The 230686-nt window shown below is 43.3% G+C and carries 234 protein-coding genes, 1 tRNA gene, 1 other RNA gene, 2 pseudogenes and 2 riboswitches (2 of these 240 only partly in view); of the genes and pseudogenes, 43 read left to right on the top strand and 195 right to left on the bottom strand.

The window, feature by feature from the left end:
• The 13 genes from der to prsW all read right to left on the bottom strand — a co-directional run.
• On the bottom strand, positions 1-1182 hold the 5' portion of the coding sequence (gene der / locus CU635_RS03580) for a ribosome biogenesis GTPase Der (protein ID WP_101575793.1). It extends 129 nt beyond the left edge of the window; 1182 of the gene's 1311 nt are visible here — the first part of the coding sequence; its start codon is at positions 1180-1182; its stop codon lies beyond the left edge, outside the window.
• 187 nt (positions 1183-1369) lie between these two features.
• Entirely contained in the window at positions 1370-1555 is a 186-nt protein-coding gene (locus CU635_RS03575) for a capping complex subunit for YIEGIA (RefSeq protein WP_101575792.1), read from the bottom strand.
• Between the two features lie 20 nt (positions 1556-1575).
• Positions 1576-2448, bottom strand: coding sequence for a YIEGIA family protein (locus CU635_RS03570; RefSeq protein WP_101575791.1), 873 nt, complete (start codon positions 2446-2448; stop codon positions 1576-1578).
• Complete coding sequence (locus tag CU635_RS03565; RefSeq protein WP_101575790.1) at positions 2445-3053, bottom strand: YphA family membrane protein; 609 nt, start codon at positions 3051-3053, stop codon at positions 2445-2447. The genes CU635_RS03570 and CU635_RS03565 overlap by 4 nt, the downstream gene beginning before the upstream one ends.
• A gap of 196 nt (positions 3054-3249) precedes the next feature.
• Positions 3250-4308, bottom strand: a complete 1059-nt coding sequence (gene fni / locus CU635_RS03560) for a type 2 isopentenyl-diphosphate Delta-isomerase (protein WP_101575789.1) — start codon at positions 4306-4308, stop codon at positions 3250-3252.
• Between the two features lie 12 nt (positions 4309-4320).
• Positions 4321-5460, bottom strand: a complete 1140-nt coding sequence (gene rpsA, locus CU635_RS03555; RefSeq protein ID WP_101575788.1) for a 30S ribosomal protein S1 — start codon at positions 5458-5460, stop codon at positions 4321-4323.
• A 341-nt stretch (positions 5461-5801) separates the two neighbouring features.
• The gene (locus CU635_RS03550; RefSeq protein WP_101575787.1) at positions 5802-6383 is read right to left on the bottom strand and encodes a lysophospholipid acyltransferase family protein; all 582 of its coding nucleotides are present in this window, start codon (positions 6381-6383) and stop codon (positions 5802-5804) included.
• A 2-nt stretch (positions 6384-6385) separates the two neighbouring features.
• Positions 6386-7060, bottom strand: coding sequence for a (d)CMP kinase (gene cmk / locus CU635_RS03545; protein ID WP_101575786.1), 675 nt, complete (start codon positions 7058-7060; stop codon positions 6386-6388).
• A gap of 203 nt (positions 7061-7263) precedes the next feature.
• Positions 7264-7443, bottom strand: coding sequence for a YpfB family protein (locus CU635_RS03540; RefSeq protein WP_101575785.1), 180 nt, complete (start codon positions 7441-7443; stop codon positions 7264-7266).
• Between the two features lie 63 nt (positions 7444-7506).
• Entirely contained in the window at positions 7507-8166 is a 660-nt protein-coding gene (locus CU635_RS03535) for a flagellar brake protein (RefSeq protein WP_101575784.1), read from the bottom strand.
• 269 nt (positions 8167-8435) lie between these two features.
• Positions 8436-9785, bottom strand: a complete 1350-nt coding sequence (gene ypeB, locus CU635_RS03530; RefSeq protein ID WP_101575783.1) for a germination protein YpeB — start codon at positions 9783-9785, stop codon at positions 8436-8438.
• A gap of 13 nt (positions 9786-9798) precedes the next feature.
• A complete protein-coding gene (gene sleB / locus CU635_RS03525; protein ID WP_101575782.1) occupies positions 9799-10659 on the bottom strand; it encodes a spore cortex-lytic enzyme in 861 nt (286 codons plus the stop codon).
• A gap of 94 nt (positions 10660-10753) precedes the next feature.
• Entirely contained in the window at positions 10754-11443 is a 690-nt protein-coding gene (prsW, locus tag CU635_RS03520) for a glutamic-type intramembrane protease PrsW (RefSeq protein WP_101575781.1), read from the bottom strand.
• Positions 11444-11554: 111 nt separating this feature from the next.
• Here prsW and CU635_RS03515 point away from each other — a divergent pair, with 111 nt between their 5' ends.
• Positions 11555-12526 carry an asparaginase gene (locus CU635_RS03515; RefSeq protein WP_101575780.1) on the top strand — a complete coding sequence of 324 codons (972 nt, stop codon included), beginning with the start codon at positions 11555-11557 and terminating at the stop codon, positions 12524-12526.
• A 34-nt stretch (positions 12527-12560) separates the two neighbouring features.
• On the opposite strand, the gene CU635_RS03510 is transcribed toward CU635_RS03515, so the two are convergent.
• The 10 genes from CU635_RS03510 to CU635_RS03465 all read right to left on the bottom strand — a co-directional run bounded on the left by CU635_RS03510 (position 12561) and on the right by CU635_RS03465 (position 22119).
• Positions 12561-13535 carry a YpdA family putative bacillithiol disulfide reductase gene (locus CU635_RS03510; protein WP_101575779.1) on the bottom strand — a complete coding sequence of 325 codons (975 nt, stop codon included), beginning with the start codon at positions 13533-13535 and terminating at the stop codon, positions 12561-12563.
• 125 nt (positions 13536-13660) lie between these two features.
• Complete coding sequence (locus CU635_RS03505; RefSeq protein WP_101575778.1) at positions 13661-14938, bottom strand: Glu/Leu/Phe/Val family dehydrogenase; 1278 nt, start codon at positions 14936-14938, stop codon at positions 13661-13663.
• Between the two features lie 340 nt (positions 14939-15278).
• A complete protein-coding gene (locus tag CU635_RS03500; RefSeq protein ID WP_101575777.1) occupies positions 15279-15863 on the bottom strand; it encodes a genetic competence negative regulator in 585 nt (194 codons plus the stop codon).
• 103 nt (positions 15864-15966) lie between these two features.
• A complete protein-coding gene (locus CU635_RS03495) occupies positions 15967-16731 on the bottom strand; it encodes a metallophosphoesterase (RefSeq protein WP_101575776.1) in 765 nt (254 codons plus the stop codon).
• Between the two features lie 168 nt (positions 16732-16899).
• Positions 16900-17532, bottom strand: coding sequence for a CBS domain-containing protein (locus tag CU635_RS03490; RefSeq protein ID WP_101575775.1), 633 nt, complete (start codon positions 17530-17532; stop codon positions 16900-16902).
• Positions 17533-17664: 132 nt separating this feature from the next.
• Positions 17665-18123 carry a YpbF family protein gene (locus tag CU635_RS03485; protein WP_101575774.1) on the bottom strand — a complete coding sequence of 153 codons (459 nt, stop codon included), beginning with the start codon at positions 18121-18123 and terminating at the stop codon, positions 17665-17667.
• A gap of 102 nt (positions 18124-18225) precedes the next feature.
• Positions 18226-18939 carry a LysM peptidoglycan-binding domain-containing protein gene (locus CU635_RS03480; RefSeq protein WP_101575773.1) on the bottom strand — a complete coding sequence of 238 codons (714 nt, stop codon included), beginning with the start codon at positions 18937-18939 and terminating at the stop codon, positions 18226-18228.
• Positions 18932-19543 (bottom strand): CPBP family intramembrane glutamic endopeptidase, encoded by a 612-nt coding sequence (locus tag CU635_RS03475; RefSeq protein WP_101575772.1) that lies wholly within the window; start codon positions 19541-19543, stop codon positions 18932-18934. Before CU635_RS03475 ends, CU635_RS03480 begins: the two co-directional genes overlap by 8 nt.
• 15 nt (positions 19544-19558) lie before the next feature.
• Positions 19559-21064, bottom strand: a complete 1506-nt coding sequence (locus CU635_RS03470) for a RecQ family ATP-dependent DNA helicase (protein ID WP_101575771.1) — start codon at positions 21062-21064, stop codon at positions 19559-19561.
• Positions 21055-22119 carry a YpbB family protein gene (locus CU635_RS03465; RefSeq protein WP_101575770.1) on the bottom strand — a complete coding sequence of 355 codons (1065 nt, stop codon included), beginning with the start codon at positions 22117-22119 and terminating at the stop codon, positions 21055-21057. Before CU635_RS03465 ends, CU635_RS03470 begins: the two co-directional genes overlap by 10 nt.
• A gap of 407 nt (positions 22120-22526) precedes the next feature.
• Here CU635_RS03465 and CU635_RS03460 point away from each other — a divergent pair, with 407 nt between their 5' ends.
• A complete protein-coding gene (locus CU635_RS03460) occupies positions 22527-22775 on the top strand; it encodes a ferredoxin (RefSeq protein ID WP_101575769.1) in 249 nt (82 codons plus the stop codon).
• Positions 22776-22923: 148 nt separating this feature from the next.
• Here the strand turns inward: CU635_RS03460 and CU635_RS03455 are convergent, their stop codons facing one another.
• The gene (locus CU635_RS03455; RefSeq protein WP_101575768.1) at positions 22924-23505 is read right to left on the bottom strand and encodes an ECF transporter S component; all 582 of its coding nucleotides are present in this window, start codon (positions 23503-23505) and stop codon (positions 22924-22926) included.
• A gap of 157 nt (positions 23506-23662) precedes the next feature.
• Positions 23663-23905, bottom strand: a riboswitch (FMN riboswitch).
• Between the two features lie 234 nt (positions 23906-24139).
• Here CU635_RS03455 and serA point away from each other — a divergent pair.
• Entirely contained in the window at positions 24140-25717 is a 1578-nt protein-coding gene (serA, locus tag CU635_RS03450) for a phosphoglycerate dehydrogenase (RefSeq protein ID WP_101575767.1), read from the top strand.
• A 108-nt stretch (positions 25718-25825) separates the two neighbouring features.
• Here the strand turns inward: serA and CU635_RS03445 are convergent, their stop codons facing one another.
• Both CU635_RS03445 and CU635_RS03440 read right to left on the bottom strand, forming a co-directional pair.
• Complete coding sequence (locus CU635_RS03445) at positions 25826-26638, bottom strand: histidinol-phosphatase (RefSeq protein WP_101575766.1); 813 nt, start codon at positions 26636-26638, stop codon at positions 25826-25828.
• An 83-nt stretch (positions 26639-26721) separates the two neighbouring features.
• On the bottom strand, positions 26722-27654 hold the full coding sequence (locus CU635_RS03440; protein WP_101575765.1) for a M23 family metallopeptidase: 933 nt from the start codon (positions 27652-27654) through the stop codon (positions 26722-26724).
• Positions 27655-27981: 327 nt separating this feature from the next.
• On the opposite strand from CU635_RS03440, the gene CU635_RS03435 reads away from it, so the two are divergent.
• Positions 27982-30060: a peptidoglycan D,D-transpeptidase FtsI family protein gene (locus tag CU635_RS03435; RefSeq protein WP_101575764.1), complete on the top strand. Its 2079-nt coding sequence runs from the start codon at positions 27982-27984 to the stop codon at positions 30058-30060.
• Positions 30061-30090: 30 nt separating this feature from the next.
• On the opposite strand, the gene CU635_RS03430 is transcribed toward CU635_RS03435, so the two are convergent.
• From CU635_RS03430 to CU635_RS03355, 16 genes are all read right to left on the bottom strand, one after another.
• Complete coding sequence (locus tag CU635_RS03430; RefSeq protein WP_101575763.1) at positions 30091-31344, bottom strand: negative regulator of sigma-X activity; 1254 nt, start codon at positions 31342-31344, stop codon at positions 30091-30093.
• Positions 31319-31870 carry an RNA polymerase sigma factor SigX gene (gene sigX / locus CU635_RS03425; RefSeq protein WP_101575762.1) on the bottom strand — a complete coding sequence of 184 codons (552 nt, stop codon included), beginning with the start codon at positions 31868-31870 and terminating at the stop codon, positions 31319-31321. Before sigX ends, CU635_RS03430 begins: the two co-directional genes overlap by 26 nt.
• A gap of 234 nt (positions 31871-32104) precedes the next feature.
• A complete protein-coding gene (locus tag CU635_RS03420; protein WP_101575761.1) occupies positions 32105-33880 on the bottom strand; it encodes an ATP-binding protein in 1776 nt (591 codons plus the stop codon).
• Positions 33877-34593, bottom strand: coding sequence for a response regulator transcription factor (locus CU635_RS03415; RefSeq protein WP_101575760.1), 717 nt, complete (start codon positions 34591-34593; stop codon positions 33877-33879). The genes CU635_RS03420 and CU635_RS03415 overlap by 4 nt, the downstream gene beginning before the upstream one ends.
• Positions 34594-34752: 159 nt before the next feature.
• Complete coding sequence (ccsB, locus tag CU635_RS03410; protein WP_101575759.1) at positions 34753-35934, bottom strand: c-type cytochrome biogenesis protein CcsB; 1182 nt, start codon at positions 35932-35934, stop codon at positions 34753-34755.
• Between the two features lie 12 nt (positions 35935-35946).
• Positions 35947-37572, bottom strand: coding sequence for a cytochrome c biogenesis ResB family protein (locus tag CU635_RS03405; RefSeq protein WP_101575758.1), 1626 nt, complete (start codon positions 37570-37572; stop codon positions 35947-35949).
• Between the two features lie 20 nt (positions 37573-37592).
• Positions 37593-38117, bottom strand: a complete 525-nt coding sequence (gene resA / locus CU635_RS03400; RefSeq protein WP_101575757.1) for a thiol-disulfide oxidoreductase ResA — start codon at positions 38115-38117, stop codon at positions 37593-37595.
• A gap of 114 nt (positions 38118-38231) precedes the next feature.
• Positions 38232-38957, bottom strand: a complete 726-nt coding sequence (gene rluB / locus CU635_RS03395) for a 23S rRNA pseudouridine(2605) synthase RluB (RefSeq protein ID WP_101575756.1) — start codon at positions 38955-38957, stop codon at positions 38232-38234.
• Between the two features lie 228 nt (positions 38958-39185).
• Positions 39186-39722, bottom strand: a complete 537-nt coding sequence (locus tag CU635_RS03390; RefSeq protein WP_101575755.1) for a spore maturation protein — start codon at positions 39720-39722, stop codon at positions 39186-39188.
• Positions 39723-39728: 6 nt separating this feature from the next.
• Positions 39729-40316: a nucleoside recognition domain-containing protein gene (locus tag CU635_RS03385; RefSeq protein WP_101575754.1), complete on the bottom strand. Its 588-nt coding sequence runs from the start codon at positions 40314-40316 to the stop codon at positions 39729-39731.
• Positions 40309-41448: a D-alanyl-D-alanine carboxypeptidase family protein gene (locus CU635_RS03380; protein WP_101575753.1), complete on the bottom strand. Its 1140-nt coding sequence runs from the start codon at positions 41446-41448 to the stop codon at positions 40309-40311. The genes CU635_RS03385 and CU635_RS03380 overlap by 8 nt, the downstream gene beginning before the upstream one ends.
• A 151-nt stretch (positions 41449-41599) precedes the next feature.
• On the bottom strand, positions 41600-42490 hold the full coding sequence (locus CU635_RS03375) for a superoxide dismutase (protein ID WP_101575752.1): 891 nt from the start codon (positions 42488-42490) through the stop codon (positions 41600-41602).
• 141 nt (positions 42491-42631) lie between these two features.
• Positions 42632-43120: a YpuI family protein gene (locus CU635_RS03370; protein ID WP_101575751.1), complete on the bottom strand. Its 489-nt coding sequence runs from the start codon at positions 43118-43120 to the stop codon at positions 42632-42634.
• Positions 43121-43148: 28 nt separating this feature from the next.
• Entirely contained in the window at positions 43149-43568 is a 420-nt protein-coding gene (locus CU635_RS03365; RefSeq protein WP_101575750.1) for a hypothetical protein, read from the bottom strand.
• A gap of 95 nt (positions 43569-43663) precedes the next feature.
• Positions 43664-44251 carry an SMC-Scp complex subunit ScpB gene (gene scpB / locus CU635_RS03360; RefSeq protein WP_101575749.1) on the bottom strand — a complete coding sequence of 196 codons (588 nt, stop codon included), beginning with the start codon at positions 44249-44251 and terminating at the stop codon, positions 43664-43666.
• Positions 44238-45005, bottom strand: coding sequence for a segregation/condensation protein A (locus CU635_RS03355; protein ID WP_101575748.1), 768 nt, complete (start codon positions 45003-45005; stop codon positions 44238-44240). The genes scpB and CU635_RS03355 overlap by 14 nt, the downstream gene beginning before the upstream one ends.
• Before the next feature lie 196 nt (positions 45006-45201).
• On the opposite strand from CU635_RS03355, the gene CU635_RS03350 reads away from it, so the two are divergent.
• Both CU635_RS03350 and CU635_RS03345 read left to right on the top strand, forming a co-directional pair.
• The gene (locus CU635_RS03350) at positions 45202-45300 is read left to right on the top strand and encodes a YjcZ family sporulation protein (protein WP_101575747.1); all 99 of its coding nucleotides are present in this window, start codon (positions 45202-45204) and stop codon (positions 45298-45300) included.
• Between the two features lie 211 nt (positions 45301-45511).
• Complete coding sequence (locus tag CU635_RS03345; RefSeq protein WP_101575746.1) at positions 45512-46027, top strand: DUF309 domain-containing protein; 516 nt, start codon at positions 45512-45514, stop codon at positions 46025-46027.
• Positions 46028-46059: 32 nt separating this feature from the next.
• On the opposite strand, the gene CU635_RS03340 is transcribed toward CU635_RS03345, so the two are convergent.
• The 19 genes from CU635_RS03340 to CU635_RS03250 all read right to left on the bottom strand — a co-directional run bounded on the left by CU635_RS03340 (position 46060) and on the right by CU635_RS03250 (position 63468).
• Positions 46060-46434 (bottom strand): GNAT family N-acetyltransferase, encoded by a 375-nt coding sequence (locus CU635_RS03340; protein WP_101575745.1) that lies wholly within the window; start codon positions 46432-46434, stop codon positions 46060-46062.
• A 475-nt stretch (positions 46435-46909) separates the two neighbouring features.
• Positions 46910-48229: a diaminopimelate decarboxylase gene (gene lysA / locus CU635_RS03335; RefSeq protein WP_101575744.1), complete on the bottom strand. Its 1320-nt coding sequence runs from the start codon at positions 48227-48229 to the stop codon at positions 46910-46912.
• A 144-nt stretch (positions 48230-48373) separates the two neighbouring features.
• The gene (locus CU635_RS03330) at positions 48374-49855 is read right to left on the bottom strand and encodes a spore germination protein (protein ID WP_101575743.1); all 1482 of its coding nucleotides are present in this window, start codon (positions 49853-49855) and stop codon (positions 48374-48376) included.
• Positions 49833-50417, bottom strand: a complete 585-nt coding sequence (gene spoVAEA / locus CU635_RS03325; RefSeq protein ID WP_101575742.1) for a stage V sporulation protein SpoVABEA — start codon at positions 50415-50417, stop codon at positions 49833-49835. Before spoVAEA ends, CU635_RS03330 begins: the two co-directional genes overlap by 23 nt.
• Positions 50418-50445: 28 nt before the next feature.
• Complete coding sequence (locus CU635_RS03320; protein ID WP_101575741.1) at positions 50446-50868, bottom strand: stage V sporulation protein AB; 423 nt, start codon at positions 50866-50868, stop codon at positions 50446-50448.
• Positions 50865-51479 (bottom strand): stage V sporulation protein AA, encoded by a 615-nt coding sequence (locus tag CU635_RS03315; RefSeq protein WP_101575829.1) that lies wholly within the window; start codon positions 51477-51479, stop codon positions 50865-50867. Before CU635_RS03315 ends, CU635_RS03320 begins: the two co-directional genes overlap by 4 nt.
• 180 nt (positions 51480-51659) lie before the next feature.
• Entirely contained in the window at positions 51660-52418 is a 759-nt protein-coding gene (gene sigF, locus CU635_RS03310) for an RNA polymerase sporulation sigma factor SigF (RefSeq protein WP_101575740.1), read from the bottom strand.
• A gap of 11 nt (positions 52419-52429) precedes the next feature.
• Positions 52430-52870, bottom strand: a complete 441-nt coding sequence (spoIIAB, locus tag CU635_RS03305; RefSeq protein ID WP_101575739.1) for an anti-sigma F factor — start codon at positions 52868-52870, stop codon at positions 52430-52432.
• Positions 52871-52872: 2 nt separating this feature from the next.
• Positions 52873-53223 carry an anti-sigma F factor antagonist gene (spoIIAA, locus tag CU635_RS03300; protein WP_101575738.1) on the bottom strand — a complete coding sequence of 117 codons (351 nt, stop codon included), beginning with the start codon at positions 53221-53223 and terminating at the stop codon, positions 52873-52875.
• A gap of 236 nt (positions 53224-53459) precedes the next feature.
• Positions 53460-54629, bottom strand: a complete 1170-nt coding sequence (locus CU635_RS03295) for a D-alanyl-D-alanine carboxypeptidase family protein (protein WP_101575737.1) — start codon at positions 54627-54629, stop codon at positions 53460-53462.
• Between the two features lie 582 nt (positions 54630-55211).
• Positions 55212-56516 carry a pyrimidine-nucleoside phosphorylase gene (locus CU635_RS03290; protein WP_101575736.1) on the bottom strand — a complete coding sequence of 435 codons (1305 nt, stop codon included), beginning with the start codon at positions 56514-56516 and terminating at the stop codon, positions 55212-55214.
• Positions 56517-56532: 16 nt separating this feature from the next.
• The gene (locus CU635_RS03285) at positions 56533-57360 is read right to left on the bottom strand and encodes a purine-nucleoside phosphorylase (protein WP_101575735.1); all 828 of its coding nucleotides are present in this window, start codon (positions 57358-57360) and stop codon (positions 56533-56535) included.
• A gap of 15 nt (positions 57361-57375) precedes the next feature.
• Positions 57376-58560: a phosphopentomutase gene (gene deoB, locus CU635_RS03280; protein WP_101575734.1), complete on the bottom strand. Its 1185-nt coding sequence runs from the start codon at positions 58558-58560 to the stop codon at positions 57376-57378.
• 265 nt (positions 58561-58825) lie between these two features.
• Positions 58826-59719, bottom strand: coding sequence for a site-specific tyrosine recombinase XerD (gene xerD, locus CU635_RS03275; protein WP_101575733.1), 894 nt, complete (start codon positions 59717-59719; stop codon positions 58826-58828).
• 6 nt (positions 59720-59725) lie between these two features.
• On the bottom strand, positions 59726-59953 hold the full coding sequence (locus tag CU635_RS03270; protein ID WP_101575828.1) for a YqzK family protein: 228 nt from the start codon (positions 59951-59953) through the stop codon (positions 59726-59728).
• 271 nt (positions 59954-60224) lie between these two features.
• Positions 60225-60695, bottom strand: coding sequence for a ferric iron uptake transcriptional regulator (fur, locus tag CU635_RS03265; protein WP_101575732.1), 471 nt, complete (start codon positions 60693-60695; stop codon positions 60225-60227).
• Between the two features lie 96 nt (positions 60696-60791).
• Positions 60792-61451: a stage II sporulation protein M gene (spoIIM, locus tag CU635_RS03260; RefSeq protein ID WP_101575731.1), complete on the bottom strand. Its 660-nt coding sequence runs from the start codon at positions 61449-61451 to the stop codon at positions 60792-60794.
• Between the two features lie 301 nt (positions 61452-61752).
• Positions 61753-62916: a TIGR00375 family protein gene (locus CU635_RS03255; protein WP_101575730.1), complete on the bottom strand. Its 1164-nt coding sequence runs from the start codon at positions 62914-62916 to the stop codon at positions 61753-61755.
• The gene (locus CU635_RS03250; RefSeq protein WP_101575729.1) at positions 62917-63468 is read right to left on the bottom strand and encodes an NUDIX domain-containing protein; all 552 of its coding nucleotides are present in this window, start codon (positions 63466-63468) and stop codon (positions 62917-62919) included.
• A gap of 72 nt (positions 63469-63540) precedes the next feature.
• Between CU635_RS03250 and mciZ the strand changes: the two genes are divergently transcribed.
• On the top strand, positions 63541-63678 hold the full coding sequence (mciZ, locus tag CU635_RS03245; protein WP_101575728.1) for a Z-ring formation inhibitor MciZ: 138 nt from the start codon (positions 63541-63543) through the stop codon (positions 63676-63678).
• A 97-nt stretch (positions 63679-63775) separates the two neighbouring features.
• Positions 63776-64687 carry an aldo/keto reductase gene (locus CU635_RS03240; RefSeq protein ID WP_101575727.1) on the top strand — a complete coding sequence of 304 codons (912 nt, stop codon included), beginning with the start codon at positions 63776-63778 and terminating at the stop codon, positions 64685-64687.
• 88 nt (positions 64688-64775) lie between these two features.
• Here CU635_RS03240 and CU635_RS03235 read toward each other — a convergent pair whose 3' ends face one another.
• The 4 genes from CU635_RS03235 to CU635_RS03220 form a co-directional block, all read right to left on the bottom strand.
• Positions 64776-65024, bottom strand: a complete 249-nt coding sequence (locus CU635_RS03235; RefSeq protein WP_101575726.1) for a YqkE family protein — start codon at positions 65022-65024, stop codon at positions 64776-64778.
• Positions 65025-65144: 120 nt separating this feature from the next.
• Positions 65145-65813 (bottom strand): CoA transferase subunit B, encoded by a 669-nt coding sequence (locus CU635_RS03230; RefSeq protein WP_101575725.1) that lies wholly within the window; start codon positions 65811-65813, stop codon positions 65145-65147.
• Between the two features lie 22 nt (positions 65814-65835).
• Positions 65836-66525 carry a CoA transferase subunit A gene (locus CU635_RS03225; RefSeq protein WP_101575724.1) on the bottom strand — a complete coding sequence of 230 codons (690 nt, stop codon included), beginning with the start codon at positions 66523-66525 and terminating at the stop codon, positions 65836-65838.
• Between the two features lie 46 nt (positions 66526-66571).
• Positions 66572-67759, bottom strand: a complete 1188-nt coding sequence (locus CU635_RS03220) for an acetyl-CoA C-acetyltransferase (RefSeq protein WP_101575827.1) — start codon at positions 67757-67759, stop codon at positions 66572-66574.
• 227 nt (positions 67760-67986) lie between these two features.
• Between CU635_RS03220 and CU635_RS03215 the strand changes: the two genes are divergently transcribed.
• Both CU635_RS03215 and CU635_RS03210 read left to right on the top strand, forming a co-directional pair.
• Complete coding sequence (locus CU635_RS03215) at positions 67987-68892, top strand: hydroxymethylglutaryl-CoA lyase (RefSeq protein ID WP_101575723.1); 906 nt, start codon at positions 67987-67989, stop codon at positions 68890-68892.
• A gap of 142 nt (positions 68893-69034) precedes the next feature.
• On the top strand, positions 69035-69976 hold the full coding sequence (locus tag CU635_RS03210) for an alpha/beta hydrolase (RefSeq protein ID WP_101575722.1): 942 nt from the start codon (positions 69035-69037) through the stop codon (positions 69974-69976).
• 103 nt (positions 69977-70079) lie between these two features.
• On the opposite strand, the gene CU635_RS03205 is transcribed toward CU635_RS03210, so the two are convergent.
• The 3 genes from CU635_RS03205 to CU635_RS03195 form a co-directional block, all read right to left on the bottom strand.
• Positions 70080-71327, bottom strand: a complete 1248-nt coding sequence (locus CU635_RS03205) for a glutamate-5-semialdehyde dehydrogenase (RefSeq protein WP_101575721.1) — start codon at positions 71325-71327, stop codon at positions 70080-70082.
• 15 nt (positions 71328-71342) lie between these two features.
• On the bottom strand, positions 71343-72443 hold the full coding sequence (gene proB, locus CU635_RS03200) for a glutamate 5-kinase (protein WP_101575720.1): 1101 nt from the start codon (positions 72441-72443) through the stop codon (positions 71343-71345).
• Between the two features lie 387 nt (positions 72444-72830).
• On the bottom strand, positions 72831-73160 hold the full coding sequence (locus CU635_RS03195) for an iron-sulfur cluster biosynthesis family protein (protein WP_101575719.1): 330 nt from the start codon (positions 73158-73160) through the stop codon (positions 72831-72833).
• Between the two features lie 126 nt (positions 73161-73286).
• Between CU635_RS03195 and CU635_RS03190 the strand changes: the two genes are divergently transcribed.
• A complete protein-coding gene (locus tag CU635_RS03190) occupies positions 73287-73505 on the top strand; it encodes a CDGSH iron-sulfur domain-containing protein (RefSeq protein WP_101575718.1) in 219 nt (72 codons plus the stop codon).
• A 69-nt stretch (positions 73506-73574) separates the two neighbouring features.
• Here the strand turns inward: CU635_RS03190 and CU635_RS03185 are convergent, their stop codons facing one another.
• Both CU635_RS03185 and CU635_RS03180 read right to left on the bottom strand, forming a co-directional pair.
• Entirely contained in the window at positions 73575-73910 is a 336-nt protein-coding gene (locus CU635_RS03185; RefSeq protein ID WP_101575717.1) for a YolD-like family protein, read from the bottom strand.
• Between the two features lie 20 nt (positions 73911-73930).
• Positions 73931-75190: a Y-family DNA polymerase gene (locus CU635_RS03180; protein WP_101575716.1), complete on the bottom strand. Its 1260-nt coding sequence runs from the start codon at positions 75188-75190 to the stop codon at positions 73931-73933.
• 180 nt (positions 75191-75370) lie between these two features.
• Here CU635_RS03180 and CU635_RS03175 point away from each other — a divergent pair, with 180 nt between their 5' ends.
• A complete protein-coding gene (locus CU635_RS03175; RefSeq protein ID WP_101575715.1) occupies positions 75371-75556 on the top strand; it encodes a YqzH family protein in 186 nt (61 codons plus the stop codon).
• 65 nt (positions 75557-75621) lie between these two features.
• Here CU635_RS03175 and CU635_RS03170 read toward each other — a convergent pair whose 3' ends face one another.
• From CU635_RS03170 to CU635_RS03160, 3 genes are read right to left on the bottom strand one after another with little or no spacing between them, the layout of a single operon-like run.
• Positions 75622-76185 carry a maltose acetyltransferase domain-containing protein gene (locus tag CU635_RS03170; RefSeq protein WP_101575714.1) on the bottom strand — a complete coding sequence of 188 codons (564 nt, stop codon included), beginning with the start codon at positions 76183-76185 and terminating at the stop codon, positions 75622-75624.
• A 37-nt stretch (positions 76186-76222) separates the two neighbouring features.
• Positions 76223-77020 (bottom strand): SDR family NAD(P)-dependent oxidoreductase, encoded by a 798-nt coding sequence (locus tag CU635_RS03165; protein ID WP_101575713.1) that lies wholly within the window; start codon positions 77018-77020, stop codon positions 76223-76225.
• Between the two features lie 13 nt (positions 77021-77033).
• Complete coding sequence (locus CU635_RS03160) at positions 77034-77993, bottom strand: MBL fold metallo-hydrolase (protein ID WP_101575712.1); 960 nt, start codon at positions 77991-77993, stop codon at positions 77034-77036.
• Positions 77994-78705: 712 nt separating this feature from the next.
• Here CU635_RS03160 and proC point away from each other — a divergent pair.
• The gene (gene proC / locus CU635_RS03150; protein WP_101575710.1) at positions 78706-79551 is read left to right on the top strand and encodes a pyrroline-5-carboxylate reductase; all 846 of its coding nucleotides are present in this window, start codon (positions 78706-78708) and stop codon (positions 79549-79551) included.
• Between the two features lie 133 nt (positions 79552-79684).
• Positions 79685-80707 (top strand): NADPH dehydrogenase NamA, encoded by a 1023-nt coding sequence (gene namA / locus CU635_RS03145; RefSeq protein ID WP_101575709.1) that lies wholly within the window; start codon positions 79685-79687, stop codon positions 80705-80707.
• Positions 80708-81071: 364 nt separating this feature from the next.
• On the opposite strand, the gene CU635_RS03140 is transcribed toward namA, so the two are convergent.
• The 3 genes from CU635_RS03140 to rnz all read right to left on the bottom strand — a co-directional run bounded on the left by CU635_RS03140 (position 81072) and on the right by rnz (position 83384).
• Complete coding sequence (locus CU635_RS03140) at positions 81072-81767, bottom strand: Type 1 glutamine amidotransferase-like domain-containing protein (protein ID WP_101575708.1); 696 nt, start codon at positions 81765-81767, stop codon at positions 81072-81074.
• 139 nt (positions 81768-81906) lie between these two features.
• Positions 81907-82449, bottom strand: coding sequence for a histidine phosphatase family protein (locus CU635_RS03135; protein ID WP_101575707.1), 543 nt, complete (start codon positions 82447-82449; stop codon positions 81907-81909).
• The gene (rnz, locus tag CU635_RS03130; RefSeq protein ID WP_101575706.1) at positions 82449-83384 is read right to left on the bottom strand and encodes a ribonuclease Z; all 936 of its coding nucleotides are present in this window, start codon (positions 83382-83384) and stop codon (positions 82449-82451) included. The genes CU635_RS03135 and rnz overlap by 1 nt, the downstream gene beginning before the upstream one ends.
• A 419-nt stretch (positions 83385-83803) precedes the next feature.
• Here rnz and zwf point away from each other — a divergent pair, with 419 nt between their 5' ends.
• On the top strand, positions 83804-85303 hold the full coding sequence (gene zwf / locus CU635_RS03125; protein ID WP_101575705.1) for a glucose-6-phosphate dehydrogenase: 1500 nt from the start codon (positions 83804-83806) through the stop codon (positions 85301-85303).
• A gap of 59 nt (positions 85304-85362) precedes the next feature.
• Here the strand turns inward: zwf and CU635_RS03120 are convergent, their stop codons facing one another.
• From CU635_RS03120 to mce, 7 genes are all read right to left on the bottom strand, one after another.
• A complete protein-coding gene (locus CU635_RS03120) occupies positions 85363-86277 on the bottom strand; it encodes a DUF1002 domain-containing protein (protein WP_101575704.1) in 915 nt (304 codons plus the stop codon).
• A 278-nt stretch (positions 86278-86555) separates the two neighbouring features.
• Complete coding sequence (gene gndA, locus CU635_RS03115) at positions 86556-87965, bottom strand: NADP-dependent phosphogluconate dehydrogenase (RefSeq protein ID WP_101575703.1); 1410 nt, start codon at positions 87963-87965, stop codon at positions 86556-86558.
• A gap of 187 nt (positions 87966-88152) precedes the next feature.
• Entirely contained in the window at positions 88153-89439 is a 1287-nt protein-coding gene (locus CU635_RS03110; RefSeq protein ID WP_101575826.1) for a DNA polymerase IV, read from the bottom strand.
• A gap of 134 nt (positions 89440-89573) precedes the next feature.
• Complete coding sequence (locus CU635_RS03105; RefSeq protein WP_101575702.1) at positions 89574-90050, bottom strand: chemotaxis protein CheW; 477 nt, start codon at positions 90048-90050, stop codon at positions 89574-89576.
• Between the two features lie 131 nt (positions 90051-90181).
• Positions 90182-91303 carry a M20/M25/M40 family metallo-hydrolase gene (locus CU635_RS03100; RefSeq protein WP_101575701.1) on the bottom strand — a complete coding sequence of 374 codons (1122 nt, stop codon included), beginning with the start codon at positions 91301-91303 and terminating at the stop codon, positions 90182-90184.
• 75 nt (positions 91304-91378) lie between these two features.
• Entirely contained in the window at positions 91379-92929 is a 1551-nt protein-coding gene (locus CU635_RS03095; protein ID WP_101575700.1) for an acyl-CoA carboxylase subunit beta, read from the bottom strand.
• The gene (mce, locus tag CU635_RS03090; protein ID WP_101575699.1) at positions 92913-93347 is read right to left on the bottom strand and encodes a methylmalonyl-CoA epimerase; all 435 of its coding nucleotides are present in this window, start codon (positions 93345-93347) and stop codon (positions 92913-92915) included. The genes CU635_RS03095 and mce overlap by 17 nt, the downstream gene beginning before the upstream one ends.
• 227 nt (positions 93348-93574) lie before the next feature.
• Here mce and prli42 point away from each other — a divergent pair, with 227 nt between their 5' ends.
• Entirely contained in the window at positions 93575-93670 is a 96-nt protein-coding gene (gene prli42 / locus CU635_RS23180) for a stressosome-associated protein Prli42 (RefSeq protein WP_180954994.1), read from the top strand.
• A gap of 40 nt (positions 93671-93710) precedes the next feature.
• Here the strand turns inward: prli42 and CU635_RS03085 are convergent, their stop codons facing one another.
• From CU635_RS03085 to CU635_RS03045, 9 genes are all read right to left on the bottom strand, one after another.
• Complete coding sequence (locus CU635_RS03085) at positions 93711-94223, bottom strand: L,D-transpeptidase (protein WP_101575825.1); 513 nt, start codon at positions 94221-94223, stop codon at positions 93711-93713.
• A gap of 25 nt (positions 94224-94248) precedes the next feature.
• Positions 94249-95247: an aromatic acid exporter family protein gene (locus tag CU635_RS03080; protein WP_101575698.1), complete on the bottom strand. Its 999-nt coding sequence runs from the start codon at positions 95245-95247 to the stop codon at positions 94249-94251.
• Between the two features lie 73 nt (positions 95248-95320).
• Entirely contained in the window at positions 95321-96043 is a 723-nt protein-coding gene (locus CU635_RS03075) for an amino acid ABC transporter ATP-binding protein (protein WP_101575697.1), read from the bottom strand.
• On the bottom strand, positions 96036-96695 hold the full coding sequence (locus CU635_RS03070; protein ID WP_101575696.1) for an amino acid ABC transporter permease: 660 nt from the start codon (positions 96693-96695) through the stop codon (positions 96036-96038). The genes CU635_RS03075 and CU635_RS03070 overlap by 8 nt, the downstream gene beginning before the upstream one ends.
• Positions 96696-96787: 92 nt before the next feature.
• A complete protein-coding gene (locus tag CU635_RS03065) occupies positions 96788-97579 on the bottom strand; it encodes a transporter substrate-binding domain-containing protein (protein WP_101575695.1) in 792 nt (263 codons plus the stop codon).
• Positions 97580-97874: 295 nt separating this feature from the next.
• A complete protein-coding gene (locus CU635_RS03060) occupies positions 97875-98312 on the bottom strand; it encodes a BrxA/BrxB family bacilliredoxin (RefSeq protein ID WP_101575694.1) in 438 nt (145 codons plus the stop codon).
• A 257-nt stretch (positions 98313-98569) separates the two neighbouring features.
• Entirely contained in the window at positions 98570-99694 is a 1125-nt protein-coding gene (meaB, locus tag CU635_RS03055; protein ID WP_101575693.1) for a methylmalonyl Co-A mutase-associated GTPase MeaB, read from the bottom strand.
• A complete protein-coding gene (scpA, locus tag CU635_RS03050) occupies positions 99695-101890 on the bottom strand; it encodes a methylmalonyl-CoA mutase (protein WP_101575692.1) in 2196 nt (731 codons plus the stop codon).
• On the bottom strand, positions 101880-103754 hold the full coding sequence (locus CU635_RS03045) for a methylmalonyl-CoA mutase subunit beta (protein ID WP_245917294.1): 1875 nt from the start codon (positions 103752-103754) through the stop codon (positions 101880-101882). Before CU635_RS03045 ends, scpA begins: the two co-directional genes overlap by 11 nt.
• A gap of 223 nt (positions 103755-103977) precedes the next feature.
• Here CU635_RS03045 and CU635_RS03040 point away from each other — a divergent pair, with 223 nt between their 5' ends.
• Complete coding sequence (locus tag CU635_RS03040) at positions 103978-104163, top strand: hypothetical protein (RefSeq protein WP_101575690.1); 186 nt, start codon at positions 103978-103980, stop codon at positions 104161-104163.
• 61 nt (positions 104164-104224) lie between these two features.
• Here CU635_RS03040 and CU635_RS03035 read toward each other — a convergent pair whose 3' ends face one another.
• The 8 genes from CU635_RS03035 to CU635_RS03000 form a co-directional block, all read right to left on the bottom strand.
• Entirely contained in the window at positions 104225-105550 is a 1326-nt protein-coding gene (locus CU635_RS03035) for a dihydrolipoamide acetyltransferase family protein (protein WP_101575689.1), read from the bottom strand.
• A 30-nt stretch (positions 105551-105580) separates the two neighbouring features.
• Positions 105581-106567, bottom strand: coding sequence for an alpha-ketoacid dehydrogenase subunit beta (locus tag CU635_RS03030; RefSeq protein ID WP_101575688.1), 987 nt, complete (start codon positions 106565-106567; stop codon positions 105581-105583).
• Positions 106568-106579: 12 nt separating this feature from the next.
• Positions 106580-107575: a thiamine pyrophosphate-dependent dehydrogenase E1 component subunit alpha gene (locus CU635_RS03025; protein ID WP_101575687.1), complete on the bottom strand. Its 996-nt coding sequence runs from the start codon at positions 107573-107575 to the stop codon at positions 106580-106582.
• A gap of 59 nt (positions 107576-107634) precedes the next feature.
• Positions 107635-109056 (bottom strand): dihydrolipoyl dehydrogenase, encoded by a 1422-nt coding sequence (gene lpdA / locus CU635_RS03020; protein ID WP_101575686.1) that lies wholly within the window; start codon positions 109054-109056, stop codon positions 107635-107637.
• Positions 109057-109069: 13 nt separating this feature from the next.
• Positions 109070-110182 (bottom strand): butyrate kinase, encoded by a 1113-nt coding sequence (gene buk / locus CU635_RS03015; protein ID WP_373270849.1) that lies wholly within the window; start codon positions 110180-110182, stop codon positions 109070-109072.
• 303 nt (positions 110183-110485) lie between these two features.
• Complete coding sequence (bcd, locus tag CU635_RS03010; protein WP_101575685.1) at positions 110486-111580, bottom strand: branched-chain amino acid dehydrogenase; 1095 nt, start codon at positions 111578-111580, stop codon at positions 110486-110488.
• A 30-nt stretch (positions 111581-111610) separates the two neighbouring features.
• Positions 111611-112516, bottom strand: a complete 906-nt coding sequence (gene yqiS, locus CU635_RS03005) for a phosphate butyryltransferase (protein ID WP_101575684.1) — start codon at positions 112514-112516, stop codon at positions 111611-111613.
• A 134-nt stretch (positions 112517-112650) separates the two neighbouring features.
• The gene (locus tag CU635_RS03000) at positions 112651-114723 is read right to left on the bottom strand and encodes a sigma-54 interaction domain-containing protein (RefSeq protein ID WP_101575683.1); all 2073 of its coding nucleotides are present in this window, start codon (positions 114721-114723) and stop codon (positions 112651-112653) included.
• 151 nt (positions 114724-114874) lie between these two features.
• On the opposite strand from CU635_RS03000, the gene CU635_RS02995 reads away from it, so the two are divergent.
• Positions 114875-115153: a DUF2627 domain-containing protein gene (locus tag CU635_RS02995; protein WP_101575682.1), complete on the top strand. Its 279-nt coding sequence runs from the start codon at positions 114875-114877 to the stop codon at positions 115151-115153.
• 42 nt (positions 115154-115195) lie between these two features.
• Here CU635_RS02995 and CU635_RS02990 read toward each other — a convergent pair whose 3' ends face one another.
• Positions 115196-115936, bottom strand: coding sequence for a glycerophosphodiester phosphodiesterase (locus tag CU635_RS02990; RefSeq protein ID WP_101575681.1), 741 nt, complete (start codon positions 115934-115936; stop codon positions 115196-115198).
• Positions 115937-115971: 35 nt separating this feature from the next.
• Here CU635_RS02990 and CU635_RS02985 point away from each other — a divergent pair, with 35 nt between their 5' ends.
• Positions 115972-116112 carry a YycC family protein gene (locus CU635_RS02985; protein WP_101575680.1) on the top strand — a complete coding sequence of 47 codons (141 nt, stop codon included), beginning with the start codon at positions 115972-115974 and terminating at the stop codon, positions 116110-116112.
• Between the two features lie 43 nt (positions 116113-116155).
• On the opposite strand, the gene CU635_RS02980 is transcribed toward CU635_RS02985, so the two are convergent.
• Both CU635_RS02980 and CU635_RS02975 read right to left on the bottom strand, forming a co-directional pair.
• Positions 116156-117733 (bottom strand): flagellar assembly protein A, encoded by a 1578-nt coding sequence (locus tag CU635_RS02980; RefSeq protein WP_101575679.1) that lies wholly within the window; start codon positions 117731-117733, stop codon positions 116156-116158.
• A gap of 379 nt (positions 117734-118112) precedes the next feature.
• A complete protein-coding gene (locus CU635_RS02975; RefSeq protein ID WP_180955639.1) occupies positions 118113-119234 on the bottom strand; it encodes an acyltransferase in 1122 nt (373 codons plus the stop codon).
• A 516-nt stretch (positions 119235-119750) separates the two neighbouring features.
• Between CU635_RS02975 and CU635_RS02970 the strand changes: the two genes are divergently transcribed.
• A complete protein-coding gene (locus CU635_RS02970; RefSeq protein ID WP_180955638.1) occupies positions 119751-120941 on the top strand; it encodes a glycosyl hydrolase family 28-related protein in 1191 nt (396 codons plus the stop codon).
• Positions 120942-121294: 353 nt separating this feature from the next.
• Here CU635_RS02970 and spo0A read toward each other — a convergent pair whose 3' ends face one another.
• The 27 genes from spo0A to CU635_RS02835 form a co-directional block, all read right to left on the bottom strand.
• Complete coding sequence (gene spo0A / locus CU635_RS02965; RefSeq protein ID WP_101575676.1) at positions 121295-122086, bottom strand: sporulation transcription factor Spo0A; 792 nt, start codon at positions 122084-122086, stop codon at positions 121295-121297.
• Between the two features lie 306 nt (positions 122087-122392).
• Positions 122393-123691, bottom strand: a complete 1299-nt coding sequence (gene spoIVB / locus CU635_RS02960) for a SpoIVB peptidase (RefSeq protein ID WP_373270848.1) — start codon at positions 123689-123691, stop codon at positions 122393-122395.
• 155 nt (positions 123692-123846) lie between these two features.
• The gene (gene recN / locus CU635_RS02955; protein ID WP_101575674.1) at positions 123847-125538 is read right to left on the bottom strand and encodes a DNA repair protein RecN; all 1692 of its coding nucleotides are present in this window, start codon (positions 125536-125538) and stop codon (positions 123847-123849) included.
• A 14-nt stretch (positions 125539-125552) separates the two neighbouring features.
• Complete coding sequence (ahrC, locus tag CU635_RS02950; RefSeq protein ID WP_101575673.1) at positions 125553-126002, bottom strand: transcriptional regulator AhrC/ArgR; 450 nt, start codon at positions 126000-126002, stop codon at positions 125553-125555.
• A gap of 210 nt (positions 126003-126212) precedes the next feature.
• Positions 126213-127055 carry a TlyA family RNA methyltransferase gene (locus CU635_RS02945; RefSeq protein ID WP_101575672.1) on the bottom strand — a complete coding sequence of 281 codons (843 nt, stop codon included), beginning with the start codon at positions 127053-127055 and terminating at the stop codon, positions 126213-126215.
• A gap of 3 nt (positions 127056-127058) precedes the next feature.
• Positions 127059-128951: a 1-deoxy-D-xylulose-5-phosphate synthase gene (gene dxs / locus CU635_RS02940; RefSeq protein ID WP_101575671.1), complete on the bottom strand. Its 1893-nt coding sequence runs from the start codon at positions 128949-128951 to the stop codon at positions 127059-127061.
• Positions 128952-129260: 309 nt separating this feature from the next.
• Positions 129261-130154 (bottom strand): polyprenyl synthetase family protein, encoded by an 894-nt coding sequence (locus tag CU635_RS02935; RefSeq protein WP_101575670.1) that lies wholly within the window; start codon positions 130152-130154, stop codon positions 129261-129263.
• Positions 130155-130158: 4 nt separating this feature from the next.
• Positions 130159-130392 (bottom strand): exodeoxyribonuclease VII small subunit, encoded by a 234-nt coding sequence (locus CU635_RS02930; RefSeq protein WP_101575669.1) that lies wholly within the window; start codon positions 130390-130392, stop codon positions 130159-130161.
• Positions 130382-131740 carry an exodeoxyribonuclease VII large subunit gene (xseA, locus tag CU635_RS02925; protein WP_101575823.1) on the bottom strand — a complete coding sequence of 453 codons (1359 nt, stop codon included), beginning with the start codon at positions 131738-131740 and terminating at the stop codon, positions 130382-130384. Before xseA ends, CU635_RS02930 begins: the two co-directional genes overlap by 11 nt.
• A gap of 147 nt (positions 131741-131887) precedes the next feature.
• A complete protein-coding gene (folD, locus tag CU635_RS02920) occupies positions 131888-132757 on the bottom strand; it encodes a bifunctional methylenetetrahydrofolate dehydrogenase/methenyltetrahydrofolate cyclohydrolase FolD (protein ID WP_101575668.1) in 870 nt (289 codons plus the stop codon).
• 52 nt (positions 132758-132809) lie between these two features.
• Entirely contained in the window at positions 132810-133202 is a 393-nt protein-coding gene (gene nusB, locus CU635_RS02915) for a transcription antitermination factor NusB (protein WP_101575667.1), read from the bottom strand.
• A gap of 321 nt (positions 133203-133523) precedes the next feature.
• A complete protein-coding gene (locus CU635_RS02910; protein ID WP_101575666.1) occupies positions 133524-133931 on the bottom strand; it encodes an Asp23/Gls24 family envelope stress response protein in 408 nt (135 codons plus the stop codon).
• A 16-nt stretch (positions 133932-133947) separates the two neighbouring features.
• Positions 133948-135306: an acetyl-CoA carboxylase biotin carboxylase subunit gene (gene accC / locus CU635_RS02905; protein ID WP_101575665.1), complete on the bottom strand. Its 1359-nt coding sequence runs from the start codon at positions 135304-135306 to the stop codon at positions 133948-133950.
• A gap of 17 nt (positions 135307-135323) precedes the next feature.
• Positions 135324-135827: an acetyl-CoA carboxylase biotin carboxyl carrier protein gene (accB, locus tag CU635_RS02900; RefSeq protein ID WP_101575664.1), complete on the bottom strand. Its 504-nt coding sequence runs from the start codon at positions 135825-135827 to the stop codon at positions 135324-135326.
• Between the two features lie 396 nt (positions 135828-136223).
• On the bottom strand, positions 136224-136784 hold the full coding sequence (locus CU635_RS02895; protein ID WP_101575663.1) for a SpoIIIAH-like family protein: 561 nt from the start codon (positions 136782-136784) through the stop codon (positions 136224-136226).
• The gene (gene spoIIIAG / locus CU635_RS02890) at positions 136785-137453 is read right to left on the bottom strand and encodes a stage III sporulation protein AG (RefSeq protein WP_101575662.1); all 669 of its coding nucleotides are present in this window, start codon (positions 137451-137453) and stop codon (positions 136785-136787) included. It abuts the gene before it with no gap.
• On the bottom strand, positions 137440-138075 hold the full coding sequence (gene spoIIIAF / locus CU635_RS02885; protein WP_101575661.1) for a stage III sporulation protein AF: 636 nt from the start codon (positions 138073-138075) through the stop codon (positions 137440-137442). The genes spoIIIAG and spoIIIAF overlap by 14 nt, the downstream gene beginning before the upstream one ends.
• Positions 138076-138085: 10 nt before the next feature.
• Positions 138086-139285, bottom strand: a complete 1200-nt coding sequence (spoIIIAE, locus tag CU635_RS02880) for a stage III sporulation protein AE (RefSeq protein ID WP_101575660.1) — start codon at positions 139283-139285, stop codon at positions 138086-138088.
• A gap of 35 nt (positions 139286-139320) precedes the next feature.
• A complete protein-coding gene (gene spoIIIAD / locus CU635_RS02875; protein ID WP_101575659.1) occupies positions 139321-139716 on the bottom strand; it encodes a stage III sporulation protein AD in 396 nt (131 codons plus the stop codon).
• A gap of 8 nt (positions 139717-139724) precedes the next feature.
• Positions 139725-139931, bottom strand: a complete 207-nt coding sequence (gene spoIIIAC / locus CU635_RS02870) for a stage III sporulation protein AC (RefSeq protein WP_101575658.1) — start codon at positions 139929-139931, stop codon at positions 139725-139727.
• A gap of 18 nt (positions 139932-139949) precedes the next feature.
• Positions 139950-140465 (bottom strand): stage III sporulation protein SpoIIIAB, encoded by a 516-nt coding sequence (gene spoIIIAB / locus CU635_RS02865; RefSeq protein ID WP_101575657.1) that lies wholly within the window; start codon positions 140463-140465, stop codon positions 139950-139952.
• Positions 140466-141389, bottom strand: coding sequence for a stage III sporulation protein AA (spoIIIAA, locus tag CU635_RS02860; RefSeq protein ID WP_101575656.1), 924 nt, complete (start codon positions 141387-141389; stop codon positions 140466-140468).
• 270 nt (positions 141390-141659) lie between these two features.
• Positions 141660-142487, bottom strand: a complete 828-nt coding sequence (locus CU635_RS02855; protein WP_101575655.1) for a carbohydrate ABC transporter permease — start codon at positions 142485-142487, stop codon at positions 141660-141662.
• A 20-nt stretch (positions 142488-142507) separates the two neighbouring features.
• Positions 142508-143407: a carbohydrate ABC transporter permease gene (locus CU635_RS02850; RefSeq protein ID WP_101575654.1), complete on the bottom strand. Its 900-nt coding sequence runs from the start codon at positions 143405-143407 to the stop codon at positions 142508-142510.
• 148 nt (positions 143408-143555) lie between these two features.
• On the bottom strand, positions 143556-144824 hold the full coding sequence (locus CU635_RS02845; protein ID WP_101575653.1) for an ABC transporter substrate-binding protein: 1269 nt from the start codon (positions 144822-144824) through the stop codon (positions 143556-143558).
• 81 nt (positions 144825-144905) lie between these two features.
• Positions 144906-147017 carry an amylo-alpha-1,6-glucosidase gene (locus CU635_RS02840; RefSeq protein WP_101575652.1) on the bottom strand — a complete coding sequence of 704 codons (2112 nt, stop codon included), beginning with the start codon at positions 147015-147017 and terminating at the stop codon, positions 144906-144908.
• Between the two features lie 169 nt (positions 147018-147186).
• Complete coding sequence (locus CU635_RS02835) at positions 147187-148212, bottom strand: LacI family DNA-binding transcriptional regulator (RefSeq protein ID WP_101575651.1); 1026 nt, start codon at positions 148210-148212, stop codon at positions 147187-147189.
• 197 nt (positions 148213-148409) lie between these two features.
• Between CU635_RS02835 and CU635_RS02830 the strand changes: the two genes are divergently transcribed.
• Positions 148410-149075: an SIMPL domain-containing protein gene (locus CU635_RS02830; protein WP_101575650.1), complete on the top strand. Its 666-nt coding sequence runs from the start codon at positions 148410-148412 to the stop codon at positions 149073-149075.
• A 90-nt stretch (positions 149076-149165) separates the two neighbouring features.
• On the opposite strand, the gene ssrS is transcribed toward CU635_RS02830, so the two are convergent.
• Positions 149166-149348: non-coding RNA, 6S RNA (ssrS, locus tag CU635_RS02825), on the bottom strand.
• Between the two features lie 124 nt (positions 149349-149472).
• Here ssrS and CU635_RS23175 point away from each other — a divergent pair.
• A complete protein-coding gene (locus CU635_RS23175; RefSeq protein ID WP_180955637.1) occupies positions 149473-149643 on the top strand; it encodes a hypothetical protein in 171 nt (56 codons plus the stop codon).
• A 103-nt stretch (positions 149644-149746) separates the two neighbouring features.
• On the opposite strand, the gene efp is transcribed toward CU635_RS23175, so the two are convergent.
• The 3 genes from efp to CU635_RS02810 form a co-directional block, all read right to left on the bottom strand.
• Positions 149747-150304 carry an elongation factor P gene (gene efp, locus CU635_RS02820; protein WP_101575649.1) on the bottom strand — a complete coding sequence of 186 codons (558 nt, stop codon included), beginning with the start codon at positions 150302-150304 and terminating at the stop codon, positions 149747-149749.
• Between the two features lie 20 nt (positions 150305-150324).
• Positions 150325-151386 carry a M24 family metallopeptidase gene (locus tag CU635_RS02815; protein WP_101575648.1) on the bottom strand — a complete coding sequence of 354 codons (1062 nt, stop codon included), beginning with the start codon at positions 151384-151386 and terminating at the stop codon, positions 150325-150327.
• Positions 151387-151501: 115 nt separating this feature from the next.
• On the bottom strand, positions 151502-152017 hold the full coding sequence (locus CU635_RS02810; RefSeq protein WP_101575647.1) for a YqhR family membrane protein: 516 nt from the start codon (positions 152015-152017) through the stop codon (positions 151502-151504).
• Positions 152018-152217: 200 nt separating this feature from the next.
• Here CU635_RS02810 and CU635_RS02805 point away from each other — a divergent pair, with 200 nt between their 5' ends.
• Both CU635_RS02805 and CU635_RS02800 read left to right on the top strand, forming a co-directional pair.
• Positions 152218-153162: a DUF1385 domain-containing protein gene (locus tag CU635_RS02805; protein WP_101575646.1), complete on the top strand. Its 945-nt coding sequence runs from the start codon at positions 152218-152220 to the stop codon at positions 153160-153162.
• Positions 153163-153219: 57 nt separating this feature from the next.
• Positions 153220-153609: an SA1362 family protein gene (locus CU635_RS02800; protein ID WP_245917292.1), complete on the top strand. Its 390-nt coding sequence runs from the start codon at positions 153220-153222 to the stop codon at positions 153607-153609.
• 70 nt (positions 153610-153679) lie between these two features.
• Here CU635_RS02800 and CU635_RS02795 read toward each other — a convergent pair whose 3' ends face one another.
• From CU635_RS02795 to CU635_RS02780, 5 genes and pseudogenes are all read right to left on the bottom strand, one after another.
• Positions 153680-154564 (bottom strand): patatin-like phospholipase family protein, encoded by an 885-nt coding sequence (locus CU635_RS02795; protein ID WP_101575644.1) that lies wholly within the window; start codon positions 154562-154564, stop codon positions 153680-153682.
• A 91-nt stretch (positions 154565-154655) separates the two neighbouring features.
• Complete coding sequence (locus CU635_RS24045; protein WP_257985640.1) at positions 154656-154781, bottom strand: hypothetical protein; 126 nt, start codon at positions 154779-154781, stop codon at positions 154656-154658.
• Positions 154782-154895: 114 nt separating this feature from the next.
• A pseudogene (locus tag CU635_RS02790) lies at positions 154896-156662 on the bottom strand (vitamin B12-dependent ribonucleotide reductase); the annotation flags it as partial.
• Between the two features lie 347 nt (positions 156663-157009).
• Positions 157010-157804: pseudogene (locus CU635_RS02785) on the bottom strand (ribonucleotide reductase N-terminal alpha domain-containing protein); the annotation flags it as partial.
• A 370-nt stretch (positions 157805-158174) separates the two neighbouring features.
• A complete protein-coding gene (locus tag CU635_RS02780; protein ID WP_101575641.1) occupies positions 158175-159011 on the bottom strand; it encodes a lipoate--protein ligase family protein in 837 nt (278 codons plus the stop codon).
• 177 nt (positions 159012-159188) lie between these two features.
• Between CU635_RS02780 and CU635_RS02775 the strand changes: the two genes are divergently transcribed.
• Positions 159189-159572, top strand: coding sequence for a rhodanese-like domain-containing protein (locus CU635_RS02775; RefSeq protein ID WP_101575640.1), 384 nt, complete (start codon positions 159189-159191; stop codon positions 159570-159572).
• 59 nt (positions 159573-159631) lie between these two features.
• Here CU635_RS02775 and gcvPB read toward each other — a convergent pair whose 3' ends face one another.
• From gcvPB to gcvT, 3 genes are read right to left on the bottom strand one after another with little or no spacing between them, the layout of a single operon-like run.
• Positions 159632-161092, bottom strand: coding sequence for an aminomethyl-transferring glycine dehydrogenase subunit GcvPB (gene gcvPB / locus CU635_RS02770; RefSeq protein ID WP_101575639.1), 1461 nt, complete (start codon positions 161090-161092; stop codon positions 159632-159634).
• Positions 161085-162431 (bottom strand): aminomethyl-transferring glycine dehydrogenase subunit GcvPA, encoded by a 1347-nt coding sequence (gene gcvPA / locus CU635_RS02765; protein WP_101575638.1) that lies wholly within the window; start codon positions 162429-162431, stop codon positions 161085-161087. The genes gcvPB and gcvPA overlap by 8 nt, the downstream gene beginning before the upstream one ends.
• A 20-nt stretch (positions 162432-162451) precedes the next feature.
• The gene (gene gcvT, locus CU635_RS02760; protein WP_101575637.1) at positions 162452-163558 is read right to left on the bottom strand and encodes a glycine cleavage system aminomethyltransferase GcvT; all 1107 of its coding nucleotides are present in this window, start codon (positions 163556-163558) and stop codon (positions 162452-162454) included.
• A 279-nt stretch (positions 163559-163837) separates the two neighbouring features.
• A riboswitch (glycine riboswitch) is annotated at positions 163838-163928 on the bottom strand.
• 178 nt (positions 163929-164106) lie between these two features.
• Here gcvT and CU635_RS02755 point away from each other — a divergent pair.
• A complete protein-coding gene (locus tag CU635_RS02755; RefSeq protein WP_101575636.1) occupies positions 164107-165804 on the top strand; it encodes a DEAD/DEAH box helicase in 1698 nt (565 codons plus the stop codon).
• The gene (locus CU635_RS02750) at positions 165773-166564 is read left to right on the top strand and encodes a YqhG family protein (protein ID WP_101575635.1); all 792 of its coding nucleotides are present in this window, start codon (positions 165773-165775) and stop codon (positions 166562-166564) included. Before CU635_RS02755 ends, CU635_RS02750 begins: the two co-directional genes overlap by 32 nt.
• 36 nt (positions 166565-166600) lie before the next feature.
• On the opposite strand, the gene CU635_RS02745 is transcribed toward CU635_RS02750, so the two are convergent.
• The 8 genes from CU635_RS02745 to comGA all read right to left on the bottom strand — a co-directional run bounded on the left by CU635_RS02745 (position 166601) and on the right by comGA (position 170874).
• The gene (locus CU635_RS02745; RefSeq protein ID WP_101575634.1) at positions 166601-166801 is read right to left on the bottom strand and encodes a YqzE family protein; all 201 of its coding nucleotides are present in this window, start codon (positions 166799-166801) and stop codon (positions 166601-166603) included.
• A gap of 110 nt (positions 166802-166911) precedes the next feature.
• On the bottom strand, positions 166912-167289 hold the full coding sequence (comGG, locus tag CU635_RS02740) for a competence type IV pilus minor pilin ComGG (RefSeq protein WP_245917299.1): 378 nt from the start codon (positions 167287-167289) through the stop codon (positions 166912-166914).
• 6 nt (positions 167290-167295) lie between these two features.
• On the bottom strand, positions 167296-167772 hold the full coding sequence (gene comGF, locus CU635_RS02735) for a competence type IV pilus minor pilin ComGF (RefSeq protein WP_245917290.1): 477 nt from the start codon (positions 167770-167772) through the stop codon (positions 167296-167298).
• On the bottom strand, positions 167714-168043 hold the full coding sequence (locus CU635_RS02730; protein WP_101575632.1) for a hypothetical protein: 330 nt from the start codon (positions 168041-168043) through the stop codon (positions 167714-167716). Before CU635_RS02730 ends, comGF begins: the two co-directional genes overlap by 59 nt.
• Positions 168030-168464 carry a competence type IV pilus minor pilin ComGD gene (gene comGD, locus CU635_RS02725; RefSeq protein WP_101575631.1) on the bottom strand — a complete coding sequence of 145 codons (435 nt, stop codon included), beginning with the start codon at positions 168462-168464 and terminating at the stop codon, positions 168030-168032. Before comGD ends, CU635_RS02730 begins: the two co-directional genes overlap by 14 nt.
• Positions 168464-168766 carry a competence type IV pilus major pilin ComGC gene (gene comGC / locus CU635_RS02720; protein ID WP_101575630.1) on the bottom strand — a complete coding sequence of 101 codons (303 nt, stop codon included), beginning with the start codon at positions 168764-168766 and terminating at the stop codon, positions 168464-168466. The genes comGD and comGC overlap by 1 nt, the downstream gene beginning before the upstream one ends.
• 16 nt (positions 168767-168782) lie before the next feature.
• Complete coding sequence (gene comGB, locus CU635_RS02715; RefSeq protein ID WP_101575629.1) at positions 168783-169814, bottom strand: competence type IV pilus assembly protein ComGB; 1032 nt, start codon at positions 169812-169814, stop codon at positions 168783-168785.
• Complete coding sequence (gene comGA / locus CU635_RS02710) at positions 169801-170874, bottom strand: competence type IV pilus ATPase ComGA (protein WP_101575628.1); 1074 nt, start codon at positions 170872-170874, stop codon at positions 169801-169803. The genes comGB and comGA overlap by 14 nt, the downstream gene beginning before the upstream one ends.
• Positions 170875-171048: 174 nt before the next feature.
• Between comGA and CU635_RS02705 the strand changes: the two genes are divergently transcribed.
• From CU635_RS02705 to CU635_RS02695, 3 genes are all read left to right on the top strand, one after another.
• Positions 171049-171120, top strand: a tRNA-Gln gene (locus CU635_RS02705).
• 405 nt (positions 171121-171525) lie between these two features.
• Entirely contained in the window at positions 171526-172227 is a 702-nt protein-coding gene (locus tag CU635_RS02700) for a helix-turn-helix transcriptional regulator (RefSeq protein ID WP_101575627.1), read from the top strand.
• An 83-nt stretch (positions 172228-172310) separates the two neighbouring features.
• Positions 172311-172556: a DUF2626 domain-containing protein gene (locus CU635_RS02695; protein ID WP_101575626.1), complete on the top strand. Its 246-nt coding sequence runs from the start codon at positions 172311-172313 to the stop codon at positions 172554-172556.
• Between the two features lie 86 nt (positions 172557-172642).
• Here the strand turns inward: CU635_RS02695 and CU635_RS02690 are convergent, their stop codons facing one another.
• Positions 172643-173743 carry a class I SAM-dependent methyltransferase gene (locus tag CU635_RS02690; RefSeq protein WP_101575625.1) on the bottom strand — a complete coding sequence of 367 codons (1101 nt, stop codon included), beginning with the start codon at positions 173741-173743 and terminating at the stop codon, positions 172643-172645.
• Between the two features lie 156 nt (positions 173744-173899).
• A complete protein-coding gene (locus CU635_RS02685; RefSeq protein ID WP_101575624.1) occupies positions 173900-174532 on the bottom strand; it encodes an MBL fold metallo-hydrolase in 633 nt (210 codons plus the stop codon).
• Positions 174533-174606: 74 nt separating this feature from the next.
• Between CU635_RS02685 and CU635_RS02680 the strand changes: the two genes are divergently transcribed.
• Both CU635_RS02680 and CU635_RS02675 read left to right on the top strand, forming a co-directional pair.
• The gene (locus CU635_RS02680) at positions 174607-175101 is read left to right on the top strand and encodes a hypothetical protein (RefSeq protein ID WP_101575623.1); all 495 of its coding nucleotides are present in this window, start codon (positions 174607-174609) and stop codon (positions 175099-175101) included.
• 97 nt (positions 175102-175198) lie between these two features.
• Positions 175199-175372, top strand: coding sequence for a DUF2759 domain-containing protein (locus CU635_RS02675; RefSeq protein ID WP_101575622.1), 174 nt, complete (start codon positions 175199-175201; stop codon positions 175370-175372).
• A gap of 57 nt (positions 175373-175429) precedes the next feature.
• On the opposite strand, the gene CU635_RS02670 is transcribed toward CU635_RS02675, so the two are convergent.
• The 15 genes from CU635_RS02670 to CU635_RS02600 form a co-directional block, all read right to left on the bottom strand.
• A complete protein-coding gene (locus tag CU635_RS02670; RefSeq protein WP_101575621.1) occupies positions 175430-175756 on the bottom strand; it encodes an MTH1187 family thiamine-binding protein in 327 nt (108 codons plus the stop codon).
• Between the two features lie 56 nt (positions 175757-175812).
• The gene (locus CU635_RS02665; protein WP_101575620.1) at positions 175813-176973 is read right to left on the bottom strand and encodes a YqgU-like beta propeller domain-containing protein; all 1161 of its coding nucleotides are present in this window, start codon (positions 176971-176973) and stop codon (positions 175813-175815) included.
• Between the two features lie 197 nt (positions 176974-177170).
• On the bottom strand, positions 177171-178355 hold the full coding sequence (locus tag CU635_RS02660) for a M14 family metallopeptidase (RefSeq protein WP_101575619.1): 1185 nt from the start codon (positions 178353-178355) through the stop codon (positions 177171-177173).
• Positions 178356-178533: 178 nt separating this feature from the next.
• Complete coding sequence (locus CU635_RS02655; RefSeq protein ID WP_101575618.1) at positions 178534-180429, bottom strand: LTA synthase family protein; 1896 nt, start codon at positions 180427-180429, stop codon at positions 178534-178536.
• Between the two features lie 358 nt (positions 180430-180787).
• On the bottom strand, positions 180788-181759 hold the full coding sequence (locus tag CU635_RS02650; protein WP_101575617.1) for an ROK family glucokinase: 972 nt from the start codon (positions 181757-181759) through the stop codon (positions 180788-180790).
• Between the two features lie 100 nt (positions 181760-181859).
• Positions 181860-183263, bottom strand: a complete 1404-nt coding sequence (locus CU635_RS02645; protein ID WP_373270853.1) for a spore germination protein — start codon at positions 183261-183263, stop codon at positions 181860-181862.
• A gap of 439 nt (positions 183264-183702) precedes the next feature.
• The gene (locus CU635_RS02640; RefSeq protein ID WP_101575821.1) at positions 183703-185259 is read right to left on the bottom strand and encodes a rhomboid family protein; all 1557 of its coding nucleotides are present in this window, start codon (positions 185257-185259) and stop codon (positions 183703-183705) included.
• A 155-nt stretch (positions 185260-185414) separates the two neighbouring features.
• The gene (locus CU635_RS02635; protein WP_101575615.1) at positions 185415-185612 is read right to left on the bottom strand and encodes a hypothetical protein; all 198 of its coding nucleotides are present in this window, start codon (positions 185610-185612) and stop codon (positions 185415-185417) included.
• A gap of 114 nt (positions 185613-185726) precedes the next feature.
• On the bottom strand, positions 185727-186683 hold the full coding sequence (locus CU635_RS02630; protein ID WP_101575614.1) for an L-lactate dehydrogenase: 957 nt from the start codon (positions 186681-186683) through the stop codon (positions 185727-185729).
• A gap of 138 nt (positions 186684-186821) precedes the next feature.
• Entirely contained in the window at positions 186822-187595 is a 774-nt protein-coding gene (locus tag CU635_RS02625) for a DUF92 domain-containing protein (RefSeq protein ID WP_101575613.1), read from the bottom strand.
• Complete coding sequence (locus CU635_RS02620; protein ID WP_180956484.1) at positions 187588-188157, bottom strand: 5-formyltetrahydrofolate cyclo-ligase; 570 nt, start codon at positions 188155-188157, stop codon at positions 187588-187590. The genes CU635_RS02625 and CU635_RS02620 overlap by 8 nt, the downstream gene beginning before the upstream one ends.
• 201 nt (positions 188158-188358) lie before the next feature.
• The gene (rpmG, locus tag CU635_RS02615) at positions 188359-188508 is read right to left on the bottom strand and encodes a 50S ribosomal protein L33 (RefSeq protein WP_101575611.1); all 150 of its coding nucleotides are present in this window, start codon (positions 188506-188508) and stop codon (positions 188359-188361) included.
• Positions 188509-188567: 59 nt separating this feature from the next.
• Positions 188568-189200, bottom strand: a complete 633-nt coding sequence (locus CU635_RS02610; protein WP_101575610.1) for a hypothetical protein — start codon at positions 189198-189200, stop codon at positions 188568-188570.
• 67 nt (positions 189201-189267) lie between these two features.
• A complete protein-coding gene (locus CU635_RS02605; protein WP_101575609.1) occupies positions 189268-191688 on the bottom strand; it encodes a glycosyltransferase in 2421 nt (806 codons plus the stop codon).
• On the bottom strand, positions 191685-192377 hold the full coding sequence (locus tag CU635_RS02600; protein WP_101575608.1) for a DUF4912 domain-containing protein: 693 nt from the start codon (positions 192375-192377) through the stop codon (positions 191685-191687). Before CU635_RS02600 ends, CU635_RS02605 begins: the two co-directional genes overlap by 4 nt.
• Before the next feature lie 355 nt (positions 192378-192732).
• On the opposite strand from CU635_RS02600, the gene CU635_RS02595 reads away from it, so the two are divergent.
• Both CU635_RS02595 and CU635_RS02590 read left to right on the top strand, forming a co-directional pair.
• The gene (locus tag CU635_RS02595; protein ID WP_101575607.1) at positions 192733-193080 is read left to right on the top strand and encodes a hypothetical protein; all 348 of its coding nucleotides are present in this window, start codon (positions 192733-192735) and stop codon (positions 193078-193080) included.
• A gap of 11 nt (positions 193081-193091) precedes the next feature.
• Positions 193092-193583, top strand: a complete 492-nt coding sequence (locus CU635_RS02590; protein ID WP_101575606.1) for an endolytic transglycosylase MltG — start codon at positions 193092-193094, stop codon at positions 193581-193583.
• A gap of 31 nt (positions 193584-193614) precedes the next feature.
• Here CU635_RS02590 and phoU read toward each other — a convergent pair whose 3' ends face one another.
• The 8 genes from phoU to CU635_RS02550 form a co-directional block, all read right to left on the bottom strand.
• On the bottom strand, positions 193615-194274 hold the full coding sequence (gene phoU, locus CU635_RS02585; RefSeq protein ID WP_101575820.1) for a phosphate signaling complex protein PhoU: 660 nt from the start codon (positions 194272-194274) through the stop codon (positions 193615-193617).
• Positions 194275-194489: 215 nt separating this feature from the next.
• The gene (pstB, locus tag CU635_RS02580) at positions 194490-195290 is read right to left on the bottom strand and encodes a phosphate ABC transporter ATP-binding protein PstB (protein ID WP_219619904.1); all 801 of its coding nucleotides are present in this window, start codon (positions 195288-195290) and stop codon (positions 194490-194492) included.
• 79 nt (positions 195291-195369) lie between these two features.
• On the bottom strand, positions 195370-196248 hold the full coding sequence (gene pstA, locus CU635_RS02575; protein ID WP_101575604.1) for a phosphate ABC transporter permease PstA: 879 nt from the start codon (positions 196246-196248) through the stop codon (positions 195370-195372).
• Position 196249: 1 nt separating this feature from the next.
• A complete protein-coding gene (pstC, locus tag CU635_RS02570) occupies positions 196250-197191 on the bottom strand; it encodes a phosphate ABC transporter permease subunit PstC (RefSeq protein WP_101575819.1) in 942 nt (313 codons plus the stop codon).
• Between the two features lie 91 nt (positions 197192-197282).
• On the bottom strand, positions 197283-198251 hold the full coding sequence (locus tag CU635_RS02565; RefSeq protein WP_101575603.1) for a PstS family phosphate ABC transporter substrate-binding protein: 969 nt from the start codon (positions 198249-198251) through the stop codon (positions 197283-197285).
• A 327-nt stretch (positions 198252-198578) separates the two neighbouring features.
• Positions 198579-200711, bottom strand: coding sequence for a peptidoglycan D,D-transpeptidase FtsI family protein (locus tag CU635_RS02560; protein WP_373270852.1), 2133 nt, complete (start codon positions 200709-200711; stop codon positions 198579-198581).
• A gap of 171 nt (positions 200712-200882) precedes the next feature.
• The gene (locus CU635_RS02555) at positions 200883-202097 is read right to left on the bottom strand and encodes an MFS transporter (protein WP_101575601.1); all 1215 of its coding nucleotides are present in this window, start codon (positions 202095-202097) and stop codon (positions 200883-200885) included.
• Positions 202098-202346: 249 nt separating this feature from the next.
• A complete protein-coding gene (locus CU635_RS02550; protein ID WP_101575600.1) occupies positions 202347-202955 on the bottom strand; it encodes a superoxide dismutase in 609 nt (202 codons plus the stop codon).
• A gap of 360 nt (positions 202956-203315) precedes the next feature.
• Between CU635_RS02550 and CU635_RS02545 the strand changes: the two genes are divergently transcribed.
• Complete coding sequence (locus CU635_RS02545) at positions 203316-204011, top strand: Crp/Fnr family transcriptional regulator (RefSeq protein WP_101575599.1); 696 nt, start codon at positions 203316-203318, stop codon at positions 204009-204011.
• 105 nt (positions 204012-204116) lie between these two features.
• On the opposite strand, the gene CU635_RS02540 is transcribed toward CU635_RS02545, so the two are convergent.
• The gene (locus CU635_RS02540) at positions 204117-204599 is read right to left on the bottom strand and encodes a DUF456 domain-containing protein (protein WP_101575598.1); all 483 of its coding nucleotides are present in this window, start codon (positions 204597-204599) and stop codon (positions 204117-204119) included.
• 346 nt (positions 204600-204945) lie between these two features.
• On the opposite strand from CU635_RS02540, the gene CU635_RS02535 reads away from it, so the two are divergent.
• Both CU635_RS02535 and CU635_RS02530 read left to right on the top strand, forming a co-directional pair.
• Positions 204946-205716 carry a DUF1189 domain-containing protein gene (locus tag CU635_RS02535; RefSeq protein ID WP_101575597.1) on the top strand — a complete coding sequence of 257 codons (771 nt, stop codon included), beginning with the start codon at positions 204946-204948 and terminating at the stop codon, positions 205714-205716.
• A gap of 228 nt (positions 205717-205944) precedes the next feature.
• Entirely contained in the window at positions 205945-207645 is a 1701-nt protein-coding gene (locus tag CU635_RS02530; RefSeq protein WP_101575818.1) for a methyl-accepting chemotaxis protein, read from the top strand.
• A gap of 84 nt (positions 207646-207729) precedes the next feature.
• Here the strand turns inward: CU635_RS02530 and CU635_RS02525 are convergent, their stop codons facing one another.
• Positions 207730-207978 carry a hypothetical protein gene (locus CU635_RS02525; protein WP_245917286.1) on the bottom strand — a complete coding sequence of 83 codons (249 nt, stop codon included), beginning with the start codon at positions 207976-207978 and terminating at the stop codon, positions 207730-207732.
• Between the two features lie 184 nt (positions 207979-208162).
• Between CU635_RS02525 and CU635_RS02520 the strand changes: the two genes are divergently transcribed.
• Positions 208163-208468: a hypothetical protein gene (locus CU635_RS02520; RefSeq protein WP_101575596.1), complete on the top strand. Its 306-nt coding sequence runs from the start codon at positions 208163-208165 to the stop codon at positions 208466-208468.
• Between the two features lie 109 nt (positions 208469-208577).
• Complete coding sequence (gene ispG, locus CU635_RS02515; protein WP_101575595.1) at positions 208578-209693, top strand: flavodoxin-dependent (E)-4-hydroxy-3-methylbut-2-enyl-diphosphate synthase; 1116 nt, start codon at positions 208578-208580, stop codon at positions 209691-209693.
• Positions 209694-209764: 71 nt separating this feature from the next.
• Here the strand turns inward: ispG and CU635_RS02510 are convergent, their stop codons facing one another.
• On the bottom strand, positions 209765-210148 hold the full coding sequence (locus CU635_RS02510; protein ID WP_373270847.1) for a hypothetical protein: 384 nt from the start codon (positions 210146-210148) through the stop codon (positions 209765-209767).
• A 193-nt stretch (positions 210149-210341) separates the two neighbouring features.
• Here CU635_RS02510 and CU635_RS02505 point away from each other — a divergent pair, with 193 nt between their 5' ends.
• The gene (locus CU635_RS02505) at positions 210342-210905 is read left to right on the top strand and encodes a hypothetical protein (protein WP_101575593.1); all 564 of its coding nucleotides are present in this window, start codon (positions 210342-210344) and stop codon (positions 210903-210905) included.
• A 28-nt stretch (positions 210906-210933) separates the two neighbouring features.
• Here CU635_RS02505 and zur read toward each other — a convergent pair whose 3' ends face one another.
• The 3 genes from zur to CU635_RS02490 all read right to left on the bottom strand — a co-directional run bounded on the left by zur (position 210934) and on the right by CU635_RS02490 (position 213030).
• Positions 210934-211347, bottom strand: coding sequence for a zinc uptake transcriptional repressor Zur (gene zur, locus CU635_RS02500; protein ID WP_101575592.1), 414 nt, complete (start codon positions 211345-211347; stop codon positions 210934-210936).
• A 61-nt stretch (positions 211348-211408) separates the two neighbouring features.
• Positions 211409-212251 (bottom strand): metal ABC transporter permease, encoded by an 843-nt coding sequence (locus CU635_RS02495; RefSeq protein ID WP_101575591.1) that lies wholly within the window; start codon positions 212249-212251, stop codon positions 211409-211411.
• Complete coding sequence (locus CU635_RS02490) at positions 212248-213030, bottom strand: metal ABC transporter ATP-binding protein (RefSeq protein WP_101575590.1); 783 nt, start codon at positions 213028-213030, stop codon at positions 212248-212250. The genes CU635_RS02495 and CU635_RS02490 overlap by 4 nt, the downstream gene beginning before the upstream one ends.
• 158 nt (positions 213031-213188) lie before the next feature.
• On the opposite strand from CU635_RS02490, the gene CU635_RS02485 reads away from it, so the two are divergent.
• A complete protein-coding gene (locus tag CU635_RS02485) occupies positions 213189-213443 on the top strand; it encodes a DUF2624 domain-containing protein (protein WP_101575589.1) in 255 nt (84 codons plus the stop codon).
• Positions 213444-213608: 165 nt separating this feature from the next.
• Here CU635_RS02485 and CU635_RS02480 read toward each other — a convergent pair whose 3' ends face one another.
• Both CU635_RS02480 and CU635_RS02475 read right to left on the bottom strand, forming a co-directional pair.
• On the bottom strand, positions 213609-214502 hold the full coding sequence (locus tag CU635_RS02480; RefSeq protein ID WP_101575588.1) for a deoxyribonuclease IV: 894 nt from the start codon (positions 214500-214502) through the stop codon (positions 213609-213611).
• A 30-nt stretch (positions 214503-214532) separates the two neighbouring features.
• Positions 214533-215846 (bottom strand): DEAD/DEAH box helicase, encoded by a 1314-nt coding sequence (locus CU635_RS02475; RefSeq protein ID WP_101575587.1) that lies wholly within the window; start codon positions 215844-215846, stop codon positions 214533-214535.
• Positions 215847-216094: 248 nt separating this feature from the next.
• On the opposite strand from CU635_RS02475, the gene CU635_RS02470 reads away from it, so the two are divergent.
• On the top strand, positions 216095-216718 hold the full coding sequence (locus tag CU635_RS02470; RefSeq protein WP_245917284.1) for a YqfQ family protein: 624 nt from the start codon (positions 216095-216097) through the stop codon (positions 216716-216718).
• A 136-nt stretch (positions 216719-216854) separates the two neighbouring features.
• Positions 216855-217808: a 4-hydroxy-3-methylbut-2-enyl diphosphate reductase gene (locus tag CU635_RS02465; protein WP_101575586.1), complete on the top strand. Its 954-nt coding sequence runs from the start codon at positions 216855-216857 to the stop codon at positions 217806-217808.
• A gap of 178 nt (positions 217809-217986) precedes the next feature.
• On the opposite strand, the gene CU635_RS02460 is transcribed toward CU635_RS02465, so the two are convergent.
• The 12 genes from CU635_RS02460 to glyQ all read right to left on the bottom strand — a co-directional run.
• Entirely contained in the window at positions 217987-219102 is a 1116-nt protein-coding gene (locus tag CU635_RS02460; protein ID WP_101575585.1) for a Nif3-like dinuclear metal center hexameric protein, read from the bottom strand.
• Positions 219099-219809, bottom strand: a complete 711-nt coding sequence (locus tag CU635_RS02455) for a tRNA (adenine(22)-N(1))-methyltransferase (protein WP_101575584.1) — start codon at positions 219807-219809, stop codon at positions 219099-219101. The genes CU635_RS02460 and CU635_RS02455 overlap by 4 nt, the downstream gene beginning before the upstream one ends.
• A 226-nt stretch (positions 219810-220035) precedes the next feature.
• A complete protein-coding gene (gene cccA / locus CU635_RS02450) occupies positions 220036-220398 on the bottom strand; it encodes a cytochrome c550 (RefSeq protein WP_101575583.1) in 363 nt (120 codons plus the stop codon).
• A 200-nt stretch (positions 220399-220598) separates the two neighbouring features.
• Positions 220599-221738, bottom strand: a complete 1140-nt coding sequence (locus tag CU635_RS02445; RefSeq protein ID WP_101575582.1) for an acyl-CoA dehydrogenase — start codon at positions 221736-221738, stop codon at positions 220599-220601.
• A gap of 100 nt (positions 221739-221838) precedes the next feature.
• Positions 221839-222369: a hypothetical protein gene (locus CU635_RS02440; protein ID WP_101575581.1), complete on the bottom strand. Its 531-nt coding sequence runs from the start codon at positions 222367-222369 to the stop codon at positions 221839-221841.
• 120 nt (positions 222370-222489) lie between these two features.
• Positions 222490-223614 carry an RNA polymerase sigma factor RpoD gene (rpoD, locus tag CU635_RS02435; RefSeq protein ID WP_101575580.1) on the bottom strand — a complete coding sequence of 375 codons (1125 nt, stop codon included), beginning with the start codon at positions 223612-223614 and terminating at the stop codon, positions 222490-222492.
• A gap of 50 nt (positions 223615-223664) precedes the next feature.
• Positions 223665-225476: a DNA primase gene (gene dnaG / locus CU635_RS02430; protein WP_101575579.1), complete on the bottom strand. Its 1812-nt coding sequence runs from the start codon at positions 225474-225476 to the stop codon at positions 223665-223667.
• 197 nt (positions 225477-225673) lie between these two features.
• Positions 225674-226132, bottom strand: coding sequence for a YaiI/YqxD family protein (locus CU635_RS02425; protein ID WP_101575578.1), 459 nt, complete (start codon positions 226130-226132; stop codon positions 225674-225676).
• Positions 226133-226410: 278 nt separating this feature from the next.
• A complete protein-coding gene (locus CU635_RS02420) occupies positions 226411-227229 on the bottom strand; it encodes a pyruvate, water dikinase regulatory protein (protein WP_101575577.1) in 819 nt (272 codons plus the stop codon).
• A 19-nt stretch (positions 227230-227248) separates the two neighbouring features.
• The gene (ccpN, locus tag CU635_RS02415) at positions 227249-227878 is read right to left on the bottom strand and encodes a transcriptional regulator CcpN (protein WP_101575576.1); all 630 of its coding nucleotides are present in this window, start codon (positions 227876-227878) and stop codon (positions 227249-227251) included.
• 204 nt (positions 227879-228082) lie between these two features.
• Positions 228083-230155 carry a glycine--tRNA ligase subunit beta gene (glyS, locus tag CU635_RS02410; RefSeq protein ID WP_101575815.1) on the bottom strand — a complete coding sequence of 691 codons (2073 nt, stop codon included), beginning with the start codon at positions 230153-230155 and terminating at the stop codon, positions 228083-228085.
• Positions 230148-230686 carry the 3' portion of a glycine--tRNA ligase subunit alpha gene (gene glyQ / locus CU635_RS02405; protein WP_101575575.1) on the bottom strand. 352 nt of this gene lie beyond the right edge of the window, so the window shows 539 of its 891 coding nt (coding positions 353-891); its start codon lies beyond the right edge, outside the window — the gene reads right to left on this strand; its stop codon occupies positions 230148-230150. Before glyQ ends, glyS begins: the two co-directional genes overlap by 8 nt.

Here is a 230686-nt window from a genome sequence, read left to right as displayed (position 1 = left end):
TGTCGGCGGCTTAACAGAAACCTGGGTTGTATAGTAAATTTTTAATCTTCGTCCTTTATCGGTTGGAGTAGGATTCATCGCCACAGCATCCATAATGATGTCATTCAGAACGCTCGTATCCACTCGCAAGGAATGGTTTTCACTGGCCATATTAATCATCGGAATTAATGTATGGATCCGTTTTTTCGTTTTCGCAGATAAAAAAACAATCGGTGCATAATCGAGAAACAAAAAGTGGTCGCGAATTTTTTGTTCAAATACCTTCATTGTTTTTTCATCTTTTTCAACGACGTCCCATTTATTCACAACGATTACAACAGCACGTCCCGCCTCATGTGCATAGCCGGCAATGTGTTTGTCCTGTTCGATAATTCCCTCTTCCCCGTCAATCACAACGAGAACGACATCTGAACGTTCAATTGCTCTTAATGCACGAAGGACACTGTATTTTTCTGTTGTTTCATATACTTTTCCTTTTTTGCGCATTCCAGCTGTATCGATAATGACATACTTTTCTCCATTATACGTGTATGTCGAATCAATTGCATCCCTTGTCGTACCTGCAATATCGCTGACGATTACTCTGTCCTCACCAAGGATCGCATTGACGAGTGATGACTTGCCAACATTCGGACGCCCGATCAAGGAGAATTTAATCACATCATCATCATATTCCTGGTCATCGGTCTTTGGAAAATGCTTGGCAACGTCATCAAGTAGATCTCCTAAACCAAGACCATGTGTACCTGAAATCGGGAATGGCTCGCCAAAACCAAGCGAATAAAAATCATAAATCTGGGCGCGCATTTCCGGATTGTCGACTTTATTTACAGCGAGAACAACCGGTTTTTTTGATTTATACAGTATTTTCGCGACTTCTTCGTCCGCTGCTGTTACCCCTTCTCTGCCGTTCGTTAAAAAAATGATGACATCGGCTTCATCAATTGCAATTTCAGCCTGCTGGCGAATCTGCTCCAAAAATGGTTCCTCGCCGATATCTATGCCACCTGTATCAATAATACTAAAATCATGAGTAAGCCATTCTCCCGAGCTGTAAATCCTGTCTCGGGTTACTCCGGGAATATCCTCCACAATTGAAATTCTTTCACCGGCGATTCGGTTAAAGATCGTAGATTTTCCGACATTTGGCCTCCCGACGATCGCTACGACTGGTTTCGCCATCAATTCCACCCTTTCTTATCCGTGCATTCTAATATTAGTTATAATTAAGAACCGTGTACTCGCTAAAAATCAAGAAAATCCTTAAATTTGATAAATAGTAAAAGAACCCTTCTTGACAAGAGAAGGGTCTAGCTTCACTATTTTATCAAAGTGATTACAACCTAGCAAATAAAAGTTGGAAGAACAATCAATGTCTGACGATCACATAAAGTTCATCCGTAAGTCTGTGGGCAATTCCGTCGAGAATTGCCTCAAGGTTCTCTGCTATGACTGTCAACTCTTCGCCAGAATCACAATGAAAAACCGCTAGTCCGCTTGGAACCTTCTTTGGATTGGTCGTAATCACAGCCATAATCATTTTTTCATGCGTCATTAGCTGTTTCGTCCTTCCTGTTATTCCTTTCTTTCCGAAGGCATTCTGATCGCATTTTCCAGAGTCGGAACCTCACCGATGATCCGGATCGCTTTTTCAATATTCTTTTCCTGAGGTAAAACAAACACACCAACTCTTCCATCATCCAGATCCCTTTTTGCAAGCGGGACAAGCGCAGGAGTTCCTGAATCGCGATAAACGCCAAGTGCGGTCGATACGTCATGAAGGACGGCCTGGCGCTGGCCCAAATTTGCAATCGTAGACCTTGCATTAAAGTTTTTCGGCTTCAGAATAAATCCCATCCCATACCGTAAAATCTCTTTCTGTCGCTCAGGAAGCCCGATATTCATGATGTAAATATTATCAATATATAAGCCGGCACCTTCAAACCTCAGCTGAGTATAGTTGATGTCAACAATATCCTTGAGCTTGCCGCCGGCCATCAATTTTCGGCAGATGATCAGGCCAACTGCAGCGGTCAGCAGTGCCGCCCAAATATTAAAAACGATATACGCAAAGGTACTGATTAGTGAGGTAAAAATAACAAGATAGTTTCTGCTTTCAAATGCAACAGCAATTCCTTCAATATACGTTTTACCCCGGGGCACCAATTCATAACCGTCAAGCTCAGATAACGTATTTCTTTCCATATTGCGGACTTCACGGAACTGCGAAGCTGCGAGAGTTAAAAAAGTAACGGCCGTAAACTCTTCCTCCATAATGGAAGGAATGGCAACGGCTCCCAACCCGGCAGCTATAAAGCCAAGTGCAATATGAATAATCTTTCCGTGAAGATAGGTTGGATATTGCCGATAATCTGTTCTCAGCATGTAAATACGGCTTAAAGTTCCGGCGGCAACCCCAAATATAATCGGTAGTGTGTATTCGTTCATGAGGTTTTTTGTTTCTCCCTTTCAAACTGACTTACTGTCTTTTCTAATAAGAGGATCGCATATTTTAATCCGTTCCAGCCCAAAAGCACACCTGCTGCCAGGGCGACAAGATCTAAAAATTCCAGTGCGCCGATTTTGTAATTGATAGCCAGCTTTTTTATAATTAACGCGAATACGACCTCGCCATGAAAAGCTCCTGAAAGTAAGATACAGATTCTCATCTTTATATCCTCGTAAAGCACAACAATTAAATAAACGATGATAAAGCCAAGCATGAGCTTGCGGTCGAATAGAACCCAGACTGGATCAAATAATTCAAACAGCAAAAAACTGACATACGCCAGCGTTACAATCAATGCGCAGATGATATAATAGGCCAACTGTCCTTTTTTCAATTTGGCTATCTCCCAATAAACAAAAAGGAGCAAAACCACAGGTGCCCAGTAAAAACTAAATCCGAACAGGCTAAACTGTGCAGTCGAAAGCATGATTGCAATTAGCATTGCTAATGATATTCTGAACCGATATCGATTTTCTTTTTTCAGAAAAAAGGTTGCCAAAATCCAGATAAGCCAGGAAATCCAATAAAATATTATTCCTTCCATCCCTTTACCCCCCTATCGTTTCCAGTATGGGTAAAGAATATGTGATTTAATCTTTCAGCACTTAATTTTCTGGTGTGAATCATATGTGTGTGATATAGGGGGAAGAAAAATGCGGAGGGAAGGAGCAGGTCAAGACCTGAAGCGGGCTGGTTGGATTTTCAATAGAAAAAAGCTTCGGCATAAACCAAAGCTTTCTTTACATAAGCGTTCTCTGGCTGTATTTTTTTGTGTCTATGCCGCGTTCATTCAGCCAGTGGAAAGTGTTTCCCGAAATAATCAGCGGTGCTTTCTGCAATGCGTTAATATTTATTGCACCTAATGCAGTCATCATCAACGTCAGCTCATGATGGATGATTGCGATCTCATCGATCAGTGCTTCAAGCCCGTTTTCGAACAGAATTTTTAATAGAAACCCGGCCATTCCAACAGCATCGGCACCTAGAGCAATTGCTTTTGCAACATCCAAGCTGTTCTGGATTCCTCCCGAACCAATGATCGGAACAGATGCGGCTGCGTGTTTGGCTTCGACAATCGATACAGCGGTCGGTACTCCCCAACTGTTAAAAAAGCTTAACAGCCTTTCCCTGCGCTCATTTTCGATTTTTGCAAAATTAGTACCGCCAAATCCGCCCACGTCCACTGCGGCTACCCCGATAGAAGCAAGCTGTGCAACGGCCTCCCCGCTCATGCCAAAACCGACTTCTTTCACGATGACCGGAACTTGCAGTTGCTGAATGATTTTTTCGATTCGCCGCAAAGCACCGCGGAAGTCGCGATCTCCCTCGGGCATTGTCAGCTCCTGAATAACATTTAAGTGAATTTGCAGCGCATTAGCGGCAACCATCTCCACAGCAGCCTGGGCCTGCTCGACAGTTGCCTCACTGCCAATGTTGCCGAAAACGATTCCGTCCGGATTTTCCTTCCTAATGATCTCATATGTCTTACGCTCAGTCTGATCCTTCAACGCAGACATTTGCGAACCCATGGAAATTGCAATCCCGGACCTTTTGGCTGCAATTGCCAACTTCCGGTTAATTTCTAATGTCTTCTCACCACCGCCGCCAGTCATGGCATTGATAAAAATTGGCGAACTTAAAGAAAGTTCGCCAATTTGCGTGTTTAAACCGATATTATTAACAGATGCACTCGGCAAGTTTTGATGGACGAATTGAATATCATCAAAACCGTTGCTGCGTTCCTGCCCCGTTTTCAGGGCAAATTGAACATGGTCCCATTTTCGTTTTGATCTCGACAAAGATTATCACCATTAATTTTTCAAATTCTTTAATTTATCGCCAATCATTTCACCAAGCTGAAAGCCTTTGGATTCCTCCGGAAGCTCATAGTCCCCGGCATCATAAGAATCCCTTTCCTGAAGGTCTTTAATGCTCAAAGATAAGCGCTGTTCCTGCTCATTGACATCGAGGACCTTGACCTGGACGCGCTCGCCTTCCTTTAATACTTCATGAGGCGTTCCAATATGCTTGTGGGCAATTTGCGATATATGAACAAGTCCTTCCACGCCCGGAAAAACCTCGACAAATGCGCCGTAAGAGACAAGACGCCTGACAGTCCCCTCAAGCGTACTTCCTTTAGGGGCTTTTTCAGCAATATCCGCCCACGGCCCAGGCAAAGTCTCTTTAATCGATAACGAAATTCGGTCATTATCACGATCGATACTAAGTACCTTTACCTTTACCTGCTGTCCTTCTTCGACAACATCGGATGGTTTTTCAACATGTTCATGTGACAGCTGGGAAATATGGACAAGGCCGTCAATTCCCCCGATATCAACAAAAGCTCCAAAATCGGTTATGCGCTGGACCGTACCATCCAAAACCTGGCCGGGTTGAAGAGACTCGAGCAGCTCTTCTTTTTGTTTTCCTTTTTCTGCTTCAACTACTGCGCGATGGGAAAGAATCAATCTATTCTTGTCGCGATCGAGCTCAACAATTTTAAATGTAAGCTGCTTGCCCTTATAATCGGAAAAGTCTTCTACAAAATGTGCTTCAACAAGCGAAGCCGGTACAAAACCCCGGACACCGAGGTCGACAACAAGTCCGCCCTTAACAACATCCTTTACTTCGGCTTCAAATATTTCGCCGCTTTCGAATCGCTTCACAAGGTTTTCCCATGCCTGCCCGGCATCGATCTTTCGTTTCGACAGGATCAAGGCCTCTTCCTCGACCTTTAATACTTCAAGTTCGAGTTCGTCTCCTTCAGCAACTACATCTGAAGCTTTTTCAACATGCAGACTTGATAATTCGCTGATCGGGATAATTCCATCAAGCTTGCTGTTTTCAACATGAACAAGCACCTGCTTTTCCTCAACCTTTGTTACTTGAGCTTTTACCTTATCGCCAACTTCAAAGTTTGTAACCTCAACATTATTCATATCTTCTGTCATATGTACTCCTCCTTAATCCAATGACTGCTCAAAAATTTATTCGAAATGCAGTAGTACCGCATTTAATACCGAGCTTTCAAAAATGACTAAAGAATTAGAAAAGCGGACGACCTTGCGGAAAAAGTCAAAAGCCGCTTTTTCCTATCGCTCAACCGCGACAGCGCTCCCCGACTTAAAGCGCTACGTCCTGTGGCGTCGTCGGCAATGGTACATCCTGTACGTCGGAGCCTGGAAATTGAGACGCCCAACCAATTTAAAAAGTTTATAGATTTTTATAAACTTTTAAAAAAACTCTTTTACCTAACTTCTTACAAATGAGTACTTTTGTCAAGTATGAACCTCTATTTATGCTCTTCAATTAGTTTACGAATCGCCGCCATGATCAATTCGGTTGCTTCGTCTGCGGAAGCCTTGTTTCTTCTTATTTCTGTAAAATCGACCGGTCTGCCGTATACAACCTTCAGTCGTTTGAAAGGTTTATAAGGGCCGATAATCGCACATGGGACAATCGCTGACTCGGAACGAAGCGCAAAAAAACCGGCTCCGGCCAAACCTTTTCCCAATTCCCCTGTTTTGCTTCTTGTTCCCTCTGGAAACAATCCTAAAACATGGCCATCGTTTAAGATTGCCAGGCCTTTACGCAACGCTTCCCTGTCGCTCATTCCCCTTTTTACCGGAAAGGCGTTTACACGGGGAAGGATCTTTCCCAGTAACGGAACGGAAAAAACCTCGGCTTTCGCCATAAAATGCACCGGGCGGGGTGCATTAATGCCAACTACAGGAGGATCGAGATTGTCGATATGATTTGCACAAAGTAACACCCCTCCTTCTTTCGGAAAATGTTCCCTTCCAATTACTTCAAAACGATAAACAGGCTTCAGCAGAACGTAAATAAGCGATTTTGCAAAGCTATATAGATTCATGGTCACCCAATCCTTTCCCTGGCCAGTACCATGATTTTCTCAACAACCTCTTCAATTGAGAGCGACGTTGTATCAATTTCCACAGCGTCCTCCGCTTTTTTTAACGGAGCCACTTCCCGTTCGGAATCAAGCTTATCTCTTGCCGCGATTTCCTCTTTTAATTTTTCTAAATCGGAGCGAAATCCCTTTTCGAGATTTTCCTGGTGACGCCGCTCGGCTCTTTCTTGTACGCTTGCAAGCAGAAATACCTTAACCTCAGCATCGGGGATGACATGGGTGCCAATATCCCGGCCATCCATGACAACACTGCCACCAACTGCAAACTTCTGCTGACGTTTGACCATTTCTTCCCGGACCGCACGGTGCTTCGCGACAATTGACACTGAATTCGTGACAACGTCTTTCCTGATTTCTGTTGTGACATCCTTGCCATCCAAAAAGACCAGCTGTCCGCCCGCTTCCGGAACCAGTTCGATTTCCGTATTGTGAAGAATGTCCACTAAAGCATTCTCATTATGTAAATCGATGTCATTGATTATCGCCTTATATGTAAGGGACCGATACATCGCACCAGTATCTATATAAAGGTATGCGAGCCTTTCCGCAACGATTTTTGCAACCGTACTTTTTCCTGCCGCTGCAGGTCCATCAATAGCAATTCGAATCTGTTTGTTCATGTTTCCTCCTAAAAAGCGTTCCATTCAAAAATGATAGTGACGGCCGGGATCTCCACTATCCACAAAGAATAGAGCTGTGTCCGGACGTATAAAAATATTAATCGGTTCTATTTTACCATAAGATGAACAATCGCTCCTCTTAAATCGTCATCCAATGAATTTTTTAAATTTTATATACAAAAAAGCAGGGCAGTCCCTGCTTTTTACTCTCCATTAAAAGTTTCAATCAACTTCGTAAAGTTACTTTCACTGACCCCTTCATATTCGGCAAGCTGCTTTATTTCAGGAAGTATATTAAAGCTGTGGATAAAAATTTGTGTTCCGATCAGAAAAAAGAATTGGACAATGATAATTTTGATCAAAATTCTTTCAAATGTTTTCATTCTATCTAGCCCCTAAAATGATGTTCTATTCTTCTAGTATCGGAGCCTTCGATTTAAATTATTCTATAAGGGCAAACCTTTTTTCTTCAAGGCAAGCTGTCTTTCAAAACTAAACCTTAGCAGCATCTGCCTTTCCTGGCCGGATATATCGATAAATTGCAGCGAAATTCTGTTTCTGTTAGGGCCGGTTGCTGCTATTCTGACGATCTTGCTTTTCAGATTAAGATAATGGTATTCGCCGCTTTGCATCGGTAAAACGAACCAAGTATTGATATGCTGTCCCTCGTGCAAGCTGACACCTGTTCCGGAAAGTATTGCCGCGCCGCCGGCACTTATGTCATCTGAAATCGTCGTAAATGGCGGAAATTCTCCGTTTAAAGGATGCACCGCCACATCTGCCAGAGTTTCAATGCGGACATATTGTCGCCGCTGGATTTTTACAAGATGCTCTTTTCCGGGATAGCGCAATTTCAGCATCGGAATCTTTTGCTTCACCCTTCCTTTCACTTCGCAGTCAAATAAATAAACAGTGCCCTCTTCCGCCACAAAACTTGCCTTTAGCTGTGTCCCATCAAGCAGGAATACTGTTTTCCCTGTATTCATATTGATTGGGTAATCTATGTATAAGTCCTCACCTGATCGATCGACAAGCTTACACTTGTACTTTTCTGAATCACCCGAGTAACTGGGCTCAAGAATAATTACATCACCAATCTTTAGCATATTGTCTACACTTCCCTTATAAGGAGAATGAAAAGATAATCTTTCCATTTTTATTATAAAGAATGAATTTCATAAAGCAATTCTTTAATTGAAAAACGGACAGTTATTTAAAATTAACATAGTATTATTCGTTTCCTATGGCATACTCTTCCTCGTTCGTTTTTTCTTTTTAACATATTACATTGTGAAACGAACTCATAATAAGAAGCTCGCAGCTTTTAAGAAAAACTTTTCAAAGAGAAAAAGGAAAGCCTTTTCAGACTTTCCTTTCAAACGACATCCTCATAGGTTGCTTCCGCATTATGAAGCTTCTCCACTTCCTCTTCGTCTCCGCTTTCAGCATTAATATAAACTCGGTACGTATCATTACCAAGAGTTCCCAAGAACTCGTAGCAAAGGACTTCCTGATTAAGGTCATTCATTATAACAGCAAGGCGATTCTCCATAATCTCTACATTTGGATTAATTTTTGCCCTTGCTTCCTCTTCAGTCAGGACAGGAGCGGCCATTTCCCTCGTTTGATGTGATCGTAAATAATCCTCGGCAGAAAGACCGATTATTTGTCCGTTATCCATAGCGACTTGGACCCTGATACTGTCCGGGTATACTCTGACACCATCCTGGCTTGTAACAAAAGTTAACACACCAACGTTATCATATTGGGAGCTTTCAAACAGGTCGAGATTCTGAAAGCCATTGTCTTGTAAATACCTGGCTGCGTTGTTGCTAGCTTCGTTCAAGCTGATTTTCTGGTTCTTAACATCACGTTTAACCATAAACCAGATTGGATGGCCGCCTTTTTTTGTTACGTCCATGGTTGCTTCAAGATTGCTCCGTCTATCCTCCATGGAAACACTGTAAAAGCCGAACTCCGAGCCGTCTCCATTTTCCGTTACCTTGGCCTTAACATCCTTGCCCATTCCTGTGTATTGTCTGGCGATTTGGACAGCCTTCTTCTCATTGATCTTCGGACCTTCCAAACGATTAAAGTTTCTGTCATCTTCCTGCATATTGACAAAGGCAGGTCCGAAATCTGTTTCCGAATATCCTTCAACCGTTTTCTCCACTGTCTTGAACCCATCAATAATCGTATTGTCATCAGGCTCGTCTCCTGAGGCAAGCGCCATGTCGACATCCATCCAGCGCAAATTGTTTGCAAGAACCATATGTTGGACCTTTCTGAGTTCCTTCTGAATATCCGCCGATTGACCGTAAAGATTGTTCAGCGCTGCATATTCTTTATCGGAGAGCGGTTCTTTTTCCAGGTCCCTAACCGCTGTCTGATAACTGAAGTCTCCGATTTGCGAAAGAAATTCTTCGGTTTTATTAAATGGCAGGATTGTCAACGGAAGCTCCCCGACATTGGTGTGTGCTTCAGATGTAATTCTCCAGACATCTGCAAGAGCCGGAGACAATGAATTTCGGGAATTCATCGCTAATGTTGTACCAATCTTATCGTGCAATAAATCGATCTGATAGGTTAAATCATGGAAGGCGCGCTGATAGTTATTTTCCGAGTTAACCAGGATAGCGTTTTTTTCCCGATGCTCCTGGTACCCCCAGAATGCTGTCCCTGCTACTGCCACGGCGAGCACACCAATCAGTATATTTCTAATCATATTCTTTTCACCCCTATCGACAGAAAATATGTTTTCCGATTTGTTTTATTTGCGGCCTTGTCCATATCCATCCCGATGTTGCCGTATCAGGATTAAAGTAATAAATGGCATTTTCGCTTGGATCCCAGCCGTTAATTGCATCAAGTACGGCTTTCCTCGCCTGTTCATTTGGTGTCAGCCAGATTTGTCCGTCCGCTACAGCCGTGAACGCCCGCGGTTCAAAAATGACGCCTGCAACCGTATGCGGAAATGATGCACTTTCAAGCCGGTTTAAAATAACTGCTGCGACCGCAACCTGCCCTTCATATGATTCGCCCCTTGCTTCGCCATAAACCGCATTGGCCATCAGTTGGATATCATTTTGTGAAAAACCATTTGGCACATTGGCTGCCGTAGGCTGGGCCGGCCGGGCAGGTGCTGGAGCTGACTGGCCAGCGGGTGCTTGAGGCTGAGCTTGTCCGCCTCCCTGAGCCCCAGGCTTCTTTTGTTTGTTAAGGTCTACCCCTCCATAATGGGAGAATTTATTTCCTTTATTAATTTGCTGCTTAACAAACTTTTCATTATACTTGGATGCTTTTACCAATTTGTTCTTCGTTGTCTGTCCAACAAGCCCGTCGATCGGAAGCCCGAATTCATATTGGAAGTTTCGGACTGCCCAGTATGTTCCCCACCCAAAAACCCCGTCAATATCACCGTTGTAATAACCGATATACTGCAGCCTTGATTGCAGCTCAATCACATCTTCCCCTACAGCCCCATGCTGTATTACTTGATTTGTAAAGGCAGCCGCGTTTTGGTCGTGGCTGACCGTTGGAATCAGAATACATAGGGACAAGGACATCAATACCTTAACGGATAATAACTTCTTTTTCATCACAGTTACCCCCAGATGTATAACTACTTTTAAGCATTGACCCTATTTTTTGTAGTGGTAGGATTTTTATTCAAAAAAGGAAAAAAACCCTTCATCATGGCTGAAAGGTTTTTGGAATATCATATTGGGCCTTTACGTATTGGGTGCTTAGTGCTCTTGCCATTTTTACCTTGCGCAGGCCGAGCCACCAAAGGAAAATCATAAACGGAAAAATAAAAGACGTCCAGTTATCCCGGGAAAGAAGGATATAATCATAGGTACCGTGGAGAAAAAACGGGGTAAAAAGGGAGAAAATAATCCATTTTTTATTTGAGTTAGCAGAAAACTTCCCTTTTCCAATATAATAGCCCATTATGACCCCGAACAAGGCATGGCTTGATACAGGTAAAAGGGCGCGGCCGAGCGCGTGCTCGAGGCCATTGGCAATTAAATACATAATATTTTCTGCAGTCGCGAACCCGAGAGATACAGAAGCCCCATAGACCACTCCATCATACGGTTCATCGAAATGAACATGCTTATACACAGTATAGAATAATACAAACCACTTGAAAAATTCTTCAAGCAAGCTTGTCGAAAAAAATGCCGAAACAAATCCCGATTGAACAATGTGCTCTGCTTCTAACACATATTGGATAAACATAATCGGAAATACGAGCAAAGCTCCAAAAACAAACGTTTTTAAAACCATTGACAAAGGCTCAGTTCCATATTGGTCTTTTAAATAAAAATAGCTTAACAGCGCTAAACCGGGCGCTATCCCGGCCGATAAAATTCCCAGCATGAGCTGTCCTCTTTTCAATCTGTTTCCTTAATCGTATCATGTAATTAGAGGAATGAAAATCAATTCTTGCTTCTAGACAAACAGAAATGAATTACTGGGGAGGAACTAACAATGAAAAAAAATATCCTTGTTATTCACACAGGCGGGACCATCTCAATGAGTGAGGACGCTGCAGGTTCAGTTAAACCGGAAAAAAACAACCCGCTCATTGAGAAAACCGCCGTGCTATCCAGCATGGCAAACCTGATAATTGAAGAGCCATTCCGCTTGCCTTCCCCCCATATAACAATAAAAGAGATGCTCCAATTAAAAAAATTAATTGAAAAAACTTGTTCTGCAAGAGCAATCGATGGTGTCGTCATTACACATGGAACAGATACATTAGAGGAAACAGCTTATTTTCTAGAACTCACTGTCACAGCTAAAGTACCAATTGTGATCACCGGGGCAATGAGGTCCAGCAACGAAATTGGCTCGGACGGCTTATATAATTTAATGTCGTCGATTAAAACAGCAGCCAGTGTTGAAGCAAAAGGAAAAGGTGTATTGGTTGTATTAAATGATGAAATTCACACCGCCAAAAATGTCACAAAAACGCATACTAGTAACGTATCTACTTTTCAAAGCCCACAGTTTGGCCCGATCGGCATGGTGACGAAAAGGGGCGTTTTATTCCATCACGCACCAACAAGAAGGGAATGCTACGATATAAAGGATATATCAAAGCAAGTTATTCTTTTAAAAGCCTATGCCGGAATGGACTCGACTCTGCTGACTGCGGTCAGTGAAATGAATGTTGACGGTTTAGTGATTGAAGCGCTTGGCCAGGGCAACCTTCCACCTGCTACTCTGGAAGGAATAGAAAAGCTGCTTGCAAGCGGGATTCCGATCGTTCTTGTATCTCGCTGCTTCAACGGCATTGCTCAGGATGTATATGGCTATGAAGGGGGCGGCAAGCACCTGAAGAAGCTCGGAATCATTTTCTCAAATGGATTAAATGGCCAAAAAGCACGGATCAAGCTAATGATCGGCTTAACCCATACTGGCAATAAAGAAAAAATTGAAGCGATGTTTCAGATATAGGAAAAGCTGCTCCGCACATGCTGAGCAGCTTGTTTCAAGAAGGTAAGCCTCTATTCCTTAAAGTTTCTGCAATCATGCTGCCATGAAAGCGTCCGTTTTCAATGAAAATTTCGTTTGCATTATTGCCAGCTGTGATCACACCTGCAATAAAAATGCCCTTCACATTGGTTTCCATCGTGTCAGGGTTGAAATGTGGTCTGCCCGTTTCTTCGTCGACGTTAATGCCCATTTTGGTCAAAAAGCTGTGGTCAGGATGATACCCCGTCATCGCAAACACGAAATCATTTTTGATTGTATGATCTTGATCGTTTTTCGTGTAGATGACGGCATCTTTCGTGATTTCCTTTATATGTGCTTCAAATTCCATTTTGATCTTTTCATTTCGGACTAATGAGTCGAACTCCGGCAAAATCCATGGTTTGATGCTCGGTGAATATTCGCTGCCACGGTACAGAACTGTAACCCGTGCTCCCGCCTTCTCAAGCTCGAGCGCTGCATCAACACTTGAATTTTTACCACCGATAACGGTAACGTCTTTATCAAAAAAAGGATGGGCTTCTTTAAAATAATGGGCAACCTTCGGTAACTGTTCCCCAGGTATATTCAGATAATTAGGATGATCATAATAGCCTGTTGCCACGATGACAACAGGAGCCGTGTAAACCGATTTATCCGTTTCAATCACAAATTCCTGCTCGCTGCGTTGACTGACTTGGACCACCTTTTCAAAAGAATGGATGCGAAGTTCTTTTCGCTTCACAACCTCCCGGTAATAGGAAAGGGCCTGATTTCGCTTCGGCTTATAATTTTCTGTTATGAATGGCACGCTGCCAATTTCCAGTTTTTCGCTTGTGCTGAAAAACGTTTGATGGGTTGGATAATGGTAAATCGCATTGACAATATTTCCTTTTTCGATCACAAGAGGGTTTAGACCAATTTCCTTTAACGCAATCGCCGCTGACAAACCGCACGGCCCGCCGCCAACAATAATCGCATTTTCTTTGTTCACTTATGTTCACTCCTTAAAAACACTTCGGCTGGAGTATTAAAAAACTCCTATCTTTTCATGATAGGAGATTTTATCATTTTATACAAATCGAACGATTGCTTGTCTTTCGGCGGTGATGCCGCTAGCTAAATCCAGCCCCGGAAGCGGCTCGCTTCCGCCATCTTCCTTACTCCGACCATATATGCCGCGAGGCGCATATTAACACGGCGGTTCTGTGCTGTGTCATAAATATTATTAAACGATTTGCACATCACTTTTTCTAATTTCTCTTCCACTTCTTCTTCTGTCCAATAGTATCCCTGGTTATTCTGAACCCACTCAAAATAAGATACGGTAACACCGCCGGCTGAGGCGAGCACATCCGGGACAAGGAGGATTCCCCGTTCGGTTAAAATTTCGGTAGCTTCCAATGTAGTTGGCCCGTTTGCCGCTTCAACAACAATCGCTGCTTTTATATTATAGGCGTTGTCTTCCGTGATTTGGTTTTCAATGGCAGCCGGAACAAGAATATCACAATCCAATTCAAGCAGCTCTTTATTTGTTATCGTATTATTAAATAATTTTGTTACAGTTCCAAAGCTGTCACGGCGATCGAGCAGATAATCAATATCTAAACCGTTTGGATCATGCAGACCGCCATAAGCATCAGAGATCCCAACAACTTTAGCGCCTGCATCATTCATAAATTTTGAGAGGTAACTTCCGGCATTTCCGAACCCCTGAACGACCACCCTGGCGCCTTCCAGCTTGATGCCTTTCTTCTGGGCCGCTTCTCTTATACAGATCGTTACACCTTTTGCCGTAGCTGATTCACGGCCGTGCGACCCTCCCAGTACGAGTGGCTTGCCTGTAATAAAGCCGGGTGAATTAAATTCATCAATCCTGCTGTATTCATCCATCATCCAGGCCATGATCTGCGAATTTGTAAACACATCCGGAGCAGGAATATCTTTTGTCGGCCCGACAATCTGGCTGATGGCCCGGACGTATCCCCTGCTTAAGCGTTCAAGCTCACGGAACGACATATCGCGCGGATCGCAGACGATTCCGCCTTTTCCGCCGCCATATGGCAAATCAACAATTCCACATTTTAAGCTCATCCAAATTGAAAGAGCTTTAACTTCAGTTTCTGTTACATTCGGATGAAAGCGTATCCCACCTTTGGTTGGGCCGACTGCGTCATTATGCTGGGCCCGGTAGCCAGTAAAGATTTTTACAGAACCGTCATCCATCCGAACCGGGATTTTCACAGTCATCATCCGAATCGGTTCTTTCAATAATTCATAAACCTCTTCAGAGTATCCAAGCCTTTCGAGAGCTTTATGTATGACAGTTTGGGTTGACTTTAAAACATCATGCTTGTCTTTATCATTTATATGGGTCGTGCCTTTCTCGGCTACCATTCCATAAACCTCCTAAAAAAATCACTTTTGCGGATGCAGTCCGCTTTCATTCAAAAGTATACACCTTTGCTTGATTTATGCAAGAAGAAAAACCTACTTTTCGGCATATTTTGATTATTCATTGAAAGCGTTATCAATTCAAGTGTTTAAAGGAATTATTGACCACATTATATCAACTGTTTTCCCTTCAGCAATGAACAAAAACAACTGTCTATTCATTTTTCAAAACGAATTGTAGCTCCACCAAAAGTTATTAGAAAATAATATTTTATCGTTAATTTATGTGTGCCCATCTCCCTCTTAAATGATGAGTCAAAAAGAAAAAGCGGCAATCGCTTGTTCATTTTTCAAAATAATGGACAAGCGTTTCAACCGCCTTTTCTAATATAATTTCTTTCCCGTATTCCTGCAGTCTATGAATTGTCGTTAACGACGGATTCCCATACTCCGCGAGGATCGGAATGATTTGGTTTGCATCCGTGATCGAGCGTTCATCCATAAGTAAGTAATAATAATCATTAAAGGCGTATAAGCTTCCGCCGGTGATTTTCATGGCAGCAAGACGGCTTGCGAGCTGAATAACCACCTCTATACCCGCAAATTCAAAAAGAATATTGTCACTGTCTTCGGCCATGACTTGCATTTCAATAAAGCTGTCGCTAAGGGATTCTTCTTCCTCGCTTTGTTCCTCGACTGTTACAATCATGATCATTCCCTGGGCCTGTAGAGAAAAAATTTCTACTGCTACAGAGCCATGGAAATCAACTCCAAACTCTTCGCTTGCTTCCTCCAGCATATCATGAAAAAGCTGATGCCACTTCAAAGAGTCCAGCCAAATATCTTCCTTTGACAAACCTCGTTCAGTTAAATCGTCCGAGGTTAAAAATATTTTTATTTTGTTGCTTGTTAATCGTTCTAAGCGCATGACCATGCCCCCTGCTATGAACAAAGCTCTTAATTTTAGTTTATGAAATATTCAGAGGTTGGTGAGTTGTTTCTTATTGGCTCTTGCTGGATATGTTTCAACGTCATTCGCTTTTTAATGTTATTAGATGCGTTTCTGCTTTGGCACCAAGCCGGAGCGGTAAAGCAGTGGTTCCATATCCATTGCTGACAAATAACTTCGTCTGCGCCAAATCCCTGATTCCGCCTTTTTTATACGGACTGTAACCAAGGATGCGGATTTGGCCGCCATGAGTGTGCCCGCTAAGCACAAGGCGAATATTATGTTGAACGTCTATTTTCCTGCTAATGTTCGGGTTATGGCTTGCCAGAATTTTAAAGACATCCTTGCCTGCATCCTTGAGTGCAAGATCGAGACGGTCCCGTCCTATGCTTGGATCGTCGACGCCCAGCAACTGAATGGTTTCACCGTTTGCGGATTCAAACTGAACAGCTGTATTGTCTAAAATTTTTATGCCTGATTCAAGCAGCACAGCATCAAGCTGGTGATGATCCAGTTCGTAATCGTTATTTCCCCACACAAAGTAGACGGGCCCCAGCTTTTTTAATTTAGTCAGATTCTGCTTTATCCGGTCTATTGAAACGCCCTTTTCAGCAAGGTCGCCTCCAATAATGACAATATCAACGGATTCATCCACTTTCTCCATTAACGCATCTGTGATCAAACGGCGGTGGACATCCGATATAAAGAAGATTTTTACTGCACCAAAGCTTTTTGGAAAATCAACGAAAGATAATTCGTGTTTGATAACCCTGTCCGAAAAAGCTTCTTTCCACATATACAAAAGCAAGCCGACGCCGGCTGCGACAATGATCCAGATAAAATCCATAATTCCTCCTGAAATCCTGATCTTCCCTGAGTTTTATTTAAAATCATACCATAATAAGGCCTGCAAGCAGTAATCCATTTGATGATCCGATCAACAAAAATCCCTTCCATACTTTAGTATGAAAAGGGATTTTCTTTTGACACTGGAATTAAGCGACCTGGTCATTTGTTAGTCTTCGACAATATCTAAAATCCGGAATCCTGATGATTCCAGTTTTTTAACGAATTTGTCGATATTATCTTTCTTTTCCACTTTCATTACAATTCGACGGACAAGCTTATCGGTTTCATCAAAGGTCACCAGTGAAATGATATGTTCATGGAAATGATGGGCTATTTCAGCAAGCCGGGCAATCCTTCCTTCTGTTTCAACGGAAGTAAAGGCAATTCTCACGCCCGGTTTATGCATGCCAAATGCGCTTTGAAATTGTTCCATGACATCAAACCTCGTGACCGCTCCAAGAAATTCCCTCTTTTCATCGACCACAGCAAGAAGGGGAAAATTTTTTAATTGTAACAAAGTAGTTTCAAAAATTTCCTGGCCTTCTAAAAATTTTTCCTGGTGGGTTGCGATATCTTTCACAAATGTAGTTTCCAAAAAATCGTCTTTTGATTTTCCGGAAATAAAGAAATTTTGATAGATCGATGCTCTTGTGATAACCCCTGCGTAACTATCACCATTCAGGACAGGCAGGCCGTCAATTTGATGGGCTTCCAGCATATTCAGAGCATTTCTTACACTTTCTTCGTGTTGAATCGAATAACATTTATACTTCGGAATCATGATGCTTTTTACAAACATGCTTATCACCTCTAATAATAAAATTCGACATAACTATATATTCTCTACGCGCAGAAAAATCCCTTTTTCTGTGCAGTTTATTTGTGACATGTTCAAGTTTTTTTACAAACTGTCCAAAAAAATGAGACATTGTTATTTGTTTTCGTGATACAAGTTAATATCATAATTTTTTTTCATCATTTCAAAAACAAGATGCCGCGATTTCCATTCTTGTTCTTTCTTCCATAAATCCTTGCTCTTATCGATAATTTCACATCTTAACGCATGGAATTCTTTTTCAGCCTTTTCACGCTTTTCTCTTAACAAATTCATTAACCCATATGTTCCGAACACAAACACTAAACAGTAAAAATTAACCGAGTTGCTGACAAACGCCGAAAACATTGAAGCAAACGAATATGAATACGGCTGGAGCACCGACTCATACAAATAGAGGAGATAAAGAAAAGCAAAACAAATGGTCAGCCACATGACAATTAAATGCCGAAATTTAAAGCGGTCGAATTTTCTTTTCCTTTTTACAACACTTTGAAGCATCTGCTTGGTAGTCTCATCTGTCTTGTCGTCGAGCATCTTGATCGGTGTTTCCAACACGTCCCCTCCTTTATGCCTTTTTATAAAAATGTATGAACTTGTCCAATAATATATGTTGCTTTGGACAACAAAAAATCCCGTCGAGATGACCGGAACTTCTCACTGTTCGATTGGAATTTTCAGCTTTTGACCCACTTGAATTTCGTTGTTTTTAATATTGTTTGCCTGCTTAATTTTATCAATGCCCGCTTGCGATTGGTAATACTTCATGGCAATTCTGTACATCGTTTCCCCGGGAGCGACCGTATGATAAATCACGGCCGCCTCATCTTCTTTCTGCGTAACAGCTGCACTGGATTCGGATTGGTTATCCTCAGCAGGGCTTGCAGCTTTTGCTTCTGCAACGGGTGCGGGTTTGGTACTCTCTTCTGGTGCAGTCTCACCGTCTTTATTGCCGCCAGTTGCAACCGTAGCTTCAGCTGAAGGGATAATGAGCGGCTGCTGGTTTGGATTTTCTTCTGCAACATGATCGTCCAAGTTGCTGGCAGGCTCTTTCTTGGTTGACGCGTCTTGCGACCTATCAATGTCGATCATGTCATAGCCGCTGCCTTTCTCGCTTGTATCTGTCCCTCCCGGCTTATCGTTTAAATACGAATAGACACTGAAAATACAGATTGGCAGCAAAATAAAAAAAAGAGCGAGAAGACGGATAATCGGGTATTTCAACTTCCAATTATTTTTCTTTTGCCTATCCCGGTGAATTTCGTTTCTTGGAGGCAATCCAGTGCTTGTATTATATTCTTCTCTATCGGGATGATTGATTTTTTTTCTCAAGCGTTCCGCCTGATCTCTATAAGGATTTTCTCTATTCATGAAACATCCCTTCCTGTCCAAGCTGGTTATCGTTTTTTCTATATTTGATCGTTAAACCCAGCAAAAAATCAATTAAAAAATGCATAAAAACTGTGACTAACAAGTTGTTTGTCCAATAAAAAACAAACCCGATCAAGAAGCTTAACAGCACAATATTGCTAAACAAAAACCAATTAAATAAATAACGGTAATGTACAAGAGCAAAAATAATACTCGACACGATTATACCGAAGTTCGTTTGAATAACTCCCCGGAACAATATTTCCTCCCCTGTAGCCACCACCGCTGAAATGACGGCAATGTGGGCTATATTAACGTTGCGGAAAATTTTTTCATTGAGTCCTCCATCGTCATAAAAAGAAGGAGGCAGGACTTTCATTAGCAGCATATCGACTAATACAACCCCAACCCCTGCGATTCCCCCTACAAAAAGGATATTAGGATCAGACCATTTAAATAAGTCGAAAAATGCTGAAAGGCTGTCAAATAATATCATACCTAAAATCAGCGCAATCGTTAATAGTAAGATTTGCGTTCCATACAAATGAAACAGCAATTCTTTAGTCGATAACTGCTTTATTAGTTCTTTATACCTATTATTCATTTGCTTCCGCCCACTTTATTTTAATAACATTTCAGCCAAAAGCTTTCGCCATTCATCAATTCCACTTGTTTCTTTGTCTGGCTGAATGTCACTTTTAATGGTATTTTCAAAAAGATGCAAGTCGAAACCGCAGGCATCACAACAATTCGCTACAGATGAAGAGAGGGTTTCGGAAAAATAATCCAATATTGCTCTGCGGCGGCAGCTGTGCCCATCGACCCATTTTTTTATTTCTTCAATTTTCCTGCTTTTAAATTTAGCCCGGTCATTTGAAAAAGCGACGAGTCTGGCAATTGTCTCTTTCAGGGGCCGCCTGGCGTCAAAGCCTTCAAGCAGGTGTTTTCTGGTGATTCTCCATTGTATTTCACTAAATCCGCAGAAACTGATGATTTCTTCAGCGGCTAAATCATACTCTGGCACGGTCTTGCCGGTTTCAATTAGCCATGATTCCAGCCTGTGCAGCTGCGCCCCGGAAGGCAACTCCATTTCAGCCAACTGGGCGGAGAGCTGCTCATCTCCGGAAGAATATAATAAAATCGCGACACTTGGCTTTCCATCTCTTCCGGCCCGGCCTATTTCCTGCAAATATGATTCAAGCTGAATCGGCATGTGATAGTGAATAACAAAGCGGATATTATCTTTATTTATTCCCATCCCAAATGCACTTGTTGCACAAATGATATCAAGTTGTCCAAGCAGGAACTGCTGCTGGACAAGGATTCGATCCTCCTGTTCCATCCCACCATGGTACGGCATTACTTTGGCTATTCCTTTATCACGCAACAATTGAGCCATTTGCTCAGCCAGCCTTTTACTGGAAAAGTAGATAATTCCCGGCCCTCTTAAAAGGCTTGCATAATGAAACAGCCTCTCCTGCTTGGAGCGAAAGTCTTCTAGATGTTCAGCAACAAGTGTAATATTCGGTCTGTCAACCGAAAAGACGATTTCATTCATTTCCGCTAATTTCAGAGATTGAATGATGTCCGCTCTTACCTCTTTCGTTGCTGTAGCAGTGAGGGCCAATGTTAATGGTTCCCCAAGGCGGACGCGAATTTCACCAAGCCTTTGATAGTCGGGGCGGAAATCATATCCCCATTGCGAAATACAATGGGCCTCGTCAATGACAAAAAGGGAGACAGGTAAGCTGACTAGCCTTTTTATCACAAATTCGACCGTCAGCATCTCGGGTGAAATGAATATAAACTTGTAGCGATGAAGCCGATTTAAAACATGCCGCTTTTCTGCGGGCGATAAAAAAGAATTTAGAGCGACGGCTCTTTTTTCACCGCGCATCATCATTTGCTCAACTTGATCCTGCATTAAAGAAAGGAGCGGCGACGCAATTAATACAGCTCCTTCGGTTGCATAGCCGGCAAGCTGATAACACAACGATTTACCTGTTCCGGTCGGCAACATCGCCAGTGTATGCGTTCCTTGCAAAATCGATTCAACCGTTTCTTTTTGTCCCGGCCTAAATTCATCATGATCAAAAAATTGATTTAATAAAGCCTCTAAGTCCATATGTGGCCACCTAGTTTTGCCATTACTAAGCGAATTTCAAAATAATCCGCCGCAGAGGCATATTTCCTAATTTGTTTCAACTGTTTGGAAGATGTTAATTCCGCTGCTTTTTGAATCACCATTTGTTTATCGATATCAACGTATCGGGAAATATCAAATTCCTCTATATTTAATGCCATCTCGACAATATGGTCTTCTATCGTGCTTTGCTTTAACTTTCTGATTGCAGCAATTTCTAGAAGGGAACGGCCCTCATTGATCAATTCGAATGTTCGCGCAGTCGATTTCGTTAACGGCAGCTCTTTGTGGAGATCAGTAATTAACGGATATAGCAGCCTGTACTGGTCGGGTTCCCTTTTAATTAAATCTAATACATAATGAATGAAGCCAAGGAATTGCAGATGATAATAGCCCAAATCAGTCCCTAACTGCATCGCTGCCTGTACTCGTGTTAATCCGGCCCTGTTATGGCCTGAAAGGCGTAACACAATAACCGAGGGGTCGGACTCTTTGTTTAATTCAAGACAAGCTGTCAATTGAGCGTGAAGCTGCTCGGCCAGTTCCGCTCTGTTTTTTCCATAGGCAGATAAGTATCCCTTTAACCAGAACAGCGTTTCTTTCCTTTTTTGTACCGGTATGTACTTGGTTTCATGATGAAGCAGATTAGAACAAACTTGAATGAGAATCGACAACCGTTCCCAGAACAAATCTGTCAGGTGATGGTTTTTCCAGCCATTCAACGAGAGGGGTATCGGTTTTGCATCCAATTCTTGGGCCAGCCAATCTGAGCCCTTTTTCGTCAAAATATAGTGCTGAGAGACCGTCTCCTCGAGCATGCCCTGTTTCGCACAGTTCAGCACGGTCTGATCGAATTCTGTTCTGGTTATAAAAGAGAACGCCTGAAACAATACAGTTATATTAAAAAGGTAGGCATCCTGAATCGTCTGGGATGATTTTTTCCCTTTCAAGAGATGATAAACAGAGTAGATGGTTCTTTCGCCATTTATTTGCTTGAGACAATATAAAATGATCATTCCTAAATAGGCATTGAACATGTTTATCACCTGTTCCTTTTTCACTTGCTAAACAGTAGATCCGCAGGATATTGCGCAGTCAATAAAACTGGAGCCGTCCGGTCGAAGATAGTCTTCCCGGGCAGCTGCTTTTCCGAATCAAAAATAGCTAAAAATAAACTCATAATCATAGTAATAATATTGCGAGAAAATAATTGGAACCATATTCTCTACAGTCCATTTTAACATGAATCGACAATGCAATCCGTTTTAAATGGCGAAAGATAGGGAAAGTTTGTAGCAAACGTTGATATGATAAGCATTCTCATTACATTTTCTATTGAAATGTTGGTCATACAGTTTTACAATGGAATTAAGGAATCCGTTTTCTATTGTTTTTAAAGGAAAACGATCGAATAAAAACTGTTTATTTATTGGGAGGGTTTTTCATGGCAAAATATACTATCGTTGACAAAGACACATGCATTGCTTGCGGCGCATGTGGAGCGGCTGCACCAGACATTTACGATTATGACGATGAAGGCATCGCATTCGTGACACTTGATGATAATGAAGGGATTGTTGAAATTCCTGATGTTCTGATTGACGACATGATGGACGCGTTTGAAGGCTGCCCAACGGACTCGATTAAGGTTGCTGATGAGCCGTTTGATGGAGACGCGACTAAATTCGAATAATTATCACCAGATACAGTTTAAGCTACTCATCCCCTTTCTTTTTTAAGAGAGGGGATTTTTACATTTTTTCTAGCAAAAAAGCCGGACGATGCAGAACAATTCGTTCATTCCGCAAGATCCGGCTTTTCATTAATTTCAATTCATCAGGTTATATGCTTCGATAAGCGGTCTGTTTGCCAATCCATGTCTGCATCCTGGCAAACAGCAACATAAAGACAAGGGATATGAACAGACCCTTTACAATATTGAACGGCAGGATGGCGGTGACGATCAACTGCCGTGTCTCCACAGCAGACATTGCCGGTGCGTTCAAGAAAAAGGTGTAGGCAGGCAAGATAACAAAATAGTTAAGGACACTCATCAGAATCGCCATTACAACAGTTCCGTTAACAAGCGCGAAGGTCATGCCCTTTTTCGATTTTAATTTTTCATAAAAATAAACGGTCGGCAGTATAAAGGTAATTCCGGCAATAAAATTGGCAATATGACCAACAGGAACTCCGGTCGCGCTGCCTGTCAAAAAATAATCTAAAATATTTTTGAACAATTCTACCAGAATTCCGGCTGCCGGTCCAAAGATCAACGCAGCAATCAATGCAGGAATGTCGCTGAAGTCAATCATTAAAAAGCTCGGAAACGGTGGGATTGGAAAGTTCAGCAGCATTAAAACATAAGCGATGCTGCTTAGCATCCCAATCGATACTAACGCTTTAACCTTCAATTTTTTCATATTCCTCTCTCCTTTTTGAGACCCATCTCACATAGAAGAAAGGTTCAGCATTGGCATGCACTACGTAAAAAACCCCCAAACAATAGTTTGAGGGAGAAATTACAAAGGCACGCGTAATAAACATTTAAACCCTGCATGATTTAAATGTCTGCAGAACCTCCATCTTCTCCCATCCAGACTATACTGTCGGCTTTGGATTCACACCAAATCTGCCTAAATAACATTGTCGAGCTTTGGCTATTCACACAGACGAACATTCATTTTCACTGGAGATTTCCCCCAGAGTTTGGATGACGTCAGCTTGTCGCGAATATGCGTCCGCTTTTCAATCAGGCTCGCGGGCTAAGAGCACTGGCTCCTCACCGCCGGTCGGGATTTTCACCCTGCCCCGAAGATAGATCGTATTTAGTTTTACGAGATAAGTATACTGAAAAAAAGCTAATTTGTGAAGAACTATGCATGCAAAAACTTTGAATATTGTCTTACGATTTTAATTGGTTATCGACATTATTAACTTTATCAAATTAAAGCGTTTACATTTTAAAGTGTAAAACAAACCTCATTGACAGATAAAAGTTCGTCTTGTAAAATAATCAGAAAATTGTTTAATAATATTGGAAAAGCGGGTGGATATATGCACAAAATTTTAGTGGCAGATTCGATAAGTGAAGCCGGCCTTGAGCCGCTGCTCACAATGGAGAATGTCGAGATCATCCAGAAAAAAACGGATGATCCGGATGTAGTTCTTGATGAGGTGGATGCTCTGTTAGTAAGAAGTGCGACAACCGTTACTTCAGAACTGCTTGAGAAAATGCATTCATTAAAAATTATTGCTCGTGCTGGTGTAGGGGTTGACAATATTGACGTCGAAGCCGCAACCAAAAAAGGAATCGTCGTCGTTAATGCCCCTGATGGAAATACGATTTCCACTGCGGAACATACTTTTGCGATGATGGCTTCATTGATGCGAAACATTCCCCAGGCCCACGGTTCAATGAAAGATTACGAATGGAAACGCAATGCCTTTGTCGGTAAAGAGCTTTACGGGAAGACGCTCGGAATCATTGGAATGGGCAGAATCGGCTCCGAATTGGCAAAGCGGGCTAAAGCGTTCGGGATGGCGGTGCAGGTATACGATCCGTTTTTAACAAAAGAACGTGCTGTAAATCTCGGAGTTGAAGCGTGTTCGCTTGATGATGTGTTGACGAGAGCTGATATTATTACCGTTCATACCCCGCTTACAGCAGAAACGAAAGGCCTCATCAATGAACAAGCATTGGCAAAGACGAAACAAGGTGTTTTCTTTTTGAATTGTGCCCGCGGAGGGATTATTGATGAACAGGCTCTTGCTAAGTATATTGGAGCCGGACATGTGGCCGGGGCTGCCCTTGATGTATTTGAAACAGAGCCACCGGGAGAAAATCCGTTGTTGAAATTTGACAATGTTATCGCCACTCCCCACCTCGGTGCCTCGACAAAAGAAGCTCAATTAAATGTTGCCACCCAGGTTGCAGAAGAAGTCCGATTATTTCTAGAAGATAAGCCTGTTTCCAATTCTATCAATCTTCCTGCTATATCCAAGGAATTATACGAAAAGATCCGCCCCTATCATCACCTGGCCAAACAGATCGGAACCATTTTATCACAGTGCATAAAAGAAGGTGTCCAGGAAATATCGGTAACGTATTCCGGTTCTGTTGCTGATTTGGAAACATCATTTTTAACGAAGGCACTCCTATCAGGATTTTTCCGAAACAGAATCGACGTGAATGTGAACGAAGTAAATGCTTTACTGGCAGCAAAGGAACGCGGTATTACAGTTGGGGAAAAAATTTCAACCCATACATACGGTTATGCAAACAGCGTAACTGTGACAGCGAAAGGCGATGAAAGCCAGTTCACGATCCGCGGTACATATATCGACCATTACGGGCCGCGTATAGTCTTTTTAAACGACTTCAACATCGACTTCCTCCCTGAAGGAAATCTTTTATATATTCAGCATATGGATCGGCCGGGTGTCATCGGCCGGGTTGGAAAAATTCTTGGTGACCATTCCATCAACATTGCGACGATGCAAGTTGGGAGAAAGCAGGCAGGCGGAGAAGCAATCATGCTTTTATCGTTTGATAGACCCCTTCAGGAAGGAATGGTCGACCAATTACACGAATTGGACGACATCGTTTCGATTAACCCTATATTGTTATCTTAACAAAAACAGGACAGAGCTCGGCCTCTGTCCTGTTTTTGCGCATGATTGGCCGTGGCTGACCGGCCGGTTTTTTTATGTAACGTACGTGTGTGCAAACTCTGTTTTCTTTTACCCAAGCGGAAATTCTTTTCGTTCTCCTTTCGAGAAGGTCATGATCGACTGGTAGCCAACCTCCCGTGCCAGCTTCAGCGCCTGGTCAAAGTCAGCCCCGACATCTTCGGGGACATGGGCATCAGACGAGAGAACGATCGGAATTTTCTTGTTGCAGCACATTTCCAGCAGCCTTTTGTCCGGGTATAATTCGCCGACAGGCTTTCTTAAACCGGCTGTGCTTATTTCTACACATGTTTTTGACTCTGCAAGAGCGTTTACGGCCCGTTCGTATTGCGCCAATAAAAATTCTTCGTCCTTTGGTACATATTTGAAAATTTTCACAAGATCGAGATGCCCGACAATATCAAAAAGATTCGATTCAGCGAGGGTAACAACCTGATCAAAATAGGCAGTATACACTTCATGAATATCCCGTTTATCCCATTCATGTTTATATTCACTGAGATCGATGCCAAAATCACCGACCCAGTGGATTGAGCCAATCACATAATCAAAATCATATTGATTAATAAACTGGTCCATCTCTTTATGTTTTCCAGGCGTATAATCCATTTCGATCGACATCTTTACATCAATATTATGATCCCAGGCCGCGTGAAAAAGCTTTACATAATCCTTCATATCATAATATCTTCGTTCATTTACCCAATCGTTTTGCAAAATATTTGCAGTCTGATAGAAATGATAAGCATGTTCGGAAATCCCAAAATGGTCAATCCCTTTTTGGGCTGCCTGTTCAGTAAATTTCCGTAAATAGTCAAGTGTCAGCGTTCCCTTTTCCAGATGGTTATGATAATCCGTCAGCATATTCTCCGCCCTCTCCAATTTTTATCATTATACTTTTTAGAAAAGGACATCGGCAAGAAAAAAATCAATAATGGCATTCGGATTTATTCATCAATGCGAAGGGTCAGCAATTGCTGCGGCTGAATTAACGCTGATTCCAGATTATTTATTTCTATCAATTGTTTAACGGTCGTGTTTGCTGCGCGGGAAATACTTGTTAATGTATCGCCCGGTTGGACTATATACTGATTTTTACTGGACGATTTTATTGAAAGCTTTTGGTTTGGCTGAATCATCATATTTCCGTCAATTCCGTTTAAAGTTGTAATCGTGTTAATCGAGGTCTTGTAATGTTCAGCAATTGACCATAGGGTTTCGCCTGGCTGGACAGTGTGGATAATTTCCTGTTGGTGTTCTGGCTCTTTTTCAGACTTTACAGCTTCATTATCCAGGTCGTACGGGGGCTTGGCAGCAGCTTCAATTGCGGTATGACCAGGTTTATCATTTTTAAATACATGGACGGCTTCGCCCATTGCGATATTGCCTAACACGGCAACCGGGTTAACAGCATTTTTCTTTTCCGCTGTCCATTCTGCCTCATGAACTTCAAAGTGAAGATGTACTCCTGACGAATCGCCTGTATTGCCCATTCCCCCAATCAAATCACCCTGGCTGACCGTCTGGCCATCCTGTACATAGCGTTTATTTAAGTGCGCGTACACCGTCTCAAAATTATTTGGATGCCTTACAAACACGACATGTCCATACGAACCGGAGTAATATGATTTCACAACCGTTCCTCGATCGACAGCATAAATAGGCGCACCATTTTCCGCTGCGATATCTATTCCTTTGTGATGTCCATGTCTCGTGCCGTACAAATCTGTAATAACGCCATCAGCAGGCCAAATCCAATGGGCCGTTTGTTCGCTTATGTTCAGTGAGGCAGCCTGGGAGTGCTTTCCGCCAAGAAATAATAAACTAACACACAATGCCATAATACCGGCAATCAGAAATCTTTTTATGTAGTCTTTCATTCTTTTCCTCCTTAACTTGTACTCTCCCTTTCACCTTATGTATGTTTGTACTTTATTAGAACTTCATGTCAAAGTGTCAGCATATGAAAACAGTATTTGGTGTTTCCTGACATTTTATGCAAACTGATTTTTCTTAGGATTATTCGTTTCCTACGGCATACTCTTCTATATCTAGCCAACTTCATTCATTTTTCGGTTTAGCTTGTTACATTGTGAAATTGATTCAATTATTTAAAATTTTCAAATATAATAGAATCTTTTCTCATATTACTATAAAATGGAATCATCAGCCAATATTTTGCGTTCTTGAAGGAAGTGTGGGATCCGGTGAAAAAGAAAAAAGAAAAGCGCTATCTTCCGATCAGGTTAAACCTGTTATTTTTCGTTGTATTTATATTGTTTTCCTTATTGATATTAAGATTGGGAATCGTGCAAATTGTCTATGGAAATGATTTTAAACAGGAGGTCGACAGAACCGAAAACATTACTGTACAAAAACCCGTTCCGCGCGGAAAAATGTATGACCGGCATGGCAGAATCATCATCGATAATACGCCAATTAATGCGATAACGTATACTAAATTGCAGGGAACAACCCCGAAAGAAATGCTTGTGACGGCAGAAAATTTGGCTAAGCTGATCACCGTTGGCACGGAAAAAATTCGGGAAAGGGATAAACAGGATTTCTGGATCCTGCGAAATCCGGAAAAAGCAGCCGGAAAAATTACAAAGGCTGAACTTCAGTTGTTTAAAAAGAAAAAATTGACCGATAAGCAGCTTTATCAGTTACAGCTTGATCGCATAACCGAAGAGGACTTAAAGGAGCTTTCGGAGGATGATTTAAAAGTTCTCGCGATTTACCGCGAACTAAATTCCGGCTACGCTTTGACACCGCAAATCGTGAAAAATGATCATGTCACAAAGGAAGAGTTTGCACTCGTCAGCGAAAATTTAAACGCGATGCCGGGAGTCGATACGACGGCTGACTGGCAAAGAAAATACTTATATGAACCTACATTGAAATCCGTGCTCGGAAACACTACTGAAACAGATGATGGCCTCCCTGAAGAGCGGATTGATTACTTTTTATCGCGAGGCTACAGCCGGAATGACCGGGTTGGCAAAAGTTATCTTGAGATGCAATATGAGGATGTATTACATGGCCATAAAGCAAAAATCAAAAACATCACCGATAAAGCCGGCAATGTCCTTGGCACTGAAGTCATTTCAGAAGGCCAGCGCGGCAAAGACCTTGTCTTAACGATCGATATGGACCTGCAGATTGCTGTTGAAAAAATCATTGAAGAACAGCTTTGGGCCACCAAGCAGCTACCACATACAAGCCTGCTTGACCGGGCATACGTCGTGTTAATCGAGCCTAAGACAGGAGAAATCTTAACGATGGCCGGAAAGAGAATCGTCAAAAACGAAGAGACCGGCCAGAACGAGATGATTGATGATGCACTTGGCAATATCACTACTACTTACAATGTCGGTTCCGCTGTTAAGGGGGCTACGGTTTTAACCGGTTTTAAAACGGGCGTGATCAAGCCTACTGACCGATTCGATGATACACCATTAAAATTTAAAGGCACTCCGCAGGAAAAAGGCTCGTACAAATATCTGGGCAAACCGGACGATGTTGAAGCTCTTAAACTGTCTTCCAATGTATATATGTTCCACACCGCAATCCGAATTGGAAAAGGGCACTACCGTCGAGACATGCCATTGCCTCTAGACATTCAGGGCTTCGGCACGATCAGGGATTCTTTTGCCCAGTTTGGATTAGGGGTAAGAACAGGAATCGACTTGCCAAATGAACAAAATGGCTTCAAAGGAATGAGTACCTTGCCAGGTCATATGCTTGATCTTGTCATCGGCCAGTATGACACGTACTCCACGATGCAGTTGGCCCAATACGTGTCAACGATCGCCAATGATGGATACCGGCTTAAACCGCATATTGTGAAAGAAATCCGCGAGCCCGCTTCCAATCAAAATGAGCTTGGTCCAGTTTTCAAGAAAATCCCGACTACGGTCTTAAATAAACTGGACGTTCAGGAGGAATGGCTTGATCGCGTCCAGCTCGGTTTTCAAAAGGTGATGCAGGAAAGCGGCGGAACGGGTTATCGGACCTTTGGTACTGCCACTTACCTGCCTGCCGGAAAAACAGGAACCGCCCAGGCATTCTACGACGGCCCACAGCGAAAAAAATCAGATGGGCCTCCTCCGGAAGTCATGAATCTGAGCTTAGTAGCATACGCTCCGTATAATAATCCGGAAGTAGCGATGGCCGTTATTGTTCCGTGGGTTTATCAGGCAGACAGCGGTCCCTCACCAAACATGGAGATTGGCCGGAAGGTCCTGGATACTTACTTCAGCTTAAAGCATCGCGCACAGCAATAGTAAAAAAGATCAGCCTTCTCTCGGCTGATCTTACTTTCTGATATTTTGCTTATTTGCTCCGAGCGGGACATTGATTACCTCGGCAACCGGAAAGCCGCCGATCGATTTCACCTCATCGTTTTTCAGGATGACAGCTTCGTAGCCGAAGTCTTTGGCTGTTAATAAAATCGCTTCGACCGTATAGACTAAATCCGCCGCATTTTCATTATTTTCAGAGCCCTTTAGCTCGACCGACAACAGCTTTGCATTTTTCTCGCCAGGTGTAATTTCGAAATGACTAGGTATCGATGGTATAAGGTTTCCCTCTGTTGATTGTTTCTGCATCGCGATAAACGCTTCATCGATCGTGTTATATTCCTTCGATGACGGAACTAAAAGCGGTTGTGCACGACCATCCTGGTTTAAGAAAAAGTAACCATGGTCACCGGTCGATTGAGCACTTGCCAAGTTGATCTCATTAAGCGGACCGTTATTCCCCAGCATCAACCCCGGTTCACCCGCTGTTTTCAGGATAACCGTATCAACTTTGCCGGCGAAATTTTGTTCCAGTACTTCTGGTATCGTGATCTCGCTGCGTGAGCCCTGGCCGTATTGCGAATCTGCCGCAAAATTAATGGTAAGTTCCCTCTTTGTTTCATCCATGCTTAACTCTGCCTTAAGAGGATAATACTCATCGAGACCCCAAGTCTCTTCCATAAGCTGGCCGGCTGTTTTCTTGTACAGGTCAAGCCATGGCTTTTTTTCCTCATTTGCAACAAGCACACTGATCGGGACAATATTGTTGCCACCATCTGCTGGCAAGGCGTATGTCAATAATTCCTGTCCGTTTAAATCGTCTTCATAAACGGCCGTCCTCTCAGGCAGCGGACTTAAAGCATCGGAGCCTTTTGCGGCAAATGTATTTTGGTTGTTTTCTTCCGGATTTGTCTGGATGTCCGCAGTTGATTCTTGCTGGCTATTCTTCTCCGCTTTGTCGGCACGACTATTGCTTTCCAGTGCGATCTTATTTTCTTGCCGCCCTTCATTTTGTCGCTCCGCCGATTCTAGATTCGTATCGCGAGCGGGGGAACTCCGCCAATCCAATAATTCGGGTGCCAAAATAAAGAAAAGGATTAAGGCGGCAGCCGTGGCCAAACCCGGCATGAGCCATGCCTGGCGCTTTCGTTTCCCGAGCTTTCCGGCAATATTTTGATGTATATCCTGAGGATTGCGATGATCTGTCAGCTTTGGCATTTGCCCGAGCAGCTTCTCAATGCGCTCATCGCTCCACTCTGATTTTTTCAATGCTCATACCCTCCTTTTCCATCGATTCTTCCATTCTCTTCTTTAACACCTTCAAGGCCCGGTGCTGGGTCGTTTTTACTTTACTTTCGGTCCAGTCCAGTGCTTGAGCCGTTTCGCTGATCGACAGCCCGTGGATATAACGCATAGTGACAACCATTCTTTGATCGACAGTACACTGTTTCAGACATCCGTACATCGCGCGAATTTCCTCATTCTGCATTGCTACCTCTTCCGGGATCGGCTGTTCATCCATGACTTGTTGGGTTGACCAGTCAAATCTGTCCAGCAGCCGCTGCTTCCATCCTTTTTGCTTGCGAAAGAAATCAATTGCAACATTCCTTGCAATCGAAAACAACCACGTTTTTTCGCTGCTCTTCCCCTCAAAACGCTCATAAGACTTCAGCACTCTAATATATACTTCCTGAACAAGATCCTCTGCCTGTTCTCTATTTCTCACCATATAAAATAAGAATTGAAATACATCCTGATGGTATTTTGTATACAATTCCTCAAAAACGGAGTCCATCGGTTCCCCTCCCCGTTCAAAATAATAGTCGTAATTTATGTATAAAAAGTTTCACCTTTGAGTCTCTCACATTGACATGGGCTTCTATTCGCTTTCCTTTTCCTAAATATAGACTCTTTCAAAGAAAAAAGGAAGGGCTTCAAGGAAATTCTTCCCTGTTCCTTCCTTCTTATATTTGCCTGCAAACAATGAATGTTTCCCGTGAATCAAGACTAATCGGCAAAACTGGCTAATTTATCCGATATTTCGAGGGACAAAAAACGAGAATATCGTGCCGAGGTTAAGCTTTGTTTGCACTGTAATATTTCCTTTATGGGCATCGATGATATTTTTGGCAATTGCAAGGCCAAGACCAGTACCGGAACGGCCCCTCGTTCTTGCCTTATCCGCTTTATAAAACCGTTCAAAAACAAACGGAATATCTTCTTCGGGAATTCCGGAGCCTGAGTCACTTACTTCCACAAACAAACCCCGTTCATTCGTTTTAATGATCACTTCAACCTTACCTGTATCCGGCGTATGCCTGATCGCATTATCAATTAAATTCGTTAGTACTTGTTCAATCCGGTCGGGATCAAATACGAAATATTCTTCATCACTTAAAATCGAAAAAGTGAGCTTGATTTCCTTGTCTTTTGCAAGCCCGTGAAACTTGCGGATAATCCTCTGGATATACGGACGAATTTCAACTGCTTCCGTATTTAGTTCGATATATCCCGCTTCCATCCGGGCCAGATCAAGGAGCTCGTTGACGAGGCGGCCCATCCGCAGCGATTCATCATAAATGACTTTAGCCATTTCCTGCTTTTCTTCAACCGTTCCGGCAATATCATCGACAATCGCCTCGCTATAGCCCTGCATCATCGAAATCGGCGTACGAAGCTCATGCGATACATTGGCAATAAAGTCTTTTCTGAGTTTATTCAGCTGGCGCTCCTCGGTCATATCCCGAATAACAGCGACAGCCCCGCGAATAAACTTGTTATTATATAAGGGACTGACAATGATCACCCAAAAACGGCCTTGAAAGGAGATCTCTCCTACCTGCTCCTTTTCGGTATCAACAGCAAGCTGGAATAATTCCATCACCTCGGAAGGAACTGCTTCCTGATTATTTGCTTCATGTTGTTCATAATACCAATTTTGCAGAAAACGTTCGGCCGGAGGGTTGGTGATCAAAATTGTCCCATCACGGTTAAACGTAATAACGCCATCGGCCATTCCGCTTAAAATGCTCGAAAGTTGCTCTTTCTCCTGGCTTAATGCGTTCATATTGAACTTCAATTGGCGGCCCATTTGGTTAAAAGCGGTAGCCAGTTCGCCTATTTCATCATTCGTTAAGATAGGAACCTTCGTGTCAAATTTTCCTCTCGCAACCTCAAAAGCAGCTTCGCGCATTTTCCGTAGCGGTGCCGTAATTCTCGTTGATAAGAAAAAAGCAAAAATCGTCGTTAAAATGATGGCAACTCCTGCGGCAAGCCAAATAAATTTGGTCGTCGAGCGGGTCGTTTCCTCCATCACTTCAAGTGATTGATAAATAAAAACAGCACCTGTTTCATTCAAAGGAACACCGACAATTAGTATTTGCGAATCACGGTTCATATTCGGGTTTTCTTCATTGACTGGAGAGATTTTTTTTACCGTATCCCTGTCGGTAAAAACCTTGGACAAATCTGGATCATCCCTTAATAAAGCAAGCGGTAAATCGTCGGTTCCCTGTGAATTTGGCGAAAGGTGATATTGGTTCTGGTTTTCAAAGATTGCACCCTTCGTCACATCATCAAGCAATTCCCAGGATATCTCCAAACTTATTTGCAGATCGTTTTGCTCATGTTCCTCAATAATCCTGGCGATTTTACTTGCTGTTTTTGTTAATCCCTTTTCCGTTTCGTTTATATGGTAGTTTTCAAAAAACTCCATCATCATGATCGTCAGAATAAACAGCACGAACGAAACGAGAAAAAGAATCGTAATCCAAAGCTTACCGACTACACTTCGCCAAAACATCATTCGTTTCCAACTTCAAATTTATAGCCGACTCCCCATACAGTTACGATCATTTTCGCTGCCTGTTCCGAAACTTTATTCAGTTTCTCCCTGAGCCGCTTTACATGGGTATCTACTGTTCTTAAATCACCAAAAAATTCGTAATGCCAGACTTCCTTGAGCAATTGTTCCCTATCAAACACCTTATCAGGTGAACGGGCAAGAAAATACAGCAATTCATATTCCTTCGGCGTCAAGCTCACTTCTTCGCCATCGGCCATGACACGGTGTGCATCATTATCGATTGTTAAATGCGGGAAAACAATCACATCTTTAGTCGTTGTCTCCGTTTGCAAATAAGTCGTTTTCGATGAGCGTCGCAACAGTGCTTTCACACGAAGCACCACTTCCCTTGGGCTGAAAGGCTTTACAATATAATCGTCTGTGCCGACCTCAAACCCCTGGACTCTGTTTACTTCTTCACCTTTCGCCGTCAACATTATGACCGGAGTTGCTTTTTTCTCACGGAGCTCACGGCAAACCTCTACTCCATCTTTGCCAGGCATCATCAAGTCGAGCAGAATCACATCATAGTCATTGGCCAGAGCCTTTGATAAAGCTTCGTTCCCATCCTCTGCTTCTTCAATTATGTAGCCTTCTCTTTCCAAATACATCCTCAACAAGCGGCGAATTCTTTCTTCATCATCTACTACTAACACTTTTACATCGTTTTCCACTGAACATTCCCCCTTGCAGATATTTTACAAAACAGCGGCCTTTAATGCCATATTTTTTCTAACATTGGGTTCTATGTATAATGTTGAGTCATACAAGATGTATTTAAAATAAAGCCTTCACTTTCTGATCAGTGAAGGCTCTATGAAAATGGACGGCGGTTAAGCGCCGGCATAAGAATGCAGGCCGGCAAGGACAAGATTTACGGCAATCAAGTTAAACATAATAATGATAAACCCGATTACAGCAAGCCAGGCCGATTTCTCACCATGCCATCCTTTAGACAAACGGAGATGAAGAAATGCAGCATAGAATAAAAACGTAATGAGTGCCCAAACTTCTTTCGGATCCCAACCCCAGAAACGTGTCCAGGCAATTTGCGCCCAGATCATCGCAAAAACGAGACCTCCGAGAGCGAATACGGGAAAACCAATCAAAACTGACCGATAGCTTATTTCATCGACAAGATCGAGTTTAATATTTTTCCCTAATGGTTGCAATGCTGCAGAAACACGCTTACGCAGAATTAAGCGCAGTAAACCGTATAGAATTAAACCAGCACCCATTGACCAGATAACTGTATTAAGTTTTTTTGCATTGATGAGAGCAGGCATTTCGACAAGAGGTTCCATTTTCCCTTTTGTCATCAGCTCACCTTCATGAGGTCCGGTAATCGCAGGTATAGTATAATCCTGGACTGCTTCCACGCCGTTTTTATCGATCCAGTTAAAAGACGCCTGATAGCCGCTTAAAGAAAATGCGCTCGCAACGATTACAAACCCTAACGTACTGATTAAGCCGTACATCACGACTTCGAGCCAAAAGGTCTTTTTGCTGCTTTTCGTCTGGTCTACAACCTTGACGAGATAAATCAATCCGGCAGCAAAGCTAACAGATAATATCGCTTCCCCGAGGGACACGGTGATGACATGAATGGTCAGCCAGTGACTCTGCAGGGCAGGGATCAATGGTGATATATCAGTCGGAAACATGCTTGCATAAGCAATGATCAATACAACAATTGGCAGGGTGAATAACCCTAACACAGGTGTTCGATACATAAAGAAGAACACAATAAAGGCACCGACCAGAGCCATACCGAAAAAGGTCGTGAATTCGAAGAGGTTGCTGACCGGCGTGTGTCCGGCCGCAATCCATCTAGTAATGAAATAACCGAGCTGGGCCGCAAAGCCGATAATCGTTAAAATGATTCCGATTTTCCCCCAGCCGTTAACTCCTGTTTTTTTCGAATCCTTCTCCTTTATCGCACCGCCGAAAAAAGCGATGGCAATTAAGTAAAGCAGAAAAGCTATATATAACAAGTTCGAGCTTAAAGCTGCCACTGTTTATCCCCCTTAAACTTCTTTTTCATTCTGCAGCTGATCTCCAGGTTCTTGAATACCGGTACCTTTTAACGCTGTTGTTATTTCTTTTTTCAAACCAAACCAGTTCTTATTCGTATGGGCAGCAACCCAAACCTTCCCATCCATTTGGCGAAACCAAATCCTGCGATGGTTCCAGTATGCCCCTTGAACGACACCAATCATAAAAATCGCGCCGCCAAGGCTGATAATCCAGAGCGTTAAATCCTTGCGAACCGTTAAAGCGGAAACATTTTTCGTTTCAACACCGTTAAAGGTCATTTTATATTGATTGTCATTTGAAGGCTCAATCGTTTTGCGAATCGCTACAAAACTGACTTCCCCCTCTGGCGTGTCAGGTGTGACCATTTTAAAGACGAAGGCCGGGTTGTTTGGTATCTTTGATTTTGTTATCGGCTCCCCATCGGAAATTTCATAATCTGGGTAATACTGGACAATTTCGACTGAGTAGCCGTTGCCCAAATCGTAGACATTTTCCGGATCATATAAATCGATCGTCAAATTCCCGAATGCTTCTTTCGATTCCTTGTTTTCAAGGATAAATGACATTTTATTCAGTTCATTGAGCTTATACTCTACCTGATACAAAGCAAAGTTTTCAAATTTCAGAGGGTCATTGACACGAATCTCGTAGTCTTTAACTTTTTTAAGCTCAGGTTCTTCACCGGCAACGGTGTCGCCTTGTTTTTTATAAAGGCTGACGTTCGATTGAAAGTTTTTCGCGACCATGCCGGAGCGTTCAATCGCTTCCTCAAATACTTCTTTATCTTTATCCTTATCATAGACTTCTAGAATAAATTGATCATTGGTTAAATAATATTGCCCGTCAGTTTCCGGGATTACCTTTGTCTCTCCCTCGCGGACCCAGAGGGTTTCATCGACGTACATGCCAGGCACGAATCTTAGCATCGCGCCAATTAAGAAGATGATCAAGCCGACATGGTTAACATACGGGCCCCACCTCGAAAAACGTCCCTTTTCAGCGAGGATATCGCCATTTTCTTCGCGAAGCTTGTACCTTCTCGCTTTAAGATTTTGTTTAATTCGATCAAAATCGTTTTCGCCTATCTCGTTGGTGTCGGTCATTCCAAAAATACGCTGCCTCTTCAGATAGCTTTCATGCCTTGAAACACGCTGTTTCTTTAAAGCGCGGTATAACGGGATAACCCGGTCAAGGCTGCAAATAACGAGCGACACACCAATTGATGCGATTAAAATTAGATACCACCATGAACTGTAGAGATTATGAAATCCAAGTTGATAATAGAGATTTCCCATCCATCCGTATTGGTCCTGATAATATTCAGACGCTGGCATGACCGGCGGGATATACATCTCCTGAGGAAAAATCGTCCCGAGCGAAGATGCTGATAAAGTAATGACAATCAGCCATACACCCACTTTTACGGACGAAAAAAAGTTCCAAATTTTATCAATTATCGTTTTATTGTAAGTTTGTGAACGCCTGGCACTGCCTTCATAGCGCATGTCAAGCAGCGCCTTGCCATTCTCCTGCTCCCCGAGCACCTTACCGCACGATTCACAAAGAACCGTTCCGTGCGGATTTACGTGCCCGCAATCACATTTTACATCATTCATATGAGAAAACTCCCTGTAACTTAAGGTTTGATCTGCTCCATAAAATTTTTAACCATGCTTTCAGTCAGCTCTCCGGTATGATATTTAATCACGGTGCCTTCTGCATCGATCAGAAACGTCGCAGGAAGAGGGTTGATTCCGTATGCTGATTGGACTTGCCCGTCCTCATCGATCACATTCGGAAAATCAAGGTTATATTTTTCAACAAATTTATTTACGGCCAGCTTTGACTCCCCAACATTTACAGCCAGCACTTGAACACCGTCATCTTTAAAATGATTGTATTGGTTGTTTATATATGGCATTTCTTTTTCACACGGTTTGCACCAAGTACCATAAAAATTTAAGAAAACTCCCTGTCCTTGATAATCTGAAAGGCGGTGTTTTTCCCCATTTATATCTGTTAACACAAAATCAGGCGCCTTTTCTCCTATTGCTACTTTCTGGATGTCGCCTTTTGTGAAGTTGGCGTATAAAGTATAGGCGACCGCTGTCCCTAGCAAAAGCAATATGACAGTCCTGATCATTAGGCGGTTTTTCTTCATAATCGCCCCTCCAAGCCTTTTTTTGCTAAAACAATTTGCTTTTTATTATACCATTTTTCAACATCTCGATATTGTTTATAAGAAGATCGATGTGTGAACGTTATATGAACTTTTTCATTTCTTGTTTTGTGCCAGTACTCTGAGCTGCTTTACCTCATGAGCCGTCAGCTCTCTTATTTCACCCGCCTTAAGCCCTTGTAACGTTAAAAATCCGTATCTTTCACGCTTAAGCTTTATGACTGGATGCCCGATTGCTTCAAACATTCTGCGCACCTGGCGATTGCGGCCTTCGTGAATGGAAATTTCAATGATGGCAGAATTTTTCCGTTTATCAAAAGACAGCAATTTCACTGTGGCAGGTGCTGTTTTGCCATCTTCGAGCCGGATCCCTCTTTCCAGGCTCCTCAGCTTTTCCTTTGCCGGCATCCCTTTGGTTTTCACTACATAGACTTTTTCTATTTCATTGCTTGGATGCATAAGCATGTTCGCAAATTCCCCGTCATTTGTCAGTAAAAGTAAACCTGAAGTGTCGTAGTCGAGCCTGCCGATTGGGTAAATTCTTTGTTCAATTCCTGAGAAATAATCAGTGACAACTTTTCTGTTTTTATCATCGCTTACGCTGGAAATAACACCGCGCGGCTTATAAAAAAGAAAATATACGGGTTCCTCTCGTTCAACCGGTATCCCATTTACTTCAACTTTATCATTGGGAGTAACTTTTACTCCTAATTCTTTGACGATTTTACCGTTTACTTTCACTTTGCCTTCGAGAATCAGTTCCTCCGCTTTGCGCCGCGATGCAAATCCGGCATGGGCAATAACCTTTTGGAGTCTTTCCATCTATGTCACCTCATCATTGATTGAATCGTTCTGCTCCAACTCCATTCGGGGTGAGATTCAGAAACCGACTTCACTTAATGAATTATGACATAAATCGTCCATTTTTCAAAGCTGCGCGGGTCTTGTTTCTTTTTTTGGAACATTGACTAAAAACTGCAATTAGGTAAAATAAGAAAAACCGCCGACTGGCGGGTGGCAAGTTGTATTGATATTAGTGATCTCCAATCATCAACCGGCTCCAAACAGGATGATTACTACAGCTATTGCCGCGATGATGCCGATTAAGTCGGCAAGCAGCCCCACTTTTACCGCGTCACCCATCTTTTTAATGCCGACGGCACCAAAATAAACCGTTAAAACATAGAAGGTTGTATCGGTGCTGCCCTGCAGGGTCGCAGCAAGCCGGCCGATGAACGAATCGGGGCCATAAACCGCAATTAAATCGCTCGTCATTCCAAGTGCAGCCGTTCCCGAAATCGGCCTGATAATCGCCAGGGGAACAATCTCGGCCGGGACACCGATCAAGGTTAACGCCGGCCTGATGATGTTCATGAAGTAGTCGAGTGCACCCGAAGCACGAAACACGGAAATCGCCACGAGCATCCCAACGAGAAAGGGAATGATTGACACGGCAATCTTGATGCCTTCCTTGCCTCCTTCTACGAAACTTTCATACGTCTCGACTCTTTTAAATGTTCCGTACAATAAAATGAATCCAATTAGAAACGGAATAAACCAGAGCGAAGCAACTGAAATGATCTCCATATCCATTCATCCTTTACGGCTTCTTCGGTAATAAAAGTAGCGGTCGATTAAGATTGCACCTATAGCAGAACATATGCTGGCGAGCAGAGTCGGGGCGACAATGTCCGTCGGGGACGCGGAATCATAGTTCATTCTTATCGCAATCACCGTCGTCGGGATCAACGTAATACTTGAAGTATTAATCGCAAGAAACGTAATCATCGACCGGCTTGCGGAATTTTTCCCGCCATTTAGTGCTTTCAACTGCTCCATCGCTTTTATTCCGAGTGGGGTAGCGGCATTTCCGAGCCCAAACATATTGGCCATCATGTTTGATAATATATAACCCATCGCTGGATGATCGGCAGGGATTTCGGGAAATAGCTTTTTCACAAACGGCCTGAACAAAAGGGACAATTTTGCTAGTAGTCCGGCGTCCTCGGCAATTTTCATCATGCCCAGCCAGAAGACAAGAATGCTGATCAGGCCAATACAGAGCGTGACCGCTTCCTTTGCTCCAATGAAAATCGCTTCGTTGACCTCATCCATCGTTCCATTGACCATCGCAAAAACAATTCCAATAATTGTCATAAACACCCAAATATAGTTAACCATGCTGCTTCAACCCAACTATCGCTTGAAATATATTTTTAAACAAATCAAAGAATCCTTTTTTCTTTTTCGTATTCTTTTCATAAAAGACAGGCTCGCTCCCGATGATTTTATCATCTAAATAAATGACCGCTTTACCGACAATATCAGGTACTTCTTCATCATTCCAGTGTGGCTTTGCGATTTTATATTTCACTTTAAAAAGCTTTTTTTCTTCTTCTTTCACAGGATATTTAAAAGCGTGGTCGAGATAGGTTCTGCCCTTGTAAAAAGGCTCTGTTATTTGTTCGACATATCCTTCCGGTAAAATTTCAACGAGTGTATAGTCCGTAAATGCCATCTCAAATAATTGGATATGGTCATTCCAGTCATCCGAAGCATTCAAGGTGACCGCAATTAAATTCATGTCATTCTTTTCTGCCGTTGAGACAAGCGTTCGTTTAGCCCGCTTCGTGTAGCCTGTTTTGCCGCCGGTGCTATATTCGTACAATTGTGTCAGCATTCGGTTTTTATTTCGCCACACCCTGTCCCAGCGCTCATTCGGATTGGGTGCCCTGTAGACTTTGGTTGCGGAAATTTCTTTGTATGTATCATTCATCATTGCATATCGGGTCAGCAAGGCCATATCGTATGCAGTAGAATAGTGTTTTTCATGATCATCAAGCCCGTGCGGGTTTTCAAAATGAGTGTCGGTCATACCGATCTCTTTTGCTTTTTCGTTCATAAGGAATACAAACCCGTCAAGGCTCCCGCCTACATGCTCGGCAATCGCCACGGCTGCATCATTTCCTGACCTCAACATTAAACCATACACTAAATCTTCAAGTTTGATCTTTTCACCGGGCTGCAAATAAATAGCCGAGCCATCCGTGCGAACAGCTTTGTTGGAAACCTTCACTTTTTCACCCATTTTCCCGGATTCTATGGCGAGGATCGCCGTCATAATCTTTGTGATACTGGCAATTCTCCGAACGGTATGGGCATCCTTTTCATAAAGAACCCGCCCTGATTCCTGCTCGATTAAAATAGCGCTTCTTGCGCTAATAGAAACAGAAGCTTCAAGCTTCTGGGGTACGCTGAAAATCAATATTGAGATGATGATAGAAATGATCGTCAATTTCCCTTTCCTGTGCATTTTCGCGACCTCTTCTCCTTTGGTGATTTGTACAAGTTTATGCAGGACAAGGTCTGTTATGACTAGAAATGGGTAACTGGAGACGATTTAGAAGGGCTGTGTTATAGAAGACGACAAAAAAAAGAAAAACACGGGGTGTTTTCCGCAAATTTTAATAGGGGCGCCATTTCAGCTGGCTCGCTTTTTCGAATCGATCCTCCGCGTTCCGCCAGTTTACAATTTCCCACCAGTTATCAACATATTCAGCGCGGTTATTTTGATATTGTAAATAATAGGCGTGCTCCCAAACATCGAGAACGAGAATCGGAATCGTGTCCCATTGGGTTAACAGATTATGCCGCTCCGATTGAAGAATTTCAAGATGCCTTGAGCGGGGCGACCAGACAAGCAGCGCCCAGCCTACACCTTCGACCTGCTTGGCCGCCTCGCTAAAGTGTTTCTGAAAGGCTTCAAAGCTGCCAAAATATTTGTCTATCTCTTTAAGCAGTTTGCCTTGCGGGCGTCCGCCCCCGGCCGGGCTCATATTATTCCAAAAAATTGTATGAAGATAATGGCCCGAACCATGAAAGGCCAGTTCCCTTGACCAGTGTTTGACGAGAGAAAAATCACCTGACTCCCTTGCTTTTTTAAGCATGATTTCCGCTTTATTTAACCCGTCAACATAGGAGCGATGGTGCTTATCATGGTGAATCCGCATGATTTCTTCAGAAATAACCGGTTCGAGTGCATCATAACGATAAGGAAGCGGCGGTAATATATGTTTCCCCGCTTCTATGTCTGCCCCGGTCATCCATACTGTTCCAAGCTGCTGCCGCTCTGCAAAATAGGCTTCCATTTCCCGATGTAACAGATTGGTCTCTGTTTGCAGGTTTGCCAATTCCTCTGTAGAAAGAGTTTTTGCTGCCCCTTCAACAATTTCCGAGAACCGGTCTAGTTTGTTCCATATTTCTTCATGCTCCTGGACATTTTGTGATTTCAGGAAATCCTTTAGATCTTTATTCCAAACAAATACACTTTTTACATATTCCTCAAAACGACTCATACGCAACCCCGCTTTCACTGTATGTTCTTTCTTATCGTATGAGCCCATTTATTGAAAGTTTCACGTTTTTTTAACGATTAAGGTCCGCGCTAATTTTTGCAAAAAAAAAAGAATGCCGCAATCGTATCGGCATTCGCTTTATTAGTTTGATTGGATCATTTTGGTCCGGTAGTCTGTTTCATAATATTCAAGTTCTTCTCTGATCTTTTGAAAGTCTGCCTCGACACTCTTTAATAGCTGGTGAATGCTTTCTGGCACATCCAAACGGAATTTAATCGAATTCTTCCCCGTGTAGGCGGAACGGCTATCCTCAAACCAAGCATCATTTTTCGGTGAAAAGAATTCTTCGATGCATTGATGGTAAATGCGGTACAATACCTTTTCAGCTCCCCCTTTTGAAAATGGCTCGCTTTTTAAAATAACCGAACAAGCATCGAGGCCTTCCTCACAGTAAACCAGTAATTTCCTCATATTTGAAAGAATCGATCTATAATACATGCTGTCGCCTGCTAATTCCTGCTCAAGTGCGGTAAGCGTCGTTTCGTTTAAAAATCCTTCAAGAGTTGAAACCGTTTTTTCCAAAAAATTCTTTACTTCTTCTACCTGCAGCTTCACAATCGTATTTCCCAAAATCAAACACCTCCGATATTATTTGTGGTTAGTGCGGCTGAACGATGAACTCGAGCGGTGAACGAAGTTCGTATCCTTGCTTTCCGCCTATCGCCGCAAAGATCTCCGGCAATTTTTTGTAATCAAGATCTTGAAAATAAGCTGCAAACTCATTTCTATTATTTATGTATATTCTTTTGCGATGGCGAAAACCCGGATTTTTAAGCAAACAGGCTAGCGCAACGATATCCCGGAAATAAACGGGGCTGGAATCCGCTTGAAATATAGGATCCTGTTTGAACGGAGTAAATTCTTGCATCGATTCTTCAAAAAAACGAACATATAAGACGTGTACAGTTTTTTCGACGCCGCCCTCAATGAAAGTGATTTCACTTCTATTAAAATAGTCTTCAAAAGAATTGGATTGTTCTTTTTCCAACTCATACCCTTTGCACTGCTTGATAAGCAAAAATAACCCCTCCCATAATTGCTGCGGCACCATGTTTATAAATAATGGAGCTGTCAGAAAGTTAAATTTATTTTACCATACAATGATTGACCTTGTCAGGAATTGGCCTTCTCCTGGAATTTTTCAAAAAACAGATCCGCTTCGTCCTGAATGAATTCATCATCCGTGCTCTCCGGCAGAGGCGGAAGCTCCTCAATGCTTTTCAAACCAAAATAATCAAGAAACTCCTTTGTCGTCCCATATAAATACGCGCGGCCCGTTCCTTCCGCCCGGCCAACTTCTTTAATAAGGGCTTTAGCCGATAAAGTGTGCAGTGGCCGTTCGGTTTTAACACCGCGAATTTCTTCAATTTCAGCACGGGTGATCGGCTGTTTATAAGCAACAATCGCAAGCGTTTCAAGTGCTGCCTGGGAAAGATATGCGGCCCCGGGCGATTCGACAAGCTTTATTAAATAAGGGGCATTTTCTTTTTTGGTGACGAGCTGGTAAGTTCCAGCAAGCTGCACAATCATAATTCCCCGCCCCGCGTCTTGTTCATATTCCTGCTTTAAGTCTTGAATGGCCGCTTGTGCGGTATGTTCGTCGGTTTCCAAAGACTTAATGATTTGCTCCAGTGTAAGCCCTTCATCCCCTGCTGCAAACAAAAGGCTTTCCAGAATTCCTTTCCAATTAACGATCTCCAACAGATTGTGCTCCTTCCACTGCCGATAAATATATGTCTGCAAAATTGTGTTCTTGTTCGACACTGATTTCCTTTAGCTTCATTAGCTCAAGGATCGCTAAAAATGTAACGACGATATGCTCACGAACAGGGACGGAAAACAGCTCTGTAAAGCTTTTGCGGCCCTTAAAGTTTTTCAGTTCTGCGACGATCTCAGCCATTCGTTTTTCGATAGAAATTTCCTGTCGAGATATTTTTGTTGCCAGCGGTTTTTGCAGTTTTTTTCTTCTTAACAGTTTTTGAAAGGCACCCAGCATATCATACAATGATACATTCAGTTCGGCTGTTTTCGATTTCGTCTCGTCTGCATAGCCGGAAAGGTCAGCCGGTGCCTTTGTATACATGAGGCCCCGTTCCTGCTCCATAAACTTGAGATCATGGGCAGCTTCTTTGTATTTTCGATATTCAATCAACCGTTCAACAAGTTCATCTCTTGGATCTGCTTCAAAATCGACGGAGAATTCATCTTCGTCCAATTCCTCCTCATGTTTAGGAAGAAGCATCTTGCTTTTAATCGCCAGCAGCGTTGCCGCCATGACGAGATATTCACTGGCCACATCGAGCTGGAGCTCTTTCATTGCATGTATATATAATAAATATTGCTCTGTTATTTTTGAGACTGGAATATCGTATATGTCTATTTCAAGCCGATTAATGAGATGAAGCAGCAAATCGAGCGGCCCCTCAAATGCATCAATCTTAACGTTATATTGCATAGTACCCACCAATATTTTCTTTAAAATTGTTCGTTTGTTTTATTACTAGTATAGAGGATTCGCAATGGTTGTCCAATAGAAATTTAATCATCCCCATCTTTCACCCGAAAATATTGGATTCGCCCAAACCAAATAACCCAGACCCACATATGCTGTGATTGTTAACAGAAACGCATTTTATAGGAGGAATGTAACTATGTCCGATGGAAAAGGCTATGGATATGGAGCAGGCTTTGCGCTGATTGTTGTTTTGTTTATTTTACTCATCATCGTAGGCGCTTCTTGGCTTTGTTAAAACAGTAGCTCTGGCGAAAGCTGGATATTGGACTGTAACCGTACGATTCGCAATTAAACGAATCGTTTAGTGTGTTTGCCGGGGCATTGTCAGCTGAAAAGGGAGGCTGCTCCCATTTCAGCTGGCATTTTTCGCTTTTGACATTGTTCGGATTAAGGAATCAGAAGTCTTTTATGGTAAAATGTCTTTACATAATTGCGGGAGTGAACCTATGTATCCGAAAGCGTATATTTCATATCTTGCCCATTTTCATGGCGACCGTGACTATTTTGAATGCCATGAAATTTTAGAGGAATATTGGAAAAGCATTAATGGTGAAAAAGAGTCAGTATGGGTCGGCCTCATCTTAACAGCTGTATCTGCTTATCATCATCGGCGTGGAAATTTTTCGGGGGCGCACAAAACGTTAAAAAAAGCCATCTCGATATTTGAATCAAAACGCGGGGACCTTGCTGAACTCAGCTTGGATGAAGAGCTTCTGCTTGAAAACCTAAATGATTTATTGGCGGCGATCGAAAATAAAAAGCCTTATACAAGCTTTGCATTTCCGATCACTGATAAGATGCTTATTGCCTCTTGTATCCAGGAATGCGAGTTTACTGGTATGAATTGGGAAAGCCCAAGTGATTTAAATAATGAAAATCTGTTACACCGCCATTTGCTGCGTGATCGTACAGATGTTATCGAAGAACGGGAACAAGCAAGAAGGGAAAAAAATAGAGGCTGACCCGCTATTTCTGGATCAGCCTTCCTACTTATTTATAAAGGGGCCTCATCGGTCCTGTCATCATCCAAATCACATTTATTGATAAATGCGGCAGTGTATTCATTGGCGATAAATTGGTGTTCTGGATATAATTCCTTAAGCGATTTAACCATTGCTTTTCCGATCCCCTGCTGCCTGTGGGAAGGATTAACTGAAATATGCTGGATCTCGCCAGACCTATCCGCAAATTTCACACCAAGCAAGCCGATAATATCCTCTTCTTGCCTCCATAAGAACAATTTCTGGTCTTCTTCGGATTCATACTGCTTGATCGTTTGTTGGAGTTTTTTCAAATCCTTTTCGGTCGGCATAAATGATAAAAGGCCCATTGCGATTTTTTCAAATGATTTTTTATACCTGATTAACATATTTATCCCTCTTTAACGAATTAGACACGTTTTCGTATATTTTGCTTAGCAACCTATTTTTCCCTATTCGCGGAAACTTTAAACTTTTTTTATTATATGTATTAAAAATATGCCTGTTCGTGTAATCGTCCTGATCATACAAAATCTAGCTTTATTCAACAAGTAAATACTATTGTGTAGGTGGAAAGGCGAGCCAGTAGTAGACTCCCCAGCCCAACGATATAACGAGAATCAGAATAAACAAAATCCAATTGCTTTTTTTCATAATCGCATCCGCAACCTCCCGGGTTCTAAAGTAATCAGTGCGCTGTTTTCTGACTTCAGGCAACCTTTGCTGGATGGCTGACTTTTTATTCGATGCACTTTATTCTACACCAAACTTTTAATTTAAGCCAATTTCGCTCAGGATAGGATGCAGCTTCGTTTGCTTGAATAAGTTAAAGATGAAAAAAACTAAGCTGCGATAGCGGGCAGCTTAGTTTTTTACTTTTTCCGTTAAGGGTAAGTCAAAGCGGATTAAATCTGCAAACGTCTCCCGCTTTACGACGACTCTTGCTTCGCCATTTTCGACAAAGACTACCGGTGGCCTCGGGATGCGGTTGTAATTATTGGCCATCGAGTAACCATATGCTCCGGTACAAAAAACAGCAAGCAGATCACTCGTCTCAGCCTTAGGCAAAGGAAGATCCCAAATGAGCATGTCTCCAGATTCACAGCATTTTCCTGCAATCGAGACGGTTTCCTCCGCTTTTGCCAGTGGACGGCTTGCCAGCACCGCCTCATATTTTGCCTGATAGAGGGCAGGCCTGATATTGTCACTCATGCCACCATCAACCGCCAGATATTGGCGGACATTCGGAACTTCCTTTCGGGAGCCGACTTTATATAAAGTTGTCCCGGCATCACCGACAAGGGAACGGCCAGGTTCGATCCAGATTTCCGGCATCTTCATTAAAAAACGCCCGGCCTGGGTCTTCACTTCTTCAATAATTTCCTCAACATATTGGAATGCCGGAATCGGATCGTCTTCGCTTGTATAGCGAATCCCAAAACCGCCACCGAGGTTGAGGACCTGCGGTTCATAGGAAAAATTGTTTTTCCATTCATTTAGTTTCTCAAAAATCTTTCTAGCCGCTAACACAAATCCAGTTGTATCAAAGATTTGGGAACCAATATGACAGTGAATCCCGAGCAGATGAAGACTGTGTGAATCGAGAGCAGTCCGCAAAGCTGTTTCCGCCTGCCCGTTTTGCAGATCAAAGCCGAACTTTGAATCTTCCTGGCCTGTTAAGATGTAATCATGCGTATGGGCTTCAATTCCCGGCGTCACCCTGATGAGAATATTCGCCTGCATTCCTTTTTCAGCACAAATGGTGGAAAGAAGCTCAAGCTCATAAAAATTATCAACAACAATGCAGCCGATTTGGTGCTCCATGGCCATTTCCAATTCTTCTCTGCTTTTATTGTTGCCATGAAAATGAATCTTTTCGACGGGAAATTGAGCAGCCAATGCCGTATAAAGCTCCCCACCGGACACAACATCAAGGGAAAGCCCCTCCTCTTTTGCGAGCTGGAACATCGCAATCGATGAAAACGCCTTGCTCGCGTATGCGACTTGTGCGGTTATGCCCAATTTTTCAAATGTATTTTTAAAGCTTCTTGCCCGTTCACGGATTAAAGCAACATCATACACATATAAGGGTGTGCCAAACTTTTCAGCCAATTCTATCGTATCAAGGCCGCCGATTTCCAGATGGCCTTTATCGTTCACTTTTGTTGTTCCATGAAAATACATGTTTCTCCCTCATTCCCTATGAAAACAGTCCATTAGTATACTCAAAGAGTTTACGCCTTTTTTAATTAAAAACTACTGTATCATAATGAATGGCAATCCGCAATTGGATTGTCACCTTTCCTTTATGCTATGCCAGGTTCACATTTATGAATTGGACGGCTGCTTATAACGGTTTTTAGTATGGACGATGCTGGGCCGGATTTTAGAACCGGGAACGGACTGGCGAATCAAAATCTGGATAAACGCCCTCGGGTTGAATGGCAGAAACGGCCATAGATATGGTGTATTCAATGAACGTATTGCGGTCAGAAATAAAATATACAGCGTGGTGCCGACCAATAATCCCGGCACGTTAAAAATGGCGACAACAAGCAATAATAGCAGCCTGGCAATTTTATTGGCAATACTCAGTTCATAGCTGGGTGTCGAGTATGTACCGATCGCAGCGACCGCAACATATAAAATGACTTCGGGAACAAACAGCCCGACCTTGATCGCGATTTCCCCGATCAAAACAGCTGCGATTAACCCCATTGAAGTCGAAAGCGGTGTCGGTGTATGAATGGAGGCGATCCGTAAAAATTCAATGCCAATATCGGCAATAAATAATTGGACAATAATAGGAACATTCGATTTTTCAGTAGGACCGATAAAAGAAAGCGGATCTGGTAAAAGCGATGGGTCCTGTACAAATAGATACCAGAGCGGCAACAGAAACAGTGAAGCCAGCAGTCCGAGAAAACGGACCCACCTCACAAATGTACCCACTGTTGGCGATTGCCTGTACTCTTCAGCATGCTGTAAATGATGGAAATACGTTGTCGGGGTGATGATTACACTAGGAGAAGTGTCAACATAAACAAGGACATGCCCTTCTAATAGATGGACGGCTGCAACGTCTGGACGCTCCGTATATCTCACAAGAGGATACGGATTATACCCTTGCTTCAACAAATATTCTTCGACCGTTTTATCTGCCATCGGTAACCCGTCGATTTCAATTCCTTTAATTTCTTTCTTGATAATATCAACGAGATCCTGATTGGCCACATCACTAATATATACGACAGCGATATCCGTTTTTGAGCGTTCACCCGCTTTAATCATTTCAAACCGCAACCGCTCGTCGCGAACTCTTCTTCTCGTTAAGGCTGTATTCACAACAATATTCTCAACAAATCCGTCACGGGATCCGCGAATAACCTTTTCCACATCAGGCTCTTCTGGCTGGCGGCCCGGATAATTGCGTACGTCAATCGCAATTCCCGAGCTTTCCCCTTGCATCGCGACGACAATTAAGCCGCAAAGGAGCTGGTCAACTAATTCATCCAGGTTTTCGATCACCTTCAACTGGTGGTGAACAATCCGATTTTCAATAATTTTGAAAAGGTTCGTCGACAGCTTTTCAAGATCATTAATACCAATAATTTGCCCAATAACCTGAACAACGACTTTCGTATCGCTGAGGCCATTAACATAATAGATATGGACATCCTTGCGGAGAATCTTCAGTTTTCTGACACCGAGATCAAAGCTGGTCTCAAGGCCGATCCGATTGTTGAGATATTGTTCAACGTCATCAACCGATTTGGGAATTGGTATATTATTCTCTGTGTTTGTCGTCATAGTAGCGGCTCCTTTCCAGAATAATTTCGACCGCTTTTTTGGTTATCGGTGCACCCCGTTTAAAATGGTCGCGGCGCGCCATTTTTCCGACATCCCCGATTCCGACAATAATTGGCACGTCCAGCTCATCAAGACAATAGACAGTATCCCCGCTCATTCTGCCAATTTCGAGCTCAGGTACACCAAATTTATCAACACCAAATGGAGTCAGCTCACCATCTCGATCAATACTGATATCCACTCTTGTCCATTCCGCCTGCCTTGTCTTTGAAGCAACCGCAATCACCCCGATTACTTCAATTTCTTTATGGGAGGCAACATATCTCATCGCCCGTTCACCCGCACCTTCCCCCATATAGCCGCTGTCATCAAACATAACAAGAACTGGATCATGGTGGGCTTTTTTGATCAGATTTACAAGCTCCGGACCGGTTAAAACGGAAGGATTCCCATGCGAATGTGAGATGCATCTTGCACCGATTTGAGTAGCCACACTTTCGATCGCCTTTCTTGCATATTCATCTCCATCAGTAACGAAAATGACCCTCTTCGGTTTATTCATTATCAGCTGAGTCCTTTCCTTGTATCTGTTAGTGGTCCACAAAGTAAAGCCAGTGGAATAATGATCCGAACACTTTGCCAAGCACAATCGCCATGAGTAAGCTTATGATCCTCTCCTCGAGGCCAACGCGTTTTGCCAAAATCGGAAAAACATTCAAAACTTCAGTTAATGCTGCTGCAAGCAACCCGATAAAAACCCCGCCCGCCAATCCAAGCGGAATTAAAAATAGCGGTGATAGATGTAATACAGGATCCCTTATCGTCGCTAAAGCGCCTGCCACCGCACCAAGCACAACGGCCCACTCGTAAGAGAAGATTTTTTTTATTGTCTTGGAGAGCTGGGTGAGGCGGGGGATGATCCCGAGAACGGTAAGAAAAGCAACAAAGCCTGCCCCAACTGTTAATCCCGCAGCAAAGCCGATAAATGAGACGGCAAGGACATGAATAATCATTCGAGATGCTTGACGCTTTCTTTGTTTTCGTGCATGATGACATACTGGTCCAGATCCTGCTGGTAATTAAACATTTCAACTTCCAGGGGGCTTGGCTCTTCGTTAATTCTTTTTCGGAAAACATGATTAAAAAATAAAACCATTCCGAGTCCCAATCCGAATGAATAAGGAATTTGAAACAGAAGCGGCTTCGCGACTACTTTGCCAGTGATGATCGTATAAATACGCTGCTGAACCTCCTGCATGCTTACATCTTCATGAAAGTTCATGATCGCAAGGGCAGCCCCGAAGAAAAGCAAAAGCCAAATCAGCAAAAAGAGCGGAACGGAGACCTCCTTCTTCTTGTCGACTACTTCGATAATCACCTGGGACGGGCCGATCGTCTGCACCTCGACATTTTCAAAAGCTTTGTTAATATAAAGGACCACTTTCATCACATCAATGACGACATAATTTCGATCTTCTCTCGATATTTTATAAATTCGCAAATTTTGTAAACGATTAAGCAGAGAATCGTCTGCGATAATCTGTGCAATGTCCTGCAGATAAACGGTATGTTCCGGCTTTACTTGAGCACGATGACGCATGCGAATGTAGATCGTTTTTTCCATCACATTCACTTCCCACACATTGATTTCCTCGTATAAATAGTATGAGTTCCTTCTCTAGGTTTCATGAACCCCAAAAAATGGCGGATGCGGGAATAATAAGGAATCCTATCCACAGGGGAATACCTTCCTGGATCTAAATGTGACCCTTGAAAAATTATTATAAAAAAAAGACCTCATGGATCATATGTCCATGCGGTCTTTCATTTGCTGGAGAATTTTTTTCTCGAGCCGTGAAACCTGAACTTGAGAGATGCCAAGCCGTGCAGCTACTTCCGATTGAGTCTGGTCCTTGTAATAACGCAAATACACGATCAGTTGCTCCCGTTCATCCAGTTCGCTTATTGCTTCTTTTAAGGCGATTTTATCAAACCATTTGCCCTCATCTCCATTGTCGATCTGGTCAAGCAGTGTGATGGGGTCGCCGTCGTTTTCATAAACGGTTTCATGGATCGAGGAAGGCGTCCGTCCTGCTTCCTGGGCAAGAATAATATCCTCGGCGGGGATCTGAAGAAATTCCGATAATTCGGAAACAGTTGGCACTCTGCCTAGATTTTTAGACAATTCATCCTTCGCTTTACGGATACGGTTTCCCATTTCTTTCAATGACCGGCTGACTTTTATGGTTCCGTCATCACGGATAAACCTCTGGATTTCCCCGATGATCATCGGCACAGCATAGGTGGAAAATTTCACATCATAAGAAAGATCGAATTTATCGACAGACTTTAATAAACCGATACAGCCGATCTGAAATAAGTCATCCGGCTCATATCCCCTGTTTAAAAAGCGCTGGACGACAGACCAAACAAGCCTCATGTTTTTCTGGACGATTGTGTCTCGTGACGCCTGATCGCCATCCTGGCTTTTCTTAATTAATTCCTTAACTTCGTGGTCTTTTAGGTACGGTTGGCTTTTTTCTTTCTTAACCTCCACATCCATAGGCAGTCTCCTTAATTACACAGCATTTTGCTCGTTGATAAATGCTTCCTTAAGCGGATTTCTGTTCCTTTCCCTGGCTGCGACTGAATGTCTACTTCATCCATAAAATTTTCCATGATCGTGAATCCCATTCCGGACCTTTCCAATTCAGGCTTTGTCGTAAATAGAGGCTGGCGGGCTTCTTCCACATCGATAATTCCCTGCCCGTCATCCTTAATTTTCATATCAATAACTCCATCTTCAATTAAAACGGAAATATACACTTTTCCGTTTGGATCGTTCTCGTATCCATGTATAATCGCATTTGTAACCGCCTCGGAAACGACTGTTTTGATTTCGGTCAACTCATCCATCGTCGGATCAAGCTGGGCAATAAATGCGGCTACAGTTACCCTTGCAAACGACTCATTCTGGCTTAAGGCACTGAATTGAATCTTCATTTCATTTTTCATGGTTAAGCAACCCCCAATCTTTCTAGCGCAAATTGTTCGGACGGCTCCAATCGAATGATTTTAAATAAGCCCGACAAATCAAAAAGCCGCTGAACGGCAGGGGAAATTGCACAAACCACCATTTCGCCATCTACTTGTTTTATTTGCTTATACCTGCCTAAAATGACACCGAGTCCTGAGCTGTCCATAAACGAAAGCTGCTCAAGATTCAAAATGATATGGCGAATCTCAAATTCATTAATTGCCTTTGTTGCCTGTGTGCGAAGCTCATCTGCAGTATGGTGGTCGAGCTCTCCACTCAGCCGCATACATAAGACGTCGCGCTTCACTTCCATGTCAATATTAAGACTCACTATTTCTGGCCTCCTTCTCCCGGTATCCTGAAGAACTGCCGAAAAACCATTAATGGGTGGCAGCACTGGAATAGCCGATCGGTTTTAACTTGCACTAGCAAAGGATCGTTCCCCGCTAATGACAGTAACCTTTATAGTGAGTCAAATTCGCTCCTGTTTGTTCGTATTCCTTCTTAAAGACAAAACTAGTGAAGATTCGCTAAAAATATTTGGCGCTTGAGCATTTGCGACAATGACTATTCTCCAGCTTTCGTAAACATGCCGAATGCCCGTTTATATAGAGTCCACCAGCCTGCTTCTTTGACTGACTCTTTCGCAACAAGCGGGCTCTCTACAATCGTAGCTCCATCCTTAACCAGCTTTAAAGTCCCGATTTGATCGCCTTTTGTTATAGGTGCTTTTATATTGGAATTAAGGGAAACCTGCTTCTTGACATTTTCTATATTTTCCCCTTTTTTTGTCAGCAGTGAGATTGGCTCGCTTGTTAAAGCCTCCACTTTCTTCTTTTCGCCTTTACTGATTTTCGCATGCGCAAGCGAATCGTTTCTTTCATACATTGGATGTGTCTCATACTGGCTAAAAGCATAATCAAGCATTTTTGTTATCTGGGCATTCCGCTCTTTGGAGGTTGGCGCTCCAAAAACAACGGCGATGACCCGCATGCCATTCTTTTCTGCCGTAGCTGTTAAGCAATATTTTGCCTCACGCGTAAATCCTGTTTTGAGCCCATCTACTCCGGGATAAAAACGGACAAGCTTATTCGTATTGACGAGCCAGAATTTTTTGTCCGTATTTTCACGAAGATAGTCCTCGTAAGCACCGGTATATTTTGTAATTTCCTCATATTTTAAAAGTTCCTTTGCCATAATGGACATGTCATAAGCCGTACTGTAATGGTCCTCTTCAGGGAGACCTGTCGTATTTTGGAATTTCGTATTTTTGAGTCCAAGCTCCTTCGCTTTTTTGTTCATCGTGTTAACAAATGCTTCCTCCGACCCGGAAATCCGTTCGGCCATGGCTACCGAAGCATCGTTGCCGGAGCCGATCGCAATTCCTTTCAGCATTTGCTCTGTCGTCATTTCTTCGCCAGCCTCAAGAAAGATTTGCGAACCGCCCATCGATGCAGCGTACTCACTTGTGCGGATTTTTTCATCCCACTTCAGCTTTCCTTCATCGAGGGCTTCCATAATCAGCAGCATCGTCATAACCTTGGTCATGCTTGCCGGCGGAAGCTTTTCATTGCTGTTTGTTTCATATAAAACGGTCCCTGTATCCCGTTCAATCAGTATTGCTGATTTTACGTTTTCTACTATTTCAGTCTGGTTTTTTTCTTCAGCATTTACAATTGGTACCGCTAAGCAAGTAAAAAGAAATGTTATAAGCATCATAGAGCCAACTCGTTTCATTGCATAACCCTCCATTCTTTATACGTTCCATTTTTTCCAACCCCCGGACTTTTATACAGATATTGCCTTTGTTTTTTCTGAAAAAGAATGGATTTTGATTTGTGGATTTCAGTGCAGGCAAACATTAAAGTTGAGGGACAAAGAGTGAAAATGGCTGGTGAAGCTATTCGAAGTTGATGATATATCTGGAAAGTTGATGATATCTTATCCAGGGTTGATGATATAACCGGAAAGTTGACGATAAAATACCGAAGTTAACGATATATCTGCAAAGTTGACGATATCTTATCCGAAGTTGATGATATAACCGGAAAGTTGACGATAAAATACCGAAGTTAACGATATATCTGCAAAGTTGACGATATCTTATCCAGGGTTGATGATATAACCGGAAAGTTGACGATAAAATACCGAAGTTAACGATATATCTGGAAAGTTGACGATATCTTATCCGAAGTTGATGATATATCCGGAAAGTTGACGATATCTTACCCACAGTTGATGATAAAACAGGTGGCCGACCTTTCGAGAAAACAATAAATCCCGCCAGATATGCATCCTGGCGGGACTTAAGATCATTTCCTATTGAGTTATTTCCTCGTGGATAAGCGTTGGTGGTTCTATTTTTTGTGCAGAAATTCGAATATTTTCATAAAGCTTTTCCTTTACATCCGCTACATCTTCAAAGTTGCTGTAAAGGGTTACGAGCGATTCGCCTTTTTTGACCGCATCGCCAATTTTTTTGCGAAGCATGAGCCCGACAGCCAGATCAATTTCCGATTCCTTTGTTGCCCTGCCTGCACCTAGCAGCATCGCAGCGGTTCCAACTGCATCTGCGACAATTTCAGAAACATAGCCATCTTTTTTTGCCTCTAATTCAAACGTATATTTAGCCTGAGGCAATTTTCCGGGGTCGTCTACTACCGAAGCATCCCCGCCCTGTGCGCTCAAAAATACTTTCATCTTCTCTAGCGCAACACCTTCACGGATGATTTTTTCAAGCAGTGACCTTGCTTCAGAGAGCGTCTTTGCTTTTCCGGCAAGGACGACCATATGGCTTCCGAGCGTTAAACAAAGCTCGGTTAAATCTCCAGGTCCTTCTCCGCGCAGCGTATCGATCGCTTCTTTTACTTCGAGGGCATTGCCAATCGCAAAACCGAGTGGCTGACTCATATCAGAAATAACGGCCATTGTATTTCTGCCGACTTTGTTTCCGATTCCAACCATTGCTTCAGCAAGCTCTCTGGATTGTTCAAGAGTTTTCATAAACGCACCCGCGCCTGTTTTAACATCAAGGACGATCGCGTCTGCGCCAGCGGCTATTTTCTTGCTCATGATTGAGCTTGCAATTAACGGAATGCTGTTAACCGTTGCGGTCACATCCCTTAATGCATATAGTTTTTTATCGGCTGGTGTTAAATTGCCGCTCTGGCCGATTACCGCAACCTTATTTTTGTTGACAAGCTCAATGAATTCGGCTTTATCAATTTCGACATGGAAACCGGTAACTGCTTCAAGTTTGTCAATTGTACCGCCTGTGTGGCCAAGCCCCCGTCCTGACATTTTCGCAACCGGCACTCCTGCTGCAGCAACGAGGGGACCGAGCACAAGCGTTGTTGTATCACCAACTCCTCCGGTCGAGTGCTTATCGACCTTGATTCCTTCTATCTCTGAAAGGTCAATCTGATCTCCGGACTCAACCATTGCCATCGTTAAATCGGCACGTTCCTTTTCACTCATCCCCCTAAAAAAGATGGCCATTGTCAGTGCACTCATTTGGTAATCGGGAATCGCACCCTCTGTGTAACCATGAATAATAAATTGAATTTCTTCCTGCGTGAGCTCATATCCGTCGCGTTTTTTTTCAATTAGGTCAACCATTCTCATTTTTCATCACCGCTTTTTAGGATTTTTCGGCAAATTGTTTGACAATCTCTTTCACGTACAAAAGAAAATCGGCTTTCACTTTTTCAGTCGTTTCAATTACTTCACTGTGTGTCAGCGGCTGATCTAAAATCCCGGCTGCCATGTTGGAGATGCAGGAAATACCAAGGACTTTCATGCCGCCATGGCGCGCCACGATGACTTCAGGAACAGTTGACATTCCGACCGCATCGCCGCCAAGTGTTCTAATCATCCGGACTTCTGCCGGAGTTTCGTATGTAGGACCGGTATTTCCAGTGTATATTCCTTCTTTCACACTGATACCGAGCCTTTCGGCAGTTTCTTTCGCAAGATGGCGAAGTTCCCGTGAGTACGCTTCGCTCATATCCAGGAATCGCACACCGAGGCGCGAATCGTTCGTGCCGATAAGTGGATTGACACCCATATTGTTAATATGATCTGTGATGAGCATCAAATCACCCGGTGAGAAGCTTGTGTTTACACCGCCGGCCGCGTTTGTGACAATTAAAATCTCAACACCGAGTTCCTTCATGACGCGAACCGGGAATGTTACTTGTTCCAAGGTGTAGCCTTCGTAATAATGGAATCGTCCTTGCATTGCGACAACCTCCACCCCGTGGATAGTGCCGAACACGAGTTGTCCGGCATGGCCCTCAACAGTTGATACAGGAAAGTCCGGAATTTTTTCGTAGGCCAATTTCGTCGGATTTTCAATTTCATCACCGAGAACTCCAAGTCCCGACCCGAGTATGAGACCAACCCGCGGCGCTCTTGGATAAGCATTTTTCAAAAAAGCGGCCGCATTTTGGATTTTGTCGTAGTTCATATTCATTTCCTCCGATTATTTGATCTCGTTTAAGAAACTTTTGCCATGCTTCGGCAATGCCACGTAAAAATTATCGGCAATCGTTGCCCCGATATCAGCGAACGTATCACGGACCGGCAGTTCCTTGCCTGCAGAAAACCGTTTTGAGTACGCTAACAGAGGCACATATTCACGCGTATGATCGGTGCCCGGGTGAACGGGATCATTTCCGTGATCAGCTGTGATGATCAGCAGGTCGTCCTCCTTCATTTTCGAAAATACTTCGGGAAGGCGGGCGTCATATTCCTCAAGAGCCTGGCCGTACCCGAGGGGATCACGGCGATGTCCGTATAAAGCATCAAAATCAACAAGATTTAAGAAGCTTAAGCCGGTAAAATCAATATCAAATGTTTGCAGAAGCTTATCCATCCCATCCATATTTGACACAGTTCTAAGTGACTTGGTTACCCCTTCGCCATCGTAAATATCGGAAATCTTGCCGATTGCGATCACATCAAATCCGCCGTCTTTTAAATCGTTCATCACCGTTCTGTCGAATGGTTTTAAGGCATAATCATGACGGTTGGCTGTTCTTTTAAAATTGCCGGGCTCCCCAAGAAACGGGCGGGCAATCACACGTCCGACCATGTACCGCTCATCAAGCGTCAGCTCGCGGGCTATCTCACAGATTCGGTACTGTTCCTCGATCGGGATAATCTCCTCATGTGCTGCGATTTGCAATACAGAGTCTGCAGAAGTATAGACGATTAACGCTCCCGTTTCCATGTGCTCAGCACCGAGCTCGTCAATAATTTCCGTACCGCTTGCCGGCTTGTTTCCAATCACTTTTCTGCCTGTGCGTGATTCCAGCTCAGAAATCAATTCCGGTGGAAAACCATCAGGGAAAACTTTAAATGGTGTTGCAATGTTGAGGCCCATGATTTCCCAGTGACCTGTCATCGTATCTTTTCCGTTCGATGCCTCCTTCATTTTTGTATAAAAAGCTAATGGCTTTTCCGCTCTGGCAATTCCGTTAATTTCCTTTATATTGCTGAGGCCGAGCCTTCCCATATGAGGCATATTAAGTCCATCCATTTCTTCGGCAATATGCCCGAGTGTATCGGAGCCTTTATCGCCAAACTTTTCGGCATCGGGCGCTTCGCCAATTCCAACTGAATCCATCACGATCAGGAATATTCTTTTGTATGTAAAATCTTTCATTTCTGTATTCCTCCTTCAAAGCTTGTAGACGGTTACATTTTCTTTACCCAAAAAGCAGCAAGTTTCAAAAGATTTGCAGATTTTCTTGTAAAGTGCATCTGTCGTGCAACAAAACGACTTTTTCAATTATGTTACCCTTTTTGCCATGGCTTAACCCATTTCATTGGTCGGAAGTCTGACATCTTTATTGTACTAAAAGCAAACTGAAAAAGACAGCCAAAAAAACCGCCTTTTTCAGCGGTTTTTTGACATTTCTATGAATCTATCAAGCCCGGGGATGGAATTGGCTGTACACATCCTTGAGGCGTGTTTTTGTCACATGTGTATATATTTGCGTTGTCGAAATATCGGCATGGCCAAGCATTTCCTGAACGGCCCGCAAATCAGCCCCATTTTCTAGTAGATGGGTCGCAAATGAGTGTCTGAGAGTATGCGGCGTTAATTCTTTTTCAATGCCTGTCTCATTTGTCAGGCGTTTCAGGATTTTCCAAAAGCCCTGGCGAGTCAGGCGCCGTCCATGATGGTTTAAAAATAGAGAATCATCTCTATGTTTTTTTGATAGAAAACGGGTCCTGCCGTGGTTTAAATACTCTTCAAGCGCCGCAGTAGCCGTTCTCCCGAGCGGAATGATCCGTTCCTTGTTTCCCTTGCCGATGCAGCGGACGAACCCCATAGTTAAATGAGCATCGCCTAAATTTAAACCAATCAGCTCGCTGACGCGAATTCCAGTCGCATAAAGCAATTCAAGCATTGCTTTATCACGCAGCCCATAATGGGTATCCGTTTTTGGCGCTTCCAACAGTGTTTCCACTTCTGCAAGACTGAGAACTTTAGGAAGAGACCTTTCCAATTGCGGCGACTCAATATGTACGGTTGGATCCTGATCAACTGCCTTTTCACGAAGCAGGAACTGGTGAAAAGCCCGGACTGACGCAACATGCCGGGCCAGCGTTTTTGAAGACTTGCCCTGCTCTTTTAAATGGCCGAGAAAGTGGACGATCTGTAATCGCTGAACGACATTAAGGTCTGTCACCGCTTCACTATTGCCTAAATATTTCAAGTAGCTTTTTAAATCGCGCTCATAGGAAATAATCGTGTTTTTGGCCAACCCTTTTTCTACGATTAAAAAATGGATAAAATCTTTCAGTCTATCTTCCATAGGTCACTACTCCCCATTTAAGTAAAACAGTTTTAACCGGTCCAGCCATGAAAACTCTTCTTTGCTTTCAGAAGCGGAAACTTTAATAGCAGCTCCATCCGGTTCATCATAGCGATGGTAGTTTTCATACTCTTCATTTAACCATATGATACCATAGTAGAAGAAAATTGTGCATCCTGTGAACAGGACGAATACCTTCAATGTTTGTAATCCAAGCTTAATCCAGGCCTTCATCATTCTTGCCGCCCTCCAAAATATATATTGAATAAATTTCATGTCTTTAATTGAAAAACGAACAATTATTTAAAATTATTCGTTTATACAGAAACCTCATGGTTCATTAAGACCATTTAATTCGTTTTTCGGTTTAGCTTAATGCATTGTGAAATTTACTCAGTTACTAAAAGATATGCCATTTTGGACAAGATTTATACCTGGATGCACGGAGAAGTTGGTGAAATTGACTATTAAAAAAACCTTTCCTGTTTAAGAAAAGGTTCATACATTAATGATCGTCTTTATTATCATCTTTTGCTTCTTTATCCTGGCAACGATAGCAAATGCCATGAAATGTCAGGCGGTGATCTTTAATTTTAAAATTCCAATCTCTCTCGACGATCGCTTCTACATCCTCAAGGAGATCATCTTGAATTTCATCAACTGCCCCGCATTCGATGCAGACAAGGTGATGGTGGAAATGGGCAGCGCCCTCCTGGCGTAAATCGTAGCGGGATACCCCGTCGCCAAAATTGATTTTATCAACAATTTTCAATTCAGTCAGCAATTCCAAAGTTCGATATACAGTAGCCAGCCCGATTTCCGGAGATTTTTCTTTAACGAGGAGGTATACATCTTCCGCGCTTAAATGATCCTCTTCATGCTCCAGTAAAACGCGTACGGTCGCTTCCCGTTGAGGTGTTAGTTTATAGCTTGAGGAATGAAGCTGTTTCTTTATCCTCTCGATTCTGTTTTCCATACCGTAGTTCCTCCCTCGCACTGTCAAATTTCATTATAACAGATGAAGGAAAAGTTTCAAACTAAACTTATTCTTAATAAGACTGGATAACTTTTATTATTTAATAATTATTATAGATTGAATGGTTTGGATGACTGACTTCATTAATATCGGGGATAAAAATGCCTCGATTGCTGCTGCTGCTCCGACAAATACCATCACCATTATGAATGTCAGCAAATAACGGCCGAGCATCGGCATAATCGGCTGGCTGATTTTTTTCAAGAATTGCCTGCGGATCATTTTTAATGAGAAAGCAACGGCTGAGGTGGCTGTCACGATGAATAACGGGATAATAACCAAATTTTGCGGCAAGATTGACACAAATGAGAGCAGGAATCCATCCCAGCCCATTTGGTTAACAAGAAAACCGACTGTAAAGCCAACGACCATCCCTTTGATGAACAAGAGGATCAGTATGATTGGAAGGCCGATGATCGAGATGCCCAGTATCCACATCAGTCCGATAAATTTACTGTTATGGAGAAAGCTCTGGATGAACATCTCATTCTCTTCAGCTACCTTGCCGTCTGCTATTTGCCCAAAAAATTGAAATAGATAATAGTATAAATCTTCTTTTTGTGTGAAGCTGAGGCTGTTAACGACCACCGCTCCAAAAATAACCCCCATTAAAAATAAGACGATTACAAATAAATAGATTGAGGAGTGCTCACGAAAATGATTGGCTACATTGTTCTGGTACGTTCGGTGCTTCATTGCCCTTCCTCCTAAAACTCAGTTATTAAATTGTATGCTTGTCTCTTCTATCTATGACTATGTTTTTTGGGAAAGGAGTTCAAATTGAGAGATTAAGAGATTATCGAAAAATGCATGAACTTGTAGAGAATCCCCAACGTTATTCAAGCGAAAATTAGCTGGATGGCGTTGGGGATGTTTTATTGATTTTATATAAAAAACTCTTGAATCATTACTGGCGATTCATAGTAATCAAGAGATACATGCATCTACACAAAAATCCATAAGTAAAAACCGACATTAGTAAATGCCGGTTTTTCGTTTAATCCGATATCTTTCCGTATTTTCCCCCGCCCCCTGCATGGAAACGCAGTTCCCCATTACGTGCTTGCACAATCAGCGCAGCCGTTTTCACTGGGACCACTTCTTTTAACGCTTCAAACGGAACCTCATGAAGTACGGCCATTTCCGTTCCGAAATGATCCAGCAGCCTCCCCAATATTTTCGGGCCGAGTCCGGGGATGAATTCCAAGGGAACCTGATGAATATAAGGCGGACGATGGCTTGGCCCTGCAGTTACCGTTGCAAGCTCGCTGATCCGGTCGGCAACGCCTTTAATAAATTTTGTATGCCCGCAGACATGGCATTGTTGATCTCCTGCTTCGAAACGGGCAAAACAGTTTGCGCAAACGGTCTGGTGATACTTGCCAAGCAGCGGATCCAGGCCATAATTCGCAGCAATTCTCCGCTGTTCTTTTCCTTTTAACGCCTTCTCAAGTTCCTGAAAGGAAGCTTCCTTCATTTCGATAATTTGATATTCCCTGGCAATTTTTCCGAGCGAATGAGCATCTGAATTGCTGACAAAAGCATAGTTATGCAGTTCGCCGATCATGTCGGCCATATGGGAATCTGCGCTTAACCCCAATTCGACGCCATCGATTAAAGCCGGGTCAAATACTTCTGTGAGCGATGTTGCAACTCCTTTTCCATACAAGCTTTTAAACGGGGTAAACACATGGGCGGGAATAAACAAACCGCCGAGGCTTTTCACCTTTTCCTGGAGGTTTTTTCCGTCGGCATAGATTCTTTGCGAGCTTAAGTTGATGTTTTTCAGATAGCCCGACAGCCACCCTGAAAACTCCTTGATCGTTTTCAGAGTGGGAAAGAAGCAAAGAACATGGATCGGCCCTTTGCAGTTATGATCATAAATCTCCAATTCGGAGCCGGGGATGACCGAAAGTCCCCCGTAGAGGAGACCGCCCTCACGGTGCTCTGTCAGCTGTCCGAGAGCAAGAAGTGTCTCCATCTCCTCGATTACTTCCGGTGAATGGCAATCGATAATGCCGACCATATTAAGCCCTTTTTCATCCCGGGCATGTTTGATGATGTTACTGAATGTTAATGCCTTGGCCCCAGTAATTTTGACAGCTTTTCCTGATTTCGTTCTGCCGATATGGATGTGCAAATCAGCGTAATATTTGTTCATCTACGAATTCAAAGCCTCTTGAAGCTGCAAATACTGAACAGCATACACTGTTTTTGCATCATATATTTTCTTGTCGTTTATGTATTCGACCGCTTCAGCAAGTGTCAGTTCAACAAGATTGACAAACTCGTCCTCGTCAAGGCCGGCTGGATTTTCTTTTAGCGACAATCCTCTTGCAATATATAAATGGATGAGCTCGTCAGCAAAGCCGGGAGATGTATAAAACGAAATGAGCCAATCAAGCTCAGTGCATTCATAGCCGGTTTCTTCTTCCAATTCCCTGCGTGCCGAGGCTGCCGGGTCTTCTCCTCTTTCCAGCTTTCCAGCCGGGATTTCGACAATCGTTCTTTCGAGCGCTTTGCGATATTGTTCAACCATCACAAGCTTATTTTCATCGGTAATCGCGATCACCGCAACGGCTCCGGGATGTTTGATAATTTCCCGTTTCGATGTTTTTCCGTTCGGCAGCTCGACATCGTCGACTTGCAGACTGATCACTTTTCCGGAAAATATTTGTTCGGTTTTCAGCGTTTTTTCTTCAAGACGATCCACTTTGACCACTCCTGTTCTAATCCATTAGCTTTTGTGCATACATTTTAACATACTTTGATTGGAGGAGTAGGGTTGAAGTTATATGTACATGAAAAAGGAATTGTCCTTGTCGGTAAAGCGTGGGAAATAAAAAGGAAGTTGCATGAATATGGCAAGCAATTTACGTTGCTCGAAGAATGGGTGACGAGCCGTCCCAAAAAAGATAAATGATAGACAGTTTGTTTGTGCTTCGCCTGATTATTTCGTTACAATAGTAAACAAGACTATTAATTCTCAAAAAAAAGATAGAGTGATGAGGTGAAGCACATTGAAAAAAAGGCAGCTCGGGAAATCGAATTTATTCGTAAGCGAAATCGGGTTGGGCTGTATGTCACTAGGCACCGATGCAAAAGCAGCCAGAACCATTATTGACGCAGCACTTGAGGAAGGCATTAACTATTTTGATACCGCCGATTTATATGATTTTGGCAACAACGAACAAATTGTCGGCAACTCTTTAAAGAATGTTCGCGAACAAGTGATTATTGCCACGAAAGCAGGCAATCGTTGGAATGAAGCGAAAGACGGGTGGAGCTGGGATCCTTCAAAAGCTTACATAAAAGAAGCGGTCAAAGCAAGCTTAAAACGGCTTGGCACCGATTACATTGACTTATACCAGTTGCACGGCGGTACGATGGAAGACCCGATTGATGAAACGATTGAAGCCTTTGAAGAATTAACAGAAGAAGGATACATTCGTTTTTATGGGATTTCCTCGATTCGTCCGGCTGTGATTCGCGAATACGCGGAGAAATCAAAGATTGTTTCCGTCATGATGCAGTTCAGCATGCTTGACCGCAGGCCGGAAGAAGAAGCACTGCCATTATTGGCGGAAAAGCAAATCAGCGTTGTGACACGGGGCTCGCTCGCAAAAGGGCTTTTAAGTGACCAGATGCTTGAAAAAGCGTCCGCTTCCGTTAAAAAAGACGGTTATCTGGATTACAGCTATCACGAACTTACACAGGTCTTGTCTGCGCTTAAGGAGAAGCTCGCCAAAAACCGGTCTCTTGCTGAAATAGCTTTTCATTATAATCTCAGCTTTCCAGCGGTTGCTTCGATCGTCGCCGGCGCAAGCTCGGTACAGCAAGTCAGGGAAAATGTCAAAGCGATCAACAGCAGTCCGCTAACAGAGGAAGAAATATCTTTAATCCGGAGCCTTACAAAAGCCTCTCAATATTAAGAAAGTCCAGCCTTGAAGGCTGGACATTTTTTCTAGTCGGTGATATTACCCATTACTGGGAATTTACAAAGTCTTTGCGGCAGTGCGGTCATTTATACTTTTTCCAATCTAAATCGCTCTCCTGCAGGAGCTCGTCAAACGATTTATTTTTCTCTTTTAATCTTCTTTCTTCCCTTTTTCGTTCCGCTTCTTCTTCCTGCTTTCTTATTTCTTCTGATTTTAACTCTTTTTGTTTTGCTTTTAGCTTTTCCATTAAATCTTGATTAAGCATATCCCCCAATGTGACAGCTTTATCTTCTTTTTGTCTTGATGCCTGTTTCACTGATTTCTTTCTCATTCGAATCCCTCGCTTGACAATGTTAGCTGTATTATATCATCTTAAAAGAAAGTTAAATAGAAGTTGGCTTTCTGCAAACGATAGTAAACGCCGGAGCAAGAGCTGCCGGCGTGGCCTATATTAAAATGCTTCCATTATCACTGTATCATCGATGATTAACTTAGGCTCTGTGGAACTAGTGACATCCTCAATGGTAAACCCTTTTGCGATCTCAACCAGCTTCAATCCGGAATCGGTGACGTCGATAACAGCTCTTTCAGTAATGATCCGGTCGACGACTCCCTTGCCTGTGAGCGGCAGACTGCACTGCTTCAATATTTTCGCCTCCCCGTTTTTGTTCGCATGGTCCATAATGACGATGATCTTTTGCGCGCCATGGACAAGATCCATTGCTCCGCCCATCCCTTTGATCATTTTTCCGGGAATCATCCAGTTGGCGAGATCACCATTTTCGGATACTTCCATTCCGCCAAGAATCGCAATGTTGATATGGCCGCCGCGGATCATCGCAAAGGATTCGGCACTGTCAAAATAGGCGGCTCCCGGTATCGCCGTTACCGTTTCTTTTCCGGCATTAATTAAGTCGGGATCCACTTCACTCTCGGCCGGATAAGGACCGATTCCAAGCAGGCCATTTTCCGATTGAAGGACGACCTGTTTATGATCTGAAATATAATTGGCTACCAAAGTCGGCATTCCGATCCCAAGGTTCACATAAAAACCGTCTTCAATTTCTTGTTCTGCCCTTCTGGCAATCTTTTCGCGAACAGCCGCTTTATCTTTGCTCATGAAAACCTCTCCTTCATCGGTTCTATTTTTTTACAGTCAGTCTCTCGATTCGCTTTTCCTGCTTCCCTTCAATCAATGTTTGGACGTACACGCTTGGTGTATGAATCGTATTCGGATCCAATTCACCGACGTCAACCAATGCTTCGACTTCTGCAATCGTCACTTTTCCTGCCGCCGCAATCATCGGATTAAAATTCCGGGCCGTTTTCTCGTACACGAGATTTCCGATCCGGTCACCTTTCGCGGCGCGGACAAGGCTGAAGTCCGCCGTCAATGATTCTTCCAATAAATATTCTTTTCCACTAAAAACCTTCGTTTCCTTCCCATCCGCAATCGGCGTACCGACCCCGGCTGGCGTATAAAAAGCGGGGATGCCTGCTCCACCGGCGCGAATTTTTTCCGCCAGTGTCCCTTGTGGAATCAGTTCGACCTCGATTTCCCCGGACAATACTTGTCTTTCGAACTCTTTATTTTCACCAACATAGGATCCTATCATTTTCTTAATCTGTTTATTTTGCAAAAGCAGCCCAAGGCCCCAATCATCGACACCGCAATTATTGGAAATAACCGTTAAATCGTTAACACCTTTATCAACAAGGGCAAGGATCAGGTTTTCAGGAATTCCGCATAACCCGAAACCACCTACCATTAATGTTGCACCGTCATAAATATCGGCGATGGCTTCCTCAAAGGATTCAGATATTTTTTTCATCGTTACTCTCCTTTCATTTGAAACACCTTAGTTAAAAGTACGATGGCTATACTAATTCAACTACGGATGCGACGCCTTGTCCTCCACCAATACAAAGGGTGGCCAGACCTTTTCTTGCATTCCGTCTTTTCATTTCGTGAATAAGCGTAACAAGGATTCTTGCTCCACTTGCCCCAATTGGGTGCCCAAGTGCAATTGCCCCGCCATTTACGTTTAAAATATCCTTGTTAAAGTGCAGTTCCCTGCCCACCGCAAGTGACTGGGCGGCAAAAGCTTCATTTGCTTCAATCAGTTCAAGCTCTTCCATCGAAACAGCCGCTTTCTCAAGCGCTTTTTTCACGGCAGAAACCGGGCCAATTCCCATGATGCTTGGATCAACCCCTGCGCTTGCATTTCCCTTTAGGACAACAAGCGGCGTTAAGCCAAGTTCCTCCGCTTTGTTGCGGCTCATCACAACAAGAACCGCTGCACCGTCATTAATACCTGATGCGTTGCCTGCCGTGACACTGCCGTCCTTTTTAAAAGCGGGGCGAAGACCGGCAAGCTTCTCGGCTGTCGTACCTTTTTTTGGATATTCATCTGTATCGAAAACAATCGGATCGCCTTTTCGCTGCGGAATTTTAACCGGGATAATTTCATCTGCAAACCTTCCAGCCTCAATTGCTTTTGCTGCTTTCTCCTGGCTCCATGCGGCAAACTGATCCTGCTCAGCGCGCGTGAGCCCAAATTGCGCACAAAGGTTTTCAGCGGTCACGCCCATATGATAGTCGTTGAAGGCGCACCATAAGCCATCGGAAATCATGCTGTCGACTAGCTTCTGGTCACCCATCTTGAACCCGTCCCGCGCATTCTTTAGCAAATATGGAGCCTGGCTCATATTTTCCATTCCGCCAGCGACGATAATGTCAGCATCACCTGCGATAATTGCCTGGGCGGCAAGATGGATAGCTTTCAACCCTGAACCGCACACTTTATTGATTGTAAGTGCCGACACAGTCTCAGGAAGACCTGCTTTTAAGGCCGACTGCCTTGCCGGATTTTGCCCAAGGCCGGCCTGAAGGACATTGCCCATAATCACCTCATCGACCTGGTTCGGGCTGACGCCTGCTTTCTCAAGTGCCCCCTTTATCGCAATCGCACCAAGCTCTGGAGCTGACACATCTTTTAGGCTGCCATTAAAACTGCCAATCGCAGTTCTGACAGCGCTTACAATTACTGCTTCAGTTTTTGCCATTTTTATCGTCCTTTCCATCGGTATTCACTCTTTTATATTTCGAGTGAAATAAAAAAATTCCTTTTATTTTGTCAAAATTTCTATAATTCTTGCTTTTTAAAAAATAATCCCATTACAATTGAGTTGAATGAATTTCATTCGTTTTCGGTTTGGCTTATTACATTGTGAAATTTACTCAGTTGAATTTGCAATACAGTGTTCACCTGAGAAAATGTTGGAGGGAAAACATGGCTATTCTTTCACCTGAAAAAGTAACGATTATTGAGGTTGGTCCGAGAGATGGGCTTCAGAACGAAAAATCATTTGTACCAACCGAAATAAAAAAACAATTCATATCTGCTTTAAAACAGGCAGGCATCAGCGAAATGGAGATTACCTCTTTTGTTTCGCCGAAATGGGTACCGCAAATGAGCGATGCTGCTGAAATTGCAGCGGACTGTCTTGAAGGTGGGGAACGAAATATTGTGCTAACTCCAAATGCGAAGGGGGTGGAACGGGCCCGAATGGTGAACTGCCGTGCAGTGGCCGTTTTTGTTGGGGTCAGCAACACGTTCAACCAAAAAAATATTAACAAAACAACCGCGGACAGCATGGCCGAATTAACCCCGATCATCAAGCAGCTCAGAGCGGATGAATTTTTTGTACGCGCTTGTATTTCAACCTCGTTTTATTGCCCTTACGAAGGGAAAATTGCCGAAGAAGACACCGTCAATCTCTGCCGGCAATTTGCGCTTGCAGGCGTTGATGAGCTCAGTGTCGCCGACACGATTGGAATGGCGGCTCCACATGAATCATTTTCGCTGTTCTCGACGCTGAAAAACGAATTGCCGAACATTCTTTTAACAGCCCATTTTCACGACACACGGAAAATGGCGCTCACCAATATTTATGCAGCATTGCAGGCCGGCGTTGACCGGTTTGATACATCGGCCGGCGGGTTGGGCGGCTGCCCGTTTGCTCCCGGTGCCGCCGGAAATGCCGCAACCGAAGATGTTGTCTACATGCTTGAACGAATGGGAATTAACACAGGAGTCCAGTTGCCAGATTTAATTAAGGCAATCGATATTGTCCGTCCCCACCTATCCCGCCCAATTGACAGCACCTACTACCGGCTAAATGCACAAACGGTTTAAAAAAACGGATCCGACCATATACAAACGGGAGACAAGGCCGAGACCCGGTTTTGTCTTTTTTGTCTTACAGACGTTTTTTATGTTTTAAAATTCCGGCTGATGATAAAATAAAGAAGAAAAAAATTGTGAAGGGGATAGTCTTTTGAGAAGGTTGTTCCGTTTTTTGTTATCCTTTTTAGTGCTCCTGTCTTCTCTTGGAGTGTATTTTACGAACCGGCTTATGTACATGAAAAAGAAGGATGACGATTTTATTTTAAATCGTGAAAAAGAAGCGGGCCGCCTCAACCAGCTGGAATTCGAGCAACTGCCGAAACGGGAAGCAACGATCGATTCCCCTTTTGGCTATGTTTTGAAGACGGTTTTAGTGGAACCTTATCAGTCGAACCGCTATATCATTATTTGCCATGGAGTAACCGAGAATAAAACCAATTCAATTAAATACATGAACCTATTTTTAAAACGCGGATTTAACGCAGTGATTTATGATCATCGCCGCCACGGGGAATCAGGCGGCAAGACAACAAGCTATGGCCATTATGAAAAATACGATTTGAAAGCAGTCGTCAACTGGCTGAAAAAAGAAAAAGGAGCCGATCTTCAGCTTGGAATCCATGGAGAGTCAATGGGGGCGGCAACCATGCTTCTATACGCAGGCATGCTCGAGGATGGAGCTGATTTTTATATCGCCGACTGTCCTTTTTCTGACTTTAAGGACCAGCTTGCATACCAGTTAAAAGCGGAAATGAAACTGCCTGCAAAGCTGCTTTTGCCTGTAGCGGACCTGTTTTTACGTGTCCGGGACAAATACTCGATCCGCGATGTTTCCCCTATTTCCGTAATCGAAAATATTAAAAAGCCGGTTTTATTTATTCATAGCGCGAAGGACGATTTCATCCTGCCGACCATGACTGAAGCTTTGTTTGAACAGAAAAAAGGGCCGAAAAAGCTGTTTTTAGCTGTTAACGGCCGTCACGCACAGTCACTCAATGAAAACGCCGAAGAATATGAAAAAGCCATCGATGAATTTCTTGAAGACCATGTTCATTTCCGGCAGGCTGAACCAGGCCAGCCTGTTTCATTATAATAACTGTGCGCACACCCCGCTGGTTGTCGGCGGGGTTACGTATTTACCTGGTTTACTCATTTATATGATGCTATTAAAAAGCAAGTTTTGCTGTGGGGTTAGCTTATTCCCGAATTTGTCCCGATCCATAAATGAAAAATTTGCTTGATGTTAGCGCGTTTAATCCCATTGGCCCTCTTGCATGGAGCTTTTGGGTGCTGATACCGATTTCTGCACCATACCCAAACTCAAATCCGTCTGTAAAACGGGTTGACGCATTATGATAGACTGCTGCGGCATCGACCTTGTTCAAGAAGATGGAGGCATTCAGTTCATTATCGGTAATAATCGCTTCCGAGTGCTGTGATCCGTACTTGTTTATATGTTCGATTGCTTCATCAAGGTGTTTCACGACCTTAATGCTCACCGATAAAGCCAGATATTCTGTATACCATTCCTCTTCTGTTGCAGTGTTTGCCGCTTTAAACGCACGGCAAATTGTTTCATCTCCGTAAATTTCAACTCCATTTTCATGAAGCACTTCGAGCAACTTTACTCCATAACGATCAAACCATTGTTCATGAATTAATATTGTTTCAATGGCATTGCAAACTGACGGACGCTGCGTTTTTGCGTTTAAAACGATGCGTACGGCCATGTCCTCTTCAGCACTGTCATCAATAAACACATGGCAATTGCCGGCGCCGGTTTCCAAAATTGGCACAGTCGCCTCCCGTTTGACGGTTTCAATTAGATGCTTACCGCCTCGCGGGATCAATACATCCAAATATTGATCCAGGTGAAAGAGTGCTTGCGCTGTTTCCCTGCTTGTATCTTCGATAAGTTGGACTGCATCAAGCGGAATAGCGCTTTTTTCCAGTGCCCGATGGATCGACTGAACAATTGCCATATTTGAAAATTTTGCGGACGAACTTCCTCTTAAAATGACCGCATTCCCAGTCTTTAAGCAAAGTGTTGCCGCATCGATGGTCACATTCGGCCTGGCTTCATAAATCATGCCGATCACGCCAAGTGGAACACGGTTTTTTTTAATGAACAGGCCGTTTTCTTTTTGTATCGTTTCGATCGTCTCTCCGATCGGATCGTGAAGTGAAATCAACTGTCTGATTGCATGAGCCATATCGTCAATGCGTTTCTCATTGAGCATGATTCGATCAAGGATTGCCTCTGAAATCCCTTTTTGTTTGCCTTCCTGTAAATCCTTTTGATTCTCTGCGAGAATTTCCGCCTGATCCTTTAATAATTGCCCGGCAATCATCTCCAATGCCTCATTCTTTGCCATCGTTGAGATTCCTGCTAATGAATAGCTCGCTAATTTAGCCGCCTGACCTTTTTTCTGTACCTCGTTCACGGTAATCCCTCCAGTCTATGCTCTAACCCATTTGTTGCGATGAATGACCTCCACGGATGTTTTCAATGGTTGTTTTTTTCTTTCTTCGCTGCGTTTTCCGATTAATCGTTGGAGATCCTCTGAAGAACAAGTGACTTCCCCTTTGCCCAACAAACCATTTATTCCGAACACTTCAACGACATCTCCTTTTTGAAATCGTCCGTTTACTTCAAAAACGCCAGCTGGCAATAAGCTCCCACCGTTAAATAAGATTGCTTCCTCCGCCCCTTTATCGATGAAGATTCTTCCCGCGACTTCTGAGTGATAGGCAATCCATTGTCGTCTGGTATTTATCGATCCGAGGGCGCGGTTGAAAATATATGTCCCATCTCCATGACCTTCGAGAATTTCGAGCAATTTTTCAGTTCCTGATCCCTTTCCAATAAACACGGGAACGCCAAGGGAAAGGGCTGTTTTGGCGGCAATCAGCTTAGATCTCATTCCGCCTGTTCCCACCTTTGACCCCGACGCTTGCGCAGCGGCTAACATTTCGTCTGTGATTTTGTCAATAATATCCATTTTCTTGGCGGACCGGTTCACTCTTGGATCAGAGTCGTATAGTCCATTGATATCTGTCAAAATGATGAGTTGATCAGCATGAACAAGGCCGCTAACCAGAGCCGAAAGCATATCATTATCACCAAAAGTTAATTCCTCTACAGACACGGTGTCATTTTCATTAATAATCGGTATAATCCTTCGCTCTAAAAGTTCCATGATCGTCGCATAAGCGTTTTTATAACGCTCCCGATTAGAAAAGTCATTTCTTGTCAAAAGAATCTGGGCAGGGATCATATTCAATTCCGTAAATTTTTCAATGTACGATTTGATGAGAAGACTTTGGCCAACGGCCGCGGCCGCTTGCTTTCCTTTTAACGTGATTGGTCTCGATGAATAGCCAAGTTTCACAAAGCCGGCCGCCACGGCTCCCGATGACACTAATAAAACTTCATGTCCGTCTTTTCGCAGAGATGCTACTGCGTGTATGTGATCAACTAATTTTTGTTGATCAATTTCGCCTTTTTCATTTGTTAAAGAACTGCTGCCGATTTTAACCACAACGCGTTTCTTTTTCATTTACAATTTCTCCTAAATCGTTATTCTCAGCTATGAGGGAGTGAGAGGCCGCCAGATCCTGGTAGTGAGCGGGCACCTGGACAATCCAACATAAAAAAGCCCATTCATCCTGTCTATAAGGACGAAAGGGCTTGCTCCCGTGGTACCACCTTTATTGGACATGTCAAACACGTCCCACTCTGCCTTTTAACGCAAGGATACGCCTCTGATTTAGCAGAGGACTGAGGAGGCAGGTTCTGCGGCTTTCCATGGCGAAATCTTCCAGCTTATAAATCTCGCTCTCTGGCACTTCAAGACACGCATACTAATCTTCCGTTAACGTTCAGTGATTTTTTTAAGAATTATGACAAGGAATAGGGAATTTGTCAAGCTGCAGTTACTATTTTCTCAGCTTCTTGTTTTGTCAAAAAAGCTCATTCTTCCATTTAAAATCTGGCCTGGACTTTTTAATTGAAAAGTATTGGACGCTTCGGAAAAATCGATTTTCATTTGCTCATCCAAAAAAACGGTCTTTGATTTTTCAACATAAACGCTGCCGTTGTTTGTTGCGATTTCCTGATCATCTTCATCAAGCTCGTTTACCAGCCAGAGGGCAGTGACACCGTTCATCACGCAGCCAGTTCCTTTTGTATCATACTTCAGCTTCAAATAGCCCGGCCTGTTCGCTGTCTTCTCAGAAATTTTGTTCGCTGCTGCTTCTGTTATCGTGATTTCCATCATAAGCTCCCCTCTCGTCTGAATACCCCTATTTTAACACATATCTTTGATTATTTTGTTCGCCAGCACTTGCTTTCCTGCGCTTTCTGGTTATTATTAAAGATAAATTGGTAAAGGAGTGGGATGATGGAAAAAGTACAAATTAAGGTGCTGGACAACGGCTCTCTTCGGGTCACTGGTGACGTTGAGCTGATTGATATGGAAGGAAATAAGTTTCCGACAAAGCCGACCTTTTCATTATGCCGCTGCGGGCTGTCCGAAAATAAGCCTTTCTGTGACGGCTCCCATAAAGGCAAGTTTTCCTCCTCCGTTCGCGCCGAAAAAGTGCTGGATGATAACGAATAAGGTGGTGGGCGGCTCTCTGTCGGGGAACCGCCTATTTTTATTTTCCGCTGACAAACTGCCGGCTGCGGCTCAATCATCCGTAAATTGAACGTCGACAATATCAGCAAGCTGCAGGCGGTGAAATGTGTCAACACGATCAACTATATGCAGCTTCCGCGTCATTTCATCCCAATAATGAATCGTTCCAATCACGAGCTCATGGCGGCGGTCCCGGTAATGCGTAATCGTGACCGTCTTCCGAAATTCCATCGCCTCGGCGATCGTTTCATTCATAAGCTCAAGCTGCTGTTCATCGGGCTCGCCCTTCTTCTCAAATGTATCTTGCTCTGCCCATCCGTGCAGCAGCTTGACGTGTTCAGGAAGCATCATGGACGTCCATTTTATTTTTCCACGGTCTCGAATCATCGTCTCTCCCCCCTGTCTCTCTATCCTTTATGACCGCCGACAAGCTGTGCGCGTTGCCTTGCTGTGCCGCCAGCCGTATACGAAACAGCCCGAAGCAGTGCCACTGGACCGTAACGGTTGCGAATTCTGTCAACAACATAGCCCAAATCACGCTTTTTCCCTTTGTCAGCATTAAATAAACTGAGCTGCAGATGATCGTCATCAACCATATTCCCAAGTGAGATCGAAATTTGCCGGACTGTTTTCCCTTCATAATGTTCATCGAAAAGCTCAAGGCAGACCCGGTAAAGTTGCATCGTCACATTTGTCGGCTCCTTCATCGTCCTCGAGCGGTAAAAGCCGCCGCCAAATTCATCCTCGCTGTAGCCGGCACCGAAACTGACCGTTCTCCCGGCCTTTTTTTCATCACGCGCTCGTTTTGCAACCTCCTCGCACATTTCTAATATCACACTTTTAATCTCATCCTCCTCTTTATAATCGCGGAGCAGAATCTGGCTTTTCCCATAGCTAAGCTGCCCTTCCATAATCGGGGCGCCAATATCGGAAAAATCGATTCCCCAGGCATGATAATAAAGCTGGTTCCCGATAATCCCAAACTTTTTTTCAAGCTTTTTCAAATCATAGCGGGCCAGTTGCCCGACCGTAAAAATCCCCATCCCATTGAGATTTTTCTGCATCCGTCTGCCGATACCCCACATTTTGCTTAATGGAGACACCGTCCAAAGCTTTTCCGGTACGTCATCATACGTCCACTCCGCAATTCCGTTTGTTTTCGCTTCAAGATCGAGGCAAAGCTTTGCCATCAGCATGTTCGGTCCAATCCCAACCGCACAGGTAAGCTGAAATTCGCGTTCAATATCATCTCTTATTTTTCTGGCAATTGTCGTTGCATCGCCAAAGATGTTGGTCACTCCATCTACCTGGATAAAACTTTCATCGACACTGTACGTATGAATCGATTCTTTCGGAACGTAGCGGTGAAATACGCGGGTAATTTCGGTGGAAATGCGCATATATGTAGCCATCTGTGGTTCGACGAGAATAATGCGCGGATCATTCGGAATTTCAAACAGCCGCGAACCGGTTTTTACACCGAACTCCTTTTTTAAACGCGGTGAAGCAGCGAGCACGATACTGCCGGGGTTTTCCAAATGGCTGATGACCGCCAAATAACAATTAAGCGGATCAAGGCCTTGCATGACAGCAGAACAGCTTGCATAAAAGCTTTTCATGTCAATGCATAAAATCTGTTTGTGCGGCATCTCGTTGTAATTGACCATGAACGCTCCTCCATTTTCTATAATTACAGAACGTTTGTTCCATTTCATTGTACCCATTATATTAAGCGAATAGACGTTCTTATTCAATGGAAATTTTACGACGAATTTCTTGAAATCGACTTTCGTGCCAGCCTGATTCTTTTTTGGAAAAGCGTTATAATCAATTCGAGGTGTAACGACATGGATAAAAAATTTATTTTTAAAATGATTCAAAATTGCTTGCGGCAATACCAGCATGAGCTGCCGCTGAGTGAAGAGGATTACGATAATTTATATCAAAAAATTGTCGGGCAAAAACAGGAGGAAGCAGACGTAGATCTGCATGATATTGTGAATGATGTCGTTTATGAGTATTTAACCGGTTAAATTTCGCATGCCAAAACGGCATAAACGAGTAACTAAAAAAGCCGATGCGCAATGCATCAGCCAGATTATTTTACATCGATCGCCTTGATTATTTTAGCGGGATTGCCGCCTGCCACCGTGTTTTCCGGCACATCTTTTACCACAACAGCTCCGGCTGCAATAACAGCGTTGTCACCGATAGTCACCCCGGGAGCAATAACCGCCCGTCCGCCAATCCAGACATTGCTGCCAATTGTAACAGGCTTTCCGTATTCAGTCCCGGCGATGCGCTCGTATGGATCGAGTGGATGGGTTGCCGTGTAAATATGGACGCCAGGCGCCATAAAACAATTTTCGCCGATCCGAACCTCGCACACATCCAATATGACGCAATCAAAATTGGCATAAAAATTTTCACCGACATGAATATTGTAGCCGTAATCACAGCGAAAAAATGGTTCAACGAAGAGATTTTCCCCAGTAGATCCAAACAGTTCCTTTAAGATCGACGTTCTCTTATCATACTCTGTTTCCAAAGTTTCGTTGTATAGACGGGTAAGCTTTCGGGCGTATTCGCGGTCTTTCACAAGCACAGGATCGGACGCAACATACAGCTCGCCGTTCAGCATTTTTTCCTTTTCAGATCTCATTTCATCACCTCGCACAGCTGTTGTAAAAACGATAGGGCTATTTCTGGTTAAAAGCTCTCTTGCCAAGGCGCTCAAACAGCCTCGGGAACAACGCGTAAACAACACTGCCGGCATTCATCCAGCGCGGCAGGTTAATCTCACGGGTCGGCGTCAGCATTCTATTCACGATTTTCTCTGCGACGTCCTTAGGATCAAGCATGAAACGCCGAATATTTTTTACATATGTACCTTTTTGGTCAGCAATATTAAAAAAATTGGTTGCGATCGGTCCTGGATTAACCGCTGTAACGTAGATATTTGAATCAGCCGCTTCCATCCTCAGGCTGTTTGTATAGCCGAGTACCGCATGCTTCGTAGCCGAATATATGCTGGACTTCGGTGTCGCTATTTTCCCCGCCTGTGAAGCAATGTTGATAATATGACCGGACGCTTGCGCGCGCATCACGGGCAGGACCATGCTCGTACACGCCATCAGCCCGACAACATTGACATTAAACATTCCTTTTATCTCGTCGATCGTTGCCTCATGCGCTTCACGAAAAACCCCGAAGCCGGCATTATTTACTAAAATATCGACACGGCCGAGCTGGCCGATGACCTTTTGAAAAACGGTCTCGACCTCATCGGTTTTCGACACATCAAGCTGATATATGTAGATATCGATAGCGAAGCGGCCATCGAGTTCCGTCTTTAATGCTTCCAGCTTATCAAGGCTGCGAGCCATCAAAACAAGATTTGCGCCGCGTTCCGCACAGAGGCGGGCAATTTCCGCACCAATCCCACCGGAAGCACCGGTTATAATAACATTTTTTCCTGTCAGCAAATCTGCCGCCAAATCGTTCACCTCATCATGCCTTGTAAAGATAGGCTTTATTGTCTTTCATCATATCAATCTCTCCCAATGACCGTAAATAGTCAAGCTGGGCGACCGTTTCGGAAATGGTTAATGTCAATTCCCGCTCATAAACAGCAGGAAAAAGCCGCTGGCAAATTTCGAACACAGTCAACGGCGCAGCCTCCAGCCAGCTTTTCACCAGCATCGCCCGCTCATGCTGCTTGGCCAGCCTCTTTTCGACAAGCTCCGCTACGTTCCTAATCTCAGGGCCGTGTCCGGCGTACATGCACTGAATCGGGTAGTTGAGCAATTTTTTGATCGAAGCATTGTATTGAAGCTGAGGCGCCGGCCGTTCCGTTTCACCGGGCAGCGGTGGCTCGAGCAGTGGATTTGGTGAAATTGTTGCCAGCAGCAAATCACCGCCAATCGCAACGCCGTCTGTCTCACGCCAAAGAGCAATATGGCTTTGGGCATGGCCAGGTGTGTTCAACACTTTCCAATCGTCCAGTCCCGGCGGCGTGTCCCCCTCTGTTATGGTACCAGTCAAGGAACGATTACAAGAAAATTTCAGCGTCTTTTTCATTGCTTCAATGTATGGGAAAAATCTCTCCGGAATCGCAAACTCGACAAAAAGCCGATGGAAGAACTCTTTATGCTCCTCAAAAAAAGTGTCCGTACGGTTCAGCCATCTTTCATTCAACGGGTGGCCATATACCTCGAGTGACGGTGGAAAAAAATCGAGCAATCCGACATGATCGGGATGGTGGTGGGTCAAAATAACTTGTTCAATGTCTCGCGGAGTCAGTTTTAACTCCTTCAGCTGGCTTTTAAAGCTTTCCCAGGCCGCTTCTGTTTTCGGCCCGACATCAATGAGGGTCAACCTTTCCCCTTTAATTAAAAAAATGTTTACATCCCCTACCGGAAAAGGGGTAAGCAGTGTAAGCACGGCAATGCCATTGTTCCATTCAATCATCTTTCAAACTCCTCAGTTATGATATTCACATAAAAATCTGTCTTTGATATATGCAATAAAAAAAGAGCGCATACATGTTTGTTCGCCACATCTAGTTTAGCGCTCTTTTTGAAAATTGTCATTATTTTCGCATAATTTTTTAACTGAGCAATTTCACAGTGTAATAAGCTAAACCGAAAAACGAATGAAGTTTCCCCCCATAAACAAATACTCCAGATGCTCCGGCTTTTCACGAACTAAATCCGCCAATAATTTCATATTAACAAATATGAAGGGAACAATATACGAAAGATACAATGCTTTTTTCATGCGCAATCACGATCCTAAACAAACGCCATTTAAAATAAGTATTTTAACAAATCTGATATATGCCCCTTGACAAACAAGCTTGTTACGTTGCATAATCACTTATAAATTTTATTACTTAAACGAGCAATGATTAAGGCCAGTAAATGGAAAACGGCGAAAGAGAGTGAAGCTCAGCGGCTGAAAGGCTTCACCGCCCTCTTGACTATTGAAACCTACCTTATGAGCTGTTAGGGAAAACCTAGACGCATTCCGGCGTTAGCGGAATTGAGCTGCACCTTTTTTGAACGGATCATCGTTGTTGAAAAAGGTGAATGAAGGTGGTACCACGGAAGCTAGACCTTTCGTCCTTTTTGGATGAAGGGTCTTTTTTGTATTTATTTTAGTAAAAAGGAGGACGCCGAAAATGAAAAAGCTTGTATTCATTGGAGCAGGCTCGATGGCTGAGGCGATGATTTCCGGCATTGTTGAAAAAGGGTTGCTGGAAAAGGAAAAAATTCGGGTCACAAACAGAAGCGATCAAAAAAAGCTCGAGCAGCTGCAACAGCGATACGGCGTCAGCATATCCGGGAGCGGGGCGGAATTGTTTGACGATGCCGATGCCGTAATTTTAGCGGTGAAACCAAAGGATGCGGCCAACGCCATTTCAGCGATCAGGCCATTTTTAACAGAAAAAACGCTGATCATTTCCGTGCTTGCCGGAGTTTCGATAGAAAGCATTGAAAAGCTGGCAGGAAAAGAGCTGGCCGTTGTCCGGGCGATGCCGAATACGTCTGCTGCGATCGGAAAATCAGCAACCGCTCTCGCTGTCAATAACCGGGTTTCCTTGAAGCAGAAGAAAATGGCCGAAACGATCTTCAATACAATCGGCTTAACCGCGGCCGTTGCCGAAAACCAGCTTGATGCCGTGACCGGCCTTTCCGGCAGTGGTCCTGCCTATATTTATTACCTCGTTGAAGCAATGGAAAAAAGCGCAGCTGAAATCGGCCTTGAGAAAGGCTTGGCGAAAGAGCTGATTATCCAGACCTTGCTCGGGGCAGCAGGAATGCTGGATAGCACCAACAAAGCGCCAAAGCAGCTCAGACAGGATGTCACGAGCCCGGGCGGAACAACCGAGGCCGGCATAAAAGTATTGGAAGCACACGGGGTTCAGGATGCTTTTATCTCATGCATTAAAGAGGCAACCGCGCAATCGAAAAAACTTGGCAGCATGCTTAGCAGCGAGATCAATTCTGTGAAGCAACACGTGTAAATGTATCAAGCCTTCACGAAATACCGGTTTAGCGTTTTGTGGCAAAACGCCTGAGCCGGTTTTTTTCATTTTTGAAAAACGGACTGGTATAATGTAGATATTTACATAAACGAAATAAGGGAGGGCTTTACATATGGAAAGAAAATTATTTTCTCCGTATACAGTTAAAGATGTTACCTTTAAAAATCGTATTGTGATGTCACCAATGTGCATGTATTCGTGTTTTGATGAAGATGGCCTGGTCACGAATTGGCATCGCACCCATTATACGAGCCGGGCCGTTGGACAAGTAGGTTTGATTATTTTAGAAGCGACCGCTGTAACGGCGCAAGGAAGGATTACCCCGCAGGATCTCGGGATATGGAATGACGACCATATTGCAGGGCTGACAGAATTAACCGGCCTTATCAAGGAACATGGCGCAAAGGCAGGGATCCAGATTGCCCATGCCGGACGGAAGGCAACGGTTGATGGTGAAATTATTGCCCCTTCAGCACTCCCGTTTAATGAGAAGTCAAAAACGCCAAAAGAAATGACGAAGGATGAAATCGCCGAGACTATTGAAGCATTCAGGTTGGGAGCTGAACGGGCTAAAACAGCGGGCTTTGATGTCATTGAAATTCATGGTGCCCACGGCTACTTAATCAATGAATTTTTGTCGCCGCTTTCCAATCAGCGCACTGATGAATATGGCGGAAGCGCTGAAAATCGTTACCGCTTCCTGCGCGAGGTCATTGATGCAGTAAAAACTGTCTGGGATGGCCCGTTGTTTGTGCGCGTTTCGGCCAGTGACTATCATCCAGAAGGGTTAAATGTTGAGGATTATGTAACTTTTAGCACATGGATGAAAGAACAGGGAATTGATCTTATTGACGTTAGCTCCGGTGCACTAGTGCCCGCCAAAATCAACGCATTCTCGGGGTATCAAGTGCCATTTGCGGACAAAATTAAACATGAAGCGGATATTCCAACCGGTGCCGTAGGCCTGATCACGACCGGAATTCAGGCAGAAGAAATTTTGCAGAACAACCGGGCTGATCTGATCATTCTGGCCCGCGCGCTGCTCCGCGATCCTTATTGGCCGAGAACGGCAGCAAAAGAGCTTGGTGTTGACATCGAAGCACCGAAGCAATATGAACGCGGCTGGTCGTTATAGTTATCAATCAGTTTGCTTTTAATCAGCTGTTGGGTATAATAAAATTAGAAAACAACATATATTAAAAAAGACCGATGGTGCTGGTAACACCAAACGGTCATACAATAGACGGTTCCCTCAAAGGGGTCGGCTGTTAAGCGGAGTAATCCACCCGAGCTAGCGACTCAAGGGTGGATTATTTTTTTGGGTCGTGTGACAGTTCGCGACGATCAAGCCTGCAAAAGTTAATGCAAACATCAACGCTTCGAATACCGTCACCAGCACCACCCCCTTTCTGTATGGGGATAAGTGCCGACCACCCTTGAGAAATCTATTCTATTGCTCTTTTATGATTGCATGTTCGATTTTGAATCTTCTTTATGATTTATCCAAGATACATCGTATCTATCTCTGTCTCAATGATTTTGCCGTTCAATTTTTTCACATTATACCCTTTTGCATTCGGTCTTGAACTGACAACCTGTTTCAGTTCCTCTCCTACAAAATGAAAAGCCACTCCATCATCGGCAGCAATTCCGTTCGAGATGACGCCGTCACGCAATACCCGATGGAATCCCGGCCGTCTCTGTTCTTCGCCGTCATAATGGGGACAACAGCTGCCTTTTAAAAACCCCAAACAATGAAGTTCAGATAGCCCGTCTCCGTAAGAATCGGTCACACCCTGCTCGAACCAGCAAATGGCGCCTGCACTAACGCCGGCAAGGATAATCCCTTGTTCCCAGGCTGTGCGCAAATAATGATCCAACCCCCATTCTTTCCATAGAACAAGCAAATTCTTTGTGTTGCCGCCGCCGACATAGATGATGTCTTTTTCAAGAATATAATTCTCCAAATCCCTGGTTGGTGGAGAAAATAACGATAGATGTGAAGGACGGCAATCCAAAGTTTCAAAAGCCTGATAAAATCGTGATATGTAGTTATCAGCATCTCCACTGGCCGTTGGCACGAAACAGACAGAAGGTGTTTGCTTCCCCGACTGCTTTAATACATATTCATCGAGCAGAAGATTTTCCGGTTCCATTGAAAAACCGCCGCCGCCCATTGCAATAATCTGTTTCATAGAAATCCCCCATTCGATTATCATTTTCAGCATAAAAATCCTATGTTATTGCAGGCAGCCTTCCAATTTCCTTCTTAATCAGCCTCATTAGTGAAGTAACACTTCACATAATATTATTCTCCAAGCAATTATACTTAAATTATGTTTCCCATATCCGAGTAACCACATTATTTCCACCTGAAATACACACTTCAAAGACATCCGGATTGGTCATTCCCAGCCAGTGCTCATACCCAAAATTTTGGTCAAAGTACCGCAGCAATAATGTCGATAAATTGCCGTGACTGACTAAAACGATATTTTTCGCCTCTGAACCGATCGCTTCTCCCAAAATCGAAGCAGCCCGCTTGATTCCTGATGCCTGCGATTCTCCGCCTTCAAAAACAAGTTCAAAATCAGCGAAGCTTTGCTTCACCTTGTCGAACCAATCCGGATAATATTGTGAGCTTAATACTCGTTCACCAAGGCGGCTGTCCTCGACAATTTGCAGTCCTTTTAAATCGGCCAGTGGCCTAATAGTCGATATTGCCCTGGTAAATGGGCTTGAATAGATTAGATCAATCTGCCTATCTGCAAACAAGCGAGCCAGTGCAGCAGCCTGTCTGACTCCGATTTCGGTCAGGGGGGAATCGAACGGCTGTCCCGCAGCCTGCGCATGCCGAACAATATAGATCGTCTTCATCAAAAATGCCCTCGCGTCATCGGAATTGAAATTTCCATAAAATCCACAGCAATCTCGGTATCTTTAAACAGTTCCTGCGCTTCCTTTTCGAGCTCTTTCCATGCAGGACGGTCATATCTTGAGCTAATATGGGTGATGATCAGTTTGCTGGCATTTGCCTTTAAAGCGACCTGTGCAGCCTGATGGGTTGTCGAATGGAAGTAATCAAAGGCCATCTTCTCTTCGTCCTTTGATAAAGTTGCTTCATGCACAAGCAGGTCAGCTTCTCTGGCAAGCTCAACAGCGTTATTGCATACTCTTGTATCACCAAGGATCGTCACGATCCGGCCTTTCTTTGGCGGATCCAAAAACTCGGCCGCATGAATCACCGTTCCATCTTCAAGCACAACATCTTCACCGTTTTTTATTTTTTTATAAAGAGGACCAGGTTTTAATCCAGCTTCATCAAGCTTTTCGGCGAGCAGTGTGCCGGGCCGGTCCTTTTCAACAACGCGGTACCCGAAGGAAGGAATCCCATGGTCAAGCAGCCTCGCTTCAACAGTAAACTGGTCGTCCTCAAATACAATCCCCTCGTCGATTTCGACGATCTTTAGCGGGTATCTCAAATGCGAATGGCTGATTGACAAGCTCATCACGATATAATCTTTCAACCCTTTCGGCCCGTACAGAGTCACTTCCGATTCGCCAGCCTGGAAAGACCTGCTGGACAGTAATCCGGGAAGCCCGTATATGTGGTCACCGTGAAGGTGGGTAATAAAAATTTTTTCAATTCGCCGCGGTTTAATGGAAGTATGTAGAATTTGATGCTGGGTTGCTTCACCACAATCAAACAGCCAGATCGCTCCCCGCTCTTCCAATAGCTTCAAAGCTATTGCCGTAACATTGCGCATCCTGGCCGGAACACCCGCGCCTGTGCCCAGAAAAAATACATCCATCAGATCACTCCTTTCTATACAAGCTGCGTCCTGCAGCCCCGTGGTTACCAACGCCAATCATTTAATAGTACTTTCGCTCCTGCTATCCATAAATTTACTATACGCTATGCTTTCTGCTACATCAACATTCTTAATAGTTTCCGTTTATAAGTCAATTAAGTTAGGGCAACATAAACACTTTCATAAGCAGATTCGTTGAAAAAATAACGCCGTTCATAATACTCTAAAGCTAACGTTAATAATCTTTAACATATACAGCGTTTCGTGTGGATAGCATCACATTATTGGAATAGAATAACTATAGCGCTAATAATTTGCTAAATGGTATAGAAACCGATAAAATTTTATACTTGTATAGGTCAATGTTTCAAAAATGAATATGTACATAAATTTTTCAGGTAAAGAGAGGTCCTTAAATCGTGAAACAGAACGAAAAACCAACTGCGCTAATCATGTTATTTGGTGCGACAGGAGATTTAGCAAAACGGAAGTTATTTCCGTCTTTATATAATCTTTATAAAAAAGGTAAGCTGGAACGATTCGCCGTCATTGGCGTTGCACGACGTCCTCTTACGAATGAAGAATTTCAAAAAAGCGTTGCTGACTCGCTGCAGGTATCGAGCGACAGCAGCGAAAATCTTGACGACTTCACGTCCCGCTTTTACTACCATTCTCACGACGTGACCGATTCAAGCTCCTATCAAGTATTAAAAAACATGGCAGGAGAATTGGATCAGCATTATTCGCTGGAAGGAAATCGAATTTTTTATCTGGCAATGGCTCCTGAATTTTTCGGCACAATTGCCGAGCATTTAAAGCATGATGGGTTGACCGATGTTCCCGGCTTTAAACGGCTTGTCATTGAAAAGCCGTTTGGGCACGATCTTGAGTCCGCGAAAGAGCTGAACAGCCGGATTCGGACCGCCTTTAATGAGGACGAGGTTTACCGGATCGATCATTATCTCGGCAAGGAAATGGTGCAAAACATTGAAGTGATTCGCTTTGCCAACGCAATTTTCGAACCGCTTTGGAATAACCGCTTCATTTCCAACATTCAAGTCACTTCGAGTGAGACGCTCGGTGTCGAAGAACGGGGACGTTATTACGAAAAGAGCGGCGCACTGCGCGATATGGTGCAAAACCATATGCTGCAAATGGTTGCCTTGCTCGCGATGGAACCGCCGATCCGCTTAACGACAGATGAAATTCGCTCAGAGAAAGTCAAGGTGTTGCGGGCGCTACGTCCTTTAGAAGGGCAAGAGGTGAACAACGCGTTTGTCCGCGGCCAGTACGGCGCAGGCCAGATAAATAGCACACCAGTCCCTGCTTACCGGCAGGAGCAGATGGTCGACGAGAACTCAAATACAGAAACATTCGTGGCCGGAAAACTGTTGATCGATAATTTCCGCTGGGCCGGTGTTCCAATCTATATTCGGACAGGTAAACGGATGAAAGCAAAATCAACAAAGATTGTCATTCAATTCCAGGATGTGCCGATGAATTTATATTATCAAACGGAACAAACATTAAATCCGAACCTGCTTGTTATTCACATTCAGCCTGAAGAAGGTATCACCCTGCATTTAAACGCGAAAAAGTCAGGGAAGAACACCGAGGCGACCCAGGTCAAATTAAATTTCGCCAATAAGGACATTGACGGAATCAACACACCTGAAGCCTACGAAAAACTTCTTTATGATTGCATGCGTGGAGATGCGACAAATTTTACGCATTGGGATGAGGTTGCCCTATCCTGGAATTTTGTTGATAAAATCTCTGACGTATGGGAAAGCACAAAGGAACAAAACTTCCCGAATTACGAATCTGGGTCGATGGGTCCCGATGCAGCAGATGAACTGCTTGCAAAAGATGGATTTTTCTGGTGGCCAGTTACAGATTTAGAAGTAGAAAATTGTTAAAAATACCCCCTGTCGATTTTTTGGCAGGGGGTATTTTATATCCCGATTCCTCTAAATTCTTATGAAAACAAGCCTTTAATGCTGTCGATCAATTCTTTAAAGAAATTTGAAACAGATTGGAGAAAGCCTTCATTACCAACAGCTTCATCAATCCTTTTCTGAATGTCACTCGTTAAATCCTCAAGCTGGTTTCGGACATTGTCAAAATTTATATTCAAAGCGCGCATTCTTTCAAACAGATCAATCAAAAGCTGCCTGTCTTCCGGACTTAAATTGATTTCAAGCGCCTTAAGCTTGTCATCAACAATTTGCTCGATTTCTTCTTTTGTCGCCGGATTTTGTTCAGCAATTTCCTTCTTGATCTCCGTCAGCAACTCACTCACCTTGTCTTGATCAAGCCCTTCCTTTTTTGCCAGATCGGTAGCCAGATTTAATTCATCATTGGCAACCTCCGTGCGCTCCTGATCCAGTGGAGCACCCTCTCCCTGATCGTAAGCTTTATAAATGCCGACTAAGGCAGAATGGCCGCTCACCTTCACCGGTGAAGCAACATCAACAACGGCGTCTTCAACACCTGCGGTTAACAAAGCATTTGAATACATTTCATCGGTTACTTCGGTAATGTTCTCCGGCGTCACCTGATTGATCACGAGGCCTTCGCCAGCATCTTTTCGTGTTATTTTAGCTGAGGAATACATATTTGAATGGGGATCACCTTTTATATAATGGACCAGATCCTCTCCGGTCACGGTGATTTCCTCCACTTTGCTCGGATCCGTCACTTCAAGTAACTCACGGACTTTATCTTTTTGTGCTTCTGATAAGGCTTCGCCGTAGACGACAATCGGCAGGCCGAATTTTTCGTTAATGCTCTCTTCTTCTTTCCCGCTGTCTGCAAAGGCGGTTCCGTTTATAGTAAACATCAATGATAATACCACAAACATCGCAAACCATTTTAAAGATCGTCTCAACATGGATTGTTCTCCTTTTCTTTTTAAAAGAATTCTATTGTTATTGACTGTTTTTATCGGGGAAAAGTTTCATTTTTAATCAAAATGATCATTTCAGACCTATTATCCTTTCGCAACATTTCACGATAACCGTATACCCTGCTCCCGGCAATTGAAACCGCTGCTTGGCATTGGGCTTGTGTCAATACGTTATTGGCTGTCAGGTTGGGCATAAAATTATTATGTCTGGTGCTGCGGGTAGAAAAAAACAGTGCTCCCCATATAGGTGCACTGTTTTTGTTTTATTCCATCCACTCAGTGTGAAAAATTCCTTCTTTGTCGATTCGTTGGTACGTATGGGCACCGAAGTAATCGCGTTGCGCTTGAAGCAGGTTCGCCGGGAGCGTCTCAGTGCGATAGCTGTCATAATAGGAAAGAGCAGCTGCGAATGACGGTACCGGAATTCCGTTTTGGACGGCCGACCCGATTATTTCACGCAATGCCTTTTGGTAGCTTTCAACAATCTCCTTAAAGTAAGGATCAAGCAGCAGGTTTTTCAGGCCTGGATCACGGTCATACGCTTCTTTGATTTTTTGCAGGAACTGGGCACGAATGATACATCCGCCTCGGAAAATCATCGCGATTTCACCGTACTGGAGGTCCCAACCGTATTCTTCGGAAGCAGCCCGCATTTGCGCAAAACCTTGGGCGTAAGAACAGATTTTGCTCATGTACAATGCCTTGCGAACTGATTCAATAAACGCTTGTCTGTCACCGGTAAAAGCTTGAACCTCTGGTCCGCTTAAAATTTTGCTTGCATGAACACGTTCTTCCTTCATAGCTGAAATGAAGCGGGCAAACACGGACTCAGTAATAATTGGCAGCGGCACGCCCAAATCGAGCGCGCTTTGGCTCGTCCATTTTCCTGTTCCCTTTTGTCCCGCTGTATCAAGAATCACATCAACGAGCGGTTTTCCTGTTTCTTCATCCACTTTTGTGAAGATGTCCGCGGTAATTTCGATTAAGTAGCTGTCAAGCTCACCCTTATTCCAGTCGGCAAACACTTCATGCAGTTCCCCTGCGCTTAAGCCAAGCACATTTTTTAACAGGAAGTACGATTCGGAAATTAGCTGCATATCGCCATATTCGATTCCGTTGTGAACCATTTTCACGTAATGGCCGGCACCATCGGGACCAATGTAAGTCGTACAAGGCTCACCGTTTACCTTAGCGGAAATGTCTTTAAATATAGGTGCAACGAGATCATAGGCTTCCTTCTGGCCGCCTGGCATGATGGAAGGACCCTTCAGCGCGCCTTCTTCACCGCCGGAGACACCAGTTCCGATAAAATGGATGCCGAGCTCGCTCAACTCCTTATTGCGGCGTTGTGTATCAACAAAGAATGTATTTCCGCCATCGATGACAATGTCGCCTTTGTCGAGGAGCGGCTTTAATTGCTCAATCGTAGCGTCTGTTGGTCCACCCGCTTTGACCATAAGTAAAATTTTGCGGGGAATCTCAAGAGATTGAACGAATTCTTCCATAGAGTATGTACCAATAATGTTTTTTCCCTGTGTTTCCTCAAGCATCTCGTCCGTTTTTTCACGGGAGCGGTTATAAACAGAGACTGTATAGCCCCTGCTCTCGATATTCATGGCGAGGTTTTTTCCCATTACCGCCAAACCGATGACGCCGATTTGTTGTTTTGTCATGTAAAAAACGTCCCTTCTAAACCTAAAAATGTATTCAACCACACATTAACTGCCAGTATCTGCAGCAATGGATCATATAGAATAACCCACTTAACTTTAGCAAGTTTCAAATTGAGATGCAACTAAACAACCCTGTTATCCTTAATTTAAACGTTTACAGGCGAATTCATCCAGAGCGGCTGATGCTTTATTCATTTTTTTTATCTTGCTCACTCGGAAATGTATGCAAAAAATCTTTGTTGAAGCTTGTATCTGTGCCAATTTTCGGATTCTGTCCGTCCTTGTCCGCCAGTGACCCTGCATGTTCGATGATATGTTTGCCATATTTCTCCCTCAGCTTTTCAACCGTTTGCAGCAGGGGCTCCTTTTTAGCGTCTTCTTCAAACGAAAATAGATCAAGCTGTTTGATTGCCTGTCCTTTTTCCTGAAGATCTGTCCCGGTGACTCCCAACAGCCTGACCGGGTCACCGTTCCAATGCTTTAAAAAAAGCTGTCCGGCCGCAGAATGTATTTCCTCTTTGCGGCTGATCGGGTTGTCGAGCTTTCTGCTTCTCGTAATGGTTTTTCTGTCCTTATAGCGGATTGTCACTGCAATGTTTGCCGCGACAACCTGCTTTCTCTTCAGCCTGATTGCCACCTTTTCGGACAGGCCTTCAAGAACATGAAGAAGAGCCTGCTGATTGGCGACATCCTTTGGAAGGGTCGTCGAATTGCCGACGCTTTTAAAATCGGACACAGATTCAGGGTCAACGGGCCTGCGGTCTTCGCCGTTCGCGCGTTCTTTCAGCCTCGCTCCATTAATCCCGAGGTGCTTCTTCAAAGGAATCAGATCTGCGGCCGCGAGATCGCCAATTGTGTGAATTCCAATTGCAGCTAATTTTTCAGCCGTCTTTTTACCGATCCCATACATCTCCCCGACAGGCAGCGGCCAGAGAATTTTTGGTACATCGCGCTTTCTTAGGATTGTAATCCCCATTGGTTTTTTCATATCGGATGCCATTTTGGCAAGAAATTTATTCGGAGCAATCCCGATGCTGCAGGGCAGGTCAAGCTGCTCATAAATCCTGTTTTGGATCGTTTCGGCTATTAGAAGCGGTTCGCCAAGTTCATGGCTTTCCGTGATATCCATATACCCTTCATCGATTGAAACCGGCTCGACGAGGTCGGAAAATTGCCGCAGGATCTCGAACATTCCAATTGAAGCGGCCCGATATCTTTCAAAATTCGGCTTTTTGACAATCAGCTGTGGACAAAGCTTGCGGGCTTCCCATAAAGTCATCGTTGTTTTAACGCCGAATTTCCTTGCCTCATAGCTGCAGGTTACAATAATGCCGCGCCGTTCTTCAACATTGCCGGCAATCGCAAGCGGCTTCCCCTTCAAAGATGGATCATATGCCATCTCGACAGAAGCATAGAAACTGTTCATATCTACGTGCAAAATGACTCGGCCCTTTTTTGGATACATCTCTTTCATGCCGGCACTTCCCTGATTTTCGGATTCTGTCTTTATTTTACCAGAAATCATTCACAAACACACGTTCTTGACCAGCGCTTTTTAGGCCAATTAAAAAAAACAGCCCAATCGAAGAGCTGTTTCCTGTTTGAAAATTAATTTGTTTGTGCCTGACCCTGCATATGTTCTCGAATCTCTTTGATCCCTTCAAGCGACTGGACTAGAATGGATGGATCGATAATCGTGATAAGACGCTGATCCAGATTGGCTACACCGGTGAAGTAATTTGTCTTTTGATAGGCGATTAAGCCGATCTGCTTTAGAGCATCGGACGGGATATCGAGAATTTCTTTCGCATCTTTCACAAGTACGCCAAGCGCCAGATCATCTGTTTGCAGGACGATTAATCTTGTTTGCTCAGTGATCTCCAAACTGCGCTTATATAAAATGTTTTCAAAGTCGATGACAGGTATTAATTCTCCTCTTACCTTAACAATCCCGTTTACATATTCCGGAAGGTGGGGAATCGGCGTTGCCCCCTCCATTTTTTCGATGGAGATAACATTTTCGATTGGGATCGCATAATCTTCACTTCCCACCTGAAAAACAACCACTTTTTTTATTTCACTCACGTTCATTCCCCCTATTATATAAACACACCAATATTTACCTACCTTTTATATTACAAATTACCTAGGTCATTTGTCTATAGTAAATAGGAATTTTTATATGAAAAAGGGAACCACAATGGCTCCCTCATTGGTTAAGCTTCAGTTACTTCCGCGATAATGGCAATCACCATTTCTGCAAGTTTGTTTAACTCTTCAATCGGCATCCGCTCGTTAGTTGTATGAATTTCCTCATAACCGACAGCGAGATTGACCGTTGGGATGCCGAAACCGGCGATCACGTTGGCATCGCTGCCGCCCCCGCTTTTTTGGAGTTCGCAGCTGCGGCCGATTCTTGCGGCTGCTTTTTTGGCTATTTCAACAACATGGTCTCCGTCACCGTACTTGAAGCCGGGATACATAACCTGAATATCGACATCAGCTTTTCCGCCTCGTTCCTCTGCAGCTGCTTCAAAAGCTGCCTTCATCTTGCGGACCTGGGCTTCCATTTTTTCCGGGATCAGCGAGCGCGCTTCCGCTAATATGTCAACCCTGTCACAAACTATATTCGTCTGTGTCCCGCCTTCAAAGCGGCCGATATTGGCAGTTGTTTCTTCATCAATTCTGCCAAGCGGCATTTTTGAGACCGCTTTGGCCGCAATCGTAATCGCAGAAACACCCTTCTCAGGAGCAACACCGGCATGGGCCGTTTTGCCGTGGATAATCGCTGCCACTTTGGCCTGGGTAGGAGCTGCAACAACGACGTTTCCAACCTTGCCATCGCTGTCCAGCGCAAAGCCGTATTTCGCTTTTAGTAAGGAAGGATCAAGCGCTTTGGCACCAATGAGGCCGGATTCTTCCCCCACGGTAATAATAAATTGAATCGTCCCATGGGGAAGATTTTCTTCCTTCAAGACGCGGACCGTTTCAAGCATGACCGCGAGCCCGGCTTTATCATCCGCCCCGAGAATCGTTGTTCCGTCGGTCACTACATATCCGTCTTTAATAGAAGGCTTTACTCCATTGGCAGGGACAACTGTGTCCATGTGGGATGTAAAATAAATCGTGTCTGCACCATCTTTAGTCCCGCCCAGGGTACAAATGAGATTCCCGGCACCATGACCGGTTTGCGCGGTTGTATCGTCTTCGTAAACTTCTAATCCTAAATCTCTGAATTTCTGTTTTAAAACTTTAGCAATTTCAGTTTCATGTTTCGTTTCCGAATCGATTTGCACTAACTCAAGAAACTCATTTAATAGACGTTCCTGATTGATCATTTTATTACCCCCTGTTATATGCTCACTATGCTAGTATACCTTTTACGATATTCATCAAGCAATGAATGAGCACGTTTAAAGCGGGATGTTGCCATGCTTTTTAAGAGGGCGGGTTTCTTTCTTATTCCGCATCATTTCAAGTGCCTGGACCAATTTAATTCTCGTTTCTCGCGGGTCGATCACATCATCGACCATGCCTCTGCTAGCGGCCACATACGGATTGGCAAATTTCTCCCGGTATTCTTCGATCTTTTGCGCCCTTGTTGCTTCAGGTTTAGCGCTGTTTTGGATTTCGCGCGCAAAGATGATATTCGCTGCCCCCTGCGGACCCATGACAGCAATTTCTGCATTTGGCCAGGCAAAGACGAGATCAGCACCGATCGATTTACTGTTTAACGCAACATACGCCCCTCCGTACGCTTTTCTTAAAATAACCGTCAATTTCGGAACCGTTGCTTCTGAATAAGCGTATAAAATTTTTGCCCCGTGGCGGATGATACCACCATGCTCCTGCTTAATCCCAGGGAAAAATCCGGTTACGTCTTCAAAAGTGATGATCGGTATATTGAAAGAATCACAAAAACGGATAAACCTTGCCGCTTTATCTGAACTATCAATATCAAGGCCGCCTGCCATCACTTTTGGCTGGTTGCAAACAAGCCCGACAACTTCTCCTTTGATCCGTGCAAGCCCGACGACGATATTTTTTGCAAAGTCCTTATGTACTTCCAAAAAAGAGTCCTCATCAACGACTTGTTCAACAACAAGTCTGACATCGTACGGCCTAACCGCATCAAAAGGAATCACATCGGTTAAATCAGGGCGATAATCTTCTATTTCATCGGCTTCCTTATGAGGCGGTTTTTCTTGATTATTTTGCGGCAAATAGCTTAACAGCTCTCGAACTTGCTCAATCACCTCCTGCTCTGTCTTACCCCGAAAATGCGCATTACCGCTAATCGCATTATGTACTTTAGCGCCGCCAAGATCTTCAGAGGAAATCTTTTCTCCTGTAACGGTTTCAATTACTTTCGGGCCGGTAATAAACATTTGGCTCGTTTGCTCAACCATAAATACAAAGTCGGTAATCGCTGGAGAATAAACCGCCCCGCCGGCACATGGACCGAGGATCACCGATATTTGCGGAATGACGCCGGAGTAAATGGCATTTCGGTAAAATATCTGGCCATAGCCATCCAATGAGACAACGCCTTCCTGGATTCTTGCTCCGCCGGAATCATTTAAGCCGATAAAAGGCGCTCCATTTTTTGCCGCCAAATCCATCACGCTGGCAATTTTGTTCGCATGCATTTCCCCCAAGGCACCGCCAAAAACGGTAAAATCCTGTGAAAACAAATAAATCGGGCGGCCATTTACCTTACCGTAACCTGTGACCACCCCGTCTCCAGGGCCTTTTTGTTTATCAAGCCCAAAATCTGTCGAGCGGTGTTCAATAAATGGATTCAGTTCAACAAACGTACCGGGATCTACGAGCAATTCAATTCTCTCTCTCGCCGTCAGCTTCCCTTTCTCATGCTGCTTTTCAATTCGTTCGTCTCCCCCGCCCATTTCTACCTCGCGGCGGCGGTCATACAGTTCATTTATTTTCTCATAGATGTCCGCCATTCTGTTCCCTCAGTCCTTTCTTTTCACATAATTCAAAGAGGACACTGCCTGTTGATTTCGGATGCATAAAAGCAACAAGTGCCCCGCCAGCTCCAGTTTTCGGAATATCGTGAATCATCTTGATTCCTTTTGTCCTGATTTCTTCGATTCGCTCTTGAATCGATTCAACGCCAAAAGCAACATGATGGATTCCTTCCCCGCGTTTCTCAATAAATTTAGCCACCGCACTGTCGGCTGCGATTGGCTCCAATAGCTCAAGCTTTATATTTCCTGCATCTAAAAACGCCACTTTAAGCTTCTCGCTTGCTACCTCTTCCATACCTATTAATGGTAGGTTGAGAATTTCTGTATAGAAAGGCAGCGCTTCCAAAATTGATTTCACGGCGATGCCGATATGATCAACCTTTTTAATCATCATTTTCCCCTCCTTTAATGTATACAAATATGTCAGACCAGACCTGCATGTCCTGGCATGGCAACATGCAAGTCTGGCAAGCAAGTAATAAATTTAATAGAATATACTTAATACTTTAAATTATTCGACGAAAATTCCAAAAATCCTTCATCGACCTGAGCGGTTGTTCATGATCGCTTTTCCTAGTAAAATAATAGATAGAGGTAGATCTAAGTTTAGGAGGAGATTTAATGTCAAATCGAAAGGCAAGAAAAATAGTAGTTTACTTAATGATTTTTATCATGCTCGCATCGACACTCATGATGGGACTAACGATGTTTTTATAGAAGACGGTAAAAGGACTGTTCAAAAGTTGAACAGTCCTTTTTATTCTAGCGCCCCATATTCGGCTCCTAATTCTTCAAAGCTTTTGCCCGTCGAAGTTACGAGAATGCGTGTGCCGACGGGTATATAATCGTACAGTGATTCGACTGCCTCGTTTTGCATACGGATGCACCCTTGTGAAATATATTTTCCAATAGAGGAAGGATCATTTGTCCCGTGAATTCCATATATGCGTCCGTCCGTATCTGCGGCATCAAAACCGATCCATCTTGATCCGAGCGGGTTGTCAGGATGCCCGCCTGGTATGTCTTTTTTGCGGTAATAAGGAGCCACCGCTTTAACAGTAACTGTAAAAAAGCCTTCAGGAGTAAGATCTTCGTTTTTCCCGGTTGCCGCACTAATCACTGTCTGGACCCGGTTATCATCGATTAACGCAACCTGGTTCGTTGTTTTGTTGACGATGACGAATGCATCACCGGGAAGCGGATTGGGGCCAAGCGGCCAGATTGGGGAAATCGACAGCAAAACAAGCAATGCAGATAGCAGCCTCAGCATTTCAACACCTGCCCATTTATTTCCCCTAGTTTGCTTCTGCTTCCGTCTTTTCATGCACCTCTCGCTTCGAATTTATTCCTTTGAATGAACTTTTTAAAATTAAATATCGTTCCATTTCTTTAAAAAAATGCCAGAGGGCAGCCCGTGCTTCGAACTCTTCCCTCGTCGTCGGCAGTTCCATCTGCTCAAATTCAACCCTCATCCGTAGCAGCTTTTCAATAAAAAAGACTGCCGTATTTCCCGGATGGATGTTCCCCGATAATTCTTCAATAAAGTCAGCGATCATTTTCCCCTGTTTCACAGGCAGCGAAATTGAAGTTACCGTCGGAAGAACCGTTTCGAGAATCTCAAATTGTTTTTCCCTCATTTTAAAATAATGATAGTAAAAGTTCTCATCCCGCAAAAAATGGTTTTCAACATCGCGAAAGGCGAGCGATTTTCCTTCATCAATCAATCTCGCCGTTTCCGTAATTTCACGTCCATCCCAATCACTTTCATTGGTGCGCAAATAACGGACAATTTCTTTAAAAATTGTTTTAAAATGAGCTTCGATTTGGCGCTGATAGTCTTCGAGCCTGCCTTCGACACTTGGCATATAAAGATTCATTATTAATGCAATGCCGATTCCGATAACGATGAGCCCTAATTCATTCATTAGTACCCCGCCCGTAACATTGCCTGATGAATAAATATGTAAAATTATCACGCTGCTTGTGACAATCCCGTCGCTTACCCGGAGCATCACTGCTGTCGGAATAAAAACAAGCAACAGTAAACCAATGACGAGCGGGTGGTAGCCAAGCCCCTCAAACAACAGCACCGAAAAAAGCATCGCCACCAAACATGCTAAAAATCGATCCCATGACGCCCTTAACGATTTTTTCTTCGTGACTTGAATGCATAAAATTGTTAATATTCCGGCGGAAGCAAAATTATGCAGCCCGACGTACTGTGCCAAAATAATAGCTAGAGCAGTTCCTAATGCGGTTTTGAGTGTGCGATAGCCAATTCTGAATTTCTTCATCAAAATTTCTCCTACATTTCTTATGAAAAAAAGATGATCAAAGCTGACCATCTTTTTATTAAGGATAAACCTTTTATAGCATTTTTTGCAAGAAATCCTGGGCACGCTGGCTTTTAGCCGCACTGAAAAATTCAGCCGGAGGCGCATCTTCAACAAGTATGCCGCCGTCGAGGAATAGAACGCGGTCGGCCACCTCCCGGGCAAAGCCCATTTCGTGGGTGACGATCGCCATTGTCATTCCTGTGTGGGCAAGCGACTTCATGACCTCCAATACTTCCTTTACCATCTCGGGATCGAGCGCTGACGTCGGCTCATCAAACAGCATCACTTCGGGATCCATGGCGAGAGCACGGGCAATGGCGACACGCTGTTTTTGTCCGCCTGATAATCTGTTTGGATATTCATGAGCTTTATCGGACAATCCGACTTTAGCGAGCAGTTCAAGCCCCTTCTGCTCTGCTTCCTGCTTCGATAATCCTTTTACCTTCATCGGCGCGTAAGTTAAGTTTTCCAGGGCTGTTTTATGAGGAAAAAGATGAAAATGCTGAAAGACCATCCCGACACTTTCACGCACTTTCATAATATTTGTTTTATCATCGGTAATTTCATGCTCGCCGATCCAAATTTTTCCTGAGGTTGGATCTTCAAGCCGATTCATGCAGCGCAGAAAGGTTGACTTACCCGAACCGGACGGCCCGATAATCGCAACAACTTCCCCATCATGAATCGCTGTCGAAATTCCCTTTAAAACTTCGAGCTTTCCAAACGACTTATGCAAATCTTCAATTTTAATCACTGCGCCTCATCCTCCTTTCCATCGCTTTACCGATAATCGTTAACGTCATGACCATGACATAATAAATCATTCCGGCAATTAACAGTGGTTCGAAAAACGAGAATTTTTCAGCACCAACCTGGTATGAACGCCTCATAATATCCAATACCCCAATTGTCGTCACAATCGCCGATTCCTTCGTTAAAGTAATAAATTCGTTCATTAAGGCCGGTAAAATATTTTTTAATGCCTGGGGCAAAATGATATCCCACATCATCCTCTTGTATGGAACGCCAAGTGCCATCGCCGCTTCGCGCTGGCCCTTGTCCACTGCTAAAATCCCGGCCCGGATGATTTCGGAAATGTACGCTGCTGAATTCAAACCAAAAGCAAGTACCGCTGCGACATAAGCGTCAATTTGATAGCCGAGCAGCTGCGGTGAACCGAAGTAGATAATCATCAATTGGAGAACAAGCGGTGTACCGCGAAAGACCGATGTATACGCATCGGCAATCCAGCCAAGAATTCTTATTGAACCAATTTTAAATAAGGCTAAAATAATTCCAAATGCAAAGCCTAAAATCCCTGCCATGATGACGATTTGAAGGGTAACGCCAATCCCTTTCAATATATAGGGCAAGGAGGGGATAAATTGTGCAAAATCTAAATTCATTGAGATACTCAATCCTCTCGCTAAAATGCAATATTTGAAGGAAAAAACGTTCAGAAGGCTGATCCTTCTGAACGCTGTTTATTTGTGGCAAACTATTCTTTGCTGCGGAACCATTTTTCTATTAATTTATCAAGCTCGCCATTTTCTTTCATTTCATTTAGAACTTTGTTAAATTCAGCTGTATGTTCGCTTTCCTTCGGGAAGGCAATCGCGGAACCTGCTTCTTCAGGATCATCTTTCAAAGTAAATCCTGTCAGATCCGGATTGTTTTTGAAATATCCTTGTGCAACTACATCTTCAATGACGGCTGCATCAAAGCGCCCCGCTTTTATTTCCTGGATTAATTCCGGAATGCGATTGCGATTTTCGATCTTGATGTCAACCTGTTCAGAAATTTCATCAGCTTTTCCTTCCTGAATCGAACCAAGCTGTACCCCTACGGTCTTTCCTTGTAAATCTTCAATTGTTTCAATACCGCTATCCTTCTTTGAAACAATCATGTGCTCTGCCGTGAAATAAATATCGCTAAAGTCAACATTCTTCTTACGGTCTTCTGTCGGCGTCATCCCGGCCATGACGAAATTGACCTGTCCACCCTTCAATGCCTCGATCAAGCCGGCAAAATCCATGTCCTTTACTTCGATTTCATAGCCAAGTTCTTTGCCGATGGCATTGGCAAGATCAATATCAAAACCGATATAATCGTCGCCCTTTGCTGTATCAACATATTCGAATGGCGGATAATCAGCCGATGTTCCCATTGTTAACACTTTTTTATCGTCACCGTTTTGCCCGCCGCTTGAATTTTTTTCAGTTGAGCCACATGCGGCCAGCAGACCGATTAATAATATGCTCATTAAAAATAATCCGATTGCTTTTTTCATTTATTTTCCTCCTATAACTTTTCTGAAAATTAATATTTTTCGTAATTAACTTTTATTTTATAGTAAATATCTATCAATTTTCAAGTACAATCTATGAGCTTATATATATTCACCTAGATGAATTTTAACACATTTTTATATTTATGCAAGAATATTATTAAATATAAATTTTCGGTTAATCGTGGAAATTATTATGCTGCAAAAATAGTAGATAGGAGAGGCTAAGTAGGCAATCCTAAATTGCGGGGATTTTTGAAAGAAATAAAGCCCCGGATGCTGCTCCGGGGCTCATTTATCATACTTCATCGCAATGTTGTTCGAAGGCTTGCTGCAGTTTTGATACAACAGCCATTGGTTCATGTCCTTCTATTTCATGCCGTTCGATCATCGTTACGAGTTTTCCATCTTTTAATAAGGCAAAGGACGGAGAGGATGGCGGGAATCCTGTAAAATAGCCTCTTGCTTTTTCAGTCGCTTCCTTGTCCTGGCCTGCAAAAACGGTGACAAGCTGATCGGGGCGCTTATCATAATGGAGTGCATGAGCAGCAGCAGGACGGGCAATTCCCCCGGCACAGCCGCACACGGAATTTACCATTACTAATGTGGTGCCTTCCTTTGTAAGCGTCTGCTCTACCTCTTCAGGTGTTGTTAATTCTGCATATCCAGCCGTTACGATTTCCTGGCGGGCCTGGCGGACAACGTCATTCATAAATAAATTGAAATCGATGTTCATTATTATCGCTCCCTTTCTAGAAATAATTTTAGCAGAGAAAGAATTTGGATTGTAATCATTTGCTTAAACTCTGCCCTGGAGTGATTCCTCTTTCTATGATAACAAGATCGCGACCAAGTTTTCAATTAAGCCAAAAAAGATTCATAAATAAGTTTAACTCCTATCGTACCGGGAATACAAATAATACAGCTAGATCCATACCCCTAAACTCCCTAGATGATGGATAGTGCCATATTGGCGCTATCCGCTTTTTTTTACTATTGGCCGTGCCGATAAAATAGTTTAAATAAGCTGTCCACCGCCGACGTAACCGTTGTCTGGCCGGAGACCACTTCGTTTTCGAGCTTGGGCAACTCGGCTTTAATTTCAGGATGATGAAAAAAAACGGCTTGCAGCTGGTCAACGATCATGGCGTACATCCATTCTCTCGTTTGGCTTCTCCGTCTTTCTGCAAAAGAGCCGCTCTGTTCTGTTTTTTCTTTGAATGCCACAATCGTTTGCCACATTTCCTTGATGCCTTGCTGATGAAGAGCTGAGCATGTATGCGCCTCTGTTGCCCATCCTTTTGTGGCAGGCTGCAGAAAGTGCAAAATGCGGTTGTACTCTTGTCTTGTTTTTTCAGCGATTGGTTTATTTGCACCATCCGCTTTATTGACAACCACCGCATCTGCCAGCTCCATAATTCCCTTTTTCATTCCCTGCAATTCATCGCCTGCTCCAGTCAACACAAGCAACATAAAGAAATCGACCATGTCCCTGACGATCACTTCACTTTGTCCGACACCGACCGTTTCTACTAAAATCACATCAAAACCGGCCGCTTCACATAGCAGCATCGTTTCTCTTGTTTTTCTGTGGACACCGCCGAGCTTTCCGCCTGATGGTGACGGGCGGATAAACGCGCGCGGGTTCCTGGAAAGCAGCTCCATTCTCGTCTTATCACCGAGAATACTCCCTCCGCTTATCTTTGAGCTCGGGTCGACAGCAAGGACGGCAACATGTAGCCCTTGATCGCACAAATAACTGCCAAACGCTTCAATAAAAGTGCTTTTCCCCGCACCGGGCACACCGGTAATACCAATCCTGATCGAATTTCCGGCATAGGGCAACAATCGTTGCAGGAGCTGCTGCGCTTTGGCAAAATGGTGCTCAGCATTGCTTTCAATCAGTGTAATCGATCTTGCAAGATAGCTCCGATCACCTTCCTGGACGCCTTTAGCAAGCTTTGCAACATCAAGATTAACTGGAATTTTTTTTTGAAAACGGCCGCTTTTTTTACTGGAGACTCCTGGTGTTCCTGCTTCAACACCTTTGCTGATCACCCCCGCAAAATCATCGGGCCGGTTCGGGTCGTTCCATACGGGTTTTTGTTCATCCTTCATTTACGGTGCCACTTCCTCATACCCGAGTCGTTCATAAATCGATCTGATTACTTTTTGGGCAGCGACAGGAATCACTGTTCCCGGGCCAAAAATGGCTGCGGCACCGTGATCATATAGATACTGGTAGTCCTGGGCAGGTATGACTCCGCCAATGACGACCAGAATATCTTCCCTGCCAAGTTTCAGGAGTTCTTCCAAAAGCTGCGGAAGCAGCGTTTTATGGCCGGCTGCCAATGAGCTCATCCCGATCACATGGACATCATTTTCGACAGCCTGAAGGGCCGTTTCTGCCGGCGTCTGGAATAACGGGCCGATATCAACGTCAAAGCCGAGATCGGCAAACGCAGTCGAAATGACTTTCGCCCCCCGGTCATGGCCATCCTGGCCCATCTTTGCAATCAAAATCCGCGGCCTTCTTCCCTCGTTTTCAAGAAATTCATCGGTCATTTTTTTCACTTCGGCAATTTCTTCTTCGTTGGAGAAATGGCTGCTGTATACACCGCTGATTGACCGGATTACAGCCTTATGGCGATTTGCAACAGCTTCAATTGCATCCGAGATTTCGCCAAGGGTAGCTCTCACCCTTGCCGCCCTGACGGCCATTTCAAGCAAGTTCGCGTCTCCCGTTTCTGCTGCTTTCGTGAGCGCTGTTAAAGCTTCCTTGACTTCATGGTCATCCCTTAAATCTTTCAACTGCTTCAATTTTTCGATCTGCCTTAAACGGACAGCCGTGTTGTCTATATCCAATATGTCAATCGGTTCTTCTTGCTCAGGACGGTAACGGTTGACGCCGATAATCGTCTCTTTGCCTGAATCGATTTGGGCCTGGCGACGGGCCGCTGCTTCTTCAATTTTCATTTTCGGAAGACCAGTTTCAATCGCTTTCGCCATTCCCCCGAGATTCTCAATCTCCTCGATGTGAGCCCATGCCCGCTCGATCAGCTCATTTGTCAAAGCTTCTACGTAGTACGAGCCCGCCCATGGATCAATCACTTTCGTAATTCCTGTTTCCTCTTGCAAATATAACTGGGTGTTGCGGGCGATTCTCGCTGAAAAGTCAGTCGGCAGGGCAATGGCCTCATCAAGGGCGTTCGTATGTAATGACTGCGTATGGCCCATTGCCGCCGCATGCGCTTCGATCAAAGTCCGCGTTACATTATTAAAAGGATCCTGCTCGGTCAGGCTCCACCCCGATGTTTGCGAATGGGTGCGAAGTGCCATTGATTTAGAATTTCCCGGTTCAAAGCTTTTCATCATTTTTGCCCAAATGAAGCGGGCGGCCCGCATTTTAGCGACTTCCATAAAGTAATTCATCCCAACCGCCCAGAAAAATGACAGCCTTGGTGCAAATGAATCAATATCGATTCCGGCCTTCATTCCTGTTCTTACATACTCGAGACCGTCTGCCAGTGTGTACGCAAGTTCAATATCGGCAGGTGCACCTGCTTCCTGCATATGATATCCCGAGATACTGATGCTGTTAAATTTCGGCATGTAATTCGCGGTGTATTCAAAAATATCGGCAATGATTTTCATCGACATTTCCGGCGGGTAAATATACGTGTTACGAACCATGTATTCTTTGAGAATATCGTTTTGTATTGTACCTGATAGCTTCTCCTGACTCACTCCCTGCTCTTCTGCCGTGACGATAAAGAATGCCAGAATCGGCAGGACGGCTCCGTTCATCGTCATCGACACCGACATCTGATCAAGCGGTATTCCATCAAAGAGCGTCTTCATATCAAGTATTGAATCGATCGCAACACCCGCTTTTCCAACGTCTCCAACGACGCGGGCATGGTCGGAATCATAGCCGCGGTGGGTTGCGAGATCAAAAGCAACAGACAGCCCCTTTTGGCCCATTTCCAAATTCCGGCGATAAAAAGCATTGCTTTCCTCGGCAGTTGAAAACCCGGCATACTGGCGCACAGTCCACGGCCTGTTGACATACATCGTTGGATACGGCCCTCTTGTGTACGGCGGGATTCCCGGTTTGTCATTTAGATGCTCAATGTTTTTTAAATCATCAGAAGTATAGAGCGGCTTAAGTTTTATCTGCTCGTTCGTCTCAAACAAAAGATCATCTATGGAGCCGCGAATCTCCGCCTCGGCTGCTTTTTTCCAGGCATCAGAATCAAGGGCAGGCTGATCGCAAAAAAGCTTTACACTTTTGAAATCAGGCTTATCCTTCATTGTCATTGGCCTCCATTTCTGTCAGCATCGCAGAAAGCGTCGCATAGCAGTTGCTTCGCATATGAATAAATTCATCGATTCCGGCTCTTCGCCATTCTTCTCTTTCTGTCCCTTCCGGCAACCCCGCTAAATAAAGCTTTAATTTCGGATACCTGCCTTTCAGGAGCCGTGCTGTCTCGATTACTTCAGAACTATATCTTTCATTACTGCCGCACAGGCAATAATGGCTGAAAGCCGTTTCTTCTATGAATGGATAGACATCATCAATAGAATCTATTGGTGTGCTTCTGTGCGAATGGACCCCTGCCGGTGCTAAAAATCCCGCGACAAAGTCGGCTCTTCCCTTATATTCCTTCAGCACTCCAAGGCAGATCAAGCCGACCAACGCCTTTGCTCCTTGTGCTGCTTCTATTTTTCCTGCTCTCTTTCGTAACGCTTCATATGGCTCCGCTAAACGCGACTTCTTTAACGGGGTAATCATTTCGGCTGCCCGGCCGTCATCATGAATTGAGAATCCAGCCTTGGGACGAAGAGGAACGTCCTGCAAATTGGCATAAACATTAGTCCCGATGATGCTCTGCTTTCGCATAAAGATATCTTCCTGCCTCTTCCTGTTCACGTCAGCGACTTTTTCCTGGAGCCAGCCAGAGCGGAGCACAGCAGCAATCCCGTTTTTCTCGTCAATTTCTAAAAACATTTCCCACGCTTTTTGTGCCAGCTCATCTGTCAAGTGTTCGATATACCATGATCCACCGGCAGGATCGGCGACTTTATTCAAATAAGATTCTTCCTTCAGCAGGAGCTGTGTGTTGCGGGCAATCCGTTCCGCAAGCGAATTTGGGCTGTCTTCAGGGTCATTATATGGATTGACGTGAAGGTACTGGACACCGCCCAACACTGCTGCAAACGCCTCATTTCCGCTCCTCAGTATATTCACATACGGATCATATACGGTTTTTGTAAACGTCGACGTTTCCGCCGCGATAATCGCTCTTCCGGATTCAGGCCCTGCCCCAAACGCTTCCGCTACTTTCAACCAGAGCAGCCTCGCTGCCCGCAGCTTGGCAACCTCCATAAAAAAGTTGGCACCCACCGCCATTTTAATCACGATCTTCTCCAATATTTTCTCAAGATTGATGCCGTTTTCGAGGAGCTGCTGAATATGATAGCTGCCGGTTGCCAGCGCAACTGCCAGCTCTTGAACAGCATTTCCGCCGCTATTATGGACAGGGATGGTATCGATTAAAACGGTTTTCAGATTCGGCAGCATTTGATCGGTTTTCTCAATCAGTTCAGCCCAGTTTTTATAAGCGCTTTCCAGTTTTATCGGCAATTTCCCTGTTTCAGCGAGCCGTGCGACCGGATCCATGCCAACATAACCGGTCACGTTCTCATTTCGGCTTCCAGACAAATTGAGCAGTTCATTTAGAAAATGACTTTGTCCGTCCTTAGCATTGATACAGAAAGGATAGCGGTCATAGATCCCATCCAAAATGAAGGGAAGGCTTTTGTCAACATGTTTACTTACGTCGAATGAAACAGCTGTCTGGCCTTTTTTCAGTGAATCCTCAAGCTTGTTTCTTAAATCTTGTTGATCTGTGTAAGTGATTTTTTGTGCAATATGCCACCCATTTGCGGCCATTCCGAGCGGGTTTATACCCCTGCGGAAATCGGGCTGACCGGGATACTGTGATTGGCTTCCGTTCCGATTCTCTCCTGAATAAAGCGGTTTCAAAATAATCGATTCATATGTATTCGTTGCCAAGGAATCGACCGTCTTCCCTTTTAGTGATTGTTCTGCTTTTCGTTGCCAATCTTCCATCGTGACGCCAGAAAAACGCTTATTTTTCATTTCGTTAATCATGATTACGCTGACCCAGTTGGACAGCTTTCCCCTCCTTCCCGGTTGTGGGGCGAATTATATTAAAAATTCAAAATATAAACGGTTCATGATTATTTTAGTATACATATGAAAAACTGGCAATCGTAGCAGTCCTTTCAACTGACACTATTTTTCCAACACCCCCCATTAAATGGGTTTGACAGGGCAATGGAACGGGGATAGTACCATTAAAGGAGTGACGTTTGTGCAAACACACATGGAGCTTTCTGACTATCACAAATGGATGTGCAAACAAATTAAAGAAAAGTTGGCCGAACGCGCTTATTCTGTTGGATACACTTCCAATGCAATAATTGATTACGGAGAACGAGAGGTCATTACATTGGCGCTCAGCGAAATGCTCGTTCGGTTAGACAGCCGTGAAATGTAAACCGATTTTTATGTTCGATATAATATGTAAACCGCTGCAAGTTGCAGCGGCTTTATTTTTTTTAAAATATAGCTGTGTTTTCCTTTGATGTATGTTCAATGATTTCCTTGACACGCTGCAGGAAGCGGCCGCAAATAAAGCCGTCAAGCACGCGGTGGTCAAGCGACATACAGAGATTTACGATATCGCGGACAGCTATCATGCTGTTGTTCATCACAACCGGGCGCTTTACAATCGATTCAACCTGAAGGATAGCAGCCTGGGGATAATTGATAATCCCCATTGATTGAACGGAACCGAACGAACCTGTGTTGTTAACAGTAAACGTACCGCCTTGCATATCGGCTGATGTAAGTTTACCGGAACGAGCTTTCCCGGCAAGCTCGGAGATTTCACGGGCGATGCCTTTTATTGTTTTTTCATCGGCATGTTTGATGACTGGTACAAACAAAGCATCCTCAGTGGCTACAGCAATCGAAATATTAACATCCTTTTTTTGGATGATCTTGTCGCCGGCCCACATCGAATTAATTTGCGGATATTCTTTCAGGGCCTGGGCTGCAGCTTTGACAAAGAACGCAAAGAAGGTCAAGTTGAAGCCCTCTTTTTTCTTAAAATCATCTTTGACAGCATTGCGGAAATCGACAAGATCCGTTGCATCTACTTCAATCATGGTCCATGCATGCGGAGCTTCATGCTTGCTGCGCAGCATATTTGCCGCAATCGCTTTGCGCACTCCTGTAACCGGGATCTCGATATCCCCAGTGGTAACAGGCGGATTTATACTTGTTTCCGAGGCATCGACTCGTTCATTTGCTGCTGGAACGGCGGTTTCATACATATGTCCAGACGAGGTGGCAGCCACGGTTTCCTGCTGTTTTGATTGCCGAACAGGAGCGGTTTTTTCTCCAGTTTTTGGAATGTTTCCTGATTCAATGATTTTCATTAAATCTTTGCGGGTAATCCTTCCGCCTGCACCTGTTCCATTTACTTGTGAAAGGTCGATGTTATGCTCTTGGGATAGCTTAAGAACGGCAGGTGAATAACGTGCTCTGTTGCCTTCAGCTACTGGAGCGGAGATCGCCTCTGCTTGCTGCCCTGCGGCATGCGAATTTTCCTTTTCCTGATCGTCGTCTCGGTTTCCGCCGTCTACCTCTAACGTACAAATGATCTCGCCGACCGAGAGCGTATCTCCTTCGTCAGCAATCAACTCCTTGATCACGCCGGTAAAAGAGGATGGCACTTCCGCATTTACTTTATCCGTCATGACTTCGGCAAGCGGATCGTACTTATTCACTTTATCCCCTGCGGAAACAAGCCATTTGCTGATCGTACCTTCCGTGACACTTTCTCCTAGCTGGGGCATTTTAATTTGTTCAATAGCCAAAGGGTAACCCTCCTTTTCACATTGACTGCTTTAGTATTCTGCCAGCTCACGCATTGCTTTTTCAACTTTATCAGGGTTGACCATAAAGTATTTTTCCATTGTTGGAGAATACGGCATCGCCGGAACATCAGGACCTGCCAATCGCATAATCGGGGCATCAAGGTCAAACAAACAATTTTCAGCAATAATTGCGGATACTTCACTAATGATGCTTCCTTCTTTGTTGTCCTCTGTTAACAACAATACTTTCCCTGTTTTTGAAGCAGCTTCGATGATTGCTTCTTTATCTAATGGATAGACGGTTCTTAAGTCTAAAATATGGGCAGAAATGCCGTCTTTCGCGAGCCTTTCCGCAGCCTGAAGGGCAAAATGAACACATAAGCCATAAGTGATCACGGTAATATCTTCACCTTCACGCTTCACATCTGCTTTACCGATCGGTAAAGTGTAATCTTCCGCCGGTACTTCTCCTTTAATTAAGCGATAGGCACGCTTATGCTCAAAGAATAGGACCGGATCTTCGTCGCGGATCGCTGCTTTCAGCAAACCCTTCACATCATATGGAGTGGAAGGCATGACAATTTTGAGCCCAGGCTGGTTCGCAAACACAGCTTCAACTGATTGCGAATGGTAGAGTGCACCATGGACGCCGCCGCCATAAGGAGCACGTATAACAATTGGGCAGCTCCAATCATTGTTGGAACGATAACGAATTTTCGCTGCTTCGGAAATGATTTGATTGACAGCAGGCATAATAAAATCAGCGAATTGCATTTCCGCAACCGGCCTCATGCCATACATCGCTGCACCAATTCCGACCCCGGCAATCGCTGATTCTGCGAGAGGAGTGTCGTCAATGACACGCTGTTCGCCAAATTGATCATAAAGCCCCTGGGTCGCCTTAAAAACGCCGCCCTTTTTCCCAACGTCTTCTCCAAGGACAAATACTTTCGAATCCCGCTCCATCTCTTCACGCATTGCCATTGTAATTGCATCAATATAAGAAATTACTGCCATGTTCGTTCCCCCTTACTTCTCAGCATAAACATATCGTAAAGCGTCTTCCGGCTCTGGATATGGTGCATTTTCAGCATAGTCGGTCGCTTCATTTACGAGCTTCATCACCCGGTCATTGATTTCCAGTTCAAGCTCGTCAGTCAAAACGCCTGTTTCTTTTAAATAAGCACCGAAAGTGATGATCGGGTCTTTTGATTTTGCTTCAGCCACTTCATCGGGAGCCCGGTAGCTGCGATCATCATCATCGGAAGAGTGCGGCGTAAGGCGATAGGAAATTGTTTCAACAAGAGTAGGACCTTCACCGCGGCGTCCCCGGTCCGCCGCTTGTTTTACAACCTTGTAAACTTCAAGCGGATCATTTCCATCAACGGTAACTCCCGGCATACCGTAACCGATAGCGCGATCAGAAACATTTTCGCAAGCGAGCTGCTTTTCAATCGGTACGGAAATAGCATACTTGTTGTTCTCGCACATAAAGATAACAGGGAGCTTATGAACCCCTGCAAAGTTCGCGCCTTCATGGAAATCTCCCTGATTAGACGATCCTTCTCCAAAGGTGACAAAGGTGACAAGATCTTCTCCTGACATCCTCCCGGCCAGCGCCACACCAACAGCATGGGGAACTTGGGTTGTGACCGGAGAGGAGCCGGTCACAATTCGGTTTTTCCTCTGCCCGAAATGTCCTGGCATTTGCCTGCCGCCTGAGTTTGGATCTTCCGCTTTCGCAAACCCTGACAGCATCAGTTCTTTTGCGGTCATGCCGAACGTTAACACGACGCCCATATCGCGGTAATATGGCAGAACATAGTCCTTGTCGCGATCAAGAGCAAATGCAGCTCCTACTTGGGCTGCCTCCTGGCCCTGGCACGAAATGACGAATGGAATTTTCCCCGCACGGTTCAGAAGCCACATACGCTCGTCGGTTCGGCGTGCTAAAAGCATCGTTTCATACATTTCCAATACTTTCTCATCGCTTAAGCCTAAGTCTTTATGACGATTTTCAGCCATTTTTTTACCTCCTGAAATTTATATGTAAATGAATTTCATAAAACAAAAGCCAACTATTATCAGCCATGAATGGCTTTGCCATCCACAGCAAGCGCGGCTTCACCGATTGCTTCGGAAAGGGTCGGGTGTGGATGAATCGTATGGCCGATCTCCCACGGTGTTGCATCAAGGACACGGGCGAGACCCGCTTCGGAAATCATATCCGTAACATGGGGGCCGATCATATGAACGCCTAGAATGTCGTTTGTTTCTTGATCAGCAACAATTTTGACAAATCCGTCAGCTTCACCAAACACTAATGCCTTGCCGATTGCCCGAAACGAGAATTTACCGACTTTGACAGTACGTCCTTTTTCTTTTGCTTCGTCCTCTGTATAACCAACACTTGCAACCTCCGGAGTACTGTAAATACATTTAGAGATGAGGCTATAATCGATCGGGACAGGATTTTCGCCGGCGATATGCTCAACAGCAATAATACCTTCATGTGACGCTACATGGGCTAGCTGGAGGCCGCCGATTACATCTCCGATTGCGTATATATGGGACTCCTTTGTTTGGAAATGTTCGTTTACCGAGATAAAACCATTTTCCAATTGAATATCTGTATTCTCCAAGCCGATTCCTTCTACATTTGACTGACGGCCGACTGAAACAAGCAGTTTGGCTGCAGTGAATTCTTTTTGCTCGCCTTTCACTTCTGCGGAAATCGTGACGTTTTCACCTTGTTGCATCGTTTCAGGAAGAACTTTCGCACTTGTAACAATCCGAACGCCCTTTTTCTTCATCAAACGCTGCATTTCTTTTGAGATTTCTTTATCTTCCGTTGGAATAATCCGATCTGCATATTCAATCACCGTTACTTCCGTCCCAAAGTCGGAAAGCATGGAAGCCCATTCAATTCCGATCACGCCGCCGCCGACAATGATGATTGATTCGGGAAGCGACTCCATGACAAGTGCTTCATCAGAGGTTAGCAGCAAATTGCCGTCAGCTTCCAGTCCCGGCAGTGTTCGAGGGCGGGAACCGGTCGCAACAATCACGTTCTTGGGAATGAGCATTTCATTTTCACTGCCGTTATTCATTTCAACCGAAATCGTTCCAGGCATTGGTGAAAAGATCGACGGTCCCAAAATCCGGCCAAGCCCTTCATACACATCTATTTTCCCTTTTTTCATAAGCTGCTGGACACCTTTATGGAGAGTATCGACGATTTTGTCTTTTCGATCTTGAACCTTTGCAAAATTGATGGTCACTTCGCTGGTCATGACACCGAATTCTTCCCCGCGCTTAGCTGTCGCAAAAACCTCCGCACTCCTGAGTAAAGCCTTGCTTGGGATACAACCTTTATGCAGGCATGTACCACCCAATTTCCCTTTTTCAACTATTGCCGTTTTCAATCCCAGTTGGGAAGCGCGGATCGCTGCTACATATCCACCCGTTCCGCCGCCGAGAATAACTAAATCGTATTCTTGAGCCAAGATTCTCTCCTCCTTATTGGACGCTCGCCTTATTTTTTGTGGCGCCAGGGTATGCCTTTACATCCTCTTCACCGCGAAGTACACGCAATGCTCCTTCAGCTAATGCTTGAAGTTCATTTTCACCGGGATGGACGATGACATCTGCGATCCAGTTGACTCTGTCACTGATTTGTTTTACAAAGCCTCTGCCATAAGCAAGACCGCCAGTTAAAATAATCGCATCGACTTTTCCGGCAAGGACTGCGCTCGCTGCACCGATTTCTTTAGCGACCTGGTAGGCCATTGCCGAGTATACCAGCTCTGCTTGATTATTGCCTTTTTCAATCATTTTCTCCACTTTGACTGCATCGTTAGTTCCAAGATAACCAACAAGCCCCCCCTGGCCGATTAGTTTTTTCATCATTTCCTCACGATAAAAATCACCTGAATAGCAAAGTGCCACTAAATCTCCCGCCGGAACCGTCCCGGCCCGTTCAGGACTGAACGGCCCGTCTCCATGGAGCCCGTTGTTAACATCGATGACCTTTCCCTGTTTATGGACACCGACAGTAATGCCGCCGCCCATATGGGTAACAACTAAATTCAAAGTTCCGTATGTTCTTCCCAATTCTTTGGCAACTCGGCGGGCAACTGCTTTCTGGTTAAGCGCATGAAAAATGCTTTTTCTTTCAATTAAAGGCATACCTGAAATACGCGCGATCGGCTCTAGTTCATCGACGACTACTGGATCGACAATATAGGAGGGAATATTGAGCCCGCTCGCGATTTCAAAAGCGAGAATACCGCCTAAATTTGAGGCATGCTGCCCTGCATACCCTGCTCTTAAATCGGAAAGCATCTGTTCGTTTACAGCATATGTACCACCCTCAATCGGCCGAAGCAAGCCCCCGCGCCCGCAAACTGCAGTGAGCTTCGAAATGTTAATTCCCTCGATGTCAAGTGTTTCCAAGATTGTATTTTTGCGAAATTGATATTGATCAATCGTGCTATCGTATAGATTAATCACGTCTGCTTCATGGCGAATCGTTTTTTCGAAAACAGATATTTCATTATCGAAAACACCAATCTTCGTTGACGTCGATCCCGGGTTGATTACGAGAATTCGATATTCCTTTTCTGGCAACATCTAAACCTCCAATTAATAAGAATAAGCAGCTTCTGTGAATACTCTTATTCTTATTTAAGGTATATCCTCAAAAAGGGAAAGACGCTGAAATGAATATTCAGCGTTCAATCCCCTTCTTCTTAAATGGCCGAGACTGGCCAAGCTTCAAAAAATTGTCTCCGCGGGCGCTTTCGCTTTTCTTTGTCCAGCTCCAGCGCCTAGCCCCTCGGTCGTTTCGGTCCTGTCAATGAAGTCAAAAAACGACTTCACTGCCAGGCCCTCCAACGCCTGTCGGGGCTGATCAAGGCGCTTTCGCTTTTCGTACTACCTGCGGCTCAGGATATGATGGCCGTTTTGCAGGAATTGGCTGCGGGAGTTTTGCATTCTGCTGATGCGTTCTTCCGCCATACGATCCGCTGCTTTATACGTTGGAATTCCATCCCGTTTCGCAATTTCGATGACTTTTTCGATATTGTTATAGATCATTTCAACTTTTTTCATGGCTCTTTCATGGTTATATCCGTAAAGCTCATCAGCAACATTTATCACGCCGCCGGCATTAATAACATAATCAGGCGCATAAACAATTCCCATTTCGTGGATGATATCACCGTGGCGTGTGTCCTTTAGTTGATTATTAGCTGCCCCGGCAATCACTTTTGCTTTAATTTTCGGGATCGTTTCATCATTGATTACTGCACCTAAAGCGCAGGGAGCATAAATATCGCATTCCACACTGTAAATATCGTTAATATCAACCGCTCTGGCGCCGAATTCCTCAACGGCACGCTGAACTGCTTCTTTATTAATATCAGTAACAATTAATTGGGCGCCTTCTTCATGGAGGTGGCGACACAGAGTATAGGCAACATTTCCTACTCCCTGGACAGCGACGACTTTCCCCTCCAAAGAATCCGTCCCGAAAGCTTCTTTAGCAGCTGCCTTCATTCCGCGGTAGACGCCGTAAGCCGTAACCGGTGAAGGATTCCCTGAAGAGCCAAAAGCAGGCGAAATTCCCGTAACATAATCCGTTTCTTCATGAATCAAGTCCATGTCGGCAACGGTTGTGCCCACATCCTCAGCTGTAATGTAGCGTCCATTTAGGCCCTGAATATAGCGGCCAAACGCCCGGAACATTTCTTCATTTTTATCTTTACGGGGATCACCGATAATAACCGTTTTCCCGCCGCCAAGGTTTAGCCCTGCAGCTGCATTTTTATAGGTCATGCCGCGGGCAAGGCGGAGTGCATCCTCGATCGCCGCTTCCTCTGAATCATAGGTCCACATCCGTGTTCCGCCTAAAGCAGGGCCTAACGTTGTATCGTGGATCGCAATGATTGCTTTTAACCCGGATTGCTTATCCTGGCAGAATACTACTTGCTCGTAATCATATTGTTCTAAATACTTGAAGATTTCCATTAATACTTCCTCCCCATCATGTCAAAAAGTCTATTTAGAAGCAGAACAGAGAGCGAGAGCAAGAGAATAAAGCTTGCTTTCAGCTGAATCAGTTCTTGAGGTTAAAACAATTGGAGCTTTGGCGCCCGCAATCACAGCACCGACTTTTGCTTTTGCAAAATAAATAAGCGATTTGTATAGGATATTTCCCGCCTCAATTGTCGGGACTAACAAAATATCGGCTTGTCCGGCAACCTGCCCGCTTATGCCTTTGTGCTCTGCCGCAAACACGGAAACGGCGTTATCCAAAGCCAGCGGCCCGTCAACAACGCAACCACCAATTTGGCCCCGCTTGTTCATCGCGGTTAAAGCAGCCGCATCCAGTGTCGCTTGCATGGCAGGATTAACCGTCTCTACCGCAGCAAGCGGAGCAACCTTTGGTTTTGCAATCCCGATTTGCCTCGCGATTGCAACGGCATTTTTGATGATTTCTGCTTTTTGCTGAAGATCTGGCGCGATATTCATTCCGGTATCAGTAATAATCGTAAACCGTTCATATCCCGGCACTTCAAAGACAGCTACATGAGAGAGAACACCTCCCGTCCTCAAACCATATTCCTTGTTCAAAACCGCTTTGAGGATTGTTGCTGTCGGCACATCGCCTTTCATTAATACATTTGCTTCATTAAGCTTTACGGCTTTCACCGCATTCTCGGCGGCAATTGCTTTTGAGCGTGCATGAATGATCTTTATTTTACTATTTTTCATTGCGCCGGGGTCTATTTTATCGAAAATCGACACAATCTCTTCTTTATCCCCAAATAACAGGAAATTGGCGAGATTACGATCAATTGCACCGACAACCGCTTCAATTGCTTCTTCATCTTCTGCCGCAGCAACTGCGACCGTTTGATTTTCAATTTCGGTTGCCTTTCTGAGAAGTGAATCCAGCTCCATACATTTCTCAATCCCTTCAATCCTAAAGCTATTAACTTACACATATCTATGCAAGAAATATGCCAACTTAAAAAACTGATGAAAACGTTTTATTCACTATAATAAAGCGTGAAAAAAATTTCATAGTATGAAATTTATTGCATGCTATCTATTGCAAGTTGATGCCGCTCCAGCTTGTAATACAAATTCCTTACGGATATTCCGAGCACCTTTGCCGCCAGCGTTTTATTGCCATTGGCCTGCTCCAATGCTTGTTCAATCAGTTTCTTTTCATATTGCTCCATTCGTTCGTTTAAAGAACCTGCCTGTTGAAACGAGTGTTTTAAGACAGGGAGATCACTTGTTTCATTGAACTTTCCCTTTAACTCCGGCAGATGGTTCGTGTCTATTTCTTGTTCTGTATAATACATGAAAATGATCGCCCGACCGAGAATGTTTTCAAGCTCCCTGACATTTCCGGGCCAATCATAGCTCATTAAATAGTTCATCGCGTCAGCGGAAATCGATTCTACATTTCGTCCGTAATCCTGATTGATTTTATGAATCAGCCGCTCGCATAGAGAAGGAATATCGCCCTTCCTCCGCCTTAATGGCGGAATATGAATCGGCATCCGGTTCAGGCGGTAGTATAAGTCTTCCCGAAAAGTTCCGTTCGCAATGCCTTTTTCCAAATTTACATTTGTTGCGGCGATTATTCTTACATTGATCGGAATCGACTTTGTGCCTCCTACCCGCGTGATCTCCTTCTCTTGCAAAACCCTTAATAGCTTTGCCTGGGTATTTCCCGATAGCTCACCGATTTCATCGAGAAAAATACTGCCATTATTCGCTTCCTCAAAAAACCCTCTTTTACCTCCCCGCTTCGCACCTGAAAAGGCACCCTCTTCGTAACCGAACAGTTCACTTTCAAGCAAGGATTCCGATAACGCCGCACAATTTACGCGAATAAACTTGTTATACTTCCGATCACTGGCGTTATGGATGGCATGGGCAAACAGTTCCTTCCCCGTTCCTGACTCCCCGCGCAACAGAACAGTGGCAGGTGTTTTTGCACCGAGCTTTGCCTGATCTAAAGCCAGCTGCATTTCATCAGACTTACCAATGATATCCTCAAAAGAGTATTTTGCCTCAAGCGTCCTAATGATTTGCCTGGCCCGATTCAACTCGCGGTTCAAACTTAGGATTTCGGACACATCGTGAATAACACCGACGCTCCCTTTCAGTTTTCCGTTTACAATAATCGGGGCTACGTTGACAACGACTTCCTTCCTGTTCGGACCGACCCGCATCGCAGCACCCCTGATAGCTCGGCGGGTTTGCAGAACTTTCATATGGATGCTTTCGCCTTCAGAAATATCTGCGGTCGCAGGCTGGCCGATTACCTCATCCTCGGTCAGTCCGGTTATCCTTGTATAAGCCGGATTAATGAGTATGCCTCTGCCCGCTTCATCGACAACAGATATGGCATCATCACTGGAATGAATGATTGCCTCGAGCATCGTCTGAATCTCTTTTAAATTCGTTATTTCTTCAGCGAGGTTCACGACTTCGGTAATATCCTGAAAAACAGAAAATGCGCCGATTAGCTGCTCTTTTTCATCGATTATCGGAATACGCGTCGCGATGATTTTCGCACCGTTTTTTAAGAGAAGCTTCCGGTTTGCTTCAATTCTTCTCGTATGTAAAACCCCCGGCAGCTCACTGGCGGCAATCACTTCATGGATATGCCTGCCAAGGGCGAATTCACGGCTGACTCCAGTAATTTTCTCAGCACTTTTATTAAAAAGAATGACATTTTCGTCTGTATCGATCACAACCATGCCATCTTCAGTAGAATTAAAAATAAGATCGTGCTTATACGTTTCATTGCGGAATGTCTCAACAAGTTCTTCTTTTTCTTCGAGCAGGCTTGCCAGCAAGAAGGCCACACTGCCGGGAATCAATACCGCATGCTTGCCGCGGGCATCGCGGAGCGCTGTAAACACTTGATCATTTCCGGTCACTTCAATAATGACATCAATATTGTCGGCAATATGCGGTTTCCAATCGGAATCTGTCGTGATCCCTTCATCTTTTGCATAGCGAAGTCCAGGTGCGGCTGGATCTATATCAATTACAGCCTTTACATCCAGAATAGCCGTTTCTTTTAAAATTTTTAAAATGGCTGTACCGCCTTTTCCCGCGCCGACAATCATGGCAGTTTGCATATGGACTCCTTTCTTCACGCAGAATCAAGAAATATTTTTCAGGCTAGTTTTGCAACTTTTTTCATATTCATTTTACCTTGAACAGTTAACCTTGACAAATTCGGTGGATGATTTATTATTTTCGTGAGGGCAAGAAGTGAAGGGAATGTCTATGAGCAGAATAATCGCATTAATCATTATGTTGATTCCCGGGGTATTTGCGGCGGTTGGAATAAAATTAATGAGGGATATGGTATTCGGGATTTTGCAGGAGCCGTTTCCTTTTTTGTGGCTGCAATTTTTGGCCGGATTGCTGTTTTTTCTGGCAGGACTTGGCTTTGTTGCAGGTTTTATTTTACATCGGGACCGAAAAAGAAATAAAGTCCAGCAAAGATTTCGAAATGAAAATTCCCGGATAAAAGCAGGTGCCGAACAACATCAAAAGAAATAAGAAAGAGCTTTGTTAAACATGACAAGGCTCTTTTCTGTGTTATTAAAGGTTATTTTTTTGTAGCTCATTTTTAATTTTACTGGCCTTGACAGGTTCATCGGTAAAAAACGCCGAGCACCCTGCCGTAAACAGCCGTTTCATATCTGCTTCTTTATTGACGGTATATGGCCTTACGGCGATGCCATTTTCAATGCTTTCTTTAATAATTGCATCAGGAGCGGCCACCAGTGCCGGGTGAATTCCCTTAGCCCTGATCGACTGCGCATAAACCCAGGGCATATATAATCCTGAAGAATAAAGAGGCGCAATCTCTATTTCCGGGGCAAGCCGATAACTATGTACAATGCTATAATGATTAAAAGAAGAAATAATTATCCGGCTTGACAGCCCGAAGCTGCGGACAAGCTCAATCACCTTCTCTTCCATACCTGGATATGGAATAAGGCCGTTTTTCAATTCGATGTTGCAAATAAGCTGATTCGTTGTCAACCACTCCAGCAGTTCTTTCAATGCAGGAATCCGTTCGATGCCGGAGAATTTTTTATGCGAAAAAGCGGCATTGAGCTTGCGGATTTCAGCGTAGGTGAAATCCTTTACTAGTCCTTGACCATCGGTATGACTGTCAACCCGTTCATCGTGGATGATCACTGCTTCACCGTCTTTTGTAAGCTGCACGTCAATTTCAATTCCGTCCGCACCGGCTTTTTCTGCTTCATCAAATGCTATCATCGTATTCTCCGGAAACAATGCCGAATAGCCGCGATGGGCAAAAATCTGTGTCATACATTCACGTACCTTTCATGATAGGAGGATATTTTATGAAACCACTGCAAATCAGCGCTGAAACAGCCGTTAAAATTGCCGAAAAGCTGAATATCCCTGTAGAACAAGTTATTCATCTGCCACAACATATTTTAATGCAAAAGCTAATCGAAATCGAGAAGGGAACCAAGAAATAGGCTAGCGAAAAAGATGCTGAAATTAACTTCAGCATCTTTTTCTTTACTCATGATGGAGTATATTACCCGTGGCATAAAAAGTGCCGTGGGAAGTAGAATGAATCCTTTTAATCATGCTTTTAATTTGGATCACTGTTTCAGGATAGGCGGTCACTCCCACCGTAACTTCGCCTTCCCCCTTCGTCTCCAGCAATGATAATAGTGATGTTCGCTTCTGATCCAATTCATTAAGCTTGTCAAGCTCTTTCTCATAATTGGACTTTGTCAGTGCATATTGATTTTTTTGCTGTTCATTTAACTGATCCAACACACTTTCATATGATGAGATCTGCTGAGCGTAACGTTCGGCATGGAGAGTTGCCATATCATATTCTGGAACCAGTCCCGCCAATTCCGTTTCAATTGATGCTCTGTTGAATCCTTCTACATGAATCATCGTTTTCCTCTCAAGATGGTTGCCGACGATGCCTGCCACCACCTTCCCCTTTGCTTCGATGACTCCGCCAATCAACTTCCCTTTTTTCTCATGGGCCATTACGTTTTTGGCGATTAAGAAGCAGCCTACCGAATAATAGGCGATCATAATATTTTCACCAGCCTGAAGCGTACACTCATTTGCATGCTTTATAAAAATGTTCTTCGCCGCTCTGATCTTAGTTTTTCCTTTGCCAAAGGCCCCGCCTTTAATAAAGATGTCACCGTTCCTTGATGTGACAGACTCGACCCCGCTTAAGCCCATTGCCCCGAGAATCGAGATGTCCTTATCCGCAGTCACGGAAAAACCCTCCATAATAATCCCTTTAATCGTAATATTTCCGTTAAAATCAATATTTCCAGTTTCTAAACCAACATCGCCATTAACAACCAAATGATCCCCAACGGCAATCCGGTTTCCCTTTTTTTCAACAACCCCTTTAACAAGGGCACGGAGAACAATTACTCCGTCCTCTTCATATTCCATGACTGTTTTTGCATCGTATAAAAGTTTCCTGTCTTTCCCCTTTTTCGGATGCAGTATTTCTCCAAATATAGTTCTCCCTGGCAGTCCATCTGTCGGATCATGCTTTTCCCCGAGCCAATCCCCTTTATCTACTTCATCTAAAAAATGCATGTCAAAAAAATCAGCTTTACCATCTTCTTTAATCGATGGTTTTCGTTCAGACGGCTGAAAATAGATAAGCTGTGCGTCTTGTCCATCCACCGCTTCGGTTCCGGCCGCAACAGTAATATCTTTTTGGACTTTCAGCTCATGGTCAATAACATGCTCAAGAATTCCTTCACAAATTCCCCTTGCTTCGAGCATGTTTCTAATTTCAGCTTTTATACTTTTAAGATTTTCTTTTAAATGCTGTTCTGTACAATTTATCCTTATCTTTACTGTCATGCTGTCTCTGGAGATCTCCAGGTCAACCGGCGGTTTTATTTCGCCAATCTCCAGCTTTTCACAATAGCCGGCGCTTAAGGCATCCTTTAAAGGCAGAAATTTTGTGATCGATATTTGCGGCAGCGCTTGCAAGGTTCGATCCAGCTTCACAAATGTCATCCCGCTTTTAAAAACCGTTATAAAAACGGAACCGCTTTCTTCTTCAAGTAATATGGTCTCATCTCTGTATAGTTCCATAGTAACCCCTACCAACTAATGCTTTTTCTTCAAGTATATACGAAAAGGAAAATTTTGCAGTAAAATGTTTATAAAATTGATGAAAAATTGCTTGCTGGACATGATTTATCCACAATAATTGTGAAAACTTGCAGAAAATCTCCGTTATTCCTCCTCCAAATACCTATACTTCTATTTTCACGCAATATTCAGATAATACAAGACGCTTTTTTAGAGGTCTCCCCAGTGTTGTTCCATAGTCAGAGTATAGGCTTTTCCCTTCCTGCAGCATCCAGCTTTGAGCCACTATGCATAAAAGCCGCCTGATTTGGCGGCTTATTTCAAAACTTGTTCAATAATATTCATTCATTTACGGCGGTTTGGCAGTGATCAAATGTGATTATGCAGATTGTTTCTTCTCAGCAACTCCTTCCGCTGTTTGGTGAAGGCTCTTCGTCTTTTTGATTTTTGGTACTGGAATAATAAAGCCGCTAAGCGGGATAAACTGCAGAACTCGAATGAAAACGACCGCTATTATCATAACTGCAATAAACATAAAGACGACATAATTTGCATTCCAATAATGTTCCGGAAGATGCCGTGCAAACAGATATAAGATCATTGGATGAATCAAATAAATTCCCATCGAATATTGGCCAATCAAGTATAGAGGCTTTTTGATCACGTTCCATCTAGCCAGAAGCGGATAAATTCCAATTGTTGCAATACAAAGCAACGGGATATTTGCCAGATTTGAAAGTCTTCGATTGGAAACAAAGCCATTCACCATATATTCCACTACTGCACCTGCTGAAACGATCAATGCTAGAGCTAGCATCTGCCACGGCCGTTTCGTTGCAAAGTTCACAATTTCATCCCAGAAGTAGGCAAGAAATCCGCCAAACGCAAAGTAAAAAATCCAGATAGGCATAAACGACTTACTAGCCAGGAATTCCCCAATTGCCCCTTCTATACCAGGACTGAATCCATAAAGATTATAGCTGATTAATAAGGCAATAAACGCAAACACCAACAATAGAGTTTGGGTACGAAATAACTTTTGAATGAATGGAAAGATCAAATAAAATTGAACTACTATAGCAACAAAATACAGGTGATAGAAGGAATCGCCCAATAAAATTTTCTTGACTTCCGCTCCGTAGTCGCCTAATGCCTGATTGTCGTAATAGTAAAGAAGATAACGATAAGCGAGGCTCCAGATAAGAAATGGAATTATAATCTTGGACAGACGTGTTTTCAGGAACCTGCCTAGTGCAAATCCTCTTCTTTTCACCTGATAAAAAAGCAGAAAGCCACTAATAACAGCGAAAATAGGGGTGCCAAATCGTCCGATTTGATTAAGAAAATAGGTAAACCAGGTCCATGTCTCTTGAGTCATTCCATAGTTCGTAGCAGAAACATGCACTCCGACAACCGACAGACATGCAAATGCACGCAAAAAATGAATCTCGTAAATATATTTCTTACCCTCTTTGCTGGGACGCCGTGATTCAGCAGACATTGATGTTCTTCCTCCCTTATTCTCAAATTCCACCCTCATTTTAATTCAAAAACATATAAAGATGTGGACGTTTATAAAAGTCTAGTCTTTTGTCTTGGATTCAAAACAGGACCAAAGGATGCATATAATTTTTATGTAAACGCTGTATTAGTATAAACAGTCAGTAAGCATTTTTTCCTAATACAATTTGGCAACGAAAATTCGGTTAAAAGGGCATAGTTTATTCCAAATTATTCATTTCTGCATTTTTTTAGGGACATACGTTTTGGAATAGAAGCCTTAGTAACAGGAATTTCTTTCATCATTTCATTACCTTTCAACGCTGTGTACAGGGAACAGATAGATAATTACTCCCAACTGAATGTAATGAGATATTCATCAAAATCCGATGTAATAATATTGTTGGATCCTTGTTATTGCCTTTGAATTTTTAACCCTTAAAATAAAGAGCAAAGCCTGTTAAAGAATCAGTTAAATTTTTCATCTTATTTGTTTTATAAAAAGGGAGTATTAATAGTGGTTAAGAAATTCGGTGTTTATGTTTTTATAATAGGATTATCCTTCTTCCTGTTTCCCCTCTTCTCAAAAGATGAGACGGTTTTATTGAACGTAAAGGATTATGGAGCTGTCGGGGATGGAGTTTCCGATGATACAAAAGCGTTACAAAAAGCGTTGCAAGATGGCGCTGGCCATATCATTTACTTTCCTGACGGTGAATATAAAATAACGAAAGAATTACAAATTAAGGGTCACACAGAGATGTACGGGAGCTATGCTATACTAAAAACCTCTTCTGCCCTGAAAACCGTTATGAGGGTTAAAGGCTCGAATATTCGTATTCGCAACCTAACAGTCGACGGAAATAATACATCTTTGCGGGGAATTACTATTGAGGAAGGTTCCAGCAATGTATTCATTGTCAAAAGTATCATTAAAAATTTCACGCAGCCAAATCACCGCTCATTATTCCGATTAACGGTAAGTGCGATTAGAATTCAAGGTGGAACTAGAAATATCGTATTGGACCATAACAAAATCGAAAATGTGATGGCCAGAAACCCTGTAAAAGGCTGGGGGCATTTTGTTGCGAGAGGAATTCTAATCAGCCCAGCTTATAAGAAACAAGCCGCAACTAAAAATATAAAAATCAGCAACTCAACTTTCAAAGAAATCGGCCCAAAAGATGATGGCGATGCGATTGTCATCCAGGGCTTTAACGAAAGAGTGAACCTGCAAATCTTAAATAATTCTTTTTCAAATATTTATAAAAGAGCGATTAAGATACAATCACCCGGAGTGCTCATCAAAGGAAATGAAATATTTAACAGCTTTTTTCAAAATAACTTCTATAGCACATATTCAGAGGAGAAAGAGTATGACATGTGGGCTGCTATATCCGTTTATGCGAACCACGTGACCATCTCACATAACAAAATCGCTGGAGTGGGGAACTACGCAAGAATTATTGATGTAGCTAACGCAAGTGATGTACATATCATTAAAAATTATCTAAGAAATGGAGGGAAGGGATCCTACAATCATTCGTCTATCATTGCTATTACCTCAAATAATTCAAAGCGAGCAATAAAAAACTTCACTATCTTGCACAATGTATTGGTTAATGGCCGATATGGAGTGTATGCGAATAGTAACATACCAGGGTTAAAGGAATTGAACAATAAAATCGTCAATGTAAAATACCGCTAATATCTACCGGACTCAGGCAGTATAATAACAAAGCAGGATACTATCTGATGATTCAGCGAAAGTAAAATATTGACTTTCTTTAAGTCAGTAAATTTTTTAAATGCCGCCATATGGCTAAAAAAATAGAAAGACCAGTGACAAAAATGTCATTGGTCTTTCGTTGAGGCCATCGGATAATGTGAAGTTGGATTGTAAATTTAAAGCTAACCACCTTTATCCTTACACTTCAAAAAGCTTTATGCTTAGTCTAAGTTTGTCAGCCAGCATTGCGATAAACTCACTATTGGAACAAAGAGTTGGTTTTCAGAAAATTGGTTTGTTTGCAATAACCCCAACCCGATATCCTAACCCTTTCAAGAAGCCTTATGCTCAAGTCTAAGCTTGTCAGCGACCATTGCGATGAATTCGGAATTGGTTGGTTTTGCTTTTGTCATGCTGACGGTGTAGCCGAAAAGAGATGAAATGGATTCGATGTTGCCTCTGCTCCAGGCGACTTCAATCGCATGGCGGATCGCCCGTTCTACACGGCTTGCTGTAGTGTTGAATTTCTTGGCGATATCGGGATATAACACTTTCGTAATTGAGCCAAGGAGTTCGATATCATTGTAAACCATGGAAATGGCTTCACGTAAGTACATGTAGCCTTTGATATGGGCTGGGACACCGATTTCATGGATAATGCTTGTGATGCTTGCGTCAAGATTTTTCGGCTTTTGTTCAGCAGACGACCGATAATTTGAGGAAAACGATTTTCTAACCATATTGGTTGATTTTCCGCTGACCTGGCGAATATGGTTTGCCAAATTTTCCATATCAAAAGGCTTCAAAATAAAATATGATGCGCCAAGTTCAACAGCTTTCGTTGTGACATCTTCCTGTCCGAAAGCGGTAAGCATAATGACATTAAGAGCAGGATTTGTCTTCATCTCTCGGACCTTTTCCAACACAGCAAGGCCGTCCAAATGAGGCATGATAATATCTAAAACTAAAACGTCCGGTTTAGTTTCCTCTACAATTTCAAGGCACTCCTGACCGTTATGCGCTACACCGACTACTTCCATATCCTCTTGGGAAGAAATATATTCCTCTAATAGTCCAACAAGCTCCCTGTTGTCGTCTACAACACAAACTTTAATTTTTTTCACTTCTTGTTCCTCCTTGACTCCATTATGGTCTCTTTTTCTAACCGCTGCTAATTTCTATTCTAAATGACAAATTCGACAATGCAACCCAAATTCCTTTTGTTTTTTAATATTTTCTGAAAAAGGGCATAAAATCATATTTTTTCTTTAAAATTCTTTCTTTTTCGACGGATTTCACCAGTTTTCATATTAGGAGTCGACTCTTTGTCGAAAAATCTTCATTTTTTTTGCGATGGAGCGCACATAATAAAAGATAGGCAGGATAACCTGCCTATTTAAAGAGCCAAAAGGATCATTATCAATTTGTGCTTAACTTGCTTTTTGCTTGGGTTGCTCATATATATCGATGTCCGCTTCGTTTAGCATCCATTCAATGTGAACACCGTAGCCGGATGTTGGATCATTAACGAACACGTGTGTGACAGCGCCAATTAGCTTTCCATCCTGGATGATAGGGCTCCCGCTCATTCCCTGGACGATTCCGCCCGTTTTTTCGAGCAGCTTTGGATCTGTTACTTTAATAACCATTCCTTTCGTCGCCGGAAATTTTTGCGGAATTGTGCTAACAATTTCGATGTCAAACAGGTTGACCTCGTCAGTGTCGACCACCGTTAAGATTTTTGCAGGCCCTTCTTTAACTTGATGTGATAATGCAATCGGCAATGGCTCGTCATAAACACCATTTTCAATATCTTTATTCAACTTGCCAAAAATCCCAAAAGGACTGTTTCTGTTTATGTTTCCGATTACTTCCCGATCAGTTGAAAACTGCGCGAGTTTTTCGCCGGGATCTCCATTGCTTCCTTTTTCAATAGAAGTAACAGTTGATCGGACAATTTGCCCATCTTCCACCACAATCGGCTTTTTTGTATCCATGTCGGAAATGACGTGCCCCAACGCACCATACTTTTTTGATTCGGGGTGATAAAAAGTCATCGTGCCGATTCCAGCCGCTGAATCCCGGATATAAAGGCCAAGCTTATAGGAGTTCTCGCCTTTTTCCTGAGTGGGCTTTAATTGTGCGCTTATCTTGTCATTCTCGCGGTTAATCGTGATATTAAGTGGTTGACCATTTTTTCCCGCATTCTGAACAACCGGGCCAACGTCCGCCATTTTCTCTATTGGCGTGCCGTTTATTTCAGTAATAATATCGCCAACCCTTATTCCGGCAGCTTCTCCCGGCGACGCTTTCCCTGCCGGGGTTTCAACCTGGTGATGGCCTACAACTAACACACCAACCGTATTTAACTTCACTCCGATCGACTGGCCGCCCGGGTAAACTTTAAAATCCTTTAAAACATCAACATCAACTTTTTTAATGGGAAAACCCGCCAGTTCGAGGATCATCTCATTTTTTCCATATTCCTTTGCTTCGAGCGAGACTGAATCCTGATCTTGAACAAGGTTAAGATTTGAGCTATCTGAAGACAAACCAGCCGATACTGTCACAGCCTTTGGCAGATCGATCTGTTGTCCTTCAAAAATGGTAAGTTGTTTTGGAATTGACAAATATTCATGAACGGGTTTTAAAAATCCGATGGCAATTAATGAAACAAGGAGAATTCCACCAATTATCTTTCTGAGATGCTCATATATCAAATTTTTCACTCTCCTCGCTTCTAGTCCACACACTCGTTAAAAATGGCTACATCTATAATTTTGCCTGCTTGAGAGGCATTTATAACCGATGGAAATTAAAGTTTTTATCCATTTGGCAGGAATGATCTTTATAAAAAAAGAAAAGCTACCCGTATGGATAGCTTTTAATTTGCCATTTTCAGTTCGTTTGCGAGCTGCAACAGCTCTTCGGCATGCTGTTTGGTCAAATCGGTAATTTCAACGCCGGAAATCATTCGCCCGATTTCTTTAATTTTTTCGGGTATGGTGAGCGGGGTGACTGTCGTTTTTGTCCGTCCCGCTTTCGTTTTCTTGGCAATAAACAGGTGTGTATCCGCCATTGCTGCCACTTGCGGCAGGTGTGATATGCAAAGCACTTGAGAGTTCACGGATACTTTATAAATTTTTTCGGCTATTGCCTGGGCCACTCGGCCGCTTACACCGGTATCCACTTCATCAAATATGATTGATGTAACCCCCTGGTGTTTCGAAAAAATGCTTTTCAAAGCAAGCATAATTCGCGAAAGCTCGCCACCTGAGGCGATTTTTGAAAGGGGTTTGAGCGGTTCCCCCGGATTTGTTGAGATGAAAAACTCGGCCTTATCTGAACCGTTTTTCGTGAATCCATCTCCTGCTGTGCCGAATTTTATCTCAAAAACCGTTTTTTCCATGTAGAGTTCTTTCAATTCTTTCATGATCAGTTTTGTCAGCTTTTTTGCCCAGCTTTTACGAAGATCGGTCAGCTGTTTTGCTTCTAATTTTAAATCCTTTCGCAGCGATGAAAGCTCTTGTTCCAATTGGCCGATATGCGTCTCCTTGTTTTGCAGCGTTTCCAGTTCTTCTTCAATCTTTGCTGCATATTCGAGAATTTCAGCAATAGTACTTCCATATTTACGTTTTAACCCATTGATTTCAGTCAATCGTTCTTCAATTTCATTTAAGCGGCGCGGATCAAACTCGAGGAGCTCAAGTTCATTGCGAAGTGACGTTGAAACGTCTTCAAGGGCATAAAAACTAGCCGATACGGTTTCATACATTTCCTTATAAGCCGGGTCAAGATCTGCTGCATCCTGCAAATGCCCCATCACAAGCCCAATCCAATCAAGCCCCTTTTGTTCGCTTTGCAGGGCCGTATATCCTGATTGAACGGCTTCAAAGATCCGCTCGAAGTTGCCCAGCTTTTGTTTTTCTTCAAAAAGCTCTTCATCTTCATTTACCTGCAAATTGGCAGCCTGGATTTCCTCGAACTGAAATTGGAGTAAATCGAGACGGTGTGCCATCTGCTGTTCGTTTTCACTTAAATTTTTCAACTTCCGCTGTGTCGTGTCATAAGCGCGGTATACTTGCCGGTAATCTTCAAGAGCAGCAGCAATCTCGTCGGCACCGAACTGGTCAAGTAACGAAATATGCATCGTTTCATCCATAAGCTCCTGATGCTCGTGCTGCCCATGAATATCAATCAGCGTGCTGCCAATTTCCCTCAACGTCGAAATCGTAACAAGTTTGCCGTTTATGCGGCAGACACTTTTACCGTTTTTGGCTATATCACGACGAAGGATCACCATTCCTTCTTCAATCTCCAGTCCAAATGCTTTTGCCTTTTCATAGCATGGGTGCTTCTCATCATCGAGCAGAAACAGCCCTTCAATCTCGGCCTTCTCTTCGCCATGACGAACAAATTCTGCTGAGCCCCTGCCGCCGACAAGCAAATGTACAGCATCGATAATGATCGATTTCCCTGCGCCCGTTTCACCTGTTAGCACAGTCAAACCTTTTTGAAACGGGATCGATATGGCTTCGATGATTGCGAAATTTTTTATGGACAGTTCATTTAACAAAGTCGTCACCTCGGTTAGAGCATTTCAAGAAAACGGTCTGAAATAGCTTTTGTGTCTTCAGGTGACCTGCAAATGATTAAGATTGTATCATCACCGCAGATCGTTCCAAGTATTTCTTCCCAGTCAAGATTGTCAATTAATGCGCCAATCGCCATCGCATTGCCCGGCAATGTTTTCATTACCAGCAAATGCCCGGCATTATCGATCCGCACAAATGCATCCATTAGCGATCTTTTTAGCTTTTGCAGTGGATTGAACCTTTGATCTGCTGGCAAGCTGTATTTATACCTGCCATCCATTAACGGCACTTTCACTAAGTGCAGCTCTTTAATATCGCGGGAAACGGTTGCCTGGGTTACATTAAAGCCTGCGCGTTTCAACCGGTCAACAAGGTCGTCCTGGGTTTCTATATCGTTGTTTGTAATCAGGTCACGTATCTTAATATGGCGCTGTCCTTTATTCATTCCTATCACCTCAAAAGCGAATCGTAACAGTCTTTTCATTTTCTATTATTTATGTTAGCCCATTTCTGTTAACTTGTACATTTTTTCTTAAAAATCGACATTGATTATTCACTGCTTAGCGACTAAAGTCGTTTTGCCATGTTTAGTTTCATACAGTTAACCGGATTTGAAACCGAACCGAATCGACAAAAAAAGGAATAAGCATATCGCTCATTCCTCGGCAGCTTGTTTTGACTTCAATTCAGCATGGGCCTCCTCAACCACCTTGGCCGGTGGGATTACGAGTTCATTCTTCCCTATTTCCTGTTCACCTTCCCAATAAAGATGCAGCAGAAATTCGATATTGCCATCGCCGCCAGTGATGGGTGAGTAAGAAAGGTTTTTAACATTAAAGCCAATACTCAGTGAAAAATCAATGATTTTTTCAAGGACGCTCTCATGGACTTTTTTATCGCGGACAATTCCCTTTTTTCCAACCTGGTCTTTTCCTGCCTCGAATTGGGGTTTGACAAGGGCAATCACATTGCTGCCGTTCACAAGCAATGTCTTTAGGACGGGTAAAATTAATGTCAGGGAAATAAATGAAACATCGATCGTTGCGAAGCTTGGCATTTCCCCCTGTAAATCTGCGGGGGTAACATAGCGAAAGTTTGTCCGTTCCATCACGACGACCCGCTCATCCTGGCGCAATTTCCAGGCGAGCTGATTATAGCCGACGTCCAATGCGTACGAAAGCCTGGCTCCATTTTGCAGGGCGCAATCTGTAAAGCCCCCGGTCGATGAACCGATGTCAAGCATTACGCGGTCACGGACATCGACATCGAATATTTTCAAAGCTTTTTCAAGCTTTAAGCCGCCTCTGCTCACATAAGGCAAGACGTTACCTTTTACCGTCAGCGGAAGGTCGGCATTCACTTTTTCGCCCGGCTTATCAAGGCGTTCCTCATTGCTGTACACAAGGCCCGCCATCACAGCGCGCTTTGCCTTTTCCCGCGTATCGAACAAGCCTTTTTCTACAAGTAATACATCTAAGCGTTCTTTTTTGCTTTTCATCCCTTAAGCCCTTTTTTGTTTCTTTCTGGCGAGGATTTTCATTTTTTGTACGACATTCTCGACAGTCATCCCAATTTCCTTGAGGAGCTCTGACACACTTCCATGCTCAATAAATTCGTCTGGAATTCCCATCCGTTCAATCCTGGAGTTATGGTAGCCATTATTATGGGCGAATTCCAGTACGGCGCTGCCAAAGCCCCCCTGTAAAACAGCTTCCTCAATGGTAAAGACTGGCATCGCATCACTGAGAATGCCTTTAAGCATTTTATCATCAAGAGGCTTGATAAACCTCGCATTGACCACTTTAACAGAGACTCCTTGTTTCTCGAGGATTGCAGCTGCTTCCATTGCCATCGGGATCGTTGTCCCGAATGTCAGGATCGCCGCATCTTCACCGTCTCTTAAAATCTCCCAGCTGCCGATTGGAATCGTCTGTAACTGTTCATCCATCGGAACGCCAATTCCGTTGCCGCGCGGGAACCGCATTGCAATTGGTCCGTTATCATATTTTATGGCGGTGTTTACCATATGCTGGCCTTCATTTTCATCCTTCGGCATCATCAAAACCATATTGGGAAGATGCCTTAAGAAGGCGATATCGAAAACACCCTGGTGGGTTTCGCCGTCCGCACCAACCAGCCCAGCCCGGTCAATGCCGATAAACACATTTAAGTTTTGCCGGCAAATATCGTGGACAACCTGGTCATACGCTCTCTGTAAAAAAGTTGAATAGATCGCCAAAAACGGTTTCATATTCTGGGTAGCAAGCCCTGCCGCAACTGTGGCAGCATGCTGCTCAGCAATCCCGACATCATACATCCGATCGGGAAACTCGCTTGCGAAACCTTCCAGTTTGGAACCGACTGGCATTGCCGGAGTGATCGCAACAATCCGTTCATCTTCTCGGGCTAATTGCCGGACGGTCTCGCTGACAAGCTTGCTCCATGCTGGAGGAGGATTAATCGGCTTGACAAAATCACCCGTTTCGATTTTATAAGAACCTGTTCCATGCCACGTTCCGATTTTATCGTTTTCAGCGGGTTGGTACCCTTTCCCCTTTTTTGTAATAACATGAAGCAGCACTGGTCCTTCAGTCTTTTTTGCATAGCTTAAATTCTCAAACAAATCCTCATAATTATGCCCATCAACAGGACCGAGATAAGTAAATCCCAATTCTTCAAAAAATATTCCGGAAACAAGTAAGTACTTCAAGCTATCCTTTACTCTTTCAGCAGTCGAGGCAAGGCGTCCGCCGACAGCCGGAATTTTCTTAAGAAGCATTTCAAGCTCGTCTTTGACCCATTGGTATTTGCCTGCTGTCCTTAATCGGCCCAGCACACTATGAAGTGCTCCGACATTCGGGGCAATCGACATTTCATTATCATTCAAGATCACGATCATATCTTTTTTTTCATGGCCGATATGGTTAAGCGCCTCGAGCGCCATCCCGCCTGTTAAAGCTCCGTCGCCAATCACAGGAATAATAAACGAATCGTCTTTTTTCAAGTCTCTGGCGATGGCCATCCCCATTGCTGCTGAAAGAGAGGTAGAGCTATGGCCTGTTTCCCATACATCGTGATCGCTTTCAATTCTTTTCGGAAAACCGCAAAGGCCTTTGAACTGGCGCAGGGTATCAAATTGCGAAGCCCGTCCTGTTAAAATTTTATGAACATACGACTGATGCCCTACATCCCAGATGATTTTATCCTTCGGGCTGTCAAAGCACTTGTGCAAAGCAATCGTTAATTCAACGACCCCGAGATTTGGGCCGATATGTCCTCCAGTTATTGAAAGCTTTTCAATTAAAAACTGGCGGATATCATCGCTGAGCGCTTCCAATTCTGTTGTTGACAGTTCTTTTAAGAATCCCGGGTCTTTAATTTTTATTAGATCCATGTTCGGATCACTCGCTTTCATCCCTATTTCGTTCGTAAATAGTTTAATTTCGATAAATGTCGACGCCCCGCACTTGTCGCGGCATAAATTCCTGTTTCGGGGTAGAATCCAGTTCTGATCGATTATCGTTTTGGATCAGAGCCGTTGTTCATTCCTTCAAACAGGCACAAAGTTTTAAAAATAGCCGCTAACACCGGAGTGTAACGGCATACTGGCTTTTTAAATAAGCTTTTGAGGTTCATTTAACTTGAGGTAACAGCTAATAAAGTAACCCAATTATATCATATGCCTATTTCCGCCTCAAATTTACTAATGGTTCCGGTCTGCAACCAAATCAGCAATGTCTTGCAGAAGGCTTGTATACAATATGGTTTCCTTTAGAGCCAATTTGGCTTTGTGAATATGCCCGGCTAGTTCCTGTTTTGCCCCTTCCATCGTCAGCAAAGAAGGATATGTACTTTTTTGGTTGTTCATATCACTGCCAATTGGTTTGCCAATCAGCTCCTCACTTCCTTCGAGGTCTAATATATCATCCCGAATTTGAAATGCAAGACCTAAATGGTAGGCATACCGGGTCAGCTTGTCAATAGTGGCTTTGTCAGCACCAGCCAACAACGCTCCAGCCAGCACGCTGTATATCAACAGCTTTCCAGTTTTGTGAACATGAATATATTCTAATTCTTCTTTAGTCAGTGCCTTTCCTTCGCCTTCAAGATCGGCTGCCTGGCCGCCGACCATGCCTTCTGCCCCTGCTGCCTTTGCGAATTCGATGATCAACTCAAGCTTTATATGAGACGAAGCGAATTGTTCCGGGGTTGCAGCGATGAGTTGAAAGCTATAGGTTAAAAGTGCGTCCCCTGCCAAAATCGCAAATGCTTCGCCGAAAACTTTGTGGCTGGTCGGTTTTCCTCTGCGCAAGTCATCATTGTCCATGCTTGGCAGATCGTCGTGGATCAGCGAATAGGTGTGAAGCATTTCAATCGCTGCAGCAGTGTTCAGCCCCTTTTGGCTCGCTTGCCCAAAGGCATGGAGCGTCGCAAACAGCAAAAGCGGACGAATCCGCTTCCCTCCCGCTTCGAGAGAGTAAAGCATCGCTTCCTTCATAATCGTTGGAGCCTCGATATCCTTTATCGCTTTCCGCAACTGTTCTTCAAGGAGCTTTTTATGTTCATTTGCAAAAGAAGCAAGAGATTGATTGTTCAAAAGGCTATTCCTCCTCTTTGATGGAGAATGGTTCCGTCTTTCCTTCCTCAGTTAAAACCTGGGTCAGCTGCTCCTCCACGCTTTTCAATTTATCATGGCAAAGCTTTGAAAGCTCCATCCCTTCTTTATAGATCGAAATCGCCTCTTCAAGAGGGACGTCGCCCTCCTCCAACCGGTCCACGATTACTTCCAGTTTCTCCATCGCTTCCTCAAATGTAAGTTGTTTTTCAGCTGCCACTGTTCTCGCTCTCCTTTATGTCCATTATCCTGCAGTGCATATAGCCGTCTGCCATTTTGACTTCTATTGATTCGTCCTTTTTCACTGCCGCTATGCTTTTCACCAACTGGCCGTCATCTTTATAAACAAGACTATAGCCCCGGTTCATGATTTTCAAGGGACTTAAGGCTTCAAGTGTTGTTAGCATGCTGTGCAGATCCTTTTGCTTATTTGCATGAATGTTGCCCAATGCTTTCTTTAATGACCGGTTTGATCTTTTATAGCTGGCAACGGCTTCGCTTAATAGCTCGCGCGGATGGACGCGGTTCAGCCGCCCAAGCTCGCGCCGGTGCTGTTCCGATTTTAAGACGAAAAGCTTTTGCGCTCCTTTTACGAGCTGTTCCCTCCGCTTATCGACCTGCTCGATTTTTTGCTCGTACAGCCTTTGCGGATAGCGGAAGGCGTAAGATTTTTGCATGCGGTTCAAGCGCTGATTTTGCGCAGCGACTTTTTCCTTCATCGCGCGCAGCAGTCTTGTCTGCCGATTCATAATCCTCTCCATTAAATCGTCTATATGCGGGACCGCTAGCTCTGCGGCGGCCGTTGGTGTCGGTGCACGCATATCGGCAACAAAATCGGCAATCGTATAATCCGTTTCATGTCCGACGGCGGAAATTACCGGAATGCGAGATTCGAAAATTGTTCTTGCGACAATTTCTTCATTAAAAGCCCACAGTTCTTCAATCGAACCTCCACCACGGCCGACGATCAGCACATCAATTTCGCTGTTGCCATTCGCCATTGCAATGGCCTTTGCAATCGACGGAGCTGCCTGCTCGCCCTGTACTAATGCAGGAATGAGGATAACGCTCGCAATCGGATAGCGGCGCTTCAGTGTTGTCAGAACATCGCGAATAGCCGCACCAGTTGGCGAGGTGATCACCCCTACTGTATGAGGATACTTTGGGATGCTTTTTTTGTACTGGGGTGAAAATAGCCCTTCCTTCTGCAGCTTTTCTTTCAGCTGCTCATAAGCCAAGTAAAGCTCGCCGACTCCATCCGGGCGCATTTCCTTGATGTACATTTGATACTGGCCGCTCGATTCATAGACGGTTATATCTCCTTTAACAAGCACCTTCATGCCGTTTTCCGGGGAAAACTTCATGAATCGATTGGAGCTCGAAAACATAACGGCAAGAATCCGGGCTTTTTCATCCTTCAGAGTGAAGTACATATGACCGCTCGAATGCTGTTTATAATTGGAGATTTCCCCCTTCACAAAAATGTCCTGCAAATGGGGATCAGCATCAAATTTTCTTTTTATATATTTTGTTAAAGCGTGAACGGTTAAAAAACGCTGTTCCTTCATAACAAGCTCCTTTAAATTTCCAGCTAAACAGCTTGGCACAAACAAACTGTCCCCATCTATTATAAGGTTTGGATCTCCATCCGTCACCTCTCCAGGGTTTCGAATATTCAAGATCCATCCTCATAATAGACAGGGACTCTAATTTGGTTAATGCGTTTTTTGCAGCCTTTTTTGAAAGTTATCAGCTGATTTCAATGTATTGTGCATAAGCATGGTGATCGTCATTGGTCCGACTCCGCCTGGAACAGGAGTGATGTAGGCTGCCTTTGTGCTTACTTCTTCAAATGCAACATCACCGCAAAGCTTTCCTTGATCATTGCGGTTCATCCCGACATCAACGACAACAGCGCCTTCCTTCACGTGGTCAGCAGTGATTAAGTTGGCTATGCCGACCGCTGCAACGAGTATATCGGCAGTTTTCGTAAAAGCTTTTAAATCCTTTGTCTTTGAATGACAGTATGTAACAGTAGCATTCTCATTTAGAAACAGCTGCCCTGATGGCTTCCCGACGATGTTGCTGCGCCCGATGACAACCACATGCTTGCCGGCGATTTCGATATTCATCTCTTTTAGCATAACGATAATCCCTGCGGGTGTACACGATACGAATGCATCCTGTCCAGTCATCATTCTGCCGATGTTAACAGGATGAAATCCGTCCACATCCTTGTCAGGCGAGATCGCCTCGATTACATTCGTTTCATTGATATGTTTTGGGAGCGGAAGCTGCACTAAAATACCATGGATTGAGTCGTCATTGTTTAGCTCGGCAATTTTGGAGAGCAGCTCTCGTTCTGTAAGCGACTCGGGATATTTGAGCACAACGGAATGCATCCCCAGCTCTTTGCTTGCTCTCTCCTTATTTTTTACATATGTACCTGATGCCTGGTCATTTCCTACTAATATGACAGCAAGACCCGGGTGAACATTTAGTCTCTTTAACCTGGCCACATCATCGGCAATTTCTGCGCGCTTTTTTCTGGCAATTTCTTTTCCATCAATAATTTGGGCTGTCATGACATTTCCCCCTGTTTTCATATTCCATTCCGCTGTATGCTATTGACGGCTATTATGCTAATTGCTGTTTAATCTTGGACAATACTCCATTGATAAACCGGCTGGATTGTTCATCTCCATATAGCTTGGCAATTTCGATTGCTTCATCAAGAACGACATTTTGCGGAACTTCTTCTTTACAATAGGCAAGCTCAAAAGCAGCCATTCTTAGTAAATTCCGATCAACAGTTGCCAGGCGCTCAAGCGTCCATTTTTCAAGATGAACTTTAATCATGCCGTCTAGTTCATCTTTATGCTCGACAACACCTGAAACCAGTCTTGATAAATACTCATCGCCTGGTGCTTCTTCCAAAACGTGTTCGATTGCTGCGTCCGGCTCAGCCTGACTAACGTCAATTTGAAAAAGAGCCTGGAGTGCCTTTTCTCTCGCTGTTCTTCTTTTCATTTGAATTATGTGCTCCTTTTTAAGGAAATATGTTTTTTGTGTGCCACATCTTATTGAAAAAATAACTTTTCACTATAGTCTCAATTCATAACAAGATAATAGCACAAGTCGACTTGCTCTGCACGGTCTCTTTCGTTATTTTGCTTACTAAACAGGAATTTCACTATTATCTGAATAAATTTCATAAAGCAATTCTTTAACTGAAAAACGAACGGTCATTTAACATTCAGATAATATTATTCGTTTCCTACGGCATACTCCTGTTTATTTAGACAACGTCATTAAAAAAACCAAAGACAGCAGATGTCTTTGGTTTGTTTATTAAATCTCTTCAATTTCTTCGGCTTCCTGCTTTTGGTTTTCAAACTGAATGCCGACGACATGAATGTTTACTTCTTCTGCGTTTAAAGCCGTCATATTAAGCAGTGCCTGACGAATGTTGTCCTGGATTTTCTGGGCAACATGCGGGATTGAGACGCCGAATTTCATCAGGCAATAAACATCAACCTTGATTCCTTGTTCGGTAAGCTCGACTTTCACGCCTTTGCCATGGTTTTTTTTGCCGAGCCTTTCAACTACACCAGTTGCGAAGTTTCCGCGCATTTGCGAAACTCCTTCCACCTCTGAGGCGGCAATTCCGGCAATAACCTCGATTACTTCCGGAGCAATTTCGACTTTGCCAAGCCCTGTATTCTCTTTGTTCATTTCAAGAATGTTGTTTTCGCTCATTTCATGCACCTCCAAATTATTTATCCGATTTCATCACATCATACAGTTCCAGAAATTTCGTATTGAATTGACCATCTACAAATTGCTCATGGTCCAGCAGCCTTAAGTGAAACGGAATTGTCGTATGGATGCCTTCAATAACAAATTCATTCAGAGCTCTTTTCATTCTGGCAATCGCTTCTTCCCGGCTGCTTCCGTATGTGATGACCTTCGCAATCATTGAATCGTAGTACGGCGGGATCGTATATCCGGGATACGCAGCCGAATCAATCCGGACTCCAAATCCGCCTGGCGGTAAGTACGTATTGATTTTTCCGGCTGATGGCATAAAGTTCTTTTCAGGATTTTCAGCATTAATTCTGCATTCGATCGCCCAGCCGGTAAAGATGACTTCATCCTGTTTTAAGCGAAGCCTCTCTCCGGACGCCACCCTGATTTGCTCCTTAATCAAATCGACACCGGTGACCATTTCAGTTACCGGGTGTTCAACTTGAATCCTTGTGTTCATTTCCATAAAGTAAAATTTGCGATTGCGATAATCATATATAAATTCTACCGTGCCAGCGCCTGAATAATCAACTGCTTTTGCAGCTTTTACAGCTGCATCTCCCATTTCTTCACGAATTTCCCCGTCGAGGGCCGGTGAAGGGGTTTCTTCCAGCAGTTTTTGCAGTCGTCTTTGGATAGTGCAATCCCGTTCGCCAAGGTGGATAACATTCCCATAACTATCCGCGAGGACTTGAATCTCGACGTGACGAAAATCTTCGATAAATTTTTCAAGATAAACGCCTGGATTCCCAAAAGCAGTCAATGCTTCCTGCTGGGTAATAGTAATCCCTTTAATCAGCTCCTGCTCTGTTCTTGCGATGCGGATTCCCTTCCCGCCACCGCCGGCTGTTGCTTTAATGATAACCGGGAAACCGATTTTATTTGCGAGTTCCACACCATCATCGACCGATTTAAGTATTCCCTGCGAGCCAGGAACAATCGGAACGCCAGCCTCGCGCATCGTTTCCCGTGCAATATCCTTCGTGCCCATTTTCGTGATTGCTTCGGGACTTGGGCCCACGAACGTGATATTCACTTCCCGGCACAGTTCAGCAAAGTCTGCATTTTCGGCGAGGAATCCATACCCTGGATGGATCGCGTCACAGTCGGTCAATTTGGCAACGCTGATAATATTTGTAAAGTTTAAGTAGCTGTCCTTTGAAGCTGTCGGTCCAATACAGTAAGCTTCGTCCGCAAGCTGAACATGAAGAGATTCCCTATCAGCTTCCGAGTATACTGCCACCGTTTCAATATTCATCTCATGGCAAGCACGGATGATCCGAACGGCGATTTCTCCTCTGTTTGCGATTAACAGTTTTTTTATCATGATAAAATTAGCCCCCCTTATTCAGGCTTAACCAGAAATAAAGGCTGGCCATATTCTACAAGCTGCCCGTCACTCACTAAAAATTCAACAATTTCGCCATTCACTTCAGCCTCGATTTCATTGAACAGTTTCATCGCTTCGACAATACAAACGATGGAGTCATTGGAGACCTTTGATCCCACTTTTACATATGCAGGAGTATCTGGTGATGATGATTGATAAAAAGTCCCAACCATTGGGGATGTGATCTTATGTAGATTCGTAGCTTCAGGAGCTGCTTCTTCCCTGGCTGCGGGTTTTTCCTCTGCAGGAGTTTCTTGGTTAACTTCAGATAGAGCAGATTGTTGCGGTTTTACAGTTTCCACAACAGGGATTTCATTGATTGGCTGAGCGACCACAGTTGTCTCTGCTTTGTTCTTTTTCATTTTAATTTTTGAACCATCTTGTTCAAAAACAAATTCGTCAATGCTTGAATGATCAACAAGCTTTATCAGTTCACGTATTTCTTGCACCTTCAACATGATTACACCTCTGTCCTTCTTAATTAAGACTAGCTTCTAATATCATACGATAAGACCTGCTCAAAGTTCAACAATGTATTCGAGAGTCACAAGATAAAAAGCCTCTCCACCCTATTGTAATATTTTTTATCATAATTGTGAATTTTTCCGAAAGGGTTTTCATTACCATTTATCGAAAATGGTTGCACACTCGGGGAGAGGAGCAAATACGAAGCGAGGTATGTATTTTAACAATACCTGTAGGTGCCCAACGCTCTTTCATGGTCCAATGAAGAATTGTCTTCATAGAAAAAAGCATCGGCTCTCCATACCGATGCTTTTCCCATGCAAGTATAAATCCTTGTCTGCTGAGGCTAAAATTCCCAACCCACTGTACTCAGCGGAAATGAGAACAGCCTATTTGGAACCGTGGAACCTGACGGCTATGTCTTGCTCATTAATCTCTGATTTCACCATTTGTATAATTTCATTTGCCGCTTTAGGGGTGTTTTCTTCCGCTTTAATTGTAATCAGGACTTTATCTCCATCAGCACGCACCAGCGCATCATCATAGCCTGCCGCTATGATCAATGTCTCCAAAATTTCTTCCTTTTCGGCGATGGCATCTAATTCTTTCATCTGGTCGTAAGCTTCGCTTTTTTCCTCGGTGGTTAACTCAGAAGAAGCCATCATCTCTGTTAATTGCTCTTTCAGCTCGCTGCGCTTATCGTTGAGTTCAAGGCGGAGCTCTTCAAATACATCATCGCTTGCAGCACCGGAAATGACCATGCTTTCGTCCTTTGACTCAGCTGCTGGAGTGTCTGGTGCACCGTTTTCAGCTTCCTGGGGATTTTTTTCTTCCTCTACTCCTGCGAAGTCATTGCTTTGCTGTTCAGGAGAAGTAATGTAATAGACGGACAAAACGACTACTAAACTTAACATTGTTAACAACCAGACTGTTTGCTTTTTTAATAACATTTATGAATCCCCCTTTGTTTTCTTTGGCATCACTGAAACTCTGTGACTCGGGACGTCCAGCACCCTTGTTACTGCTTCAATAATCCACTTTTTCACTTGAATATTATTTGCGCCCTTAGCAACGACGAGCACACCGCGGATTGCCGGCTTCTTTGTCTCTAAAACGATCGGAACTTCTTTTTCGCCATTGCGGATAATTACAAGCTGCTCATCCTCTGACATATCTTCAACCATGCGTTTCCCGCCTTCCCGGTCAGTTTCCTCGGTTATTTGGGATTGAGTCACCTTGTTTTTTTCGAGAACTTTTTTTTCGGTGGCATCAACATTGACGACAACGGAGACGTCATCTACACCAACAATACCTTCAAGGGCTTCTTTCAGCTGGACTTCGTAAGCCTCTTCATAGTCTTTAATCATGCTATTTCCACCAGTACTCTTCTGTCCGAATGCTTCAACATCATCGCTTTTATTTTCTTCATTGCCATTCATCACTGGCAAAGCTGTTTCAGATGGCTTCTCACTGAAAAGCATGTTGCTGATTAACATGATGGCAGCACCGAAAAGGAGGACCAATAGTAAGTAATGGTATTTACCCGGTTTTTTATCAGCTTGTTTATCCCCGAAAAACTGTTTTTTTAACCATGTCAACGGCCCTTTATCCTTGTCCATTTACTTTGGTATTCCCCCCTTCAATCGTCACTTCGATAGTGCTTTCATTAACATTCCACTTTTGCGAGAGAAGAGAAACGATTTTGCTTGTTTGATTGTTAGGTCGCTTTGATGGAAGAGGTTGTTCTGTATTGATTTCTATTTTCTTTACTGCTTCGACTGCCTCGGGTCCAGCGTCTGGATATTTCAGTTGAACGATGACTTTTTGCAGGTTTTCCGGGAATTCATGCTGGTCTTGTTCGTCTACTAAAACATCAATTTTAACAATTTCCAATCCGTACTGGTCCATCAACTCCTTTTTTGCGTCCGTTTCCATGTCGACAGCCATTTGTTCTAAAATATATGCATGTTGGGATGCTTGTATTTCTTTTTTCTGCATTTCTATCAAATTTCCCATGCTTTGATCGCGCTGGCTCTCAAAAACCGGGATCGAAGCAACAGCCGCTTCAAAATCAGAAGAAAAAAATTTTAGAATCGGTGTTAAAATAATCGCAATCAGAAGCAAGCCGGTGACCATTTTTGCATACTTTTGAAAATTAGAATTAGGGAGCAGCATATCCAGCACAGTTGCCAGCAACACAAACAAAATAATATTCGTGATCCATTCTGTGATAAAGTCCATGCTTCTCCCCCTATCGGACCATCATCGTTAGGTTGCCGGCGGCAATGATAACGGTAATACTTAAAAAGAACATTAACGAAACGATCGCCAGCGCAGCAAACACGTAAATAACACTTTTACTAATCACATCAAGGCAGGCAATAATTGGACCCCCGCCAAGCGGCTGCAAAATCGCAGCAGCAAATTTATAAATAAAGGCAATCATCAAAATTTTAAGGGCAGGGAACGCAGCGATTAGCAGCAATATAATCACTCCGGCTATGCCAACTGTATTTTTAAGGAGGACGGAAGCACTAATCACTGTATCCGTCGCATCGGTAAACATTCTCCCGATAACCGGTATAAAATTTCCGGTTATAAACTTTGCTGTCCTGAGCGTAACTCCATCGGTTACCGCAGTGGACGCACCCTGTACAGAAATAACTCCCAAAAAAACGGTTAAAAACAACCCGAGCAGGCCGATGCTCCAATTTCGCAACAGCTGGGCCAGCTGGGTGACCTTATAATGCTCGGTTAAAATGCTGACAATGCTGAGCAGTGCTGATAGAAACAGGAGTGGCAAAACGACGTACTGAATGAGCAAGCCGCTCGTATTCATTAAAAAAAGGATAACTGGATGAAAAAAAGCCGCCGAAACCAGGCCTCCCGAAGCGGCAATTAATGCAAGCAAAAGCGGGACAAGTGCTAGAATGAAATGAATCATCGAGCTGATCGCCTCGTTCGTATAGCTGATCGCAACGTGAAAGCTATTTAGAGCAATAATCATCAGCACAACAAAGACAATCATATAAGCTACTTTGCTGACGTTACTTTTTTCAAAAGCATTTTGCAGTGATTGTAAAAACATGCTGAAAATCGTCAGCATGATTAAAGAGCCAAGCAGTTTCCCATTAACAAGAAATTCATGAAACAAAAATTTTAAACCGCCCGAGAACCACTCCCGTAAAGAAAAGTGCTTGTCCCCTTTAATAAATTCGTATAGGCTTCCTTTCTGGCTCTCGGGCAAAAAGCCGCCGTATTCAGACAGGATGTCTTCCCAGAATTGTTTGAGCTCCTCTATATTGAGCGTGTCAAGCTGGGCATTGGCCATCTCTTCTGCATTTAATGCAGGATTTTGCTGATCTGTTTCAGGTGAGGCTTGTACGGTTGCGACGAATACAAAGGACAATGCAAAAATAAGGATGATCATTAGCTGCAGCCGCTGCTTCATGGTACCACCTCTTTTTAATGGAATCCTGCTTCGATTTAATTCGGGATTAGTTGAATGACAGTTTCGATCATGACGGTCAGGATCGGGATAGCCATCGCCAGTATCAAAATTTTGCCGGCTAATTCGATTTTTGAGGCGATCGCACCTTGGCCCGCATCCTTCGTGATTTGCGCTGCAAATTCGGCAATATAGGCAATGCCGATGATTTTCAATATCGTTTCTACATAAATAATGTTTACTTTCGCATTTATGGCTATTTTTTCGACCATATGGATAACTTGATAGATCTGATCAACAAGGAATAAGAAGATGGCGCAGCCAACAAAAACGATTAATAGAAAGGCAAAATTCGGTTTTTGCTCCTTCACGATTAATGCTAGGAAAGTAGCTACTAAGGCCACTCCTGCAATTTGGATAATCTCAATCGCCAGTCCCTCCTTTACCCCTGGAACAGGAAGACAGATTTAATTTTTTGAAATAGCTCGTCAACAATTGAGGCCACCATAAACAAAATATAGATAAACCCGAACAGGGTAACCCACTGGGCATATTCTTTTTTTCCAACCTGATCAAGAATCGTATGCAGGAAAGCAACGACTATTCCCACCCCGGCAATTTTAAAAATCACATCCACGTCTATGCCCATCATTTCTCCCCCTAAGTGCTACATCAATAATATGATGACTAGTAATCCGGACAGGAATCCGAGACTTTTGACCATTCTTTCGTATTTCGCCTGTTTATCACGGGCGTCGGCTTCTTCCCTTTCCAGATGGGAAAGAGTGAGGATAATTTGCTTTTGCTGGGAATGGCGGTCGTGCCGGCCAAGCGTCTCCCCAAACTGCTTCATAATTTCAAATTCCCCGAGCTTTAAAGCTGTGAGCTTCCAGATGTGATTTAAGCTTTCTTCCCAGGCGGCCTTGACCGTTGTTTCTGATTCGGTCAGTTTATTGGCAAAGGCCTCAAAAAAGAGCGAGAGCGGTTTTGGAAGCTGGGCAGCCAAACGTCTCGAAGCTTCATGCAATGGTGTATGCCCATACATGATTTCCGCCTCGAGTGACTGCAATGCTGATTTCAGCTGCCGAAGCTGCCGCGGCCTTTCACTTAAATGACGGGCAGCTTCAAAGCCAGTCCATGTAGTTGCAATGATAATGAGTACGGCACCGATTAATTTCAGCATTTATGTCACGCTCGCTTTTCCACTCAGTTCGCGTCCGAAACCATCCTTTATTTTCGTAATGGTTCCCGGACCTTCTGAACGGCTCAGTTCGATATATCGCTCAAATATGTCCTGTTCGATCAATGGTCTTAAAGTCGGTCTTTTTTTAACTTCAGCCAGCGTACTGCCGTGTGTAGTCATAATCAGCTTGATTCCGGCGTTAACGGCTTCCATAACCGCTTCCCCGTCTTCTTTCCGGCCAATTTCATCAGCGATCAGTACATCCGGACTCATCGAGCGCACCATCATCATCATTCCCTCTGCTTTCGGGCACGCGTCGAGAATATCAATACGCGGGCCAAACGTTAACTGGGGAATGCCATTAACGCTGCCGGCAATTTCAGACCGTTCATCGATAATCCCCACTTTAAAGGGGCCGAAACCTGCTTCCGGACTGCCAGTCGAAATGATTCTCGCTAAATCACGGAGCAGTGTCGTCTTGCCGGTTTGCGGAGGTCCGATAATCAGCGTATCGGCCCATGAGCCCCTGTATAAGTAAGGAACCAGCTTCTCAGCAATTCCCAGCTTTTCTCTGGCAATTCTAATATTAAAAGAGGAAACATCCCTGATCGCTTTGACGATGCCGTGTTCGAGAATCACCTTGCCGCCAAGGCCCACCCGGTGTCCACCCTCGATGGTGATATAGCCGCGCCTAAGCTCTTCCTCCATCGTATAAATGGAGAAATGGCTGATCTTATTCAGCAAATGCTCTGCATCCTCAGGCTTAACAATATATGATAAAAATCGCGGCACCCCTTTGACTGTTATCTCGATGGGCCGATGAATCCTTACGCGTATTTCTTCAATATCTTCTAATTGATTAGGAGGGATTTCCTTAAGTTTTTCTGCAATGCCTTTAGGCAAAAAGGCTGTAACGGTTTCCACAATGATTGATTCCTCCTCGATAGACAGGCTCTCGTTATTAAAAATGTATGCCTGCCCGGCCACTTTATGACCAAGCGCCATAAAATTTGCTGAAGATCACTTTTATACAGGCCTGAGCTTTTCAGAAAAATATTTGGAAAATTACGAATATAATTTATACTGAAGATGAAGAAGATTTTTTCGAAGGAGGTGCGATTATGACTGGCAATGTGTATATGTGAAAAGGCCTTGTCATGGACAAGACCTTTTTGTTTTTTAATTAAAACCAAGTTATTTACCACCTGTAAAAGAAATCCCTTTAATAAAGTAGCGGTTAAAGAAAGCGTATAGTAGCAATACCGGAAGAGTAAAGACCATCGATGCAGCCATAATGTAATTCCAGTAGCTGACGAACTGCCCTTTAAAGGTGTTAAGTCCGAGCGGAAGAGTAAACATATCCGCATCGGTCATGACGATCAGCGGCCTCATAAAGTCGTTCCAGGAGCCCATAAAAATAAAGAGCGCCTGTGCCGCCAATGCCGGCTTGGCCAGAGGCAGAACAATCCTGAAGAATGTGCCGAAACGGCTTAATCCGTCGATTTCAGCAGCTTCCTCCAATTCTTTTGGGAAGTTAATAAAGAACTGACGCATCATGAAAATGTAAGTGGCGTTAATCATCGCCGGAACAATCATGCCCTGATAAGAGTTAAGCCAGCCAAACTCTTTTAAGATTAAATAGTTTGGAATCATCGTTACTTGAACCGGAATCATCAATACACCAAGGATAACGATAAACAGCAATTTTTTCCCAGGGAACGCAAGGCGGGCAAGTGCATAACCTGCCATTGAGTTGAAAATTAAATTCAAGACTGTAGTAATTGTCGCGATCACAATGCTGTTCAACATCCAACGAGGGAATAATTCCTGTTCAATGAATATCTGCTTATAATTATCCAGTGTGAAATCCTTTGGGATAAAGCTTAACGTTCCGCTGACAATTTCCTGGAGCGTCTTAAACGATGATGATAGCGCCCATAAAAACGGGACCAATGTTGTAATTGCATAAAGTACTAAAATGGTATATAAAAAGATCTTCCCGAAACCCGCCTTTTTCTTCATTATTGTCTCTCCTCCCCCTATTAATATAAGGACTCTTCCTTGGAAATTTTACGCTGCAATAAGGTCGCAATAAGGATAATTAATGCGAGCAAGAATGAAAGTGCAGCTGCATATCCCATTGTTCCCAGTGTTTTAAATGCATATTGATAGACTAATAAAACAACTGTTAGGGTACTATTATCAGGTCCTCCTGAACCTGCAGAGAAGATGTATGATTGATCAAACAACTGGAATGTACCGATCAAACCCATGATCGCCACAAACGATGTAACCGGGCGCAAATTTGGAACGGTAATATGCCAAAATTTATGAAATACATTTGCTCCGTCCAGTTCTGCTGCTTCGTATAAAGAATCAGGAATTCCCTGCAATGCAGCCAGATAAATGACCATAAAGAACGGTGCGGTTGACCAGATATTCATGATCATGATCGCATTAAGCGCTATATTCGGATCTCCCAAAAAATTATATGTTGGAAGGCCTATGAAATCCAGCACATTGTTAATCAAGCCTTCTTTGTTATACATCCACATAAAAATTAATGTAAGCACAGCGGAAGAAGTTAAAGTAGGCAGGAAGTAAACAATTCTGAAGAATGTTTGCCCTTTTAACCCTGCATTAAGAGTTGCTGCGAGAATAAGTGCAAGCAGAGTTTGGCAAGGAACCACAATGATTACGTATTTAAATGTATTCCAAAGCGCAATCTTTGCCCTCGTATCTCCCCGTATTCTAGTAAAATTATCAAAAGCAACGAAGTCATAACTTATATTTCCTAAAAGCTGTACCTTATGAAAGGACAAGAAGATAATATAAAAGATCGGGCCAATTATAAATAGTAATAAGACGAATAGAGCAGGTGTCATAAAAGTATAGCCCTGGCCTGCTTCACGCAGTTTCCTGGCGGAAAATAAGCTTTTCATCTTTAACACTCCTTTTGAAATTCGTAACGAAGCTCATCCATTAGCTGTGAGACCTCTTTCTGCCGAAGTTCAAATGGACTTCGGGCAGAAAGAGGTCTACAGTTTGGAAAGGAAAGGGGAAACTTTCTTTCCCCTCACCCCCAGTAGATTATTGTGATTCAATTTCATTATTTGCTTGTTTCTGAGCTTCTTCCAATGCCTCATCAAGAGGACGGTCACCAAGGAAAGCGCTTAAAAACTGGTTGTTAAAGTTATTCACGATAATTGGCAGGTTTGCACCTTCTGACCATACTGTTGCATAGGATGCACCCGCTACTAAAGGAGCGCGCAGTTCATCTTTGTCAAATCCAAGCTTTTCCGCTACAGACTTTCTTGAAGGCAAGGCATAACCAAGGCTTGTCCAAGTCTCCATTCCTTCCTTGCCAGTTAAGTAAGAAAGTAATTCCCATGATGCTTCTTTCTTTTCGGAAGCAGCGTTCATTACATAAGCAACATCATATGCCATTGTTGACTTTTCGCCGTTAACGGTTGGAAGTTCAGCGGTTGCATATTCGATATCCGGGAATGTATCTGCTAAATAAGGAATCGCCCAGTTCCCTTCGATAACCATGGCTGCTTTCCCCTGGCCGAACATTTCTCCGCCCCAAGTTACGCCAACTTCTTTCGGTTCAACTGAAGACTTATCAGCATTATGCATTTCTATAATAGGTTGCAGCGCTTCGACAACTTCAGGTGATGCAAAGTTTGCTTTGCCATCCTTTACAACATCTCCGCCACCAGACTCGGCAAGCCAGAACATACGGGCAAGCTCAGGAGCCACGCCAAAACCATACACTCCGTCTTTGGTCAATTTCTTGGCTGCTTCGCGAAGCTCATCCCATGTTTTTGGCACTTCAACGCCTGCTTCTTCAAGCATTTTCTTGTTATAGAATAAAGCTAGTGTTGAATAATCTTTAGGAAATCCATATGTTTGACCGTCAACCTTGAAAGCATCCAACAAAGGCTTCTCGAAATCATCGACATCAAACTCTTCTGTTACGTATCCATCAAGAGGTTCAATTACACCAGTTTGAATAAGGCCCGGTGCTTCAAATGCATCCAGATAAAACACATCAGGACCCTCACCGCCGATTAAACGCGTTTTAATAACATCCATGTATTGCTCAGAAATAATTTCAAGCTTTACGTCGATATTAGGGTGTTTTTCTTCGAAATCAGAAATCGTCTGTTTGAGCAGTTTCTCTTCAGTAGGATTGCCACCCCAGCCAGCAAGTGTTACTTCGACTTTTTCTCCACTGCCGGATTCCCCGTTGCTGCCGCTTTTTGATGTATCATCGCTGCCGTTGCAGCCAGCTAAGATGCTGGCAGCCAGCATAGAAGTAATCCCCAGTGACGCCATCCATTTTTTTGACCTCATTTTTGAAATTCCCCTTTCAAAATTTTTAAAATTAATATATCTAAAGGAGGTTTCTCTCCTAAAGAGCGATGTAGCTTAACGTTAAACTTTTTCTCCTTTCTTAAACACCAGCTCACAGCCTGTCGTATTCTTGAGGACCTGAACATTGATCGTATTTTCAGTTCTGGTAACCGAGATGGATAAATGTCCTTCGCAGATGGCTATATCGCTGACAGTCAACTCCTGCATGTCCTCAAGCAATGCAGGAGAAAGGTGAATCTCCTTGTTAATGCTGTCGGGGAACAAGCCGAGCAATGATTGAACAAATACGAGCGGTGTACCTGCTGCCCAGGCTTGTGGGGAACACGCAACCGGATATTTAACCGCTTTTCCGATTGAAGCATCGTAGCCACAGAACAGCTCCGGAAGCCTATCGTATTCAAAATGGGCACCGGCACGTATCAATCCTTCAATAACTATATTTGCCGCATCCTGACGGAGAAGTTTGCTCATACCCAGCAAAATTAAACTGTTATCATGCGGCCAAATACTTCCGTCATGGTAGCTCATCGGATTGTACGCAGACTCGCCTTCACCCATAGTGCGAATACCGAAGCCGGAAAACATTTTTTTAGATAAAAGAGTATTTATTACTGCTTCAGCTTTGTCCTTTTCAAGCATTTCAGATAGTAGAACATGGCCAGGATTTGAAGTGATCGTTCCGACCTGTTTCTTGTTGGCATCAAGAGCAATTGCATAGAACTTGGCATCCTCCATCCAAAACGCTTCATCAAATCGATCCTTTACTTGCTTAGCTTGTTTTCGCAATGCCAGCGCTTCTGCAGGTTTTCCTAAATTTTCATAAATGTTGGCAATCCCTATTTTTGCGTGGTATACATAACCCTGAACCTCGGATAAGGCAATCGGTGTGTCAGCGTACTCACCGTTCCTGTGTACAACTGAGTCTCCTGAGTCCTTCCAGCCCTGGTTGGCAATTCCCTTGCTGGACTCCTGGTGGTATTCAACAAATAAATCTCCATCCCGATCGCCGTAATGGTCGATCCAATTAAGCGCGGCTTCCACATTGTGAGACAGCTGTTTCACCAGCTCCAAATCACCTGTCCACTTGACATATTCCGAGAGTAGAATTAAGAACAATGGTGTCGCATCAATCGTTCCATAATAAGGAGTGAACGGGATTTGATTGGTTGCCGCGAGTTCACCATAGCGAATTTCATGCATGATTTTTCCCGGCTGTTCGTCTCTCCATGGATCTACCTTCTTGCCCTGGCTGCTTGCCATAGTCAACAAGGTTCCTTTTGCAATGTCAGGATTGAAAGCCAGCATTTGCAATGCTGCGATTAGACTATCCCTCCCGAACGGAACACTGTACCAAGGCAATCCGGCGACAGGAAACTTGCCGTAACCTACATCGGTCAGCAGAACTCTTACGTCATCAATTCCCCGCTCTACTAATTTTTGTAATGGAAGATAATCAGTATGAACCTTCGTAATCTCCTGTCCCCAAGCCTCGTAAGAAGCTTTTAGCCGGGACATCGCATCCGCAATCTCAATATTCTTTTTGGGCTCTTCTGCACCAATCAGAGGCTGAATCGTAAATGTAATCGTTTTCTCTTCAGCGTTATGTAAAGAAATGTTAAACGAAACATTCCCGCCTTCTTCAACCGTTGCTGCGTCCTGATCCCAGGATACTAACGAACGGCGGCTAACCTTATCCGCGCCAAGATAGTTGTAAGTTATTGAGTTGCCCTCGATACTCTGTCCGGTACGTTTACCCATTGTTCCATTTTGAAATCCGCGTACAATAAACATATCTGTAAAGTCGACATCCATGTGCACGCTTAGATCAAATTGCACCGACTTTGGAAAGTAATTTTTCACTTTGATAGATTCGTATAGAATCCCTTCATTTATAAATCTTGTCCGTTCAATTTCGACTGATTCCCTCCATAAAACAAGTGAACCGTCATTCTCCATATGAGGGTTTGTCAACAATATGGTAGCCATATAATTTTCTTTGGCATCAGATGACAATAGAATTGGCTCTTCTCCATTAATTTTGATATCAAGCTTGCTTAAGAATCGAGTATCATTACGGTACAGACCCAATCCGTAAGTGTGATTCTCCGGGATGTTCCCTTTTTCATCCGTTAAAAGAAATAAATTATTTTCCTTAATGACTCTGTATTCCATGGTGCTCCTCCTTAATACTGTTTTCCGAAACGTTTCGGTTTTTTAGGATAATTCCCCGAAACGTTTCGGATTTTACCGGCAATCAATTTTGCAGGTGTACTTTGACATCTCTCCGTAATTGCACGAAGCACCGAATTAAGAATGCCTGTTTCGCATATTGACGGTTGAATTAATCTTGGTCATTTTGAGCCTTGCATGTTGATTCTCTGGCAATCAGTTCAGTATCCAAAATACAAACATGCGACTTTGTTTTGACTTCGAGCATATCAATCAGCAAATTTGCCGCCTGGTAGCCAAGCTGAAAAATATTTTGCCCTACTGTTGATAGCTGGGGCGTAGAATATGAAGATAGCAATATATCATCAAACCCGATTACTGACAAATTACGTGGAACATCCATACCCAAAGCTTTTGCTGCTTTGATTGCTCCAAGAGCCATTAAGTCACTGGCACAAAATAATGCTGTAACTTCAGGATGATTTCTCAACAGGACCAACGTCTGTTCATACGCTTTTTCTTCAGAAAAGCTGCCATCAAGAATCCAGCTTTGATTTACAGGAAACCCTTCTTCCTGCAATGACTTCTCATATCCTTCAAGCCTTTTTATACTTACATAGGCCTGATTGTGGCCGTTGATCATGGCAATATTTTTATGGCCCAACTCGATTAAATGCCGAACTGCTTTTCGAGCGCCCAAAACATTGTCGGTTGTAACATAGCCTACCGTATCAGATTCAATAGGGATATCAATAAGCACACACGGAATATCACTTTCAATGACTTCCTTTAAATATGGATCATCGATTTTCATTCCTTGCACAATAGCTCCATCTACTCTTCGTTCTCTGCACAATTGTGAATAGGTTTTTTCTCTTTGCTTGGCGGTAGTGGTACTAAATAAAACCAGGTCATAATCTCTTTCCGAAATACAATCATTGGCCCCGGAAAGAACCTCGAATGTAAAATTGTCTTTCTTGTTCGCTTCTGTCATGCCTGAAACTATTAATCCAATCGTCTTTGACTTATTCATGACCAGGCTTCTTGCTAAAGTGTTCGGGCTATAATTCAAGTCTTTGGCAACCTGCATAATCTTTTTTCTTGTCTTTTCATTCACATCCGAATAACCATTAAGAGCTCGGGAAACGGTTGTAATAGAAACTCCGGCGACTTTTGCGATGTCCTTAATCGTAGTCATTTATACTTTCCTCCCGAATCCGAAACGTTTTGGATTACTCTTGATTAAGATCATACAATACGATGAAAACGATTTCAACTACTTTTTTAAAAAAAGTTTTTCGAATCTCCTAACCACCCCTGAACACTTATGCATGAAAAGAGAAACTAAACCGTACATATAAATATGTGTTTTTTTGAAAATAAGAGGTGAACAAAATGGAGTTTATTCAACGCAATTCCCCTTATCGCCATCAGGCTCGAAATGTATTAACGGTTAATGGGGAAGGAACTGTCTCCGCCCCGCCTGACCGAGCTGAAGTAGTATTAGGTGCGATCACAGAAGGCAAGGAACTGCTTGAGGTTCAGCAGCTCAATTCCAATATCATAACCAATGTCATCCAGGCTTTGCTTCGATTGGGCCTACCACGAGAAAAAATCCAAACCTTTGAATACAGTGCTGAACCTCAATACGATTATGTCGATGGAAAACAAGTATTCCGCGCCTACAGGGTTACTTATTTATTGAAAATAACGATTGATGCTATTAGTCAGGCTGGAAAAGTTGTCGACACAGCTTTTGCGAATGGAGCTAATATCGTGAGAAGCATCGAATTTACGATTTCCAACGAGGGTACATTGTACGCCCGCGCCTTGGCCATTGCGGTGCAAGACAGTTTAAACAAAGCAGCAGTTATCGCGCAAACGATTGGCGTCCAGCTCATTAAAACTCCTTCTTTGATCATCGAGAACCCACAAACCCGGGAGCCGATCATTTTTCACAGTGCGGTGTTAAGCAGTTCCACAGAGGCAGCAACTCCAATTGAGCAAGGGATGCTCACTATTAAGGCAGCCGTGAAAGCTGAGTATGTGTATTATGCTTAGTATGGATTTTTGGGAAATGTTTATCTGGAGAACAGTCAGTAAAAACAACAAAAAACCAGTTCAGATATGAACCGGTTTTTAAAAAAATATGTAACAGCCGCAGTTGCCGCCTTCAATATGGAGTTTCATAACCTGCTCCAACAGGTGGGTGTCCGCAAAGTCTTTCCCAACGTCCTCTGCATAATGAAGGCTTGTCGTTCAGTCCTTATTGTAAGACTCCCTTAAACTAACTAAAGGTTGAAACTTCATATATGGCGCACAACGCAGCGTTTATATTATTATAATACCCGAAAATACCCGATCACTCAACAGGGAAATGCTGGCCTTGTCCTCTAATCTTCTTAATATTTTTCAGCCGAAAGACAAAACTAAGAGATGAAAGGAGGCAAAGATCAGCATGAATCAAGATCACAGGCAATTTCAAAAGCACCAACGAAAATCAGTTTATCTCCAGGGAGCCATCGATAACCGTCGAGAATCAGATCATGATTACAATAGCCGAAACAACACCGATATTTCAGTAGGTGCGAGAGGCCGGGACATATATCGGGAAAATGATGGCGATTGAGAGCCAGGCATTAAAACTGGAAAATCGGATTCCCAAACCCGGTTTCAACAAGCTCATAATTTAAAAAATAACCCCGTGAAAACGGGGTTATCCTATTCAATAATTAGGCGCGGGAAACATATGAGCTGTCAGTTGTATTAATAATTAACTTGTCACCCTGGTTAATAAAAAATGGAACCTGAACGCTCAAGCCTGTTTCGAGAATAGCAGGCTTAGTTCCACCTGATGCCGTATCTCCTTTGATTCCCGGCTCAGTTTCAGCCACTTCGAGAACAACGGTGTTTGGAAGCTCGATTCCCAACGTCTCGCCCTGGTACATCATAATGAATACTTCCATATTTTCTCTTAAAAACTTTAGCTCGTATTCGATTGAATTAGCGGGAAGCTCTATTTGATCGTACGATTCATTATCCATGAATACATGCTCGTCACCATTCGCATATAAATATTGCATTTTGCGGTTATCAATTTGTGCTTTAGCTACTTTTTCACCGGCCCGAAAGGTTTTCTCCTGAATGGCTCCAGTTCGCAGATTGCGCAGTTTTGAACGGACAAACGCCGCTCCTTTACCAGGCTTAACGTGTTGAAAGTCCAATACGCGCCAGATTGCGCCATCGACTTCAATGGTTAATCCTGTCCGAAAATCGTTAACAGAAATCATCTAATGTCCTCCTATTTCAATTAAAGAATGATTAGTTCTTTCGTAGAGTGGGTCAGCGTTTTATTATGATCGTTTGTAATGACCGTATCATCTTCAATGCGGACTCCGCCAAGGCCCGGTATGTATATTCCCGGCTCAACTGTGACAACCATTCCCGGTTCGAGAACGATCTCTGACTTAATGGACAGCGCCGGACCTTCGTGGACCTCAAGCCCGATTCCATGACCTGTAGAATGGCCAAAATAGTCACCATAGCCTTTTTCACTGATGAAATTCCGAGTTAACGCATCGGCCTGTTTTCCCGTCATTCCCGGCTTGATTCCTGCCATCCCCCGCAATTGGGCTTCAAGGACAATATTGTAGATTTCCTTCAGCTTCTCATCAGGTACACCTACGGAAACGGTTCTTGTAATGTCTGAAACATATCCTTTGTAGTACGCTCCAAAATCCAGTGTAACAAAGTCACCGGTTTCAATCACTTTCTCACTGGCGACCCCGTGCGGGAGTGCTGACCGTGAACCCGATGCAACGATGATATCAAAAGAAGATGACGTTGCGCCGGCCTTTCTCATAAAGAACTCAAGTTCATTCGAAACGTCCAACTCTGTGATCCCCGGACGAATGAATTCTAAAATATGTTTAAAAGCGGCATCAGCGATTGCCCCTGCTTCTTTTAATATCTTAATCTCTGCGTCAGTCTTAATCAAGCGTAACTTTTCGATCGCTCCGGATATCGGAACAAGCTCGGCCTTCACAGCTTTTTCATATGCTGTATATCCAGAGAAAGTTAAATGATCCTGTTCAAATCCAAGCCTTTTAATGCCGATTTTTTCAGCCTGGTTGGCAACTTCATCAGGAATTAGACCTTTATGCTGGACAATTTCAAACCCCTTACATTGTTTTTCGGCTTGTTCAACATAACGAAAATCTGTAATAAACAGAGCCTTTTCAGCGCTGATTAGGACTACGCCAGCAGATCCCGTAAATTGCGACATATAGCGACGGTTGTAGTTACTTGTAATCAGCAATCCGTCTATTCCGAGTTTGTCAAAATGAGCGCGAAGCTTTTCTAGCCTATCCATTTTATCCTCTCTCCTTTGCATTGTTCAATGTTAAAAAAGAATGTCCAATATGAACATTCTACCACAAAGTGTCTCTGCATTCAGTTTATTCCGGGCACGGAAAATATTCATTTTGTTAGGCTACAACATCAGCCTCTTGCTTTTTTCGAATTCTAAGTTCATTTTCTTCATAAGAAATAGAATAGCCGACAAATACACCGTATAAAACATAAAAACAGATGGATGTAATGATTGTATTTCTGTTCAGTTCAGCAAATGGACGTATTCCCGGGAATATTGGATTCAGGATAAAAAAAACGAGACCAAATAACACAATTCCATACCCAATTCCAACCCACATGCTGCGAAATCTTCGAAGCACCGCATAATATAATAATGCAGCAGCAATCGAAATAATACCGATCATAATGATCGAAATAATCGTCCCAAGCCATTGCCCCTTCCAGTCACCAAGTGCCCACGGCTCAAGAATAATATTGGGACGAATGTTCGTGAAATTGAATAAATAAGCAATATATGCCAAACCACTCCATAAAATGCCGCCAAAAAATCCGGTCAAAATAACCATCGCTATAAACGACATTGTTTTTTCCTGCTGGTTCTGTTCCAATGGCCCCTGCTGTTCGGACATTTTTTTCCACCTCCATTTTTATTATGTCCACGGGCATTTATTCCTTGCATCATAATAAAATAAATTATTAATTCAAGACTTCAACAGTCTTCGAGTATAGAGGTTTTCACGATTTTCTAGTAAAATGGAGTTAAGGTACATGCAGCTTTTGTAATTCCTGTGCTGTTTTGTGCAAGTTCACTATATAGGTTGGTGTAATTATGGCTAAAAGTCAAAAGCCCGTTTACGGCGGGCAGGCAGTTGTCGAAGGCGTCATGTTCGGCGGCAAACATCATTATGTGACAGCTGTTCGCAGAAAGAATGGGGCAATCGAGTATTTTGAACTACCACGAAAAACAAACCCGGTCGCCCAAATTTTGAAAAAGATCCCTTTCTTGCGGGGAATTGTAGCCATCATTGAGGCGAGTGCCAATGGTTCCAAGCATTTGAACTTTTCGACAGAACGATACGATGTCGACCCGGATGAAGACCACCAAATAAAAGAAGAGGAAGTCTCCAAGCTGGCAATGGTACTCGGGGTTGCTGCGGTAGGAGTATTGACCTTCCTGTTCGGAAAATTTGTGTTTACACTTATTCCGGTTTTTTTGGCAGCATTGACAAAACCTGTTTTTTCAAGCGATCTCTCTCAAATATTGGTTGAAACCTTCTTTAAGCTTATCCTCCTTCTCGGGTATATTTACTTTGTATCGCTGACCCCCGTTATTAAAAGAGTGTTTCAATACCATGGTGCAGAGCATAAAGTCATCAATACATTTGAAACCGGCAAAGAGCTGACCGTTGAAAATGTGCAGGCTCATTCCCGTCTCCACTACCGATGCGGCAGCAGCTTTATCTTATTCACTGTAATCGTCGGTATGTTTGTATATTTGCTTGTTCCCACCGAGCCTTTATGGGCGAGGGTGTTAAATCGCTTGGCTCTGATCCCGGTCGTGCTTGGAATTTCTTTCGAAGTCCTCCAGCTGACCAATAAGCTTCGCGATATACCTGTATTAAAATATTTAGGACTGCCCGGCTTATGGCTCCAACTCCTTACAACAAAGGAACCAAAAAATGATCAAGTAGAAGTGGCGATTCTTTCGTTTAAAGAACTTCTTAAAAAGGAAAAAGAAAAGGAAGACAATTTGAAAACGGAAGAAATTGTGTAAAAGGCGGAGCAAAGAAGTTTAAAAGAGGGAAAATATGCTCATCATGCTCTTAGGGAGGTGGCATTCTTGAAAAATCGGACTGCAAGTATTATGGCTATCTGTATCACCATTTTAGCGGCTATCGGAATTATTGGCAGCTTGATAAGCAATCCGGCCGGTTTTTTACAAAGAATAGCTGTCATTGTTTTGATTGTTGCAGCAGTTTATTTTCTTTTCCGGCGCTTTTACCAATCCAGCCCTGAGAAGCAAGAGCAGCGGGCATTTGTTAAGGCAGCGAAAAAATCAAAAAAACGACTACATCATAAAGACGGCGGTCAGAACAAGCAGCGGGCAAACGTGCGGTCACTTGCTTCTTTACGCAAAAATAAGGCAACGAAAAAACATCCTTCCCACCTCACCGTGATCGAAGGAAAAAAAGGCAAAAAGAAAGATCGGGCCACCTTTTGAGCCCGGTCTTTTTTTTAGTTGGCACTTTTTGCATCTATTTTTGTTTACATAAAAAACAACCAAACAAATCTCAATAGCTCCATGACTGGAAAAAGTCTTCGGCGCATTCCTTGCCCAGTTGCATCAGGGCCCGCTTTTTTTCCTCAGTCAATTGAAATTCGGTAGCCAGAAAGCCCTTTGTTGGAATAAAAATAATATTGCGGGCATAATTACGTGAAATGTAGCGTGCATCATGTGCATCCTTCATCGTTTCAAACAGGGCCTCATACAACTGAAGCGCATTACTGATTTTGTGTTTCGGACGGTTCAGAACATGGTGGCTTATTTTTATCCCTAAAACCGGGCGAACTTTTTTGATGTGTTCCTTATCAAACAGCCACATTGGAAAATTGCTGAGAACACCGCCGTCGACAATAATATTGGTTTCAGAACCGGTTTTCAGCTTAACAGGTTCAAAAAAGAATGGCAGACTGCAGCTCATCCTGATCGCTTTAGCTATCGGGAATGAGCCAGGGTCAATTCCGAATCTTGGCAAGTCGTCCGGCAAGACAAGAAGCCGCCCATTAGATAGGTCGGAGGCAATCACTCTCAGTGTATTTGGGGGCAAGTCGGAAAAAGTCCGCAATCCCTTTACCATTAGTTGTTCGGCAATCCATTTTTCAAGTGCATTTCCCTTATACAAGCCGAGCCTCCAGTAGATGAGGAGCCACTTGGCAATCGGAAAAGGGAGCAGCGTCGTTCTTGGATCCATGAAGGCAGATAAATCAAGTTCATCCAAGCGTTTAAAAATCTCGTCACTGGTATAACCTGCCGTAACTAGGGCGGCTACAATCGAACCGGCGCTTGTGCCGGCAACCCTGACAAACCGGAAGCCCCGTTTTTCAACTTCCTTGTAAGCACCGATCAAGGCAAAACCTTTAATGCCACCGCCGGAAAAAACGCCGTCTATATACATAGCCGCCACTCCTGTCGATGTCGTCATTATTACATCTTTAAGCAGCAGCAGCTGAAAATAGTACGGCAGACAAGTTGATTATTTTAAGAACTCACATAAAATACTGCACTTCCGCATTTACAGGATGATATTCCAGTTTGTCCTTTATTTCAAGTCGGAAGCGGACAATCAAGCGCTGTTGCTCGTAAAAAATTAATTGTGGCATAAATGCCTTCATAGTCCCTGCCCTCCTTTCAGCTTGTCGATTTTCATCTGTATGATGAGCAACAGGAAACAGAATATAAAAAAGAGGATAGGGGAAATTCCCCATCCTCTTTTTATATAAAAACGATTATAGACCGCACCGTAATTGTGCATTACAGTTTGTGCATGTATTACAACCACCGATCTCTTCTACTGTGCCTTTCCGACATACCGGGCAAGTATCGCCAATTTCGGAACCGATTGTTACGTTTGTTGAACGAAGCTCATTGATGGTGTCGACGAGAACGACATGCTGTTTTTTCTTTTCCTGTTTTTCAGCTTGCGTTTCTTCGAATGTATTTTCTTCTGCTTTTAAGGTTAGCACTTGAGTGTCACGTGAGCCGTCAACATAGACTGTGCCGCCTTTTGCGCCGCCGCGGTACAAGCGCTCATACACTTGTTCCACTTGCTCCACGCTATAGCCTTTTGGTGCATTAACGGTCTTGCTGATTGAGCTGTCAATCCAGCGTTGAATGATACACTGGACGTCCGCGTGTGCTTCAGGCGCCAATTCCATAGCTGCTATAAACCAGCTTGGCAGATTTTCTGGGTCTGCTTCCGGATGCTGATCCAAATATTCTTGAACAATATCGGCTTTCACTTCGATAAATTTCCCTAAGCGTCCACTGCGGAAATAGGAGAACGAGAAGTATGGTTCAAGACCGGTTGAAACTCCGACCATTGTTCCAGTCGATCCGGTCGGAGCAACTGTGAGTAAATGTGAATTACGGATTCCGTGTTCTTTAATCGACTCGCGAATATCCTCAGGCATTTTTTTCATATAACCTGTTTGTGTGAACGCTTCTCTTAAGCGGTTCGTGTCGCCGTCTGTTTGACCTTGCAGGAATGGGAAGCTGCCTTTTTCTTTTGCAAGTTCAACAGAAGCACGGTAAGCCGTGGTAGCGATCGCCTCGAATACTTCGTCGACCAGCTTGTTGCCCTCTTCGGAACCGTATTCTGTTTCACAATAAATCAATAGATCATGTAGCCCCATTACGCCAAGACCGACACGGCGCTCGCCAAGTGCCTGCGTTTTATTTTCTTCAAGGAAGTATGGGGTTGCATCAATGACGTTATCCTGCATGCGGACTCCAACTTCAACAGTCTGCTTTAGTTTTTCAAAGTTAACAGTCTTCGTTTCTTTATCAGCCATTTCAGCGAGGTTGACAGCAGCCAAGTTACAAACGCTGAATGGTGCGAGAGGTTGTTCTCCACATGGGTTAGTTGCAACAACCTTTTGGCCGTATGCCTGGGCGTTTGTCATGTCGTTGGCATTGTCGATGAAGAAAATGCCTGGTTCTGCTGAGTAAGTTGCACAAATGTTGATTAAATTCCAAAGCTCTTTTGCTTTGATTTTTTTATAGGTGCGGACCTTTTTGCCGAGCTTTTGCCATTCTCGGACATCACCGACTTTATGCCACTCTTCATTATAATATTTCATGTCTTCCGCGTCATAGCTTTCAACATCCGGGAAACGAAGCTCGTAATCGCCTTCGTTTTCGACAGCATCCATAAACTCCTTCGTTAAACAGACAGAAATGTTGGCACCAGTTAAAAATTCCGTGTTGTGAACCGTGTAATTTCCACCCGTTTGCAGCTTCAATTCCGCATCTCGGATGATCTGTTCATTGAAACCGCCAAGCCCTGGAATTTGTTTGTAATTGATGATTCCCTGGTACATGTCTTTTTCCTGCTCGGTTAATGGAGTAAATTTAAGCTTGTCCTTTGCGAGCTTTTTAATCAGTTCATCGTTTGTATTTTCGATCAAAAACCTTAGAATTCGAGGGTTTTGCATTTTTGAAATGATAAATTCAACAATATCTGGATGCCAGTCCGCAAGCATGATCATTTGTGCCAGAAAAATGTTACGTTGATTCGTTAGATCAACTCTCTAAGTCGCCTTAGAGTTCAGACCATATCTTACACTCAAATCAGAGTGTCCTCGCACTTCGGAATCACTTGATTCCTACTCTACTCGCTTCCACTTATTCAGTGTGCTTTCGATGGCCGTTGAACCTTCACCTGTACGGTGCTTGGCTGCTGATTGTCTTTAGCCACTTGTTGTTTTCAAGCATTCACGCTTACCGTTTCCAGTTACGTTGTAGCCAACAAGTCATTTAGGATGTGTTTTTCACAACCATAAAGAGTTTCCAGCAATTCACGAGGTTTATTTATAGACGAGGCACACTGTTATGCTGCTTTACCACGTCTTGAGCCACCCTGCTCGACAAGATGCGTTAATTTCGCAATGTCATCGAGCCAGGATACGGAACCTGACGACTTTCCATTTACACCCTTTGCCAGAGTGTTGCGCGGTCTCAATGTAGAACCATTTGTTCCTACTCCGCCGCCGCGACTCATGATCTCCATTACCTGCTTGCGGTGCTCGGAAATGCCTTCTCGTGAATCTGCTACAAACGGCATTACATAACAGTTAAAGTAAGTTACATCCGTTTCAGCTCCGGCTCCGTAAAGAACACGGCCTGCCGGGATAAAATTTAAGCTCACAAGCTCGCGGTAAAACTTTTCGAACCACTCTTGCCTTTTTTCTTCTGTTTTTTCTACTGAAGCCAAGCCTGTTGCGTTTCGTTTTGCAATTTGTTCATAGTAGATTTCCAGCGGCTTTTCAATAACATCAAGAGAACGCTTAATGACACCTGTCCGCGCTTCTTCCGGGTCGTCGAGAACTGCTCTGAATTCTTCATCGACCAATACTTTTGCAGCTTTGCTTTCCCAGTCAATCTCGAGGATAAAACCAAGGCCGCGCGCCGGGAATTTTGGATCTTCTTTGATAGTAAGAACGACGAAGTCTCCGTTTGACAGCGTAATTTTTTCAGTATCCTTGAACGTGTAACGGTCAAGCATAACCAAACGTGAAACCCCTTTATGTGAGATTTTCATATCAGCGGTGATGGGGTGTACTTGGGGAAATAGCCCAATATCCTTGTTCAATCGTTCTACATCAATACTCATTTTTTGTCGTAACACAACAGACATACAACACAACTCCTTTATCTTTCTAAAGCTTTTTCAACGTTGAATAGGGAAGAATCCCAACTCAGGATGTAAATTCTAGTTGTTTTTCAAGTACCCTAACGTTATCATACCGAAACATAAAAAATCAATATATAGTAGCAAAATTATTTTTAATACCACTATATATTGTGATTAAGACCATAATTTAATTTTTTGTCAAACCTAAGAAAACTTAAAAAAAGGAGAATAAGAGAGCAATAAATAGATTTCCGTGCTAAATCGATAAATTTTAACAAATTTCGCAACTTGCACTTTCTTCGACTAGGTAAAAAGACTTATCGTCATATTTTCCTAATTTTTTTTAAATGACAAAGCAACCCATGCTGCTTTGTCATCGCTTAAAATTCCACTCATTACTCTCGTACCGGTCTTTTGCAATCTTCGTAACATACTCCAGTTCACCCGCAGAAAGCTCGTACGGTTCCAAGTCAATATTAAGCCCATCTGCAAATCCTTTTCTGAATGCATCTTTTGCTTCGGTTAACGAAATCGTGCGGGAGCTGATCTCATTGATCGCAACCGCTTTACTCTTGAACGCTTTCTGCATTCTTTCTTTGACGCGGTCATTCGGATATTTAAATAAGCTGAAAAGCTTATCCTCATCAAGATCAAGCAAAATAGAGCCATGCTGCAGAATCACGCCTTTTTGCCTTGTTTGTGCACTTCCGGCCACTTTTCTGCCTTCGACAACTAGCTCATACCAGCTCGGCGCATCAAAGCAGACCGCCGAACGCGGGTTTTTGAGCGAATCTCTTTCTGCTGCTGTTTTTGGGACGGCGAAATAAGCATCAAGCCCTAAATAATGAAACCCTTTTAAGATTCCTTCAGAAATAACGCGGTATGCCTCTGTCACTGTTTTCGGCATGTCGGGATGCTCCTCGGACACAATCACACTGTAGGTGAGCTCATGTTCATGAAGAACTCCCCTTCCGCCTGTTGGGCGCCGCACGAAACCAAGACGATGGTGACGGACAGCCTCCATATCAATCTCTTTCTCAACCTTCTGGAAATAACCGACAGACAGCGTTGCCGGATTCCAGCCGTAAAACCTGATCACCGGAGGGATTTTCCCCTCGCTATGCCAGTCAAGCAAGGCCTCATCAAGTGCCATATTAAAGGCAGGAGACCCGTTTCCTGAATCAATAAAGCGCCAAACTTCTTTTGTCATATGTAAAACCTCTTTTAGGAAATATGATTTTTAGTCTATCAAAATTTGTTAAAAAAAAAAAGAAAGATGAATTGCCTTCTCATTTTAAAAGTTTTTAATCTGATTTCCTTTACTGATAGGACGACGGGCTTATATAATAAAGATTGGCTAGCATTGTCTGAAAGGAGCAAGAATAGATTGGATACACTTTATTTCCTGGTAATTGTCGCTGGAGCGATCATCATATACTCTACCGTGATGTGGCTGTATCAGCGAAGAATTGTTAAATCGCTTACTGAAGATCAATTTCGTGAGGGTTATCGTAAAGCCCAGCTTATCGATGTCCGCGAACCGAATGAATATGACGCCGGACATATCCTTGGAGCCAGAAATATTCCTCTTTCGCAACTAAAAATGAGATTGAAGGAAATCCGTCCGGACAAGCCTGTTTATTTATACTGCCAGAGCGGGATGAGAAGCGGCCGAGCCGCCCAGCTTTTAAACCGAAAAGGTTATAAAGACTTGTCTCATTTACAAGGCGGTTTTAAAAAATGGTCGGGAAAAGTCAAAGCAAAAAAATAATCTCGGATAAGCAGGAACCCGGAGACTGGGAAAACAGTCTACGGGTTCCTTTTTATTGTTTATGCTTTTTGATAACGCAGGATCGGTTTCCTTGCCGCTGTTGTTTCATCCAAGCGTCCCACCACAGTGGTATGCGGTGCTTCCTGGACAATCTCTGGATTTTCCTCCGCTTCCCTGCTGATTTGAATCATTGCGTCAATGAATGCATCCAATGTTTCCTTCGACTCTGTTTCAGTCGGCTCAATCATCATACACTCCTCAACGTTGAGCGGGAAATAAATGGTCGGCGGATGATAGCCGAAATCAAGAAGTCTTTTCGCAATATCAAGAGTCCGGACGCCGAGCTTCTTCTGGCGTTTTCCGCTTAGGACGAATTCATGCTTGCAATGCCTGTCAAACGGAAGGTCAAAATGCGGCGCCAGCCTTCTCATCATATAATTCGCGTTTAGCACGGCATATTCCGTTACCGCTTTTAATCCATCAGGGCCCATTGAACGAATGTACGTATAGGCGCGGACATTGATACCGAAGTTTCCGTAATAAGGTTTCACGCGGCCAATAGATTGCGGGCGGTCATAATCAAGTACATATTCGTCACCGCGTTTTGTTATAATCGGCTTTGGAAGAAATGGGATCAGGTCTCTTTTAACGCCAACCGGGCCTGAACCGGGACCCCCACCGCCATGTGGACCTGTAAATGTTTTATGAAGATTTAAATGGACAACGTCAAAGCCCATATCTCCCGGACGTGCCTTTGATAGAACCGCATTCAGGTTGGCGCCGTCATAATAAAGTTTTCCGCCGGCACTATGAACAATTTCCGCCATTTCCAAAATATTTTCTTCAAACAAGCCGAGCGTATTAGGGTTAGTCAGCATGAGAGCCGCTGTATCGTCACCGACTACACGTTTTAAATCCGCAAGGTCGACGAGGCCGTGTTCATTTGATTTAACGGTAATCGTTTCAAAGCCGGCAACCGTTGCCGACGCAGGGTTTGTTCCGTGCGCTGAATCCGGGACAATGACTTTCGTCCGCTTTGTATCACCGTTTGCCTCGTGGTATGCACGGATCATCATTAGCCCAGTCCACTCGCCATGCGCACCTGCCGCTGGCTGCAAAGTTACTTCATCCATGCCGGTAATTTCAATCAAATGCTCCTGTAAGTCATACAATAAGCCAAGCGCCCCCTGGACTGAGCTTTCATCCTGAAGGGGATGGATATGGGCGAAACCATTAAAGCGGGCGACATTTTCATTGATCTTTGGGTTATATTTCATTGTGCAAGAACCGAGTGGATAAAAGCCTGAATCGACACCATGGTTGCGCTTTGACAGCGCCGTGTAGTGGCGCATAATATCAAGCTCCGATACTTCAGGCAATTCCGGTTCTTCTTCACGCAAATAGCCAGCTGGAATTAACTCGCTTAAATCTGATTCCGGAACATCCAATTCCGGGAGGCTATAACCGATGCGGCCAGGCTTGCTCTGTTCAAAAATCAGCGGTTGGTCTTGGTTATGCATGGTAATCCCCCAATTCTTTGACGAATGTATCAATCTCTTCTTTTGTTCTCAGTTCAGTTACGGCGATAAGCATGTGATTTTCCATATCGCTGTACTCGCGGCCAAGGTCATAGCCGCCGATAATCCCTTGTTGTAAAAGGAGCTTATTGACCTCTTTGACTGGCTTATTAAGCTTGACAACAAACTCATTAAAGGACGGGCCATCAAAAACAATGTCGAAACCATTTTTCACAAAAGCTGTTTTCGCATAGTAGGCTTTTTGAATATTGGATAGAGCCATCTCTCTGACTCCCGTTTTGCCAAGTGCCGTCATCGCCACTGATGCAGCGAGAGCATTCAGCGCCTGGTTGGAACAAATATTGGATGTCGCTTTATCGCGGCGGATATGCTGCTCGCGCGCTTGCAGGGTCAGTACAAAGCCGCGGCGCCCTTCTTCATCGGTTGTTTGCCCGACAAGGCGTCCCGGTACCTTTCTCATTAGCTTGTTTGTAACGGCAAAATAACCGCAGTGCGGGCCGCCGAATGCGGTTGGGATTCCAAAAGGCTGGGCATCGCCGGCAACGATATCGGCACCGAATTTTCCGGGCGGTGTTAACGCGCCCAGTGCAAGAGGATTGCTGGAGACAACAAATAAAGCCTTTTCAGCATGAATCACTTTCTCTAATTCGTCTAAAGGTTCAATCCTTCCAAAGAAGTTTGGATACTGGATCATCACTGCAGCAATTTCATCCGATATCATCTCTTTAAGTGCTTCGATATCAGTAATACCGTTTTGATGCGGCACTTCAACGACTTCAACATACTGCCCTTTTGCATACGCTTTGACAACTTCCTTTGTTTGCGGATGAACAGTGCTTGAGATCAATATCTTTTTCCGGCGCATCTGGCCTGCACTGAGCATGGCCGCTTCTGCAAAAGCAGTGCTGCCGTCATACATCGAAGAGTTGGCAACATCCATGCCGGTCAGCTCACAAATCATCGTTTGAAACTCGAAAATAGCCTGCAATTCACCCTGGGAAATTTCCGGTTGGTACGGCGTATACGCCGTGTAAAACTCGGAACGTGAAATAACATGGTCAACGATAACAGGCATGTAATGGTCATAAACACCCGCGCCGAGGAAAGATGTGTTCTTTTTTAAGTCGGCATTTTTATCTGCAAGCTGGCTTAGCTCCTTCATCAGTGAGGATTCCGGTTTCGCAGCCTTTATTTTGTATTCACGTTTAAAGCGGACACGCTCGGGAATATCGCCGAACAGTTCCTCAACTGCCGTAACGCCTATTGCATCCAACATCGATTGTTTATCTTGCTCTGTCATCGGTAAGTAACGATGCTTCATGACTGATTCTCCTCTCAAATCTATTTCGTTTCTCTTTTGTAAAAAGGTGTAGCTGCCACCTGTGCTTTCAGGCGCTTGCCGCGAATCTCGACCTCAACATTATTTCCTAGCTCTGCATGCTGTGCCGAAAGCAGGGCAAGTCCAATGTTTTTTTTCAATGTTGGTGATTGTGTTCCTGTTGTTACTTCACCGATCTTTTCTTCCCCTTTATAAACAGAATAGCCATGGCGCGGAATACCCCGATCAATCATCTCGACACCGACGAGCTTTCTTGGCACCCCGTTCTCCTTTTGCTTTAAAAGGGCTTCTTTACCGATAAAATCAGCTTGCTTGTTGAGCTTCACAGCAAAGCCAATTCCAGCTTCAAGCGGGGAAATATGTGGCGATAATTCCTGGCCGTACAGGGCTAAATTTGCCTCAAATCGCAACGTGTCCCTTGCTCCCAACCCGCACGGAACGACACCAGCTTCTTTCCCGGCAGCCAAAATCCCATTCCATAAAGCTGCTGCATCCTCTGCACGACAATAAATTTCGAAGCCGTCTTCCCCAGTGTATCCCGTTCTCGACACGAGTGCCTTCTTGCCGTTTAAGTCCACGTCCTCCTGAAATTTGAAGAATCCGATTTCTGACAGATCCACATTGCCAGCAAGCTTCTGCAGCACCGCTTGCGCGAGCGGACCCTGCAATGCAAGCTGGGCAATAGTCTCCGACAGATTTGTCAGCTCAACACCGTCTATCAGATGATCGTCAAGCCACTTATAATCTTTTTCAATGTTCGCGGCGTTAACCACAAGAAGATAATGATCATCACCCCGTTTATAAACGAGCAAATCGTCTACTGTGCCGCCTGTTTCATAACACATTGCCGTGTATTGGGCAGCACCGTTTTTTAACTTCTCCACATCATTTGTCATCATTTTTTGCAAGAATGCGAGACTGCTTTTCCCCTTTACTTCAATTTCACCCATGTGAGAGACATCAAACAAACCGGCTCTTGTCCGAACTGCCTCATGTTCCTCCTTAATGCTTGAAAATTGAACTGGCAGATCCCAGCCACCAAAGTCGATCGTTTTAGCGCCATACTCCTTGTACAGATTGAATAACGGTGTGCGTTTTAACTGTGACATGTTTGCTCCCCCTCATAAGTCCGGTTTTATCAAAATTTGATTATGCCAAGATCGAAACCGGCACGCCTGGTTCAATCCAGCCACGTCCGCTCGATTTCGATTCGGAACCGCGAGTAAAGTTCGCTTTAACACTTACGCTTTGAACCAAGCAAAAAAGGACAGAAAACCCCCTCCAATGAATCGAGAAGGTCTCTGTCCTTGCACCTGAAAGTTTACCTTATTAAATAAGGCTTTCCCCTTTGGTGGCTTCGTAATGGCTCGAAGCACTCTCCAGAGCTGCGTCAAACAAGAGTTCTTTTGCCTGAGAGATTCACAATCTGATTGCTTGCTCCTTCGGCGCTGCAAACGCAGTCTCTCCCCTTGTTATCATTCGCATTTATAAAATTTATCAAGTTGTCCATACTAATCTTTATATTGACATCATAACCAGAAACTTCTAAACAGATTTCATAATGTGCAAAATTTCTAAACTTTCAAAGCTATTTTTATCCTACATTAAAAACCGTGTTCGGGCAATATTATTTTATGGAAGAAAAGGAGCTGTAAACATGACCGTACAGATCAAATTTGATTCCACCTGGCATGACGAGTTTTTACAGCGAATTTCGGAAGATGGTCCGTGGGGCAATTGGGAATTGTACAAGCTCGCCGTTGAGATCGAACAACATACAGTGATTCCAGACTTTGAAGGCTTGATCGCACCTGCACACCTTCCTCACTTAACCCCTTTGCCTCACCAACTGGAGGTCGCCAAGCAGGTAATTGAAAACATGAATGGTAAAGCAATCCTCGCTGATGAAGTCGGACTTGGCAAAACGATTGAAGCTGGCTTGATTTTAAAAGAATATATGATTCGTGGCCTTGTAAAAAAGGTATTGATATTAGTGCCGGCTTCATTGGTAACCCAATGGGCAGAGGAACTGAAAAATAAATTTTTCATCCCTGCCGGTACGCAGAGGAAAAGCTATGTATGGGAACAGTATGATGTGGTCGTTTCCTCCATTGACATGGCGAAGCGCAGTCCCCATCGCGAAATTATTTACGAACAAAATTATGACCTGATCATCATCGATGAAGCCCATAAGCTTAAAAACAACAAAACAAAAAACTATCAATTTGTACAAAGCTTGAAAAAACGGTTTTGCTTGTTGCTGACGGCAACCCCTATTCAAAATCGTATTGAAGAAATCTTTAATCTTGTTTCCTTGCTAAAGCCCGGGCATCTCGGGAATGAATCTGCTTTTTATGGAAAGTATAAAAAAGATTCCCGATCTATTAATGAAGACGAGCATTTGCGCGAACTTGTCAATAAAGTAATGATTCGAAACCGGCGGGCAGACACTGGCATCGAATGGACCAAGCGCCATGTTGAAACCGTTCCGATTGAATTTTCAAAAGAAGAACAAGAATTGTATGATGCCATTACGGAATTGCGCAGTGAAGGGGACTGGGTTACGTCAAGCCAGTTTTCTGTGATGACTTTGCAGCGCGAAGCATGCAGCAGCAAGGAAGCTGTATTCTTCACTTTGAATAATATGTATAACCGAAAAGAAAATCCATCCGCAGCCTTTGATAACCAAATTCGTTATTTAGCAAGTAAGGCAGAAGCGGTCAACACCAATACGAAGGCTATGAAAGCCGTTGAACTTATCCAAAAAATTAATGATAAGGTGATTATATTTACCGAATACCGGGCCACACAAATGTACTTGCAATGGTTTTTACAGCAATACGGAATCAGCTCGGTCCCGTTTCGCGGCGGCTTTAAACGCGGTAAAAAGGATTGGATGAGAGAGCTGTTCCAGAAACAAGTTCAAGTATTAATCGCGACAGAAGCTGGCGGTGAAGGAATCAATCTACAATTTTGCAATCATATTATTAATTTTGACCTGCCCTGGAATCCGATGCGCCTTGAACAACGGATCGGCCGGATTCACCGCCTTGGCCAGGAGAAGGATGTTATCATATACAATTTTGCGACGAAAGGCACTGTCGAAGAAAATATTTTAAAACTTCTCTATGAAAAGATTCATTTATTCGAAAAGGTCATCGGCGAGCTGGATGATATTTTATCAAAGCTCGAGTTTGGAAATATTGAAGATCATTTAATCGAAATCTTTGGCCAATCTACTTCCGAAGGCGAAATGAGAATTAAAATGGAGAACTTAGCATCGATGATTCAATTTGCTGAAGAATTGAAAGAAGGTGAAAGCGGTGCAGCAGCAGGAAATACATCAATATCTTGAACGCTATTTTATTGCAAACAGCTGTCATATTGAAGAAGACCACCCCGCCTACATGACGGTGCAATTAACAATCGAACTCGATAAAGAGCTTATGAACCGGCCTTATTATTGGCTATACCTGGAGAAAACCGGCGGAACTCCGAATCCGGCTAAACTGACGCTTATCACGAACCCGAAGCAAGTGCCCGAGCAAATTAAAGGAGAAACCATTCATTTCGGCTCACCTCGACTGCATCAAATCTTTCAATCAACGAAAAAGCTCGCACCTTATATTCGGCTGTACGAAAATGCGGCAGGATCGTTTCCAAATCATACTCCGCTGCTGCCATGGCTCGCTGTGAACTTAAAGATTTCTTATCAGTGTGACCGGAAAAGGGATATTTTCAAATCGATTGGCTTGCAACTGGTAAATGGGCAGCTTGTCGAGCAGTTTCACGACAAACTGCTTAATACCGAGCTGACACCAAAATTACCCGACTATACTTTCACATTATCGTCAATGATCATGCCGAAAAGCGGACTTAAGCGCATTGAAAATTATTTGGCCAACATCATCGAATCCGAAGACCATAGCTGGGCAGAGGAAGCGACAGAACGCTGGCAAAAGGATTTGAAACTGCTGGACCATTTTTATGAAGATGAAGTAGACAAACAGGAAAGTTATGAAACCGAAAAAGAAGCGTTAAGGGAGCAGTATGAACCAATAATAAAAATATCGATCATTAATGGGGGATTGTTTTATTTAACTAACACTTTTTAGCCTTTTCTCGGGGAATTGACGGAAAAAGAAGCAGAATTACTTTCTGCTTCGAGCCTCGTGTTTTCTATTGTTTTTTCCAAGCTGAAAAAGATATGGCAAAATTCCAAACCATCTGATCAGGAAAGGCTGTTTCGTCTCTTTCCGTTCGTCTTTGATCTTTTTTCGCACATCCTTCGGCTGGTCAATATATTTGACGACATTTTGTGTGATGTATTTCACATAATCATTTGTTTTCACCGGGACACTGCCTCCCTTCTTATTCTCTTAAAAGTCTGCCCGATCGCTGCTTTTTTAAACTATCTTCATTGATGAACATTTCCTTGATCGATTTCTATGAAGCATTCCACTTAATTTTTCTCGATCCATTTTGTCATCTTTTTTAAGGAGCTGTCATAATATCCGTAGCTCGTTGTTTCGATACCGGATTTCATCGTTAATATAAAAGTTACTTGCAGAACAGAACCGGCCAACGGCTCTATTTTGTATGCAACCTGTCCGTCCCGAAAGAAATATGTCCCCGCTGGCTCGATTGGCATGTCGCTTTGCAGTGAGTTCTCGACCTTTTTTACTGCACTCATCAAGTAATATTCCTGCTCCAATATGGATTCGGTTTCCTTTAATAAACGCTGTTCTGCCAGGAAATGCTCGGCATTCAGCGTCAGCATCAACGACAGCAACAGAAAAATCCCGAGCGTAAGCGGATAGGTAAACCCATATTCGTTCATTGACACTCAGCCAACCTCCAGCCCGATAAACGAATTGGCCGAAAGAGAATATTCCCGGCCATATATGTCCTTAACCAAAATCACCACCCCCTGTGGCAATCCTTTAAATTCAACAGTTGCAACGTTTTGCAGCAGTATTTCATGACCTGCATTATCTACCCTTCTTCTGATCTTTGATCCATATATCTCATATGAAATGATACTCCCCCCTTTTCCAATTAACAGTTTGTCACCCTGTATTTCAATTCGTTCGCTCATTCTTATTTCTTTTTTTGCCTGGCTCGCAAATACTTCCCATTCCATTGTTTGCAAGCGGGATCCCATTGATTCATCATTTAAAATAAGTTTATAGCTTAAGGGCACAAAGGAGACAATGATCAAGAACACAGCAAAAGCATAAAGCATTTCGAGCATCGTAAATCCTTTATTGCTCAACAGCAGCACATTTACTGATTTTTTTACTGAAGTGGCTTTCAAATTCAACACACACCTCCGTCCCTGTTGCATTCATCTTTGGGTAAACGTGAAAATTTGTTCCGTTTTTACTTACTTCATAATCGCGAGGAGAGGCTCCATCAGTAACGAGCATTTGCAGCTCTTCATATAGCAGCTGGAGTGCTGCGTTTTCCTGCTGCAAAGTGCTCGACTGCCAAGCTAATTTCATTGCGGCTGGAAGGAGAAAGCTGGCAGCAAGGACCCATGCAGACAGTGACAGCAGCAACTCAGCCAAAAAGAAGCCATTACTCTTCTTCAATATAAAAGCGCCCCTTTCCAATTAAAAACGTTACTCGATAGGTATTGCTGGCAATATCAACAAAAAATGAACCGAATTTAGCGATGCTGCCATCTGCCTGAAACTGAAACCGTAATTTAAGTGTTCCTTCATACACAGTGATTCCTTTCGGATAATCGCGTTTGAGAATGATCTGTTCACGGTTGCGAATATAATAATAGTTATCGCCGGGGATAAAATTGACCGACACTTCCTCTTGATGGGCAATGGCATATTGCTGTGCGAAATAAAGATCACCTGATAATTCAGAGAAAAATATTGATTTCTGTGTGTTGACATAGTGGGGTTTATTTGTGAAGACTAAGACAGAAGCGACAACGAGGAAAATTGATAATACAAATAAAGATTCTATTAAAGTAAATCCGCTTTCGTTTCTTAACATTAAGGGCTCTCCGTGACAGTCCCACCAACGATCTGGATCGGCTTTCCGTTCGGACACGATGTTTCATTGCTATTCAAATACTGTGCTGCAACAAGATCAGCTACTGTTTCAGGCAGGGCGTTTTTTTCAATTTCATAAGCTTGTACCTGTGCCTGAACCATTTTTATGAATGCTTCACAGCCTTTATCCTGGATGTTCGAAGTATGCTTTGTAATATTTGGAATCGTAATAACCAGCAAAACAGAAATGACAAGTAAGACAATCATCATTTCAATTAATGTAAAACCATCTTCTTTTTTCATTATTAGTGCCCCTTTCTTATATACCATCCAGCAAATGAAACATCGGAAGCAGTACTGCCAAGTACATAGATACAATAAGCAAGCCGATTAACAAGTACAAAAGAGGCTGGAGGATCTTTAACGTTTTTTCCGTGAGTGCTTCGAGTCTTTCCAGGCAGAAGCGACTATAAAAATACAGCTCTTTATCAAGCCTCCCATTTTCTTGGCCATGTTTAATGATCGTTGCCAATTCTTTCTCAAAGATCGGCAAAGAAGCCAAAATTGTCTCCAGCCTCTCGCCTCCGATCAGCTTTCTTTTTATTTCTGCGCCTGCCTGCTTATATAACGGCTGCTGTGAATTTTGTTCAAAAAGGTGTAACGCTTCGAAAATTGACAGGCCCCCTGACAGCAAATAACTCAATTGCACAGAGAAATAATGGGAATACAGCATTTTTAATAGTGGTCCAACATAGGGAAGAACAATCAACTTTTTCTTTTGTTCAAGAGGAGTTTTCTTTCGGAAAAAGACAAAGTGGTAAAGAAATGTACTTGCTGAGACAATTATCACCCCAGCCAAAAAAAGCGGAAGGAGCTTTCCAAACAGATAAACGACCTGTGTGAAAAAGTTTTCTTCGAGATTCATCGAGCGAAATAAAGTGATAAACTTTGGAAGCAACAGATTTTCGACGAAGAAAAATAAGACAATCGTGATAAAAATTAACACTGCCGGATAGTAGAGGAGCTTGAGAAGCCGTTGTAAATCCTTGTTTCTTTTCAACATAATCTCGCTTGCATCCTGAAAAGCCGCGGCCAAGCCACCATGCTGTTCAGCAAAAAACACGTAACCAACAAGATCTTTATGGAAATGAAGCCCGGCCAGTATTTGAAAAAGCGGGTAACCTTCCTTTAACTCAGCGAGGCAGTTTTGAATCTGTTTTTGTTTCTTTTCCGGCAAGTAAAAAATAAGTGATTCAATGGCTTCAGTCAATGGGTAACCGCGCCCAAGAAGTTCACCTGTGCGCTTTAAAAAATAGGCTTGCTCTTCGACAGTCCAGCTATTTCTCTTCATTTGCGAAAATCCAGCGCTCATATTCCGACTCGACTACATATCCCAGCGCGATTCCCTTCATAATTTCTTTTTTTATTGTCCGGTAGGGAGCCGGCTCGGAAGTCTCGCCTTTTGCTTCCTTTAAAGCAGCATAAAGATCGTTGCCCGTCAGCATTTCAAAGACGCTTGCTCTTTTCCATTTGCTATAGGAATAGCACATTGGCGGACATTCTCCTTCGCAAAATGGACAGGCCAATTCAACCAGCCGCTGCGCGGTAACAGCGACAAGCGTCTGTTCAATTTCTAGCCAATTAACGCCGAATTCCATCAACCTGTAAATGGCACCTTTGGAATCTCTCGTGTGCATGGTCGACAGGACAAGGTGACCAGTAAGCGCCGCTCGTACAGCTATTTTTGCGGTTTCGCCGTCGCGGATTTCCCCAACCATAATGATATCGGGATCGTGACGGAGAACCGCTTTTAATCCACTTGAATAAGAGATACCAGCCTTTTCGTTGACTTGTACTTGCAAAACAGATTCTGTTTCCTTTTCAATTGGATCTTCAAGGGTAATGATATTGCGGTTAAGAACGTGGGAAGATTCGTTCAGCATTGAGTATAAGGTAGTCGTTTTGCCGCTGCCGGTTGGACCTGTGAAGATGATCAGGCCGTGTGCATGCTTTAATAGAGCGGTCAATTTTCGGGTCATGCACGGGAATAAGGAAATTTGATAGAAGGGAATTTGTTTGTTCTGGGGCAGGAGCCGGATAACAAGGCTTTCTCGATTGCTGGCAGGGAGTGTGGAGAGCCGGAGCCCGATTTTTTGGCCGTCGATCAAACATGAATAAGCACCGCTTTGGGGACGCCTTCGCTCGCCAATATCCATTAATGCTGTGAATTTAAAGTGGGCAATTAATCGGTCACAATCTTTTTTGGGGAGAGTTTGTCTTGGAATCAGTTTGTTTGCCATGCGGAGCTGGATCAGGGTGTCTTCTTTCCGGGGAATGATATGAATATCTGAAGCATGATGCTGGACTGCATCCTTGATAATCCGATCAGCCAGCTGTTTGATTGATTTCACAACCTTAAACACCGCCTTTCTTTTAGATCATTAGTTTTATTCGACAAACTTATTTACTTCTCCTTCTTTATCGACAATTTTTTTGTATATTTTTTTTCGAAAAACTCCATAATAGTTATTACGCAATTAACATGGTGATTTGTGTACCTTTCCATAATCGCAAAATCCCTCTATTGGGCTATAGCCAAGCGGTAAGGCAACGGACTTTGACTCCGTCATGCGTTGGTTCGAATCCAGCTAGCCCAGTTTTATTAATACGGCTATCAATTGGAGTATTAATTAAAGTTTAATAAGGCAAATCAATAGTTAATTCACTCATCACATCTTCCGCTTTCTTCGAAGTTCCAGCAAATAAACCTCTATTATACACAATGTATACTTTTTATATAATAATGTATAATATTTACTCCTAAACTAGCTCTGTAAATGTGAACATTTTCTAAACATATAGTGTTTACAGTGTTAACCTCATTCCAATGCTACGAGCGCTGTATTATAATGGAACTAATTTAAACCTCCGCTTCGGGGGCTTATCCATCCCGCGGATGGGTAGTGGAGCGAATCAAATTTTACGGGCGGTAATGCGTGCTCGGGGAAAATGACGGACTTGCCGCCCATTAAGGGAAAAAAATCTGACTGAGGTGAGCTTTGATGGAACAAACATTAAGAGTTACAAATGTTTTATCCGATCCAACAAGGTATTATATTTATCAATACATTACAAAGTGGCACAGAGAAGTGACAGTCCAGGAAATTGCCGACGAATTTGACATCCACCCTAATGTAGCAAGACTCCATTTATCAAAGCTTGAAGATGTGAATATGCTAGTTTCCGAGACAAAGAAAACGGGGAAAGGCGGACGGCCGAGCAGATTATATCGTTTAAGTGACGATGTGATCCAACTCCATTTTCCGTTCCGTGACTACCAGCTCCTTTCAAAAATTGCTCTGCAAACGATGCTTAACCTCGGTGAAGAAGGGAAAAAAGCCCTGTATTTGACAGGGAAGCAATTTGGAACCGAATTGATTGAACAGGAAACAGCAAGAAACTCCCATTCCAGTGAAGAGCTCAGCTTCGACCAGAAAGTAAATATACTGAAGAGTGCTTCAACGATGGCTGGATTTTATCCAGAACTGGAAGCTGGCGAGGACAAAACAAAAATTTACTTTCAAATATTTAACTGTCCGTTTAAGGAGGTTGCCGTTGAGCATACTGAGGCGGTCTGCAATATGCATTACGAATTTTTAAAAGGAATGTTTGAATCTTTGTTTGAATCCGTTGATCTTGTGGAAAAAGAAAACATGCTTTCCGGCTGTGAATCATGCACCTACCAGGCATTCGTCACCAACTAACTACAATCCGATATTTACAATTTGCTTGCATTTATTTTATAATATTGTAATGATGGGACTTGTAGGGTAAAGGAGGGATACATATGGATCGTATGTACAGAGTGTTAGGATTCTGGACGGGTATATTTGCAGTTATGTTTTATTTAGGTGACATGTATGCGATGTCCTTAATTTTCTTTGGTCAAACAGGATTTTTCGTACTTTTAAGTTATTTAAAGCTTTCCGAGCGCATGTATATTTATGTTTTTGGTGCCTATTTAACAATTTTCTTCGCCGGCTTTACCTACTGGACGACCTTTATGATGACGCCGGGTGCTGGCGGCCATTAAATGTGAATACGAAAAAAGCGCTGGCAAGCTTGGCGCTTTTTTTGTGCCAAAAAATCATAACCCGTCCGCACGATTCCATATGCCCGCTATGAAAGCCTTTCAATTAGAATCCTTTCTTCCGGAAAATCAAGCCCCTTTGCCTGGGCAATTACATGAAAAGCAGCACTCATCCCATCAGGCATAATCAGGCTGCGGATCGCCCTGTTCCGCTTACTTGTAGCAGAGAATGGGTTTGGGTCAAAATGGTCGCGAAGCACGTCCAATATGCCGGCAGAAAGCAGAAATTCGTCCTGTCTCAGCTTTGCGATAAACTTCAGGTTCCTCTCATTGCCTTGTTTAATCAACGCATCGAAGTGAACATGGCTTGTAATATCCATCTCACCGGGCCTTTCCAAAACATTATCGACCATTTGATGCTGAAAATAACCCCTCAGGCTGCCTTTTCTCCTTGATGGTTCCTCCCACTCCTCATTTGTATAACCATAATCAACAGTGACCACAATACCTTTTTCCAATGTTTTCGCGATTGCTGAAACGACTTCCGCCATCTGAAGGGGAATTTCAATTCGCTGGCCTTCCTGAAGTTCGAGGTCATATTCGTTTAGAAACGTTGTGATTTGTGAATTTTGCAAAGGGACTGCTAGTTCAATTAGCTTTCCGGTTGATTCCGCAACCATGATTTCGGAAAATTTGCCGTCTTTTTTTTCGATTACATGCACTGGCAATGCATCGTATAACTCATTTGAAAAAATCATTCCAGAGAATGGCTCTATTTCGTCAAGAGCGCTGATTTGCTGACAAACCGGCCCAAGCTCAATTAGTTCCTGCTGGATGCTTCGATGATATGGGCTGGTTTCCACAATAAAATAAGTGAGTGGTGTGTCAGTCAACTTCTTCCACTCATCGATGAATGCTGTGGCAAATCTTCCATTCCCTGCTCCAAGTTCACAAACCTTCGCTGGCAAGTTAATCTCCTTTACAATCTCACTGTACCATTTCGCCACTGCCCTTCCGTACACGTCGGATATATTGCTCGAGGTGATAAAATCTCCGCCCGTACCGATTTTTTTTCCTTCTTTCATATAGTAGCCGAGTTCCGGATGGTACAATGCTGTTGAAATATAGTCAGCATATGTAATCATTTTTGAAGAAGTTGAAAAAATCATATTTTTTAGATAATTTAACAACATCATTACTCCTTTATTATGTTTTCACCATTGACATAGTGTTATCTTTATTATATTGTAAGATTAGTAGCTTAAACTTATCCCCTCCCATTATGAATAGAACATCCCCCAGAAAACCCCTTCTCTTCTTTGAGAAGGGGTTTTCTTTGTCTAGTCTTAAAACCCGTTAAGAAACGGGTTTCCGTCCATTTCAGCGCCAATTGTCGTTGTCGGCCCATGGCCTGGCAGGACTGCGGTTTCTTCAGGCAATGTTAACAAGTGGTCATGAATGCTTTTAATGAGCTGATCATGATTTCCTCCGGGGAGGTCAGTGCGGCCGATGCTGCCATTAAATAAGGCATCTCCTGCTGCAACGAAGTCTGCTTCCTTAAAATAAATGGAAATACTTCCAGGTGAATGACCGGGTGTCTCGAACACCTGAAAATTAAAATCACCGATCGTTCGTTCATTTGCTGCAGCAAGAAAATGGTCTGCCGCTTTTGCACGGATTTTTCCAGCCATAAAAAACTCAGAGCCATTTAAAGTCGGATCGCCAAGCCAGTTCGCTTCTTTTTCATGAACATAGACGGGAATATCAAACATTTCTCTAACCGCATCTACGGCACCAATATGATCAAAGTGGGCATGTGTTAGCAAAACAGCCTGAGGCTTCAATTCTTCCGCCTCAATTGCGCTGAACAGCTTCCCGGCTTCTTCACCAGGGTCAATGATTAAACATGATTTACGGTCAGTATAAATGATGTAGCAATTCGTTTGCAGCGGGCCAAGCGGTATTTGAATCCATTTCACAATTAAACCCTCCATTTGCTGTTTATGCTAATATTATTTTACACTATCTGAAAATAAGGAGGAAGGAGATCGGCATGATTATTCATTATGGTGTTGAAGCAAATCATCTTATTGGACACGTCCCTGAATTTATTGAGCTGGTGCGGCTTGAAACAAGCCCGGCGGATGAGCATGACTCAATATTTATTTATCGGTCAACTGATGCATGTACTCTTGCCAAAAACCTTCTGATTGAAGGTGAGCTTTATGAAGATGTCCATATGCTCATTCTGCTGACAAACGCAACGACCGAGGATGTCTTTCCCGATTATGGCTTTGTCAGCAAGAAACAAAATCATTACTTATTTAAAAGCATGGTAAGCTGTTTCCTGATTATCAATGGTGATAAAATAGCAATAGAAATGGCCCAACTGCAGATGGAAGAACACCTAGTTGCCAGAACAAAAACAAATGACGTTGAACTGTTTTTTATTACTTTGCATGACCAGGAATTGATCGGCAGAATTGCAAAAGCGTATAACATAGAAGTGTCATTTTTAGATCTCGACAAACCCATTGAAAAATTATAAAATAAATACGAATGTATAAAAAAACCGTTACATACAGGTAATTGAAACCTGAACGAAAAAAGGCTTACCGCGGCTTTAAAGTGAAGGAGGTTTTATTATGGGACTTGTTATTATTTTTGCTTTAGTTACACTCCTGGCAGGTTACGCCAGCTACACTTCTCTTAAGAACAAAAATCTGCTCGGATTATTTTTCGCGCTTGGAACGTTCGTTGTATTTGGCTGGTTTTCGATTATGACGGTCATCCACCATGGTTTTCCAACTGCGCACTAAGCAAAAGCTTTATAAAAAGGATTGCCCGTTTATTACAGGCAATCCTTTTTTATATAGTTAGAAATTCCCTTCACTTTCGAGCAGGGCCTCGACTCTTTTTACCTTCTCTTCCATGCGTCTTTCTATATCCCGTCTATCATCAATGCGAATATTTGTGGCTACCCGGGCAAGCCCTTTCGCAAAGGGGGCTTCGTGCATCGCCTGAATCACTTCAAATAAATCAGCAAGTTCCCCCTCAATAATCGTATTCATTGGGGTCAGCTGGTATCTGATTTTCCCTGTTGTTTCATATCTTTGTAATACCTTTTGAATGTCTGCAACATACTCACTGACACTGGGAGAATCGGTTCCGATCGGGATAACGGTTACATCTGCAATTGCCAATTTGATCACCTCACTGCTTTTTACTCATCTTTTCATAAGAGAGAAAAAATCTCAAGTCAAACGTCGGTTTTGGTTAACGGAATGACCTTCTTTGCGTTCAAAATAAGCAGCTTTTCCAGCTGGTAGCCGACAAGACACATCATCCCGTCCGGGGAACAACTGATAGGCTCATTATCCATCCCCTGAAAATAAATGGTTTCATCTCCGCTTTTCAGATCATGGGAAACGAGCTGAAATCCGCTTGCATAATTGTCCGCTTCACCACTTGAGAGCGGTCGGAATGTAATAAAGCGCCGTGCTGTCTCCATAAAGTCAAAATGGGGGACAAGCCAGCCTGAAAACGTTGATAAGTGTGGAAAACTGATGGAGGCTACTTTCTTTAAATCATTTGATAAAAAGGTATAAATGGCCTGATCCGGCTTCTCCCTGTTTACTGATACCGTGATTAACAAATTCTTGAATGTCGAAACTTCTATGATATTTTCAAATAAAGCGGTCTCCCCGGGTTTGTCGATTTCTTTTTTAACAAGTGGAGCAAGCAGTCCGGGATTATTTTCATCCCAGTCCAGAAACACAAGCTCTTTCTTGTTCAGCCAATGAGCAAACGGTTCCGGCAAATTCACCTTTGTTAGCTCGCCGCCTGAGACATTTAATAAATAAGTACTGTAGGTCCAGTCCTCGGCGAAAGACGATACAAGAATAGCATTTTCATCATATGGATTCCATTCAAGGGCAAGCTCAAATGATTCTATCTGCTTGGAAAACGTTTCTTTTCCAGAACGATCGAGGACAGTGATGACTCCTGCATATGTTGAAGGTGCTGAATGAATCAGGAACTGACGCTTTGATGGACTAATGTGGACATCAACAATCGGGCTCCGGCTTTCATATAGCAGGCTGCTCTCACCTGATCTTAAATTATATGTAAAGACGTTGGATCCCTGGCTAAGATTTGTTGTAAACAGCACCGTTTCATTATCAATCCATCCATTGACTCTATTGAAGGCGCCGTCGGGTATTTTAATAGGAGTAATCGCTTGTTCATCCCAAAAGGTTGGGGCTGGAGGGTTTTTGCCGATATCCTTTTCCTCTATATCCGAATGGGGTTCTGATTCTTTTTCCTGTGAACAGGAAGATAATATCGTTGTGAAAATGATGATGCAAAACAAAAAAATAAAATTATAATATTTTTTTCTCGTTGTCTTCCTTTTCCCCATTCCCACACCGCCTTTATCAGTTAGTAATCAGTACGTTACAGAACCGTGAATGTTACAGATTTTGAAAAATGTTAAAAGAAAAAAAGCCGGCTATCGGCTTTTTCCTAGATCGTTTCATGATCATAGACCGCTTTCACAATTATGTTAATGATAATAGGCGAAAAATACAAGCTATTTCTGGAAATAATAGTGGATTTTCACATATACAGGGCCGCCAGAAATATACCGAGCGCGTCTGTATAGATTTCGTCAAAATGGGATAATGGCAGCGGGTTTATCCCTTTACCAAGCTCAATCGTAAATCCAGGCCGGCGAAAATCCTGAATAAACCAGTCTTTATAGCCAGCATGGCTGTCGACATATTGAACTTTTCTGTAACCGCTTACCCTCGCGAATTCATTTGCGATTATCCCAGACTCCAGAGGTTCGAGCCCTTCATATCCCCAATAAAATTCCTTCCCTTGTGTATGAAAAGCAAGCAGACGATCAAAAGATCTGGTTCTGGCGAGTTCTGCCATCACAACCGCTTCCGGTTCAGTTAACGGGGCAACCCCGGGATAATCTCTCGGCGCCGGTGATTTCGGTTTTCGTGTTTTTTCGATTTCCCAGTTTGCCGGGAATTGATTATTTAAATCAACACCGCGAAGATTTGCTTTCCAGCCAGTAAAGTCCGTGCTCCCCCTGTTTATTTCGATCACTCTTGCCCGCACTTCCTCAGGGGGCCCTGTTACGACCAGATCAACACCGTCAGGATTGACCATTGGTACGATGGACAGATCAACACTGTTGTACAAGTTCATGGTAGTAACGCCTTGGACCGGATTCATATTCGTTAAAGACAGCAGATAGGTGTTTAGAAAACTCATTAATATAGCGGTTGTAATCCATTCATTAGCATGAAAGGAGGCATTTATATGGACTTTACGCCTGCCGCGGCCAAGTCTAATTTCCTGGATCGGCTTTCCCAATACGCTTGAACCGATCGTATTTATGATCATAAACGGATAAACATTCAGCAATTTTTCTATGTCCGTGGCTAATGTATTAAAGTCGTATGGTTTCTTCCCGAACACAATTGGCTCAGTTAACCTTCTCGGCAAAAAGACCGTCTGCCCAATCGTAAGAACATTTGGATTTACAGTTTGGTTTAAAAGGAGCAAAGCATCTACTGACAAATTCCTCGCAGCTGCCAATCGCCAGAAAGTGTCCCCTCTTCTTACTGAATATGTGACTGCAGTAAACCCGGGAATATTGATTTCCTGCCCAATTTGTAAAGAGGTTGCTGTAGCCAGGTTATTTGAATCGACAATCAAGTTCAGCGGCATGCGAAATAGCTGGCTATAATACCAGAGGGAATCCCCCGCGCGGACGCGAACTTTCACTGTTTTTTCACCCCTTCCATTACACCATAATTTATGATCGAAAGGCTTTTAAAATGACTGCCGATGGCCGGGATTTCTCAACATTGAAGCAACTTACCTGAGCCTCTAAATGGATAGCAGCCAGATTTTTCTGCAGAAAAAGGGCCTGCATCCGATTAATAAGATACAGGCCTCGATTTTATTCGTTGTTTTCTTTCAATCCACTATCTTCACTTCGATAATTCTCATTCTCATAGAAGCGAAGCAAGTCACCGTAAATAATTTTATCAGAGTATTCAAGTTCGTTCTTCGCTTTTTCCATGTAAGGCTCACACGCATTTTGGTCTGCTGCCGGCTCGCCAGTACTCTTGTCATAGCAAGTTTCCCGAGTGTATACATGGTCTTTCGTGATAAAGCTGCCATCACGCAGTACAGTGAATTCCATCCGGTCTGCCGAGAACAAATCTGCCCCAAACTGAATATCCTTTTTCGTATCAATGCCGAGAAGGTGCAGAATTGTTGGCTTCAAGTCGATTTGACCTGATACAGTCGAGATCGTTTTTCCTTCTTGACCAGGAATATGGATGATTAAAGGAACACGCTGCAATTGGGTGCTGACAAACGGTGTGACCTCTGTTCCTAAAAATTCGGTCATCGCCTTATTATGGTTTTCAGAAATTCCATAGTGGTCGCCATAAAGGATAATAACTGAATCTTCATAGAGCCCATCATCCTTTAATTTCTGGACGAAGTTCTTAATCGCTTCATCCGTATAACGGACTGTAGGGAAATAATTGTCTACCGTATTATTACCTGACGTATAAGGCTGAATAAATTTATCTTCTTCCCCCAATTCGAAAGGGTGATGGTTCGTCAGTGTGATGAATTTTGAATAGAACGGCTTCGGCATATCCTTTAAATGCTGGACAGACTGCTCAAGGAAATCAATATCCTTCAAGCCCCAGCCGACAGAGTTTTCCTCTCTGATGTCATAATCGATCATTGAATAAAAACGGTCATAGCCAAGGGAATCATACATAATGTCCCGATTCCAGAAGCTTTTATTGTTTGCGTGCAGTGTGGCCGTATAATAGCCGTTATTGCCGAGAATTTCCGGTGTGGCCGTAAACTCGTTTCCGGAATGTGTAAAGAAAACTGCACCACGGCTTAACGGATAAAGGGAGTTATCCAAAAGAAACTCTGAATCTGACGTTTTCCCCTGGGCCGTTTGGTGATAAAAATTATCGAAGTAATAGCTCTCTCCGATAAAATCATTGAGAAACGGTGTAATCTCTTCTCCATTTACCGTTTCGTTGATCACAAAGTTTTGCATCGATTCCATTGAGATTGCAATTACATTTTTGCCTTTCGCAATCCCGAACATGTCATCTTTAGGCTCCTTATAGTTGGCATGGACATAATTGTCGATGTCGACTAATTCACTGCCGTCAGCAAGAGCACGCTGTGCAGACGATTTCGATTGCAAAAACATGTCATAAAGATGGTAATTGTAAGTACCGATATTTTTGACAAGAATTTCACGGTCAAAGGTTCGTGTCAGCAGCTGTGGCCGTTCCGTTTCGGCAAGGCCCAGATTAAAAAAGGCTATCGCAATCGAGACAAGAAAAAACACGCGGCGGTTCACCTTTGAATATTCCTTAACCATGATGAATTTCGGCTTAAATTTAATGAGCAGAGCCAAAATAACAAAGTCTGCAAAATAAAGTAAATCACTTACATAAAGCAATTCATTGACACTGCTTCCCAAATCGCTCATATTGCTTGTTTGGAACAGTACAGGGACCGTTAAAAAGTCATTAAAGAAACGGTAAAATACTACGTTGGCAAACAACACAAACGAAATGAAAAAGCTGGAAATTAAGATGTAGCGGTTTCTGTTCTTTTCCTTCATAAATAAGCTGATTCCGAAAATAAATAACAGGAAGCTTAGCGGATTGATAAATAAGATAAACTCCTGCTTCCAGTTTTCAATTTTAATATCAAAGCTAGTTTTATAGACGATATAGGTTTTAAGCCAAAGCAGCACCGTCGCAATCGCAATCAACGATATCTTTGACCAGTTAAATTTTCGCATTCTGTTTTAACCCTCCCTGTTACATGCACAGATATGGAATGTTACATTTGTTTTTACAAAATAAGGATTTACTGTGAAGTAACCAAACATAATCTTAATACTTTTTTTACAAAAAATCAAATGCCATTTTAAACTAATATTATAGAATTATATATTAAGCTCTCTTTTCATACCCAAATCATTAGACGTTTGAAACACAAAAAAGTTTCACGTTTGTCCAATTTCAGAAAATTGAAACTTTATTCACGGCTGTCTGCAGTCTGCCTGACGCGTGTCTTACCTGTGGTTTGGATGAAAAAAAGGAACTTTGGACTATCCAGCCAAAATTCCCGAGCTCTTCTACAATAAGACGCGAATATTAATCGATTTTATTTTTGACAAGCCAGGCGGCCCCGATAACCCCGGCGTCATTTCCCAACGTTGCGAGGGCTAATTGCGTTGATTTAGCGATCCGGGGAAAGGCATGGTTTACAAAGTGCTTCTGGACGGAATTGAGCAAAATGTCTCCGGCCTTTGAAACACCGCCGCCAAGCACGATCTTTTCCGGGTTCAATGTATTGGCAATGCTGGCTAACACTAGTCCGAGATGAAAAGCAACCTCGGCGACAACTTCTTCAGCAAGCGGATCCTGTTTAGTGGCTGCCTCAAAAACATCTTTTGCCGTAATCTCCCCATTGCGGGTAAAGATATCAACAAGCTCGCCCTTGTCTTCTGCGCCTTTAAGCTTTTCAGAAGCAAGCCGGACAATTCCTGTCGCGGATGCTACGGTCTCGAGGCATCCTGTTTTTCCACAGTTACAAGGAGCTCCTCCGGTGATAACGGACGTAATATGGCCAATTTCTCCTGCTGCCCCGTTAACGCCCTGGACGATGTCACCATTTGCAATCACGCCGCCGCCAACACCGGTACCAAGAGTGACGCACACGAGATCCTTCGCCCCGTTCCCGGCCCCTTTCCACATTTCCCCCAGTGCTGCACAGTTTGCATCATTATCTATGACTGCAGGAAGGGAAGTTTCCACTTCAAGTAAATCCTTTAACGGATATTCGTTTTTCCAACCGAGATTAACCGCCTCATAGATGACGCCGGTTGTTAAATTGACCGGGCCTGGAGCGCCCATCCCAATGCCGAGAAGCTTTTCTTTCGGCTGGTCAAGCTCAACCAGTTTCTGATCAATCGCTTTTGCGATATTTGTCGTTATATTTTTCCCGCCATTTGCGATGTCGGTTGAAATTTCCCATTTATGTATAATTTCACCGTAAAGATTGATAAAAGCAAGTTTAGTGGTAGTTCCACCCAGGTCAACACCCGCGATCCATTTTTCTGACATCCTCTTCACCTTTTCTTTTAGCGATTTTTTCGTTTATCATTTTCTCTTCAATAAGAAGACTTTTTAATGGCAAAATTTTTACGTAACTGGACCAAACCGGTTACCGGTCAGGGTCTTTTGGATGCAACATGCGCGGCCGCCTGTCTTTCAAAGGAATAGGTGCACGGACCAGTACTTCACGAAATGCCCGTGCGTTGAATGGAATGAATGGCCATAAATATGGAACCCCAAACGATTGCAATCGCGCCAGGATAATAATGAAGAGTGTAGCACCAATTGCAAATCCGTAAGCACCAAACATAGCTGTTGCCAGCATGAGGATAATGCGGACAATGCGGTTTGCAAGGCCCATCTCATAGCTTGGGGTCGCGAATGTACCGATTGCAACAATAGCGAGATAAAGGATCACTTCGTTTATAAATAGCCCGACTTCAATCGCAACTTCACCGATCATTAGCGCTGCTACCAGTCCCAGAGCGGTCGCCAATGATGATGGTGTATGAATCGCCGCCATTCGCAGCAAATCGATTCCCACTTCAGCGAGTAAAAATTGTAACAGGAGCGGAACCTGGCCCTCTTCATTCGGACCTATAAAAGAGAGATTTTCAGGCAGCAACTCCGGATTTGCAGCGAACAGGTACCAGAGAGGCAACAGAAAGATTGAAGCCCATACAGCTATAAAGCGGACCAATCTTAAATAGGCTCCAATCAGCGGTTTATTTCGATACTCCTCGGCATGCTGGAGATGATGCCAGAAAGTAGTTGGCGTAATAATTACACTTGGTGAGCCATCAACTATCAGGATTACATGTCCTTCATATAAATGGGCTGCTGCAGTATCCGGGCGCTCAGTGTAACGGACCATCGGATATGGATTCCAATGCCGTCCCGCTATGAATTCTTCAATCGTTTTCTCCGCCATCGGCAATGCATCAGTGTCGATTTTTGACAAGGAAGCTTTCAGTTTTTTAACGGTGTCCGGATCGGCAATATCCTCTATATAGCAGATCGCCGTATCTGTTTTAGAACGACGGCCGATTTGCATGTACTCCATTCTTAGCGTGCGGTCCCTGACCCTTCTTCTTGTTAATGCGGTATTAAAAACAATTGTTTCGACAAATCCATCTCTTGAACCCCTGACCACTCTTTCAATATCTGGTTCCTCAGGTCCCCGAACCGGATACGTACGGGCGTCAATCATGATCACCTTATCGACGCCGTCGACCAACAGTGCCGTCGGTCCCGCCAAAACGGTATCGACCGCTGAATTAAGATCATCGGTCGTTTCCACTTCTATATAGGGAATATACTTTTTGAGGAGCTGTTCCAATGGTTCATTTTCAAGCTGTTCCTTTTCAAGTTTCGCCAGCTGCCCCATGATGAAATGCAGAATTGTATCCTTTACCAGTCCGTCTATCAGATAAAACGCCATCTTCCTCTCAGCGTATTCAACATCAATCTGGATCACGTCGAAACTTTTACCGACTCCCAGCTCTTTCCGCATAAAGGCAATATTTTCGTCTATTCGTTCATTCACCGGTACTTTTGGTCTTAAATCCATACTTCACCTCTAAAAACAGTATCCAACAAATCCAAAGTTTTCCTTATTGATACTTCCATCCTTGACATGTATCAGAAAAAACATACGCGTCAGCATTTCTTCCGATAGCTTCACATATATTTTTCTTGTAAAGGACAACCAATCAACCCGGTAGATAAATGAGGTGGTTTTTATGAAAAGAAAGGGTCAGATTCCGCTTTTTGCTTTTTTAATAATGACGGCTTCCTTATTCTTTTTGCTTCGTCCGATAAAACTATTTTTTAGGCATCAAAAAAGGATGGAACTATCATTGATCCAACTGATAGTTCCATGCCTTTGATTTTGATTGCAAAAGATAAATCTCATTTATTGGCTGCTTTTGAAACAGCTGACGGGGAACCCGTTATCCTCCGGCAGCGGATTCAGGATAATCGTTAATCCTTTTTAATAACTGTTGATATTCCTCGTTGGATGGTTTGATTTTCACTGCATTTTCTGCATGGGTTTGTGCTTCTTGAACTTTTCGTTCTGTAAATAAGACCCATGCTAAATAATAATGAGCCTCATCGAAGCGTGACTCCTTTTCAATCGTTTCGAACAAATGGCCTTTCGCCTCGTCATTCATTCCCAGTTTTAATTCTGTAAAGGCCAGTGCATACAAAAATTGGGCTGAACGATTTTCACTTTCTGGATAGTTTAAAAGTGTTTTATATGTCTGATCGTATTGTTGCGATTCGGCATATTTCCCTGCAAGTGAGAGCACCAATTGTTCATCCCTTGTTCTTGCTGTTTCTTCATATCCGTAATTTAACAGCCATCGGATCGAGCCAATACTTAAAATTAAAAATAGCAGCTGCAGTAAAAGTTTTTTCTTTTCCGGAAAATGAACGACACCCGCTGCTAAAAAGCCGCCAGCAAGACCACCGATGTGACCGGCGTTATCAATTCCCGGAATAGCAAATCCCAATCCAAGATTGATTGCGATCACAACAATGACATTCATGCCCATCGTCCGAAAAAATAGCTTTGGATGAATGAGCCCGAAATAAAGGAGAGCGCCAAAGCAGCCGAAAATGGCTCCGCTTGCCCCGGCAGATAGGCTCGGGCTGAATGCGAAGCTGGCAAGCGACCCGGTAAACCCTGCAAATAAGTAAATCACAACAAACCGTATGTTGCCGTAAATCCTTTCTATCAATGGGCCGAGATAGAAAAGAGCGAGCGTATTCATGAATAAATGAAGGATGCCGATATGAAGGACAATCGGTGTGAAAAACCGCCACCATTCGCCTGCAATGATGTGCGGATTGGACTTCGCACCATATTCTATAAGCGTTGCAGTGTTTGTACTACCTCCATTCAATTCAAGAATAAGGAACATCATCACTTGAATAGCGATAAAAATGTAGGAGAAGAACGGTCTTCCGTACTCAAAAACGGCTTTTTCTTTTTTGGCCTTATTTACAGCCTCGGTCAATGCCGCTTGCTTAACCGCCTCGACGTCCTGTTCCGTATATTCCCCATTGGCAGTGAATGAAATTGAATCGTGAAAATATTGTCCAACAGCTTCGAGTGCCGAAAGCCCGTTCGCCCGGTCGATGATATGGGTTGAGACCATGGTCTTCGGTAAATCCGGGTGTGAATACGGCTTCTCAATATGAAACGAATAATCATCTACAGGGGGATATGGGGTTACATAAATATTAACAACCTTCAATTCACGGTGGCGAAGCTGCTTGCGAATCCTTTCCCCATTCGTCGCCGTTAATTCAATATCGCGTTGCAGCCAATTTCCCCAATCAAGATTGTATCTCACAAGTCTGATGATTTGCGCCTGTTTTTGTTCAGTTTTTTCAAGCCAAAGCTCGGTTTGCTCATTGGATAGCTGAACGATCCGGTAATGTTGCTTGGAAATGAAATAAAGAGCGAGTCTCCAAAATAAATAATCTTCCCGAAAGCTCAATTTTCCCCCTACTTTCTTTGTTTCAGCACGGGCCCTGATAAAACTTATTTTATCGTATAAATACAAATCGTATATTCCGTTTTTAAGAAAATCATAAGGGTATGTGTAACAATTCTGATTACTTTTTTTCTGAAAAAAGACCTGCATCGGTCTTTTCATTTACCGCCGGCAGGTCCTGAGAATACGGTTTGCATCATTTTGTTTTTGACTCCCGGAATACTCATCAGGGAAGCAACGAAAAACCTTCGGCCTATTGGACTTCGCATCGCCGAATTGACTAACTTATAACGATTTTTAAACACAAAATAACCTGCGGTTCCAATTAAAAAAATTGAAGACATTATCCTGATCATAAACATCCCTCCTTGCACTAGTTTGAGGAATAACCGCTTTTTTTATCCGCGCTGAAATCGCCGGCACTTTAGAAGAACATGGCTATTCATGAACAAGGCCAATGGTCCCTTCAATTAACTTTTCCTTTTATAGACAGGGTCCATTGCCTTTTTCAGCACATCAACAGAATGGGTGAATTTCTCATTCTCCTCTTCGGTCAAATCAAGTTCAACAATTTCTCTTATTCCGGTTCGATTGACAACGGCCGGAACGCCAATATAAATATCTTTATGCCCGTATTCGCCGTGCAAATAAGCGGAAACCGTTAAAACAGAGTTTTCATTTTGTAAAATAGCCTTAGTAAGCCGGACCAGGCTCATCGCAATACCATAATAAGTGGCACCCTTTCGCTGGATGATGTGGTATGCAGCATCACGCACATTGATAAATAAATCCTCTAGATCATCACTGCGAATCTCGGCATGGCTCTCAATCCAATCGGAGACAGATCTGCCTGCAATATCAGCATGGCTCCAGACCGGAAGCTCTGTGTCACCATGCTCACCAATAATATACGCATGAACATTTCGGGTATCAACGTGAAAATATTCGCCAAGCAGAAAACGGAAGCGCGCAGTATCCAGGAGCGTTCCAGACCCGATTACCCGTTCCTTTGGAAGCCCTGAAAATTTCCAAACCGCATAGGTTAAAATGTCAACCGGATTGGTCGCGACGAGAAAGATTCCGTCAAAACCATTCTTCATAACCTGTTCGACAATCGATTGAAAAATCCGCGTGTTCTTTTCAACAAGGTCAAGCCTCGTTTCTCCCGGCTTCTGGTTTGCTCCGGCACATAGAACGACCAGGTCGGCGTTGCGGCAATCAGAATAATCTCCATACCATATTTTCGTCGGGGATGGGGCAAATGCCATTCCGTGGTTAAGATCCATCGCATCCCCCTCAGATTTTTCCTTATTTAAATCTATTAAGACAAGCTCTTCGGTAACCCCTTGATTCAAAAGAGCGAAAGCATAGCTGGACCCGACAGATCCAGTTCCGATAAGCGCTACCCGGTTTACTCCTTTTTGCATACCATTACCCCTTTGTTTACATATTTATCAATGACCTGTATACAGTGATATGAACTGGACTGTACATCGTACTTTAATCTATTTTCACCAATTGCTGGCAGTGTAAACGCGTCTTTACTCCATTTGGCTGCGAACCCACTAATATAAGAGCATTCCCGCTGCCGCCGCGATCAAACATGATAAAAAGTTGACGGCGTCATTATCAAATAGCCGAAAGCCCTTAATAAGCTGCGCCTGTTTGCCGCAATGGCTGTTTTTTTCGATCACTGAGCGGCAGTGAGTACACTGATAAGCTGCTTGAAGATATGCGCCTAAGAGAGTATCGATAAGATTCCCTGTGAACCCCAGTAAGAAAACCAACAAGGCAAGGGTAAAATCAAATTGAAATAAACATGCAGCTAAAATGGCAATCAGCAGAGAGCCGCACAAAGCAGCTACCGTCCCCTTAACGGTAACAGCACCTGAGGTCCCTTTCTCAACCCGCTGGAAATTCCTGATCAGCACCGGCTGGGTTTTACTGAGTGAGCCGATTTCAGACGCCCATGTATCGGCATTAGCGGCGGCAAAAGCGATTGAAAGACCGACGATCCAGACTGGATCATGCGTGTAATAATGAACCAAGGCCAAACATGCCGGAATGCCTCCGTTCGCAAGTACTTGTTTCCAATCTCTCCTGGAACCCTTTTCGTGTTTGTCGGCAAAAGCTTTCTCTCCGGCCCGATATTTTGACCATAAACTTGAACTGACAAAAAAGGCCCCCAACAAGATTAATCCTTCCAGACCAGTTCCCGCAGCAATGGCAATGCCGGTCAGGACAGAGGCCAGTGCCCCGCTTTTTGATAATGAATGAGATAAAAAAGCGAGGATAGCAGCGGCAACAACGAACAACGCTAAAATCACTGTATTACTCATCGGCAACAATTACTGCTGTCTCAGTAATAATTTTTGCAACAGGTATATCGTGTTCCTCAACTGGAAGTTCTTCGAACAGTTGCGCTTGAAACGCGAGTGATATTGCCCCGCCATGATAATCGGCTAAAAATCGATCATAATAACCACCGCCAAAGCCAATTCTAAAACCGCTCCGGTCGAATGCAAGGCCCGGGACAATTACTAAATCGATGCTTTCGGCATCAACTGCAGTTGTCAGCTCCTCAACAGGCTCGTATAATCCGAAAAACACTGTTTCCAGATCGGTAAAGCTTTCGATCGTGCGGAAGATTAATTGCTTTTGCGCCGGAATACATTTCGGCACAACGACACGCTTGCCAAGCTCCCAAGCTTTTCGAATGATTTGATATGTATCAACCTCTGGAAAATTTGATATCGTTACACCAATCGTCTTCGCTGCCCGCCAGCTCCTATCTTGATACAGCTGTGTCGCGATCCGATACGATTTATCCTCATATAATGGTTTGTTCAGAATAGCGAGCTGCTCTTTTACTATTTTCCGAATCTCATTTTTCCTGTTCATGAACACACACCCCCTGTTTATAAAGCTGTACAAAAAGAAAACCCGCTCGATAACAGCGGGTTTTTTAATCAGGAAGCACGGATTAAAAATGGGCTCCCTGTTTTCTCGTTGAATTTAAAATGCTCAGTCTCGCCGCTGACTTTCTATAACGTAAAAGTCGATTTTTTTATACAAAAAAACAGCAGGAATAACTCCCACTGCTTATTTTGTTTCGCGGTGTAAAGTAACACGTTTCAATCTTGGGCTATATTTCTTTAGCTCAAGACGGTCCGGGTTATTTCGTTTATTTTTTGTAGTGATATAGTTGCGATCACCAGTCTCTGTGCAAGCTAATGTAATGTTTACACGCATGTTATTTCCCTCCAAACTATGTGTAACTAGTTCGTGCATACGACTTTTCTATAATAGCATTATTTGCAGGGAAATGCTAGTCTATTTTTTAAAACTGCCTGATTTAAATAAAACAGCTCGTCCTGTGACGATCCTTTCATCATCCATGCATTGGCTGTGACTGTCTGCCTGGCTGCCAATTTCAAAGAAAGGGAGAAAATGCTGACTGCCAATCCTTTTGCCATCGGCTGATAGCGGAGCCGTCCTTTTTCAGCGCAGCTCCAAAAAGCTTCTGAACCAATATTCCAGAGTGGCTGGACAGTCGACTCCTCCATTGGTTCACCGTTATAGTGACCGTTTATTAAAAAAACATGGTCTTCGGTCAGATGAAAAATTACTTTTTTTACGGGGGAAATAAATGTAACATGGTCTTTTGTTGCATTTTCATAAGAATGCATCATGAGAACTTTGATTTCGGTTGGCTCGAGAGAATGATTTGTTACATACATATCATAAAAACGAATTTTAGAGTGGGGATGGTGTCTGTTCATTTTAATTGAAAGCAATTGTTCTGGTATAAGCTTTTCATAACCGCTATCTACCCAATACATCTTTCCGTTTACCCAAATCCCCGGCTTAGCTTTAAGTTGTTCCGTTTCCCTATATTCTGCTGGCACGTTTCCTCGAAAGAATGGACCATCTTTTGTTTTCATGTTTACACCTTTTATGTTTTTATTTTTTTACTAGAAATGTGATCATATCTTTCAGATCAATGAACAACTAGATTCTAAAGTTTAAAAGGGCTTCGTCAAAAACCCGCTTTGTTTCCTCGGCGATCCGGTTCCAGCTAAATAAGCTTTCAACCATTTTTCTGCCTTGTTCGCCAATTTCAAATGCCTTTTGCTCATTTTCAAGAAGCCATTCTGCTTGTTGGATCAGGTTCTCAGAGCTGCCCGGATCCATCAGCAAGCCAGTTTTACCATGCTGGACAAATCCTTTCAAACCACCTGTTTCTGAAACAATCACCGGCTTTCCAAAGCTCATTGCTTCAAGGGCAACAATCCCAAACGGCTCGTACAGGCTCGGAAAGATGGTGATCGAACATTCTGCCATTAGCGCGTTCCGTTGCTCGTCATTAATAAAACCGAGTAAATACACAAAATTTTCGAGTTGATAATCTTTTACCATTTTTCGATAAACCTCAAGCATCGGACCTTTGCCTGCAATAATAAAGTAAATATCTTCCTCAAGGTGTCTCATTTTGCTGGCGGCTTCAATTAGTGTTTCAAATCCTTTTTCAGCCACCATTCTCCCAATCGAGAAAATAAGTTTTTTATCATGGCAGATTGGAAGCCCGTTCAATCCTGAACTATCAGTGTCTGTACGGGGTGCTTTCTCGATCCCGTTGGCAATGACAGATATCTTTGCCGAATTCGTCCCAAAAATAAGGCCAAGTTCTTCTTTCATAAATTCACTGCAGACAATAACATGGTCCGATACATCAAGCAGTTTTGTTTCTTTTCTGTGAATCGACCGCTGCATTTCGGTATAAATGCCATTGTTGCGCCCATGCTCGGTTGCATGGATCGTCACTACTAAAGGAAGCTTCAGCAACTTTTTCAGAGCGGCGGCAGCACTGCCGGTTAGCCAATCATGGGCATGAATAACATCGAAATGGAAGAGTGATGAGAGTTCGGCTGCTTTTGAAGCGATTGCTACATTTAAGCCTCCCATCCACGCCAGGAAATCACTGTCTTTTTCGTTATATGCTGTTACCCTGTGGACATATACACCTTCCATTAATTCGAAGCGGACCAAACCATCAGCCATTGCAGTGATCACATGCACTTCGTAATCCTGCTTTGCGAGGCTGACCGACAATCCATGCACATGCCTTGCGAGGCCCCCGACAATATTGGGGGGATACTCCCACGTTAACATGAGAATTTTACACTTTTGATTGCGCATTTGATGCCCTTTTTCCGGTTTCACTTCATTTATCCATGTATCAACAGATAGGGAGGTTAACACAGCTGGCGGAAACCCTTGTGGGAGTTCGAAGCGATTGCCAATTGCCCCTGTCAAAAGAGCTGATTTTAATTGCTTGTAGTTGAAAATATGCTTATCAGCATCTGCTTTATTGAAGTGCTTCTTGCTTGCTATTTGCCCGGTTAATAAAGTCCATTCAACAATCATTTGTTTCATGACCGTTTTCTGATCGCTGGTCCCCTCAATCTTACCAGCTAATTGTTCAAGCTCTTTTTCAATTAAAAAGCTTTCTTCAAAATAAGGAAGAAGTCTTTCCTCCACCAGCTGTTCGGATTGGCCAAAAGGCAATGCCGAGGTGCTCAGGTGGATTTGTTCAGGCTCTTTCTGAACAACACCTGCCTGCTGCCAGCAAATGATTTTTTCATCGGCAAGATCGGTAATTTGCCCGATATAGTTGGCAAGATCGCTTGTAAAAAAAGTGAGTTCGAACGCGGTTGACAATATCGGCGGGTTGCTGTTAGAAGCCAACTCGTTTACTTTCCTGCCGATCTCCATCGACAGGTCATCGATGATAAGTTCACTGATTGGAAAAACCGTCAGTCCTCTTGGAGTCTGAACCGGCTCAGCTCCTGCGGCCTTCGGGAGCGGGTCCCCATACTTTATCGCATGTTCATGTAGATAACTAAACTGGAACCCTTCATTCAGTAAATACAAATCCAGCCCCGGCGTGTATGCACATTGCGGAAACCAGAATCCTTTCGGCTTTACATGGAAGTAATCCTCGAGAATCGAAAGCCCCTCGTTTATTTGTGACTTCATGCCGGCCGGTGTAGAAATAAATGGCAGCAATGCCCCTGTCGCCGGGCTGGCAAGTAACTCAAGCTTTCCATCCTTTATCAGCTGACGAATTGGTACAGATATCCGATATTCCCAGTTTGCCCATGCTTTAAGAATATGTTGATGTTCGTCATTTTTTTCTAAATATTCCGTCAACGCTTGTCGAAAAACAGGCTGATCGGCCAGTTCATAATAAACAGCTGGTAAAGCTAGCTGGAATACTGCATCATGGCTGCATGTTTGCAAATAGTCAAGAAAGCGAATTAGTTCTGCAGAAAACTTATAGGCTGGTACTTGCTGTGCTTCTAAGCAACTCTCAATATCTAGATAGGAAAAGTCTGAGTATAAGACAAGCTGAAAATTCACTTTTGTCATTCCCTCTCCTCTTTTCTAATCGTTTTCTCATAATAGCTGTAGGTGCTGACATGTTCAATCCAATTAGGAGGAGAATCATATTTTTCCATAAATGTTGTAATGTCCTTCAATAATTTTCCGCTCTGTTGTGCCGAAGTTCTTGTCATATGAATCGAATTAGATCGCAACAAAGGGAAAAATTTCGTTCCAGACAGTTTCACGCCAAGTTCTATACAGTAAGAACGATTTGGTTTCAGCCCTTTAAAAGTCCAGTTTTGCACATCTTCCGCGATCATGATTTCATGGTGTCCATGTGCATTATGTCCATTAAAAATAATTGAAGTGATATCATACAGGCGCAGCACTGTTGAAAGATCGCGATAATCCTGATCAAAGTATTGTTGGACGAGGTTCTTTATAAAGCGAGAAAGTCTCCAAAAGGCATAAACTTTGTCAGCAGAAACGCTCCACAAAACAAGCTCGTCTTGCGTTGTAAGAGGAGCAGAATCACCCAGCCCTGAAAAGCCGTTTCCAGCTCTGACGTCGATTTGCTCCGGTCTGGATACGATGCCAGTCCGCAAACCTTTACGTTCTTCATTTATATATTTTTTCCACTGGTATTGGACCCTACCGACAGTTGAGCCAAGCTCGAGGGCTATTTTACGAAACGAAAGCCCGTTCCTGCGAAGCTTTATAATTTCCTCAATCATTGCAGCACCTCATTTCGTTATGACTAAAACGGATAATATATTCATGAACGCTTCTGAATGATGACCAAAAGGATTACTTTCATGTTAGCATTGAAAGGAAAAGCCCACAATAAACGCATTTTGTCGGATCTTGTATAAAACCTGGATGAGTGCAGTGGAACTGATGTAAAACCTGCAATTTTTTTTAGGAATCTTTCATGACTAACAGATGTTCCGACAACGGCCGTTTTTTAATCTTCTTTTTCCGACAATCCTTTTTCTGAAAAATTATTGATGCGAATAACATCGAAATTTGCTGTTTCTAATGGTAAAATATTTTTGTCATATATAAATGAACACAACTGAGGTGTATATAATGGAGTATTTGATGTTAGGGATGCTTGCCCTTTCAATACTATTAATCATTGTTTCGATATTTCTGAAAGATCCGCACAAGGAGATCCGCGATGAACTGGATGAATTTTCATTGCAGCAAATGCAGGAAATCTACCAAATCAAAAAGAAACTGGCTGTTCTCGAGGAAGAACTTCTTGTTTATGAAGATTTGCAGCCTTCGTTTGTTCCGGAAAGAAGGGAAGTCCACGCGATTTTAAAAAATCAGGTTATTTCTCTTGCCCAGCAAGGCTTAACGACTCAACAAATTGCCAGGCAATCGTCTCTATCGACGAGTGAAGTAGATTCGATTCTTCAGGAATTAGGATAAGGGGACGCGTTATGAATAAGCGAAGTGTAAGATCATTTGCAGTTGGAATTTTATTCACAGTAAGCTGCATCGGTTCATATTATTTTTTTATTGATGGACAACAGGCCCAGTCTGTTGATCAATCGATCAAGAAGCTCGAAGCTGAAGGCTATGTCGTTTTATCGCAAAATCATTTTATGGAACTGAAACGGACTGGTAAAGAACGAACAGAAGCGAGTCCGCCTGAGACGATCGAAAAAGAGAGACAAGAAGCGGCAAGTACAGAACAACCAGAACAGATTCCCGAGCAATCTGCACCTGAGTATCAGCTTGAAGTTACCAGCGGCATGACCTCTTCGGAAATTGCCAGCCTCCTTGCCGAGCAGAGCATTATCGAAAACCCTAGTGAATTCGAGTTATTTATGAATCGTTCCGGCTACAGCACGAAAATCCAGGTCGGAACCTTTGAAATACATACGGACATGGATTATGAGGAGATCGGGAAATTGATTACAAAAAATTAAAGGAGCAAGCTTGCGCTTGCTCCTTTTTTTATTAACTATTCAAATCGTAGCGGCGTCCTCTAACTAAATAAATAATGCTTTCGGCAATATTCGTAGTATGATCAGCAGCTCTTTCCAGATAGCGGCATACAAATGACAGCTGGGTAATTTGCGGTAAGAATTCAGGCTTTTGAATACTTAGCTGGAGAAGGTCCTTAATGGCTTCCCCATATAAATCATCAACGTGATCATCCATTTCGGCAACCTTCTTGCCCTTTACAACATCTTCTTCCGTATAACCTTCTAAAGCAATCTGTAACATCTCTAAATTCAGCTTGTGCATTTGCTTGATGTGCTCGATTGGTTTTACGAGCGGCTCATTGCCAATCCTGATCGTCGATTTAGCAATATTGACAGCAAAATCCGCAATCCTTTCGATGTCAGTCGCAATCTTAATGGCTACGATAATTCTGCGCAGATCAATCGCTACCGGCTGCTGCTTGGCAATCAGCAAAATGGCAAGATCATTGATTTCCTCTTCCAAAATATCAGCTTTCGTATCGTCTTCCATAATTTCCAGCGCAAGCTCGATGTTTTTTGTTTCCAAAGCCTCAAGAGATCTTGTTAACGCCTCACTTGCCAATTGCCCCAATTCATTAAGCTTGCTTTGTAAATCATTCAGTTCTTCCTGAAATTTTTCCCGTACAACCATGTGATTGTCTCCCTTCATCACGCCATGATATAAGAAAAGTGCGAATGCCTTGTAAGCCTGTCGTTCAAAGCAGACAAATGCCGGGCCCACTAAGCGTGCCCCACCCCTGGTTTGTCGCCAACAGTAAGTCGTGTACCTCGAAACGCTCAGTTTTTTAAACGCAGACAATAGTTATATTATGAAAAATCGCGCGATGTTTCGCACGATTTTTCTTATCACCCGAATCGACCAGTAATATAATCTTCCGTCCGTTTATCCGCCGGAGTTGAGAATATTTTATCCGTATCAGAAAATTCAACAACCTCTCCATTCAGGAAGAAAGCCGTTTTATCAGAAATACGTGCTGCTTGCTGCATATTATGCGTTACGATAATGATACTGAAGTTTTTCTTTAACTCCTGCACAAGTTCTTCGACCTTTAGTGTTGATATCGGGTCAAGGGCTGATGTTGGTTCATCCATTAAAATGACATCGGGCTCAATCGCAAGACAGCGCGCGATACATAAACGCTGCTGCTGGCCGCCTGATAAACCATAAGCATTCTGGTTTAAGCGATCCTTTACTTCGTCCCAGATCGCTGCTCCTCTTAAGCTCGTTTCAACAATTTGATCAAGGATCTTTTTATCACGAATACCATGAATCCTCGGTCCGTATGCTACATTTTCATAAATTGATTTTGGGAAAGGATTAGGCTTTTGGAACACCATGCCAACCTGCGTGCGTAATTCCTCTACTTTATAATCGCGATCAAGAATATTGCGCCCTCTGTAAGAAATCGTTCCTGAAGTGCGCACGCCAGGAATGAGCTCAATCATCCGGTTTAGAACTTTAATATATGTGGATTTACCACACCCGGAAGGGCCGATAATCGCTGTTACTTCATTTTCGAAAATATCAAGGTCAATATTCTTTAAAGCCTGGTTTTCACCATACCAGAGGTTCAAACCTGAAGTCTTATAAACGATGGATTTTTCGGCATTTTCCACGTTATTTCTTTGATCGTTCCCCATATTCATTACAACTGTCTTCTCTTTTGTCGTACTCATATGATTTCCTCCTTCATCCAAAAAGAAAAGTAACTTTATCGTCCAGGTCTTAATATCTCTTTTGAAATTTATTGCGGATGATTACCGCAATTGAATTCATTAACAATAATAGGACAAGAAGCACCAGAATCCCCGCCGCGGCAACGGCATGAAACTCTTCCTGCGGACGGCTCGTCCAGTTATATATCTGCATTGGCAGAACGGTAAAAGTGTCGAAAATCGATGTTGGTGTGAACGCAATAAACAATGGAATTCCGACTACAAGCAATGGGGCGGTTTCGCCAATCGCACGTGAAAGCGCGAGAATCCCCCCAGTTAAAATCCCCGGAATCGCAGCCGGAAGTACAACACGGACGATTGTCTGCCATTTTGTCGCTCCCATCCCATAAGACGCTTCACGAAGCTCTCTTGGCACGGCGCGAATCGCTTCCTGGGATGCGACAATAATAACAGGCAAAACAAGCAAGCTCATCGTCAGCCCGGCTGTAAGTACGCTATTACCCAAAGCAAGCGCACGCGCAAAAATGGTCAAACCAAGCAAACCAAATACGATCGATGGCACACCAGCCAAGTTCGAAATATTTACTTTAACGAATGCATTAAACTTATTTTTCTTGGCATACTCTTCTAAATATAATGCCGTTCCTACCCCAAGAAACAAAGAAACAGGCGCAATGACCCCCATCAGCCATATTGTCCCGATTAACGCTGTTTTTACTCCAGCTTGCTCAGGTCTTCTTGAAGGCAAGTTCTGCAAAAAGTCCAAGTTCAGATAGCCAATTCCTTGAGTGAATATCCGATATAGTAGAATCGCCAGAACCACTAATCCAAAGCATGTAGCAATGAAGAAGATTCCTTTGAAAAGATTATTTCGCATAATCCGAGCCGGCATTTTCTTTTCAACAATTTTTTGATCCACTAGTTTCATATTAGTATTCCTCCCTGAAGCGGCGAGAGATAAACTGTGCAAGCAGGTTCATCGCGAGCGTGAAAACAAATAAAGTCATACCCACTGCATAAATGCTGTAATAGATCGTCGTCCCAAAACCGGCATCTCCGGAGCTAACCTGCGCAATATAGGCTGTCATCGTTTGAATGGATGAAGTTACATCCCATTCCAGGCTCGGAGTTGACCCGGCTGCCAATGTCACGATCATCGTTTCACCGATGGCACGGGAAAGAGCTAAAACAACAGAAGCCACAATGCCGGAAACAGCTGCAGGCAACACGACTTTTATTGCTACTTCAAATTTAGTAGAACCAAGTGCAAACGCTCCTTCACGCATCGTTCTCGGCACCGATGACATTGCATCTTCCGAAAGAGAGGTCACCATCGGCGTAATCATAATTCCGACAACAATCCCTGCACTTAGTGCGTTGAAGAAATCCAGTCCAGGTATGAAACTGCGCAAAAGTGGCGTTACAAATGTCAATGCAAAAAAACCGTATACAATCGTTGGAATACCGGCCAGTACTTCTAAAATCGGCTTGATAATCCGTCGGGTTTTGTCTGAAGCATATTCACTCAAGTAAATGGCAGATGCGATGCCAATCGGTACTGCGACAAGCGATGCGATTGCCGTTACTTTTAACGTACCTGCAACAAGCGGTAAAATTCCGTATGACCCCGATGTTTCCGAAAACGGATACCACTTGGTAGATGTGAAAAATTCCGCGATTGAAACACGGCTGAAAAACTCAAATGTTTCAAAAATAAGTGTAAATAAGATACCAAAGGTTGTTAAAACAGAAATAACCGCTGTTCCCAACAGAATAATCGGGACTACTTTTTCCATGATGGTCAGCGTGCCTTTTCTTTGCTTTTTTGCTTGAATCAGCTCGCGTACTGAGAGAGACTGTGCTGTTGACATTTTATTGCCAGCCAAAATAAAAAACCCCTTTCATCCACATGACAAGATGAGAAGCACCAAGGAAGGGCTTCCCATCTTGTCAAAACCAGTATTACTTCAATCCTTCAAGTGTTTCCAATCCTGCAGTATAGTCTTCTTCAGGAAGGCTTACATAACCAACGTCTTCTGAAAGCGCGCCAGCGTTTTCAAGTAAGTATGTCATGTAATCGTACACATGCTCTTCTTTTACTGCTTCATTGCTTACATAAGTAAATAATGGGCGGGAAAGTGGTGCATATTCTCCGCTTTCAACCGTTTCATTTGTCGGTTCAACCGGACCTTCACCATTATCAATCGGTACTACTTTTAAGCTGTCTTTATTTTCAACATAGTATGCGTAACCGAAGAATCCGATCGCATTCTTGTCATTGCCAACGCCTTGAACGAGAACATTGTCGTCTTCAGATTGTGTTGCGCCTTGAACCATTTCTTCGTCTTCAAGGATCACTTCGTTCCAATAATCATAAGTTCCGGAGTCTGTTCCCGGTGAATAAAACTTAATTTCTTCTTCCGGCCATCCTTCACGAATATCGGACCATTTCTTTGTTGTACCATCATTGACCCACATTTTTTTTAGTTCTTCTACCGTTAAATTATCAACCCAGTCATTATCAGGGTTTACAACCACTGAAAGGCCGTCGTTCGCAAGTTTAAATTCTGTGAATTCAATGCCCTTTTCTTCTAATTGGGCTTTTTCTTCATCTTTAATTGGACGGGATGCGTTGGCCATATCGGTTTGGCCGGCAATAAACTTTTCAAATCCGCCGCCTGTCCCGGAGAATCCTACAGATACTTTCACATCCGGCTGTTCCATTTGATATTCTTCAGCAACTGCCTCCATGATTGGATATACAGTTGAAGATCCGTCGATATTAATGTCACCTGATAATTGTGCGTTTTCAGTACCTGTGCCTGAATCGGTGTTTTCATTGTCCCCTTCAGTTCCGTTTCCACATGCTGCAGTAACTGCAAGCAAAGTACTCATCACTGCTGATAGTGCCAAGAACTTAAACTTTTTCATTTCTTTTGGTCCCCCTAAGAGATATGGTTGTTTTGTCCTACATGTAATACATTAAAGCTAAACTATTAATCGCGTTTTAACACTTTGTAAAGGTTTTGTAAATTTAGCTGAAATCTGTGTAAAAATGTCGAAAGCAGGTAAAATTAATAATTTGCATGCACTGTCTGATCCGGATATTTAAAGTTTTTTTTACTATACCCAAAATCGCTGAATTAAAATCGCCAAAATTAAAAACACACCAGAAATCAGTGAAATTTAACTTATTATACCCAAATAAAAAAACTGCTTTCAGTTTTCGAAAGCAGTTTTTTTGTTTGTATTCCCATATTAATTTTCGACACTTTGTTCGTTTACTTCCCTTGCTATTTCCTGGCCCGCCTGAACCTCTTCAATGTTTTCCACTAGCTGGACAGGGTTTGCTTGGTTCATATTTTGTTCGACACGCTGTTTCTTTAAGTTAAAGTAAGCATCAAATGCTTTTTTTCCTATTTTAAGGTTGGCTTTATGGTCTTTGTCACCCTGGAATGCCCACGGCACTAACACGGCGATGGCAACCTCAGGGTTTTCATGTGGCGCGTAACCGACAAAGCTTAAGTTCATGACTTCAGGAGCTTCTTTACCAAAATTCTTTCTTAGTGGCCCGTCATAAAAAGCTTCAGCTGTTCCCGTTTTCCCAGCCGGCAAATATTCGAGCGGGAACCAACTGTATGCTGTACCCCCCGGTTCCTGGACGACCTGGCGGAAGCCTTCCTGGACACGCTCTATCCACTCTTCTTTCATCGGCAGCTTATTAAGAACCTTTGGTTTGATTTCCTGCATGACTGGGCCAAGCTGGTTATTTTCCATAACCGGCTCCCTGATTTGCTTCACCAAATGCGGCTCAAGGCGGTGGCCGCCATTGGCAATCGTTGAAACATACTGGGCGAGCATCATATTGGAATAAGTATCATACTGGCCGATCACGAGGTCAAGCAGGAAACCGGGTCTTGTGTCCATTCCTTTAAAGCCAATCGTTTCATTCGGCAGGTCAATCCCGGTTCTGACGCCCAGGCCAAACTGGCTGAATGAATCACGGATTGTGTCAAAAGCCTTTGTGTTCAGCTTAAGCGGGCCCTGCGGAATATATTGGCCACCGCCGATCGTGACCGCCGTTTTGAACATATAGACGTTCGAAGATCTTTTTAACGCAAAGAGATCATCAACAGTACCCATGTTTGTCCACGATTTTTTTACTGGTGTACTTCTAATATACATCGGTGCATCATGGTGGCGTGTTCCAGGTGCAATTGCCTCGTTTTGATAACCTGTCAAAATCGTCGCACCCTTGACAGCAGACCCAACGTTGTAGGTGGTCGTGATATTTCCGAGCGCATCATCCTGCATTTCATCCTGGCCCGTTTCTTCATTTTTTACAATTCGTTTACCTGCCATGGATAGGATTTCTCCCGTATTCGGATCCATCATCACAACATATGCCCGGTCCAATAGGGTGGTCCCTGCTTGACCTTTTGCAGCCCAAAGCTCTTCTTCGATCGCTTTCTCAACTGCGAGCTGCAAATCCATATCAGTGGAGAGGACTAAGTCTTTGCCGCGCTGTCCCTCGGAAATGATTTCTGTTTTAAGGACATTGCCCGCTTTATCGGTAATATTTTTAACCTTCGCTTTTTGGCCGTGCAAAACATCCTCATATTGCTGTTCGATATAGCTGATTCCGACGCGGTCATTCCGATTATAGTCGCGTGACAGGTAGTAATCAAGCTGCTCCTCAGGCAAACCTTTATCCGCATCGGATACTTTCCCAAGCACGGACTTCAGCGTATCGCCGAATGCATAATAACGATCCCAGTCAGTCGTGGTATCAACTCCAGGTAAATGTTCGAGGTTCTCGCTGACAACTGCAAATTCTTCAGGGGTTACCCCCTCGTTTTTGACAATTTGCGGTGTCAGTGCATAACCCGAGCTTAATTCCCGGTAGATCGCAAGCACCTCAAGTTCTTCATTGGAAAATTCATTAATTTCGTCTTCGGTAATTCTTTCGAGCTGCAGTTTGTAGAGATCCTTATCCGTCAGCTCTTTTCCCTCAAATAATGCTTGTTCTTTATCAGTAATTTTTTCAGCAGCGCGGTCAGGGTTTTTCATAATCCAAAAATCTTTCCTATCCCGCTCTCGTATTTTTTTTGTATCTTTATCAATCAGCTGGGCCAGATTCTCGGCAACTCTCAAAATCTCCTGCTGCTTTGTTCCTTGATATTTCGTATACGTGATCGCATTCAGCGGCGTGTTATCAACAATCACCTTTCCGTTGCGGTCAAACATTTTCCCCCGCGGCACCGAATTGTTGATAATTTTATCCTCGGTCCGTGCAATCTCACGTTTATAATCGTCACCATATACAATTTGGACAACGCCCAATCTCAAGATCAATAATGAAAAAAGCAAAAACACAGCGAAGAACAACATATTCAACCGAAACGGCACGTGCGTCTTCTTTTTCTTTTTGTTCAACTCTCCACACTTCCCTTATAAAAGGATTACATTTTTCTATTCTTTATTCTATAAGAAAAAGATCGATTTATCTATTACTAACCGCATTTTCCAGAAATAAAAACGAAGAATTTGTCGAATTCCCCGTCAAGGTGAAGAAAAATGAATATTGCGGACACATAAGTAGATGAGGGAATGGCCGGCTCCAAGGATGAGCAGCAGAATAGGAATGCTTTTTTCGCTGTTAAAAAAGGTAATTGCGAGCAGAAATAAAGAAATTGACACGATCCTTCCCGAATTTAAAAAGAGCTCGCGGACAACAATATATTCGATTCTCATTTCCGCAGCTTTCCACCCCCTGCCAATCACATCATAGGTGAGCGACACATATGGAACAAGAAGAAGCGGATAGGCAATCGCGATGACCGCTGCGTAAACCAGCATCTTTGTAAATGTAGGTTCGAAGACAATCAGGAAGATCGATCCATATAAAATCAAACCGCCAATCAAAATCGCCTGTTTCCGGTTTCTCTTTTTAATCATCCTTGAAACGATATAGTATGTAATAAAGGCAATCCCTGAATTAATCAACCCAAAAGCTCCGAGTGCCATTTCACTTCCTGTTGAAATAAACACAAACACAGAAACGATAAAAACAAATGTGCCTTCACGCAACCCTTGAAAAAAATGTGCATTTGTAATCAGCCGCCAATTCCGATTATAGTTTCGTTCGGAAAGGATGCGCTGAAACCAGTAGCGCCCCTGCGCAGGCCTTCTTTTTAAAAAGAAGCTAAAAAACACGGCTGCTGAAAACAATGTTAAAGATAAACCAAAGACGATTGAATAGCCGGTAAAATTCTCAAGCCGCGAAATAATAAAACCTGCAGCAATCGGTCCGATCATCCCGCCAATCGAGTTCAAGATTCCGAGAAAACCATTAAAGAAATCCCGCGTTTCCGGTTCGGTAATTTCAAAGGTTAGCACATTAAAGGCGAGCCAGTAAAAACCATAGCCGATCCCGAGCAGCCCCCCGAGGAGCAGTAAAAAGCTCGACGCGTCTGTTCCTATAAACAGGACCGCCAAATAAAATGAGGCTAAAAAAATAACGCCAATCCGCAAAACAATTACCCTGTCAATTTTCTTCGCCCATCGGCCCGCCAAAATGAAAGTGATCGGCTGAAGCACGACGACCGATAAATTATATAATCCCAAATCCATAAACTCACCGGATTGTTTCCAAAGATAAATGTTAACAAATGTATTGGAAAGGGCAACACTCAATGAATAAAGGCCGCCAATCAACAGCAATAAACTTAAATCTCTTGTAAGCTCGACATCTCCGATCAATTTTTTCAAGTTCATAAAAAAACTCCCCTTTGTATCACAGGGGTAGTTTTCAACAAAATCAACTCGTGTATGCACTTTCTAGCGAAAAAGGGATATGGATGAGGACTGAATGCTTTTGATTCTGAAAGTTTGCTGTTAAAGCACGGAGTCTTTCCTTTAATTCTTCGCGTCGATCATGAGTTATGATCATAAACCGGCCAAGTATTTTTAATACATATAAAAACCCCTGCCGGACAATCTCTGACAGGGGTCTTCATTTATAAATTATTTCGCCGCGCTATAACGCTTGGATACTTCATCCCAATTTACAACATTCCAGAATGCATTGATGTATTCTGGACGGCGGTTTTGATATTTAAGGTAGTAAGAATGTTCCCAAACATCAAGTCCAAGAACCGGCGTCTTGCCTTCCATTAACGGATTATCCTGATTTGGAGTGCTTGATACTTCCAGTTCGCCATTGTTGACTGCAAGCCATGCCCAACCTGAGCCAAAACGAGTTGTAGCTGCTTTTGAAAATTCTTCTTTGAACGCTTCAAGGCTGCCGAACTTGCTGTTGATTGCATCTGCCAATTCGCCAGTCGGCTCTCCGCCGCCGTTTGGAGAAAGGATTTGCCAGAATAACGTATGGTTTGCATGTCCACCGCCATTATTGCGCACAGCTGTGCGAACAGTTTCAGGAACTGCGTCCAAATTGGAAATAACCTCTTCTACAGTTTTTGAAAGTAGCTCTTCGTTTCCTTCTAAAGCGTTATTTAAGTTTGTCACATATGTGTTATGGTGCTTTGTGTGATGAATGTTCATCGTTTCTTTGTCGATGTTTGGTTCCAATGCATCGTAAGCATAAGGTAATTGCGGTAATTCAAAAGCCATCATTATTTCCTCCTTATGTATCGTAAAGTTAGTGTTCAAGATTTGATCTTAAGCACTTCAGCATAAGATTACCAAAGTTCGGTAAGCGTTTCAAATAAAATGCTTATAATATTTCCACTATTTTCATTGTTAAAAGTGTATTTTGGGATAATTGACCTCATTCCTTATTGAACGAACCGGGGCGACTGGGTACCCGGGTCATTGTTTCGAAAAGTTGTCATTTTTCAAGTAATCCCTTTCCTGTAAATGATATAAGTTGCTTGTCCCAAAAATAACAGCCATTAATTGGAAAAACCATATTGACATGTTATAAATACTTCTTTTAAATCAAAGGTGTAAGAACTAAAGGGAGTGGCATACATGGGAGAGATCAATCTATCACTTTATAGTTTACTGCTGCAACATTTTGTCGATAAAGAAACGGTTCAGAAAGTGAAAGCTGGCACAATTCTTTTTCAGGAAAAAGATCCTGTCCAGCATATTTATATTCTTTTGGAAGGCACTGTTGCTCTGGGGAGAATTCACTTAAAAGGAAAAGAATTTATTCTTAAAATCCTGAATGGAGAAGAACTTCTCATTGAATATCAATTATTTAAGAATTCCGATCGATATCATTTCTTTGCCAAAACGATGAGCGATTGCGAAATGCTGATGATCAAGCGTGAGCACTTTGAACATTATATTGCACATGACCACCGGGCGTTAAATGCCCTGACAGTATGGCTGAGCACCCGCTACTTAAAAGCGCAGATGAAGTGCCAGGACTTAATTATGCACGGAAAAAAGGGCGGCCTTTATTCGATCATGATCCGCCTTTGCAACAGCTATGGCGTGATGACTGATGAAGGCATCCTCATCGATATTCCGCTTACCCACCAGGAGCTCGCCAATTTAACATACGGTACAAGGGAAGTCATCCAAAGAATGCTGAAGGAATTGCGGGAGCTTGATGTGATTTCCTATGACCAGCAAAAATTTGTGGTCAAGGACTTAAATTATTTGCGACAGGAAGTTGACTGCCAAAACTGTCCGTTTGAAATTTGCGGCTTAAATTAATGACAGCCAGTCTAGACTTAGCGCTTTTCAGCGGTTATTTCTATCGGTTCCTTAAAAGGACATTTCCAAACTCCATATAGGTCACTTTGCAAATGTCCTCCCTTTTTACAGAACTAAAATCAAAAAATAAATGATCATGACGGCCTGGATCAGCGCTTTTGTCACAACACTGCTGACAAAACCGATCACCGAGCCAAATCCGATTTTTGTCGCTGATTTGATGTCCTTCTTGTTAATCAGCAGTTCGGCAATAATCGCGCCAAGAAATGGGCCGATCAGAATTCCCAGCACCGGAATAACAAATGGCCCGATCAAGAGCCCGATCGTACTTCCCCATACGCCTGCTTTCGAACCTCCATATTTCTTTACACCTATTAAATTGGCGATATAATCGGCCCCAAATAATAGAATCACAAACAAACCTTGTATGATCCAGAACAGCCAGCCCAACGGTTCAAAAGAGAAAAACAAGCCATAAAGCAAGAAACCGCCCAGCAAGAACAAAGCGCTCGGGATGATCGGAAAAACCAACCCGGCAAAAGCAACAATAAACATTAATATAACGGCCGCCCAATAGACGTATTCCATACCATTCATCCTTCAACTTTTTTATTTTTATAAAGCTTTTCTTTAATCGAAAAACGAACAATTATTTAAAATTCACACAGTACTATTCCTCTCTTACTGAAACGTCCTCGTTTATTAAGACAATTAATTCGTTTTTCGGTTTGCTTAATACTTTGTAAATTTTCTCAGTTATAATAAAACACTTATGGCTATTATATATACTATTATTTTTTTCGACAAACCTTGCCTGATCGTTTTTGGTGTGATTCGTGTAATATTTTCGAACACAAGGAGCAACAAAGCTTGTGCTTAAAAAGTGATAAAGCTACAATAAGAAAGCAAGACTTAGGTAGGGGTGTGTAGTTAAATGAATATATTTAAACAATTTTTTAAAAGCTTGTATTCTCCAAAAGACATAGCATTATTTCGATTTCAGGGAATTGGCAAAACGATCTTGTATATTTTCTTTCTTACCCTCTTGTCGATTATTCCATCGTCGTACTTTCTTAGCACGGCATTAATTGACGGGGTGAATACTGCCCGCGAATCGATCGAAGAGGATATGCCCGATTTCACTATTGAGAACGGCCAGCTTTCCTCCGAAGAGAATCGTCCGGTTACAATCAATAAAGACGGTTTTACGATCATCGTCGATCCAACGGGCGCAGTAAGTGAGAAAGACTTGAGCAACGAGGATAATGCTGTTGCGCTTCTACAAAATGAACTGGTATTAGTAGCCGGCGGCCAAGATCAGGTTCACCCGTACTCAATGCTCGGTTTAAATCTAACAAAGAATGACGTAACCCAGTTACTTACCAATCTCGATTCAATGATGGGGATCCTTGTTCCCGTAATGATTGTCGTCATTTATTTATTTTCAAGCGCAATTAAATTTGTTGAAATATCGATCCTTGCCTTCTTTGGGTTAATGTTAAAAAACCTTGCAGGCAGGAATTTGCAATACCGCCATTTGTGGAGAATGGCTGCATACAGCGTTACATTGCCAACGATATTTTTTGCCATTATGGGAGCACTGCAAACCCAGGTTCCAGGCGGATTTTTAATCCACTGGTTCGTATCGCTGCTGATGCTCTATTTGGCAATAAAAGAAATACCGAAACCTACCGTAAAAGAGTAAACGGGGCCTATTCAGCCTCGTTTATTTTTTTTGCAATAAATATCTGCGGAAAACATTGCAATCCATTTTAAAAAATGTTTAGGAATAAAGTTGCAGGCAAAACGATCCAAATTAAGATTAAATATAATAAATCTTAACAATCCCTTAACAAACCTCCTTCATACTAAAGTTGCATTTAATTTGGGAGGGGGCATTTAATTGGATCGGCTTGGGCTTAAACAGATAAAAATGGCAAGTGGCGAAATCTGGGGCGGAATGCTTTCCAGACTGTCTTTACAGGCAAGATTGCTGGCGATCATCCTCAGCCTATTGCTTGTCACGATATCAAGCATTGCTTATATTTCCTTTGTAAAATCAAAAGAAACGACAGTGCAATTGATGGAGCAGCGCCTTGAAAAAGAAGCAGCCACCATTAGTGAAATGGCGAAGAACTTAATGTTGATTTACGTTGGCAAGGAAGAGAAATTCAGCGAAAAAATGGATCAAGTCATTAAATCGCAGGATGCCGATATGGCCCAGGACGATTTAAAAGGGGATTATTTTTTAATAAATCAAAAAGGTGTTGAACCGTTTCAGGTTAGCCGGAACTCTAAGCTCGTTTTTCCCGATTCGGTCCTGACCGACATTCGCTCGCAGCAAAAAGGGATTCTTCACCGCGAGATTAATCGCGAGCTATATACGATCTCTTTTCATAATATACAGGAGCTAAATGGGATTTATGTGATCGTCATTCCGCAGAAATTATACTTAAAAAATATCAATGAAATGGCTACATATATGGTTATTACCGTTCTGATCAGCCTTGTGGTGACCTCGGTTATTATCACTCTTCTTGTTAGAAGTTTGACAAAGCCTATATCCAACCTGCACGAAGTGATGAAGGAAATCAGAAATGGCAATTTGGATCTACAAATAGAGGCGAAGCCGTCGACACCCGAAATCAATTCTTTAATTAAAAGCGTTCAGGCGATGGTCTTGCAAATGAGGGACTTGCTATTTAATATTTCCGGCACAACAAACAACCTGTCGATAACAGGTAATGAGCTCAGGGAAATATCCAGCGATGTGATCAGTCAAAATCGTCAGTTAGTGGAGGCGATTCAGGTTGTCAAAGCAGGAGCCGAACAAACAGCCGGAAGCTCAGAAGAAAGTGTTCACACGTTCCATGAAATGAAAAGGTCGATCAGCAATATTTTTATGAACATTGAGCATATTACCGATAAAGCGGCCGCGATGAACCGTTCAGCTGTCCATGGAGAAAAGAGTGTTGCCGCGATGGCTGAGTCTATAACAGGATTTGCTGGTGAGTTTCGCGGAGTTACTGAAACGATTCACGCGGTTAAGAACCATTCCTCGTCGATTGCGAAAGTAATCAACTTAATTCAAGAAATCGCCGAACAAACCAAACTGTTATCACTAAATGCTGCCATTGAAGCAGCCAGGGCGGGTGAGTCGGGAAAAGGCTTCGCTGTCGTTGCGGGTGAGGTCAGAAAGTTAGCAGACCAGTCGTCACGGGCTGCTGACGAAATTACGACAACGATTCATCAAATGGAAACTGTTTCCCTGAAAGCTTCAGACGAATTCGAGAAAATGCTGACAGGACTTGAAAGTCACTTAAATAATGCCTCTGTGAGCAGACAGACTTTTGACAGCTTAATGCTGGAGATTGAAGCGGTTAATGAAATGATTGCTAATGTACAAGCATTACTGTCAGGGTTGAACGATACGCTGCCTAAAATGGAGCAAGCATCGGAAAGCTTCGTTTTCGTGTCACAGCAAACTGTTGCCAGTGCAGAAGAAATGATGTCAGCTTCAAAGCAGCAAATGGAAAAAGTAAAGCTTAGCCATTCTGCGGGTGAGAAACTAATGACTTTATCAGATGAATTATCCGAATTAACGAAACATTACCATTACAATGAAAAAAAATAAACGCGGCCAAAGGCCCCGCTTATTTTTTCAAATCTGGCATTATCCCACAGGCGAGATCCAGATGGGTAATGTAATATATTACAGCTACTCGTTGTTTTGTTGCCTATTTTGGTTTCTATTTTGTTGATTACCGATCGCTTTGCTTACACCGTTTGTTGCTCGGTCGATCACGTTAGCTGTTTGATCAACAGCGTTCATCGTAACATTCTCTGTTGCTTCGATCGTATTTTGAGCTGCATCAAAGACTACATCAGCACTGTTTTTAACTCTATTAGCAACATTCTGTGCCATATTATTTCCGTTGTTGTTTTGGTTTTGATTTTGATTTGACATATTTCTCACCTCCTAAAAATCCTTTCTAGGTTGTGAAGAAAGTGAGAAGTTTATCCCATCACATAGACAATTATAATAACATGAGTAAATTTCACAATGTAATAAGTTAAAGAATCTGTTCTATTTTCTTAAGCGGTGACATATATATTGGACAAACTCCCATTTCGACTGGAGGCCGCTTAATATGAAACGGATTGCCGGATTCATCTGTGTAGTTTTGGTCATATATGTTATCTACTTTGATCTTAGCTCAGGCACTCTGCCGGGTGTTAAGGAGAAAAAAATCGAGGCGAAAATGGAAACTCAGCTAGCTTATTTCGAATCAAGCGTTAAGCCGGGCGACACAGTTTTGTCGATTATTGAAAAAAATATAGATAAAGCAGTCCCCGTCTCGATTGAGCAAGTAATTACCGATTTCCAGAGCCTTAATGAAGGATTGAAACCAACAGAAATTCAAATTGGCGAAGACTACAAGTTCCCGGAATATTAATTCCCGCAGGTGTCATATCCTTGTCAAATTCAGCAGTTCATTGATACAATGGAAGCATATTGGTTATAACACAGCTTATGAATCCAATGTTTAAAGGAGAGAATCTCGATTGAGTGGACTTATACATCGCACAAAAACGCGCCCCGTTAAAGTTGGTAACCTAACGATTGGCGGGAGCAATGAATTATTTATACAAAGCATGACAACAACAAAAACGCACGACGTCGAAGCGACAGTTGCCGAAATACTCCGTTTGGAAGAGGCAGGCTGCCAGATTGTCAGGGTGGCTTGCCCGGATGAGCGCGCTGCGAATGCGATACCGGAAATTAAAAAACGAATCAACATCCCGCTTGTTGTCGACATCCATTTTGATTACAAGCTCGCCTTAAAGGCAATTGAAGGCGGAGCTGATAAGATTAGAATCAATCCGGGAAACATCGGAAAACGTGAAAAAGTGGAGGCTGTTGTTAAAGCGGCTAAAGAAAAAGGAATTCCGATCCGCATCGGTGTGAATGCCGGATCCCTCGAACGTAAAATCGTGGAAAAATATGGTTATCCGACTGCGGACGGTATGGTCGAGAGTGCTCTGCACCACATAAAAATTCTTGAAGATCTTGATTTTCACGATATCATCGTTTCGATGAAAGCATCTGATGTCGGTCTCGCGATTGAGGCATATGAAAAGGCAGCACAAGCTTTTGATTACCCGCTGCACCTCGGCATAACCGAATCAGGAACGCTGTTCGCAGGAACGGTCAAAAGTGCTGCGGGCCTTGGAGCTATTTTAAGCAAAGGGATCGGAAACACGCTGCGTATTTCCTTAAGTGCTGATCCGGTTGAAGAAGTGAAAGTCGCCAGAGAGCTGTTAAAAAGCTTTGGCCTGTCCTCTAATGCAGCGACTTTGATTTCGTGCCCGACATGCGGAAGGATTGAAATTGATTTAATCAGTATTGCAAATGAAGTCGAAGAGTATATCCAAAAAATTAAAGCACCGATTAAAGTCGCCGTGCTGGGCTGTGCGGTAAACGGCCCGGGGGAAGCCCGTGAAGCCGATATCGGCATCGCCGGAGCAAGAGGCGAAGGACTTCTGTTCCGTAAAGGAAAGATCGTCAGAAAGGTTCCGGAAGAGACTATGGTCGAGGAACTAAAGAAAGAAATTGATAAGATTGCAGAAGAATATTTTGCAGCGAGAGCTCTGGAACAACAAGAAGTTGTCCAACCATAATGGTAAAAGACCCGGCGGAAAAATTCGCCGGGTCTTTTGCTTTTCAATTGCTCCGTTATCTTTGAAAAGCTTTAGAAAAACGGCAGGACAAACATCCCTACTATAATGGCGATTGCGCCTATTCCAATCGCCCAACCGCCGAGGTTGGCCGCCCCTCTTCTGAGCGCAACAAAGCCGAGAATAATCCCGGCCGCCCCAAACAGGATTGGCATTACAAACAGGGATAAAATAGACAGCGCAAGGGCTGCATAGCCAATACCCCGGCCGCTTGCAGCTACTTCACCCGAATTCCCCCCGTTTGATTTATTCTTATTGACGTTCCGGTCAATACGGACTGGAGCAGCGACCTCAGCTGCTGTTTCTTCACGAAAATTTGTATCGTTATAACTGGTCCCCAGATCGGATTTATTACGATTGGTTTTTGCACCTTTATTTTGTCGTTGCTTTTCCGCCATGTTCATCCCTCGCTTTCATAATGGAGCATTCATATTGTTTGCGACTTTACACTGTTTCATTATGTTAATGTTTGTCTGCATTTTTCCTGTGTTTTCAGGCAAAAAACTGATTGTCGACCTCGAGTCTTTAGAAATCACGGTTCTTTTGATAATATAAAGACAATAATGCAAAGACAGGAGCAGGATCATCAACATGGGAAAACGTTTTGGTATTGATATCGACGGGACAGTTACTTGTCCAACGTCGATGATCCCTCATTTAAACAAGGCCTTCAGCATGAACATAACATTACAAGACATCAAACAATATGATTTAAACCCGCTCGTCAATATAGGAGAGCGCGAATTTGCAGCGTGGTTTGCCGAAAACGAGCCGCTTATATATTCAACTTCACCTCTCGCCGAAGGCGCCAGGGACATTTTACTCAAATGGCAAGAACATCATGAGCTTTATTTTATCAGCGCGCGAAGGTCAGACTTGCTTGCTTTGACAGAAGAATGGTTTTGCAAACAAGGCCTAACCTACCACCATGTGGAATTAATTGGTTCACATGACAAAGTCGCCACAGCCAAAAAATATAATGTCGATATTTTTTTTGAGGACAAACATGATAATGCCGTCATGATTCATGAGGCATGCCGGATTCCGGTAATATTATTTGATACCCCGTACAACCGCGCTGCGACGCCTGAAGGTGTTATCCGTGTTCAAAATTGGCGGCAGGCCGCAAACTGGGTTGAAAATTGGTTGAAATAAAAAAACGGCTGATCGGCCAGCCGTTTTTTCATTCGTAGCACTCAGGGCAACGCCCGTAGATTTCAAATTTATGCCCTGAGACATCATAGCCTTTCAGATCTTCGTTCAATCCATTCATTGGGCATGTGTCAATTTCCTTCGTTTTTCCGCAGTCAAGACAGATAAAATGGTGGTGGTGCTGTTTATGGGTGCATGAAAATCGAAAATGCTTTTCGCCTGACAGTTCCGTCATTTCAAAAATGCCCATATCGACAAATAAAGACAGGTTCCGATAAATCGTATCGAAGCTTAGTCCCGGATAGTCATCTTTCATATCCTCTAATACATCGCGTGCCGTTAAATATTTATCGCTGGCAGCAAAAAGCTGCAGCATTTCTTCTCTTTTTGCTGTATGTTTGTATCCTTCGTCCTTCAATATCTTTAAAGCTTCGTCCACATTCATTTCATTCACCTCTTAATCCGCAATCAATCGGAAGACTGGCCGCCTGAGCCTAATGCTGAATTTACACAGGTCTTGCCGATAAAAATTTTTTAAAAAGGATTGAGATCATTAAAATCGCCACGGCAATAATCACAATTGTACCGCCTGGCGCCAAATCAAGATAATACGACAGCGTTAACCCGCCAAGAACCGACGTTTCACCAAAGATAACGGAATAAAGAATGGTTTGTTTGAATCCTCTGGCAATGCGAATACTTGCCGCAACAGGCAGCGTCATCAGCGAAGATACTAAAAGGATTCCGACAATCCTCATTGATGCTGCAATTACGAGAGCCACCATGACAATAAATATAAAATGGACACTTCTAGCTGCGATACCGGAAGCCTTGGCGTGTTCTTCATCAAAGGATAATAAAAATAACTCCTTATAAAGCATGAAAATAACGACGATCACAAACAGACTGATAATGACAATTGTCCACAGATCTGTCCGGCTTACTGCGCTGACACTCCCAAATAAATAGCTGAATAAATCTGTGTTAAAACCGTCTGCCAGTGAAATAAATATTACTCCGAGCCCGATGCCACCCGACAGGATAATCGGAATCGCCAGCTCCTGATAATGCTTGTATACAGTGCGAAGCTTTTCAATAAAAACGGAGCCAGCTACCGAAAAGGCCATCCCCATGTAGAGTGGATTCAATCCTGTCAGCGCCGGGTAACGCTTCTCAAGAAGCAGGCTCGCTGCGATTCCAGCAAGAGTTACGTGGCTTAACGCGTCCGCAATTAAAGATAACCTTCTTACCACTATAAAAACGCCAAGAAGCGGAGCAATAATCCCGATGATAATCCCTGTCAGAAAAGCATTTTGCAGAAATTCATATTGAAGTATGTTGGCAATCATTCCACACCTCCATGATGGGAATGATCATGTGTCAGAACATGAACGTCATGCCCGTAGAACTCAGACATTTCTTCCATTTTCAAGTGTTCAAATTCCTTGGTGTTGCCATGGAAATGGAGGTGCTTATTCAAGCAGGCAACGTGGGTAACTTTATCGGTTATCGTGCCGATATCATGGGTAACAAGCAAAAGGGTAATACCCAATTTTTTATTCAATTCGTCGAGCATTTGATAAAACGCCTGTACATGCTGTACATCAACCCCAACGGTCGGTTCATCCAAAATGAGAAGCTCGGGATCACTGACAAGTGCTCTTGCGATAAAAACTCGCTGTTGCTGCCCCCCGGATAATTCCCCGATGTTTTTTTTGATCAAGTGCTCGAGTCCAGCCGATTCTACTGCTTTAAACACTTTCAGTTTGTCTTCTTTGTCCATAAACCGGAACAAGCCGATTTTTTTTGTCAGTCCGCTTGCGACTACTTCAAAGACCGTTGCCGGAAACCCTGTGTTAAACGAGTTTGCCTTTTGAGAAACGAAACCAATTTTTTGCCAGTCCTTAAAGCGGCTGATCTCCTTTTCGAATAAGAAGATCTCCCCTTTTTGCGGCTTTAAAAGCCCGAGGATTAATTTTAGAAGTGTTGATTTACCGGAACCGTTTTGGCCGACAATTCCGAGGAAGGAGCCCTTTAAAATCTCAAGGTTAATATCCTCGAGCACCAATTCCTTTTCATACCGGTACGAAACATTTTCTATCTTCACAATCGTTTCAGTTGATTTCAATCCTATCACCTAATTTAAGAATCATTCCGATTTACATTTTGTAGTATACAACAACCGGGTATGAAAGTAAAGAAAACGCACAGGCGTCCACAGCCGTCATTTCAATTTTTGTCACGATTCATGAATAGTGTTCATATGTTGCTAAAGAGGTGACGACTGTGAAAATTTTTCAAAACATCATTAATCACAAGATCAATACGATCTCCGCTGACGAATTAATGAAATATGCAAATCAATTTCAGATTAAAGTCAGCAGGGCGCAAGCGCACAAAGTGGCGGCATATTTAAAAGGAAAACAAATTAATATTTTTAATGATGCCGAGCGGACCGGATTAATCAAAGAAATTGCCAAGGTTGCCGGCCCTGAAACAGCAAGAGAAGTCAACCGGATTTTTCTCGAACTTACAAAGTAAAAAGAAAAGCGGAAGCGCCTTGCTCAGCCCCAACAAGCGCTGGAGGGCCTACAGTGAAGTCGCGCTCTTTGACTTCATTGGCAGGACCGAAGCGACTCGAGGGGCTAGGCGCTGGAGCTGGACACCAAAACACCTAACTAATTCGAAAATTTTATACTTTTTTTATCATCCGCACATGATGTTATCGAGCAGGTTGTCTTCGAATTTTTGTTCTCTCAGCATCGCAATTTCATGCTTGTAAGGCGCCTTTTTGTTTAGTTTATCCTCGCCAACATAAGGAGTTTCAAGGATTTTCGGAATACTCGCCAGCTGAGGATGGTGGACGATATAGTTGAGTGCTCTAAAACCGATATTCCCGAATCCGATATTTTCATGGCGGTCTTTTCTCATTCCACGGGCATTTTTGCTGTCATTAATATGCAGTACCTTTAATTTTTCAAGACCGATAATTTTATCAAACTGATTTAAAACCCCATCAAAATCCTCAACGATATCATAGCCCGCATCATGGGTATGGCACGTATCAAAGCATACTGAAACATGATCGCTGTAAGTGACTCCATCGATAATCATCGCAAGCTCTTCGAACGTTTTTCCGCATTCCGATCCTTTGCCCGCCATCGTTTCAAGGGCAACCTGGACCTTGTCCTTACCTGTCAATACTTCGTTAAGCCCTTCGACTATTTTCTTGATGCCTGCTTCAGTCCCCTCTCCTACATGCGCGCCGGGATGCAAAACAATTTGCTTCGCTCCAATTGCTTCGGTACGATCAATTTCCGATCTCAAAAAATTCACCCCGAGTTCAAATGTAGCCGGGTTAACAGCGTTCCCGATATTAATAATGTAGGGGGCGTGCACAATGATGTCATCAATGCCGTTCGCTTCCATATGACGCCGACCTTCTTCAATATTGAGATCTTCTATTTTCTTTCGTCGTGTGTTTTGCGGTGCACCTGTGTAGATCATAAATGTATTTGAGCCATATGAAACAGCTTCTTCGCTCGCAGCAAGCAGCATTTTTTTTCCGCTCATTGAGACGTGTGAACCAATTTTCAACATATTCTCTTCTCTCCCTTTTTTAAGCAAAAGTTATTTTTTTCTTTGCACCCGCTTTTGCCTTTTCTTTATTTTAGTGACCTCGGCCTGCATTTTCTTTTTATAGCCAGGCTTTACTTTATTCGGCTTCCGGACCATCGACTTCGCCTGGACGTCGAGGTCGTCCACCTGCTTCTGTCGTTTTTTGCGTTTATTTCGGTCGCCTGTTTCGACCATTTCGCCCTTTTGGATATCAACATTTTTAAATTGGATTCCAAGCTTCTCAAGCCGGTTCAGGGCATCTTCGTCAGAATCCTCATAAATCGTCAAAGCGACCCCTGAAGCGCCTGCCCTGGCGGTTCGGCCAACGCGGTGCACATAGAAATCCAAATCAGACGGCAATTCGATGTTAATGACATGGCTGACGCCCTCGATATCGATTCCTCTCGCCGCCAAATCAGTTGCAACAATGTATTGAAACTCAAGATCATTTACTTGTTTCATTACCTTCTTGCGCTCACGCGGACTTAAATCGCCGTGGATTCTACCAACCTTCAAGCCTTTTTCAAGCAAACCATCTGCGACTTTATCAGCCATTTTTTTTGTATTCGTGAAAACAATCGCCAAGTACGGATTGAAAAGCTGCAGGCTTTGAAAAGCGATTTCAATCTTCGAACGGTGCCGTGCTGGAATGACGTAATGGGCAATGTTTTCTGCGGCAATTTGTTTTGGCTCAATATGGATATAGGCAGGGTTTTCCATGTACTTTTTTAATAACGGTTTCAGCTTTTCCGGAATCGTTGCAGAAAAGACGAGCATTTGAAGCTTTTCCGGCATCCTCGCCGCTACTTGGTCCACATCTTCAATAAACCCCATATCGAGCATTAAATCAGCTTCGTCAATTACCAGTGTGGAGGCTGTATAAACAACAAGAGCCTGCGCCTTCACAAGGTCGTTGATTCTTCCCGGCGTTCCAACAACAATGTGAGGCTGCGTTTTCAATTTATCAATCGTGCGCTGCTTGTCCGTCCCGCCAATGAAGCAACGGGCAGAAATCATTTTGTCGTCGTCGCAATGCTTTGTAACTTTGAGGATTTCCTGATAAATTTGATTCGCGAGTTCTCGGGTTGGCGCAGTAATTACTGCTTGGACTTCCTGTTTGGCAGGATCAATTTTATTCAGAATCGGCAGTACATAAGCATGGGTCTTCCCGGTACCTGTCTGTGATTGGCCAATTGCGCTCTCACCCTTTAGCACGATCGGAATGAGCCGGCGCTGTATTTCAGTAGGCTCCTGGAAACCAAGATCGGCCACTGCTTCTATAAGGAAAGGCTTAAGCTTGTATTGTAAAAACTTCGTTTCAGTCATTTATTTAACTCCTCATATCATGAATTAAAGGTCGTTCCTATGCACCCATCCTGTAATTATAATAAAGATTTCATTAAATCGCCACTGCGGCATTTGGAAGTACCCAGTTGGGAACTGACCCCTTATAGTATTTTTCAATTTAGAGCAATTAATGAGAGCAGCTTTTTTGATCTCCACATCTGCCCAAAACCAAAATGGTTTAGAAGCATATGTTAACAATGAGAGTAACCATGAAGGAGGCAATGATTATGCAGCCGAGACATCGAGGTTCGTTTGGCGGCGGAATCAACCCCGGTTTTATGAATCGCCGGCGACCCGGACCGAGCTTCAACCATGGCAGGAGCAGCGGGCCATTCGGCCAAATGATGGGTCCGCAGCAGCGGGCCAAACAAGGAGGGGGGCTGCTGTCGAAAATTTTTGGCCGTGGAAACCAAAACACGGGATATCCAGGTGCTCCCGGCGGCGGTTTTTTTGTTGTGGGCGGCCAGACCCGCTCACCTGCAGCAACAACTGGAAGCTCATTTTTAAAAACACTTACCAATCCTGCCACCATAAACGGATTTCTAAATAATACCCAGCAAATACTTAATGCCATGCAATCTTTCGGGCCGATTGTCCAGCAGTACGGGCCGCTCGTCAAAAACTTCCCTGCGATGTTGAAATTATATAAAGGACTAAAGGATGCCCCTGAAAATGACGGGGATCATGCAAAAAAAACTAAGAAAGATCGCAGCCGAAAACGATCCGTCCTTGAATCAGAATCTGAATCCTGGGACGATCTTGAATCAGAATCTGAGTCCCTGCAGGATCAGGAAGATGTGCCATTAAGGCGGCCGAAAAATGGAAATTCTGTACCGAAAATATTTTTTTAACAATAAAAGAATTTTTCACGTGCATTTTCCCGGTTATTGCTAATGATATACATTAGTGATTCCGCTTTGTAATCTTCCCATAACTTTTATATAATTAAACATAAGCATTTATTTGCTTTTATGGGGAGGACTCAATATGAAGGTATTAAAAATATCACCGCGCGGCTATTGTTATGGCGTAGTTGATGCGATGGTTATTGCCCGTAATGCAGCTTTGGATCAGTCTTTGCCAAGGCCTATCTATATACTCGGTATGATTGTGCACAATAAGCATGTGACAGATGCATTTGAGCAAGAAGGAATCATTACTCTTGATGGACAGAATCGCAAAGAAATATTGGAGCAGGTTGACCACGGTACCGTTATTTTCACAGCCCACGGGATATCTCCTGAAGTGAGGGAGCTTGCGGCACAAAAAGGCCTGGTAACAATCGATGCCACTTGCCCGGATGTTACGAAAACACATGATCTAATCCGCCAGAAAGAAAAAGAAGGCTACCAGGTCATCTATATCGGTAAAAAGGGGCATCCTGAGCCTGAAGGTGCCGTTGGTGTCGCTCCAGGGATCGTCCATTTAGTATCGTCAATTGAGGACGTCGCTGCCCTTCAAGTTGTCGGCGAAAAGATTATTGTCACCAACCAGACAACGATGAGTCAATGGGATGTAGCAGATATTATGGAAAAGGTTAGAGAAAAATATCCTCATGTGGAAATGCATCAGGAAATTTGCCTGGCTACCCAGGTGCGCCAGGAAGCAGTCGCCGAGCAGGCCGGTGAAGCAGACGTGTTGATTGTTGTCGGTGACCCGAAGAGCAATAACTCGAACCGGCTTGCCCAGGTTTCCGAGGAAGTTGCCGGCACGAAGGCTTATCGAATTGCCGACATATCGGAGCTTGAACTGGACTGGATAAAAGACGCAAATACAGTAGCCGTTACAGCTGGAGCGTCGACACCGACGCCGATCACAAAAGAAGTGATCACCTTTCTCGAGCAATATGATCCTGCAGATTCGTCTACATGGGTACATGAAAAGAAGGTACCACTTGGAAAGATTCTTCCAAAAGTAAAAAAATTGACAGCTAAACCGTGATTTCTAAAACCCTTGCCTCAAGCGGCAAGGGTTTTTTGCATTTAAATGAGTCAATTTCACAATGTAACAAGCTAAACCGAAAAACGAACAAAGTTGTCTAGATATACAGGATTATGCCATAGGAAACGAATAAGTAACTGTTCGTTTTTCACTTAAAGAATTGCTTTATGAAATTCATTCAAATAAATTGAAATGGATCTGTGTGGACTGTTGATGGAAAGATGTTGATGGCATAACCCTTTTCCCTGGACAACCTTGTTAAAACAGTCGCGGTTCCCTGCTTCATCACTTTTTCAACATTATGACCGGGATCGACTATGTTAAGGCCCATCATCATTGCATCATGAGCAGTATGGTAATACATGTCCCCGGTCACATATACGTCTGCCCCTTTAAATTTGGCCTGATTGATATATTTATTGCCGTCACCGCCGAGCACGGCTATTTTCTTGACTGTCGTATTCAAGTTCCCGACCACACGGACTGCCGGCACATCCAGGACCTTTTTTACATGATGAGCAAACGCTTCTAATGTCGTCTCTTCTATGTAACCGACCCTGCCAAGCCCAAGCAGCTCACCTTTATTGTCCATAGGATAAATATCGTAGGCCACTTCTTCATATGGATGGGCCTTCAGCATTGCACCCAGTACTTTTTTTTCAATTGTCTCCGGATAAATCGTTTCAATCCTCGCCTCCGTCACTGTCTCTAGGGTTCCATGGCGGCCGATATGCGGATTAGTGCTGGCACCAGGCAAGAATCGGCCTGTGCCGCTGCTTGAGTATGAGCAGTGGCTGTAAGCGCCGATTGCACCCGCTCCCGCTTTCCCGACTGCTTCCCTGACGTCTGCCGCATTTTCTTCAGGTACGAACACGACTAACTTTTTCAATTTGTTCTCATATGTTGGAAAAAGCAGTTCCGTGTTTTGCAGACCAAGTGCTGCAGCGAGCATATCATTCACACCGCCGCTTGCAACATCCAGATTGGTATGGGCCGCATAAACAGCAATCTCGTGTTTAATCAGCTTTTCGATCACAGCACCCTGATAAGTATCTGTTGCGATTTTCTGGAGCGGGCGAAAAATGAGCGGATGGTGGGCGATAATGAGCTGGACACCCCTGTCGATCGCCTCATCAACGACTTCCTCCAGTACATCGAGCGCGATCATCACGTTTTCGACAGGTTTGTTCAGCCTGCCAATCTGGAGTCCGACTTTATCCCCTTCCATTGCAAGGCTCTTTGGCGAGAATGTTTCAAACAACTGAATAACCTCAAAACCATTGACTTGTTTCATTTTTTCAAAACCCCCTCTACAATTCTGATTTTCTCAAGAAGCTCCTGCTTTTTTTTGGATGTTTCCCTGTTCTCGTCCGCTTTTTCGAGCTGTATTAAAATCCGTTCCCAGTTATCCCGTTCAGAAATCCATTTTTTACGGAAAACATCATTTTGCTTTGACATTAAGATCGGGCCGAGCAAAAGACCGCCTTCGAATGACTCGCCGTAATAGGAACGCGGATCACCTTGTTCCGCTGCCAATATTTCATAGATTTTTCCGTCTTCTTCTAAAATTTTTTCATCGACCAGCTTCCAGTCATGCTCCATTAGCCATTTGCGAATCGAAATGGCACCGATGTTCGGCTGGAGGATAAGGCGCTTAACCGCCGGAAGCTTTTGTTTGCCTTTTTCCAATATCGAAGCGATTAACGTTCCACCCATTCCGGCGATTGTGATGCAATCAACCTCACCCGGAGAGATAACATCAAGTCCATCGCCTTTGCGTACGAAGATATTATCGGATAATCCCTCCTCGTCTACTTGCTTTTTTGCCGATCGATATGGTCCTTCAGCCACCTCGCCCGCTACCGCAAATGTAACGATCCCCTGCTGAACAGCATGGCACGGCAGGTAAGCATGGTCAGAGCCAATGTCGGCAAGCCTGCTGCCTGCAGGGATATATTGTACAACTGCCTTTAAACGATCTGATAGATTCTCGGTATTCATGAGTCACCACATTAATATAGTTTTTTTGAATGAATTTCATAAAGCAATTCTTTAATTGAAAAAGCGAACAGTTATGTAAAAATTAAGATAGTATTCGTTTCGTACGCATGATCCTGTTTATTTAGACACTTCATTCGTTTTTCGGTTTAACTTATCACATTGTGAAATTGACTCCTCTAGTATAAAAAAAGTCCTTCACAGATGCAAAGGACCATTTTTCATTATTTTATTTTATACCTGCGAGCCATTCAGCCATTGCTGGTGCCTGGTCTTGAGCAACAAGACCGGGTGGCATATTGCCTTTACCATTGACTACGATATCAGCAATTTCTTCCTGGGACAGCCTGTCGCCTACACCCTTCAATGCAGGGCCTGCTCCACCTTGGTAGTCGCCGCCATGGCAGCCAATACAGCTTTTTTGGTAGATTTCTTCCGGGTTTGCTGAAGCAGTGTCTGCTTGTTCTTCGCCGCCCTCAGCTTTATTCGCCATTTCTTCAGCATCGCCGAGGCCTTTAACTGAAAGAAAGAACATTAATGCAATCCCCAAAACCGCGATAAGAGCAAATGGAATAAGTGGGTTCCGATTCATGATTTTACCTCCCTTATGTAACAACATCTCAGTTTAATATTATCGTATACAAACAATTTCTATTTTACTTTAAAATTGCTGAGAGGAAAAGCCCTAAAGTAAACTTTGTCACTCGATGTTCTTAAATTCGACAAAATAAAGGCCTATAGACAAATGTTTTCTCTACAGGCTGGATTGAAATAAGCATTTACCCTGGATATTCAACAGCCGATTGTTCTCGCAATCACGAGCCTTTGGATTTCGGATGTGCCCTCGCCAATCTCGGTCAGCTTCGCATCTCGCATATAACGTTCAACATGATATTCCTTCATATAACCATAGCCGCCGTGTATTTGTACGGCCTGATCGGTCACTTCCATGCTGATTTCCGAAGCATACAGCTTGCACATCGAAGCCTCCTTCGTGAACGGCCTTCCGTTATCCTTTAGCCAGGCCGCTTTGTACACCATATTGCGGGCAAGCTCAATTTTCATAGCCATATCGGCCAGTTTAAACTGTATCGCCTGAAAGGCTGACAGGGAGCGGCCAAATTGCTTTCGCTCATGGGCATATTGCAGAGCTTTATCATAGGCAGCCTGGGCAATTCCAACCGCCATTGCCCCAATCCCAATCCGCCCTCCGTCCAGAGTCATCAAGAATTGTTTAAATCCTTCTCCTCTATTGCCGAGCAAGTGCTCAGTCGGAACACGCACGTCTTCCAAGACAAGTTCCGTTGTATTCGATGAATGCAAGCCCATTTTCTCATAATTGTCGATCACTTTAAAACCTGGTGCGTCTGTAGGCACAATAATCGCACTGATTTCTTTTTTTCCGTCCTGTTCACCCGTGATCGCCGTTAACGCCAGATGTCTGGCATAGCTGGCATTGGTAATATAGCATTTGTTTCCATTGATCACAAATTCCCCGTCTTTTTCAACTGCCGTTGTTCTCGTCCCCCCTGCATCGGACCCGGCATTGGGTTCGGTTAAGCCAAATGCCCCGAGCGTTTCGCCTGTGCAAATTGGAACGAGGTATTGCTGTTTTTGTTCCTCTGTCCCGAATAAGTATATTGGAGCCCCACCAAGCGATATATGCGCCGAATACGTAATTCCCGTTGAACCGCAGGCTCGGCTCAACTCCTCGGTTACAATCGCAAAACTGACCGTATCTGCGCCTCCTCCGCCATACTCCTCAGGAAAGGGCAAACCCATCATCCCCATGTCGGCCAGCTTTTTAAAAATAGATTCCGGAAATTGTTTATTTCGGTCCCGTTCAAGAGCTCCGGGAGCGACTTCTTCTTCTGCGAATTCCCGGATTGTTTTACGGATCATTTCCTGTTCTGAAGTTAAATCAAAATTCATTGAACTTCCCCCTTGCAATTTTTGAATACGCTTACATCACTCTTATTATAAAAGGGAAATATGAATTTTCACAACATTTTAAAATTTTTATAATAAATTATTATACAAAAATAGATATAATAATGATCGCCGCTCCTAAAATACCGGCTAGGCAGAAATAAAGAAGCTTTAGTTTCCAGCCAGTAAAAATCCAGAGCAAACAGTTTGCCGCACAAATGATATAGAGAATTCCGTCGCGGTTTGGCGCCAGCACCGACGCCCCTTCCACAGACAATAAAAGAAATATCAGGGCCGAGACAATTAGAGGCACTTGAAATGAAATCCCTTTTCTGGAAAAATAGAAAACAGCCAACAGGCCGGCAATGATAAAAATTCCGCCAAGAGCCATTTGCAAAATGAAAGACAATTCAGTAAAATAAATGACAAATATAAAAATTGGAATGAGAAGGAAAATTGCAATGTTTGGAAAATGTGATTTTAAGGAAGCTATTCTCTGTTTATTTTTTTCGACCGGGCGATTCCCTTCCGTATATAGCGTCAAAAGGTAGTTGCAGTATTGTTCAGGAAGCAGCCTGTTTTCCTTCCAATACAAAATCTCTTTAACAATCGTGCTTTTGCGATTTTCATTCATTTATTGTACACTTCCTAACATCTGCTCCTATTGCAACCGGAAGCATATTGTAAAAAAAATAGTTTACTTCCATTGTAAGAAGTAAACTACTTTGTGACAATCATTTATTTTTCAGATTGATTATTCCAGGAAATCCTTCAGCCTTTTGCTGCGGGATGGATGGCGAAGTTTGCGCAGCGCTTTCGCTTCAATCTGGCGGATCCGTTCGCGCGTCACGCCAAACACTTTCCCGACTTCTTCGAGTGTCCGGGTGCGCCCGTCATCAAGCCCGAAACGGAGGCGCAGTACATTTTCTTCCCGGTCTGTCAGTGTATCCAGCACGTCTTCAAGCTGCTCCTTGAGAAGTTCGTAAGCAGCATGCTCTGAAGGAGACGTTGCATCCTGATCTTCAATGAAATCACCAAGATGTGAATCATCTTCCTCACCGATTGGTGTTTCAAGTGAAACAGGTTCCTGGGCGATTTTTAAAATTTCACGAACTTTATCCGGAGTGAGATCCATATCTTCCGCAATTTCTTCCGGTGTTGGTTCGCGGCCAAGGTCCTGAAGCAACTGGCGCTGGACCCGGATAAGTTTATTGATTGTCTCGACCATATGAACCGGAATACGGATCGTTCTTGCCTGATCCGCAATTGCACGCGTGATCGCCTGGCGAATCCACCATGTTGCATATGTGCTGAATTTAAAACCTTTTCGGTAATCGAATTTTTCAACAGCTTTAATTAAACCCATATTTCCTTCTTGAATCAAGTCAAGGAAAAGCATTCCCCTGCCGACATAACGCTTGGCAATACTGACTACAAGACGGAGATTAGCTTCAGCAAGACGCCGTTTGGCTTCCTCATCACCCTGCTCGATTCGCTCTGCAAGAGATATTTCCTCTTCAGCGGAAAGCAGGTCGACACGGCCAATTTCTTTTAAATACATGCGGACAGGATCATTGATCTTTACGCCCGGAGGTACGCTGAGGTCATTTAAATCAAATTCCTCATCACCTTTTGCTAATTGCTGTATATTCGGGTCGGCATCCTCACTGTCTCCGACCAGCTCAACTCCTTGTGACCCAAGGAGTTCATAGAACTCATCCATTTGATCTGAATCGAGCTCAAAGTTTGACAATCTTTCCGCTATATCATCATAAGCTAATACACCGGTCTTTTTACCTACTTCCGTTAACTGCTCTTTTACTTGTTCCAGGGTCATATCTGACTCGACCTCTTTCGAACGGGCTGACTTTTCAGCCATATGTCCCCCTCCTTCCAAAATCACCAAACACTTATCTACACTATTCGGATCTATAAAGACTTTCGCAACTGGATAATTTCCATCGCGATAGCGGCTGCTTTTGCAAAATCTTTTTGGCGATCTGCTTCCTTTTCTTGCGCCTCTTTTTCTTTTATCATTAACATCTTTTGATAATTCAACACCTGTTTGATATAATCAGACATTTCCTGCTGGCTGATCTCTTCATTGATAGACATCATTTCAATGTCCGCCACAAGCCTTTTCAGCTTCGGGTCTTGAAGATAATTTAAAAATGCGCCTGGATCAGGAGCTCTCCCGTCCTCATAATAGCCAAATAAATACGTAATAATTGCTTGATGTTCATCAATATTAAATGAACTGCCTGCAAGCCGCTCCTGCACTTTATAAGCCACATCACTGCTTCTGAGCATGTGGGCAATCAGCCTTCTTTCAGCGGTATGATAAGCAGGCTTCAACTGCTCGGTTTTCATTGCCCCTGCCCACTTTTTCGCGGGCTTTTCAGCGCTCTTACTTGTTGTTTTGCGGTTTTCAACCCGGGTATACTGCTGCTGCTCCTGCATTAAGGCATCGAGAGACAATGAGAACTCTGATGCAAGCTGGCGCAAATAATGATCCTTTTCGACCGCTTTGTCAAGGCGGCTTATTTCCTTTACTACTTTTTCGATATACTGGAGCCGATCTCCTTCATCTTGAAGGTTTTTCCCTCTCCGATAATACAGAAGCTTAAAAGACATGAACGGAATACTGGCCCCTATTACATCATTTCGAAATTTATCAGCACCAAATTTCTTGATATAGTCATCAGGGTCCATACCGTCAGGCATTTGTGCTACTCTTATGTAGCTTCCTGCCGCGGACAGGGCGGTTGCTGCCCGAAAAGCAGCTTCTACTCCAGCATTGTCAGCATCATAACAAATGATAACCGATTGGACATTCCGCTTTATAAGAGTAATATGCTCATCAGTGAGCGCTGTGCCCATCGTTGCTATTCCATTTTCGACGCCTGACCGGTCTGCAGCTATGACATCAGCGAACCCTTCAAACAGAACGGCTTGCTGAAGCTTCCGAATACTCGGGCGGGCCAGGTGAAAATTATATAAAATTTTGCTTTTATTAAAGATTGCCGTCTCGGGACTATTCAAATATTTAGGCTCATCGGCCCCTAGTGATCTCCCGGAAAAAGCAATCGTATTTCCGTTTTTATCCAGTATCGGAAACATAATTCTGTCCCGAAAACGGTCAAAGTAGCTGCCATCCTTTTCCCTTTTAATGATTAAGCCGGCTTTCTCCAGCAGAGCGGTGGAAAAACCTCTTTTCGCCAAAAACTTATAAACGAAGTCCCATGTGCCGAGCGCATAACCCACCTCGAATTTATTGATGGATTCGATCGTAAATCCCCTGCCGAGCAAGTACTCAAGGGCATGCTGACCGTCTTTTGTGTTTACAAGCAAATGATGATAGAATTTCCGTAATAGCTCATGGGCTTCGATCATTTGTTGGTTCTCTTTCGAAACCGGTTTCCCTGCTGACACTGCAGACAGATCAAGTTGAAGGTCAATATTCGCTCTATCAGCGAGTTTAATCGCAGCCTCCATAAACGTCAATCCTTCTGCCTCCATCAGAAACGAATAGGCATTTCCGCCAGCCCCGCACCCAAAACAATGGTATATTTGTTTATCGGGCGAAACGGAAAATGAAGGGCTATTCTCACCATGAAAAGGACATAAGCCGAAATAATTGCGGCCTTGCTTTTTCAACTGAACATAATCACTTATGACATCAACAATATCAACCGCTTGCCGTATCTCATTTAATTTTTCTTCGGCAATTCGTTCTGCCATGATGAGTGCATCTCCATTTAACTGAATGAATTTTTCATAAAGCAATTCTTTAACTGAAAAACGAACAGTTTTTTTAAATTAAGATCGTATTATTCATTTCCTATGGCATACTCCTGTTTATTTAGACAGCTTCATTCGTTTTTCGGTTTAGCTTATTACATTGTAACTTTACTCAACTATTAGATATTCTTGAAAAATCAACGAATCCCTGCAAATTTCGACAAAATGTTTGTCAGCTGATGTACAAATCTCGATCTGTCCTCGTCCGTGTATGGTTTGGGACCTTTACCATAAACACCGCGCCTGCGCGCTTTGGCGGAAAGATACCGCAGATCAAGAGCCGTATCAATATCCTTTTCTTCAAATAAAGTTCCCCGTGGTGATAGTACATAAACCCCCATACCGAGCAGGGTCGATGCGAGACCGATATCCTGGGTCACCGCAATATCACCCTTTTTCACATGATTCATGATGTACAAATCTACAGCTTCCTTTCCTGCATCAACGTACTTCCAGACAGCATGGCCATTGTCCCGTTTGACATGGTTATAGGAAGCGATGAAAATTGCCTCGACTGAGAAAGAAGCTGCGATTTCGACAATTTCCTGTTGAACAGGACACGAATCTGCATCCACAAATAAATCAGGAATGCCCATTTTACTAGTAATTCTACATCCCCCCGGATATTCCTTCTTTCTTTAAACAACTTTCTAAAATGGAAATGTGTCGAATATTTTTTGACTGGTTTTCTTGACATCTGACAATAAATAGTTTATTCGTTCAGATTGAAGTCTAAACCTAATCATGTGCATTTTTATCACAATTTTTTATTATAGTATAGAAATGTTCATTTTTCCATTAATATTACTTGAAAAATAAAATAGAAATAAGCCTGGATCGAAAACCATAAGAAAAGCACTTATCAAAATAAGTGCTAATTCACGGAGTTTTTCTTTTGAAAAAGATTCAGAATCATATTTGCAGTCTCTTCTACCGCTTTGTTTGTGACGTCAATGATCGGACAGCCTATTCTATGCACGATTTTGTCAAAGTAGACCAGTTCTGCTTTAATCCGTTCAATATTTGCATAGCTGGCTTCATCATTTAATCCGAGTGAACGCAGGCGTTCCCTGCGAATATTGTTCAATTTCTCCGGACTAATTTTTAAACCAAAGCACTTATCCGGGGAGACATAAAAAAGTTCTTCCGGAGGATCCACCTCAGGCACAATCGGGACGTTGGCGACTTTAAGCCGTTTAAGGGCCAAGTATTGCGAAAGCGGTGTTTTTGATGTTCTCGACACACCCACCAGAACAATGTCTGCTTTTAAGATCCCACGCGGATCCCTGCCGTCATCATACTTTACGGCAAATTCGATCGCCTCAACCTTTTTAAAGTAATCTTCATCAAGCTTGCGGACAAGACCAGGTTCATATAAAGGTGTCTCTCCGCAAATCTGCTGGATGCGGTCCATCAGCGGACCGATTATGTCGAATGCATAAATGCCCTCTTTCACCGTCACCTCCTGCATATATGCCCTGATCTCAGGCTTGACGAGTGTATAGGCAATCATTCCTTGATTTATTTTCGCTAATGTAATTACTTCATCAATATTCGTCTTCTCTTCCACATACGGAAAACGTTTTATTGTAACGTCGCTGCCGTTGAATTGGCTGATTGCCGCTTTTGTAACGAGTTCAGCCGTTTCTCCAACGGAATCGGATACGACGTAAATAATCGGCAAATTACCCATTTCTTAAATCTCCCCTTTGTCAATCATGAGCAAGCGAAACGAACGCTTTTGTAATATTTGTTTTCGTAATCCGCCCGGTTACTTCAAATCCCTGCTCGGTTTCTTTCACGACCGGCAAAGCATCAATTTGTTTATCAATAAGAACTTTTGCGATGTCAATCAAAAGGTCCTCTTTATGACACATTGTAATGTTTGGCATCCTCGTCATGATGATGTGGACTGGTATGCTCGTCAGCTCCTGCTTGCCAATGCTGGCCCTGAGCAAGTCCTTTCTTGATAAGACACCCATTAAAATGGACCGTTCATCGACAACAAACAGAGTTCCGACATCTTCAAGGAACATCGTACAAATTGCATCGTAAACAGAAACATTTTCGTTTACTACAACCGGAATCGACTGGTAATCCTTCACATAGAGTTTCTTGAGATTTTCAGTGAGCAACTGCGTCCCCGATTTTCCTGTATAAAAATAACCCACTCTTGGCCGGGCATCCAAAAACCCCGCCATCGTTAAAATTGCGAGATCGGGCCTTAAGGTTGCCCTCGTCAGATTTAATTGATCGGCAATATGCTCGCCTGTGATCGGGCCATTTTCTTTAACTATCTCCAATATTAATTCTTGCCGTTTATTCAGTTCGATTTTTCTCACCGCCTAGCATTCCTGTAAAATAGCCGTTCTTTCTATTATGCTTGTAGCTGCTGGACTGGAACGCATTTTTATCTTACGTCCAAAGCAATAATGACATACTTTTATAGAAATATTATATACCATTTATCGAAAATAGGAAGAACTGATTATGATCAAAAGCAGAAAAGCCTGTCGCAACAGGACAGACTCTTCTACTTTGGAAGTCTATTTTACGATGATCTCATTCATTTTCGCAAAATTGTTGATAAGCCGGGCCAGCTTGCCCATTAAAGCTAAGCGGTTTGCACGAATGGTTGGGTCATCCGCCATGACCATTGTATGGTCAAAATAATCATTAATCGGATCCCTTAAGGAAACAAGCATTTCGAATGCTTCCTCTTCTCCTTCGTTGAAATCTATTTGCTGTGAGGCTGTTAAATAGCTTTGGAACAACGTTTTTTCGTATTCATTTTCAAACAGTTCACGTTGAACGTCACCATCAGCATTTGCTTTGCTAGCGATATTCAAGACACGGCTAAAGGCCTCGATACTTTCTTTAAAGTAGGGCGCGTCTTTTTTCCGGTCAAGAATTTGAGCTTTTCTGACGAGCGACGCCGGAGCGCCAATTTCCCCGCCCAGGACTGCCTCAATTAGATCGTAACGAATGCCCCGCTCCTGGAGCAAATGTTTAATGCGCAGCTTGAAAAATTGGACAAGCTCGCTGAATAAACCTTCTCTGCCCTCATCAGAATGATTTGCTTTCATGTTGAGTTGAAGCGCTTCATAAAGGAATTGCTCAAAAGAAATCCGCCAATCTTTGTCAATCAGCGTTTGGATGATGCCGGTTGCCTGCCGCCTTAACGCATACGGATCCTGGGAACCGGTCGGCAATTTGCCGATGCTAAAGAATGAAACGATTGTATCAAGCTTATCGGCGATCGCAAGCACTGCACTTACATTTGCAGCAGGAGTCCGGTCTTCAGCATTGCGCGGCATGTAATGCTCATTAATGGCAGCGGCAACCTCAGGCTGCTCGCCTTGTTGCAATGCATATTTTTCACCCATCGTCCCTTGTAATTCAGGAAATTCATAGACCATTTGCGTGACAAGGTCAAACTTGCAAATTTGTGCAGCCCTGTCTGCTGCCTTACGATCACGCTCAGTCAACTCAAGCATGTTTGCCAGTCGATTGGTAAGCTCTCTGACTCTGTCAACTTTGCTGGCAAGAGTGCCTATTTCTTCGTGGTAAACAATCGAATCAAGTTTTTGCAGCGCTGTTTCAATCACGAGCTTTTGGTCCTCCCTGAAAAAGAACGCTGCATCCGCCAGCCTGGCCCGCAGAACCTTTTCGTTTCCCTTTGCAACCTGCTCAAGATGCAGATGATCCCCGTTCCGCACTGTTACAAAGTAGGGAAGAAGGTCACCGCTCGGCGACTTTACTGGAAAATAGCGCTGGTGTTCCTTCATTGACGTGATTAACACCTCTTCGGGCAGCTCGAGAAAGGCCTGCTCAAAATGGCCAAATAACGCTGTTGGATACTCAACAAGGTTATTAACCTCTTCCAACAAATCTTCTTCAATCGGAATCGTCCACTGCTTTTCCTCTGCAATCCGGTTAATCTGGCTGACGATCGCCCGTTTTCTTTCCGTTGCATCGGCGACTACAAACTGGCTGAGTATCGCTTCAGCATATTCAGCAGGGGATGAAAGGCTGATCTCTCTGCCGAGAAAGCGATGTCCGAACGTTTTGTTCCCTGAGACGGCCCCGGCAATCGTCATTGGAATCACTTCATTACCAAACAGGACAACAATCCATTTAATCGGCCTGACATATTTTAAGTCTTCGTTTGCCCAGCGCATGTTTTTCGGAAATGTTAGACTTGTGATCACCTGTTTTAATTCAGGGAGCAACTCTGCTGTTTTCCGGCCTTTTGTAAACTTTTTGACGTGAGCATATTCGACACCGTTAATCTCTTTAAAATAAAGATCATCGACGCTTTTGCCCTGGCCGCGAGAAAATCCTTCCGCCGCTTTCGTCCATTCCCCTTGATCGTTCACAGCAATCTTTTTTGCTGGCCCTTTTGCTTCTTCATGAATATCCGGTTGTGCTTCGTCAAGATTTGTTATGAAAAGAGCGAGGCGGCGGGGAGTCGAAAACGTTTTTACTGTATCAAAGTTAATTTTTCTCTCTTCCAGCCATGCCTGAACTTTTGCGGAAAGCTGATTTACCGAGTCTGTAATAACCCTGGCAGGCATTTCTTCAAGGCCAATTTCGAGCAATAAATCACGTTTATTCACTTTTTTCACCACGTTTCTGAGTTAAAATCGGGAAGCCGAGCTTCTCCCGTTCTTCATAAAATGTTTTGGCAATGTTCCTCGCCAGATTCCGGCAGCGGGCGATATAGCCTGTTCTCTCTGTTACGGAAATCGCACCGCGCGCATCAAGGATATTAAAAACGTGTGAACATTTCAATACATAGTCATAAGCAGGGTGTACAAGCCCTTCATCCATTTGGCGGTGCGCTTCTTTTTCATAAATATTGAAAAGGTTGAAGAGCATGTCAGGATCGGATGTCTCAAACGTATACTTTGAATGCTCGTATTCGGGCTGAAGAAAAATGTCGCGGACAGTAAAGCCTTCCGTCCATTCGAGGTCAAAGACATTTTCCTTATCCTGAATATAGGAAGCAAGCCTTTCGATTCCATAAGTAATTTCAACAGAGACAGGTTTGCACTCCAGTCCGCCGACTTGCTGGAAGTAGGTAAATTGCGTGATTTCCATCCCGTCAAGCCACACTTCCCAGCCAAGTCCGGCGCAGCCCAGCGAAG

Origin of the sequence: Bacillus canaveralius, assembly GCF_002860125.1 — a bacterium.
Taxonomy (GTDB): domain Bacteria; phylum Bacillota; class Bacilli; order Bacillales; family Cytobacillaceae; genus Bacillus_BJ; species Bacillus_BJ canaveralius.
Note: the sequence above shows the minus strand (reverse complement) of the source record. Positions and strands in the feature narration are given on the sequence as shown.

Coding starts and splice junctions, on each gene's coding strand:
- CU635_RS03575 (WP_101575792.1), bottom strand. CDS start 1,555: ATGACGCATGAAAAAATGATTATGGCTGTGATTACGACCAATCCAAAG.
- CU635_RS03570 (WP_101575791.1), bottom strand. CDS start 2,448: ATGAACGAATACACACTACCGATTATATTTGGGGTTGCCGCCGGAACT.
- CU635_RS03565 (WP_101575790.1), bottom strand. CDS start 3,053: ATGGAAGGAATAATATTTTATTGGATTTCCTGGCTTATCTGGATTTTG.
- rpsA (WP_101575788.1), bottom strand. CDS start 5,460: ATGACAGAAGATATGAATAATGTTGAGGTTACAAACTTTGAAGTTGGC.
- CU635_RS03550 (WP_101575787.1), bottom strand. CDS start 6,383: ATGAATCTATATAGCTTTGCAAAATCGCTTATTTACGTTCTGCTGAAG.
- cmk (WP_101575786.1), bottom strand. CDS start 7,060: ATGAACAAACAGATTCGAATTGCTATTGATGGACCTGCAGCGGCAGGA.
- CU635_RS03540 (WP_101575785.1), bottom strand. CDS start 7,443: ATGAAAACATTTGAAAGAATTTTGATCAAAATTATCATTGTCCAATTC.
- CU635_RS03535 (WP_101575784.1), bottom strand. CDS start 8,166: ATGCTAAAGATTGGTGATGTAATTATTCTTGAGCCCAGTTACTCGGGT.
- ypeB (WP_101575783.1), bottom strand. CDS start 9,785: ATGATTAGAAATATACTGATTGGTGTGCTCGCCGTGGCAGTAGCAGGG.
- sleB (WP_101575782.1), bottom strand. CDS start 10,659: ATGAAAAAGAAGTTATTATCCGTTAAGGTATTGATGTCCTTGTCCCTA.
- prsW (WP_101575781.1), bottom strand. CDS start 11,443: ATGCTGGGAATTTTATCGGCCGGGATAGCGCCCGGTTTAGCGCTGTTA.
- CU635_RS03515 (WP_101575780.1), top strand. CDS start 11,555: ATGAAAAAAAATATCCTTGTTATTCACACAGGCGGGACCATCTCAATG.
- CU635_RS03505 (WP_101575778.1), bottom strand. CDS start 14,938: ATGGTAGCCGAGAAAGGCACGACCCATATAAATGATAAAGACAAGCAT.
- CU635_RS03500 (WP_101575777.1), bottom strand. CDS start 15,863: ATGCGCTTAGAACGATTAACAAGCAACAAAATAAAAATATTTTTAACC.
- CU635_RS03495 (WP_101575776.1), bottom strand. CDS start 16,731: ATGGATTTTATCTGGATCATTGTCGCAGCCGGCGTCGGCTTGCTTTTG.
- CU635_RS03490 (WP_101575775.1), bottom strand. CDS start 17,532: ATGTTTGTAAAAAGCATCATGATTCCGAAGTATAAATGTTATTCGATT.
- CU635_RS03480 (WP_101575773.1), bottom strand. CDS start 18,939: ATGAATAGAGAAAATCCTTATAGAGATCAGGCGGAACGCTTGAGAAAA.
- CU635_RS03475 (WP_101575772.1), bottom strand. CDS start 19,543: ATGAATAATAGGTATAAAGAACTAATAAAGCAGTTATCGACTAAAGAA.
- CU635_RS03470 (WP_101575771.1), bottom strand. CDS start 21,064: ATGGACTTAGAGGCTTTATTAAATCAATTTTTTGATCATGATGAATTT.
- CU635_RS03465 (WP_101575770.1), bottom strand. CDS start 22,119: ATGTTCAATGCCTATTTAGGAATGATCATTTTATATTGTCTCAAGCAA.
- CU635_RS03460 (WP_101575769.1), top strand. CDS start 22,527: ATGGCAAAATATACTATCGTTGACAAAGACACATGCATTGCTTGCGGC.
- CU635_RS03455 (WP_101575768.1), bottom strand. CDS start 23,505: ATGAAAAAATTGAAGGTTAAAGCGTTAGTATCGATTGGGATGCTAAGC.
- serA (WP_101575767.1), top strand. CDS start 24,140: ATGCACAAAATTTTAGTGGCAGATTCGATAAGTGAAGCCGGCCTTGAG.
- CU635_RS03445 (WP_101575766.1), bottom strand. CDS start 26,638: ATGCTGACGGATTATCATAACCATCTGGAAAAGGGAACGCTGACACTT.
- CU635_RS03440 (WP_101575765.1), bottom strand. CDS start 27,654: ATGAAAGACTACATAAAAAGATTTCTGATTGCCGGTATTATGGCATTG.
- sigX (WP_101575762.1), bottom strand. CDS start 31,870: ATGGACTCCGTTTTTGAGGAATTGTATACAAAATACCATCAGGATGTA.
- CU635_RS03420 (WP_101575761.1), bottom strand. CDS start 33,880: ATGATGTTTTGGCGAAGTGTAGTCGGTAAGCTTTGGATTACGATTCTT.
- CU635_RS03405 (WP_101575758.1), bottom strand. CDS start 37,572: ATGAATGATGTAAAATGTGATTGCGGGCACGTAAATCCGCACGGAACG.
- resA (WP_101575757.1), bottom strand. CDS start 38,117: ATGAAGAAAAACCGCCTAATGATCAGGACTGTCATATTGCTTTTGCTA.
- rluB (WP_101575756.1), bottom strand. CDS start 38,957: ATGGAAAGACTCCAAAAGGTTATTGCCCATGCCGGATTTGCATCGCGG.
- CU635_RS03390 (WP_101575755.1), bottom strand. CDS start 39,722: ATGGAGATCATTTCAGTTGCTTCGCTCTGGTTTATTCCGTTTCTAATT.
- CU635_RS03385 (WP_101575754.1), bottom strand. CDS start 40,316: ATGGTTAACTATATTTGGGTGTTTATGACAATTATTGGAATTGTTTTT.
- CU635_RS03380 (WP_101575753.1), bottom strand. CDS start 41,448: ATGCACAGGAAAGGGAAATTGACGATCATTTCTATCATCATCTCAATA.
- CU635_RS03375 (WP_101575752.1), bottom strand. CDS start 42,490: ATGAGTCGTTTTGAGGAATATGTAAAAAGTGTATTTGTTTGGAATAAA.
- CU635_RS03355 (WP_101575748.1), bottom strand. CDS start 45,005: ATGCAATATAACGTTAAGATTGATGCATTTGAGGGGCCGCTCGATTTG.
- CU635_RS03350 (WP_101575747.1), top strand. CDS start 45,202: ATGTCCGATGGAAAAGGCTATGGATATGGAGCAGGCTTTGCGCTGATT.
- CU635_RS03345 (WP_101575746.1), top strand. CDS start 45,512: ATGTATCCGAAAGCGTATATTTCATATCTTGCCCATTTTCATGGCGAC.
- CU635_RS03340 (WP_101575745.1), bottom strand. CDS start 46,434: ATGTTAATCAGGTATAAAAAATCATTTGAAAAAATCGCAATGGGCCTT.
- lysA (WP_101575744.1), bottom strand. CDS start 48,229: ATGTATTTTCATGGAACAACAAAAGTGAACGATAAAGGCCATCTGGAA.
- CU635_RS03330 (WP_101575743.1), bottom strand. CDS start 49,855: ATGACGACAAACACAGAGAATAATATACCAATTCCCAAATCGGTTGAT.
- spoVAEA (WP_101575742.1), bottom strand. CDS start 50,417: ATGAATAAACCGAAGAGGGTCATTTTCGTTACTGATGGAGATGAATAT.
- CU635_RS03320 (WP_101575741.1), bottom strand. CDS start 50,868: ATGATTATTCATGTCCTTGCCGTCTCATTTATCGGCTTTGCTGCGGGA.
- CU635_RS03315 (WP_101575829.1), bottom strand. CDS start 51,479: ATGGAAAAAACGATCTACATTCGCATGCGTCATCGTGCTCAAGTAAAG.
- sigF (WP_101575740.1), bottom strand. CDS start 52,418: ATGGATGTGGAGGTTAAGAAAGAAAAAAGCCAACCGTACCTAAAAGAC.
- spoIIAB (WP_101575739.1), bottom strand. CDS start 52,870: ATGAAAAATGAAATGAAGATTCAATTCAGTGCCTTAAGCCAGAATGAG.
- CU635_RS03295 (WP_101575737.1), bottom strand. CDS start 54,629: ATGAAACGAGTTGGCTCTATGATGCTTATAACATTTCTTTTTACTTGC.
- CU635_RS03290 (WP_101575736.1), bottom strand. CDS start 56,516: ATGAGAATGGTTGACCTAATTGAAAAAAAACGCGACGGATATGAGCTC.
- CU635_RS03285 (WP_101575735.1), bottom strand. CDS start 57,360: ATGAACTACGACAAAATCCAAAATGCGGCCGCTTTTTTGAAAAATGCT.
- deoB (WP_101575734.1), bottom strand. CDS start 58,560: ATGAAAGATTTTACATACAAAAGAATATTCCTGATCGTGATGGATTCA.
- xerD (WP_101575733.1), bottom strand. CDS start 59,719: ATGGAAGATAGACTGAAAGATTTTATCCATTTTTTAATCGTAGAAAAA.
- CU635_RS03270 (WP_101575828.1), bottom strand. CDS start 59,953: ATGAAGGCCTGGATTAAGCTTGGATTACAAACATTGAAGGTATTCGTC.
- fur (WP_101575732.1), bottom strand. CDS start 60,695: ATGGAAAACAGAATCGAGAGGATAAAGAAACAGCTTCATTCCTCAAGC.
- spoIIM (WP_101575731.1), bottom strand. CDS start 61,451: ATGAAGCACCGAACGTACCAGAACAATGTAGCCAATCATTTTCGTGAG.
- CU635_RS03255 (WP_101575730.1), bottom strand. CDS start 62,916: ATGAACAAATATTACGCTGATTTGCACATCCATATCGGCAGAACGAAA.
- CU635_RS03235 (WP_101575726.1), bottom strand. CDS start 65,024: ATGAGAAAGAAATCAGTGAAACAGGCATCAAGACAAAAAGAAGATAAA.
- CU635_RS03230 (WP_101575725.1), bottom strand. CDS start 65,813: ATGAGCAAAGATAAAGCGGCTGTTCGCGAAAAGATTGCCAGAAGGGCA.
- CU635_RS03225 (WP_101575724.1), bottom strand. CDS start 66,525: ATGAAAAAAATATCTGAATCCTTTGAGGAAGCCATCGCCGATATTTAT.
- CU635_RS03220 (WP_101575827.1), bottom strand. CDS start 67,759: ATGGCAAAAACTGAAGCAGTAATTGTAAGCGCTGTCAGAACTGCGATT.
- CU635_RS03215 (WP_101575723.1), top strand. CDS start 67,987: ATGGCTATTCTTTCACCTGAAAAAGTAACGATTATTGAGGTTGGTCCG.
- proB (WP_101575720.1), bottom strand. CDS start 72,443: ATGAAAAAGAAACGCGTTGTGGTTAAAATCGGCAGCAGTTCTTTAACA.
- CU635_RS03195 (WP_101575719.1), bottom strand. CDS start 73,160: ATGGAAATCACGATAACAGAAGCAGCAGCGAACAAAATTTCTGAGAAG.
- CU635_RS03190 (WP_101575718.1), top strand. CDS start 73,287: ATGGAAAAAGTACAAATTAAGGTGCTGGACAACGGCTCTCTTCGGGTC.
- CU635_RS03185 (WP_101575717.1), bottom strand. CDS start 73,910: ATGATTCGAGACCGTGGAAAAATAAAATGGACGTCCATGATGCTTCCT.
- CU635_RS03180 (WP_101575716.1), bottom strand. CDS start 75,190: ATGGTCAATTACAACGAGATGCCGCACAAACAGATTTTATGCATTGAC.
- CU635_RS03175 (WP_101575715.1), top strand. CDS start 75,371: ATGGATAAAAAATTTATTTTTAAAATGATTCAAAATTGCTTGCGGCAA.
- CU635_RS03170 (WP_101575714.1), bottom strand. CDS start 76,185: ATGAGATCTGAAAAGGAAAAAATGCTGAACGGCGAGCTGTATGTTGCG.
- CU635_RS03160 (WP_101575712.1), bottom strand. CDS start 77,993: ATGATTGAATGGAACAATGGCATTGCCGTGCTTACACTGCTTACCCCT.
- proC (WP_101575710.1), top strand. CDS start 78,706: ATGAAAAAGCTTGTATTCATTGGAGCAGGCTCGATGGCTGAGGCGATG.
- namA (WP_101575709.1), top strand. CDS start 79,685: ATGGAAAGAAAATTATTTTCTCCGTATACAGTTAAAGATGTTACCTTT.
- CU635_RS03140 (WP_101575708.1), bottom strand. CDS start 81,767: ATGAAACAGATTATTGCAATGGGCGGCGGCGGTTTTTCAATGGAACCG.
- CU635_RS03135 (WP_101575707.1), bottom strand. CDS start 82,449: ATGAAGACGATCTATATTGTTCGGCATGCGCAGGCTGCGGGACAGCCG.
- rnz (WP_101575706.1), bottom strand. CDS start 83,384: ATGGATGTATTTTTTCTGGGCACAGGCGCGGGTGTTCCGGCCAGGATG.
- CU635_RS03120 (WP_101575704.1), bottom strand. CDS start 86,277: ATGTTGAGACGATCTTTAAAATGGTTTGCGATGTTTGTGGTATTATCA.
- gndA (WP_101575703.1), bottom strand. CDS start 87,965: ATGACAAAACAACAAATCGGCGTCATCGGTTTGGCGGTAATGGGAAAA.
- CU635_RS03110 (WP_101575826.1), bottom strand. CDS start 89,439: ATGAAAGAGATGTATCCAAAAAAGGGCCGAGTCATTTTGCACGTAGAT.
- CU635_RS03100 (WP_101575701.1), bottom strand. CDS start 91,303: ATGATCAATCAGGAACGTCTATTAAATGAGTTTCTTGAGTTAGTGCAA.
- CU635_RS03095 (WP_101575700.1), bottom strand. CDS start 92,929: ATGGCGGACATCTATGAGAAAATAAATGAACTGTATGACCGCCGCCGC.
- mce (WP_101575699.1), bottom strand. CDS start 93,347: ATGATGATTAAAAAGGTTGATCATATCGGCATCGCCGTGAAATCAATT.
- prli42 (WP_180954994.1), top strand. CDS start 93,575: ATGTCAAATCGAAAGGCAAGAAAAATAGTAGTTTACTTAATGATTTTT.
- CU635_RS03085 (WP_101575825.1), bottom strand. CDS start 94,223: ATGCTGAGGCTGCTATCTGCATTGCTTGTTTTGCTGTCGATTTCCCCA.
- CU635_RS03080 (WP_101575698.1), bottom strand. CDS start 95,247: ATGAAGAAATTCAGAATTGGCTATCGCACACTCAAAACCGCATTAGGA.
- CU635_RS03070 (WP_101575696.1), bottom strand. CDS start 96,695: ATGAATTTAGATTTTGCACAATTTATCCCCTCCTTGCCCTATATATTG.
- CU635_RS03065 (WP_101575695.1), bottom strand. CDS start 97,579: ATGAAAAAAGCAATCGGATTATTTTTAATGAGCATATTATTAATCGGT.
- CU635_RS03060 (WP_101575694.1), bottom strand. CDS start 98,312: ATGAACATCGATTTCAATTTATTTATGAATGACGTTGTCCGCCAGGCC.
- meaB (WP_101575693.1), bottom strand. CDS start 99,694: ATGAAGGATGAACAAAAACCCGTATGGAACGACCCGAACCGGCCCGAT.
- scpA (WP_101575692.1), bottom strand. CDS start 101,890: ATGAAGGATAAGCCTGATTTCAAAAGTGTAAAGCTTTTTTGCGATCAG.
- CU635_RS03045 (WP_245917294.1), bottom strand. CDS start 103,754: ATGATTAACGAAATGAAAAATAAGCGTTTTTCTGGCGTCACGATGGAA.
- CU635_RS03030 (WP_101575688.1), bottom strand. CDS start 106,567: ATGGCAGTAATTTCTTATATTGATGCAATTACAATGGCAATGCGTGAA.
- CU635_RS03025 (WP_101575687.1), bottom strand. CDS start 107,575: ATGGCTGAAAATCGTCATAAAGACTTAGGCTTAAGCGATGAGAAAGTA.
- buk (WP_373270849.1), bottom strand. CDS start 110,182: ATGTTGCCAGAAAAGGAATATCGAATTCTCGTAATCAACCCGGGATCG.
- bcd (WP_101575685.1), bottom strand. CDS start 111,580: ATGGAAATCTTCAAGTATTTAGAACAATATGATTACGAGCAAGTAGTA.
- yqiS (WP_101575684.1), bottom strand. CDS start 112,516: ATGGAGCTGGATTCACTTCTCAGAAAGGCAACCGAAATTGAAAATCAA.
- CU635_RS03000 (WP_101575683.1), bottom strand. CDS start 114,723: ATGCAAACTGCCATGATTGTCGGCGCGGGAAAAGGCGGTACAGCCATT.
- CU635_RS02995 (WP_101575682.1), top strand. CDS start 114,875: ATGAGCAGAATAATCGCATTAATCATTATGTTGATTCCCGGGGTATTT.
- CU635_RS02990 (WP_101575681.1), bottom strand. CDS start 115,936: ATGACACAGATTTTTGCCCATCGCGGCTATTCGGCATTGTTTCCGGAG.
- CU635_RS02985 (WP_101575680.1), top strand. CDS start 115,972: ATGAAACCACTGCAAATCAGCGCTGAAACAGCCGTTAAAATTGCCGAA.
- CU635_RS02980 (WP_101575679.1), bottom strand. CDS start 117,733: ATGGAACTATACAGAGATGAGACCATATTACTTGAAGAAGAAAGCGGT.
- CU635_RS02975 (WP_180955639.1), bottom strand. CDS start 119,234: ATGTCTGCTGAATCACGGCGTCCCAGCAAAGAGGGTAAGAAATATATT.
- ahrC (WP_101575673.1), bottom strand. CDS start 126,002: ATGAATAAAGGACAGCGCCATATTAAGATACGTGACCTGATTACAAAC.
- CU635_RS02945 (WP_101575672.1), bottom strand. CDS start 127,055: ATGAAAAGCAAAAAAGAACGCTTAGATGTATTACTTGTAGAAAAAGGC.
- dxs (WP_101575671.1), bottom strand. CDS start 128,951: ATGGATCTAATAAAAATTAAAGACCCGGGATTCTTAAAAGAACTGTCA.
- xseA (WP_101575823.1), bottom strand. CDS start 131,740: ATGAAGGAACAGCGTTTTTTAACCGTTCACGCTTTAACAAAATATATA.
- folD (WP_101575668.1), bottom strand. CDS start 132,757: ATGACAGCCCAAATTATTGATGGAAAAGAAATTGCCAGAAAAAAGCGC.
- nusB (WP_101575667.1), bottom strand. CDS start 133,202: ATGAAAAGAAGAACAGCGAGAGAAAAGGCACTCCAGGCTCTTTTTCAA.
- CU635_RS02910 (WP_101575666.1), bottom strand. CDS start 133,931: ATGAGCGAAAACAACATTCTTGAAATGAACAAAGAGAATACAGGGCTT.
- accC (WP_101575665.1), bottom strand. CDS start 135,306: ATGATAAAAAAACTGTTAATCGCAAACAGAGGAGAAATCGCCGTTCGG.
- accB (WP_101575664.1), bottom strand. CDS start 135,827: ATGTTGAAGGTGCAAGAAATACGTGAACTGATAAAGCTTGTTGATCAT.
- CU635_RS02895 (WP_101575663.1), bottom strand. CDS start 136,784: ATGTTATTAAAAAAGCAAACAGTCTGGTTGTTAACAATGTTAAGTTTA.
- spoIIIAG (WP_101575662.1), bottom strand. CDS start 137,453: ATGGACAAGGATAAAGGGCCGTTGACATGGTTAAAAAAACAGTTTTTC.
- spoIIIAF (WP_101575661.1), bottom strand. CDS start 138,075: ATGGACTTTATCACAGAATGGATCACGAATATTATTTTGTTTGTGTTG.
- spoIIIAE (WP_101575660.1), bottom strand. CDS start 139,285: ATGAAGCAGCGGCTGCAGCTAATGATCATCCTTATTTTTGCATTGTCC.
- spoIIIAC (WP_101575658.1), bottom strand. CDS start 139,931: ATGGGCATAGACGTGGATGTGATTTTTAAAATTGCCGGGGTGGGAATA.
- spoIIIAB (WP_101575657.1), bottom strand. CDS start 140,465: ATGCTGAAATTAATCGGTGCCGTACTCATTATCATTGCAACTACATGG.
- CU635_RS02855 (WP_101575655.1), bottom strand. CDS start 142,487: ATGAAGAAAAAGGCGGGTTTCGGGAAGATCTTTTTATATACCATTTTA.
- CU635_RS02850 (WP_101575654.1), bottom strand. CDS start 143,407: ATGAAAAGCTTATTTTCCGCCAGGAAACTGCGTGAAGCAGGCCAGGGC.
- CU635_RS02845 (WP_101575653.1), bottom strand. CDS start 144,824: ATGAGGTCAAAAAAATGGATGGCGTCACTGGGGATTACTTCTATGCTG.
- CU635_RS02840 (WP_101575652.1), bottom strand. CDS start 147,017: ATGGAATACAGAGTCATTAAGGAAAATAATTTATTTCTTTTAACGGAT.
- CU635_RS02835 (WP_101575651.1), bottom strand. CDS start 148,212: ATGACTACGATTAAGGACATCGCAAAAGTCGCCGGAGTTTCTATTACA.
- CU635_RS02830 (WP_101575650.1), top strand. CDS start 148,410: ATGGAGTTTATTCAACGCAATTCCCCTTATCGCCATCAGGCTCGAAAT.
- CU635_RS23175 (WP_180955637.1), top strand. CDS start 149,473: ATGAATCAAGATCACAGGCAATTTCAAAAGCACCAACGAAAATCAGTT.
- efp (WP_101575649.1), bottom strand. CDS start 150,304: ATGATTTCTGTTAACGATTTTCGGACAGGATTAACCATTGAAGTCGAT.
- CU635_RS02815 (WP_101575648.1), bottom strand. CDS start 151,386: ATGGATAGGCTAGAAAAGCTTCGCGCTCATTTTGACAAACTCGGAATA.
- CU635_RS02810 (WP_101575647.1), bottom strand. CDS start 152,017: ATGTCCGAACAGCAGGGGCCATTGGAACAGAACCAGCAGGAAAAAACA.
- CU635_RS02805 (WP_101575646.1), top strand. CDS start 152,218: ATGGCTAAAAGTCAAAAGCCCGTTTACGGCGGGCAGGCAGTTGTCGAA.
- CU635_RS02795 (WP_101575644.1), bottom strand. CDS start 154,564: ATGTATATAGACGGCGTTTTTTCCGGCGGTGGCATTAAAGGTTTTGCC.
- CU635_RS24045 (WP_257985640.1), bottom strand. CDS start 154,781: ATGAAGGCATTTATGCCACAATTAATTTTTTACGAGCAACAGCGCTTG.
- CU635_RS02780 (WP_101575641.1), bottom strand. CDS start 159,011: ATGACAAAAGAAGTTTGGCGCTTTATTGATTCAGGAAACGGGTCTCCT.
- gcvPB (WP_101575639.1), bottom strand. CDS start 161,092: ATGCATAACCAAGACCAACCGCTGATTTTTGAACAGAGCAAGCCTGGC.
- gcvPA (WP_101575638.1), bottom strand. CDS start 162,431: ATGAAGCATCGTTACTTACCGATGACAGAGCAAGATAAACAATCGATG.
- gcvT (WP_101575637.1), bottom strand. CDS start 163,558: ATGTCACAGTTAAAACGCACACCGTTATTCAATCTGTACAAGGAGTAT.
- CU635_RS02755 (WP_101575636.1), top strand. CDS start 164,107: ATGACCGTACAGATCAAATTTGATTCCACCTGGCATGACGAGTTTTTA.
- comGG (WP_245917299.1), bottom strand. CDS start 167,289: ATGAACGAATATGGGTTTACCTATCCGCTTACGCTCGGGATTTTTCTG.
- comGD (WP_101575631.1), bottom strand. CDS start 168,464: ATGTTAAGAAACGAAAGCGGATTTACTTTAATAGAATCTTTATTTGTA.
- comGC (WP_101575630.1), bottom strand. CDS start 168,766: ATGAAAAAAGAAGATGGTTTTACATTAATTGAAATGATGATTGTCTTA.
- comGB (WP_101575629.1), bottom strand. CDS start 169,814: ATGAAGAGAAATAGCTGGACTGTCGAAGAGCAAGCCTATTTTTTAAAG.
- CU635_RS02700 (WP_101575627.1), top strand. CDS start 171,526: ATGGAACAAACATTAAGAGTTACAAATGTTTTATCCGATCCAACAAGG.
- CU635_RS02695 (WP_101575626.1), top strand. CDS start 172,311: ATGGATCGTATGTACAGAGTGTTAGGATTCTGGACGGGTATATTTGCA.
- CU635_RS02680 (WP_101575623.1), top strand. CDS start 174,607: ATGATTATTCATTATGGTGTTGAAGCAAATCATCTTATTGGACACGTC.
- CU635_RS02675 (WP_101575622.1), top strand. CDS start 175,199: ATGGGACTTGTTATTATTTTTGCTTTAGTTACACTCCTGGCAGGTTAC.
- CU635_RS02665 (WP_101575620.1), bottom strand. CDS start 176,973: ATGGGGAAAAGGAAGACAACGAGAAAAAAATATTATAATTTTATTTTT.
- CU635_RS02655 (WP_101575618.1), bottom strand. CDS start 180,429: ATGCGAAAATTTAACTGGTCAAAGATATCGTTGATTGCGATTGCGACG.
- CU635_RS02650 (WP_101575617.1), bottom strand. CDS start 181,759: ATGTCAGAAAAATGGATCGCGGGTGTTGACCTGGGTGGAACTACCACT.
- CU635_RS02645 (WP_373270853.1), bottom strand. CDS start 183,263: ATGCGGAAAGAGCTGGGAGTCGGTAAAAGTTTCGACGTGATCCAGATT.
- CU635_RS02635 (WP_101575615.1), bottom strand. CDS start 185,612: ATGATCAGGATAATGTCTTCAATTTTTTTAATTGGAACCGCAGGTTAT.
- CU635_RS02630 (WP_101575614.1), bottom strand. CDS start 186,683: ATGCAAAAAGGAGTAAACCGGGTAGCGCTTATCGGAACTGGATCTGTC.
- CU635_RS02625 (WP_101575613.1), bottom strand. CDS start 187,595: ATGAGTAATACAGTGATTTTAGCGTTGTTCGTTGTTGCCGCTGCTATC.
- CU635_RS02620 (WP_180956484.1), bottom strand. CDS start 188,157: ATGAACAGGAAAAATGAGATTCGGAAAATAGTAAAAGAGCAGCTCGCT.
- rpmG (WP_101575611.1), bottom strand. CDS start 188,508: ATGCGTGTAAACATTACATTAGCTTGCACAGAGACTGGTGATCGCAAC.
- CU635_RS02610 (WP_101575610.1), bottom strand. CDS start 189,200: ATGAAAACAAAAGATGGTCCATTCTTTCGAGGAAACGTGCCAGCAGAA.
- CU635_RS02605 (WP_101575609.1), bottom strand. CDS start 191,688: ATGACAAAAGTGAATTTTCAGCTTGTCTTATACTCAGACTTTTCCTAT.
- CU635_RS02600 (WP_101575608.1), bottom strand. CDS start 192,377: ATGATTGAGGAAATTATAAAGCTTCGCAGGAACGGGCTTTCGTTTCGT.
- CU635_RS02595 (WP_101575607.1), top strand. CDS start 192,733: ATGGAGTATTTGATGTTAGGGATGCTTGCCCTTTCAATACTATTAATC.
- CU635_RS02590 (WP_101575606.1), top strand. CDS start 193,092: ATGAATAAGCGAAGTGTAAGATCATTTGCAGTTGGAATTTTATTCACA.
- phoU (WP_101575820.1), bottom strand. CDS start 194,274: ATGGTTGTACGGGAAAAATTTCAGGAAGAACTGAATGATTTACAAAGC.
- pstB (WP_219619904.1), bottom strand. CDS start 195,290: ATGAATATGGGGAACGATCAAAGAAATAACGTGGAAAATGCCGAAAAA.
- pstA (WP_101575604.1), bottom strand. CDS start 196,248: ATGAAACTAGTGGATCAAAAAATTGTTGAAAAGAAAATGCCGGCTCGG.
- pstC (WP_101575819.1), bottom strand. CDS start 197,191: ATGTCAACAGCACAGTCTCTCTCAGTACGCGAGCTGATTCAAGCAAAA.
- CU635_RS02565 (WP_101575603.1), bottom strand. CDS start 198,251: ATGAAAAAGTTTAAGTTCTTGGCACTATCAGCAGTGATGAGTACTTTG.
- CU635_RS02560 (WP_373270852.1), bottom strand. CDS start 200,711: ATGTTGTTCTTCGCTGTGTTTTTGCTTTTTTCATTATTGATCTTGAGA.
- CU635_RS02555 (WP_101575601.1), bottom strand. CDS start 202,097: ATGAACTTGAAAAAATTGATCGGAGATGTCGAGCTTACAAGAGATTTA.
- CU635_RS02550 (WP_101575600.1), bottom strand. CDS start 202,955: ATGGCTTTTGAATTACCGCAATTACCTTATGCTTACGATGCATTGGAA.
- CU635_RS02545 (WP_101575599.1), top strand. CDS start 203,316: ATGGGAGAGATCAATCTATCACTTTATAGTTTACTGCTGCAACATTTT.
- CU635_RS02540 (WP_101575598.1), bottom strand. CDS start 204,599: ATGGAATACGTCTATTGGGCGGCCGTTATATTAATGTTTATTGTTGCT.
- CU635_RS02535 (WP_101575597.1), top strand. CDS start 204,946: ATGAATATATTTAAACAATTTTTTAAAAGCTTGTATTCTCCAAAAGAC.
- CU635_RS02530 (WP_101575818.1), top strand. CDS start 205,945: ATGGCAAGTGGCGAAATCTGGGGCGGAATGCTTTCCAGACTGTCTTTA.
- CU635_RS02525 (WP_245917286.1), bottom strand. CDS start 207,978: ATGTCAAATCAAAATCAAAACCAAAACAACAACGGAAATAATATGGCA.
- CU635_RS02520 (WP_101575596.1), top strand. CDS start 208,163: ATGAAACGGATTGCCGGATTCATCTGTGTAGTTTTGGTCATATATGTT.
- CU635_RS02510 (WP_373270847.1), bottom strand. CDS start 210,148: ATGGCGGAAAAGCAACGACAAAATAAAGGTGCAAAAACCAATCGTAAT.
- CU635_RS02505 (WP_101575593.1), top strand. CDS start 210,342: ATGGGAAAACGTTTTGGTATTGATATCGACGGGACAGTTACTTGTCCA.
- zur (WP_101575592.1), bottom strand. CDS start 211,347: ATGAATGTGGACGAAGCTTTAAAGATATTGAAGGACGAAGGATACAAA.
- CU635_RS02495 (WP_101575591.1), bottom strand. CDS start 212,251: ATGATTGCCAACATACTTCAATATGAATTTCTGCAAAATGCTTTTCTG.
- CU635_RS02480 (WP_101575588.1), bottom strand. CDS start 214,502: ATGTTGAAAATTGGTTCACACGTCTCAATGAGCGGAAAAAAAATGCTG.
- CU635_RS02475 (WP_101575587.1), bottom strand. CDS start 215,846: ATGACTGAAACGAAGTTTTTACAATACAAGCTTAAGCCTTTCCTTATA.
- CU635_RS02470 (WP_245917284.1), top strand. CDS start 216,095: ATGCAGCCGAGACATCGAGGTTCGTTTGGCGGCGGAATCAACCCCGGT.
- CU635_RS02465 (WP_101575586.1), top strand. CDS start 216,855: ATGAAGGTATTAAAAATATCACCGCGCGGCTATTGTTATGGCGTAGTT.
- CU635_RS02460 (WP_101575585.1), bottom strand. CDS start 219,102: ATGAAACAAGTCAATGGTTTTGAGGTTATTCAGTTGTTTGAAACATTC.
- CU635_RS02455 (WP_101575584.1), bottom strand. CDS start 219,809: ATGAATACCGAGAATCTATCAGATCGTTTAAAGGCAGTTGTACAATAT.
- cccA (WP_101575583.1), bottom strand. CDS start 220,398: ATGAATCGGAACCCACTTATTCCATTTGCTCTTATCGCGGTTTTGGGG.
- CU635_RS02445 (WP_101575582.1), bottom strand. CDS start 221,738: ATGAATTTTGATTTAACTTCAGAACAGGAAATGATCCGTAAAACAATC.
- CU635_RS02440 (WP_101575581.1), bottom strand. CDS start 222,369: ATGAATGAAAATCGCAAAAGCACGATTGTTAAAGAGATTTTGTATTGG.
- rpoD (WP_101575580.1), bottom strand. CDS start 223,614: ATGGCTGAAAAGTCAGCCCGTTCGAAAGAGGTCGAGTCAGATATGACC.
- dnaG (WP_101575579.1), bottom strand. CDS start 225,476: ATGGCAGAACGAATTGCCGAAGAAAAATTAAATGAGATACGGCAAGCG.
- CU635_RS02425 (WP_101575578.1), bottom strand. CDS start 226,132: ATGGGCATTCCTGATTTATTTGTGGATGCAGATTCGTGTCCTGTTCAA.
- CU635_RS02420 (WP_101575577.1), bottom strand. CDS start 227,229: ATGGGTAATTTGCCGATTATTTACGTCGTATCCGATTCCGTTGGAGAA.